This window comes from Paenibacillus harenae, assembly GCF_030812415.1.
Lineage (GTDB): Bacteria > Bacillota > Bacilli > Paenibacillales > Paenibacillaceae > Pristimantibacillus > Pristimantibacillus harenae_A.
Map to the genome: position 1 here is coordinate 461,371 of NZ_JAUSST010000003.1, position 230,686 is coordinate 692,056.

At 50.6% G+C, this 230,686-nt stretch carries 206 protein-coding genes and 3 pseudogenes (1 of these 209 cut by a window edge); 164 read left to right on the plus strand and 45 right to left on the minus strand.

All coding sequences use genetic code 11. The annotated features are described in order from the left end of the window. The 4 genes from J2T14_RS12160 to J2T14_RS12175 form a co-directional block, all read left to right on the plus strand. Positions 1-271: the 3' portion of a hypothetical protein gene (locus J2T14_RS12160; protein ID WP_307471092.1), read on the plus strand. Its footprint begins 308 nt before the window's first position; 271 of the gene's 579 nt are visible here — the last part of the coding sequence; its start codon lies beyond the left edge, outside the window; its stop codon occupies positions 269-271. A gap of 373 nt (positions 272-644) precedes the next feature. Beyond that, positions 645-1,424: a DeoR/GlpR family DNA-binding transcription regulator gene (locus J2T14_RS12165; protein ID WP_307202730.1), complete on the plus strand. Its 780-nt coding sequence runs from the start codon at positions 645-647 to the stop codon at positions 1,422-1,424. A 112-nt stretch (positions 1,425-1,536) separates the two neighbouring features. Then, positions 1,537-2,343 carry an HAD-IIA family hydrolase gene (locus tag J2T14_RS12170; RefSeq protein WP_307471094.1) on the plus strand — a complete coding sequence of 269 codons (807 nt, stop codon included), beginning with the start codon at positions 1,537-1,539 and terminating at the stop codon, positions 2,341-2,343. Continuing rightward, positions 2,340-3,497 carry a sn-glycerol-1-phosphate dehydrogenase gene (locus tag J2T14_RS12175; RefSeq protein ID WP_307471095.1) on the plus strand — a complete coding sequence of 386 codons (1,158 nt, stop codon included), beginning with the start codon at positions 2,340-2,342 and terminating at the stop codon, positions 3,495-3,497. The genes J2T14_RS12170 and J2T14_RS12175 overlap by 4 nt, the downstream gene beginning before the upstream one ends. Positions 3,498-3,821: 324 nt before the next feature. Here J2T14_RS12175 and J2T14_RS12180 read toward each other — a convergent pair whose 3' ends face one another. Further along, complete coding sequence (locus tag J2T14_RS12180) at positions 3,822-5,066, minus strand: hypothetical protein (RefSeq protein ID WP_307471097.1); 1,245 nt, start codon at positions 5,064-5,066, stop codon at positions 3,822-3,824. Between the two features lie 143 nt (positions 5,067-5,209). Between J2T14_RS12180 and J2T14_RS12185 the strand changes: the two genes are divergently transcribed. The 8 genes from J2T14_RS12185 (at position 5,210) to J2T14_RS12220 (ending at position 15,844) form a co-directional block, all read left to right on the plus strand. Continuing rightward, positions 5,210-6,175: a VanW family protein gene (locus J2T14_RS12185; RefSeq protein ID WP_307471099.1), complete on the plus strand. Its 966-nt coding sequence runs from the start codon at positions 5,210-5,212 to the stop codon at positions 6,173-6,175. 180 nt (positions 6,176-6,355) lie between these two features. After that, positions 6,356-7,360, plus strand: a complete 1,005-nt coding sequence (locus J2T14_RS12190; protein WP_307471101.1) for a LacI family DNA-binding transcriptional regulator — start codon at positions 6,356-6,358, stop codon at positions 7,358-7,360. A gap of 97 nt (positions 7,361-7,457) precedes the next feature. Beyond that, on the plus strand, positions 7,458-8,429 hold the full coding sequence (locus J2T14_RS12195) for an ABC transporter permease (protein WP_307471104.1): 972 nt from the start codon (positions 7,458-7,460) through the stop codon (positions 8,427-8,429). 15 nt (positions 8,430-8,444) lie between these two features. Then, positions 8,445-9,341 (plus strand): carbohydrate ABC transporter permease, encoded by an 897-nt coding sequence (locus J2T14_RS12200; protein ID WP_307471106.1) that lies wholly within the window; start codon positions 8,445-8,447, stop codon positions 9,339-9,341. A 103-nt stretch (positions 9,342-9,444) separates the two neighbouring features. After that, positions 9,445-11,049: an ABC transporter substrate-binding protein gene (locus tag J2T14_RS12205; protein ID WP_307471109.1), complete on the plus strand. Its 1,605-nt coding sequence runs from the start codon at positions 9,445-9,447 to the stop codon at positions 11,047-11,049. A 70-nt stretch (positions 11,050-11,119) separates the two neighbouring features. Next, complete coding sequence (locus J2T14_RS12210; RefSeq protein ID WP_307471111.1) at positions 11,120-12,643, plus strand: glycoside hydrolase family 32 protein; 1,524 nt, start codon at positions 11,120-11,122, stop codon at positions 12,641-12,643. A 17-nt stretch (positions 12,644-12,660) separates the two neighbouring features. Beyond that, positions 12,661-14,931, plus strand: coding sequence for a GH32 C-terminal domain-containing protein (locus tag J2T14_RS12215; RefSeq protein WP_307471113.1), 2,271 nt, complete (start codon positions 12,661-12,663; stop codon positions 14,929-14,931). Positions 14,932-14,962: 31 nt separating this feature from the next. After that, complete coding sequence (locus J2T14_RS12220; protein ID WP_307471115.1) at positions 14,963-15,844, plus strand: ROK family protein; 882 nt, start codon at positions 14,963-14,965, stop codon at positions 15,842-15,844. Between the two features lie 10 nt (positions 15,845-15,854). Here J2T14_RS12220 and J2T14_RS12225 read toward each other — a convergent pair whose 3' ends face one another. Next, the gene (locus tag J2T14_RS12225; protein ID WP_307471117.1) at positions 15,855-16,658 is read right to left on the minus strand and encodes a helix-turn-helix domain-containing protein; all 804 of its coding nucleotides are present in this window, start codon (positions 16,656-16,658) and stop codon (positions 15,855-15,857) included. A 174-nt stretch (positions 16,659-16,832) separates the two neighbouring features. Between J2T14_RS12225 and J2T14_RS12230 the strand changes: the two genes are divergently transcribed. The 3 genes from J2T14_RS12230 to J2T14_RS12240 all read left to right on the plus strand — a co-directional run bounded on the left by J2T14_RS12230 (position 16,833) and on the right by J2T14_RS12240 (position 19,087). Further along, positions 16,833-17,642 carry a phytanoyl-CoA dioxygenase family protein gene (locus tag J2T14_RS12230; RefSeq protein WP_307471119.1) on the plus strand — a complete coding sequence of 270 codons (810 nt, stop codon included), beginning with the start codon at positions 16,833-16,835 and terminating at the stop codon, positions 17,640-17,642. Next, a complete protein-coding gene (locus tag J2T14_RS12235) occupies positions 17,611-18,504 on the plus strand; it encodes a sugar phosphate isomerase/epimerase family protein (RefSeq protein ID WP_307471121.1) in 894 nt (297 codons plus the stop codon). Before J2T14_RS12230 ends, J2T14_RS12235 begins: the two co-directional genes overlap by 32 nt. 295 nt (positions 18,505-18,799) lie before the next feature. After that, a complete protein-coding gene (locus tag J2T14_RS12240) occupies positions 18,800-19,087 on the plus strand; it encodes a HesB/YadR/YfhF family protein (protein WP_307202702.1) in 288 nt (95 codons plus the stop codon). 84 nt (positions 19,088-19,171) lie between these two features. Here J2T14_RS12240 and J2T14_RS12245 read toward each other — a convergent pair whose 3' ends face one another. After that, entirely contained in the window at positions 19,172-19,582 is a 411-nt protein-coding gene (locus J2T14_RS12245) for a hypothetical protein (protein ID WP_307471123.1), read from the minus strand. 240 nt (positions 19,583-19,822) lie between these two features. Between J2T14_RS12245 and ssuE the strand changes: the two genes are divergently transcribed. Beyond that, complete coding sequence (ssuE, locus tag J2T14_RS12250) at positions 19,823-20,386, plus strand: NADPH-dependent FMN reductase (RefSeq protein WP_307471126.1); 564 nt, start codon at positions 19,823-19,825, stop codon at positions 20,384-20,386. Positions 20,387-20,414: 28 nt separating this feature from the next. Next, positions 20,415-20,708, plus strand: coding sequence for a 4a-hydroxytetrahydrobiopterin dehydratase (locus tag J2T14_RS12255; RefSeq protein WP_307471128.1), 294 nt, complete (start codon positions 20,415-20,417; stop codon positions 20,706-20,708). Positions 20,709-20,769: 61 nt separating this feature from the next. On the opposite strand, the gene J2T14_RS12260 is transcribed toward J2T14_RS12255, so the two are convergent. The 5 genes from J2T14_RS12260 to J2T14_RS12280 all read right to left on the minus strand — a co-directional run bounded on the left by J2T14_RS12260 (position 20,770) and on the right by J2T14_RS12280 (position 24,969). After that, positions 20,770-20,895 (minus strand): DUF6254 family protein, encoded by a 126-nt coding sequence (locus J2T14_RS12260; protein WP_307202695.1) that lies wholly within the window; start codon positions 20,893-20,895, stop codon positions 20,770-20,772. Between the two features lie 215 nt (positions 20,896-21,110). Continuing rightward, complete coding sequence (locus tag J2T14_RS12265; protein WP_307202692.1) at positions 21,111-21,971, minus strand: SDR family oxidoreductase; 861 nt, start codon at positions 21,969-21,971, stop codon at positions 21,111-21,113. Then, positions 21,971-23,065 carry a mannonate dehydratase gene (gene uxuA, locus J2T14_RS12270; RefSeq protein ID WP_307471131.1) on the minus strand — a complete coding sequence of 365 codons (1,095 nt, stop codon included), beginning with the start codon at positions 23,063-23,065 and terminating at the stop codon, positions 21,971-21,973. Before uxuA ends, J2T14_RS12265 begins: the two co-directional genes overlap by 1 nt. Before the next feature lie 22 nt (positions 23,066-23,087). Further along, entirely contained in the window at positions 23,088-23,765 is a 678-nt protein-coding gene (locus J2T14_RS12275) for a GntR family transcriptional regulator (protein ID WP_307471133.1), read from the minus strand. Positions 23,766-24,090: 325 nt separating this feature from the next. Beyond that, positions 24,091-24,969, minus strand: coding sequence for an alpha/beta fold hydrolase (locus J2T14_RS12280; protein WP_307202686.1), 879 nt, complete (start codon positions 24,967-24,969; stop codon positions 24,091-24,093). A gap of 162 nt (positions 24,970-25,131) precedes the next feature. On the opposite strand from J2T14_RS12280, the gene J2T14_RS12285 reads away from it, so the two are divergent. From J2T14_RS12285 to rsbW (J2T14_RS12310), 6 genes are all read left to right on the plus strand, one after another. Next, a complete protein-coding gene (locus J2T14_RS12285) occupies positions 25,132-25,296 on the plus strand; it encodes a DUF1328 domain-containing protein (RefSeq protein ID WP_307202685.1) in 165 nt (54 codons plus the stop codon). A 57-nt stretch (positions 25,297-25,353) separates the two neighbouring features. Further along, the gene (locus tag J2T14_RS12290; RefSeq protein WP_307202684.1) at positions 25,354-25,752 is read left to right on the plus strand and encodes a general stress protein; all 399 of its coding nucleotides are present in this window, start codon (positions 25,354-25,356) and stop codon (positions 25,750-25,752) included. A gap of 157 nt (positions 25,753-25,909) precedes the next feature. Next, the gene (locus tag J2T14_RS12295) at positions 25,910-27,052 is read left to right on the plus strand and encodes a PP2C family protein-serine/threonine phosphatase (protein WP_307471135.1); all 1,143 of its coding nucleotides are present in this window, start codon (positions 25,910-25,912) and stop codon (positions 27,050-27,052) included. 118 nt (positions 27,053-27,170) lie between these two features. After that, positions 27,171-27,752 carry a hypothetical protein gene (locus J2T14_RS12300; RefSeq protein ID WP_307471137.1) on the plus strand — a complete coding sequence of 194 codons (582 nt, stop codon included), beginning with the start codon at positions 27,171-27,173 and terminating at the stop codon, positions 27,750-27,752. An 85-nt stretch (positions 27,753-27,837) separates the two neighbouring features. Then, the gene (locus J2T14_RS12305) at positions 27,838-28,170 is read left to right on the plus strand and encodes an STAS domain-containing protein (protein WP_307471139.1); all 333 of its coding nucleotides are present in this window, start codon (positions 27,838-27,840) and stop codon (positions 28,168-28,170) included. Further along, positions 28,167-28,607 carry an anti-sigma B factor RsbW gene (gene rsbW / locus J2T14_RS12310; protein WP_307471141.1) on the plus strand — a complete coding sequence of 147 codons (441 nt, stop codon included), beginning with the start codon at positions 28,167-28,169 and terminating at the stop codon, positions 28,605-28,607. Before J2T14_RS12305 ends, rsbW (J2T14_RS12310) begins: the two co-directional genes overlap by 4 nt. Before the next feature lie 251 nt (positions 28,608-28,858). On the opposite strand, the gene J2T14_RS12315 is transcribed toward rsbW (J2T14_RS12310), so the two are convergent. Then, positions 28,859-29,764, minus strand: coding sequence for a phosphotransferase (locus J2T14_RS12315; RefSeq protein ID WP_307471143.1), 906 nt, complete (start codon positions 29,762-29,764; stop codon positions 28,859-28,861). 240 nt (positions 29,765-30,004) lie between these two features. On the opposite strand from J2T14_RS12315, the gene J2T14_RS12320 reads away from it, so the two are divergent. Then, a complete protein-coding gene (locus J2T14_RS12320) occupies positions 30,005-30,808 on the plus strand; it encodes a sugar phosphate isomerase/epimerase family protein (protein WP_307471145.1) in 804 nt (267 codons plus the stop codon). 115 nt (positions 30,809-30,923) lie between these two features. Then, the gene (locus tag J2T14_RS12325; RefSeq protein ID WP_307471146.1) at positions 30,924-31,307 is read left to right on the plus strand and encodes a winged helix-turn-helix transcriptional regulator; all 384 of its coding nucleotides are present in this window, start codon (positions 30,924-30,926) and stop codon (positions 31,305-31,307) included. Between the two features lie 83 nt (positions 31,308-31,390). Here J2T14_RS12325 and J2T14_RS12330 read toward each other — a convergent pair whose 3' ends face one another. From J2T14_RS12330 to J2T14_RS12340, 3 genes are all read right to left on the minus strand, one after another. After that, positions 31,391-32,464, minus strand: a complete 1,074-nt coding sequence (locus J2T14_RS12330) for an SDR family oxidoreductase (protein WP_307471148.1) — start codon at positions 32,462-32,464, stop codon at positions 31,391-31,393. 337 nt (positions 32,465-32,801) lie between these two features. Continuing rightward, on the minus strand, positions 32,802-33,671 hold the full coding sequence (locus J2T14_RS12335) for a CheR family methyltransferase (protein WP_307471150.1): 870 nt from the start codon (positions 33,669-33,671) through the stop codon (positions 32,802-32,804). Beyond that, positions 33,671-36,397, minus strand: coding sequence for a CHASE3 domain-containing protein (locus J2T14_RS12340; protein ID WP_307471152.1), 2,727 nt, complete (start codon positions 36,395-36,397; stop codon positions 33,671-33,673). Before J2T14_RS12340 ends, J2T14_RS12335 begins: the two co-directional genes overlap by 1 nt. 113 nt (positions 36,398-36,510) lie before the next feature. On the opposite strand from J2T14_RS12340, the gene J2T14_RS12345 reads away from it, so the two are divergent. Genes J2T14_RS12345 through J2T14_RS12355 form a run of 3 tightly spaced genes read left to right on the plus strand, consistent with a single transcriptional unit; the run spans position 36,511 to position 38,026 of the window. Further along, positions 36,511-36,759 carry a DUF948 domain-containing protein gene (locus J2T14_RS12345; protein ID WP_307202660.1) on the plus strand — a complete coding sequence of 83 codons (249 nt, stop codon included), beginning with the start codon at positions 36,511-36,513 and terminating at the stop codon, positions 36,757-36,759. A gap of 35 nt (positions 36,760-36,794) precedes the next feature. Continuing rightward, positions 36,795-37,244 carry an anti-sigma B factor RsbW gene (gene rsbW / locus J2T14_RS12350; protein ID WP_307471154.1) on the plus strand — a complete coding sequence of 150 codons (450 nt, stop codon included), beginning with the start codon at positions 36,795-36,797 and terminating at the stop codon, positions 37,242-37,244. Then, the gene (locus J2T14_RS12355; RefSeq protein ID WP_307471156.1) at positions 37,241-38,026 is read left to right on the plus strand and encodes a sigma-70 family RNA polymerase sigma factor; all 786 of its coding nucleotides are present in this window, start codon (positions 37,241-37,243) and stop codon (positions 38,024-38,026) included. Before rsbW (J2T14_RS12350) ends, J2T14_RS12355 begins: the two co-directional genes overlap by 4 nt. 91 nt (positions 38,027-38,117) lie before the next feature. Here J2T14_RS12355 and J2T14_RS12360 read toward each other — a convergent pair whose 3' ends face one another. Next, a complete protein-coding gene (locus tag J2T14_RS12360) occupies positions 38,118-38,318 on the minus strand; it encodes a hypothetical protein (RefSeq protein ID WP_307471158.1) in 201 nt (66 codons plus the stop codon). A gap of 4 nt (positions 38,319-38,322) precedes the next feature. Continuing rightward, on the minus strand, positions 38,323-38,646 hold the full coding sequence (locus J2T14_RS12365) for a YtxH domain-containing protein (RefSeq protein ID WP_307202653.1): 324 nt from the start codon (positions 38,644-38,646) through the stop codon (positions 38,323-38,325). A gap of 239 nt (positions 38,647-38,885) precedes the next feature. Here J2T14_RS12365 and J2T14_RS12370 point away from each other — a divergent pair, with 239 nt between their 5' ends. The 8 genes from J2T14_RS12370 to J2T14_RS12405 all read left to right on the plus strand — a co-directional run bounded on the left by J2T14_RS12370 (position 38,886) and on the right by J2T14_RS12405 (position 46,365). Further along, entirely contained in the window at positions 38,886-40,541 is a 1,656-nt protein-coding gene (locus J2T14_RS12370; protein ID WP_307471159.1) for an FAD-dependent oxidoreductase, read from the plus strand. Then, entirely contained in the window at positions 40,538-40,918 is a 381-nt protein-coding gene (locus tag J2T14_RS12375; protein ID WP_307471161.1) for a 4Fe-4S dicluster domain-containing protein, read from the plus strand. The genes J2T14_RS12370 and J2T14_RS12375 overlap by 4 nt, the downstream gene beginning before the upstream one ends. A 199-nt stretch (positions 40,919-41,117) precedes the next feature. Beyond that, positions 41,118-41,684, plus strand: a complete 567-nt coding sequence (locus J2T14_RS12380) for a hypothetical protein (protein WP_307471163.1) — start codon at positions 41,118-41,120, stop codon at positions 41,682-41,684. An 84-nt stretch (positions 41,685-41,768) separates the two neighbouring features. Further along, positions 41,769-43,259, plus strand: coding sequence for a methyl-accepting chemotaxis protein (locus J2T14_RS12385; protein ID WP_307471165.1), 1,491 nt, complete (start codon positions 41,769-41,771; stop codon positions 43,257-43,259). 194 nt (positions 43,260-43,453) lie between these two features. Beyond that, entirely contained in the window at positions 43,454-44,110 is a 657-nt protein-coding gene (locus tag J2T14_RS12390) for a nitroreductase family protein (RefSeq protein ID WP_307471167.1), read from the plus strand. Between the two features lie 44 nt (positions 44,111-44,154). Next, entirely contained in the window at positions 44,155-45,786 is a 1,632-nt protein-coding gene (locus tag J2T14_RS12395; RefSeq protein ID WP_307471168.1) for an FAD-dependent oxidoreductase, read from the plus strand. Then, positions 45,783-46,136: a 4Fe-4S dicluster domain-containing protein gene (locus J2T14_RS12400; protein ID WP_307471171.1), complete on the plus strand. Its 354-nt coding sequence runs from the start codon at positions 45,783-45,785 to the stop codon at positions 46,134-46,136. The genes J2T14_RS12395 and J2T14_RS12400 overlap by 4 nt, the downstream gene beginning before the upstream one ends. 43 nt (positions 46,137-46,179) lie before the next feature. Next, positions 46,180-46,365 carry a YezD family protein gene (locus tag J2T14_RS12405; protein WP_307471173.1) on the plus strand — a complete coding sequence of 62 codons (186 nt, stop codon included), beginning with the start codon at positions 46,180-46,182 and terminating at the stop codon, positions 46,363-46,365. A 122-nt stretch (positions 46,366-46,487) separates the two neighbouring features. On the opposite strand, the gene J2T14_RS12410 is transcribed toward J2T14_RS12405, so the two are convergent. After that, entirely contained in the window at positions 46,488-47,147 is a 660-nt protein-coding gene (locus J2T14_RS12410) for a hypothetical protein (protein ID WP_307471175.1), read from the minus strand. Positions 47,148-47,192: 45 nt separating this feature from the next. Then, positions 47,193-47,543, minus strand: a complete 351-nt coding sequence (locus J2T14_RS12415) for a 4Fe-4S dicluster domain-containing protein (RefSeq protein WP_307471177.1) — start codon at positions 47,541-47,543, stop codon at positions 47,193-47,195. Between the two features lie 337 nt (positions 47,544-47,880). Between J2T14_RS12415 and J2T14_RS12420 the strand changes: the two genes are divergently transcribed. The 20 genes from J2T14_RS12420 to J2T14_RS12515 all read left to right on the plus strand — a co-directional run bounded on the left by J2T14_RS12420 (position 47,881) and on the right by J2T14_RS12515 (position 76,723). Next, positions 47,881-49,224, plus strand: a complete 1,344-nt coding sequence (locus J2T14_RS12420; RefSeq protein WP_307471180.1) for an ABC transporter substrate-binding protein — start codon at positions 47,881-47,883, stop codon at positions 49,222-49,224. Positions 49,225-49,365: 141 nt separating this feature from the next. After that, positions 49,366-49,953 (plus strand): thioredoxin family protein, encoded by a 588-nt coding sequence (locus J2T14_RS12425; protein WP_307471182.1) that lies wholly within the window; start codon positions 49,366-49,368, stop codon positions 49,951-49,953. Between the two features lie 260 nt (positions 49,954-50,213). Beyond that, on the plus strand, positions 50,214-51,587 hold the full coding sequence (locus J2T14_RS12430) for an ABC transporter substrate-binding protein (RefSeq protein WP_307471184.1): 1,374 nt from the start codon (positions 50,214-50,216) through the stop codon (positions 51,585-51,587). Positions 51,588-51,665: 78 nt separating this feature from the next. Beyond that, positions 51,666-52,781 (plus strand): ABC transporter ATP-binding protein, encoded by a 1,116-nt coding sequence (locus J2T14_RS12435; RefSeq protein WP_307471186.1) that lies wholly within the window; start codon positions 51,666-51,668, stop codon positions 52,779-52,781. A gap of 27 nt (positions 52,782-52,808) precedes the next feature. Beyond that, complete coding sequence (locus J2T14_RS12440; RefSeq protein ID WP_307471189.1) at positions 52,809-55,796, plus strand: extracellular solute-binding protein; 2,988 nt, start codon at positions 52,809-52,811, stop codon at positions 55,794-55,796. Between the two features lie 88 nt (positions 55,797-55,884). Further along, positions 55,885-56,919, plus strand: a complete 1,035-nt coding sequence (locus tag J2T14_RS12445) for a carbohydrate ABC transporter permease (RefSeq protein WP_373458155.1) — start codon at positions 55,885-55,887, stop codon at positions 56,917-56,919. Then, entirely contained in the window at positions 56,919-57,806 is an 888-nt protein-coding gene (locus J2T14_RS12450; RefSeq protein WP_307471194.1) for a carbohydrate ABC transporter permease, read from the plus strand. The genes J2T14_RS12445 and J2T14_RS12450 overlap by 1 nt, the downstream gene beginning before the upstream one ends. Positions 57,807-57,840: 34 nt before the next feature. Then, positions 57,841-59,994 carry a YIP1 family protein gene (locus tag J2T14_RS12455; RefSeq protein WP_307471196.1) on the plus strand — a complete coding sequence of 718 codons (2,154 nt, stop codon included), beginning with the start codon at positions 57,841-57,843 and terminating at the stop codon, positions 59,992-59,994. Then, positions 59,991-62,288, plus strand: a complete 2,298-nt coding sequence (locus tag J2T14_RS12460; RefSeq protein ID WP_307471198.1) for a DUF5696 domain-containing protein — start codon at positions 59,991-59,993, stop codon at positions 62,286-62,288. The genes J2T14_RS12455 and J2T14_RS12460 overlap by 4 nt, the downstream gene beginning before the upstream one ends. Continuing rightward, positions 62,289-63,155 (plus strand): carbohydrate ABC transporter permease, encoded by an 867-nt coding sequence (locus J2T14_RS12465; protein ID WP_307471200.1) that lies wholly within the window; start codon positions 62,289-62,291, stop codon positions 63,153-63,155. A 95-nt stretch (positions 63,156-63,250) separates the two neighbouring features. Continuing rightward, positions 63,251-64,165, plus strand: a complete 915-nt coding sequence (locus tag J2T14_RS12470) for a carbohydrate ABC transporter permease (protein ID WP_307471201.1) — start codon at positions 63,251-63,253, stop codon at positions 64,163-64,165. 25 nt (positions 64,166-64,190) lie between these two features. Further along, on the plus strand, positions 64,191-65,945 hold the full coding sequence (locus J2T14_RS12475) for an ABC transporter ATP-binding protein (RefSeq protein ID WP_307471203.1): 1,755 nt from the start codon (positions 64,191-64,193) through the stop codon (positions 65,943-65,945). Further along, positions 65,929-67,755: an ABC transporter ATP-binding protein gene (locus tag J2T14_RS12480; protein WP_307471205.1), complete on the plus strand. Its 1,827-nt coding sequence runs from the start codon at positions 65,929-65,931 to the stop codon at positions 67,753-67,755. The genes J2T14_RS12475 and J2T14_RS12480 overlap by 17 nt, the downstream gene beginning before the upstream one ends. Positions 67,756-67,788: 33 nt before the next feature. Beyond that, positions 67,789-68,733: a cysteine synthase A gene (gene cysK, locus J2T14_RS12485; RefSeq protein ID WP_307471207.1), complete on the plus strand. Its 945-nt coding sequence runs from the start codon at positions 67,789-67,791 to the stop codon at positions 68,731-68,733. A gap of 62 nt (positions 68,734-68,795) precedes the next feature. Beyond that, positions 68,796-69,704 (plus strand): hypothetical protein, encoded by a 909-nt coding sequence (locus tag J2T14_RS12490; RefSeq protein WP_307471209.1) that lies wholly within the window; start codon positions 68,796-68,798, stop codon positions 69,702-69,704. A 220-nt stretch (positions 69,705-69,924) separates the two neighbouring features. Then, positions 69,925-70,875, plus strand: coding sequence for an AEC family transporter (locus J2T14_RS12495; RefSeq protein ID WP_307471211.1), 951 nt, complete (start codon positions 69,925-69,927; stop codon positions 70,873-70,875). Positions 70,876-71,167: 292 nt separating this feature from the next. Continuing rightward, entirely contained in the window at positions 71,168-71,860 is a 693-nt protein-coding gene (locus J2T14_RS12500; RefSeq protein WP_307202642.1) for an ABC transporter ATP-binding protein, read from the plus strand. Next, positions 71,844-72,869 (plus strand): efflux RND transporter periplasmic adaptor subunit, encoded by a 1,026-nt coding sequence (locus J2T14_RS12505; RefSeq protein WP_307471213.1) that lies wholly within the window; start codon positions 71,844-71,846, stop codon positions 72,867-72,869. The genes J2T14_RS12500 and J2T14_RS12505 overlap by 17 nt, the downstream gene beginning before the upstream one ends. A 74-nt stretch (positions 72,870-72,943) precedes the next feature. After that, entirely contained in the window at positions 72,944-75,829 is a 2,886-nt protein-coding gene (locus tag J2T14_RS12510) for an ABC transporter permease (protein WP_307471215.1), read from the plus strand. A 3-nt stretch (positions 75,830-75,832) separates the two neighbouring features. Then, entirely contained in the window at positions 75,833-76,723 is an 891-nt protein-coding gene (locus tag J2T14_RS12515) for an ABC transporter ATP-binding protein (RefSeq protein ID WP_307471217.1), read from the plus strand. 388 nt (positions 76,724-77,111) lie between these two features. On the opposite strand, the gene J2T14_RS12520 is transcribed toward J2T14_RS12515, so the two are convergent. Then, on the minus strand, positions 77,112-78,062 hold the full coding sequence (locus tag J2T14_RS12520) for an ArsR/SmtB family transcription factor (RefSeq protein ID WP_307202633.1): 951 nt from the start codon (positions 78,060-78,062) through the stop codon (positions 77,112-77,114). Positions 78,063-78,200: 138 nt separating this feature from the next. On the opposite strand from J2T14_RS12520, the gene J2T14_RS12525 reads away from it, so the two are divergent. The 6 genes from J2T14_RS12525 (at position 78,201) to sigJ (ending at position 85,517) form a co-directional block, all read left to right on the plus strand. Next, positions 78,201-78,962, plus strand: a complete 762-nt coding sequence (locus J2T14_RS12525; RefSeq protein ID WP_307471219.1) for an SDR family NAD(P)-dependent oxidoreductase — start codon at positions 78,201-78,203, stop codon at positions 78,960-78,962. Between the two features lie 24 nt (positions 78,963-78,986). Beyond that, on the plus strand, positions 78,987-80,858 hold the full coding sequence (locus J2T14_RS12530) for a cache domain-containing sensor histidine kinase (protein WP_307471221.1): 1,872 nt from the start codon (positions 78,987-78,989) through the stop codon (positions 80,856-80,858). After that, positions 80,855-82,141, plus strand: a complete 1,287-nt coding sequence (locus J2T14_RS12535; protein ID WP_307471223.1) for an ABC transporter substrate-binding protein — start codon at positions 80,855-80,857, stop codon at positions 82,139-82,141. The genes J2T14_RS12530 and J2T14_RS12535 overlap by 4 nt, the downstream gene beginning before the upstream one ends. A gap of 14 nt (positions 82,142-82,155) precedes the next feature. Continuing rightward, entirely contained in the window at positions 82,156-83,235 is a 1,080-nt protein-coding gene (locus tag J2T14_RS12540; RefSeq protein WP_307202624.1) for a LacI family DNA-binding transcriptional regulator, read from the plus strand. A gap of 139 nt (positions 83,236-83,374) precedes the next feature. Next, positions 83,375-84,676, plus strand: coding sequence for a phytoene desaturase family protein (locus J2T14_RS12545; protein ID WP_307471225.1), 1,302 nt, complete (start codon positions 83,375-83,377; stop codon positions 84,674-84,676). Further along, on the plus strand, positions 84,654-85,517 hold the full coding sequence (gene sigJ / locus J2T14_RS12550) for an RNA polymerase sigma factor SigJ (RefSeq protein WP_307471227.1): 864 nt from the start codon (positions 84,654-84,656) through the stop codon (positions 85,515-85,517). The genes J2T14_RS12545 and sigJ overlap by 23 nt, the downstream gene beginning before the upstream one ends. Positions 85,518-85,608: 91 nt before the next feature. Here the strand turns inward: sigJ and J2T14_RS12555 are convergent, their stop codons facing one another. After that, complete coding sequence (locus J2T14_RS12555) at positions 85,609-87,681, minus strand: transglycosylase domain-containing protein (protein ID WP_307471229.1); 2,073 nt, start codon at positions 87,679-87,681, stop codon at positions 85,609-85,611. A 236-nt stretch (positions 87,682-87,917) separates the two neighbouring features. On the opposite strand from J2T14_RS12555, the gene J2T14_RS12560 reads away from it, so the two are divergent. The 8 genes from J2T14_RS12560 to nikE all read left to right on the plus strand — a co-directional run bounded on the left by J2T14_RS12560 (position 87,918) and on the right by nikE (position 96,484). Then, entirely contained in the window at positions 87,918-88,208 is a 291-nt protein-coding gene (locus J2T14_RS12560; RefSeq protein ID WP_307471231.1) for a hypothetical protein, read from the plus strand. A gap of 153 nt (positions 88,209-88,361) precedes the next feature. Next, a complete protein-coding gene (locus tag J2T14_RS12565) occupies positions 88,362-89,996 on the plus strand; it encodes a GMC oxidoreductase (RefSeq protein WP_307471233.1) in 1,635 nt (544 codons plus the stop codon). A 228-nt stretch (positions 89,997-90,224) separates the two neighbouring features. Further along, positions 90,225-91,838 (plus strand): nickel ABC transporter substrate-binding protein, encoded by a 1,614-nt coding sequence (gene nikA / locus J2T14_RS12570; protein WP_307471235.1) that lies wholly within the window; start codon positions 90,225-90,227, stop codon positions 91,836-91,838. A 17-nt stretch (positions 91,839-91,855) separates the two neighbouring features. Beyond that, a complete protein-coding gene (gene nikB, locus J2T14_RS12575) occupies positions 91,856-92,800 on the plus strand; it encodes a nickel ABC transporter permease subunit NikB (protein ID WP_307471237.1) in 945 nt (314 codons plus the stop codon). Then, entirely contained in the window at positions 92,797-93,630 is an 834-nt protein-coding gene (gene nikC / locus J2T14_RS12580; protein WP_307471239.1) for a nickel ABC transporter permease subunit NikC, read from the plus strand. Before nikB ends, nikC begins: the two co-directional genes overlap by 4 nt. 15 nt (positions 93,631-93,645) lie before the next feature. Then, a complete protein-coding gene (gene nikD / locus J2T14_RS12585; RefSeq protein WP_307471241.1) occupies positions 93,646-94,479 on the plus strand; it encodes a nickel import ATP-binding protein NikD in 834 nt (277 codons plus the stop codon). Beyond that, positions 94,476-95,684 carry a staphylopine family metallophore export MFS transporter CntE gene (gene cntE / locus J2T14_RS12590; RefSeq protein ID WP_307471243.1) on the plus strand — a complete coding sequence of 403 codons (1,209 nt, stop codon included), beginning with the start codon at positions 94,476-94,478 and terminating at the stop codon, positions 95,682-95,684. Before nikD ends, cntE begins: the two co-directional genes overlap by 4 nt. Beyond that, a complete protein-coding gene (gene nikE / locus J2T14_RS12595; protein WP_307471245.1) occupies positions 95,681-96,484 on the plus strand; it encodes a nickel import ATP-binding protein NikE in 804 nt (267 codons plus the stop codon). Before cntE ends, nikE begins: the two co-directional genes overlap by 4 nt. Positions 96,485-96,490: 6 nt before the next feature. On the opposite strand, the gene J2T14_RS12600 is transcribed toward nikE, so the two are convergent. The 5 genes from J2T14_RS12600 to J2T14_RS12620 form a co-directional block, all read right to left on the minus strand. Then, positions 96,491-98,323, minus strand: coding sequence for an ABC transporter ATP-binding protein (locus J2T14_RS12600; protein WP_307471248.1), 1,833 nt, complete (start codon positions 98,321-98,323; stop codon positions 96,491-96,493). Then, complete coding sequence (locus J2T14_RS12605) at positions 98,323-100,110, minus strand: ABC transporter ATP-binding protein (RefSeq protein WP_307471250.1); 1,788 nt, start codon at positions 100,108-100,110, stop codon at positions 98,323-98,325. The genes J2T14_RS12600 and J2T14_RS12605 overlap by 1 nt, the downstream gene beginning before the upstream one ends. A gap of 229 nt (positions 100,111-100,339) precedes the next feature. Next, positions 100,340-101,518 (minus strand): glycoside hydrolase family 130 protein, encoded by a 1,179-nt coding sequence (locus J2T14_RS12610; protein WP_307471251.1) that lies wholly within the window; start codon positions 101,516-101,518, stop codon positions 100,340-100,342. Between the two features lie 308 nt (positions 101,519-101,826). Further along, the gene (locus J2T14_RS12615) at positions 101,827-103,032 is read right to left on the minus strand and encodes an AGE family epimerase/isomerase (RefSeq protein WP_307471253.1); all 1,206 of its coding nucleotides are present in this window, start codon (positions 103,030-103,032) and stop codon (positions 101,827-101,829) included. After that, positions 103,029-103,973 carry a glycoside hydrolase family 113 gene (locus tag J2T14_RS12620; RefSeq protein WP_307471944.1) on the minus strand — a complete coding sequence of 315 codons (945 nt, stop codon included), beginning with the start codon at positions 103,971-103,973 and terminating at the stop codon, positions 103,029-103,031. The genes J2T14_RS12615 and J2T14_RS12620 overlap by 4 nt, the downstream gene beginning before the upstream one ends. Before the next feature lie 356 nt (positions 103,974-104,329). Here J2T14_RS12620 and J2T14_RS12625 point away from each other — a divergent pair, with 356 nt between their 5' ends. The 5 genes from J2T14_RS12625 (at position 104,330) to J2T14_RS12645 (ending at position 110,238) form a co-directional block, all read left to right on the plus strand. Then, positions 104,330-105,646, plus strand: a complete 1,317-nt coding sequence (locus J2T14_RS12625) for an ABC transporter substrate-binding protein (RefSeq protein WP_307471255.1) — start codon at positions 104,330-104,332, stop codon at positions 105,644-105,646. 86 nt (positions 105,647-105,732) lie between these two features. Then, positions 105,733-106,623, plus strand: coding sequence for a carbohydrate ABC transporter permease (locus J2T14_RS12630; protein WP_307471257.1), 891 nt, complete (start codon positions 105,733-105,735; stop codon positions 106,621-106,623). Positions 106,624-106,626: 3 nt separating this feature from the next. Beyond that, entirely contained in the window at positions 106,627-107,457 is an 831-nt protein-coding gene (locus J2T14_RS12635; protein WP_307471259.1) for a carbohydrate ABC transporter permease, read from the plus strand. A gap of 89 nt (positions 107,458-107,546) precedes the next feature. After that, positions 107,547-108,305, plus strand: a complete 759-nt coding sequence (locus J2T14_RS12640) for a response regulator transcription factor (RefSeq protein ID WP_307471261.1) — start codon at positions 107,547-107,549, stop codon at positions 108,303-108,305. A gap of 91 nt (positions 108,306-108,396) precedes the next feature. Further along, positions 108,397-110,238, plus strand: a complete 1,842-nt coding sequence (locus tag J2T14_RS12645) for an ABC transporter ATP-binding protein (RefSeq protein WP_307471264.1) — start codon at positions 108,397-108,399, stop codon at positions 110,236-110,238. A gap of 213 nt (positions 110,239-110,451) precedes the next feature. On the opposite strand, the gene J2T14_RS12650 is transcribed toward J2T14_RS12645, so the two are convergent. Then, entirely contained in the window at positions 110,452-111,291 is an 840-nt protein-coding gene (locus J2T14_RS12650; RefSeq protein ID WP_307471266.1) for a LysM peptidoglycan-binding domain-containing protein, read from the minus strand. A gap of 231 nt (positions 111,292-111,522) precedes the next feature. Here J2T14_RS12650 and J2T14_RS12655 point away from each other — a divergent pair, with 231 nt between their 5' ends. After that, positions 111,523-114,630, plus strand: coding sequence for a glycoside hydrolase family 2 TIM barrel-domain containing protein (locus J2T14_RS12655; protein ID WP_307471268.1), 3,108 nt, complete (start codon positions 111,523-111,525; stop codon positions 114,628-114,630). Positions 114,631-114,674: 44 nt separating this feature from the next. Here J2T14_RS12655 and J2T14_RS12660 read toward each other — a convergent pair whose 3' ends face one another. Continuing rightward, positions 114,675-115,367, minus strand: coding sequence for an AIM24 family protein (locus J2T14_RS12660; protein ID WP_307471270.1), 693 nt, complete (start codon positions 115,365-115,367; stop codon positions 114,675-114,677). Continuing rightward, the gene (locus J2T14_RS12665) at positions 115,364-115,846 is read right to left on the minus strand and encodes a hypothetical protein (RefSeq protein WP_307471272.1); all 483 of its coding nucleotides are present in this window, start codon (positions 115,844-115,846) and stop codon (positions 115,364-115,366) included. Before J2T14_RS12665 ends, J2T14_RS12660 begins: the two co-directional genes overlap by 4 nt. A 182-nt stretch (positions 115,847-116,028) precedes the next feature. Between J2T14_RS12665 and J2T14_RS12670 the strand changes: the two genes are divergently transcribed. Together J2T14_RS12670 and J2T14_RS12675 are read left to right on the plus strand one after the other, a co-directional pair. Continuing rightward, positions 116,029-116,604 (plus strand): GNAT family N-acetyltransferase, encoded by a 576-nt coding sequence (locus tag J2T14_RS12670; protein ID WP_307471275.1) that lies wholly within the window; start codon positions 116,029-116,031, stop codon positions 116,602-116,604. 12 nt (positions 116,605-116,616) lie between these two features. Then, on the plus strand, positions 116,617-117,156 hold the full coding sequence (locus J2T14_RS12675) for a GNAT family N-acetyltransferase (protein WP_307471277.1): 540 nt from the start codon (positions 116,617-116,619) through the stop codon (positions 117,154-117,156). 60 nt (positions 117,157-117,216) lie between these two features. On the opposite strand, the gene J2T14_RS12680 is transcribed toward J2T14_RS12675, so the two are convergent. Beyond that, positions 117,217-118,215 carry an aldose 1-epimerase gene (locus J2T14_RS12680; RefSeq protein WP_307471279.1) on the minus strand — a complete coding sequence of 333 codons (999 nt, stop codon included), beginning with the start codon at positions 118,213-118,215 and terminating at the stop codon, positions 117,217-117,219. Positions 118,216-118,343: 128 nt separating this feature from the next. After that, entirely contained in the window at positions 118,344-118,706 is a 363-nt protein-coding gene (locus tag J2T14_RS12685; RefSeq protein WP_307202566.1) for a hypothetical protein, read from the minus strand. A 164-nt stretch (positions 118,707-118,870) separates the two neighbouring features. Between J2T14_RS12685 and J2T14_RS12690 the strand changes: the two genes are divergently transcribed. The 9 genes and pseudogenes from J2T14_RS12690 to J2T14_RS12725 all read left to right on the plus strand — a co-directional run bounded on the left by J2T14_RS12690 (position 118,871) and on the right by J2T14_RS12725 (position 132,089). Continuing rightward, the gene (locus tag J2T14_RS12690; RefSeq protein ID WP_307202564.1) at positions 118,871-119,971 is read left to right on the plus strand and encodes a lactonase family protein; all 1,101 of its coding nucleotides are present in this window, start codon (positions 118,871-118,873) and stop codon (positions 119,969-119,971) included. A gap of 38 nt (positions 119,972-120,009) precedes the next feature. Beyond that, positions 120,010-121,242 (plus strand): MFS transporter, encoded by a 1,233-nt coding sequence (locus tag J2T14_RS12695; protein ID WP_307202562.1) that lies wholly within the window; start codon positions 120,010-120,012, stop codon positions 121,240-121,242. A gap of 171 nt (positions 121,243-121,413) precedes the next feature. Beyond that, positions 121,414-122,184 (plus strand): DUF2087 domain-containing protein, encoded by a 771-nt coding sequence (locus tag J2T14_RS12700; RefSeq protein WP_307471281.1) that lies wholly within the window; start codon positions 121,414-121,416, stop codon positions 122,182-122,184. 27 nt (positions 122,185-122,211) lie between these two features. Continuing rightward, the gene (locus tag J2T14_RS12705; protein WP_307202559.1) at positions 122,212-122,640 is read left to right on the plus strand and encodes a GIY-YIG nuclease family protein; all 429 of its coding nucleotides are present in this window, start codon (positions 122,212-122,214) and stop codon (positions 122,638-122,640) included. Positions 122,641-122,682: 42 nt separating this feature from the next. Then, positions 122,683-123,933 (plus strand): MFS transporter, encoded by a 1,251-nt coding sequence (locus tag J2T14_RS12710; RefSeq protein WP_307202557.1) that lies wholly within the window; start codon positions 122,683-122,685, stop codon positions 123,931-123,933. A 151-nt stretch (positions 123,934-124,084) separates the two neighbouring features. Continuing rightward, positions 124,085-125,059, plus strand: a complete 975-nt coding sequence (locus J2T14_RS12715; RefSeq protein WP_307471283.1) for an S-layer homology domain-containing protein — start codon at positions 124,085-124,087, stop codon at positions 125,057-125,059. A 16-nt stretch (positions 125,060-125,075) separates the two neighbouring features. Then, complete coding sequence (locus tag J2T14_RS12720; protein WP_307471285.1) at positions 125,076-126,347, plus strand: S-layer homology domain-containing protein; 1,272 nt, start codon at positions 125,076-125,078, stop codon at positions 126,345-126,347. Between the two features lie 318 nt (positions 126,348-126,665). Next, positions 126,666-127,241 (plus strand): annotated as a pseudogene (locus tag J2T14_RS30890) (Athe_2463 domain-containing protein); the annotation flags it as partial. Between the two features lie 228 nt (positions 127,242-127,469). Next, on the plus strand, positions 127,470-132,089 hold the full coding sequence (locus J2T14_RS12725; RefSeq protein WP_307471287.1) for a hypothetical protein: 4,620 nt from the start codon (positions 127,470-127,472) through the stop codon (positions 132,087-132,089). A gap of 294 nt (positions 132,090-132,383) precedes the next feature. On the opposite strand, the gene J2T14_RS12730 is transcribed toward J2T14_RS12725, so the two are convergent. Then, positions 132,384-133,502, minus strand: coding sequence for an ROK family transcriptional regulator (locus tag J2T14_RS12730; RefSeq protein WP_307471946.1), 1,119 nt, complete (start codon positions 133,500-133,502; stop codon positions 132,384-132,386). 288 nt (positions 133,503-133,790) lie between these two features. On the opposite strand from J2T14_RS12730, the gene xylA reads away from it, so the two are divergent. From xylA to J2T14_RS12750, 4 genes are all read left to right on the plus strand, one after another. Then, positions 133,791-135,104, plus strand: coding sequence for a xylose isomerase (gene xylA, locus J2T14_RS12735; protein WP_307202549.1), 1,314 nt, complete (start codon positions 133,791-133,793; stop codon positions 135,102-135,104). Between the two features lie 21 nt (positions 135,105-135,125). Next, the gene (gene xylB / locus J2T14_RS12740; protein WP_307471291.1) at positions 135,126-136,625 is read left to right on the plus strand and encodes a xylulokinase; all 1,500 of its coding nucleotides are present in this window, start codon (positions 135,126-135,128) and stop codon (positions 136,623-136,625) included. Positions 136,626-136,835: 210 nt separating this feature from the next. Then, entirely contained in the window at positions 136,836-137,213 is a 378-nt protein-coding gene (locus J2T14_RS12745; protein ID WP_307471293.1) for a VOC family protein, read from the plus strand. A 39-nt stretch (positions 137,214-137,252) separates the two neighbouring features. Beyond that, on the plus strand, positions 137,253-137,609 hold the full coding sequence (locus J2T14_RS12750; protein ID WP_307471295.1) for a VOC family protein: 357 nt from the start codon (positions 137,253-137,255) through the stop codon (positions 137,607-137,609). 36 nt (positions 137,610-137,645) lie between these two features. Here J2T14_RS12750 and J2T14_RS12755 read toward each other — a convergent pair whose 3' ends face one another. Further along, positions 137,646-138,551 (minus strand): helix-turn-helix domain-containing protein, encoded by a 906-nt coding sequence (locus J2T14_RS12755; RefSeq protein ID WP_307202541.1) that lies wholly within the window; start codon positions 138,549-138,551, stop codon positions 137,646-137,648. 180 nt (positions 138,552-138,731) lie between these two features. Here J2T14_RS12755 and J2T14_RS12760 point away from each other — a divergent pair, with 180 nt between their 5' ends. Next, positions 138,732-139,154: a hypothetical protein gene (locus J2T14_RS12760; protein WP_307471297.1), complete on the plus strand. Its 423-nt coding sequence runs from the start codon at positions 138,732-138,734 to the stop codon at positions 139,152-139,154. 26 nt (positions 139,155-139,180) lie between these two features. Here the strand turns inward: J2T14_RS12760 and J2T14_RS12765 are convergent, their stop codons facing one another. Then, positions 139,181-140,476, minus strand: coding sequence for an NAD(P)/FAD-dependent oxidoreductase (locus tag J2T14_RS12765; protein WP_307471299.1), 1,296 nt, complete (start codon positions 140,474-140,476; stop codon positions 139,181-139,183). Between the two features lie 126 nt (positions 140,477-140,602). Between J2T14_RS12765 and J2T14_RS12770 the strand changes: the two genes are divergently transcribed. From J2T14_RS12770 to nadE, 6 genes are all read left to right on the plus strand, one after another. Then, positions 140,603-141,484 carry an alpha/beta hydrolase gene (locus J2T14_RS12770; protein ID WP_307471301.1) on the plus strand — a complete coding sequence of 294 codons (882 nt, stop codon included), beginning with the start codon at positions 140,603-140,605 and terminating at the stop codon, positions 141,482-141,484. Positions 141,485-141,612: 128 nt separating this feature from the next. Next, positions 141,613-143,289: a two-component system sensor histidine kinase NtrB gene (locus J2T14_RS12775; protein ID WP_307471948.1), complete on the plus strand. Its 1,677-nt coding sequence runs from the start codon at positions 141,613-141,615 to the stop codon at positions 143,287-143,289. A 79-nt stretch (positions 143,290-143,368) separates the two neighbouring features. Beyond that, a complete protein-coding gene (locus J2T14_RS12780; protein ID WP_307202533.1) occupies positions 143,369-143,512 on the plus strand; it encodes a hypothetical protein in 144 nt (47 codons plus the stop codon). A gap of 20 nt (positions 143,513-143,532) precedes the next feature. After that, positions 143,533-143,940, plus strand: coding sequence for a DUF3905 domain-containing protein (locus J2T14_RS12785; protein ID WP_307202531.1), 408 nt, complete (start codon positions 143,533-143,535; stop codon positions 143,938-143,940). 78 nt (positions 143,941-144,018) lie between these two features. Continuing rightward, positions 144,019-144,453 carry a BrxA/BrxB family bacilliredoxin gene (locus tag J2T14_RS12790; RefSeq protein WP_307202529.1) on the plus strand — a complete coding sequence of 145 codons (435 nt, stop codon included), beginning with the start codon at positions 144,019-144,021 and terminating at the stop codon, positions 144,451-144,453. An 18-nt stretch (positions 144,454-144,471) separates the two neighbouring features. Further along, complete coding sequence (gene nadE / locus J2T14_RS12795) at positions 144,472-145,281, plus strand: ammonia-dependent NAD(+) synthetase (protein WP_307471303.1); 810 nt, start codon at positions 144,472-144,474, stop codon at positions 145,279-145,281. Between the two features lie 468 nt (positions 145,282-145,749). On the opposite strand, the gene J2T14_RS12800 is transcribed toward nadE, so the two are convergent. Continuing rightward, a complete protein-coding gene (locus J2T14_RS12800) occupies positions 145,750-146,892 on the minus strand; it encodes an SGNH/GDSL hydrolase family protein (protein WP_307471306.1) in 1,143 nt (380 codons plus the stop codon). 285 nt (positions 146,893-147,177) lie between these two features. Between J2T14_RS12800 and J2T14_RS12805 the strand changes: the two genes are divergently transcribed. The 4 genes from J2T14_RS12805 (at position 147,178) to J2T14_RS12820 (ending at position 151,207) form a co-directional block, all read left to right on the plus strand. After that, entirely contained in the window at positions 147,178-148,263 is a 1,086-nt protein-coding gene (locus J2T14_RS12805) for a DUF4198 domain-containing protein (protein ID WP_307471308.1), read from the plus strand. Positions 148,264-148,277: 14 nt separating this feature from the next. Then, entirely contained in the window at positions 148,278-150,464 is a 2,187-nt protein-coding gene (locus tag J2T14_RS12810) for a copper resistance protein CopC (RefSeq protein WP_307471310.1), read from the plus strand. Between the two features lie 51 nt (positions 150,465-150,515). Beyond that, on the plus strand, positions 150,516-150,908 hold the full coding sequence (gene acpS / locus J2T14_RS12815) for a holo-ACP synthase (protein ID WP_307471312.1): 393 nt from the start codon (positions 150,516-150,518) through the stop codon (positions 150,906-150,908). 68 nt (positions 150,909-150,976) lie between these two features. Continuing rightward, positions 150,977-151,207 (plus strand): hypothetical protein, encoded by a 231-nt coding sequence (locus tag J2T14_RS12820; protein ID WP_307202518.1) that lies wholly within the window; start codon positions 150,977-150,979, stop codon positions 151,205-151,207. A gap of 137 nt (positions 151,208-151,344) precedes the next feature. Here J2T14_RS12820 and J2T14_RS12825 read toward each other — a convergent pair whose 3' ends face one another. Beyond that, positions 151,345-151,698, minus strand: coding sequence for a c-type cytochrome (locus J2T14_RS12825; protein WP_307202516.1), 354 nt, complete (start codon positions 151,696-151,698; stop codon positions 151,345-151,347). Positions 151,699-151,921: 223 nt separating this feature from the next. Here J2T14_RS12825 and J2T14_RS12830 point away from each other — a divergent pair, with 223 nt between their 5' ends. From J2T14_RS12830 to J2T14_RS12845, 4 genes are read left to right on the plus strand one after another with little or no spacing between them, the layout of a single operon-like run. Continuing rightward, on the plus strand, positions 151,922-152,818 hold the full coding sequence (locus J2T14_RS12830) for an AraC family transcriptional regulator (RefSeq protein WP_307471315.1): 897 nt from the start codon (positions 151,922-151,924) through the stop codon (positions 152,816-152,818). Beyond that, entirely contained in the window at positions 152,818-154,101 is a 1,284-nt protein-coding gene (gene mutY / locus J2T14_RS12835) for an A/G-specific adenine glycosylase (protein ID WP_307471318.1), read from the plus strand. Before J2T14_RS12830 ends, mutY begins: the two co-directional genes overlap by 1 nt. A 25-nt stretch (positions 154,102-154,126) precedes the next feature. Next, complete coding sequence (locus J2T14_RS12840) at positions 154,127-154,765, plus strand: bifunctional 4-hydroxy-2-oxoglutarate aldolase/2-dehydro-3-deoxy-phosphogluconate aldolase (protein WP_307471320.1); 639 nt, start codon at positions 154,127-154,129, stop codon at positions 154,763-154,765. Between the two features lie 16 nt (positions 154,766-154,781). Further along, entirely contained in the window at positions 154,782-155,696 is a 915-nt protein-coding gene (locus J2T14_RS12845) for an alpha/beta hydrolase (RefSeq protein WP_307471322.1), read from the plus strand. A 217-nt stretch (positions 155,697-155,913) separates the two neighbouring features. Here J2T14_RS12845 and J2T14_RS12850 read toward each other — a convergent pair whose 3' ends face one another. Continuing rightward, on the minus strand, positions 155,914-156,216 hold the full coding sequence (locus J2T14_RS12850) for a hypothetical protein (RefSeq protein WP_307471324.1): 303 nt from the start codon (positions 156,214-156,216) through the stop codon (positions 155,914-155,916). A 147-nt stretch (positions 156,217-156,363) separates the two neighbouring features. On the opposite strand from J2T14_RS12850, the gene J2T14_RS12855 reads away from it, so the two are divergent. Continuing rightward, the gene (locus J2T14_RS12855; RefSeq protein WP_307471326.1) at positions 156,364-157,038 is read left to right on the plus strand and encodes a hypothetical protein; all 675 of its coding nucleotides are present in this window, start codon (positions 156,364-156,366) and stop codon (positions 157,036-157,038) included. A gap of 327 nt (positions 157,039-157,365) precedes the next feature. Then, positions 157,366-159,450, plus strand: coding sequence for a hypothetical protein (locus J2T14_RS12860; RefSeq protein WP_307471328.1), 2,085 nt, complete (start codon positions 157,366-157,368; stop codon positions 159,448-159,450). A 73-nt stretch (positions 159,451-159,523) separates the two neighbouring features. Here J2T14_RS12860 and J2T14_RS12865 read toward each other — a convergent pair whose 3' ends face one another. From J2T14_RS12865 to J2T14_RS12875, 3 genes are all read right to left on the minus strand, one after another. Then, a complete protein-coding gene (locus J2T14_RS12865) occupies positions 159,524-160,456 on the minus strand; it encodes an NAD(P)-dependent oxidoreductase (RefSeq protein WP_307471330.1) in 933 nt (310 codons plus the stop codon). A gap of 182 nt (positions 160,457-160,638) precedes the next feature. Beyond that, on the minus strand, positions 160,639-162,033 hold the full coding sequence (locus J2T14_RS12870) for an MFS transporter (RefSeq protein ID WP_307471332.1): 1,395 nt from the start codon (positions 162,031-162,033) through the stop codon (positions 160,639-160,641). 70 nt (positions 162,034-162,103) lie between these two features. Continuing rightward, positions 162,104-162,658, minus strand: coding sequence for a TetR/AcrR family transcriptional regulator (locus J2T14_RS12875; protein ID WP_307471334.1), 555 nt, complete (start codon positions 162,656-162,658; stop codon positions 162,104-162,106). A gap of 245 nt (positions 162,659-162,903) precedes the next feature. On the opposite strand from J2T14_RS12875, the gene J2T14_RS12880 reads away from it, so the two are divergent. From J2T14_RS12880 to J2T14_RS12895, 4 genes are all read left to right on the plus strand, one after another. Further along, positions 162,904-163,842 carry a hypothetical protein gene (locus J2T14_RS12880; RefSeq protein ID WP_307471336.1) on the plus strand — a complete coding sequence of 313 codons (939 nt, stop codon included), beginning with the start codon at positions 162,904-162,906 and terminating at the stop codon, positions 163,840-163,842. A 129-nt stretch (positions 163,843-163,971) separates the two neighbouring features. Next, positions 163,972-164,559, plus strand: a complete 588-nt coding sequence (locus J2T14_RS12885; protein WP_307471338.1) for a TetR/AcrR family transcriptional regulator — start codon at positions 163,972-163,974, stop codon at positions 164,557-164,559. A gap of 66 nt (positions 164,560-164,625) precedes the next feature. After that, entirely contained in the window at positions 164,626-165,894 is a 1,269-nt protein-coding gene (locus tag J2T14_RS12890; protein ID WP_307471340.1) for a phytoene desaturase family protein, read from the plus strand. Positions 165,895-165,939: 45 nt separating this feature from the next. After that, positions 165,940-166,200, plus strand: coding sequence for a hypothetical protein (locus tag J2T14_RS12895; RefSeq protein WP_307471344.1), 261 nt, complete (start codon positions 165,940-165,942; stop codon positions 166,198-166,200). 129 nt (positions 166,201-166,329) lie between these two features. On the opposite strand, the gene J2T14_RS12900 is transcribed toward J2T14_RS12895, so the two are convergent. Both J2T14_RS12900 and J2T14_RS12905 read right to left on the minus strand, forming a co-directional pair. Continuing rightward, on the minus strand, positions 166,330-167,091 hold the full coding sequence (locus J2T14_RS12900) for an EcsC family protein (RefSeq protein ID WP_307202486.1): 762 nt from the start codon (positions 167,089-167,091) through the stop codon (positions 166,330-166,332). Positions 167,092-167,442: 351 nt separating this feature from the next. Then, complete coding sequence (locus tag J2T14_RS12905) at positions 167,443-167,817, minus strand: winged helix-turn-helix transcriptional regulator (protein ID WP_307471346.1); 375 nt, start codon at positions 167,815-167,817, stop codon at positions 167,443-167,445. A gap of 302 nt (positions 167,818-168,119) precedes the next feature. Here J2T14_RS12905 and J2T14_RS12910 point away from each other — a divergent pair, with 302 nt between their 5' ends. From J2T14_RS12910 to J2T14_RS12930, 5 genes are all read left to right on the plus strand, one after another. Next, positions 168,120-169,235 carry an NADH-dependent flavin oxidoreductase gene (locus J2T14_RS12910; protein ID WP_307471348.1) on the plus strand — a complete coding sequence of 372 codons (1,116 nt, stop codon included), beginning with the start codon at positions 168,120-168,122 and terminating at the stop codon, positions 169,233-169,235. 137 nt (positions 169,236-169,372) lie between these two features. Further along, the gene (locus J2T14_RS12915) at positions 169,373-170,332 is read left to right on the plus strand and encodes a TAXI family TRAP transporter solute-binding subunit (protein ID WP_307471351.1); all 960 of its coding nucleotides are present in this window, start codon (positions 169,373-169,375) and stop codon (positions 170,330-170,332) included. Positions 170,333-170,337: 5 nt separating this feature from the next. Beyond that, a complete protein-coding gene (locus tag J2T14_RS12920; protein WP_307471353.1) occupies positions 170,338-170,883 on the plus strand; it encodes a DUF1850 domain-containing protein in 546 nt (181 codons plus the stop codon). Then, entirely contained in the window at positions 170,843-172,828 is a 1,986-nt protein-coding gene (locus tag J2T14_RS12925) for a TRAP transporter permease (protein WP_373458145.1), read from the plus strand. Before J2T14_RS12920 ends, J2T14_RS12925 begins: the two co-directional genes overlap by 41 nt. A gap of 200 nt (positions 172,829-173,028) precedes the next feature. After that, positions 173,029-173,835: a stalk domain-containing protein gene (locus J2T14_RS12930; protein ID WP_307471357.1), complete on the plus strand. Its 807-nt coding sequence runs from the start codon at positions 173,029-173,031 to the stop codon at positions 173,833-173,835. Positions 173,836-173,900: 65 nt separating this feature from the next. Here J2T14_RS12930 and pdxR read toward each other — a convergent pair whose 3' ends face one another. Next, a complete protein-coding gene (gene pdxR, locus J2T14_RS12935; protein ID WP_307471359.1) occupies positions 173,901-175,322 on the minus strand; it encodes a MocR-like pyridoxine biosynthesis transcription factor PdxR in 1,422 nt (473 codons plus the stop codon). 112 nt (positions 175,323-175,434) lie between these two features. Here pdxR and J2T14_RS12940 point away from each other — a divergent pair, with 112 nt between their 5' ends. The 24 genes and pseudogenes from J2T14_RS12940 to J2T14_RS13045 all read left to right on the plus strand — a co-directional run bounded on the left by J2T14_RS12940 (position 175,435) and on the right by J2T14_RS13045 (position 203,414). Next, positions 175,435-176,448, plus strand: a complete 1,014-nt coding sequence (locus tag J2T14_RS12940; protein WP_307202472.1) for an aldo/keto reductase — start codon at positions 175,435-175,437, stop codon at positions 176,446-176,448. Between the two features lie 33 nt (positions 176,449-176,481). Further along, positions 176,482-176,682 (plus strand): VOC family protein, encoded by a 201-nt coding sequence (locus J2T14_RS12945; protein WP_307471362.1) that lies wholly within the window; start codon positions 176,482-176,484, stop codon positions 176,680-176,682. A gap of 136 nt (positions 176,683-176,818) precedes the next feature. Next, entirely contained in the window at positions 176,819-178,279 is a 1,461-nt protein-coding gene (locus J2T14_RS12950; protein ID WP_307471364.1) for an alpha/beta hydrolase family protein, read from the plus strand. Between the two features lie 222 nt (positions 178,280-178,501). Continuing rightward, a complete protein-coding gene (locus J2T14_RS12955) occupies positions 178,502-178,801 on the plus strand; it encodes a hypothetical protein (protein WP_307202466.1) in 300 nt (99 codons plus the stop codon). 13 nt (positions 178,802-178,814) lie between these two features. Beyond that, entirely contained in the window at positions 178,815-179,273 is a 459-nt protein-coding gene (locus tag J2T14_RS12960) for a type II toxin-antitoxin system VapC family toxin (RefSeq protein WP_307202463.1), read from the plus strand. Positions 179,274-179,574: 301 nt separating this feature from the next. Then, positions 179,575-180,144: an RNA polymerase sigma factor gene (locus J2T14_RS12965; RefSeq protein WP_307471949.1), complete on the plus strand. Its 570-nt coding sequence runs from the start codon at positions 179,575-179,577 to the stop codon at positions 180,142-180,144. Beyond that, the gene (locus J2T14_RS12970; RefSeq protein ID WP_307471366.1) at positions 180,108-181,079 is read left to right on the plus strand and encodes a DUF4367 domain-containing protein; all 972 of its coding nucleotides are present in this window, start codon (positions 180,108-180,110) and stop codon (positions 181,077-181,079) included. The genes J2T14_RS12965 and J2T14_RS12970 overlap by 37 nt, the downstream gene beginning before the upstream one ends. Positions 181,080-181,363: 284 nt before the next feature. Continuing rightward, on the plus strand, positions 181,364-183,076 hold the full coding sequence (locus J2T14_RS12975; protein ID WP_307471368.1) for a fibronectin type III domain-containing protein: 1,713 nt from the start codon (positions 181,364-181,366) through the stop codon (positions 183,074-183,076). Between the two features lie 341 nt (positions 183,077-183,417). Beyond that, positions 183,418-184,509, plus strand: a complete 1,092-nt coding sequence (locus J2T14_RS12980) for a phosphotransferase enzyme family protein (RefSeq protein WP_373458146.1) — start codon at positions 183,418-183,420, stop codon at positions 184,507-184,509. 4,884 nt (positions 184,510-189,393) lie between these two features. Beyond that, a pseudogene (locus J2T14_RS30895) lies at positions 189,394-191,493 on the plus strand (LamG-like jellyroll fold domain-containing protein); the annotation flags it as partial. Between the two features lie 972 nt (positions 191,494-192,465). Next, positions 192,466-193,065 (plus strand): annotated as a pseudogene (locus tag J2T14_RS30900) (chitinase N-terminal domain-containing protein); the annotation flags it as partial. A gap of 150 nt (positions 193,066-193,215) precedes the next feature. After that, positions 193,216-193,518: an ArsR/SmtB family transcription factor gene (locus J2T14_RS12990; RefSeq protein WP_307471953.1), complete on the plus strand. Its 303-nt coding sequence runs from the start codon at positions 193,216-193,218 to the stop codon at positions 193,516-193,518. 151 nt (positions 193,519-193,669) lie between these two features. Next, entirely contained in the window at positions 193,670-194,245 is a 576-nt protein-coding gene (locus J2T14_RS12995; RefSeq protein ID WP_307471371.1) for an NAD(P)H-dependent oxidoreductase, read from the plus strand. A 329-nt stretch (positions 194,246-194,574) separates the two neighbouring features. Beyond that, a complete protein-coding gene (locus tag J2T14_RS13000; RefSeq protein WP_307202411.1) occupies positions 194,575-195,207 on the plus strand; it encodes a nitroreductase family protein in 633 nt (210 codons plus the stop codon). A gap of 336 nt (positions 195,208-195,543) precedes the next feature. Then, positions 195,544-195,837, plus strand: a complete 294-nt coding sequence (tnpA, locus tag J2T14_RS31090; protein WP_444939711.1) for an IS66 family insertion sequence element accessory protein TnpA — start codon at positions 195,544-195,546, stop codon at positions 195,835-195,837. Positions 195,838-195,957: 120 nt separating this feature from the next. After that, a complete protein-coding gene (locus tag J2T14_RS13005; RefSeq protein ID WP_307471374.1) occupies positions 195,958-196,476 on the plus strand; it encodes a VanZ family protein in 519 nt (172 codons plus the stop codon). A gap of 241 nt (positions 196,477-196,717) precedes the next feature. Beyond that, positions 196,718-197,314 (plus strand): hypothetical protein, encoded by a 597-nt coding sequence (locus J2T14_RS13010; protein ID WP_307471376.1) that lies wholly within the window; start codon positions 196,718-196,720, stop codon positions 197,312-197,314. A 425-nt stretch (positions 197,315-197,739) separates the two neighbouring features. After that, positions 197,740-197,949: a serpin family protein gene (locus J2T14_RS13015; RefSeq protein ID WP_307471379.1), complete on the plus strand. Its 210-nt coding sequence runs from the start codon at positions 197,740-197,742 to the stop codon at positions 197,947-197,949. Between the two features lie 142 nt (positions 197,950-198,091). Then, on the plus strand, positions 198,092-200,911 hold the full coding sequence (locus J2T14_RS13020; protein ID WP_307471382.1) for an S-layer homology domain-containing protein: 2,820 nt from the start codon (positions 198,092-198,094) through the stop codon (positions 200,909-200,911). A 204-nt stretch (positions 200,912-201,115) separates the two neighbouring features. Continuing rightward, entirely contained in the window at positions 201,116-201,694 is a 579-nt protein-coding gene (locus tag J2T14_RS13025) for a S26 family signal peptidase (RefSeq protein ID WP_307471383.1), read from the plus strand. A gap of 258 nt (positions 201,695-201,952) precedes the next feature. Next, positions 201,953-202,420 carry a hypothetical protein gene (locus tag J2T14_RS13030; protein WP_307202397.1) on the plus strand — a complete coding sequence of 156 codons (468 nt, stop codon included), beginning with the start codon at positions 201,953-201,955 and terminating at the stop codon, positions 202,418-202,420. Between the two features lie 62 nt (positions 202,421-202,482). Then, positions 202,483-202,779 carry a hypothetical protein gene (locus tag J2T14_RS13035; RefSeq protein ID WP_307202395.1) on the plus strand — a complete coding sequence of 99 codons (297 nt, stop codon included), beginning with the start codon at positions 202,483-202,485 and terminating at the stop codon, positions 202,777-202,779. Positions 202,780-203,079: 300 nt separating this feature from the next. Next, the gene (locus J2T14_RS13040; protein WP_307471384.1) at positions 203,080-203,202 is read left to right on the plus strand and encodes a hypothetical protein; all 123 of its coding nucleotides are present in this window, start codon (positions 203,080-203,082) and stop codon (positions 203,200-203,202) included. Beyond that, positions 203,199-203,414 (plus strand): tyrosine-type recombinase/integrase, encoded by a 216-nt coding sequence (locus J2T14_RS13045; RefSeq protein ID WP_307471386.1) that lies wholly within the window; start codon positions 203,199-203,201, stop codon positions 203,412-203,414. The genes J2T14_RS13040 and J2T14_RS13045 overlap by 4 nt, the downstream gene beginning before the upstream one ends. Here the strand turns inward: J2T14_RS13045 and J2T14_RS13050 are convergent. Further along, positions 203,389-204,267: an aminoglycoside phosphotransferase family protein gene (locus J2T14_RS13050; RefSeq protein WP_307471388.1), complete on the minus strand. Its 879-nt coding sequence runs from the start codon at positions 204,265-204,267 to the stop codon at positions 203,389-203,391. The genes J2T14_RS13045 and J2T14_RS13050 overlap by 26 nt on opposite strands. Positions 204,268-204,573: 306 nt before the next feature. Between J2T14_RS13050 and J2T14_RS13055 the strand changes: the two genes are divergently transcribed. The 9 genes from J2T14_RS13055 to J2T14_RS13095 all read left to right on the plus strand — a co-directional run bounded on the left by J2T14_RS13055 (position 204,574) and on the right by J2T14_RS13095 (position 211,674). Next, positions 204,574-204,906 carry a winged helix-turn-helix transcriptional regulator gene (locus J2T14_RS13055; protein WP_028612863.1) on the plus strand — a complete coding sequence of 111 codons (333 nt, stop codon included), beginning with the start codon at positions 204,574-204,576 and terminating at the stop codon, positions 204,904-204,906. A gap of 270 nt (positions 204,907-205,176) precedes the next feature. Continuing rightward, positions 205,177-205,905 carry an NAD(P)-dependent oxidoreductase gene (locus tag J2T14_RS13060; protein WP_307471954.1) on the plus strand — a complete coding sequence of 243 codons (729 nt, stop codon included), beginning with the start codon at positions 205,177-205,179 and terminating at the stop codon, positions 205,903-205,905. 15 nt (positions 205,906-205,920) lie between these two features. Beyond that, positions 205,921-206,382, plus strand: coding sequence for a DUF2269 family protein (locus J2T14_RS13065; RefSeq protein ID WP_307471391.1), 462 nt, complete (start codon positions 205,921-205,923; stop codon positions 206,380-206,382). Between the two features lie 226 nt (positions 206,383-206,608). After that, positions 206,609-207,622 carry a hypothetical protein gene (locus J2T14_RS13070; RefSeq protein WP_307471394.1) on the plus strand — a complete coding sequence of 338 codons (1,014 nt, stop codon included), beginning with the start codon at positions 206,609-206,611 and terminating at the stop codon, positions 207,620-207,622. A 479-nt stretch (positions 207,623-208,101) separates the two neighbouring features. Beyond that, positions 208,102-208,374 (plus strand): PepSY domain-containing protein, encoded by a 273-nt coding sequence (locus tag J2T14_RS13075; RefSeq protein WP_307471396.1) that lies wholly within the window; start codon positions 208,102-208,104, stop codon positions 208,372-208,374. A gap of 132 nt (positions 208,375-208,506) precedes the next feature. Next, complete coding sequence (locus J2T14_RS13080; RefSeq protein ID WP_307471397.1) at positions 208,507-209,019, plus strand: hypothetical protein; 513 nt, start codon at positions 208,507-208,509, stop codon at positions 209,017-209,019. 153 nt (positions 209,020-209,172) lie between these two features. Further along, positions 209,173-209,529 (plus strand): MerR family transcriptional regulator, encoded by a 357-nt coding sequence (locus J2T14_RS13085; RefSeq protein ID WP_307206533.1) that lies wholly within the window; start codon positions 209,173-209,175, stop codon positions 209,527-209,529. A gap of 184 nt (positions 209,530-209,713) precedes the next feature. Next, positions 209,714-210,673 carry an NAD(P)-dependent oxidoreductase gene (locus J2T14_RS13090; protein WP_307471399.1) on the plus strand — a complete coding sequence of 320 codons (960 nt, stop codon included), beginning with the start codon at positions 209,714-209,716 and terminating at the stop codon, positions 210,671-210,673. A gap of 11 nt (positions 210,674-210,684) precedes the next feature. Continuing rightward, the gene (locus J2T14_RS13095) at positions 210,685-211,674 is read left to right on the plus strand and encodes an NAD(P)-dependent oxidoreductase (RefSeq protein WP_373458147.1); all 990 of its coding nucleotides are present in this window, start codon (positions 210,685-210,687) and stop codon (positions 211,672-211,674) included. A 1,151-nt stretch (positions 211,675-212,825) separates the two neighbouring features. Here the strand turns inward: J2T14_RS13095 and J2T14_RS13100 are convergent. Next, on the minus strand, positions 212,826-213,650 hold the full coding sequence (locus J2T14_RS13100) for a carbonic anhydrase (protein ID WP_307206537.1): 825 nt from the start codon (positions 213,648-213,650) through the stop codon (positions 212,826-212,828). A 190-nt stretch (positions 213,651-213,840) separates the two neighbouring features. Between J2T14_RS13100 and J2T14_RS13105 the strand changes: the two genes are divergently transcribed. Further along, positions 213,841-215,649: a helix-turn-helix transcriptional regulator gene (locus J2T14_RS13105; RefSeq protein ID WP_307471401.1), complete on the plus strand. Its 1,809-nt coding sequence runs from the start codon at positions 213,841-213,843 to the stop codon at positions 215,647-215,649. A 545-nt stretch (positions 215,650-216,194) separates the two neighbouring features. On the opposite strand, the gene J2T14_RS13110 is transcribed toward J2T14_RS13105, so the two are convergent. Next, entirely contained in the window at positions 216,195-216,599 is a 405-nt protein-coding gene (locus J2T14_RS13110; RefSeq protein WP_307471403.1) for a CBS domain-containing protein, read from the minus strand. Between the two features lie 585 nt (positions 216,600-217,184). Here J2T14_RS13110 and hisB point away from each other — a divergent pair. From hisB to J2T14_RS30905, 11 genes are all read left to right on the plus strand, one after another. After that, positions 217,185-217,769, plus strand: coding sequence for an imidazoleglycerol-phosphate dehydratase HisB (hisB, locus tag J2T14_RS13115; protein WP_307471405.1), 585 nt, complete (start codon positions 217,185-217,187; stop codon positions 217,767-217,769). Positions 217,770-218,100: 331 nt separating this feature from the next. Beyond that, on the plus strand, positions 218,101-218,856 hold the full coding sequence (locus tag J2T14_RS13120; RefSeq protein ID WP_307471407.1) for a class I SAM-dependent methyltransferase: 756 nt from the start codon (positions 218,101-218,103) through the stop codon (positions 218,854-218,856). A 426-nt stretch (positions 218,857-219,282) separates the two neighbouring features. Next, positions 219,283-219,645, plus strand: coding sequence for a hypothetical protein (locus tag J2T14_RS13125; RefSeq protein ID WP_307206543.1), 363 nt, complete (start codon positions 219,283-219,285; stop codon positions 219,643-219,645). A 217-nt stretch (positions 219,646-219,862) separates the two neighbouring features. Next, positions 219,863-220,015, plus strand: a complete 153-nt coding sequence (locus J2T14_RS13130; RefSeq protein ID WP_373458148.1) for an ATP-binding cassette domain-containing protein — start codon at positions 219,863-219,865, stop codon at positions 220,013-220,015. A 107-nt stretch (positions 220,016-220,122) separates the two neighbouring features. Next, the gene (locus J2T14_RS13135) at positions 220,123-220,677 is read left to right on the plus strand and encodes an RNA polymerase sigma factor (protein ID WP_307471409.1); all 555 of its coding nucleotides are present in this window, start codon (positions 220,123-220,125) and stop codon (positions 220,675-220,677) included. After that, on the plus strand, positions 220,664-221,797 hold the full coding sequence (locus J2T14_RS13140; protein WP_307471411.1) for a hypothetical protein: 1,134 nt from the start codon (positions 220,664-220,666) through the stop codon (positions 221,795-221,797). The genes J2T14_RS13135 and J2T14_RS13140 overlap by 14 nt, the downstream gene beginning before the upstream one ends. Positions 221,798-221,917: 120 nt before the next feature. Continuing rightward, complete coding sequence (locus J2T14_RS13145) at positions 221,918-222,199, plus strand: hypothetical protein (protein WP_307471413.1); 282 nt, start codon at positions 221,918-221,920, stop codon at positions 222,197-222,199. A 661-nt stretch (positions 222,200-222,860) separates the two neighbouring features. After that, on the plus strand, positions 222,861-223,487 hold the full coding sequence (locus tag J2T14_RS13150; protein ID WP_307471414.1) for an FMN-dependent NADH-azoreductase: 627 nt from the start codon (positions 222,861-222,863) through the stop codon (positions 223,485-223,487). Between the two features lie 283 nt (positions 223,488-223,770). Further along, the gene (locus J2T14_RS13155) at positions 223,771-224,697 is read left to right on the plus strand and encodes a DUF2268 domain-containing protein (RefSeq protein WP_307471958.1); all 927 of its coding nucleotides are present in this window, start codon (positions 223,771-223,773) and stop codon (positions 224,695-224,697) included. Then, positions 224,672-225,412, plus strand: coding sequence for a MerR family transcriptional regulator (locus J2T14_RS13160; RefSeq protein ID WP_307471415.1), 741 nt, complete (start codon positions 224,672-224,674; stop codon positions 225,410-225,412). The genes J2T14_RS13155 and J2T14_RS13160 overlap by 26 nt, the downstream gene beginning before the upstream one ends. Positions 225,413-225,509: 97 nt before the next feature. After that, positions 225,510-225,587: a hypothetical protein gene (locus J2T14_RS30905; RefSeq protein ID WP_373458156.1), complete on the plus strand. Its 78-nt coding sequence runs from the start codon at positions 225,510-225,512 to the stop codon at positions 225,585-225,587. 291 nt (positions 225,588-225,878) lie between these two features. On the opposite strand, the gene J2T14_RS13165 is transcribed toward J2T14_RS30905, so the two are convergent. Beyond that, positions 225,879-227,039 (minus strand): RCC1 domain-containing protein, encoded by a 1,161-nt coding sequence (locus J2T14_RS13165; protein WP_307471417.1) that lies wholly within the window; start codon positions 227,037-227,039, stop codon positions 225,879-225,881. A gap of 882 nt (positions 227,040-227,921) precedes the next feature. After that, a complete protein-coding gene (locus tag J2T14_RS13170; RefSeq protein WP_307471419.1) occupies positions 227,922-228,446 on the minus strand; it encodes a GNAT family N-acetyltransferase in 525 nt (174 codons plus the stop codon). Between the two features lie 505 nt (positions 228,447-228,951). On the opposite strand from J2T14_RS13170, the gene J2T14_RS13175 reads away from it, so the two are divergent. Further along, positions 228,952-229,938 carry a hypothetical protein gene (locus J2T14_RS13175; RefSeq protein WP_307471422.1) on the plus strand — a complete coding sequence of 329 codons (987 nt, stop codon included), beginning with the start codon at positions 228,952-228,954 and terminating at the stop codon, positions 229,936-229,938. Between the two features lie 126 nt (positions 229,939-230,064). Beyond that, a complete protein-coding gene (locus J2T14_RS13180) occupies positions 230,065-230,589 on the plus strand; it encodes a tubby C-terminal domain-like protein (protein WP_307471424.1) in 525 nt (174 codons plus the stop codon). Positions 230,590-230,686 lie beyond the last annotated feature (97 nt).

Consider the following 230,686-nt stretch of genomic DNA (forward strand, 5'->3'; position numbering starts at 1 on the left):
GCAGCAGCCGGAAGTGAATGTTGAGCAAAATGACGCTTATTTCATCGGCGTTCATGAATCGGGAACATGTCCATACGAGCTTGGCGAAGTTTCGGTTCGGTCGGAGGGAACGGCGCTCGTCGTTATGCTAGCTGGGCAAACCGGTTATTGCACGGCCGATGCCACGCCAAGGACATACGTGATCGAGCTTAATAAGCAGCAATCGAAGGCGATTAGAGAAGTCGTTATCATCGAGAGCGAGACCGAGACGGTTTTTCCGCTAGTTTCATAAGGCTGTAATGGCAAATTCCCCTTTCGGATGGAGAGGGGGATTTGCATTTTTTAATTTTCTGCATGAAGGAACTCTGTAATCCTAATTCGATTGGTTTTAACTCTGATTCGTTACACCTCCTATATTGATCGCGACGCAGTGTTCGTCGATTTGTTCAGGAAGCTGGCGAAGCATGCAGGACATATCGGCTAAACGAACAGCCTGAAGGGTTCGGCCTTTCGGTTGTTCGTTTCTCGAACTTTAATAGCCAAGGCAGCTTGCTAAGGAACGATTTACTATGTCAAAATGATGATAACTGTTGTTGTTTGACTTTGAACTCAGTCGTTTATCGTTATTTTGGATACGTTGTTGATCATTCCATAGGAGGCTTCGTATGTTCGCATCGGTAAGAAGAGATAAAATTATACAGTGGCTTCAACGCCATGAGCAGCTGATCGTTAAGGAGTTGGCGAAAGAGTTTAACGTATCGGAAGGGACGCTTCGCACCGATCTGCGCATGCTCGAGGAAGAGGGCGTCATTGAGAGGACGCATGGCGGCGCGGTGCTGGCGAAGCGAAAGTCCGTCTACCGGGAGAGCGCCACCCCGTCGAGAAGCGAAGTGAACTATGCAGAGAAGCAGGCGATCGGCCTTCAAGCGGCGAACCTCGTATCGAAGGGGCAATGCATATTGCTTGATGCGAGCTCGACGGTACTGGAAGTTGCCAAGGCGCTTGCCGATTACGATTATATTACGGTTGTCACTAATGGACTTGATGCCGCCATGGTATTGAATCAGAATCCTCGGATCAACGTCATACTGATCGGCGGAGTGCTTCGTTCCGGCTCGCGGACGGTCGAGGGCGTGCTTGGCAAAGGGATATTGGACGGCATCCATGGCGACTTGTTTTTCACCTCGGCGGAAGGTGTAAGCATGGAAGAGGGGATGACGGATTTCAGCCTATATGAAGCTGAATTGAAAAAGCAGATGGCGGCGAACGCGCGAATGACTATTGCGCTGGCTGATCATACGAAGCTCGGGAGACGCTCCATAGCGACATCGGTCTCTTTCGATCGGATCGATACGCTTATTACGGACGACAAGGCCGATTCCGATTATTTGAGGCGGATTAAGGGCATTCGCGTCGTTATTGCGTCAACAAACGTCAATAAATGAAGATCGTTTGGTTGCGAATGAAAACGGCGATAATCGAACACAATCGTTGACATATAGTGATAAACGGCGAGACAATAGAAGCAGGATAAAGCGAGGGAGGAAGCCTGGACTTATGCTGCTTGAACATATAGATGGGTTCATAATCGACCTGGACGGTACGGTGTACAGAGGCGTTGAGGCGATTGACGGAGCGAAGGAAACGATTGATGCCTTGCGGAAGCGGAATCTGCCGGTCGTTTTTCTAAGCAATCGCGGGAATATATCGCGGGCGATGTGCGTAGTGAGACTTGGCCGTATCGGGATTGACGTAAGGCCCGAGCAAATATTGCTTACCTCGACCGTAACGGGGCAATATTTGCGGAAGCATGCGCCGGAGGCGAAAGTGTGGACGCTCGGCGACCGGGGCTTGCGGGAGGAACTGGCCGAGCAAGGCGTGACGTTGGCCATGCATCCGGAGGAAGCGGATAAGCTCGTGATAACGCTGCATGAGAATTTAACGTATTCCGAGCTGAACGATGCATTCCGTGCGGCGCGAAGCGGTGCGGAGATTATTGCAACGAACGAGGATAAGTCGTTCCCGGGCGAGAATGGCGAATCGATTGATGTAGCCGGCATGATTGGAGCGATCGTTGCAACGACCGGTCAGCAGGTTCAAGTGGTCATCGGCAAACCATCCCAAATCATGGCGGATGCGGCTCTTCATGCACTAGGCTTATCGCCGGAGCGTTGCCTCGTTATCGGCGACAGCATCGCCTCGGACATTGCGCTCGGAAAGCGTGCAGGCATGCGGACGGCGCTTGTGCTGAGCGGCTCGTCAACAAGAGAGCATGGAGAGAATGCGGTTGACAGACCGGATTATATTTGGGATTCATTAGCCGATTTGCTGATCGAGCTGGAGAGGGAGGAGCTGAGCGCATGAGTTTGAACGAGATTAGGAAAGCGGCGGCACGGATCGTGGGCTTCGATCCGAAGACGCTGGACATGGGTCCAGTCGTATTGGAGGCAGGCGCCCTGCGGCAGGTTGCTCCATATTTGAAGGAACGCGGTTATAAACAAGTGTCGATCGTTGCGGACGAAACGACTTACGAAGTTGCCGGGAGACGACTGTATGATGCAATCGCCACCGAAGGCATCTCGGCGCATGTCACGAAGATCACGCCGAACAAGCAAGGCGACGTCATCGCCGACGAAGCATCCGTCGTGCAGCTGATGCTGGATGCGAAGGCGAAGAAGGCGGAGGTCATCGTTGCTGTCGGCTCTGGGACGCTTCATGATATTGCCAGGTTTACGGCCTATACAATCGGCATTCCGTTCCTATCAGTGCCGACTGCTCCGTCGGTCGACGGCTTCAATCCCAAAGGCGCCCCGCTCATTATTCGCGGAGACAAGCAGACGATACAGACGATCCGACCGGAAGCGATCTTCGCCGACTTGGACGTTCTCGTTGAAGCGCCGCCTGCGCTCGTCGCCGCGGGCTTTGGCGATATGCTCGGCAAGTATACGTCGCTGTTCGACTGGAAGTTCGGCAGCATAACGTCGGGAGAAGTGTACGAGCAAGTGGTTGCGGATATTACGATGAAGGCGCTGCTCGATTGCGTGGCGCATGTCGATGAGATTGCGGAGCGCAAGGAAGAAGGCATTCGTCTGCTTACGGCAGCGTTGCTGGACTCGGGCTTCGCGATGCTCGTGTTCGGGCAATCGCATTCGGCCTCCGGCGCGGAGCATCATCTCTCCCACTTCTGGGAAACGACGTTCCTGCGCGAGGACAGGAGGCAGATCCTGCACGGAGCGAAGGTTGGCGTTGCATGCGCGGAAATATCGGCGTATTATCGTACGATTATTGGCGATGTATCGGCTAAGCTTCCTGCAGAGCAGCAAGATGCGGTTAAGCTAGAGCTGGCGAAGGTGCCGGACGAGGCAGAAATCCGTCGCTTGTTAACCAAGGTAGGCGGCCCCTCGCAGCCATCCGATCTTGGCATCGACAGCGAGCTGCTTGCCGCCGGTCTGCGCGAAGCGCACCGCATTCGCCCGAACCGCTCCACGATGTTGAAGTTTTACAACGATAATCGATAAGCGCCACAAACAAGAAGCGAGCGGATGTCCGCTCGCTTCTTTGCATTTGACTAAACCAACCTGTTCATTCGCAGTCCCCTACGATGCGAACCTCAATAGAATCGTTTTGCGAAGCTAATTTTGTATTGCCTATTTAGTTCGACGAAAGGCAATCGAACCACACTTCCCTCCGAGCTTCGCCATATTAGTTCGAAAAAAATCGAACGATCGTGCGATCCCCCGATATCGGACGAACAGCTCTCCGCACCCGTTATTGAGTAATCCCCGCCCCTATGTTGGGTTACAGCGAAGATCCATTATAGGTGATTGGATGGTAAGGTACAGTTAATTAGTGTTAGTAATACCAACCAGCCTCCATGGGGAAACCTCGGTGGCGCGCTGAAACGAAAAGTTGTAAAAGACGTTTCGCTCGGGCACGTTCCGCATCACGATGGTAATCGGCAGAGTCACGGTTGCGGACAAGCTGCTATCATCTTCGGAGTCGATTTTGCCGTTTCCTATGCTTATGCCGCCGTTATCGCTTCCGTTTCCTTTCTCGGATGCCTTACGTTCGCTCCCTTCATTCTTCTTGCGATGCGGTTCTTTGACGGACACAAGCGCATCCATCGTTAGAATCCACTTCACGACTTCCTCTTCGGGCATCCCTTTAGTTAACTGCCTCAGCATATGCTCATCCTGATGGTTCATGACGACAACGAAAAGTTTGGCGAGCGAAGCGGGGGAAGCGGCATCGAACAACGGTTCAAGCTTTCCTCCTGCCTTGTGCACCATGAGCTGATGCGCCAAGTCCGGATATTCCGACTTATGCGTGCTGCTGCCGAGGAAGTGGATGCAGAAGTGGCCCGAGAAGCCGTTCTCCGGGATGCCGTCTCCGCCATGAGGCATGCCGTTCATCGACGCGGCAATCCAACCCTTCTCCGATTGGACGAGGATGGCCTTGCGCTTCCAGCTCCAGCTGCCGCCGTAGATTTGCTTCATCGTTGCCGTGTCCGCTTTCGTTAGCGGCTGCACGTCGGCATGGTCGCTGCCGGCGCGGCGCTGCACGCGGAAGGACAATCCCGATTCCAGGTCGGTTACGTTGAAAATGCTCTTATTGGGGAGGGTCTGTTTCACCGTTTCCCATGAGGACATACTACCGTAATGCTGCTTGCGCAGCCCTTCAACCAGACGCAGCAGCATGCCAGACGACTTGTCCGGCAACAATAGCCTTTCGTGCGAGTCCTCGTTCCATAGATCGCCCGTTGCCTCCAGCCGATAATGTACCAGCTTGTCGTCCTTCTGCAGCTCTACTTCGACATCGGGCAAAATTTCGGCGGTTTCCGTCCGTTCCTTCTTTGCAAGCTTTAATGCTTTGGCCAATTGGGGGCCGCTCATATCGAGCTTGCTCTCCAAAGCCGCATGTCTGCTGGCTCGTACCGCGATCGACAAGGTGGCTGCCGGTTGCGGCTTTTTACCGGCATTCCCTTGCGCGCGCACGATGCTTCCAACGTTAGTCCCTACAACAGTCGCAGCCATCACGGCCGCTGTCGTCATTATAATTGCCATATGCAATGCGATCCTTCGTTCCATCGTGCAACCTCCGCTCCATATTATGCATGTCCGTTTTAGATTTTGCTACGCGGACTACATTTATGTGACGGCGACCTTTGTATGATTCGATGTTTTTTGAATCATACTATGTCGGATAAATGGCAATAAGGGGGAACACGCTTTTGTTGTACAATATTGCATTATCTATTCTGCTTCTTATTCAACCTGCAGAAGCTTTAACGGCGGCGGTAGACGCCGATGCCGTCAAAGATCGGCAGCCTTCCCTGACTATCCAGTATAAAGGGCAATCATTAAAGGAGGCGAGAAGCTCGGAGTATACGTATCCTTTGCCCGGCGTTCCGATTGTAAACGAACCAAAGCTAGACGGTCTTATGGATGAAGTGGATAAACGTACGTATATGCCGCCGGTAGACGCGACGCTCGACGGGGGTGGCGGAATCATCCCGGAGAGAACAGGATACAGGCTTGACCGAAGCAAGTTTCAAGAGCAATTTTACGGCTACATATTCGAAGGTGGAAGCTCCGCCTTGGAAGTCCCTATGAAGCCGGTATACCCCCGAGTGGACAGCGAGCTGATGTCCTCGATTCGGGTGAAACGAATTGGACTATATACGACATACTACAACAGCCGAAATAAAAACCGTTCGCATAACATTCAACTCGCGGCCAAAGCGATCAACAACCGCGTCGTATTCCCGAACGAAACTTTTTCGTTCAACGAAACCGTCGGCAAGCGTACGGAAGCCAAAGGATATATGCGCGCGCCCGTCATTGTAAGGGGAGAAGTCTCCGAAGGGATAGGCGGCGGCATATGCCAAATCTCGTCCACCTTGTTCAACGCGGCAGACCGCGCAGGGCTGCAAATCGTGAACCGTTACTCGCATAGCCGCCATGTCCCCTACGTGCCGCCGGGCCGAGATGCAACCGTAAGCTGGCACGGCCCGGACTTCGTATTCAAAAACAAATACAACGAGCCGATCCTCATCAGGGCGTATGCGCAAAATGGAACGGCCAGCATTATGATCTACTCAGCGGATACGGTGAACGAAAAGCCTCGCGAAGTGCCGAGCGCGTCCAAGAAGCTGCCAGAGGAAATCAAAACCGAGATGAAAACGGTCGGACGGTAATAGCAGGACGATAAAAAAGTGAAATCATCAACTAGGTTGTTCCGAAAAAGCCGCGTATGAAACACGCGTGCTCAAGGGACAACCTTTTTCATTTTTAGTATTGACGCCTCGTTATGAAAACGCTTATAATTCAGTTAAACGATTACGTAAACGATTACCTAAAGGAACGAGGACTTACCGATGAGCATTAAGGAAGTGGCCAAACGAGCCAACGTATCTACCGCCACCGTATCTCATGTGATCAACGGAACCCGTTACGTCGCGAACGAGACGAAGATGAGAGTGCTGGAGGTCATGAAGGAGCTGAAGTACCAGCCGAACAGCGTCGCGCGAAGTCTGCGCAGCAAGCAGTCGAAGATTATCGGGCTGATGGTGCCGATTCTGCCTAACGATACGGCGAGCTTCTTCTTCATGTCTATCGCTCAAGGAATTGAAAGCGTTCTTACGGAAAAGGGCTATAGCCTGATCCTCAGCAATACGAAGGATGATAGCGCTATGGAGCAAGCGCAGGTGAAGATGTTCAACTCCCAATTGATCGACGGGTTGATCATGGCGCCGACGTACGAGGAGCATGCCTACTTGGATACGTTGAGGACCGGCGATTATCCGGTCGTCTTCATCGACCGCAAGCCCACGGAAGCGCAAGGCGACTGCGTATTGACCGAAGGAGCGAGAGGCGCTTACGAGGCGGTTGCCCATCTAATCGGCAAAGGGCACGAGCGGATCGGCTTTATAACCGGCTCGCTTGGCTTGACGACTAGCGATGAACGTTTGGCCGGGTATAAGCAGGCTTTGGCGGATAACGGAGTGCCGATAGAGGAACAACTTATACAGGTAGCGGATTCCACCAATTCGAGCTTTGACAGCGGATATAGGCTGACGCAGAAGCTTATTACGAATCATCATATTACGGCTCTGTTCGTGGCGAACAACGTGATGACGATGGGCGCGCTGCACTATTTGCAGGAAAATAACATTGCAGTGCCTGACGATATCGCGATCATCGGCTTCGATGATTACGAATGGGCCAGAGTAACGAGACCGGCGTTGTCCATGGTCAAACAGCCCTCGTTCGAGCTTGGAGAGGCCGCGGCGAATATTTTGCTGGAGCGGATCGAGAATCCCGACGCGGAATACAAGGAAGTCAGGCTGCCGACCGAGCTGATTATTAGAGGTTCTTCTTAAATCTAGAAGAGCCTCCCCTGGAAAAGGTAAAAGCTATAGATATTACGTAATCGTTTACGTAAACGATTACGCGAGAAAGGAAAGGGGCAAATAACCGATGAAGAAATCCAATAACGCCGCCGCCGCTCCATCGCAAGGCATCATTCGTCCAACTGCCATATCTCGTAACCGATTATGGCCGAAGATCCGGCAAAACTATGAGCTATACTTATTTATTTTGCCGGCGGTCTTATTGTATCTCGTATTCAAGTATTACCCGATGTACGGCGTTCAAATCGCTTTCAAAGATTTTCGCGCGAGCAAAGGCATCTGGGGCAGCGAATGGGTAGGTTTAGAGCATTTCCAGCGGTTTTTCGAGGCGTACAACTTCTGGCCGATTATGGAAAACACGCTTCTCCTGAGCGTATACTCGCTCGTATTCAGCTTTCCGGTGCCGATCCTCGTCGCGTTGATGCTGAATCAGATGATGGCTAAGCGGTACAAGAAGTTCGTGCAAACGGTCATCTATGCGCCGCATTTTATATCTACCGTCGTGCTGATCGGCATGCTGAACGTCTTCTTATCTCCGAACAGCGGGCTCGTCAACCACGTCATCGCTTTCTTTGGCGGTGATCCGATCCTGTTCATGGCCGACGAAGGATGGTTCCGGCCGCTGTACGTGCTGTCAGGCATTTGGCAGGAGACCGGCTTCGCAACGATTATTTATTTGGCGGCGCTGGCGGGCGTTAATCCCGAGCTTCATGAAGCGGCGATCATGGACGGGGCGAGCAAGTGGAAACGGGTGAAGCACGTCGACATCCCGAGCATTTTGCCGACGATCATCATTCTGATGGTGCTTGCAGTCGGCAACATCATGAGCATCGGCTTCGAGAAAGCGTATCTGATGCAAAGCGATCTGAACTATGGGACCTCGAACATTATTCCGACTTACGTGTACGAGCTCGGTATTCAGAAGGCGCAGTACAGCTTCTCCGCCGCGATCGGACTGTTCAATTCCATCATCAACGTCGTGCTGCTTGTAACGGTGAACCGCTTAGCCAAGAGGCTGACGGAAACGAGCTTATGGTAAGGAGGCTAACGAGTCATGAATGCTCTGTTTAGAAGAAAGTCAAAAGGCGACCTAACATTCGATATCGCCAATTATACGCTGCTAACGATCGGGATGCTGCTGATCCTCTATCCGCTCTATTTCGTGTTCATCGCATCGTTCAGCGACCCCAATATGATTTATTCCGGCGAAATCTGGCTGCTGCCCAAAGGGCTGACGCTGGACGGCTACGAGCGGATCTTCGCCGATGCGACGATATGGATCGGATACGGCAATTCATTGTTGTATGCCGTCGTCGGCACGGTTATTAGCGTGACGGTCACGCTGCTGGCGGCTTATCCGCTCGCCCGCAGGGATTTTATCGGCAGAGGGTTGTTTATGTGGTTCTTCATGTTCACGATGTTTTTCGGCGGGGGCCTTATTCCGACCTACTTGCTCATCAAGGATTTGAACATGATCAACACGATCTGGGCGCTCGTTATTCCGGGTGCGGGAAGCGTGTTCAACATCATTATCGTGCGCACATTTTTCCAGAGCACTATTCCCGACGAAATGCGGGAGGCGGCCTTCATCGACGGCTGTACGAATACGCGCTTTTTCTTCAGTATGGTCATCCAGCTGTCGAAGCCGATCATTGCGGTTATGGTGCTTTATCACGTCGTCGGCTTCTGGAACGGCTTCTTCGACGCCATGATTTATTTGAACGAGGAATCGAAGTATCCGCTTCAACTCGTCCTGCGCAATATTCTTGTGCAAAATCAGGTGAACTCCAGCATGATGATCGACGTGGAATCGTATGCCGCCAAGCTTCGAGTCACCGAGTTGATCAAATACGGCGTCATCATCATCGCAAGCCTTCCGCTGCTGATCTTGTACCCGTTCCTGCAGCGATATTTCGTCAAAGGGGTCATGATCGGCTCCATCAAGGGCTAATGTCCTTGTCCAACCGATTGTCGCCGTGCTCCGTATTTCCGCGGATCGGACCCGGTTGATAATAGATAAAAAAAAGCGTTAATCCAAAGGGAGGATCTCAACAATGAAAAAAGCAGGGTCGATTGCCCTTAGCGTCATGCTGAGCGCCGGGTTGCTGCTCTCCGCTTGCGGGGGCAACAATGAGAACAACGACAAAGAAGCGCCAAGTGCAGAGATCAACAAAGAAGGGCTGCCGATCGTGAATGAGAAAGTAACGTTGTCGATCGTGTCGCCGAAGGCTCAGCTCGCTCCGGAATATAGTGAGATGGAAATTTTCAAACGGCTTGAAACCGACACGAACGTCCATATTGAATGGAACAATATTCCGGATACCGACTATGGCGAGAAGAAAAACTTGCTGCTGGCAAGCGGCGATCTGCCGGATGCGTTCTACGCTTCGCAATTTTCCGATTATGAGCTTATTACTTACGGAGAAGACGGCACCATCATTCCGCTCGAGGAGCTGATCGACGAGTACGCTCCGAATTTGAAAAAACTGCTTGAAGAAAGACCGGACGTCAAAGCAGCCATCACGGCTCCGAACGGGCATATCTACGGCTTGCCGACTTGGGAGGAGAACGAGCTCGGTACGAACCCGTTCTTCCACGCCATTAATACGGAATGGCTGAACAAGCTGAATCTGAAATTCCCGGAAACGCTTGACGAGTATACGGAAGCGCTTGTTGCTTTCAAGACGCTCGATCCGAACGGCAACGGCAAGGCGGACGAAGTGCCGCTCAGCTTCATGCATATGCAATGGTGCATGGATATCGGCGGGCTGTTCGGAGCCTTCGGCATGCCGGACAATCTGGAGCATCGCATCGTGCGCGACGGCAAAGTGATCTTCACGGCTACGCAGCCGCAGTACAAGGATGCGCTGACTTATTTCAACGAGAAATGGTATAAACAAGGACTTATCGATCCGGAATCGTTCACGCAGGACGCTCCGCAATATTTGGCCAAAGGCAAGACGCCGGAGCCGACGCTCGGCTCCTATGTATGGTGGGAAATCGAGGAGGTCGTCGGTACGGAGCAATCGAAAAACTACGCGCTCGTTCCGCCTCTAACCGGTCCTAACGGCGACAAAACGATCGGCCGCGGCAACGGCGGCGGACCGGGACGCAACGCATTCGTCATTACGAAGGAAAACGAGAATCCGGAAGTGACGATGCGCTGGATCGATCAGCAGTATGAGCCGTACATGGCGGCGCAAATTCACTGGGGACCGATCGGCATTATTTACGAGAAGGATGCCAGCGGCAAGCTGGTCAACCTCCCTCTTGAGGTAGGCGTATCGATGGGCGAATTCCGCCAGAAGGTCGCTCCTAACGGCGCGGGCGTCATTACGAAGGACCACTTCAAGACGATCGTCGACATGGAACCGCGCGCGCAGCAGCGGAAGAAGGATCTGGAGCAATACTACGAGCCGTTCATGGAAAAGGAAAACTATCCGACGATTTTCTTCGAGCCGGAAGAGCTTGATACGATCAACCAAATCGAACCGGAGCTGATAAAATACGTCAACACGCAAAGAGCGAAGTTTATCGTCGACGGCGTAACGGATGCGGAATGGGACGGCTATGTGAAGAAGGTCGAGGACATGGGTCTTAGCAAGCTGATGACGATCTACCAAACGGCGCTGGACAGATATAAAGAAGCTCAAAAATAATAGGGACTGACTGAAGACGGAGCATTTGGATCCGAATGTTCCGTCGACGTCATTAGGGAGAGAGAACCGAATGAAGCAAACGCAAACGTATAACCACCCTTTACGGCCTCAATTTCATTTTACGCCCGAGACCCATTGGTTGAACGATCCGAACGGCATGGTGTATTTCGATGGCGAGTATCATTTGTTCTATCAGCATCACCCGGGGAGCACGGTGTGGGGACCGATGCACTGGGGTCATGCGATAAGCCGCGATCTTGTTCGCTGGGAGCATCTGCCGATCGCGCTTTATCCCGATCATAACGGCTTTATTTTCTCCGGGAGCGCAGTCGTGGATTGGCAGGACACGAGCGGGTTTTTTGACGGCGGCGCAGGACTTGTCGCGATCTATACGCAAACGGAGATGATAGAAGGCACGGACGAATCGAAGCAGCGCCAAAGCATCGCCTACAGCCGGGATAACGGCCGAACTTGGACGCCGTATGCAGGCAATCCCGTACTGACGGACGAGAGCTATCCCGACTTCCGCGATCCGAAAGTATTCTGGCACGAGGCATCGAAGCGATGGGTCATGGTGCTGGCGGCAGGAGATCGGTTATTCCTCTACACATCCGCCGATTTGTTGGACTGGACGTTCGCAAGCGAATTCGGCGCTGCCGAAGGGTCGCATGACGGCGTCTGGGAATGCCCCGATCTGTTCGCCTTGCCGGTCGATGGCGTGAATGGCAGCGAGAAGTGGGTGATGATCGTAAGCATCGGCGACAACGAGCAGATGCCCGAAGGTTCCCGCACGCAATATTTCATCGGGGAATTCGACGGCAAAACTTTCGTGAACGACAATGCGCCGGATACGATTCTATGGATGGATCACGGCCGCGACAACTATGCAGGCGTGACGTGGTCGGATGCGCCGGGCAATGGCGATGATCGTCTGCTGATCGGCTGGATGAACAATTGGAAATATGCGAACCTCATTCCGACCGTCGAATGGCGCGGCGCGATGACCTTGCCTCGCAAGCTGTCGCTGGAGCATCGGGCAGGAGGGATTCGCCTGATCCAGCACACGCCGGATGCGCTAAACGAACTTCGTCTTGGCGGAACCGAATGGAGTGATTTAACGGTACAACCGGGCGACAACCTGCCGCTTGCGGAGCAAGGCGAACTGCTTGAGCTGGCTGTGGAATTCGAGCTAGGAGCGGCAAGCGAATTTGGGTTCAAGCTCAAATCCGGCATGCACAATGACGAAGAATATGAAACGATCGTTGGCTACGATGCATCGGCCGGCGAGTTGTTTATCGATAGATCGAGAGCGGGCGAGTCGGCGTTTCATCCTCAGTTCGCATGCAAGCATGGCGCGCCGCTTGGGGCATCGAACGGGCGAATCATGCTGCGCATGTGGGTTGACCGGTCGTCGCTCGAGCTGTTCGCTGACGATGGCGCACTCGTAATGACCGACCAGCTGTTCCCTCATGCCGGCAACGATCGTATCGAGCTTTATGCGGTAGGCGGAAGTGTACGCGTTGTGACGCTGCAGCTCTATCCGCTGCAATCCGTCTATGCCGAGTCCATGATCAAAGAGACGGTAGGAAAATAGGCAGAGGGGGAGCAATAATGGTTCAAAAGGAAGATAAGGCCGCGCTGGATGGCGATATGATCGCCTATTGGCCGCTTGACGAGGCTGACGGGATAACGGCGCTGGATATCGTCAGCGGACGGCAAGACGATATCGCTTATGCGCTACTGGATGCGAGGTTCACGGAAGCTGCGAATCCGAAGCGCGTCCAAGGCATTCGCGGCAGCGCCTTGCTGTTCGACGGCTATTCGACCTGGATCAGCCGTCCGGCGGATGACGTCGATCAGCCGCTGGACGCGCTAACGATTATGGCTTGGGTAGCTCCGCGCTCTTACGAGTGGGGAGAGGATCGGCGACTCTCGGCGATCGTGAACCGGCATGACCGGGAAGCGAAAGAAGGCTTTATACTCGGCATGTACCGGCATGGCTCATGGTCTTTCCAGCTTGGCATCGAAGGGCGCTGGGTCGAGCTGTGGTGCGAGGATCAGCCTCTTGAGAAGGGCAAGTGGTCGCATGTGGCGGCTACCTTCGACAGGAAGGAATCAATGATGAGGCTATATCTGAACGGCGTTCAGGTAGCCGCTCATCCTACGCCGGCGAATGCGCCGATTACAGCTTGCGGGAGCGATCTGCTGATCGGCCGGAACAATCAGGCCAAGGTGCTGGCGGAAGCGTTCCGCCATCATCTATTCGGCGGGCTAATGGACGAGGTGAAGCTGTACCGCCGCGCCTTGACGGCTGAGGAGATCGCTTCGGATGTCGAGCAGGATCTTGCGCCTTACGGCGGGATCATACCGGCAATCGCGGAAGCGGATATTTTTCTCGACCGCGCACCGCTGCGGAAGGATCGGCATCGCCCTCAGTACCATGCGAGTCCGCCGGCGCATTGGATGAACGAGCCGCATGCCCCGATTTATTTTGAAGGCAAATATCATCTTTTCTATCAGCATAATCCGCAAGGACCATATTGGGCGCAAATTCATTGGGGCCATTGGGTGAGCGGCGATATGGTGCATTGGCGGGACTTGCCGGTCGCTCTTGCGCCTGAGAAGGGCGCGGTCGATCCCGATGGCGTCTGGTCGGGAAGCGCCGCTTATGACGAGAACGGCGTGCCGGCGCTATTCTTCACGGCGGGCGACGACAGCGCGTCCCCTAATCAGCGGGTCGGATTGGCCCGCAGCACGTTTCTGCAGGACGGCGACAGCGACCTAGCGAAGTGGGTGAAGCATCCTCTCCCCTTAATCGTGCAGGAGAAGGGACAGGGCATGTTCGGCGACTTCCGCGATCCGTTCGTATGGAAGGAAGGCGAGCTATGGTATCTGTTAATCGGCTCGGGCACGGACGGCCGAGGAGGAACGGCGTTGGCCTACACGTCGCGCAATATGACGGATTGGTCATATAAGGGCGAGTTCTGCACGGCGGATCCGTCCGTCTATCCGTATCTAGGCAATATGTGGGAGCTGCCCGTGCTGCTGCCGCTGGGCAACAATAGCGAAGGCATTGAGAAGCATGTATTTCTCATCAGTCCTCTTGGACCGGGGGCAGATGTAGAAGTGTTCTATTGGATCGGGACATTCGACCGCGAGGCGTTTCGTTTCAAACCCGATCACGAAGAGCCGCAGCTCATCGATGTCGGCGACTTCCATTTTACGGGGCCAAGCGGCATGGTCGATCCGAGGACGGGGCGCAATATCGTGTTCACGATCGCGCAGGGCGAACGAACGCCGCAGGCGGATTATGATTCGGGCTGGGCGCATAATGCAGGCTTGCCGGTCAGCTTGTCGCTACGGAAGGACGGACAGCTTGGCATTGAGCCGATCGAGGAGCTGCAGTCGCTGCGCTGCGATCATCTGGTATCGTTAACGAACGTGACGATTGCAGAGGTCAATGAGCGGCTAGCCAATGTAAAGGGCGATATGTTAGAAGTTGTCTTCGAGCTCGAAGAGGCGGTCGAGGAACGTATAGGGCTTCACGTTAGGCGATCGCCGAATGGGGAAGAAGAAACGCTTATTTACTATAATAGGAAGGATGCTGAGTTCGGCGTGGATCGTACGAAGACGACGCTCGATCCCGAAGCTCGCTCGAGGGGCGTGCAGAGCGGACGGTTGGAGCTGGCGGAAGAAGCGCTGCGTCTCCGGGTTTACTTGGACCGTTCAATGATCGAGGCTTACGCGAACGGACGGAAAAGCCTGACGACGAGGGCGTACCCGAGCCGAGTGGATGCGCTTGGCTTGCAGCTATCGGGCAAACCTTCCATAATAATAAAGTCGATTGATATTTGGAAGATGTCGTCCGTATACGAAACTTAACGACATCATGATATGAAGGAGAGATTAGGTTATGCGAATAGGTGCGATAGAAGCGGGCGGAACGAAGTTCGTCTGCGGAATAGGCGACGAGAATGGCGCCGTCTCGGATCGAATCAGCTTTCCGACCGGGCAGCCGGAGGAGACGCTTGCACAGGCGATTGCTTATTTTAACGACAAGGGCGTGGAGGCAATCGGCGTCGGAAGCTTCGGGCCGCTCAACCTTGATCCACGCAGCGCGCAGTACGGCTGCGTGACGACGACGCCGAAGCCGAGTTGGTCGGGGTTCGACTTTCTCGGCGCGCTGCGAGCGAAATTCGACGTGCCGCTTGGCTGGGACACGGACGTTAATGCGGCTGCCTACGGCGAGGCCAAGTGGGGAGCGGCAAGAGGACTCGACAGCTGCGTCTATTACACGATCGGGACAGGCATCGGCGTCGGCGTCTATGCCGAGGGTAAGCCGGTTCACGGTCTCGTTCATCCAGAGGGCGGCCATATATTGACCCGTCGCCATGGGGATGACCGCTTCGAGGGCTGCTGCCCTTATCACGGCGATTGCCTGGAAGGAATGGCGGCCGGTCCGGCCATCGAGAAGCGCTGGGGCGTGAAAGGAAGCGAGCTGCCGGAGGGCCATGAGGCGTGGGCGATGGAGGCCTATTACATCGGGCAGTCCCTGACCTCCACGATTCTACTTCTCTCACCCGAGAAAATTATACTCGGAGGCGGCGTCATGCATCAGCGGCAGCTGTTTCCGCTCATTCGCGCCGAGGTGCAGCGGAATTTGAACGGGTATGTGAGCGCGGAGCCGCTGCTTAGCGGTATCGAGGGCTATATCGTCCCGCCGGGCCTTGGAGACAATGCAGGATTATCCGGTGCGCTCGCGCTAGGATTGAAAGCGTTGAATCAGGCGAATTAAGGAATGCCGTTCATCGTCTTTCCTTGCGGTAGCCGCTTGGGCTAACCGCCTGCCACTTGCGGAACTGATTAATAAAATGATTGTAGTTCTGATAGCCGACGTCGTACGCGATGTCGGCTAAGCTTCTATCCGTATGCTCCAACAGCAGCGCGGCTTGGCGGGTTCGCATTTGGTTCAGCGTATCGATGATCGATAATCCGGTGCTCTCTTTGAAAAGATGGGACAGCCGCGATGGAGAGAGCTGAACCGCTGCCGCCAGCTCATCGATCTTAATCGGCTCGCGCATGCCTTGCGAGATGCGATTCAACGTCTCCTCCACGCGGCTGTCGAAATGCTGCTTCCGTCTGCGTGCGAGCAGGATGAGAACCTCGCTAAGAGATGCCAAGCAAAGCTCGTTCCAATAGCTGCTGCGTTCCCTGGAATCCGTTAAAACTCGCGAGAACGCCCGATAAATCCGCTTTCGTGCGGAATCCCCCGCAACCGTTTCGTTAAACAGCTTAACTTCCGGCAGCAGATTCGCCTGTATCGCATGATCGGGAAAATGCGCCCACATAAAGTGCCAGCGCATGCCCTTTGCCGTACCGTATCGATGAGGCGTTCCCGGTCTCAAGACAGTGACATCGCCTGGCTTGCAGCTGATTTCCTCTCCGGGAATATGGAAGTACCCTTCACCCCCAAGCGTATACGTAATTAGCCAATCGCCCATGCCGGCAGGACGGACGGCCGCATAGGTATCCGGCTCGTCGAAATGGCCGGACAACACGATGCCCGCAGCAGAGCCGTTGTACTCGGCTGGAACATTTAATTTACGCATGGCAGCCTTCATCTCCCTAAGCTTAGAAATCGATATGCATAGCATAACGCCGTTTGCACGGAAAAACTAGTCGGATAGCAGAATTGTGTGAGAAGTGAGCATCATTGTTACTTCAACGCCGAGCTCCTATTTCCTATACTGAAAGCATCACAGGAAACGATGGAGGGGTACACAATGAGCGCAGCTTTACGGGCATTAACTCAGGAGCAAAAACAGTTTTTCGAGGAGCAAGGCTATCTGATTGTAAAAGGCTTGTTTAAGCCGGAGGAGCTTGCCGAGATCGAGACGACCTTCGAGGATATTAGCCATCAGACGATCCCGGGATATTTCGAGCCTAAGCTGAATGCCGAAGTAACAGATCCGTTGACCCGTTATCCGCGCGTCATGCATCCGCATCGGTTCAACGAGACGGCCAAGCGTTATATGCTGCACGAGCCCGTGCTGGCGATATTGGCGGACTTGTACGGTGCGGAAGCTTACGCCGCGCAAAGCATGTTCTACTACAAGCCGCCGGGCTCGCGGGGGCAAGCGCTGCATCAGGATAATTTCTACCTGCAGGTTGAACCCGGAAACTGTATTGCGGCTTGGACAGCAGTCGATGCAGCGGACGAGGAGAATGGAGGCTTGCTCGTCGTTCCGAAGACGAATGAATACGAAATCGTATGTCCTGACATCGCCGACTCCAAGGAGTCGTTCACGACGCATTACGTGAAGCCGCCGAAGGAAGGGAAAGCAATGCCGGCCGTTATGGGCAAAGGAGATGTGCTGTTCTTCAATGGCAACCTCATCCATGGCTCATACCGCAACAAGTCGAAGGATCGTTTCCGCCGCGCGTTCATTTGCCATTATGCGAACCAATCGGCTACGAAGATTTCCCACTACTACAAGCCTTTGTACCGCGCCGACGGATCGGAGGTTATTTTGGAGGACAATACGGATGGGGGTCCTTGCGGTGTTGAATTCGAGAACGTCTACCCGCACTGATTGGGAGAAGCCAACGCTAGCCGTTCATATGTCTTGGTGGGGGATGAGCGGTCTGGGCGAAGGGGGACGAGAATGGACGCTTGAAGAGAGGTTCGGGAAGATCGCCGAGGCTGGCTTCGACGGCATTGACGGCTTCATCCCCGCGCCTGAAGAAGAGGCGGAGTGGCGCAGGCTGCTTGCCAAGTACGATCTAGCGCTCAGCGTCAACGCTTATCCGAAGACGGCGGCCGATTTGGAACGGTTTTTGCAGCAGGTTCGCGCTTACGATGGCGACGTATCGTTCATCAACGCGCAAGTGATGACGCCGTTCTTGATCGACGAGCCTGCCGTATCGCTGCTGGGGGAGCTGAAGCGTCTCGAAGAGAAGCACGCCCTTCCCGTCCATATCGAAACGCATCGCGGTACGATTACGCAAGACCTGATCCGCACGGTGGGTTATGTCCGGCGTTTAGGCGGGCTGCCGCTTACGATCGATTTTTCCCACTATGTCGTCGCCGGAGAGCTTCATACGATCTCCGGTGAGGCGGAGGAGCTGCTCGGGGAGCTGCTTGTCCATACCGCGGGCATTCATGCGCGCGTCTCGAACGGCGAGCAGGTGCAGGTGAGCATCGGCGACGAAGGCGAGCATCCGATGGTACCGCATTATAAGCGCTGGTGGAAGGATGGCATGAAGCACTGGCTGCAGACGCGGAACAAGCAGGCTGCCGCGCTGACGGCCGTGTGCGAGCTGGGCCCGGCCGGTTATGCGATAACAATCGACGAGTATGCGGGACGAACGCGGGAAATAAGCGACCGATGGCAGCAATCGCTGCTGCTCAAGGATATATTGCGTCAAGCCTGGTCGGAGGCGTTAAGCGAATAGCGGTAGTTGGTAGAACTGTCCCGTGGCGATGAAGCTGCGAGACGGTTCTTTTTTGTTTTTTTAAAAAATAGGAGGAGAAAAAAATTATGGCAAGCTTGAAGCCAAATCGCGGCCTCCAGCGTTTAATGTAGTACTAAGCGATTATGTCCATTCTTGCGCAAGCGGAAGCCGAGGATTGACAGGACGGCGTTAATTCGCAATGATGGATGATAATAGATCGATAACATCATCAATAAACGAATAGAAGAACGATATCCATGCAATCCGGATTGAACACGATAAGGAGCTGACAACGATGAATATTGTAGTGGAGCAGCCGGCGGCAAGCTGGTACAAAAGCGAGATGGGATTGTCGGACGGCGATCATGTACGCATATTCGTACGGTTAGGCGGGTGCGGAAGCGTGCATCCCGGGCTGTCGCTTGGCATCACGAAGGAGACTCCGCAGAAGCTCGGACTTTCGCATACGGTAGACGGCGTAACCTTCTATATGGAAGAGGATAACCTTTGGTATTTGGACAACAAGGAGCTTCGGATTTCGTTCAACGAGAAGTTCGAGGAAATCGTGATGAGAGTGCAGTAATCGTGAGGATGCTAAGACAAAAACCTCCGCATCAGCCCACTGCTTGGAGCAGTTGGCTGATGCGGAGGTTTTTCAGTTGCTTTTTTACATGCAATTTTCTTCTACGGTCACTTTGTCCGGCTTAATCGTAACCTTCGAGTAGCCTGACAACGACTCGGTATAGGAGCAGACGCCTTGCTCCTTCGTTTCGCCGCCGGCATTCTTGTATTTAATATAAATGCCGCCTTCGCCAGCTAAGCTGAGCTTGGGTTTAAATATGATTTTTTCTCCGTTTCTGATCGTTTGTTCGAATTGCTGCTTGGAGTCGCCGTTCACGATGCCTGCTTCGATCACGATAATGTCGTCGCTCGTTTGATTGCTTACCGTTACCGCGAACGGCAGGAATTGCCGGATCAGACCGCTATTGCTCTTTAATACGGAATAACCCGAGTAAATAGCAAGCCCAAGCACAATTGCCGAGCTGAGTAAAATGATCTTTTTCGTTCGCCGTGTCACTTTGTTCCATCCTCTCTCACTGCATGTCCGTATTCGCAACCGATAATGAAGACGAGCAGGAGCGGGAATTAGTTGCGCTTCGTACCCAATTCATACCAATTCAATCGTTGGGAGTCCTTATCCGATTAATTCATATAATTCATATCTATTTAATTGGGTTTATGTGCGCCGAATGCATTTACTTCCAATTGAAATATGTTAAAATGTTAACAAAATACGAACCATGCGGAGGAATTATTCATGAGTAAAATAGCGGTCATATCCGGCAGCCCGACGTCTAACTCGCGTCTATACGGGTTAGTTGAATACGTAGAAGCAAAGCTCACGGCGGAAGGTCATGAGGTTACTCGCATTAACGTAGCCGACTTGCCGGCAGAAGCGCTGGTGAAGGCGCAATTCGGCAACGAGGAGCTGCAGCGCGCCACGGCTCTGGTTAACGATGCGGACGGCGTTGTGATCGCAAGCCCCGTCTATAAGGCCTCGTTCACTGGCCTGCTCAAGACGTTTCTGGATTTGCTGCCGCAAACCGGGCTGAAAGACAAAATCTCCTACCCGCTATTCGTCGGCGGTACGATTGCCCATTTGCTAAGCATCGACTACGCGCTCAAGCCGGTTATTGCAGCGCTTGGCGGACGGGTCGTACTAGGCGGCGTATATGCCATCGACCCTTGGATCGAGCGTCTTGAAGGCGGCGGCTATGGGTTGTCCGAAGAACTAATTGAACGGCTTGACCGCTCGACGGACGAGTTCCTTGAAGAGCTTCATTGGCAGACTGTCCGTGCCGAGAGCCGCCCGAATCAATAAGGGACAAAGCGTCGGGAGGCGATAAGCGATGGCTGCTGCGAAATTATCGGAAGAGCAGGTTGCACTGCTGTTAGCGGAAAGACCGGCGTGGAAGCTGACGGACGGGAAGTGGATCGTTCGCAAGTACCGCTTCCAAACGTATCTGAAAGGCATTTCGTTCGTCAATCGGGTAGCCGAGGCGGCGGAGAAGCTCAATCATCATCCGTTCATCGTTATCGAATACAAGCTCGTTACACTGAAGCTGACGTCATGGCATGCAGGCGGTCTAACCGAGCTTGATTTCACCGCAGCTGCCGCGTTCGATGCCGCTTTAGAACGTTAAAAACAGGGGAAGGGCAATTGCTGACGTCTAAGCAGACGATAACAATTGCCCTTCTGCGTGGTTACTTGCCGCTTTCGTTTTCGCTTTCCTTGCTAAGCTCTTCTAGCGATTTGATCTTGCCGTGCGGCTGCTGCGTTTGCTTGCGCTGGTTCCAGGCGTTCTCGCGGCGATTTTTCGATGATGTCATGGCTGCGTCTCACCCTCCTTCCAAGGACTAGTGTGTCGCCGCATCGGCATAATTATTGCTTTGCCCTCCGATAGGCGTTAGCGTCGTTTGCAATTTACATGGAAAAACTGCCGATATTCTCAGGAATATAAAGCATTATATGGAGTCAGCTGGAGAAACTAAAAAGGGCGCCCCATTAATGGGATGCCCTTTTGTTCAAAGCGAGTAAAGTTAAGCTAGACGCCCGAGTAGGAGAGGAAGCCGCCGTCAACCGGGATCGTTGTGCCGGTCACGAAGCCGGCCGTCGTCTCGTCGGCGAGCCATAACAGCGCGCCAAGCAAGTCTTCCGGCTTGCCGAAACGGCGCATCGGCGTATGCGAGATGATTTTGCCCGAGCGTTCGGTAAGCGAACCGTCTTCGTTCGTGAGCAGCTTTCGGTTCTGCTCCGTTAAGAAGAAGCCAGGCGCAATGGCGTTCACCCGTATGCCGGATTCGGCGAGATGGACGGCGAGCCATTGCGTGAAATTATTGATGGCTGCCTTGGCCGCGGCGTAAGCGGGCACTTTCGTCATCGGAGACGGAGCGGCCATCGACGATATGTTGATGACGGTTGCGCCGGAACGGCCAAGCATTTGCTCCGCGAACACTTGCGTCGGGATAAGCGTGCCGACGAAGTTCAAGTCCATGACGTTGCGGAAACCTTCGACGCTAAGGTTGAACATCGTCGTAACGCCTTCCGCGCCGAGATGCTCCGGCTTGAACGTCTCATGCGTCGTATTCGCGCTCGGGTGGTTGCCGCCCGCGCCGTTAATGAGAATATCGCAAGGTCCGAACTGCTCAAGGACGCTGCGTCCAGCGGCCTGCGTACTGTCGATGCTCGTTACGTCGCAAGCGACGGCGATAGCCGTGCCGCCAGCCTCGCGAATTTCCGCGACAACCGCTTCGCCCTTGGCGACCGTACGGTTCAGAATCGCGACCTTCGCGCCTTGACGGGCAAGCTCCAGCGCCATGACGCGGCATAGAACGCCCGCGCCCCCAGTGACAACGGCTACTTTGCCAGCCAACGCTTCATGCTTCGGCAATTGTCCAGCTGTCATTACGCATTCGCTCCTTTCGCGATTGCTGCTTGCTGAGCTTCACGTACACATGAATCCCATACGCCCCACAAATACATAATGCCTAGCGCACGGTCATATAGGCCGTAGCCCGGTCTGCATTGCTCGTCCCAAATATGGCGTCCGTGGTCAGGTCTCGCATAACCGGTAAATCCAATCTCGTGATAAGCGGCTACGATGCCCGCAATATCGACCGAGCCGTCCTGCGAACGGTGCGACGACTCGATGAAGTCGCCGTTATCGAACACTTTCACGTTGCGGATATGGGCGAACGGAATGCGATCCGCGAACTCGCGAATCATCCCGATAATATCGTTGTTCGGATTCGCGCCGAGCGAGCCGCTGCATAACGTAATGCCGTTATACGGGCTATCGTACAGCTTAAGGAAACGACGGAAGTTTTCTTGCGTCGTCATAATGCGCGGCAAGCCGAAGATCGGCCACGGCGGGTCGTCCGGATGGATGGCCATTCGAATGCCGTTCTCCTCCGCGACGGGAACGATTTCGTTCAGGAAGTAGCGTAGGTTTTCCCATAAATGTTCTTCCGTTACGCCGCGGTAAGCTTCGAATAGCTTCGTGAGATGCTGCAGACGCTCCGGCTCCCAGCCCGGCATCGTCAGTGTCGAATTCGCATTGATCCGCTCGACAAGATCGAATGGATCCGCCCCTTCGATCTTGCTGTTCTCATAGAACAGCGCAGTCGAGCCATCGGCCATTTCCTTATGCAGATCCGTGCGCAGCCAGTCGAAAATCGGCATGAAGTTGTAGCAGATGACTTTCACGCCGACTTGGCCGAGCTTCACGATCGTTTTCTTGTAATTGTCGATGTACAATTCGCGGGAAGGCAGGCCAAGCTTAATATCCTCATGTACGTTAACGCTTTCAACAACGTCGATGTGGAGTCCGGCTTCCTCAGCCTGGCGCTTCACCTCGAGAATCTTCTCCATCGGCCATTCATCGCCGGCCGGAACGTCATGCAGCGACCAGACGATGCCTTCTACGCCGGGAATTTGCCTAACGTAACGCAGCGGGACGGTATCGTTGTTCTCGCCAAACCATCTGAACGTCATTCTCATCGTGGACATTCTCCTGTCATCGTTATTTGTAGTAATTCGGGTACTTCCGCTTGAGCAGCTCCTGATCGGTAATGTTAAGGCTGAGGTGCTCCTTCATAAGCTGCTCGGCCCGGTCGGCATCATGTTCCCGGATCGCTTGGGCCATACGCTCATGCTGATCGTACAGATGCTCCCAGCGATGGTCGTCCACTAGCCGAAGCATGCGGCTGCGGTTCAAGTGCACGTTCATCTGGCCAACGACGGCCCAAATATTGCTCTTTCGGCAACCTTCGAACAGAATGCGGTGGAAAGCTTCGTCAAGCTCGAGCATGTCCTTGTCCTGCTGCCTAGCCATACAATCCTTCTGCAGCCGAAGATTGAGCTCAAGCAGGGCGAGCGACTCCTCTGGAAAATGCTCGCATGCCAGCCGGATGACCGAACGTTCGAGCTGCTCGCGCATGAACCGGCCTTCCTCGACAAGCTCGGTATCGATTAGCGATACGAACGTACCGCGCTGCGGCAGCACCTGCACGAGCCCCTCCTGAGCTAAACGCAGGAAGCTCTCGCGAACCGGTGTCCGGCTTACTTGGAACAGGGTGGACGTTTCATTCTCCGACAGCGGCGTTCCGGGCGGCAGCTCCAGCTTCATGATCTGCTCCCGCAGTTTCAGATAGACGGCATCTCTTGTAGAAGCGGGCTGCGTACGTATCGTATAATTCAAGCGCTCGCCTCCTTCATTTCATTACTGCCATACTACCATACAAGTTGAAAAAAGAGAATACAAAATTGCTACAACATGCCCCCAAAAGTAACCGAAGCACTGTAAGAGCCTATACGTCCTTACAGCTGAACCGGCACCCGTTCGGTCCGTCGAAAAAGCTGCTGTAAGCTCATATATGATCTAACACGCCGCCTACCGAAGTTACCGAAGCACTGTAAGAGCCTATGCGTCCTTACGGTCGATACCGCTACCGGCTCAGACCTCTGAACATACTAGAAAACCGGAGCCCAGTATAGGACTCCGGCAAGTAAAACAACCGTAAGGTTTAAGCTTCACCAGCTGCCGCCTCCTTGCTGCCGTCGTCCCTTGTCCGCTCTCGTTCGTCAAGAGTACGCAAGTAGGTAGCCATGACGCGCGCGAGTTGGTCCGACACCTCTATGAGACTCATATGGGCGGCGCCTTCGAACGACGTCTCCAGGATATGGGGGAACGCATAGGTCGTGCGCGGCGCACCATTGCAGGTGACGGAGAAAGAGCGCTCGGGTGGTATAACGTTATCCTCGACTCCGGCAACGATCAGAACGGGGAACTTCGCCCCGGTCAGCACATCGCTACGATCGGGCCGCTCCAGCATGCCCTCTAGAGAAGCTATCGCGCCTTCCGGCGTCATCTGCAGCCCGACCTCAATGAGCTGCCCAATTTCTTCATCCATATAGCGAAGCTTCGCATTCGAGAACAAGCCTGGGATACGCTCCTTCATGAAAGCCGAAAGGCCCTGCTCGCGAATGACGGTTATATCGCTGAGCCGCTTTTGCTTCGTATACGCCGAATCAGGCAACGCGGTGGAATGGATGAGTCCGAAGCCGGAGAGCTTGTCCGGGTATTTCTCCGCGAAGGCGGCGGTAATATAACCTCCAAGCGAATGGCCGAACATCACGACGCGTCCGATGTTCAGGGCATCGAGCAGGGCAGCGATGTCATCCGCCATAATCTCCATGGAATATACGCCTTCGGGCGAATCGGATTCCCCGTGGCCGCGCAGATGGGGCATAATAACGCGATAGTTGTCGCCCAGCATGGGACATATTTTTTGCCAATATCGGGAGGAGCCGCAGAAACCGTGAAGCAAGACGATGGGGTTGCCGCTTCCGCACTCTTCATAGACTAAATCGATGCCATTGACGTGAATACGTTGTTTATCCATCGATCCTCACCAGCCTTTTCATTTATTAGTAGCGATGTGTGATTGTTCTTAAACGCATAGCCGAATTCTGAAACAAACCGAAATAAGCTGATTCAAATATCCGCGCTCCGGTTAATTACGTAACAAGCTCGCCAAAACATTTTGTGAGAGAAGGTGGTTTCGATGCTAGGATGGGCATTTATCTTCTTTATCTTCGCGTTAGTGGCAGGGATATTCGGTTTCATGGGCATTGCGTCCGCAGCGGCGGGCGTAGCCAAAATTTTATTCGTCGTCTTTCTTATTTTGTTCGTGGCATCCCTCATCTTTGGCCGAAGACGAATGGGTTAATGCCAGTACGTTGACGCCCGCAACTAAAACCTAAACGAATTAAGGGAGGAATTTACAATGACTACTGATCCGAAAACGAAGGTTCATACGGTGAATAACGCGGTGGAGGTTCAAGAGCAGGTGTACCGATTCCAATCTGAAGGTTACGTGAAAGAGAATATTTTCGTATTGACCCATGACAAAAGCAGAACGAACAGGCTCGCCGAACGAACGGACGCCGAGAAGATCGGTATCGCGGAGGAAGGACTCGGCACGGCGATTGCGAATATATTCCGTTCAAGCGGCGATGAGCTGCGAGCCAAGATGAGATCGCTTGGTCTCTCCAAGTCGGACGCGGAGCGCCTCGAACGGGAGCTCGACCAAGACAAAATATTAGTGATTGCCTGGGGCGGAAGGGAATATGCGGGTGAGGACTATGACCCATACGTTTACTACTACCCCAATTACGTCTATTAAGGACAGGCCATAACGGTATGGCCGCCATAGCCATAAGCCAGGGAGGCCTATCCATAAGGATAGGCCTATTGGGCTGCAACCGCCGCTTAGGAGAGACATCCGACCAACGAATGGTATAGAATGTATATCGATACCACTTGATAAGGGGCGCGGACGCATGAGTATCTTAATAGTAGATGATAATGCTACGAATCAGCTTATCGTGAAGGCAATCTTGAACAAAGCGGGATACGATGATTTGAGAATGGCATCTTCGGCGATGGAGCTGTACGGCCTGCTCGGAATCGGAAATGACGTTGACCCGGAGGCGCAAGCCGAACTGATACTGATGGACTTGATGATGCCGGAGATCGACGGCTTGGAGGCGTGCAGGCGCATATTGGCGGACGAGCGTTATCGCGACGTACCGATTATATTCGTTACCGCGGTCGGCGATTCGGCCAAAATGGCGGAGGCGCTTGATGCGGGCGCCAGCGACTACGTGATGAAGCCGATCAACAAGATGGAACTGCTTGCGCGCATACGCTCGGCGCTAAGGCTTAAGAAAGAGATTGATTGGCACAAAGAGCGGGATAAACGCATAAAGTACAAGCTGGAGCTGGCCAAGCAAGTGCAGCGCAATGTGCTCAGCCAGTCCATCGATGACGCGAATGTGGAGATTACCGCGATTTATCAGCCTTCCTCCGAGCTGGCTGGCGATTTTTACGCCTGGTATCGCATCGATCAAACCAGGTATGGCGTAATATTGCTCGATATAATGGGCCATGGCATCGCATCTTCGCTCGTGTGCATGTACATCTCTTCTGTCCTGCGGGATATGATTACGCGGATTTCAGACCCGGAGCAGGTCATGACGGAGCTGAACCGTTATATGAAGCGGCTGTACATGAAGGACGAGCTTCTGAATTACTATTTTACGGCGATCTATTTAGTATTGGATACGTCCGAGCGAACGATTGAATATGTGAACGCGGGCCATCCTCCCGGCATTATGCTTCAGCAGGATAAGGCGATCAGGCTTACGGAGGGCTGCTGCGCAATAGGCCTTTTCGATACGATCGATATTCAGAAAGGGAAAATTGCTTACGACGACAGCATGAAGCTCATCTTGTTCACGGACGGGTTGCTGGATGCGTTGGATAACGGGGAAAACGAAGATGATTCAAGTCGAATCGAGCGGCTGCTGGCAGAGCATAGCGGCGACGGCGTTCAACGACTATGCGAAGCGCTCTTGCCCGAACAGGTAGGCGACAGCCAGCGCGATGATATATGCCTCGTGATGATTACGGTTAAAAAATAAATCGATCGGTAATCTGAAAAAAATGAGATTATCCGTTTCAAAGCTGTCAATGGGGGGTAAGAGTAAAGCGAGGGACGTCAACGTAATCGTAACCGATTTTTTGCGGGAGGGAGCTCATATGAAGAACATTATTTTGATTGGCTGTATAGTAGGAAGCTTAATCGGATTTGCAAGCGTGCGAGGAGTGCCCATAGATACAATCGACTCGCCGGCGCAAGCGAAGGAATCAGACGAAGCATCCGTAGAAACGCTCTTTGCGGCAGCAAACAAGGTAACGACTGCTTCAATGAATCCAGCATCAATGCCCGCAGAGAAGCAGATGCAGCTAGGCAGCGTGGAAGGCATCACGCTTTACGATAGCCAGAAGGATGCGATAGCGAAGCTCGGTGAGCCCTTGCGGGTGACGGAAGATCCCCATATTGCGGGACTTGAAACGTATCACTACGACCGCATGAATATCGTCTTTACGGACGGCATCGTTGATTTCGTGGAAATTCCGCCGGGCATCGGCTCGGTGCTGATCGACGGGATACGGATTCCTGCGTCGGTCGAAGGAATGAAGCAGGCGTTCGGGGAGCCTGACTTCGAGGCTGAAGACGGCGTGGGCTTCACGCGGGGCGAGGCGGTGTTGAAGCTGTTTATCGACGAATCGAACGGACAGTTGGCCGCTATACATTATTTTCATATCGCAAGCGTCTAGTCTAATGTCGGTGGGAAGTCAGGCTTGTCGGAATAGCCGAATATGATTATGATCTGAATAAAAAAAAGCGGAGCGGAGTGAATGAATGAAATCAGATCCATTTCAAGTCATGCAGGAAGATAGTCCGAATGCTTACATCCTCCATCTGAGCGGAGAGCTTGATCTGTCGATCGTGCCGCAGCTGCGGTCCGCGCTTGAACAGGTGATGAACCGTTCAGACAAAGCGCTCGTACTGAATTTGCGAGGCTTAACTTATATAGACAGTACGGGTATCGGCATTATCGTATCGGTATTGAAGTATCGCGATGAGATGAAGGCGCCCTTCTTCGTAAGAGAAATACCGCCTGCCATTCAGCGTTTATTCGATCTAACAGGCATTTCCCGATACTTAAAAGAAGGGATAGAGGATGAAGCATGAAAGCCATTCGCTTACAAATACCGGCACATGCGGACTTCATAGATATGGTTCGAATATGCCTCTACGGCATTGCCTCGAAGATGAAGTTTTCCTACGAGGACATCGAAGATATGAAGGTAGCGGTCTCGGAAGCATGCAACAATGCGGTGCTCCATGGCGGCCTTGATACGGGGGACGAGGTTATTGACGTCTGCTACGAGACGGATGACGATAGTTTGAAAATCAGAATCAAAAACAACGGCTCCGGCTTTGTTTATCCGAATGCGCTCGATATGTCCGCACCTCTTGCCGTCGAGCAGGTCAGCGATCTGCGCGTGGGAGGACTAGGAATCTACTTGATCCAGGCATTGATGGACGAGGTCGCCATCTATACGACGGGCAACGTTACCGAGGTCGTCATGACCAAATATTTGACCGCGGTCACGGAAGAGGGCTAGCTGAGAGGCTAGCCTTTTTTTATTTGGAGGGATGGGGCTGCTCGATCGGCAGCTAGCGGACTTGAGAGCCCTTATTTGCCGATATTTGGGCCAATCGAGCCTCTTATAGACTAGGATGCGCCATCTGTATGGAATTGGGGTTACAGCGGGCTTTTAGAGTCAAATAACGCATCTGATGTCCGTAACTCTCGCAAAAAGATGGCAGTCGTCACTAATAGCGTCTCTGATGTCCGCTAAGTATCAATCTACTTCTACTTCTGCCCGAAATAGGCGCCCAGTTCATGAATGAACGGGCCGGCAAGCTCAAGCTGCCGGGTTGCAAACCCCAAATCGCCGTACCCTTCCAGCGCATAATCCAAATTGCCTAATGTAGACATGAGCACGCGTGCTTTGACGGCGAAGCCGAATGCGCCCGGATTAGCGGCTACATTGTTATGCCGAAGCATGTAAGCAAAGGTTGGCTCGTCCAATCCGCCGAACAATGCGAGATTAGCGACGTAGGAAGCCATATCCCAATACTCGGGCATGAGGCAGGCGTCTTCAAAATCCATCCATATCCAGCCCTCAGAACTCGGGAATAGATTGTTCGCATGGGCATCGCCATGGCAAGGCAACAGCGATAGAGCCTCTGAACGCATCCTTTGATCCGTCCTTTGAAAAGCCTCTAGCAACGCTGCGATACGCGGATCGGTTTGTATCCTTAATCGAGCTGCCGAATGGCAGGCTCTCTCCCATACGCCTAGCAGTGGTAACTCTCCTTCAAAGTCTCGCATAGCCAAGGATAGCTCGCATACACGTTCTACCGACTCGCTCGGCTCTATGGGCTTCAATGATGCGGCGGTCGCATAGCTCCATAATGTCATCCACGTACCGCCAAGCTTATGAGGGCCTGCGGGGACGGCCGATGAAGGTTGCAATACAGGTACGTCCCTGTCATGCAGATGACGGGCAACGTTAAGCTCTCGCTCAACCGTTCGATGGGCTGCCTTCTCGTCTTGAACGGAGAGAGCGACGGCATAACGGGCGACTAGGGGATGGGGAGACATATGAATGATCAGATTGGCTTGGTCGCTTAGAATGAGAGGCTTGCAAGGCGTTAGCCCGTATTGCGCCGCAAGCTTTAGGGTTTCGGCAATCAAGATGCTTTTATCCAGCAATCGCGCAGCTCCTTCATGAATGTTAAAGTGCAAAGCAATTGTACCCCGGGCCAATACGAATGATATAGGTAAAAAACGATTATACTCAATGACCGATGCGTCTTCCCGAAGTTCAACTTGAATAAACACGTGTTCATGCTATAATTAACGCGTGTTCACACAAAGCAGGTAACAACGATATGAAGCGAATAATGCTGGCGTAAAGGCGGGATAGGCATGCGGCTTGGAGGACAAGTATTTTTGGAGCAAAAAGATCCGGATAGCTGGGCGAAGGCGCTGCGGGAGGCAGGATTCCGCGGGGCGACTTGCCCGGTGGATGACGACATTTCAGCGCTTGACGATTATATGAAGGCAGCTGGCGACAATGATATTCTCATTTCCGAGGTCGGCGCCTGGAGCAATCCAATCAGCCGGAATGAGCGGACAAGGCGCGAAGCGATCGCTTATTGCATCAAGCGGCTGGAGCTGGCCGAACGGATCGGCGCACAGGCTTGCGTGAATATTGCCGGCTCGCGGGGCGAGCAATGGGACGGACCCGACCCCGACAACTTCAGCGACGATACGTTCGATCTCATCGTTGAGACGACACGAGAAATCATCGACGCGGTCAAGCCGGAGCGTACCGTATTCGCGCTGGAAATGATGCCGTGGGTGTTCCCGGATTCCGCGGACACTTACCTCGCCTTGCTCAAGGCAATCGACCGCCCGGGGTTCGGCGTTCATTTCGACCCCGTCAACATCATCAGCAGCCCGCGGGCTTATTATAACACCGGTGCCATAATCGGCGACTTCTTCGCGAAGCTCGGTCCGCATATCCGGAATTGCCATGCGAAGGACATTCGACTGGGCGGCAAGCTAACGGTACATATGGACGAAGTTATTCCCGGTCAAGGGATGCTCGATTACCGTACGTACTTAACCGAGCTTAACAAGCTCCATCCCGATACGACGCTCATTATCGAGCATCTATCGACGAACGATGAGTACCGGCAAGCAGCAGGCTATATCCGCAGCATCGCAAAGGATATCGGTATCGAAATATAACGCTCGCATAGCTTCCGTATTAACTTTATATCGATGAATACGATCAACCCGCATAAGCCCTTGCACTATTGCGCTTACGGGGATAAGACGATATGGTGATTGCAGGAGGCGATCGATGGTGGAAGCGGGAAAGACATACAATACGGCGGTAGAATTAACGCTGGACGTAATCGGCGGAAAGTGGAAGCAGGTTATTTTATTCCACTTGACGTTCGGCAAGAAACGTAATGGCGAGCTAATGAGCCTGCTGCCCGGCGTGACGCAGAAGGTGCTTACGCAGCAGCTGCGCGAACTGGAGGAAGACGGTATTATTAGCCGAATCATATACAACCAAGTGCCGCCGAAAGTAGAGTACGAGCTGACGGATTATGGCTGGAGCCTAAAAGAAATTCTTCATCTTCTATGCAGATGGGGAGACCGGCATGCGGAGCGGGCAGTAGGCGGCTCAATCAAAATATTGTCCGCAGCGCCGCAAACGCAGGGGGATGACGATTCGTAAGTATCGGTACAATGTAAGTGGCAAAGAGCCAACCGGTTCCTGGGCATGATGCCGCAGGGCCGGTTGGCGAGCCGTTTCCAATCTTAGGCGGGAATGATTTTACGTCTGCGCAAATCCTCGAAAATGCCGAGAAACATCGCTTCCGTATCGATGAATTCGTGGAAGCCGAAGCGGCGCGCTTTCGTGCCATCGGCAAAGAAGTCGTAATCCCAGCCAAATACGAAATCCCCGAATGGCCATGAGGATACGTCTTTGTAGCTGTTGTTCGCCAAGCCATGCTTCTCTATCATACCCTTCCACAACTCTTCCTTGTCTGCCATAACCGTTGCCAATGACATCTGCAGCGGAGGCGCCGTCTCCAGTCCGAAGCTGGCTGCGATCTTGGGCCATAGCTCGTTCCATCTGAATAAATCGCCGTTCGTAATATTAAAAGCCTGGTTCGCGCAGCGGTCATCCGTCGCTGCCCAGACGGTAGCTTTGGCGAGCAAGCCTGCATCGGTCATTTCGAGCAGGCTGTTGTAGGCACCCGGCTTGCCGGGGAACCGAAGCGGCAGGCCCAGTTCCTTGGATATCGAGGCGTAAATGGCGATAACCATCGCGAGGTTCATCGGATTGCCGAGCGCGAATCCGCATACGACGGAAGGGCGAAGCGCGGACCAGGTCCAGCGGCTTCCTTGCTGCCGTCGTTCAAGAAACTGCTGCTGATCGACGTTGAACTCGGGCGGCATATGGTAGGCGTCCGATTCCTTGGCCGGGGTCTTGAACGGGCCCAGGTGGGCGCCATACACTTTATATCCTTGCATAAGGCTAATATGCTGGAGATTCTGAGCTACGGGCTCGATCGCATTGACGACATTGACGAGCATGGCAACGTTTGGAGCGACTAGCTCGGCCCAGGTTGGGCGATCCTGATAAGCGGCATAGAAAACATGGGTAACATCGGTTAACGGGCTTAGCTTCTCTCTCGTATCCGACTCATCCAGCAGATCGACGGAAACGTAACGGGTGCGGCCGCCCGAATCGCCTCCGCGCCGCGACAGGCCGATAATGTCCCACTCGGGAAGTTGCTCCAAATAGTCGATCAGATTTCTGCCGATAACGCCGTTCGCTCCGACGACAAGCGCTTTTTTGCTTACCAAAGTTCCATTATTATTCATTAAAGACCACTCCTGTGCAAGGGGATAAAAGAATTAAACTCATTGTGCACCGAGCGGCGGCAAATAAAAAGTACGCACTTTAGAGTGATATAGTAACCTCAAAGTAACTAAGAGGCTATCTTTTTACCCGAGGGCGGAGGGTTCGTTCATGGCGTGGAATGTGCGAAGTGGCCATATTGGATCATTGCAGTAACTTTAGACTGTTTCGCGCCCCCACCACCATTCATCCCGCCCGAAGTTACAGCGAAAATCCAACATAGCTTCCAGAGGTTGGCTGCATACGCACAAAGGGGCTGTCATCAAACTTTTACAGCCTCTTCCATTTAGGATATCCCCGCTAGCCCTCAAGCTTGCGGAATATACGGTCCTCCGGGGCAAGCTCCTCGTATTTCGACTTATACGGCGACAGGAAGGTCTCCTTGCTGCCGAGCGCCAAGATGCCGGATGGACTTAGGCTGTCGTGAAGCAGCCGATAAACGCGCTGCTGCAGAACGGAATCGAAGTAGATAAGTACGTTGCGGCAAAGGATGACGTGAAACTCGTTAATCGAACAGTCCGTCGCAAGATTATGCTGCGCAAACACGAAATGCTCCTTCATGAAAGGGTGAAAATGCGCAAATTCGCGGTCGGCGGTATAATAGGCGGAAAACTCCTTCTCGCTGCCGGCTTGCAAATAATTTTTCGTAAACAACTGCATCCGCTTAAGCGGGAATTTGCCCTGCTTTGCCGTCTCGATAGCCTGCTCGCTCATATCCGTCGCATACAGCTTCGATTTACCCAGCAATCCTGCCTCCTGAAGCAAGATACCAAGCGAGTACACCTCTTCGCCCGTAGCGCAGCCAGCGCTCCAGATTCGGATTTCGGGCAAATGCCTCAGCAGCGGCACGACTTTTTTGCGAAACGCATAGAAAAAGGCGGGATCGCGGAACATCTCGGTCACCTTGATGGAGAAATCGTTAATGACCGTCTTCATATAGTCCGGTTCATGCAGCGCTCTGTCCAGCAGAGACGTGATCGTCGGAATCTCGTCCAAGCTCATCCGATTGCTTATGCGCCTCATCAACGACGAACGCAAATAATTGCGAAAGTCATAGCCGGACGCACGGTAAATGCCTTCCAGCAGCAGATCGACTTCAATGGCTGCAAGCTCCTCTTGCTCTTGCGCCGTATCCGCTAGCTCTTCCTCCGCATGCTCGCTTTGCGTCATTAAAGTCCCACCTGCCTCGTCAGCCAAACCCGCATAAGCGAGTACAGCTGATCCATCTGAATCGGCTTGCTAATATAGTCCGATGCGCCGGCTGCCAGACATTTGTCTCGGTCGCTCCGCATCGCTTTGGCCGTTAGAGCAATGATCGGCGTATCCTTCATTACAGGATGCTCCCGAATGGCTTTCATCGTCTCGAAGCCGTCCATAACCGGCATCATGATATCCATGAGAATGAGGTCGAAGCCGGTCTCGTTCTCGAGCAGCTCCAAGCACTGCTTGCCGTTGCCCGCAACGGTTACCGACAGCCGCTTCCGCTCGAGCGCCTTGCCGAGGGCGTACACATTGCGAGCATCGTCCTCTACGAGCAGCACTCTTTTGCCTGCAAGACAGTCCCCTTCCTCTGTAACGGCTACGGGAAGTGTCGACTCTTCTGTTAATGAGACTGCGACCTCCTCGTAAGCGGTCAAAACCTCTTTCCCTGTTTCAGCCTGCTGAAGGTTCGGCAAATATAAGGTAAACACGCTGCCTTGATCCGGCACGCTATGCAATACAATGCGCCCGCCGAGCAGCCTTGCGAATTCGCTCGAAATGGAAAGGCCGAGCCCCGTGCCGCCGTATTGGCGATTCGTCTTTCCGTCGACCTGCTGGAACGCCTCGAAGATAAGCTGCTGTTTGTCCGAAGGAATGCCGATGCCCGTATCCGTAACGGATATAGCGAGCGCCTCGGCATGCCGGTACTCCGGCAGAAGCTCGCCGATCTCCTTGTTGTCGGCGTTTCGAATGCGGAGCGCGACGGAGCCGCGATCGGTGAACTTGAAGGCGTTGGACAACAGGTTCTTTAATATTTGCTGCAGCCTTTGACCGTCCGTATGCAGTACGGGACTAACGTCCGCCTCGATGCTGGCAGAGAAGGGAAGCCCCTTCTTCTCGGCAACGGGGCCGAAGCTAAGCCGCATCAGTTCCGGAATTTCCGTTACGTTCACTTTGTCGATCGTCAGCGTTATTTTGCCGGCTTCGATTTTGGATAGATCCAAAATATCGTCGATCAGCGCCAGCAGGTCGTTGCCGGACGTATGAATAACCCGGGCGTAGCCCTCTTCCTCGGCGGTTAACGTTTTGTTGTCGTTCTCGGAGAGCATCTGCGAGAGAATCAGGATGCTGTTCAGCGGCGTTCGCAGCTCGTGAGACATATTGGCCAAAAAATTCGATTTGTACTGCGAACTGATACGCAGCTTGTCCGCGTACGCCTCGAGCTCTTTTTTCGCCAGCTCCAATTCCTTCGTCTTCTGCTCCGCGAACAAGTTCTGCTCCTCCAGATGCTCGGTCGTCATGCGCATTTCCTCTTGCTGCATTTGCAATTCCTCCGACTGCGCCTGCAGCTCCTCGGTTTGCGTCTGCAGCTCCTCGGTCAGCGATTGGGATTCGAGCAGCAGCTTCTCGACTTCCATTCGGCCCGCCACGTTGTTGACCGACACGCCGAAGTGATTCTCGATCTGCTCAAGCAGCTTGAGGTGCAGCGAGGTGAACGGCTCAAGCGAGGCGAATTCGATGACGGCCTCGACTTTCCCTTCATACTCGACGGGCACGAGCAGGACGCTTTGCGGAGCGGTCCGGGTCAGGCCCGAAACGATTTTCGCTCCGTAATCAGCCGGGTGATTAAGCAAAAACGTACGGTTTTCTTGCGCACATTGGCCGACTAACCCTTCTCCGATACGGAAGCTCCCTATCGACCGGTCTTCGCCGTAAGCCGCATAGGAGCTAATCTTTACGAGCCTTTGCCGATCGCCGGTTCCTTGGCGTACGTAGAAAGCGCCGTAAGCTGCGTTCACCATCGGAGCGACCTTCGTCATGAACGATCCTGCCAGCGACTGCATATCGTTAATGCCTTGCGTCATGGTCGCCACTTCGGCAACCATCTTCTGAATCCAATTTTGCATATCCAGGCTTGTCAGAAGCGAATTGGTCGCATCCGCCAGCTCGCTTATTTCATCGCGGGTTTTCACTTTTATTCGCGTCGTAAGATCGCCGCCTACGGAAGCGATTTCCGTAATCGTCTGGGATACCTGTTTAATTGTTTTGACAATCGAGCCTGAAATCATATAGACGATAAGGAAAGCGATGGCGGCAACGACAACGAGCATGGCGTACAAGCCGATGGCAAGCAGTTCGTTGCGGTTGTCCATTTCCATGATATAGGTCTTCGTTGTTTCGATCTCTGCATCCCGCAGCGAGTCGAAATGAATTCGGAGCTGATCGATATCCTGCTTGCCGATGTCGTTGCGGAAGAAGGCAAGGATGCCATCTTCGTCCCCCGCTCTCTTGAGCGCAATGAGAGGTTCGCCGGACGTGTCGATCCAATGCTGAATGGATATGCCTATGCCTTCCAAGTCCTTCTGTACGCTCGGGTTATCCGCGATGAGTTGGGTGAGGCTGTTGTAATTGGCCTCCCATGTCGTCCTGCTGTCATTATAAGGCTCCAAATAAGACTCGTTGCCGGTAATGATAAAGCCGCGCTGCGCCGTCTCCATGCTGATGATATCGTTCTCGATCTGGTTAATAAGGTTATGAACCTCGATGTCATGGCTCGTTATCGTTTCAATATCGCGCTGCAAGGAAGAGATTCTGTCGGTGACGATTACAATAGAGACGCCTAGGCATAAAACGATGAGAAAATAGCCGATGACGATTTTCAAACGAATAGGAAATCGAATAGCTTGTAGCATCATAAACACCCTCTCGTTCGTAGATTCGAGCCCGTAAGTTGTATCTATTATAACATGACCTTGTTTCAGAACATCCTTCTAGGGGTATCTATGAATAGAAGGGATGTGATAATAGGATGGATCTGCTGCTATCGATAAGTGTTGCCGTTATAGCCGTTTCCTTCGTTATCCTGTTGTACTCGCTGTATCGAACGCTGAAGCTGCTAAGGGCCGCGCTCGAGGATATGAGACAATCGATAAGCCGGTTGGGAACGCAAGTCGCCCTTATGAGCACCGAAGCTCGGGCGGAGGAAGGAATCGTTGGCGCCGTATGCGACGGAATTGCCTCGACGGTAAGAATATGGACAAAAATAAAAAAAATATAGGCTATAATAGAATCCATAAAGGAAAGGGAGCAGAAATGAACACTACCCCGTCAAGCGTTGCGGTTACGATACCTGCGGAAGCACAATATATCGACATCGTCCGGCTAGCCCTGTACGGAATTGCGGAGAAAGCCGGATTTTCGTTCGAGCAATTGGAAGATTTGAAGGTTGCCGTTACGGAAGCGTGCACGAATGCGGTTCTCCATGCCTATGGCAGCGGACAGCCGGGTGTCATCGATGTTCGTATCGATCTGGACAATCAAGGCATTCGCATCTGCATCAAAGACGACGGCAACAGCTTTAATTACGATCATACCGTTCAGCAATTCGTATCCCATCATCTCAAAAGTTTAAATGACGTCAAGGCGGGTGGCCTCGGCCTTTTTCTTATGCATGCATTGATGGATAATGTGGAAGTACGCACCGATAGAGGCACGGAGGTTATTCTCACCAAGCGGATTGGTAGGAAAGAGGAGATGGCATGAATTCAAATTCATCCAGCCTGGATCCCAAGGAAGCTATTCAGAAAATGCTGGTTTACCAGGCTACGGCTTGCAATGATGCGGCGACGCTGCTGCTGGCCCATTACGAGCCGATCGTAAGGATGGCGGCAGCCAAGCTGTCGCGCAGCCGTCCCGACTTATATGAGGACTTATTCCAAGTTGGTCAATTATCGATGCTGCGATTGTTCCAGCAATATGATACAAGCAGAGAAATACCGTTCGAAGCGTATGCGATGAAAAGCGTCGTCGGACATCTGAAAAATTACTTGCGCGATAAATCTTGGTATATTCAGGTGCCGAGACGGATCAAAGAAAAAGGCCTGCTTATTCAGCAGGCTATCGATCAGCTTACGGTAGAGCGCGGCCATTCACCACCCATCGAGGAAATAGCGGCTCATCTGGATCTGACGGTCGAAGAGACGATCGAGGTGCTTTCGAGCCGGGAAGCATACAACTACGTTTCGCTTGATACGCCGGTCGCGAACGAAGGCGGCAGCAACGCGACGATCGGCGATCTTATCGTCACCGAAAGGAATGAATACGAAACCGTTGACACCCGACTCGATCTGGAAGAAGCGCTGGGGCAGTTGAAGGACGAGGAGAAGGAAGTGCTGCTTCTCGCCTACAACAACGGTCTTCCGCAGCGCGATATTGCCGCCAGGCTCGGGGTTTCGCAGATGAGCGTGTCCCGGATTCAGAAGCGTGCGATCGGGAAGCTGAAGGACTTGCTGGAGGAGCGCGAAGAGGAGCGGGACGACGAGTAGTTCTGCTCCTGCTTAAGAAAGCTCCCACCTGAGCATGCAAGCTGCATTCTCAGGTAGGAGCTTTCTCTTATGACTATTATTAGTTCGAACCTTATTGGATCGGATCGGGGACCAATCCTTCCTCCATAATCTCGCTATTCGTCTTCATATGCTTCATATCCATGCCAAGCCGAATGATCTCGCGCTCATTGGGCGCCATCGAGTTCATCGTCGCGGACTTCTTCTTCGCAGCTTGCTTCTCTTTGTCGAATTCGTGCTTGATTCGAGCACGAAGCAAATATAAGCTGTTCATCCGATTACCTCCCGTTAGCGTTCATTGCATGACCTACTTCCTCCTTGGCCGAGTGAATCGACCCTACGATATTCGCTCCTGATTGCTTCGCATGACCGGCCAAATCCGATGCTTCATCGGCAACGCTTTTTCCAATCGATTTCGTATGGCTGCCGGCGACAGCGGCGAGGTTCTTAGACTTTTCTTTGACGGCCTGCAGCTTCCCCGCGAGCGCCTCCCGCGTCTGCGCGCCAGACTTGGGCGCGTATAATAATGCGGACACGACACCGATTGCGCCACCTACGAGCGATCCTATCAATACGCCGCTGCTTGCATTCATCTTAGCCATTTGCCATCCTCTCCTTTTCGTTTTTGAAAATAGTGATGCTGCTTATATATAACCGCTATTCGCTGTTTTGAATCATTGACAAACCATGAGGCAAGGTGATAATATACGAATTAATTTCATACTATACCACTAGGAATTATTAGTAATTTCTAGTCATTGACCATACAAATGGAGATGTGCGATTCGTTAAGGCGAAAGTACGTCTCTTTTTTTATGTCAAACGATACGGAGGCATAGCAATGAGCAAACACAAAAATGTGAGTCTAACGGCCGATGTACTTGTGATCGGCGGCGGTCCGGCCGGCGCATGGGCTGCGTGGAGCGCAGCTAATGAAGGAGCGAAGGTCGTCCTCGTCGACAAAGGCTACTTGGGCTCCAGCGGTGCAACGGCACCTGGAGGAACGAATTTGTTGTACTTGCCGCCAGACAAGGAGCTGCGGGAAGCTGCGGTGCAGGCAAGGCTGAAGTCGGGCGGTTACTTGGCCGAAGCCGAATGGATTCACCGAGTGCTCGATCAAGTGTACATCAATCTGGAGCTGGTCGAGCAATGGGGTTACCCGTTCGTGCGCGACGAAAGCGGTACGCCGATGCGCGATCATCTTCAGGGGCCGGAATATATGGCCCTAATGAGGAAGGTCGTGAAGCGGGCCGGTGTCAAAATAGTCGACCAGGCGCCAGCGCTTGAACTGCTCGTCGATGAGCATGGCGTCGGCGGCGCGCGAGGTGTTCTGAGGCAGGAGGATGGCGAATGGGAGGTGCGGGCGAACGCGGTCGTTATCGCGACCGGCGGCTGCGCGTTCCTGAGCAAAGGGCTCGGGTGCAACGTGCTGACAGGCGACGGCTATCTGATGGCGTCCGAGCTTGGAGCGGAGCTGTCGGGTATGGAATTCACGAGGCGATATGCGCCTAGCCCGGCGTACAGCTCCAATACGCGATCCCGCTTGCTTGGCTGGGCCACTTATTACGATAAGGACGGCAACCCGTTGAACGGCCAGCGAAACGGCGACTTTCTGGCAACAAAGCTGCTTGAAGGACCGGTATATGCCATTATGAACAAGGCCGATACGCCTGAGAAGCAGGCAATCTTGCGCAAATCTCATGCGATCTTCTTCCTGCCGTATGATCGCGCCGGCATCGACGTATTCACCGAGCCGTTCCCGCTTACGCTGAGGTACGAGGGAACGGTGCGCGGCACGGGCGGCATCCGCATCGTGAACGAGCAATGCGCGACGACGGTGAACGGCCTGTATGTGGCCGGGGATGCCGCGACACGCGAGCGTATTACGGGCGCGGCTTCCGGCGGCGGCGCGTTCAATGCCTCTTGGGCGATCTGCTCCGGCACATGGTCGGGCAAGGGAGCTGCGGAATATGCGCGGACGCAGAGCCTCGGCGCGGGCGAGCGGAATCTCCGTCCGGGAGGCAAATACGGCTTGCGGAAGGAGGAGCAGCGCGCAGAGCAATCGGCCTCGGTCGATACGCGCGAGCTTGTGAAAGCGATCCAGGACGAGGTGCTGCCGCTTGATATCAATTACTTCCGTACCGAAGCGGGATTGACGGAGTCGCTGGGGCGGTTGAATGAGCTCTGGCCGAAGGTAAACGAGCAAACGCCACAGACATCAACCGAGCGCGTTCAAGCGCGCGAGGCGGCGGCGATGGCAGCGACGGCCAGATGGATGTATACCGCCGCGCTCGCTAGGAAGGAGTCGCGCGGTGCAGGCTTGCATGTGCTGGCCGAATATCCGGAGACGGATCCGAATCAGCAATACCGGCTGCTCGTATCGGGGCTGGAGTCTATTGTGACGCGTCCCGAATCGGCTGCACACCCAGCGGTGGCTGCCGTGGCCAATGATACGGCTGCTGTGCAGAGCGCAGTTAAGGAGGTGCAGGCAGGATGATCGAGCTTGTAAGCGCGGAACGGTGCATTCAGTGCAATCTTTGTGTGAAAGTATGTCCGACCAACGTATTCGACAAGACGGAAGGCGGAGTCCCGGTCATTAAGCGGCAGGAGGATTGCCAGACCTGCTTCATATGCGAAGCTTATTGCCCGGTGGATGCGCTTTACGTATCCCCGTTCACCGATGAAGCGGTGCAGGTAGACGAGGAAGAGCTGGCTGCCAAGGGCATTCTTGGCAGCTGGCGGGAGACGATCGGCTGGGGGCCGGGCAGGCAGAAGCTTGCCGCTCTCGATCAGACGCCGTTCATCGACCGCATTTTACCTCCGCGACCGGTTCGTGCGGCGGGTATATCGGATGTGAAAGTCCAAACGAGCTAGTTAACGCTGCGCTTTACGCGCGCTGATTTTCCCCGTTTTGGTTTGGATAGGTACATTTATCCAATCCAGAACGGGGATTTCTTTTGAAAATGGTAATATTTTCAGATTGATTTTCCGATAAATCTAGTGATGGGTTCATATTACGGAAGATACAGAGAAGAAGAGAGAAATAGAGAATAGACATAGAGGAGTGAGGACCATGTTTAAACGCGTGGAAAATGAGCTGGAACTGGCAATGTTCAACGGTATATGGACTACGGTCTGGAGGGAGAAGGGTTTCGAACTGGAATTTTCGGACAAGTCGCTTGCCAAATACATTGTCGTAACCGACGAAGGACATTGCGTGGGCACAACCGAATTTAAGCCTTACAGCATTAAAGATAGCGAGTTGAACGAAACGGCCCCGTTTCACGAGCATCCAGACGTCATCGCTGCGGCCGACGAGATCGTCGAGATTGATAAGATGGCTATCCTGCGATCCTATCGCGGAAGATATATTTCGGACTTGCTCTCCGCTTGCGTTTATTTTGCGGAAGGAGAGCGGATTAAATATTTTGTCTCCTTGCTCGAGCCCGTATTTTTGCGCGCGCTAAAGGTTTCGTTCCGAGTGCCGCTGAAGAAGCTGGGCGACAAAATATTTTATAAAGGCGATTATGTGAACCCGGTATTGATCGACGTGGAGCAAATCTATCAAAACAAACATCGGTTCGATTGGGTGGTTTACTCGCAAGCTGCTCTGCAGAGAAGACGGGTAGCCGCGGAATAGCAGTTTTATAAAGCGGAAGACGGAAAGCAAGGAAACAAATCAGTTCAAAACTAACCTAGCATATAGCGAAAAGGCGGAAATGACATGAAACGATCAGTTATTGAGCTAACAGATGTAGACAAGCGCAATCGATTATTAATTAAAATTTTGTGGGGGCTGCTCGCTCTAGGCATATTAACCGATCTGGCTATCGGCTTGTCGGCGCAGTTAGTGCTGCTGCTCGCGGGCGTCGGCTTGATTACTTGCGGCGGTACGACATTATTGACCTACAAGCGAATTATGCCGGACAAAATCAAATACATCATTCCGTTTGTCCTTACGCTCCTTGTTACGATGCTGATTGTCTCCGACCCTAATCCGATCGTAAGCACCTACTTCATGGTGTATGTCAATATAGCCGTCATTACGTTGTATGCGGATTACAAAGCGATCATCTTGACGGGCGTGCTTGGCGCGGCGCTTAGCACATATATCTTCTTGGATACGGAATTGCAGACGCGCTTATTTCCGGGGGAATCGCTCGCCTATCTATACCTGTATCTGATCTTCGCTACTGCGGCGCTTGCGGTATCCGCCAACTTTAGCGGACGCTTGCAGCGGCAGGTCATGGAGAAGCAACAGGAAGCAGTCGCATCCAAGGACATGGCGGAAGCGCTATTGGACAAGATGAAGTCTTCGATCATGCTGCTTACTGAATTCAGCAGCAGCCAGCAGACGACCGTTCGTTCAACGGGCGACATATCGCGGGAAGTGACGGCGACATTCAGCGAGATGTCGGCAGCGATCGAGAAGCAGACGGGAACGATTCTGAACCTAAATGAATCGGCCCAAATGATGGACAATGACGTGAAACTGCTGCTTGACGGTACGTCGCTGCTGGAGCGGTATTCGACTGAAAACGCGGAGCTCACCGAGCGGAACAGCGAGCAGATGGCATCGCTGAGCACGGAGGTAGAGCGCGTTCGCGTCATTATCGGCCATACGGTCGAGATGATGAAGCTGCTGAGCGAGCAGAACGACCGCGTCAGCTCGATTGTTGGCACGATCAGCGACATCTCGGAGCAGACGAACCTGCTTGCGCTTAATGCCGCAATCGAGGCGGCGAGAGCGGGCGAGCACGGCAAAGGTTTTGCCGTCGTATCGGGCGAGGTGCGAAAGCTGGCTGACAATTCCCGTAAGGCGACGAACGAGATCGCGGATATTTTGACAGGCATAAGGACGCAGATCAGCGCCGTGCATGAGCAAGTAGAGCGCGGTCAGTACGCGGTGCAGACGAGCAAGGAAGCTTCGCAGCAGGTACAGTCGCTAATCGGTCAGATCAATGAAAATACCGGTCTTGTCAAGGAGCACTCGATTACGGTCGGCAGCTCCGCCATCCGTCTGAACGATCAGTATGCCGCTATGGCGGACGAGATGGTCAATATCGCCGCAACGACGGAGCAAAATATGGCTTCGGTCGAAGAAGTTCACGCGAGCATGGAGACGCAGGATCTCAAGATTCATACGATGGTCGAGCAATACGCCCAGTTGGATCAACTTCTAACGGAGCTTAAGCAAATGGTGGGAAAAATCTAATTGTTCAGGCGTATCGAACTATTGACGAATTTGCCGCTGCATGTTAAATTATATTTAATCCTATTGCATTAGTCGGATATAAGAATGAATAGGCAAGCGGCGCTCGCTGGTAAACTGGAGGCGCATGATGACCGAGATTGGTTTTGGTTGTTATGCGTCTTTTTGCATTTTAACTGAACAGGAGATGAAGGAAAATGATTACAACACCTACACCAACGGACGTTCACGCTGAGGAGGTCTACAGCCCCGAGGTAACGAAGACGAGACAGCCGGAATATTCGGTTCATCCGCTATTCCTCAATCGCTGGTCGCCGAGATCGTATGCGAATCGACCGGTAAGCGACGAAGTTCTTCATACGGTATTGGAAGCGGCTAGGTGGGCGCCGTCCTCCAGCAATCAGCAGCCTTGGAGGTTCTATGTGGCGAAAGAGAAAGCAGAGCATGAGCTGTTCCAATCCTTCCTTAAGCCGCGAAACAAGCTATGGGCAGTCAACGCACCCGTTCTTATTTTAGTAGCCTCGCAAAATGTGAAGGAAAACGGTGATCCGAACGGCGCGCATGCGTTCGATACGGGCGCGGCTTGGGCGGCTATCGCGCTTCAAGCAAGATTGCTTGGATTATCGACGCGCGCGATCGGCGGTTTCGAGCAGGAGGCTGCTCGGGAACTGCTGCAAGTGCCAGCGAACATTTCGCTTCACGCAGTCATAGCTCTGGGCTATCGCGGAGAACTTGAATCGCTTGATCCATCGTTCCACGAGCAGGAGAAGCCGAACACGCGCCGCCCGCTTAGGGAGAGTATTCTACCGATACCGGTGAATGGCGAAGGCGAATCCGAACTGGAGCAGGAGTAAGGCAGCGGCAAACGATCGGACCGGTGGGAGGGGTTGCGTTAGTTATGGGAATCGAAAAGGCTGCGGTTAAGCTGGATACGGATGTTCTTATCATCGGCGGTGGACCGGCGGGAGCATGGGCCGCTTGGAGCGCGGCTTCGCATGGCGCTCGGACGGTGCTTGTCGACAAAGGATATTTGGGGACGAGCGGCGCTACCGCTCCCGGCGGAACGAATTTCTTGTACGTTCCTCCTAATCAGGAAAAGCGTGAGCAGGCGGTGGAGGATCGCCTGGAAGGCGGAGGCTACTTGTCGGAGGCGCCGTGGATTCATCGTCTGATGGAACAAGCCTACCAAAATATTGAGCTGCTGGAGCAATGGGGGTATCGCTTCCCGCTTGACGGCAACGGCAATCTGTTCAAAGCTCATCTGCAAGGGCCGGAATATATGCAAATTATGCGTAAGGTCGTTTTGAAGGCGGGCGTCCGCATATTGGATCAATGTCCCGCGCAGGAGCTGCTGACCGATGAGCATGGCGTCGGAGGAGCAAGAGGTATTAACCGGTTGGATGGCAACGTGTGGGAGGTTCGCGCTAATGCTGTCGTCATCGCGACGGGGGGATGTGCCTTCCTAAGCAAAGGGCTTGGCTGCAATGTGCAGACAGGTGACGGCTTGCTGATGGCGGCCGAGCTTGGCGCCGATCTATCCGGGATGGAGTTCAGCAGACAGTATGCGACAACGGCGGCGTTCGGCACGATTACCCGTAACCGAATGCTCGGTTGGGCAACCTTTTACGATGAAGAAGGGCATGTGCTGCATGAAGGCGGGCCTCGCGAATCTGACTTTATGGCGAAGCAGCTGTTGAAGGGACCGGTGTATGCCGTGCTTAATCATGCGGATACGGAGGAGAAACGCCGTATTTTAAGGCTTTCTACTCCCGTATGGTTTCTGCCCTTCGATCGCGCCGGTATTGATCCATTCACGCAGCGTTTCCCGCTAACGATGCGTTACGAGGGGACGATTCGCGGGACAGGCGGATTAAGGCTTGTCGGTCATGACTGTTCGACTACCGTTGCTGGGCTGTTCGCGGCTGGCGATGCAGCGTCGCGGGAGAAGACGGCCGGAGCTCGCTCGGGTGGCGGCGCGTATAACGCATCGTGGGCTATCGCATCTGGAACTTGGTCAGGGAAGGGAGCAGCCGATTATGCGCTCGCTCAAGGCAAGGAAGCAAGAGTGCGGCAATTGCGTCTAGCCGGAGCGTACGGCTTGGAGCGTAACGCACAATCCGCCGAGACAATCGATACGAAGGCAATCGTTGAGCAAGTACAGCGGGAAGTATTCCCGCTTGATATTAACTATTTTAGAAGCGAGCCGGTACTGGAAGCTTCGCTGAAGAGACTTCATTCGTTATGGCCCGCCGTTAAAGGGTCTGTTCCCAAGACGATTCAAGGTAGAGTACGAGCTCGGGAGACGGCGGCCATGGTCGCAACAGCCCGTTGGATGTACACGGCTGCGCTCGCCCGCAAGGAGACGAGAGGAATGCACGGGCTTCGCGAGTATCCCGAACTAAACCCTGCGCTGTCGCATCGGCTGCTATTATCGGGGATTGAGCATATTGCAATACGGCCGGAGCAAGTACCTTCGCGGACCTATGACGTCATTCCCCCAGTCATTGTGAAGGAGGCTGCTAGGTTATGATTGAGCTTGTAAGCGCGGAGCGATGCATTTCGTGCAATCTATGTGTCAAAGTATGCCCGACGAACGTGTTCGACAGCGGTGAGGACGGCATCCCGATTATCGCGAGGCAGGAAGATTGCCAAACTTGCTTCATGTGCGAAGCTTATTGTCCGGCGGATGCGTTATTCGTTGCCCATCATGCCGATCTGACTGTTGAAGTGGACGAGGAGGAGCTTATCGCCAAGGGACTGCTCGGCAGTTGGCGAGCGGCGATCGGTTTCGGCTCGAACGGTAAAGTATCGATGGCCTCTTATGATACGACGCCAATTTTGAGAACGATTAGGCCGGCAAGATCGGCTGCGGAACAATAGGCGGCAGATAGATGATATCCATTATTGTCAGGAGGGATAGCTTATGGGGAAACCGTTTGTAGTGACGGACGAGTGGTTGAAGCGTGTCAAAGCACAGGTGGACGGAACGGAGTACGGTTCGATCGTCATCACGGTGCATGACGGCCGAATTGTACAAATCGAGCGCTCGGAGCGCAAGCGTTACGACACGCCTCAAGCATCTAACGCCTTGCAATCCAGACGCAAATAATATTGACACCGACCTCAGCAGCATATCGATCCTCTTACTAAACAAGGATGTTCCGAAGCCCAAGCAATCATTAGGCTTGTCGGACCATCCTTGCTTCTCGTTGCCCCAAACTGGACTCGATGCTACGGATGCTTCTGGCGACTGCCCCTGTATGTCGAAGTGTTTAACAAGAGGAAGTAGCTCGAAATCCCTTTATCGGCGAGGTTTGTGCTAAAGGTTAGGAGGGCGAACGAATGAACAAACGAGGAGAGGTAGGAAGGGAGATTCGAAGAGAACGGCAGAGTAAAGATTTCGCCTTGCTTGGAGAAGTTGATAATCGTATCCAGCAGCACCGACTTGAGGCGTTTCGTATCGAACGTATATTTCTCGATGAACGGCGTTAAGTCTTCCATAACGCCAAGATCCTGGAAAGCGTGATAGGATCCGCTCGTCAAGTAGACGATGTCCGGAACGTCGCTTGAAGTGAGCACCTCCGCAGGGGTAACGCCTTCGGCAGGCTTAACAAGGCTCAGCGTAATATGAGGGAATTTCTTCTTCACCGGATCCTCGAAGAACAGTTTGAATTCCGTATCGGTCAGTGTGCCGCCGCCGACATAGAAGGATAGTGTAACAGGCTCTGCGGCGGCAGGAGTTTCTTCCTTCGGCTTATCGGTCTGGGCAACAGCCGAAGCATCTTGGGGATTATTCGCAGCTTGCCCGCCGGATGAACTGCTCTTAGCCGAGCATCCGGTAACAAGCAAAATAGAAGTTATGGAAATAACAGTAAGCATACGAAGTTTCATAATGGCTTGAGGCCCCTCTCTGATTGGTCGTCTTATTCGATTCCATTAATTCGGTCCTGCCGGACGAGGCGGCAAGATCCGATTGATAAATTCTGTCGTATCGACGGATGCGAGCTTCGTTCGCCCCGGTCCCCAGCCGATCGTTGCGCGCCAACTGCCGAGAAGGCCGGAAGCGATAAGCTGCTCTTCGTCTACCGCATCTTGCACATCGGCTTGCGGCGATACGTATAACGCATCCACCGGGCAATGTGCTTCACATACGAAGCAGGTCTGGCAATCCTCTTGCCGGGCAATATAGGGCAAGCCATTGTCATCCGCATCGAATACGTTCGTGGGACATGCTTTCACGCAAAGTCCACATTGGATACAGCGTTCAGCGATCACCAGCTCAATCATGTTGTCATCACCTCCCTTAATTACACAAAAAAACGGAGAAGCACGAGTATCGTGCATCTCCGTTAGAACGGTCGATTATGAAACTAAATAATATTATTCATAGTTGTTTGGTAGGAATTTATGACAACTATCGTAGCATCGTAAGTTTTGTAAGGTCAAGCATAATTTTTATAGTTGACAATTCCGTTTGTTAGAAATTATATTAAATACCACAGGAAAACTTGGGTATAAGTAAAAAGCATACGGGTTCGACCGTTCGGACGGAGATGTACTTCCTAGCAGGAAGTATGCCTCCGTTTTGTTATTTATTTTGAAGCCAAAAGGAGTGCATGGATGAATGGGTAAAATAAAGGCTGGAAGATGGTTGTCATCGATTGTAATCGTAATCGTTGCCGTATGGGTAACGGCATGCGCGCAAGGGACGCAGAAGACGCCTGCGCCGGCTGCTGCGGAGAAAGAGGCGCTAGCGTACGTAGAGCTGCTCGTATTCAAGTGGGGCGGTGTGACGCTTACCGCTACAGAGGTCGAGAAATATTTTAATGAGCCGATCGCGAAGAAGTTTCCCCATATTAAAGTAAAACTGATCGATGTGCCGGAGGGCGATCCTATTGAGCCGCTGCTTACGCAGGGCATCATCCCGGACATTATTTTCGGAGGTTCTTATACCGCGATCGAGGAGGCGGGCTTGGCCGAAGAGCTTGCTCCGTATAAGGAGAAGTTCGGCTATGACGACCAGCGGATCAAGCCGAGCGTGAATGAATCGATCGAGCTGAAGAGCGGCGGCAATCAGGTGCCGTTCTCGGTCAATCTGCCTGTCATTTACTATAACAAAGATATTTTCGATAAATTCAGCGTACCTTATCCGACCGAGGTACAAAGCTGGGATCAAATTCTTGATACGGCGAAGCAACTGACAAGAGCGGATGCCGGCGTCCATTATATAGGCATCGATTTGCAGCCGACGAGACTCGCCAGCGGACTATCGCTCGATATTATCGATCCTGCTACGAATAGGGCGGCAGTAACCTCGCCCGAATGGGTGAAGGTGTTCGAGACGCTGAAGAAGCTGTACAGCATTCCGGGTTTCATCGGTACGGACGATACGTACAAATACGCGGACAAGGACGATATTTTCTACAACGATCAGAACTTGGCGCTCTATTCGCATAATCTCGCTCAGCTCATAGGACCGCTTGAGGAGCTGCGCAAGCAGGGCATTACGATGAACTGGGATTTCGCTCCGCACCCGAACTTCGAGGAGGCGCTTGGCACAAGCATCGAGATCAACGTTCATACGCTTACGCTATCGAAAGCGAGCAAGCATAAGGATGAAGCCTACCAGGTGATCGCATACATGTTGTCGGAGGAAGTACAACGGATCATAACGCGCAACGGGCGGGTGTCGGTGCTCGATCTGCCGGAGCTGGAGAAGGAGTACGGAGCGGACATCGAGGTACTGAAGGACAAGACGATCGCGAACATTTTCAAGACCGAGCCGCGCAAAATTCATAAGCCGAACATTTATGAGAGCAAGATTACCAAGTATATTAACGATGCTGCTAAAGATATCGCGGTTGGAGGCGTCGATATTAATACGGCGCTTCGGACGGCGAAGGAGAAAATCGACAAAGACTTGGAGACGCTGAGGCGACAAAATCCTAATACAAGTCTGCATAAATGAATACTAAAACATACTTGACAGGTAGGGATAATGTGTTATTATCGGATTAGCACAGGCTACCGGTCAACCGGAGACACCTTCCTACCAAAGGAGTGTCTCCTTTTTTTATTTCATTTCATAACAGAAGGGATGAACGTATTTATGGCTTTTACGTTACAAATTGGCGAGCAAGCGCCGGATTTTAACTTGCTGGCTACTGATGGCAAGCATTACAGCTTAGCGGATTTCGCCGATTCGAAAGCGCTGGTCGTCTTCTTCACGGCTAATCATTGTCCGTTCGTGAAGGGCTCGGATGAAGTGACGCGTACAACGGTTGAGAAGTTCGCGCCGCAGGGCGTATCGTTCGTCGGCATCAGCTCCAACAGCGTTACGGCGTATCCGGACGACTCGTATGAGAAAATGGTCGAACGGATTGCGGAGCATGGTTTTCCTTGGACATACGTTTACGATGAGAAGCAAGAGGCGGCGCTCGCATACGGCGCGCTAAGAACGCCGCACTTCTACGTATTCGATCAAGAGCGCAAGCTGATCTACACGGGCCGCGCGGTCGATTCACCGAAGGATGCAGAGAAAATTACGTCTTATGATTTGGAAAATGCGCTTAACGATTATTTGGCAGGTCGCGAGGTAGCGGTTCCGCTGACCAATCCAATCGGCTGCAATGTGAAGTGGGAAGGCAAAGACAAGCGTTGGATGCCGGAAGAAGCATGCGATCTCGTATTGAACTAAGGCTAGTGAACAGCAGCATGTGAGGATATCCGCTACTGACGCGAACAAAGCCTCGGTAGCGGATTTTTTGTTTGAAAAAAAGGCTTTGACAAGAAGCATGCAGGATGCTATCATTAGCCTAATTTAAAACCAACTAATACAATATGAATTATTGGAAATGTGTAGTCGACCGTATAAACGGAGACGCGCTTCGAATCGAAGTGCGTCTTCTTTTTATTTGTCCACAAATTGCGAAAATGAAAAAATGGGGGTTTTTAAGAATGAAAAAGTTTGTTGTTCTTCTCATTAGTTTAATGGTCGTTGCGACATCGCTCGCTGCTTGCGCTTCGGGCGGGAGCAATAAGCCGTCAGCGACTAATGGCAATGATCAAAGCTCTGCTGTCAATAAGGACGCGGACAAAACCGAGGAAGTCAGCACGGAGCCGATTACGCTGAAGGTGCTGCGAGCCGGCATTACGGTAACCGAAACCGAGTTTCAGAAGTTTCTCGTAGAGCCGACGAAGAAGAAGTTCCCGAACATTACGCTTGAATGGGTAGACGCGCCGGAGGATGTGGAGCTGGAGCCGCTCATTACAGCGGGCACCGTGCCGGACATTATTTTCGCATCGACGTCGGCAGTCTCTACGACTTACAAGGATCTGGACCTGGTCGAGAACCTGAAGCCGTACGTAGACAAGAACGGAGTCGATCTAAGCCGCCTGAAGCCGGCTGTTCTGGATGCGATTACCAAATATTCGCCGGAAAACGAGCTGTCGGTCATTCCGTTCTCCATAAACTTGCCGGTATTGTTCTACAATAAAGATATTTTCGATAAATTCGGGGTGTCGTATCCGAAGGATGATCAATCGACATGGGATGAACTTATCGAGCTTGGCAAGCAAGTGACGAGAAACGATAACGGCGTCAACTACATCGGCATTGACTTATTCGGACCTACCAACATAAACACAGGACTTGATCTGAACATCGTCGATCCCGTTACCGGCAAGGCAGACGTGACAACGGACGGCTGGAAAAAGGTGTTCGAGACATTGAAAAAAAGCTACGAGGTGCCAAATTATATCGGCGAAGACGGCCGATTCGAATATGCGAACGACGACGACATTTTCTTCAACGAACAAAATCTTGCGATGCTTCCTTATAACATCGCGCATTTACTCGGCCCGCTTGAGGAGCTTCGCCAGCAAGGCACGGAGCTGAATTGGGACTTTGCGCCGTTCCCGAACTTCACCGAAAATCTCGGAACGGGCAAAGCGATCAACGTTCACTCGTTGTTCGTGACAAAGTCCAGCAAGCATAAGGAAGAGGCGTTCAATGTGATTGCGAACGTATTGTCCGACGAATCGCAAGAGACGCTGTCGCGAGGCGGACGCGTGCCGACGGTCGAGAACGAAGCTTGGGAGAAAGTATATGGCGCTGATATCCCGGTGCTTGCCGGCAAGAAGATCGAGAATATTTTCAAGGCTGAGCCGCGCAGCGTCGTGCGTCCCCATAAATTCGAAAGCAAAGTGCGCAAGTTCATTAATGAAGCTGCCAAAAACGTTGCCTTAGGCGGCCAAGACGTCAATACGGCGCTCCGAACGGCGCAAGAAGCGATCGAGAAAGAGCTCGAAACGCTCGGCAAGACGCAATAAGCAACTCATGGTAAGGAAGGGGCGTCTCCTTAATTGCGGATGCCCCCTTCGTTTTATTGAAATATAGGGGGTGGGCTTGTGGCAGGTATTCGCATCGAGCATCTGTACAAAAGATACGGCAAGGATAAGCAAACGGTCGTGAACGATTTTCACCTCGATATTAAGGATAAGGAGTTTCTAGTCTTCGTCGGTCCTTCCGGCTGTGGTAAGTCGACGACGCTTCGCATGATTGCAGGACTTGAAGATATTTCAGAAGGCGAGATTTACATAGGCGATCAACTCGTCAATGACTTGCCGCCGAAGGATCGCGATATTGCGATGGTATTCCAAAATTACGCGCTATACCCGAACATGACGGTATTCGAAAATATCGCCTTCGGTCTGCGGCTTCGCAAGCTGCCGCGTCATGAGATCGAGCAGTCGGTGAAGCGCGCGGCACGAGTGCTCGAGATTGAACCGTATTTGAACCGCAAGCCGAAGGAGTTGTCCGGCGGACAACGCCAGCGCGTCGCGCTTGGGCGCGCAATCGTGCGCGATCCGCAAGTGTTCCTTATGGATGAGCCGCTATCGAACTTGGACGCGAAGCTTCGCGTGCAGATGCGGATGGAAATCATTAAGCTGCATAAGACGCTGGAGACGACGTTTATTTACGTCACGCATGATCAAATAGAAGCGATGACGATGGCTGATCGAATCGTCGTCATGAAGGACGGCGTCATTCAGCAGATCGATACGCCGGAGACAGTCTATACGACACCGAATAACACATTTGTGGCAAGCTTCATTGGCTCTCCGCAAATTAATCTTATAGAAGGCAAGATCGTCGAGGACATTCCGGGCAGCGGAAAGCTTCAGTTCCAGACATCGCGCTTCTTGCTGCCGATTCCGCAAGAGGCTGCGCGCGTACTCGTTCACCATAACAAGGTGAACAAGCGCGTGACGCTTGGCATTCGCCCGGAGAACATCGGGCTCGAGGGACTGTTCTCGGATGCGATTATTACAGGCGCGTACAAAGTCAGCGAGCTTATGGGAGCGGATCGTTTCCTCCATCTCGATATCGGGCAGGATAAGCTGCTCGTCGTACGAGTGAACGCTTATTACCATTGCGAGGAGAATGAAAACATTCGCATCGTTCCCGATATGTCGAAGGCGCTGTTCTTCGATGCCGACAGCGGAGTGCGATTTAAGATCTAATTATGGCGGAAAGGAGTGTGCTGCCTGATGCTGCGCGCCATCATTCATTCTAAGACGTTCAAGCTGCTGTTTCCGATAGGGGCGGCAGTCGTGCTGCTATTGTTTTTTGTCGCATGGACGTCCAGTGCGACTGCCACGGTAGATGCCGGTCCGTTCAAGCTGAGCAGCTTCGATTCCGGCTTCGTCGAATGGGAGGATACTTCGCTTGCAGCGGCCGATCTTGAGCCATATTACGAGAAAGTGCTCAAAGGTCTGGAGGAGCAAGGCGTGAAGCCGGCTGATCGTAGCATTGTGATCGAGGCGGCCACTCCTTCCGGCCGATCGGATCGTTCGGTTATCTACAAAGGCGATTACGAGGGCAAGAACGATGTGCTCATCTGGGAATCAACCGATACGCATTGGGTAGAGTATACGTTCGACGTGGAGCAGGACGGCTTGTATACGGTCTTCGCCGATTACCATCCGCTGCTCGGCAAAGGGTATACAAGACCGATCGTATGGGATGTGACGATCGACGGAACGAGGCCGTTCCGCGAAGCATCTTCAATTACGTTATACCGTCAGTTCAAGGATAAAGGATTGCCGCAGGTCAACGATGACGGTGACCAGATCAGGCCGACCTCGGTGGACATATCCGAGTGGTCGACGATGCCGTTCATCGATTCCGGCGCTAACTACGCCGGCCCGCTGCAATGGCATTTCACGAAAGGCAAGCACACGCTGCGCTTCGAAGGTTATGAGCCGGTTGCGCTAAATACGATTGCGCTGCTGCCGCCTGAGACGTTGCCTAGCTACGAGGAAGTAGCCGATGCTTATCCGTCAAGCGAGCCTGCTGCCGTCAATGGAATTACGCTGCAGGCAGAGCAGATGACGAGCAAGAACGATGCTTCCGTCCAGATGATGTACGATCGAGACAGGAGGACGAAGCCGCTGGCGAAGGGGCGCATTACGTACAATACGGTCGGCGGCGTTAGCTGGGATTGGCCCAATCAGGAGATTGCATGGACGTTCGAAGTTCCCGAGACGGGGCTGTACAAAATCGCGCTGCGGACGCTTCAAAACCGTTTCTCGCAGAAGGCGTCGTTCCGTACGATATTGATCGACGGCAAAGTGCCGTTCGATGCGTTTCTAACTTATCGCTTCCCGTACGCGGCTTCGTGGAAGGGAACGGTGCTATCGGGTGACGAGGGCGAGCCGTATGAGCTGTACTTGGAGAAAGGGACGCATACGCTATCGCTTGCTCTAACCCATTCGACGGTAAGTCCGATTGTAAGAGGAATCGAGAACTTAAGCGCATTGCTGCGCACGGTTGATCAAGATTTGAAGTCGCTAACCGGCGGCCAATTGGACCGTAATCGGACGTGGAAGATCGATCGCGACTTGCCGGATTTGAAGGAACGGCTGGAGGTCGCAGCCGGGAATCTCGACGTGCTCGCAGATGAGATGGCCGAAGTGAACGGGCGCAAGGACAGCGCGAGCGAAGGCTTCAGATCCTCCGCCTCCGATATTCGTTCTCTGCTGGCTACGCCTGATGATATTCCCTACCATATCGATGAGATTACTTCGATTGATGAGAAAATCAATAACTTCGTTGTTAACCTGTATAAGCAGCCGCTGCTGCTCGATGAGATCTACATCGTTCCAGTGGAGCAGGCTTTTCCCGATATGACGGCATCGCTTGCGAACAAAGGCGTTGGTCTGCTTGCCAACTTCGCCTATTCGTTCAACTCTCGCGAGAGCTTGAGCGATATGGACGACAAAGAGCTTAACGTATGGGTGCAGCGGGGCAGAGACTACGTGACGCAGCTTCAGGAATTGACCGACGAGCTGTTCACGCCGGCTACGGGCATTAAAGTGAAGGTCAATCTGCTGCCGAACGCGGAGTTGCTCGTCATGTCCAATGCGGCAGGCCTGCAGCCCGATGTGGCGCTTGGTTTGTCGCAGGATTTGCCGGTCGATTACGCGATTCGGGGCAGCGTGTACGATCTTAGCGAGTTCCCGGACTTCAATGAAGTATATGAACGATTCAGTCCCGGCTCCTGGCAAGCTCTATATTATGACAAAGGCTACTACGCCGTGCCGGAGACGCAGTCGTTCCAAGTGCTCTACTATCGCAAAGATATTATGCGAGAGTTAGGCCTCGACATTCCGCAGACCTGGCAGGATGTGTATGATATGCTGCCGACGCTCCAGCAGAACTTCATGAACTTCTATGTTAACCCGCAAATGTTCCTGCCGTTCATCTATCAGAACGGGGTCGAGTTCTTCGAGCCGGACGGCTTCGCGACGGCGCTTGATTCGCCAGAAGGGTTCAAGGCGTTCAAGCAATGGACGGATCTGTTCAATACGTATGCGCTCGAGAAGCAAGTACCGAGCTTCTATCAGCACTTCCGGACGGGAACGATGCCGATCGGCATCGCCGATTACAACATGTACGTGCAGCTTGCAGCGGCAGCTCCCGAGCTGAATGGCCGCTGGGGCATCGCGCTTATTCCGGGCATGCCTGAGCAGGACGGGACGATCAGCCGCTGGGCGGCCGGCGATCAGACGACGGGCGTCATCTTCGAAGCTTCGAACAAAAAGGATGAGGCGTGGCAATTCATGAAATGGTGGATCAGCACGGAGACGCAGGAGCGTTACGGCTCCGACCTCGAATCGATCAACGGCGTTTCGTTTCGTTGGAATACGTCAAATGTAGAGGCGTTCGTAAGGCTGCCATGGAAGACCGAGGACGCCAACGTCATTCTGGAGCAGTGGAAATGGTATAAGGAGAAGCCGAATCCGCCAGGCGGCTACTTCATGGGCAGGGAGCTTAACAATGCATGGATTCGCGCCGTCATTGACGGAATGAACTACCGCGCGTCGCTCGAGACGGCGATTCTGGACATTAATCGCGAGCTGCGCCGCAAACAGCAGGAATTCGGATTTATCGACGAGACGGGCAAGCCGCTGAAGACGCTGGACTTCCCGCACATCGAAAAGCCGTGGGAAGGAGTGGACGAATATGTCAGGTAAAGGAACCGGCGCAAGCGTTGCGGTTGTTCCGCAGTCGACCGCAGCTTCGCCCGAGCTGGAGACCGCTCCAAATCTGACAAGTGCAGGGATAACGCGCGAGGCCGGAGTAATTGCCTCGCCATCGCCATCTGAGCAAGCGCCTCACGCTGACGCTGCGCAAACGAAGGAGATCGCGGCTCTTGAAGCGGCTCAGCGCCGCAGGAGCAGAGGCAAGTTGGCCCGGCTGCTATCGGAAATATGGTCGTTCCGCCTTAGTTACTTATTCGTTGCTCCTTTCATGCTCTGCTTCGCCGCATTCATTGTCGTACCTGTTGGAGCGGCTATCGTTCTAAGCTTCACGTATTTCAACGCGATCGGACGCCCGCGCTTCATCGGGTGGCAGAACTTTCAATATTTGATATCGCAAGACTTACTCTTCCTCAAGTATGCGTTACCGAACACGTTCAAATTCGCCATTATTGTCGGGCCAGGCGGCTACATCGCCGCTTTCCTGCTAGCTTGGCTTATCTCGCAACTTCCTGGCAAGCTGCGCAAATGGTTTGCGCTTGCGATGTACACCCCATCGCTCACGATCGGCATTGCGATGTCGATCGTCTGGCTTCCGATGCTCACTGGCGACCGCATCGGCTATCTTAACAGCGTCCTGCTGCGGCTCGGCCTGATCGACGTGCCGAAGCTATGGGTAACCGATCCGTCTTATCTCATGAACTCGATGATCGTTGTTACGTTATGGTCCAGCATGGGTGTCGGCTTCCTCGCCATGCTTGCCGGCATTCTAAACGTTAACCGCGATTATTACGAGGCGGCCAAGATCGACGGCATGAAGAGCAGGCTGCAAGAGATCTGGTATATTACGATCCCTTCAATGAAGCCGCAAATGCTGTTCGGCGCCGTTATGGCGATCGTCACGACCTTCAAGACAGGCGCCATCGGCGTCGAGCTGTCCGGCGTCAATCCGACGCCGGGCTACGCCGGGCATCTCATCATTAACCATATCGACGACTTCGGCTTCATCCGCTTCGAGATGGGGTATGCGGCGGCTATATCGGTATTTCTGCTGCTGCTTATGTATGCTTCCAATAAACTAAGCTGGAGTCTGTTCGGCTCGAAGGGGGATGAATAATGGTGCAACGACTTCTTGGGCTGCGATGGAAAGGCTCGCGGCTGCAGGCGATGGACGGCTTTCAGAAGCTGCTGACGCTGCTTATGATCGTGATGTCCGTATTCATGCTGCTGCCGATCGTCTATATTTTCAACCATGCATTCAAGCCGTACCATGAGCTGTTCGTCTACCCTCCGGCCTTCTTCGTGAGAGAGCCGTCCTTTCAAAATATGAACGAACTGCTGTCGGTAACCTCCAGATCAACCGTGCCGATGATCCGCTACTTGTTCAATAGCGTCTTCATATCGGGTCTGGCAGTCGTTTTCGTGACGGGCGTAAGCGCCTTATGCGCCTTTCCGATATCAAAGCATAAGTTTCCCGGGGCGAAGCTCGCGTTCTCGACGATTCTGCTCACCCTTATGTTCGCACCGGAAGTGATCCAGATTCCACGGTATTTGGTCGTCAGCAATCTCGGCATTATGAACTCGTATTTCGGACATTTGCTGCCGATGCTGGCGATGCCGATCGGAGTATTTCTGCTCAAGCAGTTCATCGACCAGATTCCTGATGCGCTTCTGGAGGCGGCGCGAATCGACGGAGCGAACGAGTTCTTTGTATTCATTCGTATCGTCATTCCGGTCTGTATGCCTGCCATTGCGACGGTTGCCATTCTTGCGTTCCAGAACTCATGGGGCAATGTCGAGACGTCTTCGCTGTTCATGCTGGACGATGAGATGAAGAGCTTCGCCTTCTTCCTATCGACGCTGACGAACAACCTGGCGGGGAACGTGGCGATGCAGGGCGCAGCGGCCGTTGCCTCACTCATCATGTTCGTTCCGAATCTGATCGTTTTCATTATTTTGCAGGGCAAAGTGATTGCTACGATGGCGCATTCCGGCATCAAGTGATGCCGACACCAAAGAGAGAGAAAGGAGGGGGCGAATGAATAAGCGGCTGAGGTTGCGCCTAATGCTGCTGCTGGTTGCGGCTCTTGCCGCGCTTGCATCCATCCACCCGGAATCGGTATCCGCGGATGTGCCGTATCAAACCTACTACAAGGATAATTACAATCAACTGTTCAAAATGCAAGCGGCGTATACGCCTGCCGGCGCGCTCGGAAAGGATCTGTTCGTTCCCGATACGTCGAATCCGGGCCAAACGGTATATTCACCGCTTAATCAGCCGCAGGATCTGTACATCGATAGCCGGGATCATATTTATATCGCGGATACGGGCAATAACCGCATCGTTCATCTCGATGCGGAAGGGCGGCTTGCCGGGCTGATTACTTTGCCTGACAGCCCGTTCAATCGGCCGCAGGGCGTGTTCGTCGACACGAACGGCGATATTTACGTGGCGGACACGGGCAACCAGCGTGTCGTCCGCTTGAACGGCGAAGGGGAGCTGCTTGCCGAGTTCGGGAGGCCGGAATCGAAGCTGATTCCCGAAGCGTTCAAGTACGACCCGATCAAGCTGGTCGTCGATAAGAGGGGCTTCATGTATATCGCTACGCTTGGCGGCTACCAAGGCTTGCTGCAGCTTGATCCGCAAGGCGAGTTCCAAAGCTTCTTCGGGGCGAACAAGACCGGCTTCTCCTTGTCGGATTCGATCAAGCGCCTGCTCTATACCCGCGAGATGTATGAGCGGGAGATTAGCAAGCTTCCGGGCTCGATCGCAAGCGTCGACAAGGACGGGAACGGCTTCGTATATACGGTGACGAAGGAAGTTCGCACGAAGCAATTGAAGAAGCTTAACATCGCGGGTCTCGATCAGCTCGCGGGCAAGGGCGAGTTCGCCGATACGATGACGGACGGCAGCTTCGGCGAATATATTCACCGTGCCGGACGAACGGGTTACCCGCAGCTTAACGATCTGACCGTCGACGGAAACGGCAACATGACGGTCGTCGATTCGAAACTGAATATCGTCAGCCAATATGACGGCAACGGCAACCTGCTGTTCTTCTGGGGCGGAGCGGCAGGCGATACGACGACGAAGCTCGGCATCGTGAAGATACCGGCAGCCATCGAGACGAACTCGGCGAACGATCTATTTATTCTGGACAGCGAGAACAATATCGTTCAGAAGTATCGTTTGTCCGAATTCGGCGAGCTCGTACATAAGGCCAACGGGCTGACGCAGGACGGCCGATACGAGGAAAGCGAGCCGCTCTGGCTGGAGGTTCATCGGCTTAACGCGTATTATGCGCCCGCCGTGCTCGGTCTTGCCAAAGCCGCTTACAAGAAAGGCGACTACGAACGGGCGCAGACGCTATTCAAGCAGGCGGGCTGGGCGCAGGGATATTCGGACTCGTTCTGGCAAAATCGGCTGCTATGGTTTCAATCCAACTTCGGGCTGCTCATGAACGTTGTGATTGGCGCTTTGCTCATCTATTTCGCAGCGAAGTTCACCGCTGGAAGGCTCGGCTACGGCGCGAAGCGTAGGTCGGAACACTACAATCGGAAGCGAGCAGCAAGGCCGCTACCTCTCCAGCTCAGACATGCCTTCTATGTGCTGAAGCATCCCATTGACGGCTTTCATTCCATACGCTACGACCAGAAGGGCGGCTTGCTAAGCAGTGCGATTTTATTCGTTCTTGCACTCGTATCCTATGCCATCATGAGGGCGGCAATCAGCTTTATATTCAACCCTTCCATTATTGTGGAAGTTCAACTGGTCACGATTCTTATCCGGTTCATTGTCGTTTGGTTGGGCTTCGTGATCGCTAATTATTTGATCAGCTCGTTGTACCACGGGGAAGGCCGCTTTCGCGATGTGCTGTACGGCAGCTCGTATGCGATATTCCCGTTCATTTTACTCGGCATACCGATTACGCTCATCTCGAACGTAATGACGTTAAGCGAGCAGTCGATCTTCACGTTTCTTGAATACGGTTTGTATGTATGGGTCGGCTTGCTATTCTTCTGGATGGTGCAAGGCATCCAGAACTACGGTGTCGGGGAAACGATTATCAATCTGCTGCTGTCCTTGATAACGATGGCGATCTGCGCCGTGCTCCTGTTTATCGTATTCAGCTTAACGTCGGAGCTCTTCAATTTCATTTACTCGGTGTATCAGGAGGTGACCATCCGATGAAACGTAAAACGATCGTGAAGCTGTCGGCGGCCGTGTTAACGGTATTGCTGCTGCTCGGATGGGGCCTGCTGCTGCAGCGTGACGCGGATCGGCAGTCGACGGGCAAGGCTGGGCAAGAAAATACAGTTGCCGATGGTACAACCGGTGCGGCTGGCAATGGCGGAAGCGCGGGAGGGGGTTCGCCTGTTGACGCGGCTCTCCCCGTGGAAGCGGCATTCGTGAAGGCGGCTGAATCGGAGCGATTCGTGCTGTGGACGGACGCCGTTACCGCACATTTCAAGATCATAAGCAAGGAAACGGGCAAAGTATGGCGCTCCTATCCGAACCCGGAATATTGGGAGCTGGAGAAGACGACGGGGACGTGGCGGAGCAGCTTTCTGTCGCCGGTTATGCTGGAATATATCGATGCTTCCAATTCCAAGTCGCAATCGAAGCTGACGAATTGGATGGAGGAAAAAGGCGTGCTCGATCAGTATGAACTGACCGGAGACGGCTTCCGGGCGACGTTTTATTTTCCGGGCACGAAGTTCGAAATTCCGGTAGAGGTACGCTTGAACGGCGATTATGTGGAAACGAAGGTGATTGACGAAGGCATTGCCGAGGGAGACTTAAGCTTGCTAAATCTGAAGCTGTACCCGCTCTTCGGGGCAGAACCGTCGCACGGACAGGAAGGTTATATGCTCGTACCGGACGGTTCGGGCGCGCTGATCAAATTCGACGAAAATCGAAGCAATGACAAGTCGATCTATCGTGAAAATGTATACGGCGCGGACCTGTCGTTCTATAACGAACAGACGGGCAGGCAGGAGGTGAAGATGCCGGTCTTCGGCTTGAAGTCGGGCGATCGATCGTTTCTTGCCGTGATGACGGACGGCGAGGAATACGCGAAGCTGTTCGCCGCTCCTGCCGGGGCGCTCGGCATCTCCAACTGGATTACGCCGGAGTGGCAGTATCGGATCAAGTTTTTTCAAAGCACGAATAAACAAGGGGATCAAGGCTTCTATACATACAGCAAGGATCGCTTCGTGGCAGGAGAGCGCACGACCCGTTATTATCCGATTGACGGTCCGAAGACAGACTATGCCGCAATGGCCGAGCGTTATCGGAACTATTTAATTGAAGAGAACGGGCTTGCGCGCTTGGAGCAACGGAAAGAGAATATTCCGCTTTACGTCGATATCATCGGGGCTGATCTGAAGCAAGGGCTTCTATGGGACGATTACATCGAAGGTACGACGACGAAGCAGGCCGAGACGATGGTAAAGGAGCTGCGCGAAGCGGGCGTCGATAATTTGTCGGTGCTTTATGCCGGCTGGCAGCGCTGGGGGTACAGCTCATACGGCGGATTGTTCCCGGTCGATAATCGGCTTGGCGGCAACGGCGGCATGAAGACGTTCATCGACTCCGCGCATAAGCTGGGAGTGTCGGTTTACTTGTCCGCGAACTATTCGCTCAACAGCAGCGGCCGAGGCGGGTTTTGGAAGCTAAATGACGGATTGCGCAACTTGGCGGGCACGCTTCAGGAGCAATATGGAGGCCGCAACAATGACGATAAAGTGACGCTGACGAGCCCGCTGTACGGCATTCGCGAGGCGGAGGGCGATCTGGCGGAGTACAAATCGCTTGGCGCTGACGGCTTGCTGCTGGAAGGCGGGATCGGCAGCGCATTGAATACCGACTTCAACAATCGGCATAAGGCGAGCCGTACAGAAGTTCTGGGGGCGCAGCAGCGTCTGCTGGAGAAAGCCGATGGCGAACTTGAATCGATCGGCGTGACGGACGGAAGCTTCTACTCGTTGGCGAATGTGGATCATATTCACCGAATTGCTGACGACTACTCTTACGATATTTTCGTCGATGAGGCCATTCCGTTCGAGCAGATCGTCCTGCATGGTCTCGTAACGTACTCCTCGGACTGGGCAAATCTTAGCGACGAGTACAACGCCGATTTTCTGCGCAGTGTCGAGTATGGCGCTTACCCGTCTTACGTGTTCACGGCGGCGGAATCGGGAAAGTTCAAGCAAGCGTACTCGATCTGGTATTACAGCATGAACTATCGTGACTGGAAGCAGTCGGCGGCCGAGCAGTATAAGCGGCTGAACGAAGCTCTCGGGGACGTGCAGGACCTATATATTATTGGGCATCGGACGCTCGCAGAAGGCGTGAAGGAAACGATTTACGAGAATGGCAAGACGATTATCGTTAATTTCAACGAGAAGCCTTATGTATTGGCGAATGGCAGAGTGACCGTGCCCGCGCAGGACTTTATCGTAACGACGGGAGGTGAGGCATAGATGAGCAAGAGACGCAAACCCAATTCAGCTATGCTTCGTAAAGTCGAAGGCTCCATCTTCATCGCGCCGTGGGTATTCGGATTCCTTGCGTTCGTCGCATTCCCGCTTGGCTATTCGTTCTATATGAGCTTCCATCAGGTGCGCATCACCGTTACGGGCGTGCAGACGACACCGGTAGGCTTCCAATACTACCGCGAAATTCTGTTCGCGGACGGCGGCTTGCTATATGACGATCTGTTCCCGTTCTTACGCGAGGCGCTCGTCATGATTCCGATTATTATCGTCTTCTCGCTGCTGATCGCGATTATGCTTAACTTGAAGTTCTACGGGAGGACGGCGTTCAGAGTTATCTTCTTCCTGCCGGTCATCTTCTCTTCCGGCCAGATCATTACCGAGTTCATCTCGCAGGGGGAGGGCGAGCTATCGATCATTCAAAACTTGCGTATCGACTCGTTCCTCGCCGAGTACATTCCGGCGTCATGGGCCGGACCGATTCAGAATGTCATTGGCTCGTTCGTGCTCGTGCTCTGGTACTCCGGCGTGCAAATTCTGATCTTTTTGGCGGGACGCCAGACGATCTCCGCGTCGGTATACGAGGCTGCGCGCATTGACGGTGCCGACCCGTGGAGTACCTTCTGGAAAATTACGCTGCCGGGGCTTGCTCCGTTTATTTTCCTAAACGTGATCTATACGATCGTCGATCTGTTCACCTTTCCCTCGAACCCGATCATCGGCAAAGTGACGACGGAGAACTACGGCGTATCGAGCGCGCTTGCGTGGGTGTACTTCATGATCGTGCTGCTGTTCATCGGCATCGCGTTGTTCTTATATGGAAGAGTCAATAAATCGATGACGGCAAGGCGGTAGTTGGGCTTTAGCTGGAATAATAACGGGAGTAAATACCGATATTACGTCGGAAGTCATGCGGGAAATAGAGGGATCAAGAAAGGAGTGGACCGAAGATGGGAAAGCTGGCTCGGCTTAGGATGAGGCTGCTTGGACGGGAGGCCGACAGAGGGCTGCTGTTTCGGCTGTTCATGTACGTGCTGCTCATCGACGTAGCATTTATTTATTTAAAGCCCGTATTTTATATGGTAACGACAATGGTGAAAAACGCGGGCGATCTGCTTGACCCGGCCGTCATCTGGGTGCCAAGCGCAATCTATGGCGGACATCTTGCCGAGGCGTTCCGGATGCTGCATTACGCGGGCAGCTTCGCGCTCAGCTCGGGGCTATCGCTGCTTGTGGCCGTGCTGCAGGTGCTGTCATGCGCGGTGGCCGGCTACGCATTCGCCAGGCTGGATTTTCCGCTGAAGAAGCTATGGTTCGCCGCTCTGCTCTTCACGTTCATCATGCCGCCCCAAGTGACGATCTTGCCTTCCATTCTCATGTTCAAGGACCTCGGCTGGATCAACACGGTGCTGCCGATGGTCGTGCCTGCGTTGTTCGGACATGGACTAAAGGGCGCTTTGTTCGTCATTATATTCAGACAGTTTTTTGGAACGCTCCCGAAGGAAATGGAGGAAGCGGCGCGAATAGATGGAGCAGGGGCCTTTCGCATTTTCTTCCGAGTCATGCTGCCGATTTCGCGATCGGCGATCATTGTCGTGTTCTTGTTCTCCTTCGTGTGGACGTGGAACGATGCTTATTTTCCGTCGATGTACATGTTCGGCGCGTCTGATGTCCCGTTGTCGGTCGGGATGGCGAAGCTTAACGCTTCGCTTAGCATGGAGTCGGATCAAGGCGGCTTGCGCGTATTCGTAGAGCCGCTTAAGATGGCCGCTTCTTTTCTTATTATTTTGCCGCTGCTCGTGCTGTACGCGTTCACGCAGCGATGGTTCGTCGAGGGCGTGGAGCGCACCGGGCTAGTCGAGTAAACCGAAAGTAGGAAGTGATTCGGAATTGAAATCACCGCGATTGTTAGCCGATTTTTTCAGACAGACCTGGCATATTTATTTGTTCTCGATTCTGTTCCATCTCATTGCGAACATCATTCATGTTAACTTTCCGAAGGTGCTTGGCGACTTTACGAACGAACTGGAGAGCGGAAGCTTAACGACCGATGCGGTCATTCGCTACAGCTGGCTGCTGCTTGGCATCGGGGTAGGCTTCGCTCTTATCGGCGGCCTGGCGCAATACTTGGTTATGTACGTTGGCAGGCTGTTCGAGTTTTTAACGCGGCGTCGGCTATTTACACATTTTACTGGCTTAAGCGAAAGGTTTTATTCGAAAAACGGCGTAGGCAAGCTGCTTAGCTACTTCATGAACGACGTCACGAGCGTGCGCGAATCGATCTCGATGGGCGTTAATCAGACGGCGGGTGCAACGATATTGCTTATATCTACCGTCACGATGCTGTTCTTGAGCGATATTCCCTATTATTTAATTATCGCTTGCATCGTTCCGCTGCTTAGCATTCCGATCATCGTGACGAAGTTCGGTCCGGTTATCCGCAAGCGGTCGATGTCCGTACAGGAGTCGCTCGGGACGATGACGGAGTCGGCGGAGGAGCAATTCGGCGGCATTCGCGTGACGAAGAAATTCGCTGTCGAAGGGATCATGAATCGCCGCTTCGGAGAGACGGTGGACCGGATTCGCGATAACCAATTAAGGCTTGTGCGGGTTTCGTCGATCTTCCAAGCGCTTATTCCGTTTCTAGGCTCGTTGTCGCTCGTTATCGCGCTTGCGCTCGGCGGTTACTTGACGATAACGAAGCAAATATCGCTTGGCAGCTTCGTCGCTCTGACGCTCTACATTCGGATGCTGATGAACCCGCTGCAGCAGATCGGCAACGTCATCAATACGATGCAGCGCTCGCGCGCGTCGCTGGCGCGGCTGAACGACCTGCTTGGCAACGAGCCGGACATCAAGCAGTTCGAGGACGCATTGGCGCTCGACTTCCGCGAATCGGGCATTTATGTTCGCGACCTCACGTTCGCATACGAAGAGTCCTCGAGACCTGCTCTGCGCAATATCGATCTGGAGATTAAGCCGGGTACGACGCTCGGCATCGTCGGCAGAACGGGCAGCGGTAAGACGACGCTTATGAAGCTGCTGCTTCGAACATACGATGCGCCGCCGGGTACGATTTGGTTCGACGGTACGGACATTCGCGAGCTGACGCTGGAGAGTCTGCGCGGCCAAATCGCCTACGTGCCGCAGGACGGCTTCTTATTCAGCACGACCATACGGGAGAATATCGCCTTCTACCGTCGCGACGCCTCGCTCGCTGAGGTTGAATCGGCAGCGAAGCAAGCGCAAATCTACAACAATATTATCGACTTCCCCGACCGCTTCGAGACGAAGCTCGGCGAGCGCGGCGTCACGTTGTCCGGCGGCCAGCGCCAGCGTACGAGTCTGGCGAGGGGCATCATTAAGGACTCGCCGGTCATGATTCTGGACGACAGCGTCAGCGCCGTCGACGCGGTAACGGAGACGGATATAATCGAGACGATCCGGGCAGGACGCAAAGGGAAGACGACGATTATTATCGCCCATCGCATAAGCGCGCTTAAGCACGCGGATGAGATTATCGTAATGGATGACGGGGAGATCGTTCAGCGCGGAACGCATGACGAGCTGCTTGCGCAGGAAGGGCTGTATAAGACGCTTCATGCGATACAAGAGGAGGGAAGCCAGCATGCCGCAGGCCATTAACAACTGGCAGATGGATCAGAAGGCCGACCTTAGCCAGCCGGCAGCGAAACCCAAATATATATCGACGTTTCGGGCGCTATCGAGTTATGCGAAGCCGCATTGGCTCGCTTTTCTCGGTGTATTCCTATTTACGATTATTGCAATCGCGGCGGAGCTGCTTCAGCCGTTCCTCGTGAAGATCGCCATCGACGATAAACTGATCGGGGGCAATGGCGACTATAGCGGCTTGCTTGTCATCGGTGCTGTCTATCTAGGGCTGTCGCTGCTGAGCTTGCTGTTTACTTATATGCAGAACAATTTGCTGCAGTATGCGGGACAAAGCATCGTCGCGCGCATTCGCAAGCAGTTGTTCGAGCATATCTCGAAGCTGTCGATGTCGTACTTCGACCGGGTACCAAGCGGAAGCCTCATTACGCATGTGTCGAGCGATACGGAGGCGATCAACCAGTTCTTCAACCAGGTGCTGCTTAGCCTGCTGAGAGACGGCATGACGCTCGTGTTCATCATCGTGCTCATGTTCCAGCTTGACGTACAGCTTACGCTGTACTGTTTGATTTTGCTCCCTGTTATCGCGCTTATCGCGATCGGCTTCCGCTCGTATATGCGCAAAACGTATCAGATGGCGCGGACGCGGCTGTCACGTCTCGTGGCGTTCACAGCGGAGAACTTGTCGGGCATGAACCTTATCCAAGTGTTCCATCAAGAGAAGGAGCAGGGCAAGCAGTTCAAGGAACGGAATGACTCGTACTTCCAAGCGAACGTGCGCGAGATTCGCACGAACGTGCTGTTCAACCGTTCCTTCGAAATATTGAGCAATATTTCGATTGCGCTCGTCACTTGGCTCGGCGGCAAAGCGGTGCTCGATACGAATCTCGAATTCGGCGTCCTGTATGCGTTCATCACGTATATACGCCAGTTTTTCCAGCCCATCAATACGATTACGCAGCAGTGGAATACGTTGCAGTCAGCGACAGTTGCGGTGAACCGGATATGGGGCATCTTCGCGATCGAGCCGGAAGTGGACGACAGGAAGGACGCAAAGCCGCTTGATCCTGCTAAAGTAGAGGGCAATATTAGCTTTGACGGCGTTACTTTCGGTTACGGCGGTGGCAGCCCCGTTATACGCGATCTTGATCTTCATATTAAAGCTGGCAGCATGATCGGCATCGTCGGCACGACCGGCGCGGGCAAAAGCTCGCTTATCAGTCTATTATGCCGGTTCTACGATGTGTCGGAGGGCAGCGTGACAATCGACGGCACCGATATTCGGAATATTCCGCAGGCCTCGCTGCATCGCGTCATAGGTCTGGTGCAGCAGGAGCCGTACTTATACTCAGGCACGATTCTCGATAACGTCCGGCTGTTCGATGAAACGATCACTCGCGAGGCGGTAATCCGAGCTTGCGAGTTCGTTGGGGCCGATCCATTGATCCGGCAAATGAAGGATGGTTACGATACGCGCCTGTCGGAGCGCGGCAGCGGTCTGTCGGCAGGGGAGCGGCAGCTTATCTCCTTCGCCCGCATTATCGTGTTCGAGCCGAAAATATTGATATTGGACGAAGCGACCGCCAACCTCGATTCGCATACGGAGCAGCTGATCCAATCGGCGCTGCAGCTCGTGTCGGCCGGCCGGACGACGATCGTCATCGCGCATCGGCTCTCAACGATTATGCAGGCCGACCGTATTATCGTCATGAAGAAGGGCGAGATCGTAGAGGAAGGCACGCATACCGAGTTGGTCGATATTGGCGGATATTATCAGGAGCTGTATCGCCATTCGCAAGGAAAGTCGATGACAGAAGCCGGTTGATTAAGTGGCTTGAGAATAGGGGAGTGAACGCAGATGGTGAAAGCCGTTCAGAACATTACAGAGCTAATCGGCGGAACGCCGATCGTCAAGTTGAATGGGATCGTGCCGGAGGATAGCGCGGAAATTTATTTGAAGCTGGAGTTCTTCAACCCCGGCAGCAGCGTGAAGGACAGGATCGCGCTGAGCATTATTGTCGAGGCGGAGAAGGAAGGGAAGCTGAAGCGCGGCGATACGATCATCGAAGCGACGAGCGGCAATACGGGCATCGGCATCGCGATGGTGGCGGCAGCCCGCGGCTATCGTTCGATCATCGTCATGCCGGAGACGATGAGCCTGGAGCGGCGCAGCCTCCTCAAGGCTTTCGGAGCGGAGCTGGTCCTTACGCCCGGCGCGGAAGGGATGAAGGGAGCGATTCGGGTCGCGCAGGAAATATTGGAGCGCAACCCGCAGTACTATCCGGCACAGCAGTTCGATAATGAAGCGAATGTGAAAATCCACCGCGAGACGACGGGACCGGAAATTATCGAAGCGATCGAATCGCTGGATGGGCAATTGGACGCCTTCGTGGCGGGCATCGGCACGGGCGGTACGATTACGGGAGCGGGCGAGGTGCTTCGCGAGCGCTTCCCGTCCATTCGTATAGTAGCGGTGGAGCCTGCCGCTTCGCCTGTCTTGTCGGGCGGCGCGAGCGGTCCGCATAAGATTCAAGGCATTGGTGCCGGCTTCGTTCCCTCGATATTGAATACCGATGTATATGATGAAATTATCCAAGTGACGAACGAGCAAGCCTTTGAAGCATCGCGCCGCGTCGCGCGCGAGGAAGGCATACTCGGCGGCATATCGTCGGGCGCGGCCGTTCATGCGGCGCTTGAGGTTGCCCGCAGGCTGGGCAAAGGCAAACGGGTCGTCGCCGTCATTCCAAGCAACGGCGAGCGCTATTTATCGACCGTATTATACCAAGAGGAACAACAATTGTAATTTCCGTCCGTTCCCAAACGTAGTAGTATAAGGAGTAACCGCTGCATGGGAGGGATGGACTTATGTTGGGGACGGTATGGCTTTTATCGTTAGCACTATGCATCTTCGTTATCTATTTTATTTACCGCAAGCGCCAGGAGGAAGAGAACGGCTTGTTTCTGAAGCTGCTCGTATATTCCTTCATCGGCGCTTTTTCCTTAGGCTTGAACGGCGTTAAGCTTCCGCTCGGCTTCTTCATCGGATTATTCATCGTTGCAAGGCCGAATAAGCGGAATCGGAAATCGAAGCAATACGCCCTCCTCTTCGGCTTGCTGCTTTATATTTGGTCGCTCGCGGCGCCGACTGCGGGGCAGGCTTGGTACGAGCGGGAGCAGACAATAGAGGTGCAGGCGGACAATTTGTATGAGCTTAGCTTCAAGGATATGTGGGCGGCTGTTGATGCAGAGTTCCATTTGGCTGGAAGCGCAAAGCTGGAACGGTTCGAAACGGATTATCGAAGCGAGGGGCTCATTGACGGCATGCGCTTGGAGTTTGTCGATCAGGACAACGAAGGGTTTGTTCATTATCGGGCCGAGCTGCGCGGGAAGGGGAGCAAGCTTCATGTGACCCGCACCAGGATCGAGGGGCCATGGTATCAATATGACCGGGCTCTTGAAATGTTCTGGTTCGCCGAGAGGCTCGATTCATTCAATCTGTCGGCGCTTAAGCCGAGCGGCTCGGATTATCCGACTTACCGGTTGGAGACCCGAGAGGGAGGCTATGTGTCGTACGGGATTAAAGATTCGGAGAAATATGTCGTTGACGAGAGGGGAATCACCGTACTCGAAGATGAACAGCTGCCCGTAACCGGCTATTGGCTAAACGTATGCGGCCGGAGTGCCCTATCCGGACAGCAGGACCATTACAGCTGCACGGCAAGCGCCGATTTTTTATTCGACGTCGTATACAGCAAGCAAGAACAAGCGCAATAGAACTGAATCTAGCACTATTTTGCTGAAAGAAGTCTCAATGGACCGAATAGAAAAAAGTCCCGATTGGCGGAATAGAGCTAAAAACGGCAGTATGACGTCTCGAAGTGTTGCCTAATCGGAACGCTGCCCCTACAATTATAAAAGCAAATGATAGAGCAGCCAGGAGCTTCCCGGCTTAGGCGGCCATGCGAGTAACTAATAGAAAGAAGCAGATGCAGCCATGGATATTTTCATACACATATTATTGACGAACGTATTGCCGATGGGCATTATGATCGGGTTGGGCATTATCATACAGCGGGCGTTCTCGCTCGATATCAAGACGTTGTCCAAGCTGAACTTCTATTTGTTCTCGCCGGCGATCATGTTCGATTTGCTCTACAAGACGGAGATTTCGGCCAAAGTGATTTATCAGGTGCTTGCGTTCTTCGCCGTCTTCATGGTGGCGCAATACGTCATCGTCGAGGCGGTCGTTCGTGTCAGAGGTTATAAGCCAAGCATGAAGAGCGCGATGCGCAACAGCGTCTTGTTCTACAATAGCGCGAACTACGGCATACCGCTGAACCAGCTCGCCTTCTCCGGCAATGAGAAGACGCTCGCCATTCAAGTGCTTATTATGATGATGCAATCGCTCGTGCCGAATACGTACGGCATTTATAACGTTAATGCGCACAAAGCGGATATGCGGGCCATTATGAAGACGATTCTGTCCATGCCTATTATCTATATCATTCCGCTGGCTTTCCTGCTGCGCGGCTTCGACGTTCCGATTCCGGGACCGATCGCTACGCCGATCGATTACCTGTCCAGGGCGTTCATCGGCACGGCGCTAATCACGCTTGGCGTACAGCTTGGCAACATGGAGTGGAAGATTAGCCGTTCGCTGGCCATCGACGTCAGCCTATCCGGCATTCTTCGTCTCGTCGCTGGACCGCTGCTCGCTTGGTTGATCGTATGGTCGATGGGGTTGATCAAGCCGATGGAGCTGGGCAGGCTGATGGCGGCGGCGCTTATCGTTTCTTCGGCTGTTCCGACTTCGCTTAGCAGCGTGCTGCTGGCGGTGGAGTTCGATAACGAGGCCGAATTCGCCTCGCAATCGGTATTCGTGTCCACGTTGATCAGTATGATTACAGTGACCGCCGTTATATTCTTTTTGAACCTAAATGCATGAAGTTAAAAAAACACATAAAAAGCCGAAAAATTCTTATTTATTTCCAATACAAGCGATGATAGGATGTAACCAAGTCAAGGAGGAGAGCGAGGAGGATCATCAAAGCCTCCATTATGAATAAACATACAGCATTGTGACATGTTATTCGTATCAACATTCGTTTATACTACTAAGGTAGCTAGTTTTGCTTGTTGGATTAGTAGAATAGGTTTAAAATGGAAACGACAATACTGAAAGCGTTTTATAGTAAAATAATGTCTATTCATCTCGCAATGTGGAGGTAAGTTGAACGATGCAGGCTGCAGCAGAGGCTATGATTCATGCAAGCGCTTTAAAACGGAGCTTCGGAAAGGGTACGGGGGCAGTTACGGTATTGAAGGGCGTTGACCTTCACATTCCTTCCGGCAAGCTGATTGCCTTCAAGGGTAGATCCGGCTCGGGCAAAACGACGCTAATCAATCTCTTAAGTGCGCTCGATCGTCCGTCGGAAGGACAGATCCATTTTGCAGGGCGGGATTTGACGGCCATGTCGAATCGTGAACGCGATCAAGTGCGGCGAACGGAGATGGGGCTGATCTTTCAATCTTTTGCTCTTATTCCGTTAATGTCCGCCTATGAGAACGTCGAGTTTATATTGAGAGTATCCGGATTTCCGGCGAGCGGCCGCAAGGACGCAGCCGTGCAAGCGCTTGATCAGGTAGGCTTGAAATCGCGCATGCATCATCGTCCGTTCGAAATGTCGGGCGGCGAGCAGCAGCGGACGGCTATTGCCAGAGCGATCGCGCATAAGCCGAAGCTGCTGCTTGCGGATGAGCCTACTGCCGAGCTCGATAGCCGCACGGGCTTGCAGATTATGAAAGTGTTTCGCGATTTGGTAGAGGACGCCGGAATGACGATTATTATGACGACGCATGACCCTGCCATTATGGAAATCGTTGATCATGTCTACGAATTGGAGGATGGACAAATTGTTGCAAAAGCTTAAACCTTTGCTCGGTATATCCTGTGCGCTGCTGCTTGGCGCCTCGTTAACGGGCTGCTCGCTGCTGCCCGCGGAGGAGGAGGCGCTGAAGCCGCCGCTCGTCAAGCCAGCCGAAGAAAACTATCGAACCGTCACGGTTGAGAGAGGCGATATTTCTCAGGAAATAAACGGGAGCGGAAGTTTGGAATCGACGAATACAGAACTTGTTCAGTTCAAGGGGCAGGGCGGAAGAATCGAAAAGGTTAACGTCAGTGCAGGCGATCAGGTCAAGAAGGGCGATGTGCTCGTTCAATTGAATCTTGATGGCCTCGATGTGCAGCTGAAGGAGCTGGAGCTGGCGCTTGCCAAAACGAAATTGTGGGTGAAGCAGGCTACGCTTGCCGACAATACCGACGACCTGAAGCTGGCTAACTTACAGCTTGAGATCGATACGATCAAGTACGAGCGCCTACTTAGCACGTTCAACAGCAAGCAGCTCGTTGCCGGCATGAACGGGCAAGTGACGTTCGTTGAGGAACTGAAGGAAGGCGATTTCGTCGAGCCTTACCAGACGCTCGTCATTATTTCCGATCCATCGCAGCTGCGCGTAGCGCTGCGCGTCGAGGATGCGACCTCGATGAGCAGCGTAGAAGTAGGCTACCCTGCACAGGTGATTTTCGGTTCGCAGACGATCGATGGCAAAGTCGTGCAGACGCCTTCTTCCGCGCCTGAGACGCTTAATCCGCAATTGTTGGAGCGTTATTCCAAGACGGTCTATATCAAAATGCCAACGTTGCCGGCAGACGCAAAAATCGGCATGCTGACCGATGTGAAGATCATCCTGCAGCATCGCGAGGATATATTGAAGATTCCGCGCAGCGGTCTGCGCAACTTCCTCGGTAGAACGTTCGTACGGACGCTCGACGAGGAGAACAAGGTGCGCGAGATCGACGTGGAGACGGGCATTAAGGGATCGACCGAAATCGAAATTACGAAAGGTCTGGAAGAAGGGACCATCGTTGTACTGCAATAGTGTGATGTGAGAGGCGGCCTTGCCGTTTTAACTCGGCGTTAGCCGTTTACGCTTGTTTTGTGGGAGGTTTTCGAGTGGCTTTGTTTGTCATGATAATACGCAAGATGGTGCAAAACAAGTGGCTCGTCTCAAGCTTATTCATCGGCTTGCTCATGTCGGTCGCTCTGGTCAGCAGCATGCCGATCTATTCGGAGGCGATCCTATCCCGCATGCTGGTCAAGGACCTGGAGACGATGCAGACGCAGACGGGCACTTATCCCGGAACGCATTATTCCAAGCTGTTCTTTACGAAAGAAACACCGGATCAGATGAATCGCATCTATAACCGGGTCAGTACGTTTATCAAAGAGGAGGGAGCTCCGGGTTTCCAGCTTCCGGTTCAGGAGATCGTAACCGATCTGCAGTCCAAGTCGCTCAAGATAAGGCCTCAGGACGATCCGGAGCCAGATACGAAGCGCAATGTGAAAAGCGTAGCGCTTCGCTCGTTCACCGACCTGGAGAAACATATTAAGCTGACGGACGGAAGCATGCCCGCCGCTCAGCCGGTAGACGGCGTATATGAGGTGCTTCTGACGGAGAGAGCGCTAATTCAATACAAGACGATCGTTGGCGCGGTCTTCACGGTCGAAGACGACAAAGTAGCCGTACCGATCAAGCTGAAGGTCGCAGGCACCTTCGAGAAGCTCCAGGACGATGATTCTTACTTCAGGGATACCGACTTAAGCGACCTCACCAATAGCTTCGTGATGAACGATCAGTTCGCTTACCAGCAGATGCTGAAGGACAGCATCATCCCTATAGCGGGAGCGGGCTGGTTCATCGTGGTCGATTATTCGAAAATGGAGCTGCAGTATGTGGACGACTTCATCGCGACCAGCAACAGCATTCGCGATACGATGCTGAAGAACGTCACGATGTATCAGATGGTATCCGAATCGCGGGCTCTCGAAGCGATCGCGGCCTATATGGACAGAGCCGCGCAGCTGCGCACGCTTATGTGGTCGCTTAACGTTCCGGTACTCATCATGCTTGGCTTCTATATGTTCATGGTATCCAACCTGATCGCCGACCGCCAGAAGAACGAGATCGCCGTTCTGCGCAGCCGCGGCGCTGCAAGATGGCAAGTCGTTACCTCCTATGCGGTTGAAGGCTTGCTGCTAAGCGGCATTGCCTTCGGTCTTGGTCCGCTGCTCGGCATGATGCTTACGGAGGTGCTGGGCGCTTCGAGCGGCTTCCTAGAATTCGTGCAGCGCGTAAGGCTCCCTGTCCGGGTAACGGAGGAGGCCTACCAATACGGAGCTATTGCGGCAGGGGCATGCTTCATCATTATGCTCATTCCGATTATTCTTGCGACGAGAGTAACGATCGTCGGTCATAAGCAGCAGATGGCAAGGCTGACGAAGTCGCCGCTATGGCACAAAGTTTTTCTCGATGTCATCGCGATCGCATTGGCGCTCTATGGACTCAATACGTTCAAGAAAAGGCTTGCCGATCTCCAAAGCCTCGGGTTGAACGCGAACGATCTGACGATCGATCCGCTGCAATTCGTTATTCCTGCCTTATTCATCATGGGCGGCGGCTTGCTGCTGCTGCGCTTGTATCCTTGGGTGCTTCGTCTCGTTTATTGGATCGGCAAGAAATGGTGGCCGCCTTCCGTTTATGCGACGCTCATACAGGTCGGCCGCTCAAGCAGCCAATACCAGTTCCTTATGATTTTCCTTATTATGACGATTGCGACAGGCGTGTTCAGCGCCTCGGCGGCAAGAACGATCAACAACAATACGGAGGATCGCATTCAATACGGCAACGGTGCGGAGATCGTGCTAACCCAGCAGTGGGTTAACGATGCGCCGCCGCCACCGCCTCCCGGCGCTCCGTCGAGCGGGGCTGACGCTGCGGTAACGGATCCGGTCGTTCATTATTTGGAACCGTCGTTCGATCCGTTCACGAAGCTTCCCGGCGTGGAGCATGCGGCTAAAGTGTTCACGAAAAACGATGTGTCGTTCTCCGTCAACGATCAGTCGGGCGCAGCCAGATTGATGGGCATCGATACGTTCGATTTCGGCAATACGACTTGGTTCAGAGACAGCTTGCTCGACTATCCGATCAACGATTATTTGAATCTCATTGCCGTTGATCCAACGGCTGTCCTGATCTCAAGCACGCTGGCGAAGCAGAAAAACGTGAAGGCCGGCGACACGATTTGGGTAGGCTGGGAGGACGTGCCGCAGCAGCCGTTCAAGGTGTACGGCATTATCGATTACTTCCCGACGTTCAACCCGAACCCGCCGATCGGAAGCGTGGATGCCAGTGACGAGGAGACCATCTCCAATGCGCCTATGCTGATCGTCGGCCATTTGCCGAGAATTCAGGTACAGCTGGCGCTTGAGCCGTATGACGTTTGGATTAAGCTGGATTCGGATACGCCTACTGCCGATTTCTACGAGGGAATCAGCGAGCAGAAAATGTCGATTACGAAGATTGTCAACACGCGCGAGGAGCTTGCCAGGGCGAAAAACGATCCGTTCTTAATGGCGCTTAACGGCGTATTGACGCTTGGCTTCGTACTCTCCATTCTAGTCAGCTTTATCGGCTTCCTTCTGTATTGGGTATTGTCCTTGCGCGGCCGTACGCTTCAGAACGGTATATTACGGGCCATTGGATTATCGCTTCGGCAGTTGATTACGATGCTTGCCGTGGAGCAGCTGTTCACTTCGGGCGTAGCCGTGCTTATCGGTATCGGCATCGGCAACTTAACGAGCCGGCTGTATGTGCCGAATTTCCAAATCGCGTTCAATCCGAGCAGTCTAGTCCCGCCGTTCAAAGTGATGTTCGAAGCTGCGGACTTAGCGCGTATTTATACGCTGGTCGCCATTATGCTCCTGGTCGGTCTCGGCATCCTTGCCTTCATGCTGTCCCGTCTGCGCATTCATCAAGCGATCAAGCTAGGGGAGGACTAACGAGTGATTCATTGCGAGGGGCTTGTTAAAATATACAAAGCGGCCGATCTGGAAGTATTCGCGCTGCAAGGGCTTGATCTTCACGTCGAGAGCGGCGAGCTGATGGCAATTATCGGCAACAGCGGAAGCGGCAAATCGACGCTGCTTAATATGCTGGGCGGTCTTGACCGCCCGACCGCCGGCAAGCTGATGGTCGACGGCAAAGATATGCTGAAGTTCAAGGAGCGGGATTTCGTCAAGTACAAACGGGAGAGCGTTGGATTCGTCTGGCAGAACAACGCCCGGAACTTGATTCCGTACTTGACCGCGCAGGAAAACGTGGAGCTGCCGATCTTGCTGACGGGGGCTCGCAAGCGCTGGCGGGCGAAGGAGCTGCTCGACGCGGTCGGCCTAAGCCATCGCGCCTCGAACAAGCTGTATCAGCTCTCCGGGGGGGAGCAGCAGCGCGTCGCCATTGCGATCGCGCTTGCCAACCATCCGAAGCTGCTGCTGGCCGACGAGCCGACCGGATCGGTCGATTCCAAGATGTCGAATCAGATCCTCGATCTGTTCCGTGAGCTGAATCGGACGATCGGCATTACGATCGTCATTGTCACGCATGACCCGGAGCTGGCGAAGAAGGTGGACCGCGTAGCGGCGATTCGAGATGGCAAAATCTCATCCGAGATGCTGCGGAGACGTTCCTATGCGGAGGAGCTGGCGGAGCTTGAGGAAGCCGAGGCGGAGGAGACGCATGTCGAGTATGCGATTCTCGACAAAGCCGGACGTTTGCAAGTACCGGCGGGTTATCTGGAATCGATCGGCGTGAAAAACTCAAATAAGCTGCGCCTGGAACTGGGCGACGGGCGAATCGTCCTGCTGCCGCCGGAAGCAAGGGACAAGGAACAAGCATAAACGCAAAAAAATGGCGGTCAGGAGCTCGTTAACGAGCTCCTGACCGCCATTGTTGTTTATGACTTATGCCCCGCCGTTTCGTTTCATCTGTTAGACAATAGGGGGTTGGTTTCGGCACGAGGGCGTCTATGTTGGATGATTGCATTAACTGTTGCCGATTTAGGGGGCTTTCAGAGCCTATGTTGGATTTCTGCACTAACTTTGCCTCGGAAAGCATCATTCCAGCCGATTAAGAGAAAAGTTGATGCCAAAATCCATTATAGCAGTTTCTGGGGCCTCCTGGAGGCGCTCTATCCTGCAGAAATCCAATATAGAATAGCGATAAGCTAACAAGCGACCATCAAACCAGCATAATCAGCATACCCGTGTATCGACTTTTGATTTCCGCTTATTCGGTATCCGCCGCCGGCTGCAGCGCTTGATCTTCTTGCGCGATCTTCGTATAGAAGAGCTTGAATACGATGTCTTGGCTGTAATTGCCGAAGCCGTCGCCGAACAGCGTAACGCCGCCGATATGGTCGGCATCCTCGAGGACGGCAATCTGGAACGTCCAGTTTCTGTTGCGGATGTCGATATCGTTGATGGTCACGTTGGATATTTTGACCCCGTCCATGTAAGTGCCCTCTTGCCGGATGAAGAGTCGCTTAAGCAATCCGTACTGGTTAACTTCCTCGAACCACCAGGACGGATTGAGCTTGCCTTTGCCGCCGAAGTCCGATGGGCTTGTCCACATGCCTACATTGACGCCGTTGAAGAAAAAAGTAATATCGGACGGCCAATTCCGGTTCGTAAATGGCGCCTCGGACGAAATTTCCATCGAGATCTCAAGCTCTTCCGGTTGCTCGCTGTGAAGTAGAAAGTTCGGCAGTTTGTATTCGATATAGCCTTGCGTGAACCATAGTATTTTTGCGTTGACCCGCTCCGGATCGAGGAAGTAACGCGGGTCGTCGAATAAGCCGATTACTTTCTCCGGCGTACAGATTCCGCATGTAGGAACGATGATGATGTCGGTATAGTGGCCGATCGATACTTCGCTTCTTCTTGATTCGCGAGGAATGACGTTCTTGCGCGGGAAGTCGATCTCCAGGCCGTTCATTGCGAGCGAGCATACTTTCTGTGCGGCGCCGCCCTTGCCAGGCGTCATTTCCGACTTAATAATGTTCGCTTTCTCGAGCTTCTTGACATGCATCGTCATAATGGCGCTGCTAAGGCCGAGCGCTTCGGCCAGCTCGCGAATGTTCATTGATTTCTTGGAAAGCAAATGAACGATTTGAATCCGAACATTACTGGAGATTGCCTCGAATATAGGCAGATGCTCCTCGGATAGTTCGATTTTCAATGGAAACCCTCCAACATTTTTTTTGTAAGCAAGGAGCCGATAACTTTTATCCACATAAAAACATTGACTTTTTGGTAGCATAACTAATAATAAAACATATAACAAAAATATTAATATAAGGGACGGTGTCCATCCGATATGAAGCTGGACCTAGCGAACAAAACCGCTTTAGTAACAGGAGCGACCGGCGATCTGGGTCGTGTAATGGCCAGAACGCTTGCCAAATGCGGAGCTAACATTGTCATTCATTATAACAGTAACGAGATAAAGGCAAAAGAGCTTCGGAGGGAAATGTCGGAAATCGGGGTAGAAGCGCTCATTGTGAAGGCCGATGTGACGAGCGAGAAACAATTGAACGAGATGAAGGATACGATTGCCGCGCAAGGCTGGCATATCGACATTGTCGTCGCGAACGCCGTCATTCAATATGAGTGGACAACCATTCTTAATCAGGCTGCGGCCGATTACGTAAGCCAATTCGAATCCTGCGTCATGCAAAGCGTGTACTTGGCGAAGGCGTTCGTGCCGGCGATGATCGAGCGCAAGTATGGCCGCATGATCGGCATCAACACCGAATGCGCCATGCAGAACTTCGCCGGACAATCGGCATACACGGCTGGCAAGCGCGGCATGGACGGCATCTATCGCGTGCTGGCGAAGGAAGTCGGCGAGCATGGGATTACGGTGAATCAGATTGCGCCGGGCTGGACGATCAGCGACCGCGACCGTGCGAACAATACGGAGCATAGCGAGAGCTACGAGAAGACCGTGCCGCTTAAGCGCAGAGGAACGGATCAGGAAATCGCGAACGCGGTTGCCTTCTTGGCATCGGATATGGCAAGCTTCATAACAGGCGCCTACATCCCCGTGAACGGCGGTAATGTAATGCCTGCCATCTAAGTAAAGCAACGGGGGAATCAGGCGATGAGGCTGAGAAAGCGCTTCTGGCGCATCGGGTCGATTTTTGGCGATATGAGAATGGAGCGCAAGCTGATTGCCGTCTTCCTGCTTGTTGTTACGCTGCCTCTGGCCTTCATTGGCTATATCTCTTATACGAATTATTCGTTATCGATCGAACAGAAAACGATTGTGTATTCGACGAAAATGCTCGAAAACATGATGGTGCGTGTCGATGACTATATCGAGGATATGATACGCATTACTTCGATACCGGCTTATCAGGACGATATCAAGCAAAATCTGATCAAGTCCAACAACTATTACGAACAGCGCAGACAGGCGGCCGGAGAAAGCGGCAAATCGATTCCTGAAGATTTCAATATGCTGCTGTCGATTCAGCGGGGTATCGAAGGAAATATTTCATTTATTAATACGATCAAGCGGGGCGCTAATTCGGTCTATATTTTCGACCAGTTCGGCAACGGGTATTTCCAAGCGGCTGCGGGCGGCATTCGGCTTAACGTTAAGGAGAGCTACGACGATTGGCGCGAGGCGATCGAGTCATCGGGCGGAGAAGCGATGCTGTTCAGCACGCAGAAGTATACGAGCAATTTGCAAAGCGAGAAATTTGCTTTTTCCGTTGTACGCAAGGTGATCGACAAGTCGCTTAAGACGCTTGGCGTTATCGCGGTAGACGCCAATATTAGCGTAATCGAGGATCAGATTGCCGAGTTGGACAAGGTGACAAGCGGCAAATCGCTTATTATCGACGAGAAGGGCAACGTCATCTACGATAGCGACCGGCAGCGAATATCGACGAATATTCAGGATGATCCTGTGGTCAAACAAGCGGCTGGAACGAAAGGAAGCTTCTATGATGAGCAGGATGGCGAGAAGCGGCTCTATATTTATACGACATCGCCAAACACGAATTGGAAAGTGATGACCTCGATACCGGTCAGCGAGCTTACGAAGGATGCCGTCGTCATCCGCAACGTGACGTGGATCGCGACGTTCGTCACCATATTGGTGGCGCTGCTCCTATCGACCTTCTTTTCCTTCGCGCTTACGAACCCTCTGCGCAAGATGATGCGGCTGATGAAGACGGTCCAGGAAGGGGACTTCAACGTCCAGTTCCCGGTCAAGTCGCGGGATGAAGTCGGCCAGCTCGGCAATCAATTCAATCGAATGATCGTGCGCATCGGCCAGCTCATTAGCGACATCTACGAGATGGAGACAAAGAAGAAGGAGGCGGAACTGCAAGCGCTGCAAAGTCAGATAAATCCTCACTTCATGTACAACTCGCTGGAATCGATACGGATGGCGGCGGAATTAAACGACGATCCGGTTGCGGCCGATATGATCTCTATACTTGGAAAGCTGCTTCGCTACAGCATTAGCGATCTGCATGAAGAGGTCACGCTGTCGCGGGAATTCGGCCATGTACGCAATTATGTGGAGCTTCTCAATTACCGCTATCCGAACCGATTCGTTCTGGAAATTAAGATGGCGGAGCAATTGGAGCAATACCCGATCATCAAGCTCGTGCTTCAGCCCATCGTGGAAAATGCGATCTACCACGGCATGGACGACTCCAAGCCGTTCATGACGATTGGCCTCCATGTCGAAGCTGCAATGCAGGGCATGCTGGTGCGCATCAAGGATGACGGCGTCGGCATGGATGCCGATACGCTTGAGCGGCTGAACCGGTCGCTCTCCGGCGGAGAAGAAGCCGTTCCTTCGCGTAAATCCGGAGGAATCGGCCTCAAGAACGTGAATGAACGAATCAAGCTCCATTACGGCATCAGCTATGGTCTGAAAGTATACAGCCGGCCTAAGCATGGCACGGAAGTCGTATTGCAGCTTCCATTTGAACCTGGGAGAGAAACGGAATGAATAAACACGCTCTTCTGTTCGTTATCGTCTTTCTGTTGGGCGGACTCCTCGCGGGTTGCGGGCGGAGCTTGCCGGACAACCCGGACAATACCGTCCCGACCGACAATTCGAAGACGGAGACCGAGCCTGTTACTCTTCAGGTGCTCACCAACCGTATCGATCTGATCGAGAACGGCGTTTATCGGCAATATGCCGATGAGTTTGCCCAATTGCACCCGGGAGTCACCGTGAAATTCGAAGGCATAACGAATTATGCCGGCGACATTATGGTTCGCCTGTCGACGCGTACGATAGGCGACGTGCTGCTTGTGCCGAACAGCATTAAGAACGAGGCGCTGCCGGATTACTTCGAACCGTTAAGCGCCGAGCTGTTCGAGAATGTGCGGTTCGCCGACTTCAAGGCGTATAGCGGACAGCGGTACGGCATTGCAACAGGCGCATCGACGACAGGCATTGTCTATAACAAGGAAGCGTTCAAGCGTGCGGGCATTGTGAATGTGCCTACGACTCTGGAACAGTTCTATGATGCATGCGAGAAGCTGAAGCTTGCCGGCGTTGTGCCCGTCTATCTCAACTATGGCGCGCAGTGGCCGCTGATGACTTGGGGCGAAGATCTGGTCAGTTATATGACGGGCAACCCGGAATATTTGAACGAGATGGTGCTGACCGACGAGCCTTGGACGATCGATAATGCCTGGGGACAAGCGATTACGATTGTGAAGACGCTCATTGATAAAGGTTATGTGGAAGAGCAGCTGCTGTCGAATCAATGGGAGGCTTCCAAGCGTGAGCTTGCGGAAGGCCATGCCGGCATGTACTTGATGGGCAATTGGGTGATTAATCAAGTGGTCGCGGCGGGCGCGGTTGCGGATGACATCGGATTTTTCCCATTCCCTTACGATAATAGCGATAAGCGATATGCGCCTCTAAGTCCGGATTGGTTCGTCGGGGTCAGCAAGTTCAGCGAGCATAAGGAGCTGGCTGAGGCATGGATCGATTACTTCGTCCATGATTCGGGTTATATGGACGACTCCGGCTTCTTGCCCGTCGACAATTCGAAGGAACCGACGCTGCCGCAGTTCAAGGAGTTCGTATCGTTCGGCACCGAATTTCTGGAGAAGAGCGTCCCGAACGATACGCTGCTCGAAATCGCCGGCGCCGCTCAAATGACTTTCTGGTCCGGCGATTATATCCAGGAGTGGATAGCTGCGCCAAACCTCAAGGACGCATTCGATCAATACAACAAGCGCTGGAAGGAAGCGCGCAACATATCAAAAAGTTAGGTGGAGCGTAACCGATGTCAAAGAAGGTAACTATGCAGCAAATCGCCGACTACTTGGGCGTATCAAAGTTTGTCGTATCCAAAGCGCTTTCGGGCAAGGGCGGCGTGAGCGACGCTACGAAGGAACGGGTGATCGGGGCCGCTTCCCAGCTCGGTTATTTTGCTCAGAAGAACGCATACGTGAAGTCGATGAACTTGGAGCAGCTGCCTAAGGTTCCGGCTTCGGGCAAGCAATCGGTGCTCGTGCTCATGCCGAATATCCGTTTCCAGACGAAGGAGTCGCTCTATTGGGGACGGATTCTGGACGGCATCTCGACTTGTCTGGAAGAGGATGGGTTCGGGATGGTGATCGTCTCCGAGCAGAGCGTCGAGCACTTTGTTCATTTCCTGAACCCGAATGGCATTCTCGGACTCATCGGCGTAGGCGAAATATCGACGCCGCTCTTGCTTGAGGTGCATAGGATCGGGTTGCCGATGGTGCTGGTTGATCACGAGGATATGCTTATTCCAAGCGACACCGTATTCGCCAACAATTTCGAGAGCATGTACCGTCTGACCAAAAACTTGATCGGCATCGGTCATAAGCAGCTTTGCTTCGTAGGCGATATTCGGTATTCCCGCAGTTTCCAGGATCGGTTCCTTGGTTTCCGCAATGCGATCGAGGAGATGGAGGGCGCGGAGCAGCAGCGCGAGGATTATTTGCTGCGAGTCGAAGGTTATGAGCATGAGGCATTCGAGGAGCAGATCAAGCAATGGGCAATGAAGCGCAAAAAGCTGAGGAGGCTGCCGACTGCGCTCCTGTGCGCCAACGATATGATCGCGATCGGTGCGGTTAGAGCGCTGCAGGAGCTCGGCATAGCTGTCCCTGACGACATCTCGGTTACGGGCTTCGACAATATCGAGGACTCCTATCGGATGGAACCTGCGCTGACGACAATTCATGTGCCGAAGGAGGCGCTGGGCAGGCGAGCGGTAGAGCGGCTTATGGAGCGGATCGTGAAGAAGCAGGCGCCGATCGAGAAAATATTGCTCTCGAGCGAGCTGTTGTACCGCGATTCGACTGCGCATGTGAAGAACGGGGCCAAGCAACAGTAGCATCGGGACAAAAACATCGGCTCTCCCGATGTTTTTTTCTTATCCATCGTTTTTTAGTTCTCCATTATTTTTTTTGTTTCTGTCACATTACGCAGCCCTTTCCCGTCATACGGGTACAAAATGGAAAGGGATGATTCCGATGATGAAATATGAAGTAGCAGTTGTGGGTGGAGGAGTAGCGGGGCTAACGGCGGCCATCTATGCGGCAAAAGCGGGAAAACGAACGATTGTGATTGAAAAACAGGATCGCTTGGGAGGCCGGGCCGTTTCCAATAAGAAAAAGGGGGCTTACTTTAACTTAGGCGGGCATGCCCTGTATCATGGGGATGCTCTTGCGACTTTCCGCGAATTGGGTCTGCGTCTTCAAGGTAATCAACCCTCGATTGACGGGTACGGGATATGGAAGGGGAAGCTGCTTACGATGCCTATGGGCATTAAATCTCTGCTCGCAACCCCCCTCTTGACCTGGAAAGGCAAGATGGAGCTTGCCTCTTGGCTCGTGAAATTAGGCAAACTGGATACTCATCGCTACGATCAGATTAGTCTGCGCGATTGGATTGAAGGCCATTTGCATGATCCGATGGTACGGAATTTATTCTACGCTCTGCTCCGTACGGCAAGCTATGTGGCAGCTCCAGACATGCAGGCCGCGGGTCCGGTTTTGCAGCAACTCCAGCATTCTCTTCAAGGCGTGTTGTACTTGGATCGAGGGTGGGGGGCCGTAATCGATGAACTTAGAGAAATGGCAGCCGAACATGGGGTAAAGATGTTGACGAGCAGCAAAGTCGTTGCGATCGAGCACCGAGATGGGGCCGTACAGCATGTCAGATGCGAAGATGATACGCGAGTGGAAGCGAAACATATCGTCATCACTGCTCCTCCTGCCGTCGCCCATCGTCTGGTGCCGAACGCGGAATCAACCGCGCTTCATGCTTGGAGAGAGCAGGCCATCGAGATTACTGCCGCTTGTTTGGATGTCGCATTGCGACGCCTCCCGAGACCGAAACAACAATTCGTTTACGGAATCGATCAAACGGTCTTTCTCAGCAACCAATCCCGCGCGGCCTACCTGAGCGATGATGGAGCCCAAGTCATATCCGTTATCAAGTATCAAGGAGAGGATACAAATCCGGATACGGATTTACGTGATTTAGAGCAAACCTTAGACTTGGTACAACCGGGTTGGCGGGATGAATTGGTTGCAAAGCAGTATCTTCCGCGTATCACGGTTTGCCATGATTTCTTGCATATGGGCCGTCAGCATCAGCCGGGACCGGCTGTCCCGGAAATAGCCGGGTTGTACGTGGCAGGGGAATGGGCATCGCACGGCGAACTTCTGGTCGATGCCGCGACGGCCAGCGCCAAGAGAGCGGTACAATATTTACTTTCGCGTGAGGAGACGGAGGGAAAGCCCCAGTATGCGCACAGAGATATTGTATAGAACGTATCGCAAGCAGCTTTTTTCGTTAGCTTACCGAATGCTTGGGAGTGTGATGGATGCGGAAGACACCGTACAGGAAGCTTTCCTTGCTTATGATCAATTGCCGGACTCGTCAACTATTCATAATGAGAGGGCTTTTCTGTATAAGATCGTGACGAATCGTTGTCTCGACCTTCTGCGCTCATCCGCGCATAAACGGGAGCTGTACGTTGGACCATGGCTCCCGGAGCCTTTGATTGACAGTGGGACACGGGACGGAGATCCCTCCGGGTCCTATTTGCAGCGCGAGTCCATCTCAACGGCCTATCTGTTGCTTCTGCAACAACTGAACGCGGTAGAGAGGGCCGTATTTCTTCTCAGGGAGATTTTCCATTATTCGTATGACGAAATCGCCGAAATGATTGGAAAGAGCAGTGCGAATTGTCGTCAAATCTTCCATCGCGCCCGGAAGAGCATCCATTTTGATCCCGATTCAATCCCTTCCATTTCGGTGGCCGAAGAGAAGGTCAAGGATTTCGTCTACTCACTTTTGCAAGGGAATACAACGAAGCTGCTGGAATTGGTAAGCGAAAACGTGGTGTTTTATTCGGATGGCGGAGGCAAAGTCAAGGCGGCGCAGGTGCCGGTTGTCGGCATCGATCTAGTGATCAAGCTGCATCAGAACCTGTTGAAAATGTACGAGGGAAAATACACTAGCGATTTCCTTACCGTGAACGGACTGCCGGGAATTCGGATTTTCATAAGCGCGGAAATTCAATATATCTATTCGTTTGCTTTTCATAATAATCAAATCCGGACCATTTATTCCGTAGCAAATCCTGAGAAACTAAGACATCTATAGAATGGAGCGCTTCGAGCTCATAGCGCCAGCAAGGCAGCCGGCATGAAGCGGCTGCCTTGCTGGTTCCTATGCAGGTAAATCGGGGAAATGATTAGTTATCGTCATCTTCGTCGTCTTCTCGATCCCGGTCACGCTTTCGGTCTCGCTCTCGCTCTTCTTTCTTATCCCGCTTGTTCTGCTTATCTGATTTTTTATTATCGTCATTCTTTTCTTTATTCTTGGATGGTTTACCTGAATCGGAATCGGGCTTCTCTTCCTTCTGCTTCTTCCCCCACATATCGGAAGGAGCGGGAGGAAATTCTATCACGGGCTCATCCTTTAGCGCTGTCTCCATTAACGCCCGGAATACGGCTGCCGCAGCCTTTGAAGTCGTCGTTAAGTAATGCGTGCTGTCGCTATGGTCGTAGCCGAGCCACACGGCCCCTACCAGCTGCGGCGTGTAACCGACGAACCAGTTATCCTTGGCGCCCGTCTCGGTTGCTCCCGACATTTGGGTCGTTCCGGTTTTGCCGGCAACGGGCCGTCCCTGCAAAGCAGCGGCGGTTCCCGACCCTTCTTGAACGACGCCCTCGAGCATGGCGGTTATCGTCCGGGCAATGCCGGGTTCCGTTACCTGTTCGCCTTCCGGCTTAGCGGCCTCGGCGAGCAGAATGCCGTCTGCGGACTCGATGCGCTTGATCGAATGAGCCTGCATTTTCAAGCCTTCGTTAGCGAACACGCCGAACGCTTCCGCCATTTGCAGAGGCGATACGCCTTCGTGAAGACCGCCAAGCGCAAGACCGAGCGACCGGTCCGCAGGTGTTAATGGAATGCCGAAGCGCTCTGCCGCATCCATGCCTTTGTCGATGCCGATCTCGTTCAACAGCTTAACGGCAGGTATGTTATAGGAGTTAATGAGCGCTTCGTACAGCGTGACTTCCCCGTGATAACCTCCGCCGGCATTTTGCGGTTCATAACCTCCAATGTTAATCGGCTCGTCAACGAGCGTATCCATTGGACGGTATCCCATCTCCATTGCGGGCGCATAAACGGCGACCGGCTTGATCGTAGAGCCGGGCTGTCGCTTGAGCTGCGAAGCTCGGTTAAAGCCGCGGAACGGCTGCTCGCCTCTGCCGCCTACGAGAGCTCTAATTCCGCCGCTCTTCGGGTCAACCAGCGCAGCGCCGCTCTGGATCAATTGATCTTCCGTGCTTTGCGGGAACAACGACTCCTCCGCATATACTTGCTCGGCTGCTTGCTGCATGCCGGCATCCAGCTCCGTGTAGATACGAAGCCCGCCAAGGAGCACTTCGTTTTCCGATAAGCCGTACTGCGACATTGCTTCGCGAATCATCTGATCCACGTAATACGGAAACCGGATATCGTCAACGCGGTTAGGCTTAGCTTTTAATAACGAAACAGGCTCCTTGACCGCTGCATTGTAAACTTCGGCATCGATGAAAGCCTGCTCCTTCATTTGCTGCAGAACAAGGTTACGGCGCTCCGTTGCCTTCTCTAAATGTTTATACGGCGTAAGAGCCGAAGGCGCTTTAATAAGACCGGCCAGCAGCGCAGCCTCCGCGACGGTCAACCGATCGGCCTCTTTGCCGAAGTAGGTGTATGCCGCGCGTTTAACTCCCCAAGCTCCCTCTCCGTAATAAATTTGGTTAAGATACATTTCCATGATGCGTTCCTTGCTGTAGTTTTCCTCGATTTTTTTCGCCAAAAGCACCTCGTTCCATTTCCGCGACCACGTTCGCTCATGCGTCAAAAATACGTTTTTCGCAAGCTGCTGCGTAATCGTGCTCCCGCCCTGCATCGTGCCGCCTGCGGACAAATTGGTCCAAAAAGCGCGCCCGATTGCCCGGACGTCCATGCCGTCATGCTCCAGAAACCGTTTGTCCTCTATCGCAATGACAGCGTGAATGAGATGGATCGGGATGCTCGTATACTTGATTTCCTCTATTTTGTTAAGCGATATCCTGCTTGCTTCCTTGCCTTCCTTATCATAAACGATGGTCGCGGCCGGAAGAGGAGTCTCCAGCTGTCCGATATTCTGGGCGCCGACGAGCAGCCGAAAGGCTACCCATGCGGCTGCAGCCAGCATAACGATGACCGACAACAAGACGATCGCGATGTTAAAGGCTTTTTTATTTTTGTATGTTCTCTTCTTTACTGATTCCATCCCTGTTCCCCCAAGATCGTATTATGTTGTTTTTTTGCTCTTAAACCTTTCGGCGGGGGCAGCGATTTTTAGTACGTTCGGCATGGGGATGTAAGCATATTTACAAATATGCTTTGTATGCGGCGGTCTCGTTTGTAGCGAGGCTGACGACATGGTTCGGCAGCCTCGCTACGTTAAATGGCAGGATAGTTTAAGAAAATCAAAGGAATTCAAATTCTGAAAGGAGCTTGATTTAGATGGAATTAGTTAATTTACGATATGGAATAAATCCACACCAAAAAAAAGCAAAGTTATATTCAACAAAAAACCTCTCCTTAAAGATTTTGACCTGTTTTTACCGGACAACAATGGCGTTGGTCCAAACGGAATTGCAGCGATTTGCATTGCGGTGGTACTGTGTCGCGGAATTCAAGTACATCCTTGAAAACGTTGGATTCTCCAATGTCAAAATTTGCGCTGAATTCGAGGATGGAAAAAAACCAACAAGCGGCAATCAGAAATTCGTTTATCAAGCCGCTAATTTATAAATCACATAATCTCCGCGGTGCTTTACGGTACGCGGGGGATTGTTACGATGGCAGGGAACCGTCTCGCCGTTTATCATGATAAGTATTGTCGGACTAATTCTCAGTCTCCCTTACATAAACTAAAATAGGATTTAGATGCAGAGGGGCGAAGTCATGGCAATGAAAATATGGGTTGCTCGCAACAATGATACACTCCGAATCATCGCGGATCAAAAGTGTATATCAATTGACGATCTCATAAAACTTAATCCATCCATCGAATACCCTGATCAGAACATCGCTGGTAGGCTGGTAAATCTTCCTTTCCTCACCGAATCGAACGTGAGGCAAGTCGCTATTCCTCCCACTTGTCACATACCAACAGACTATATCGAAAATTGGATTCCTTTGACTTCATTGGAAACCATGGCGGAAAACGAATACGATGTACTGATTGTAGGTACAGGTGCCGGAGGAGGAACAATGCTCTGGAGACTGTGCGAACAGTGGCGGAACAACGGTAAGCGGATTGGCATTATTGAAAGAGGAAACATTGTAATGCCAACGCATGGCCGCAACATTCCAATGATGAATCGCACACGTCTTGAACAATATTACCGATACATATCAAACCCATTGCAAGGCTCCTATCCGGAGTTTATAGGGGCAAGAGAGGTTATTTGCCTTGGGGGAAGAACGGTATTCTGGGATGTAGTTGCTTCTCGCTTGAATTTGCCTCTGCTTCCGGATTGGCCGATTTCGGTCTATGAAATGGATACCTATTATAATATTGCCGAGCGGGTCATGAATGTCAGCGACGAATATGTCAGAGGGTCTACATTAACGGAGATACTGCTGAATCGTCTGCAGCAAAGGGGGTTTCCCGAATCGATATATATGCCGATAGCCGCCGATATTCATCCGACCAAGTTCGGGGAAGTTCATGCGGATGTTTTTTTCAGTTCTTTTTCTCTCCTTGCTAAAGCTTTATTTCTTAGACCTTTCGATTTAGCTATAAATGCGCGTGCCGTTCAAGTGCTGGTCGAGCAGGGGAAAGCAGTCGGCGTTAAGGTTATGTCTCCGGATATGATTTCTTATATTCTTAAAGCAAAAACGATCGTATTGTCGGCGAGTACGTATGAAACCCCGCGTTTGCTGCTTCATTCGGGCATCCGGGGAGAAGCGGTCGGCCATTATCTAACAAATCAAGTTTTTATGCTGGCTCCCGGAAAAGTAAACCGCAGCGATTTCCCGGATATTCCAGGAAATCTCGGAATTTTAATTTTCGGAACGCCGGATAGGCCCTATCAGATCCGTCTGATAGGGCCGAGTGGTTATGATTGGTATCCATCTTCTGAAGAAAAACCGTTCTTGGAGGAGCTGGACATTCTTCTCCAATGTTTTGGTAAGATTGATCCTCGGTATGAAAACAGGGTCAGTCTCAACCCTAACAGAAAAGATGCTTACGGAATACCTGAGATAGAAGTATACTTTTCATTTAGTGAAGAAGAACGAGCCGAAATTCAAAAGATGGTAGAGTCTGTAAAGCGGATTTCTTCTGTTGCCGATATCACCATGGGTGAAATTTGCCTTGTACCTACCGGAGATTTGCATCACGCTTCGGGTACGTGCCGTATGGGTGATGATCCTTCGACCTCAGTCACTGATCTGTTCGGTCAAGTTCACGGTGTTTCAGGACTGTATGTGGCCGACAACAGTGTTTTACCATTCATCGGGTCCGGAAATCCAACATTGACTACAGTTGCGCTTGCCATTCGAACGGCTGATCATATCGTTGCGCTATCGTGATTATAAAAAAACCCAAACTATGGTTTAAAAGATAAATTGGAAAAACTTAACGTTTTTACGTTTATATGCAGAAGCCATGAAGCTCGATATAATCGAGGGTACCTTAAACGGTGCTCTTTTTTTGTTACTCTTTTTTCTGTTGACAGGTGAGGACTGATCATGTAGTATGCTAAAAGAAAGTGATAATCATTATCAATCGGATGGAGTCGAGAGGGGAAAAATTTTTAAATGATTAAGTCAAAAATGAAGATACTGCTTCTTATGCTGCTTATTCTTACCACTGCACTTGTAGGTTGTTCCACGAAAAATACGGAAGAGTCAGGAGCGGATGCAGGCCAGACCGAGAAAACGATTACTGTATCATGGCCAAGGGATATCGGGACGATGAACCCGCATGTCTACAATCCATCCCAATTGATCGCGCAATCGATGATCTATGAGCCGCTTGTCAGCTATAAAGACGGGGGCAAGGTAGAGCCTCAATTGGCCGAATCATGGACGATATCGGAGGATGGTAAAGAATATACCTTTAGCCTCCGCCAAAATATAAAGTTTTCGGACGGAACGGCTTTTAACGCGACGGTTGCCAAAAAGAACTTTGACGCCATTATGTTAAACGTCGAAAATCATAGCTGGCTTGGTTTTATCGGAGTTCTCGACAAGACTGAAGCCGTAGACGAGTATACTTTTAAGCTAACATTGAAACAGCCGTATTACCCGACTTTGCAGGAGTTGACGGTCATCCGCCCAGTGCGCTTTCTCGGCGAAGCCGGATTCCCGGAAGACGGCGACACGTCCAAAGGCGTAAAGGAGCCGGTAGGGACAGGACCATGGATGCTGACGGACTATAAAACGGACGAATATGCGGAGTTTACCCGTAACCCAAATTACTGGGGTGAGCAACCGAAAGTCGATAAAATCGTGATCAAGATTATTCCGGACGGAGAAACGCGCGTACTCGCCTTTGAGAAAGGGGAGCTGGATTTAATCTACGGCGAAGGCATCATCAGCATGGATGCCTATAAGCAGCTGGAAGCATCCGGAGAATACGAAACAAGTCTCTCCGAGCCTATCGCAACCAGACAGTTGGTATTGAATACGACAAACGAAGCGCTTGCGGACTTGAAGGTACGTCAGGCTCTGCAGCATGGTTTTAACAAACAGGCGATGGTAGAAGGCGTTACCTCGGGCTTGGAAGAGAAAGCGGATAGCCTATTGTCCCAAAACTTCCCGTATGCCCAAACCGACGTAATTCCTGCCGAATACGACGTGGAAAAAGCAAAAGCCTATTTGGATGAGGCAGGATGGAAGCTTCCGGACGGCAAAACGGTACGGGAGAAGGACGGCAAGCCGCTGGAGCTTGAGCTGATCTATGAAAAGGCGGAACAAGTTCAAAAACCGATGGCGGAAACGCTGCAAGCCGAGTGGGCGGCGATCGGCGTCAAGCTGAATATTACCGGCCTTGAGCTCACTGAACAAGTGAAACGATTCCGTGCCAACGACTTTGATTTATACTTCTTTAGCAACTACGGCGCGCCATATGATCCGCATTCGTTCATCCACATCGTTGCCGAGAAAGGCTTTGGCATATCGGATGCGCTGTCGAAACTGCCGATGAAGCAAGAGCTCGATCAGCAAGTTCAGGAAGCCCTTCTTTCCGTTGACGAGAAAAAGCGCGAAGAACTATACGGCGCTATCCAGACGACGTTACATGAGCAGGCAGCGCTGCTGCCGATCTCTTATATTAAGAAGACGGTTGTATATAACAAAAAAATAAGCGGTTTTGAATTTCCGGCGAATCGGGACGAAAATCCCTTCTCCAGCATCGACATCGAACAGTAAACCGAGGGAGGCTTAACATGGGCAGCTATATCGGGAAACGGCTTCTAGCCGTCATACCTATTTTTCTTTTTGCCACGCTGCTTACGTTTTTACTGATCCATGTTTCGCCGGTCGACCCCGCAGAAGCTTATTTGACTGCGGCGCATATCCAACCGACCGACGAGCTGCTCGCTCAGAAGAGACATGAATTCGGCTTGGACCGGCCGCTGATTGTTCAATATACCCAAACCCTAATGAAGATGTGCCGGCTTGATTTCGGCACATCTTATGTTTCTAATGAACCGGTTTGGCAGGAAGTCGCTCTCCGGATGCCGGCAACGATCCAACTTGCCTTCAGCAGCATTTGTCTTGCCGTATTTATCAGCGTGCCAATCGGGTTCTTGGCGGCGTTGTACAAAAACAGCGTGTTCGATCATCTGAGCCGGCTGCTCGCTTATTTTGGCGCTTCCATACCGCAGTTTTGGCTTGGATATTTATTGATTTATTTCTTTTCCGTCAAGCTCGATCTGTTTCCTGTGCAAGGAAGGGGGTCTTTGGCGCATCTCGTCCTTCCGTCGATTACGCTCGCTTTGGGGCTGATCGCCATTTACTCCCGGCTGCTGCGTGCAAGCGTTCTGGAACAATTACAGGAGCCGTATGTGTTATACGCCAGAACGAGAGGCATTAAAGAGAAGCTCATTATGAGCAAGCATGTACTGAAGATCGCGATTTCGCCGATGCTCACCGGTCTCGGGATGAATATGGGCAAATTGCTTGCGGGTACGATCATTGTCGAGGAGGTTTTTTCATGGCCGGGCTTCGGTCGTTACTTTATCGAAGCGATCTTTAACCGGGATATACCGGTCATCCAAAGCTATGTGTTCCTCGCCGCTTGTCTGTTTATCGTGTGCAACCTGATCGTGGATCTGTTGCAAATGTTTATGGATCCCCGAATTTCCTGGAAAGGAAGTACCGACCATTGATCGCGAGCATACGGACCGGCCTTAGAAGTCAGAAAACCGCAGCGGTATGCTCGGTCATTTTATTCGTTCTTTTTTCAATTGCCATCTTAGCTCCGTGGATTTCTCCACACGACCCGGTTGAGGTGAATTTGGCGCTAAAGCTGCAGTCCCCAACATGGGATTATCCGCTCGGAAACGACCATTTGGGACGCTGCAATCTGTCTCGTCTCTTACACGGCGCGCAAGTTTCTTTAGGCTTTGCGTCCTTGATATTCATCTCCTCGTTATTGATCGGCTTGCTGATCGGTACTTTTTCCGGTTATAAAGGCGGCGCAATCGATCTTGTACTGATGCGGTTCTGCGAAGGGGTGATGGCATTTCCGACTCTCGTACTTGTTCTGGGACTTGTCGGACTACTCGGGCCTGGACTCCCGCAAGTCGTTTTGGCTATGGTGATGGTGCAGTGGGTGTATTATGCCCGTATGTTCCGCGGCATGGTTCTCAGTTTGAAAGAGCGGAACTTTATCACGGCCGCCAGAATAAGCGGATCATCGCATTGGACGATCATCAGACGGCATATCATCCCTAACGTGCTTCCTCCGATCATCGTAATGGGAACGCTGGAAATAGGCTGGGCGATCATGGATATCGCCGCCATGTCTTTTCTCGGACTCGGCATTCAGCCGCCGTCGCCGGAGTGGGGCTCCATGATCCACGAAGGAAAATCCTATATTCGGAGCAATCCCGAATTAATGCTGTATCCGGGAATCATGATTCTTATCGTTGTCATTACATTCAATGTATTGGGCGAGGCATTATCGGAACGGTTTGGCGTAAAACGACGCTATTGAAAAGGAATGAGGCCATTGATAATAGATCCGCGCCATGTATTGCAGGTGAGCGGCCTGCATGTGAAGGTTAGAACGGCTCAAGGAACGGTTCCGTTGATACAGGATATTAGTTTTGAGCTGAAACCCGGCCGCGTGCTTGGCATTGTCGGAGAAAGCGGCAGCGGCAAAACGATAACCAGTCTGTCCCTGCTGCAGCTTCTGGACCGCAAAACGATTGACATGGCAGGCAGCATACGCTTAAATGGCCGCGAGTTGAACGGGCTGAAAGCGGATAAGATGCGGAGCATTCGCGGGAAAGAGATCGCCCTCATTATGCAAAATCCGATGAATGCTTTCACTCCGGTCATTAAGATCGGCGATCAATTCATTGAAACGATCCGCATTCATACCGCGCTGACCAAAAAACAAGCGTTCGAGCTGGCGGTAACCACTATGCACGATGTGAATTTACCAGAACCCGCAGGGCTCATGAAGCTGTATCCGTTTCAACTGAGCGGGGGAATGCTGCAGCGGGTTATGATTGCCGTTGCCATATGCCTTCGGCCATCCGTCATTATTGCCGATGAGCCGACGACCGCGCTGGATGCGACGAACCAATTGCAGGTTCTTCGGCAGCTGGAGCGCATACGTTCGGAATACGGTACGTCCATTCTGTTGATATCCCATGATTTAGGGGTAATAGCGGAAATGGCTGACGAGGTTGCCGTTATGAGGCACGGCCGGATCGTTGAACAAGCGGATGTCTACCGGCTGTTCGATCATCCGCAGCATGAATATACGAAAAAACTGCTAAGTGCCAGACCCGCCTTGCAGGACAACAAGCCGTCTAAGGAGTTCGTCATGTCATGAATGTCACGAAACCGCCGGAGACGGTTTTGCAGGACCGTCCCTTTGGGCCGAAAGCGATACGGATTTACCTCGTAGCGGCATTATTTTATACGACCAGCCATGTTCTGCTGATTTTGCTGCCGCTAAGCTCGAACAAGCTGGGAGCAAGCCCGTCGCAAATCGGTCTCATTATGGGCGCCTACATGTTTACCTCGATGTTTTTACGGCCTGTCGCCGGTAAAATCGTCGACAAGCTTGGAACAAAACGGATCTTTACCGCGGCGCTCCTATTAAATGCGGTTGTCATAGCCATGTACCTGTTTCAATCACTGTGGGTTTTCGCTCTGCTCCGAATTGTTCAAGGTGTGATCCTCTCCTTCTTTTCCATGGTAGCGCATCTTATGATCATTGAAGTGTTATCCGATAAAGCCCGGGGGCAAGGCCTGTCCCTGTTCTCGCTTTCGTCCATGCTGCCTTACACCTATGGCCCTTTTCTCGCTTTGTATTTTGTGGATAGAGTGCCTATGCCGTACCTTTTTATGGCCCTGATTCCGATCGGCTTGACGACGCTCCTCATCGGTATGAATCTCGGATTGCCTGAGCTTCGCAAAAAGGAAAGTTTGCAAACGGACAACCTCCGCAGCAGCCTTGATGCCTATAAAGGGTGGAAGGACGGGAAGCTGCTGCTTCCTTCCGCAATCATGCTTCTGGCTTCCGCAATCATTGGGACGGTGGCTGCCTTTCTTCCGCTTTATTTGCAGAAGCGAGGGCTGCCGTTTGCCGGCTTGTATTTTCTGACCGAAACCGTCGTACTTATCTTATTGCGCTTCTTCGGAAGAAAAATGATCCCGACGGGCGGGCGATTCCCTTTTAGGTTGGTCGTTATGCTTATATTCCTCATGACGGCCGCGGTCGGATTGGTCCGGATGGCTGAATCGCTGCCTGTTGTCCTACTAGCCGCCGTTTGCAACGGGATTGCGTTATCGATGCTATATCCGACGCTGCTCACTTATGTATCGTTTATCGTGCCGGAACGGTTTAGAGGCAGAGGAATCGGACTGTTTATTGCCGCCGCCGACTTCGGAACAGCCGTAGGCATTTGGGCGCTGAGCCTCGTAGCCAGCACGTATTCGTACGAAACGATGTTTTCCGGCTGCATCGCCATCGGAGCTGCAGCTCTGCTGCTTATCCTACTAATGTCCAAAATCAGGGGGCGAGCCGTATGAGCTTACTTCAAGTAAATAATGTCACTCATTCCTATGGGGCAACCAATCGCTTTTGGCGAGCGGGCCGGCAGAAGACTGTGCTCTCCGATGTTTCCCTTTCGATCGAACAAGGGGAGTGCCTGGGGCTTCTTGGAACGAGCGGAGCAGGCAAGAGCACGCTGGGCAAGGTCATCCTGGGTCTGGAAAAACCGCGGAAGGGTCAGATTCTATTTCAAGGAGTGGATCTCTACGAGACGAATCCATCTACACGCAGGCGGCTTCGCCGCGATCTTCAAGCGGTGTTTCAAGATTGCTATTCTTCCGTAAACCCGAGAATGAACGCGGAGCAAATTATCGGGGAGCCGCTCCAAAACTATGAGAGACTATCCCCGAATGAGCACAGGCGCTCGATAAGCATGCTGCTGGAATCCGTCGGGCTAAGCCCGGAGGATAGGGGTAAGTATCCGCATCAATTTAGCGGAGGACAGCTGCAAAGAATCAATATTGCGAGAGCAATCGCCTTGAAACCGAAGCTGATCGTGTTAGACGAGGCGGTAAGCAGTTTGGACATGGTGAATCAAACGCATGTTTTGCATCTATTGGATGAATTAAAAACATCGTTCGGACTTTCTTATTTATTTATTACTCATGATGTGAAAGCGGCTTGCTCCTTATCCAATTCTCTGGTTGTAATGGAGAAAGGGGAAGTGATTGAGAGCTGCGAGGATCAATCGCAGCTAATTGCATCCTCCCATCCCACCGTAAAAAAATTACTCGAGTCTATTCTATCGGAGCACCCGCGTTCTCGCTCAATAAATTAACACTCGTTAATTTTTATTCCAAAGCTTGCGATACAGACCCTCCGGACGCTGGAGCAATAGCTCGTGAGTGCCTTGCTCGGCGATGAGGCCGTTCTCCATGACGATAATGGCGTCCGCGTCCTGCACGGTCGTCAGACGATGCGCGATGACGAGCAGCGTGCTTCCATGCATAAGAGTACGCTCACGAACGCTCTCCATGACGAAACGCTCCGTGTCCGTGTCGAGCGCCGAGGTCGCCTCGTCGAATATCCAGATCGGCCGCCCGGAGAGCATGGCGCGTGCGATAGCCAGCCGCTGCTTCTGGCCGCCGCTCAGCGAGCTGCCATGCTCCTTCAACGGGGTGTCGTAGCCGTGTGGCAGCGCCTCGATGAAAGCATGGGCAGCAGCCGCCTTAGCTGCGTCAACGAGCTCCGCTTCGGATGCATCAGGCTTGCCGAAGAGCAGGTTGTCGCGGATCGTACCCGCGAACAGATAAGGCGATTGCGGCACATAGGCGACGAATTGTCTCGCGTATTCGGCATTGTAATTCGGATTCGATCCGCAGATGCTTACTTCGCCTTCATCCGGAAGCAGCAGTCCTGCACCAAGCTTGGCTGCGGTCGACTTGCCAGATCCGCTAGGTCCTACGATTGCCGTGAATGAGCCAGGGCGAAGCTCCAGGCTGAATTGCTGAAGCAAAAGCCGGTTCGCTTCGGACTTGCTGGCATTTACATCGTTTGCCTGATCGTTCTGTATGCCGGCATGCTCGTCGTAGCCGAATGAAACGTTGCTCCACCGTATGCTATGCTGCTGTTCTATACCGCTTAAGCTATCGGCGGCATGATTGAGCGTCGGGCTAAAATTGTTAGGCTCCTTCTTCGCTCTCCATAAAGCGGATATACGCGCGGTCTGGCCTAAGTTCTGCTGCACCTCGCCCCACATTCTGCCGATATTGACAAGCGGATTATAGATCCGCCAGACGAGAACGAAAAAGGCCATTAAAGCGCCGATCTGCAGTTTACCTTGAACAGCCAGCCAGGCAACAGCTAGCACAGAGCCCCACGTAATAAGCAAGGAGAGCGAGACGGTAAGTCCGTTCACGAGCTCATTCCACCACATGCGCTGCATATACAGCCCGTTCAGTTTGTGTCGTTCCACGACGAAGCGATCCATCATCCAGCCTTCGGCTCCGAACGCGCGCAGCGTTTCCATCCCTTGAAGCGCGTCCTGCTGGCATTGCCGGACTGCGGCTTCCTGATCGGCAACCGCAAGACCGATGACGCCAAGTTTTCTCCGCAGCAGGTGACTTCCGAGAATGCCGAGAGGCATAAGAACGAATAACCCCAAGGCAATCTCCCATTGCAGCCATAACATATAAATCGCGGCCAGAACGAGCATGATTGCTTGACTTCCAATGCCGTGGAATAAAGTCGACAGAATCCAACTCGATTTGTCGCCGTCGGCCCATATCCGCTGGGCAAGGTCAGCGGAGTGCGATGCCGTAGCTTTTTGCAGCGGCAGCCGCTGAGCTTCGTCGGCAAGCTCCAAACTAACGTCGCGTTGAAGGGCGCTCATACTTTTTTGCTTATAATAGAATCCGAGAATGGTAAGCCCAAGTAGAACGATAACGATAACCGTAGAGATGAGCATCAGATTATAGATATAGGGCAGCTGTCCAAGCTCCAGCCGGTTAAAGTACATTTCCATCAGTAGAGGAACGAGCAGCATAACGACCGTTTCGCCAAGACTGAGGATGACGGAGGCTCCGAATAGGACGCGCCCCTTGCCCAGCTTCTTCCAAAGCATGGCGGTAAGCTGCCTCAACGTTGGCGACGGACTGGGTGGGATTGGTGAATGCATCAGGCCATACTCTCCTCTCGCAGGTCGGACCAGTCTCCGGCTTTGACAAGCGCGGCATATTTGCCTTCTTGCTGCAGCAATTGCTCATGCGTTCCGCTTTCGATGACGCAGCCGTTTTCCATATAGACGATGCAATCCGCGTCTTCGACGGTGGATAGCCGATGTGCCGCTACGAGTACGGTCCGTCCTTGCATTACGCTTTGAAGCGCGTCCTGCATCAGACGTTCGTTAATGCCGTCCAACGCGGAGGTAGGCTCATCCAGAAGCAAAAAGCGAGGATTGCGTAAGTAGGCTCTAGCCAATGCCAGCCTTTGCCGCTCGCCGCCAGAAAGACGCAGCCCTCTTTCCCCTAGACGCGTCGCATAACCTTCGGGAAGCGCCTCGATAAAGGAATGAGCGTTGGCATGAATGGCAGCTTCGGCAACCTCCTCGTCCGTAGCGTCCAGTCGGCCGATGCGAATATTATCGATGACCGTCGCATCGAACAGCGCTGCATCTTGAGGGACATAAGCGGTTAGCCGTCTCCAAGCCTCTACGTTATGTTCGCTCAGGTCATGATTTCCATAGCGAATCGTACCCGAGGAAGGGGGATGGAGGCCGAGAATAAGCTTGATTAATGTGCTCTTGCCGCTGCCGCTTGGTCCGACGATAGCTGTAACTCGGCCTTGCCGTATCGTGAGCGAGAGCCGATTCAGTATGGGGTCTTGATCGTTGTAGGTGCAAGAGATTTGGTCGAGTATAATATCGCCATGCTTCGGCAATGCATCTGAATTCGTACCGGACACCTTGGCGGGCGAAGACTCAGAGGGATCGATCATTTCGTAGACTCGCTTCGCATGCGCGATGGAATCGGAGACGGAGGACCAGATCTGGATCAGGTGCGCGAGCGGGAAGACGAGCCTTTCGTACGATAGCATGAAGGCGGCAATGGCGCCGACGGCAAGACTACCGTTAACGGCCATCGAGGCTCCCATGCAGAATATATAGACTTGACCGAGCCAGAAGCCGATAAAGACGGCCCAACCGTTCACCGCGCGCAGCAGCTCGGTTCGCAGCCAACGATGTCTCGTCATCTCGACCGTGTCTCTCCATGCCTTGTTGAAGGAGGAGCGCAGCCCGTAGCTGCGGACGACCTCCGCGCCTTGCAACTGATCCAGCAGCATGGCGTCGCGCTTACCATGCCCCTCATTCGTCTTGTCCTGCCACTTGCGTATCGGCTTCGCCAGCATATTGCTAAGCAGCGGAAGAAGCAAGGCAACGACGATGGCTCCGGCCATTAGCTCCCAAGACAATATAGTCAAGTAGACGAACAGAAACAGAATAGAGAGACCATTGTGAACGAGCTCGGGTATGCGCTTGTTGATTCCTTCTTGGGCAGTGGGCGCAGAGCTATTGATCCGCTGAAGCTTATCGCCGGTATGCCATTTCATGTAACGGGAAAGCTTCATCGCGAATAGACCGCCAAGCAGCCCGCGCTGCATATCGAGCGTGGTGCGGTTGCTTAGTCTTTGGTTAAGCAGCGCTTGCAGGAATGAAACGGCAACCTCGACGACGAACAGCGAGCCAAACCAGATGGATGCTTGAAACAATCCGTCCATATTAAGCTGCGAGGTCGCATCGAACAATTGCCGCATCGCTTCAGCCCAGCCGACGGGAAGCAGCGATGCAATAATCACGAAGAAAATGATGCCTAAATAGGCTAACCAATAGGTTCTTGCCCAGCGCAGCATTCGGAGTAAGACTAATAAAGGCTTATCTTCTTCAGACGCTTGCTCTTGCGTTGTCAATTGGACTCCTCCTCCGGACCTGAAATGAACACGCATGATACGTCGCGGGTAATATCAAATCATTCTTTTGTCTATGATCCATTATTTATGTTGTGGAATGAATTGGCAATCGGGCTGTGGAACAAAAAAATCTACGTCTGGGGGAGGAGGCGGAGAGCAATAATGCTGAGGCGAAAAAACAGCCTACCCCGCTGGCTTCAGCGGAATAGGCCGTTGGAATGAACGATGATTACTTCGATGCAAGCTGCAAATTACGGTCGATCAGTTGGGCGCGCTGCTCTACGCAAGCGTACGAGCGGAGCGGATCTTCCGGCGTGTTGATGACATAATCGAGCAGTCTTTCTACCGTTGTCTGCGCGACATGGCAGCGCGTATCGGAGGATGCGTAGTAGATATATACATCGCCGTTGTCCTGCGCGATAACGCCGTTGCAGAAGGTTACGTTGGATACGTCGCCAACGCGCTCGATGCCTTCCGGCGCGATCAGATGCCCGCCTGGACGGTGCGTCACTTTGCTAGGATCGTTAAGCTCGGACAGGAACGCATAGATGACGTAGCGAAGGCCTGCAGCCGTGTTGCGAACGCCGTGTGCAATATGAAGCCAGCCTTTGTCCGTCTTGATCGGAGCGGGACCTTGGCCGTTCTTCACTTCTTTGATCGTATGGTAGTGGCGCTCGTCGATAATGATCTCGCGCTCGATAACGGCATTCTCGATCGTATCGGACAAGCCCCAACCGATGCCGCCGCCGGATCCCGTGTCGATAAAGCCGTCCTGCGGACGCGTGTAGAACGCGTATTTGCCGTCCACGAATTCAGGGTGAAGGACGACGTTGCGCTGTTGGTTGGAAGCGGTCTTCAGATCGGCAAGGCGCTCCCATGTTTTCAAATCCTTCGTTCTGGCAATGCCGCATTGGGCAACGGCGCTCGACAGATCGCCTCTTGGCGCGCTAGGGTCTTTGCGCTCGGTGCAGAACAGGCCGTAAATCCAGCCATCCTCATGCTGGACGAGGCGCATATCGTAGACGTTCACGTCCGGGTCGGATGTCTCGGGCAGCAGGATCGGATGATCCCAGAAGCGGAAACCGTCTACGCCGCTGTCGCTCTCCGCAATCGCAAAGAATGATTTGCGGTCATTGCCCTCTACGCGTGCTACAAGATAGAACTTGCCGTTCAACGAGATCGCTCCCGGATTGAACACGCAGTTCACGCCGATACGTTCCATGAAGTAAGGGTTCGTCTCCGGATTGAAGTCGTATTTCCAATGAAGCGGCGCGTGCTCCGCGGTCAGGACAGGGTGTTCGTAGCGCTCGAAAATGCCGTTGCCGAGCTCGATCGGACTGTTCTTGCGTCCAACGAGAGCCTCGAAGCGTTCCGTAAGAAGTTGTTTGCGTTGTTCAAAATTCAACATTAGAATGGCCTCCATATCTATTTGAATGTCAGTTTGTAAAGTTCGAAACAGTTTATTTTAACTGGAAAAAACGGAGCTATTTTCGAGCTAAATCACTTATGATAAGAAATAACTGGAAAAAATCCAGCTAATTCGAGACTATTCGTCCGTTTTAGGATAATCGCAACAAATTAACGGGAGGAACTACTGCAATTCTCATTAGATAGATGATTGCGCTAAAATTAACGGTAGAAAATCCAGTTATTACAATGAGACTCGGCACTGGTTCACAGAAGGTCCGTGCTAACCGTTATCGCCTTGCAAGCCGTTTATTGCGCAGCGTGCTGCAGCCGCTCAAGCATTTCGAAGCAAGCTCTGCCGTTATGGTAAGGGCATTTCCAAGCGCTTATCTTCTGCACATTGTCGCTAGGCTTGCCGTCCTCGGTTACGCTCCAATGCCACTCGCCGAACTGCTTGTCGACGATATAGTTCTCGATGAATTGCCAAGAACGCTGCGAAGCATCGCGGTACTTCGCGTCGCCGCTCATTTGGTATGCGTTATAGAAGCCGACGACGGCCTCGGCTTGCGGCCACCAGTCTTTATCCGTATCGATAAGACCGTGCTCGTCCGCTTCATTCCATAGCCCGCCGTCCTTGTCGACCCCTTCGTTCAAAGTAGCTTCCGCCATGCGAAGCGCAATAGCCTTCGACTCGGCAAGCAGCGCCTCTTCGCCAAGCACCTCGGCTGCTTCAACGAGCAGCCAACTGCCCTCGATGTCATGCCCGTACGAGATATGCTCGGACTTGCTGTTCCATTCCTCATCGAAGAAGAGCAGGAAATGCGCGCTGTCGGCATCGATAATATGCTTGATCGTCACCTCGATCAGTTCCTTCAGCTTCGCTCCGAGCTCATCCGATCTCCATACGCGGTACAGATTCGTATAACCTTCCAGCACATGCAGATGGGTGTTCATCGATTTCTTCTCGTTCAAGTCTTTGTTGCTAAGGCTCAGATCGTCGGTTTGTTCCCATTCGCGGGATAGCGCCTCGACATAGCCTTTATGGATCGGATCGTAGCCGTGCTGCTCAAGCGCCCGGAATAGCTCGATCGCATGGGCGAGCGCAGGCTCATGCCCGGTCGCCCGGTAATATTCGGACAGCGCATAGATCGCGAACGCTTGGCCGTATATTTGCTTCTTAGGCTGCGATGGCGCGCCGGACGCATCAACCATCCAGTATAAGCCGCCGTATTCTCGGTCGATGAAATGCTCGGTTACATAGGCATATGCCCGCTCGGCTATCCGCAAATAGGACTCGTCTTTGTAGATGCGGTAGGCGGAAGCGAATGTCCACAAAATGCGCGTATTGAGCACGGAGCTCTTATCTGCCGAGGAATCGACTTCAAGGTCGCGGCTAATGTAGCCGTAAAAGCCGCCTTTCTCCTCATCGATGGCATGCTTCATCCAGAAGCCGAGAATATTTTCCTTCAGCTCCGCTTCAATGGCAGGAAGCCATTGTTGTTTCCAGTCGCTCATTTGCCTGCTGCCCCTTTCACCGGTTGATTCGTTTTGAAAGTGTAATACGCGCGGACGGTGCTCTCCGCTTGCTTGCCGAACATGCAGTAGTCGTCGTTGGCGCTTGCGTCGCTTTCTTCGTATAGCCTTGCTGGCCAATCCCATAACATAAAGCCGCCTACCCAGTCTCGCTTGTCGCAGGCGGAGAACATTGCTTCGTAGAAGCTGCGCTGCGCTTCCTCGCTCGGCGCTCCCGCTAGACCCCAATCGTTCGGGAGATTAGGCGAGCCCTCGCGGCTCGGACAGCCGGCTTCCATGAAGAAAAAGGGCTTGTTATGCGCGGCAACGACGCGCTCGATACGATCAAGCTGCTCCTCCCAATTGTCAATCGGATAATAGCCGCTGGAGGAAATGATATCGACGGCATCCCACCATTTCACATTGCCTTCCTGATACTTATCGCAGTTATACGTAATAATGCCGGAATATACCTTGCGAACCTCGGAGATCAGGTTGCGCCACTCTTGTTCGCGGCGATCGGTCTGAACCATTTCGCAGCCGATGCAAAGCATCTCGCAGCCGGTTTCCTCCGCAATACGCGCATAATGAACGATGAATGCGGTGTAGGAGGCGAACCATTCCGACCACTTTGGCTCGCATGGAACATCAACGTCGAAGAAGTTGATATGAGCGCGCCAAGTGCCGTTCGCGCAGTTGACGACGGGCTTCAATACGACTTGAAGACCAAGCTCCTTCGCCTTGCGAATCGCGGAGCGCACTTCCTCATCGGTTACGGTAGGCTCTTCCGTGTACCTGATTTCCGTTGCTTGCGGATGATCTTGCATGGCGCCAAGCGTAATGGCCGTCCAGTTCACGTTCAAACGGCTTGCCATAAGCTCCATCGATTTATCGGCTTTCTCGCCGGTCCAAGTGCCGCGAACGCCGGTCCATCCCCAGGTCATTCCGCCGATATAAGAGGTCAAAGTTGTCAATGTAATCGCCTCGCTTCGTAGTTTGATAGATTTGTTATCATAATTATTTTGTTTGTTATATAACAAGTAAACATGATAGATAGGTGTTTTGGCAAGGCCTTCATCGAAAAAACGCAAAATCCTCATTTTACCTTCATTAATAGGTCAAAATAGGGTCCCGAAATGAAAATGAAGCGGTTGCATTTCAATATTGTTAGACAAGATCGACAAAATTGAAGATGTCATTTAAAGACTATAAATCGCATTTCAAACCATTTGCTAACGCTTTCGAGTAAGGTAAACTCAATTTGCAAGCGTTACCAAACGATGAACAGGGGGAAATGAGAATGAAGAAAGTTTTATCGTTAGCAATGGTTTCTGCTATTATGCTAACAACTTTAGCTGCTTGTGGCGGCAACAATGCGGGCAATGAGACAAACAAAGCGACTAACACGCCAAGCGAAAATGCGGCATCGAACAAGCCGGGCAACGGCGGGGGCGAGGAAGCATCGAAAATTATCGGCGAGGTTGTTTTCCTGACGAACCGTACGGATATGATCGATAAGGAGTATGTCGATTACGAGAAACGTTTCGAAGAGAAATATCCTGGCGTGGACCTGAAGTTCGAAGCGATCCTCGACTATGACAAAACGCTTAAAATCCGTATCGCTTCCGGCGAATTCCCGGACGTTGTTTTCACGCCGACGCTTCCGAACAACGAGCTTGCGAACTATTTCGCTCCGCTTGACGACATTCCGTTCTCCGGCGAAATTTACTTCAAAGACTTGAAAGCGCACGAAGGCAAAATGTACGGAGTATCCTCCGGCGGTTCGACGGTAGGCATCGTGTACAACAAGAAGGCATTCGAGAAAGCCGGCATCACGGCGGTTCCGAAAACGTATGACGAGTTCCTTGCGGCAGCTCAGAAGCTGAAAGATGCAGGCATCGTGCCGCTCGCTTCCAACTTCAAGGACAAATGGCCGCTTGATACTTGGGTGTACGACATTCCAACGCTGATCGGCGAGGAGCCGGCACATCAGAACAAGCGCGCCGAAACAGAGACGCCTTATACGCTTGACAACGCATACGGCAAATCGTGGGGCATCCTGCGCGAGCTGTACGAGAAAGGCTTCCTGGAGAAAGACGTCAACTCGACGAACTGGGAGCAATCGAAGAAAGACGTCGCTTCGGGCGACTTCGGCATGTACCTGCTCGGCAACTGGGTCATCAACCAAGTTATCGAGAACGGCGCGGCTTCCGAGGACATAGGCTTCTTCCCGTTCCCGTCCGACAATACCGGCGTAGCGAAAGCCCCGCTTAACCCGGACTTCTTCTATGCGGTTAACAAAAACGGAAACGTTCAAGCAGCTAAAGCGTTCGTGCAATGGATGATCGAAGAATCCGGCTACGACGACTTCTCCGGCTTCATCCCGACGCTCAAAGACAAAGAACCTAAATTGCCGCAGCTTGCGGAATTCAACACCTACTCGCCGAAATATTTCGAGCCGGCGCAGCCTGTGGACGCGGCAACGCAAATTCAGAACAAAGCGCAGCTTGATCAAGCGGCAACCGTTCAAGAGTTCGTATTGACGAAGGATCCTCAGAAGGTACTCGACAAAGTAAATGCGGCTTGGGCGAAAGCGAAGAAGGATTTGGGCCTGTAATTGTCATTCATTAGATAAAGGAGCGGGGCGGATGATCGGATTGAGGGATTATCCGTCCTACGCTTTCGGGAAGGAAGGGATACCGCATGTTGAGCAGGCTTTCTTTCAATACGCAGAAGAAGCTTATCATCTTTCTGTTCGTGTCGGTGCCGCTGCTGCTGCTTCTGACATTTGCTTATTACCCGGCGCTGGAGCTGTTCCGAATCAGCTTCACGAGCTGGGACGGCCTAAGTCCGGATCGGACATGGATCGGCTGGGACAACTATAAGGAGGTTTTCTCCAATTCGAGCATCTTCGGCGTGTTCAAGCATAACCTTGCTTACTTCGTCGTCGGTATCGTACAGAACATCTTAGCCATTTATTTCGCGGTCGTTCTCAATAGCAAGCTGAAGGGGCGCAACTTCTTCAGGCTGCTGCTATTCTTGCCGTACATCCTTAATGGCGTTGCCGTCGCTTACTTGTTCGGATACGTTTTCGATACGACGAACGGCTCGCTTAACTACTTATTGGGACAGCTGGGCTTCGGCGCTTTGTCGGAAACGAGCTGGCTAGGCAATGGTTCTTTCGTCAACTATACATTGGCTTCTATCGGCCTGTGGCGGTTCATGGGCTTCAATATGGTTATTTATTTAGCGGCGCTTCAATCCATACCTAGCGATTTATACGAGGCCGCATCGATTGACGGCGCGAACGGCTGGAAGCAATTCGTACACATTACGCTGCCGAATATTTATAAAATTATCGAGCTGAACTTGTTCCTAACCGTTACGGGAGCTTTGGAAGTGTTCGATCTACCTTTCGTACTCACGAAGGGCGGGCCGGCCGGAGCAAGCGAAACATTCGTCATGAAAATTATCGAGACCGCATTCCAGTTCAACAACTACGGCTTGGCATCGGCAATGAGTGTAGTCTTGTTGTTATTTGTAGTCATCGTATTATCGATTCAGCGCTTCTTGCTGAATAGGAAGGGGGAATAACGGATGCAGCGATCCAGCCGAGTCTGGGATAGCGTCAAATATTTATCGCTCGTCATTGCCGCTTTTGCAATATTGTTCCCGCCCTATATTATTATCGTCAATGCATTCAAGACGAAGGAAGAGTTCCAGACGAAGTCGTCCATCTCCTTGCCGGACAGCTTCCTTAACTTCAGCAACTTCGGCGCGGCGTTCAAGTCTGCGGATATGACGACGGCCTTCGGCAATACAATCCTTATTATCGGCGTTACGCTGGTGCTTAATATATTGATCGGCTCGGCGTTCTGCTATGCGGTCGGACGATTCAACTTCAAGTTCAAAGGCGCGATTTTGGGGCTGTTTCTATTCGCAACCATCATTCCGTCGATTACGACGCAGGTTGTCAACTACAAGACGATTCAAGCGCTCGATCTGACGAACAACTTGATGGGACCCGTGCTGATTTACGTCGGCGCCGATATTTTGCAAATTTATATTTTCCTGCAATTCATCCGCAACATACCTTATGAGCTCGATGAGAGCGCCATGCTGGAGGGAGCGTCGCTGTTCCGCATCTTCCGCTCGATCATCTTCCCGCTGCTCGCTCCGGCGACGGCAACAATCGTGATCTTGAAGACGATCAGCATCTACAACGATATGTTCATTCCGTACTTGTACTTGCCGCGGCCCGAGCATGTCGTCGTATCGACGTCGCTTATGCGCTTCTTCGGCGTCAACAGCGGCGACTGGCAGATGATCTCATCGGCGATCCTGATTATTATGATTCCTACGGCTGTTCTCTATATGTTCCTTCAAAAATATATTTTCGCAGGTGTAACAAGCGGCGCGGTGAAGTAACCGCCCGCTTGTTTTCTTAGCGGCTAACGGAGGAAAGTTTGAAGTTTCTCGGATTTTGGCTCAAACTACGAGTGAGGAGCTGAATGGGCATGAACATCATCATCGTGGACGACGAAGAATTTATTAGGCTTGGCCTGCAGAAGATTTTGCTGAAAATGGACCTCGACATTCAAGTGATCGGTTCGTTCAGCAACGGAATGGACGCTTGGACGCATATCGCCAAGCTTTCTCCAGGAGAACTAGACGTGCTCATTACCGATATTAAAATGCCGATGATGGACGGTTTGCGACTCATCGAACATATACGCGACAAGTCGATCGCGATGATCGTGCTAAGCGGCTTCAGCGAATTCGAATACGCCCGCAAGGCGCTCAGGCAAGGGGTAAGGGACTACTTGCTCAAGCCGATCGACAAGGCGCAGTTGTACGAGCTGCTTGTGAGGCTGAAGAACGAACGTCAAAGCGCGAAGGAGCAAGACCAGCTTGGCGATGTATCGTCTTCGCAAGATCTATCGAAAGATAAGGAGCATTATGTCATTGAGCAGATGAAGACGATACTTGAGCAGCAGTACGACAAAAACTTCGAGATGGAGAGCATTGCCGAGACGGTGGGCATGAGCGGCAGCTACTTAAGCAGGCTGTTCAAGCAGGAGACGGGAGAGACGCTGACCGACTATCTAATACGCATTCGGATCGAGAAGGCGAAGCAATTCATGAGCGATCACCCCGGCTTGAAAAATTACGAAATATCGCAACTTGTCGGCTACAGCGATCCGGTCTATTTCAACAAGCTGTTCAAGAAGATGGTCGGCTTAACGCCGAAAGATTACAAGGATAAGCATCGTTGATCGCATGAGCAAAAAACCATAACTATTTTGCATATCCGCACATTTACATAACATCCGTAAGGAGTTAAGATGGGGGCGTCAGCAGGATAAGATGTTATATAGAAATTATGGGCTGCAGAAGGTGGATACGATCATGGCGGAGAGTGCCGCAGAGCTCAAGGCACGCAAAGGGTTAGCCAGCACGTTCGAGAACGCGGCGCTGGAACAAGAAACAAGCCCGTTTCAGTTTTTGTTATCGCTTTACAAGGGCAACTTCGGCAATTTGCTCATTTCGTTTGTTTTTCTGCTGGTGAAGAGCGCGCCGATCTATGTACTGCCGATCGTCACGGCGAATATCATCAATATCGCGACGAATCCTTCGGCGCATTCGATGCGCGATATGTGGATCAATTTCATCGTGGTGGTCATCGTTATTTTGCAAAACATACCGACACACGCGGCGTACATATCGTTTCTAAGCCGCGCCGTCCGGCATGTAGAGGCGGGTCTTCGAAGCGCAATGGTTCGCAAGCTCCAGCAGTTGTCGATCAACTCGCATCGCGAGCTACCGGCCGGCAAGCTGCAGTCGAAGGTACTTCGCGACGTGGAAGCGGTCGAAGCGATGTCGAAGCAGTTCATGATCGCGCTCGCTCCGGCGGTCGTCAATATCGTCGTCTCGTTCGTCATTACGCTGCAGAGCAGTTGGGTCGTATCGCTCTTCTTCGTGCTTACGATTCCGATGTCGATCACTATCGTGACGGCGTTCCGCAGGAAGATACGCCGCTCGAACAGCGAATTCCGCAAGGAGATCGAGCAGATGTCGTCTCGCGTATCGGAAATGGTGGAGATGATACCGGTCACGCGGGCGCACGGGCTTGAGAAGGTGGAGATTGCACGCATCGATTCGACGCTTCGCAATATTCAAGGCAAGGGCTACCGACTGGACTTGGTAGAAGCGTATTTCGGCGCATCCAACTGGGTTACGTTCCAAATCTTCCAGGTGCTTTGCTTAATGTTCACGGCTTATCTTGCGTATACGGGCGATATACGGGTCGGCGATGTCGTCATGTATCAAGGTTTTTTCTCGATGATTTTGGCTTCGGTCACCGGTCTTATTAATATTTATCCTCAGATTGCCAAAGGTCTCGAGTCGATCCGTTCGATCAAAGAAATATTAGTGTCTACGGACATTGAGAACAATCGCGGCAAAATGAAAATGATGGACGTGCGCGGCGCGTTCACCTTCGAGAACGTCGAGCTTTCTTACCCGGGCAGCGAGCATCATGTGCTCGAGGATGTAACGCTGGAGGTGAAGGCGGGCGAGTGCATCGCTTTCGTCGGCGCGTCCGGCGCGGGCAAGTCGACGGTGCTCAATCTCGTGATTGGCTTCCTGCAGGCGACCGGCGGCAAAGTGCGCGTCGACGGCATCGATATGAACGATATCGACCTGCGCAGCTACCGCAAGCATCTGGCAGTCGTGCCGCAGACGAATATTTTATTCTCCGGTACGATTCGCGACAACATTACGTACGGTTTGAAAGAGATTAACGAGGCGGATATTGATCGCGTCGTAGAGATGGCGAACTTGTCCGAGTTCATCCAGAAGCTGCCGGACGGCCTCGATACGATGGTCGGCGAGCACGGCGGCAAGCTGTCCGGCGGCCAGCGTCAGCGGATAGCGATCGCGCGCGCGTTAATCCGCGACCCGAAAGTGATCGTGCTCGACGAAGCGACATCGGCGCTCGACAACGAGTCGGAGTTCCATGTGCAGAAGGCGATGCAAGAGCTGATCAAGGATCGGACGACGTTCATCGTCGCGCACCGGCTGTCCACGATCCGCGATGCGGACCGAATCGTCGTCATGAAGGACGGCCGCGTAGCCGAGATCGGCACGTTCGACGAACTGATGTCGGGCAAAGGCGAGTTCTATAATTTGAGGCAGCTGTCATTGTAGCTTTTATCAGGCATGTGAGGGAGCTCATTGTTTAACGAGACAAACTTCACTAAACTTCAAGCATAATCGATGGCTTGAACAAAAATAATGAGGCAAACCACGCTGCTCGTGAACCTAGGTTCATGGCGAGTGGGGTTTGCCTCATTATTAGTTATGGGGACATTCTTTTAAGCTATCCTTACTGAGATTCACCTCACTAATGAGCGAGATGCCTCACAGCGACCACCACTTCAGGTAGAGGTAAGGATCGATAGGGGCATAAGTCGGTTTCAGCTTATAGATGCCGAAGTGCAGATGAGGCAGAAACTTTCCTTCCGTTCCTTCCGTGCCGTACCCCGTGCTGCCGACATAGCCGATCAGCTGCCCTGCCTTGACGGTGACGCCTTCCTTAATGCCGGCCGCATACTTGGATAGGTGCGCATAATAAAATTCAGTGTTGTCGTCGACGCGTACCGTCACGCGCCAGCCGCCGTATTCGTTCCAGGCCGCTTTGACGATCTTGCCGCCCAGCGCGCTGTATACGGGTGTGCCTTTGTCGGCGAAGATGTCGACGCCTTCGTGCGAACGCACTGCGGCGCCGCCCGGAGACCAAGTCCGCGAGTCCGCATAAGTATTGGTAAAGGGCGTATAGCTGCCTCCCTTGAGAGGGAAGACGCCCGTTAAGTAGCTGCCTGGCTTCTTTGGAATGCGGATGTCCAAGCCCATCCATATGTTATAAGGGTTGGCGATCTGAGGATTGGCGCGAATGAGCTTGATAAGCGGGACGTTATGGCGCTGGGCAATCTTCCACATCGTATCGTTCTGCTGCACCTTTACCAAAGTAATTTCAGGCGGGTTCGGTACTTGAAGCGTCTGACCGATCGTGAGCTCGTCGGTGTTAAGGCTGTTCAGCTTCTTCAATTGCTCCACGTTTACGCCGTTTTTCGTGGCGATCAGCCATAGCGAATCGTTCGGCTGAACGGTGTAGGAGGCGGCGGAGCCGATACCCGGCGCTGCGATTAAAATAGACAGAAGCGCGGCGCTGCAGGTTAACTGTTTCATTCTAGCGTTCATGCTGTCTCAACCTTTCTTAAGCGGATTGTTCTTCTATTCCATAGTAGTAGAGAAAGCGCTTTAAATTTAGCGGTAAATATTGGGCAGCCCCGGAGACGAAAGAATAGTTCACCGATTCAATTATGTTCAAATTTTTATAAGCAATATGAAAATTGTGCAAGGAATACTGGAATCCAATTGTTTTATAATGTGAATATAGTTCTACTAATTCAGAGTGAGGAGTCGAAATAAATGCGAAAAAAATTGGTTTATTCCCCTCCGGCAAACGGTTATCCCGAGTGGAATAACAATCCGGATATTTTTCAATTGAATCGAATGGACGCTCATGCGTCTTTAATGCCATTTGATACGATCGAGGAGGCGCTTGCGGGTGACCATGCGGTATCCGCTAACCGCTTCTTGCTGAACGGCAAGTGGAAGTTTTCTTTCGCCAAAAATGCAGATGCGCGTATCGCTAACTTCTACGAGGCCGATTACGACCATAGCGGCTGGGACGAGATTGCCGTTCCGGCACACTGGCAGCTGCAAGGCTACGATTACCCGCAATATACGAATGTGGTCTACCCGTGGCATGGCAATGAGGATGTAAAAGCGCCGTTCGCACCGACCGAATATAACCCTGTTGGCTCATATATGCGCTATTTCTCCGTGCCTAAGGACTGGCAAGGGAAGCCGGTCTTCATTAGCTTCCAAGGCGTGGAATCGGCGTTCTACGTATGGCTGAACGGCGAGCTCGTCGGCTTCAGCCAAGATACGTTCACGCCGTCGGAATTCGACCTGACTCCATATTTAATCGAGGGCGACAATAAGCTCGCGGTAGAAGTATACCGCTGGAGCGACGCGAGCTGGCTGGAAGATCAAGACTTCTGGCGTATGAGCGGCATCTTCCGCGATGTGTATTTGTACACGACGCCAGATGTCCATATTTATGACTTCTTCGTACGGACGCAGCTCGATGAGCACTATCGCGATGCGGAGCTTGTGGTGGATGCGAAGCTGCTTGATTATTATGCAGCGGATTCGGTTAACGTGACCGTTGAAGCCATGCTGTATGACGCAGCAAGGCAGCCTGCGCTGGCCGAGCCGCTAACGGTTAGCGTTGCTCGAATCGGCGAGCAGCTCAAAGAGATTCAGCTTGGAGCAAGCCTAAGCAATCCGCTGAAGTGGAGCGCCGAGCAGCCGAATCTATATACGCTCGTGCTTAGCTTGAAGAACGAGAGCGGCGAGCTGCTAGAAACCATTAGCTGCAAGGTGGGCTTCCGCAGCTTCGAGATCAAGGATGGCCTCATGCGCATTAACGGCAAACGGATCATGTTCAAGGGCGTCAATCGCCATGAGTTCAACTGCGATACCGGCCGTTCGATAACGGAAGCGGACATGCGCAAGGACATTGAACTTATGAAGCTGTATAACATTAATGCCGTCCGGACGTCCCATTATCCGAACGATACGCTCTGGTATAGGCTGTGCGACGAATACGGGCTGTACGTTATTGACGAGACGAATCTGGAGACGCACGGCTCGTGGCATTACGGGCAGCAGGAGCTGCTGGATACGGTGCCGGGAAGCCGCCCCGAATGGACGGAGGCCGTGCTGGACCGCTGCAATACGATGTTCCAGCGCGACAAGAACCATCCTTCTATCGTCATCTGGTCGCTCGGCAACGAATCGTTCGGCGGCGACAACTTTATCAAAATGCATGCTTTCTTGCGCCAGGCCGATCCTACGCGTATCGTCCATTACGAAGGTGTCTTCCATTATCGGCCGTCGGAGGCAGCTTCGGATATTGAGAGCCAGATGTATACTTCGCCTCAGGATGTGGAGCGTTATGCGCTGAGCAATCCGAAGAAGCCGTATATTTTATGCGAATACAGCCATGCGATGGGCAACTCTTGCGGCGGCTTGCACGTGTATTGGGATATGTTCGAGAAATATCCGGTGCTTCAGGGCGGCTTCATTTGGGATTGGATCGATCAATCGATCAGGATCGTGGAGGCAGACGGCACGGTGAAGATGCAATACGGCGGCGACTTCGGCGAATCGCCGCATGACGGCAACTTCTGCGGCAACGGCCTTATTTTCGCGGATCGGACGGTTTCGCCTAAACTCCAAGAAGTGAAGAAAGTGTATCAGAACGTGAAGTTTGAGGCCGTTGACCTGCATGCAGGCACGATCAAGGTGACGAACCGTCATCTGTTCAGCTCGCTCGACCAGTATGCGTTCGCATGGAGCGTAGCGGTCGATGGACGCACGGTGCAAGAGGGAACGGCGTCTGCGGCAGTTGCTCCCGAAACGGAGGAGACGCTCACGATTGGCTACCGATTGCCAGAGCTGGCTAACGCTTCCGAGCAGGCAGTGCTTACCGTTCAATTGTTGCTGAAGGAAAATACGATTTGGGCAACGGCAGGACATGAGATTGCGTTCGAGCAGTTCGTACTGCCGGCGAAGGCAGCTCCGAGCGTTGGTCAGGCAGCCGTGAAGCAGAACGTGACGGTATTGGAATCTGCTGATCGATTGACGATAGAGGGTGAGCGATTCAGCGCGAGCTTCGACAAGACGACGGGCAGCCTAAACGCTTATGCATGGGATGGCAAGGAACGCTTGCAGACGGCGTTAGCGCCGAACTTCTGGCGCGCCTACACCGATAACGACCGCGGCAATAAACATCATGAGCGCTGCGCCACTTGGCGTGAAGCGGGAGCAGAACGAACGCTTGCGGCGCTGGAGTGGGAATTATCGAGAAGCTCAGCAACAGTGCGCGCCAGCTATAGCTTACCGACGACAAGCGAGTCGTTATTAAGCATCGTCTACACGGTAGGCGGCGACGGTACGGTAGACGTGTACGAGGAGTTGAAGCCGGGCAAAGGATTGCCGGAAATTCCGGAGGTCGGCATGATGTTCACGATGCCTGGCGAGTTCGATCAAGTAAGCTGGTACGGCAACGGGCCGGACGAGACGTATTGGGACCGCCAGACGGGCGGCAAGCTCGGCCGTTACGCCGGCAAGGTGAAGGATCAGCTAGTTCCGTACATCCGTCCGCAGGAATGCGGAAACAAAACGGATGTACGCAGCGCTTCCGTAACGAATGCACGGGGCGAAGGCATTGAGCTGACCGGTCATCCGCATTTTGAACTGAACGTCCTGCCATATACGCCTTCCGAGCTTGAGTCACATGATCATTTCTATAAGCTGCCTGCAAGCCATAAAACCGTCGTGCGCGTCAATTATAAGCAAATGGGCGTCGGCGGGCATGACAGCTGGGGGCAGAAGCCGGAGAAGGAATATACGCTGTACGCCAATCGCATCTATTCGCATCGCTTCTCGTTCAGAGGCATTTAAACAATAAAGGCTTGCCGTTATCCCAAAGGGTGACGGCAAGCCTTTCATTTAATATATACGCCGCCGAACGGCAGCAGTTCGCGGAGAACGCGCTTCACGATACCGCCGCCGCTTTGCAACTGCTGTACAAGGTCGGCATCGTGAGAGCCCGTCTGCATGAGGACCGGACCGCTGCCGGTTATTTCCCATTGCACCTGCATATGCTGGCTGGCGAGCTGGTTGCCGTATACGGACAGCTTAATGGATGCCTGCTCGGGATAAGCGACGAGCGCCCCGGCTTCCACATAAAGCGGTCGATCTTTATGGAGCTGAATCGCCTTCACGTCTCCGGAGGTGATGACGCCAAGCGTGCCTGGTCCCGAGAACCGCATGCGGACGAATTCGCGCGTGATCCATGCGTTTTTCATCTTCTGAATTTTGGTCTTCATCTGCATGCCTTCCGAGAAAAAAATAATATGCCGCAGATCGAATAGCAGATCGCTGCCTTCATCGATCTCGACCGTCTCCAGCGAGCAGCCGGGAGGCAAGCCAAGCACGAATTCGGAAGGCCCGTTCAGCAGGGAACGAATCCACTTCTTCTTGCGGTACAGGCCGGCTAGATCCATGAACCGATCCTCGCGCAGATGAGGCAGTCCTTGATAAGCGATGATCGCTTTCGGATGCAGCACATGCAGCTTGTCCGCCGTATCGAGCGTTACGTGTACATGGCCGTATTGGGCGGGGACGGTAATGTTCATCCGCTAATTCCGCGTGCCGCCGCGTTTCTCTGCTTGCGCCATACGGCGAAGCGCCAGATGCGAACCGAGGCCAAGTAAAGCACAATAAGCGACACGATGACGACAGCCGTCGTAATGAGCTTGCCGATGAGCGATTGTCGCTGCTGCTTCATCTGCTCCATCTCGGCTTGAAGGCTGCTGTTCTGCGCGAGCAGCTCCTCGTTTTGCAGGCGATACTGTTCGTTCTGTTCGGTCAGCTCGGCTTGCTTCTGCGTTAACTGCTCGGTAACGATCAGAGACTGCTCCAGCTTCTGGGCTTGGTTCTCGAGCAAAGCCTGCGCATCGGAGTATTGCTGCTGCAGCTCATCGAGCTTCTCCGGCGTATTGTAAATGTCCTTAATACGGTCGAACATGCCGGCATGGGCGACAGGCTGCGGCAACGATAGGGTTAGTAGAGTTAGGACGATTAAAAGTGCGGACGTATAATAAAATCTTTTCATGAACAGGATCTCCTTTCGCTGAATTTCGACATGAGAGAACCACTGCTTCCATTTTACAGTCTTTTTCGACGGTAGTCACCTTTCATGCAAAGGCAATTCGAACATAGTTTGGGTAAAGGATAACACGCAGCGGCAGCGAAATGAATATGGTGAGATTTGGAAGGACGAGGGAGTGGGATGGTATGCAATTTACCCGCGTTGACGGAAACAGAGTTTCGTTAATACCGCTCGAGGCCGAACATGCGGAGGCGTTATTCGAATGTTCGCGATTTCCTGAAATATGGGAACATCTTCCTGTGAGAATACGGACGTTGGACGAGATGAGGAGCTTCGTGCAGGCAGCAATCGAAGAGAAGGAGCGGGGCGATCAGTTTCCTTATGCGATCTACGATAAGCAGCTCAGCCGACTGGTCGGCATGACCCGCTATTTGCGAATTTCGTGCGCGAACCGCAACTTGAATATCGGTTGGACATGGTATACGCCGGAGGTATGGAGAACGGCCGTGAACACGGAATGCAAATATTTGCTCCTGTCGCAAGCGTTCGAAGTTTGGGGAGCGGTTCGCGTAGAGCTGATAACGACAACGAGTCATAGCCGTTCGCAGCGGGCGATCGAGCGGCTGGGCGCTGCGCGGGAAGGCGTATTGCGCAAAAAATACTATGGGCTCGATTATGTGGTCTATAGCATCATCGACGAGGATTGGTATGGCGACGGCGGCGTAAAGGCGCGGCTAGAGGGGATGCTTGCCGGTGAATAGGGGGACATAGAATTGACGAGTATTGAGATTAGGAAGCCTAGCGCGGAGGAATATCCCCGGGTGCATGCTTTTCAGTGCGAGTACTTGGACAGGGAGAGCTTCGAAAGGTTTGGCGAAAGAATTGCAGCAGCGCCCGAATATTACATTGCGGCATTCGACGGGGAAGAGGTTATCGGCGTTTGTTACGGGCAGAGGACGGACAGGGCGGACGATACGATCATGCTGCAGGGCATTGCGGTTAATCTGGATACGTCGAAGCGATACGCTAGAACGGGGATCGGTTCAAGTCTGATCGCAAGCTTCGAACGTATCGTTCATGAGCAAGGATATCGGCGTATCGATCTCGGAGCTGCGGACGACCTCAAGGTGGAGCGGTTTTATTTGAAGAACGGCTATACGCCTTATGAATTGGTTGCCAAGGATGCAAGCTATGGGGAGATCGTACGCATTGCTGCCCAGGATTATACGAGCGGCAAGATTATGCAGGAGCAGTTACGTGATAAATACCAAGCGCACGAGGTTATTATTATTTTCCGCAAAAGTTTGGCATAAAAGAGCAGGCTGCTTGAGGCGTCACGGTGGACGCTGAAGCAGCCTGTTTGTTTACATGAACTACGATCTTACGTACAAGCGGCTCGTTTCTTCCCAGATGCCGCCCGGCTCAAGCGTTACAAGACCGATCTGATCGGCTGGCAGATTGACGTTCGGCGCATTGACCAAGTTAAGCTGCGGCTCAGGGCAGAAGAAGCCAGGCGTCGCTCCGTTGTTCCAGATCATCCATTGCTTGTAGGCGGTTCCCACGTCGTAGACGAGCGTAACGCCTTCGCGCGAATCCGTAAGCTCCATCGCGTTGCGGCCGTTCTGCGGCTCGCTCGTGTAATGGTTGTCCATGGACTCCCAGATTGGAGACAGGCCAGTCGTCTTCATCGCTTCCTCCTCGGCGGAGAGCGCTTGATAGCTGCCGGTCGGCAGCATGCGCTCGTTAAGCTCCCAGCGTTTGCCGGTCGTCAGCGTGAAGCGGCAGTCATCCACCGTGCTGTTCGGCGCGAATGGTGCATTGACTGCCGTATGGAAAGCAATCATGCAAGGCATAGCGTCCTCGCCTTCGTTATGGACAAGCACATGCTGATGCAAGCCAAGATCGCTAAGCGAGTAACGGAGCTTGATGGAGAATTTGTGCGGCAAATATGTATGAATCGGGTGGTTCTCGTCGATTGAAATGTTGAGCGCTACGAAGCTCTCCGTCTTCGTTACGCCGAAATCTTCCACTGACCATGCCGCCGTATGGAAGAAGCCGTGCAGATGGTTGCCCGTCTTCGCTTCGTTCACCGGGAATCGATACGTTCTGCCGTTCCAAGTGAAAGTGCCATCCTCATAGCGATTCGGAGGGAATAATACCGGAATGCCGTGAATGCCGGGATTCGCTTTGAAGCTTTCCATTTCGTCCGCTGCAGGCTCGCGCAGGAAGGTGTAGTTGTTCTTCGTATCGCGGAACGCGATGAGATTAGCGCCAACCTCCGGCAGAACGGCCGCTTCATAAGCGCCCCACTTCAGCCAGACGGCTGGCTCTTGATGAAATAATTGCTCGAATGCTTGTCCTTGAGTAGACATAAGTTCCTCCTAAAAATGTATAGAGTCGTGAAGCGAAACGGTCATATTCAACCTAAGAATAGCAGGACGCGGCACAACAAACAACCGCCTTATTCCGCATTTACGGAAATAAGGCGGTTTGTTATGGATCATGGCGTCTGGCGTAATTGGCTATCATCCGAACGCTGTCTGAACAGCTGCTGAATGACGTATTGTTTGCGGCGATTGACGGTAAGCTGCTTCGATTCGGAGCAGTCCGTTCCGAAGTAGATGGTGCCGCCTGAGATCGATTTGATTTTGCCGAGGTTAATGTAGCAGTTGGAGCTGATCGGATAGAAGCTGCTCTTGCCGATGAGTTGCGTGATGAGCTCGGCAGTCATTCTCTTCTTTATATTGTAGTTCCTGCCGTGGAAGCTGACGAGTCCTTGAATCCCGACCTTGAAGTACAGCACATCCGACTCCAAGTCAAAATCCTCATAAACATTCCTCTCGCTGAGTGCTAAATTCATCATTCCATCGTCCCCCTTCAGAAATGTGAACACCTGAATTGTTAGCGCTTACATTATAACACGGTTTGGATCGGTTTGGGAAGTATATTCTGAAAAGTCATTGTTCGAACGGTAACCATGTGCTATGTTCACTTTATTGGCAAGTTGACGAAAGGGATGTGAAATGGATGAGTAAGCTGCAAAATGAGCTGTATTCAGGAATTGCGTATATCGGATCGTACGGCGGCGCTGCCGAAACGACAGTGAGGGTCTGCCGGTTCAACGGGGCGGAAGGGAGCTTGCAAGTAACGGAAGCAATTGCGAATGCCGAGAATGCGTCGTACTTGGCGCTGCATCCGCAAGGAGGCAAGCTGTACGCCGTTAGCGAGACGGAATCGACTGACGGTGCGGTTGGCGGCGCTGTCATCGCCTATGGGATTGATCCGGTTACGGGCGGACTGCTTGGACAAACGAGCAAAGCGTTATCCCATGGAGCGCATCCTTGTTACATAAGCCTCGATGCAACGGGCAAATCGGTATTCGTTGCTAACTATACGGGAGGCAACGTCGCGTTGCTTCCGCTTAATGCAGAAGGAGAGCTGGCCGGAACCGCTTCAGTCGCGGATGACGAAGGAGAGCTTGGACCAAATGCGGCTAGGCAGGATGCGCCTCATGCGCATTCGATCGTGCCGATTCCCGGCACCGCATACGTCTGCGTTGCGGATCTGGGTATCGATGAGATCCTGGTATACCGTTATGACGGCAAGAACGGAACACTAACGAAGCATAGCAGCTGTGCCGTACATCGCGGCGCAGGACCGCGCCATCTGGTGTTCCATGCGGAGCTGCCGCTTGCTTATGTCATGAATGAGCTGGATTCCACGATTGCAACGCTGCAGGTGAATGCGGAGAAAGGGACGCTAAAGGAAATCAGGTCCGTCTCTGCGCTTCCGGAAGGTTTCGGCGCCTATAACGATGCGGCGGACATTCATCTTGCCCCATCGGGTCGTTTCTTATACAGTTCAAACCGCGGACATGACAGTATTGCGGTGTTTGCTGTCGATCAGAGCAGCGGCGAATTGACGCTCGTTCAGCATATCGGAAGCGGCGGGCAATCGCCGCGCAACTTTGCGTTATCGCCGGATGGCTCGTATTTGCTTGCGGCCAATCAGAAGAGCGGCAATATTGCGGCGTTCCGCGTTAACGAGGAGAGCGGGGAGCTGACTGCCCTCGGGACGGTGCTCGATGTGCCGAGTCCCGTATGCATTCGCTTCGGAATGTCGCTGTAATTCATAAGCACCTTTAGTGAAAGGCAGGTCCTATCATCATGTCAGGGCAGCAAACGCAAGCGGACACGAAGTCCGCTGCCGTTAGATCGGCAACCGTATATTCTATCTTATTCGCAATAAGCTCGGTTCACTTGCTGAACGATTCGATGCAGGCTGTTGTCTCGGCATTGTTTCCGATATTCGAAGATTCTTTGAACTTGAACTACAGTCAGATCGGTTGGATCGCCTTCACTCTTAATATGACGTCGTCCGTCATGCAGCCCGTTGTCGGCCTCGTCTCCGATAGAAAGCCGATGCCGTGGATGCTGCCGCTCGGCATGTTGTGCAGCATGGCGGGGATGGCGGGTCTAGCCTTCGCGCCTAACTTCTGGCTGCTGCTGCTGTCCGTCGTATTCGTCGGGCTGGGTTCTGCGGTATTCCATCCGGAAGGATCGCGTGTCGTGCATATGGGGGCGGGTAATCGCCGAGCCTTCGCGCAGTCGATCTATCAGGTAGGCGGCAACTTCGGCAGCACGCTAGCGCCGCTGATGACAATCTTCATCTTCGTCCCTCTGGGGCAACGGGGCGCAGCTTGGGGCATGCTGCTCGCTGCGGCGGCGATCGCCGTTTTATTCAAGGTTGTGCCGTGGTATTCCGCACAGCTTGCGGCGCATGCGGACCAATTGCCGAAGAAGAGAGGCGGCTCGGCGGCGGGCGGAACCGGATTTGCTCCGATCAGTCAGCGAACCGTAGCTTTCGCTCTGACGATACTGTTCGTTGTCGTATTCGCTCGCTCATGGTACGCGGCGGGCATCGGTACTTTTTATCAGTTTTATGCGGAAGAGCAGTACGGTCTATCGACGAAAGGCGCTCAAGTGCCGTTATTTCTGTTCATGGCTGCCGGGGTTATAGGTACTTTCTTTGGCGGAATGGTTGCGGATCGGATCGGCCGGAAGAAGATGATGCTGATCTCCTTGCTCGGCGCAGCTCCGATCGCGCTCATCCTGCCGCATTTGCCGCTGGGCTGGGTGTATCCGGTAATTGCGGTGCTTGGTCTTGTGCTGCAATCCGGCTTCTCGGTCAGCGTTGTGTACGCCCAGGATTTAATGCCGAATAAAGTAGGCACAGCCTCTGGACTAATAACGGGTCTCGCCTTCGGCATGGGAGCGCTTGGCTCGGTCGTGCTTGGACATTTTGCAGTTGTATACTCTCTCGAGGAAGTTATTGTGGCTAGCAGTGCGCTTCTCGTACTCGGCCTGCTTGCGCTTCTGCTTCCGAAGGATCGCAAATAAAAGAGGAATAGTAGAGGACTGTCTTTGGCCGGCATGCTGGCCGAGGATGGTCCTTTCTCATGCGCGGATTTCAGCCAAAACTAGACAAAATGAATTTTTGTCTTGATTTAAACCAAACGAATTAATATAATGTCTATAAATAAACTAAACGTATAAATGAGGTGTTTGGTAATGGAGCTTAATGAACGATTCTGGTCGGCATCGTTAAACGATATGAAACAAGGTTACGTATTCGATGAGACCGGGGCAACCTATATATGCCTTGTTTGCGGCGAAAGCTTCGAGGATGGCGAAGTGTTCGCCGTGCCTCATTCGGGGCGATGGTACGAGGCGCGCAAGTTCGCCGCTCAACACGTTCAGGCGATGCACGGTTCGATGCTGACTTATTTGCTGGGGTTAGACAAGAAGGCGACCGGTCTGACGGATTTGCAGAAGGAGCTGGTGCGTGATTTTGCCGAAGGCTTGTCTGATAATGAAATCGTGAAGAAGACGGGGGCAGGCAGCGCATCGACGATCCGCAATCATCGCTTCGTGCTGAAGGAGAAGGCGAAGCAAGCGAAGCTGCTGCTCGCGATCATGGAACTGATGGATAGCGGCGCGGTGGATGCGCCCAGGTTCGTTCCGATTCATCGGACGGCGACTCAAGTCGATGAGCGATACGCGGTAACCGAAACGGAGAATGCAAGTCTGATGAAGCAATATTTTCCGAATGGACCAGCCGGTCCGCTCGCATCCTTCCCGCGCAAGGAAAAGCGAAAAATCGTTATTTTGCGGCATATTGCCTCGTTCTTCAAGAGCGGTGTAAAGTACAAGGAGAAGGAAGTCAATGAGCAGCTTCGCGTGTTTTGGGAGGATGATTATGTGACGCTGCGTCGTTATCTGATTGAATACGGTTTTCTGGACCGCGAAGACGATTGCAGTGAATATTGGGTGAAGGAATAGGAAGAACGTGGAAGGAGAATGAAGAGCATGGATCGAAATAAAGAGAAGCGCAAGCAGCTGGTGTCAGAGTACCAGGAGCGGGAGCGCACGATGGGCATATACCAAATCAAAAACGAGGCCAATGGTCGACTGTTTATCGGCGGCTCGACGAATTTGGAAGGACTGTGGAACAAAGAAAAATTTATTCTCGAACTCGGATCGCATATGAATAAGGAATTGCAGCGCGAATGGAAGCAGTTTGGCGCCGACCGATTCACATATCTCGTTCTCGAGACCGTTAAATTCGATCATGAGGTCCGTTATGATTATAAAGACGTTTTCTTGGCCGAAGGAATGGAGGCTGGCGATGTCGTTCGCAAGTACAAACGCGAGGTTGACCGGTTAAAGGAGCGGTGGATGGAAGAGCTTCAGCCCTACGGAGAAAGAGGATATCATAAGAATTCTGAGGGTAGGTAGTCAGCCGAGCAATAAAAGGAATAAGGGAGAGTGTTAATCAAGATGTCTGCAAATGCTGCCGCGGCGCCCGCAGGAGGGCTGCTGCGCAATAAGTTTTACCAAACGATTATATTATCCAACGTGCTGCTTCAAATTGGTATTTGGGTACGGAATTTCGCGATTTTGTTTTACGTGACGGACCAAACGAATAACGATCCGTCTGCGGTCGGATTAATAGGCTTCGTCGAGTTTTTGCCGATATTCGTCTTTTCGTTTATCGGGGGGACGTTCGCGGATAAATGGAAGCCGCGGCTAACGATGATATGGTGCGACTTTCTGTCCGCGTTATCGGTATTCGTCGTGCTCATTACGCTGTTGTACGGCACTTGGCATATGGTTTATTTTGCTACGTTCGTATCGGCTATTTTATCTCAATTCTCGCAACCTTCGGCGATGAAGCTGTTCAAGCAGCATATCGCACCCGAGCAGTTGCAGCAGGCGATGGCGATGTTCCAGACGCTGGTTGCTATATTCATGGTGCTGGGTCCATCGCTCGGCGTCATTACGTACCAAAACTTCGGCATCGAGGTTTCGATTGGCGTTATGGGCGTTGCCTTTCTATTGTCGGCTCTTGTTCTATACCGCATTCCGCGGGATCAAGAGATCGTCAAATCGGAGTCTGAGGCAAGCAGTAAGATATGGAGCGATATGAAGGCAGGTATGAAGTACGTGTGGAGAAGTCCGGTACTGAAGTCGCTCGGAGGCACGTTCGCACTGGCTGGTATTGCAGTCGGCATCGCCCAGACGTTAGGATTGTACGTCGTCATCGAACGGTTAGGCCAGACGAAGGATTTCCTTCAGTTTATGCTTATGATCAACGGAATCGCAATGCTCATCGGCGGTGGCGCCGTTATGGTTTTAGCGAAAAAGATATCACCGCAGAAGCTGTTGGCGATCGGCATATTACTTAGCTCCCTGTGCATGATCGGGATGGGAATATCGACAAGCGTGCCGCTCACGCTCGGGCTCCAATTCATGAACGGGCTTGGATTCCCTTGCATACAGATCGGCATCAGCACGATGATTTTGCAATGGTCCGAGGAGTCTTACGTTGGCCGGGTTAACGGGGTTCTTAGCCCGATGTTCATGGGAACGATGGTCCTGATGACACTCGTAGCCGGCGAGTTGAAGGAGGTTTTCCCGCTCGTTGGCATCTATTCCGTCGCCGGTACTCTAATGTTCCTTGGCATGCTGCTGCTCGTTCCTTTGTTTAAACATAAGCCGCTGCAAGTATTGACAGACAATTCCAAGTGAAGTAATATCGGATTAGATAAAGTTTGAACGAAGAATAGCGAAGCACGCTTATTCCCTCGGCCCGAGGGAAAGGCGTGCTTTTTTGTATTTTGTGTCGATTAAGCGATTATTTTCAGGTTTGGTGCGCGAGCAAAGGAAGGAGTTAGTTGGCATGAGGCAGAAATGGTATAAAGTTCCTCTGATGAAGATCGCGATAGTTCTCATTGCTGCAGGGATGCTGATCAATGTGGGCGGAGGCCTTGCATCTGCAGCAGAGAAAGTCGTCATTACAAAAACATATGAGTTGCTTGAAGAGGCTGCTTATATTTCTTATGAGCTCGAGGGTTATGACGGGAGCTTCGGATCGTCTATGAGAATGCCTGATGGCAGAGTCGTGAGCAGTGCCATAAGCACGAAGAAGACGGATTCCGCAGGCGTTGCGTATTGGACAAACGCCTATTCCGTTAAATCTGCACCGAAGGGGAAGTATGTTTTCACTATTCATGCGCCAAAGCAATCTTATTATAATTTGAAAATCGATCTGCCGCTTTTCTCGGATGTTTCGGTCCATTGGGCCCGGGCGGCGATTGAAGCTTTCGTTGAGAGAGGGATTTTATCGGGGTATGGAAACGGGAGGTTTGGACCGAACGATGCCGTGACGGGCGAGGCGTTTGTTAAAATGGCCGTTTTGTCCTTGACAGAAGAACTGCCGAACGGCAACCGGCAATGGCAGATATCCTTTCGTTGGCGAGTTACCGATGAAGAAGTTAGCAAGGAGCTGAGCTTTCTGGAGTACAGCTTTGGCGCTGGAGATGGAGCGGTCCATTGGTCACAGCCTTACATAAAGGCAGCGAATGATCTTGGCGTGATCTCGAACTGGACGGAAAAGGACTTTGCATTGCCGTTCAAGCGGAAAGATGTAGCGCTGCTCGCGGCGAACATTATGCGAATGGTCAAGGCGGAGGACAAGCCTTCAAGCTTCACTGATGTGAAGCGGCTCTCGGTTGAATATCAGAATGCGATTGGACTTGTCAGCAACTACAGTATTTTTAATGGCTATCCCGATGGAACATTTAAGCCTGACAATCCGGTAACAAGGGCAGAGGCGGTCGCTATCTTAACGAGACTGACCGAATTTTTGAAGTAAACGAGGGGGAATTGGTGTGTTTAGAAAAATGGTCAATCTGGCAATCGCATTGGCCCTAATCGTTGGAGTTAGTTTTGTTGGTGCTGACTCTACACCTAAGGTAAAAGCTGCCGAAGCCAAACTTCCGTTTTCGGATATTGAGAAGCATTGGGCGAAGGATGAGATTATTAAAGCGTATAATAGCGGGCTAATCAATGGGTTTCCGGACGGGACGTTCCGGCCTAATGATGTGGTTAATGCCGACCAATTTGTCGTCATGATGCTTAAGGCGTTTTCGACGACTACCAACGGCAAAACGGAATTTGATATGGATTGGATATTAGAGTTAGGAGACATCCGACCTGATATTGCAATGCAGCTTGGTTCACTTGTGAGAAAAGGTTTTGATTTTAAGCCAGCTAAAACTGGCTATTGGGCAAAACCTTTTATTGATCTGCTTTACGAAATAAGTTTTTTATCAACTTCTGATGAAGTTTTTCCTGAAAATTACGCTGTCTATAAGAAGCAAATTAAGCGAGAACAAGCTTCGTATCTTCTTGGTTTGTGGTATAAGAAATACGAAAACGTTCCTGATCCATACTACGCAGAGCTTATAACTACAAACAGCGGACTAAAAGACTTCAATAATTTCACGAATACTTCGGTCAAAAACTATCGCGCTCATGTGTTGCTAGCTGGAATCATGGCTGGTTATCCTGAGGGTAACTTTTATCCTCAACGATACGTAACCCGCGCAGAAGCGCTTACTATGGTACAACGATTACGCGACAAAACGCTTCGTACGCCATATAAACCTAATCTAACTGGACAATATTACGTCGAAGTAAATGGAAACATCTATCTGATGAGCGACGAGTTCAAATACGACATGTATAACAGCATGGCTGCTCTTGCTGAAAAGCACGTTACGAAAGGTTATGTAGGTCAAGATGGTCCAGGTTTCGGGGTATACGAGAGTAAAGAAACTGCGGACAAAAATGATTTTCTTGTTCGTATGGGTGAATTCGACAAAGTAACTCCAATGGATTTATCTGTTGGTGTCGCTATGGGTACATCGAGAAGAATGGGGATAGCTTATCCAGCTAACAAAAAAATGCCATACGCAGCTACCTATTTTGATGCACTGTTGGATTTGTTTGCTGGCAATGGCAAAGGGGTAGAATTGAAAACCAAAGTAGTGGCATTAGAAAAGACACTAGGTTCTAAACCTGTTGATTTTACGTTCAATAATAGAAAGTTCGAACTGTTTTCAGAAAAAGATATTTTCACACTGACATTGAAATACTAATTTTTGTGAGAAGGTGTACTTTTGAAGAAACGAAAGGGGTTAGTCCCATACATATTAATTCTGTGCTTAATAGCATCATACAGCACACTAATTATCGATCCGGATCGCGTTGCAGCTGCTGTTTCTACTCCAACACCTGACTATATAAATGGTCAAAAAAATACGTGCAAATACAATCCGGATGTTGATGGACCAATTCCACCCGAAATTAAACCATGCAATGATAAAAATTATAAGTTTAATTCAAAATTTTATCATCAGCAGTGGGGCGTATATAGTGCATCGAGTGGAACTACTCCTGTAAGTAGTAGTGGACAAATGAGATTTATTGTATATGGGACTCCAGAGACTGTCCACAAAAATGTACAGAACTTTACAAAAGGCTGGCAGCCTGGGGATTACAGTACGGTAAGAAAAAATGAAGGACATTTCTATGGTGAAGATGGAGTTACGGGGAATATGACTTGGGGGGAATATCGTTTCTTAGGATACACTCAAGACGGCTCACTCTACTCCAACAACTGGCTCGTACGAGACGATTCAACTAGCACGAAACTAGTAGATAAACATTGGATCTATCAGCCGTGGGATAGCTTGCCGTCAAGCTATATCTATAAACCTGTTAGCCCTGGATATGTCTATAGGAATCAGCTTGGTTTTTATGAGAATGTTATGCTTGAAAAATTTGAAAAAGTATTAGAAAACATTGACCGTTCACTCGATTTTAATATCTATAAAGGAGTGTCGTACTCAAATCGATACGAAGTGTTGTCGAGAAGTGATAATTACAATGACCTTCGTAACTATTTTGCTATCGAACAAAGCCCTACGACAAGAGAAGCAGGAGTCGGCAGGATGTTCCATTTTAGTTGGGATACAGACTCCATCTGGTATCAGTCATTTCCAATGGAGAAACTTGATCCAGGAGAAAAATTACCATCAAGAGCAGCATGTAAAGTTGAATCTGTAAACGGCGAGCCTATTCCACTTGGGAAAGAACGGACCGTAAATGTGCAGGTGAAAATCACCGGTTCTCTCGATGACACAACGAAAATCGGAGACTTGCAATACGAAACGATGTTTTATACACGAAAAGACATAGCGTTTTGGCATTTATCCGTTATGGATCAGAATAATCAAGAGCTTAAGCTTGCTTCTTCCAGCAAGAATAGTGGAGTCGTTACGAAGGATAACACGGCCAGCGGCATCATTACGTTGACCATCGATACGGATAAACTAGACAAGTCTAATCCGGATGAGTGGGTTTATGGTACAAATAACTCTAACGATATCAACGCCACAACAACGGTATATTACAACAATCACACGCAAACGAATCCATCCAAAATGGATGGAGGCTGTCACTTTAATTTGAAGTTCAAACCGACAAACGGGCCGATGTCTTCAGATTTTAGTGTTGCGGAACAAATATCCTTCATAAAGAAATCGACCTTTTTAGAAAAGGCTATTATGTATCAAGATTCATCCTATGGCAAAGACGTGGATTACTACACATTCGAGATTACGAATACAGAGGACGGCACGAAGGCGACAAAAACATTCAATCCTGCGATTCCAGAAGTAAAAGCACCGAGTGCAGGTTACTTGGATCAAGCAGCAGTAACTAAGTTTTTGTACGACTTCATTGCATCAAAATTTCCAAATGAATCTGTAAATGAAGTGATCGGAAAGTCATTTACAGTCAAGCAAACGATCATAGACAAAGATCAAACAAGCAATAACAGCTCCGTTGCAACAAAGAATATAGGAGTTGTTCAAACATCGATTCCACCATCGATCATAGCGGGTTGTGACTCTATAAAACCAGGGACGGATACGGACCCAGCACCGCCACAGTATATTATGCCGGATGTCGAGTTTGCCTTTGATTGGTACGATGTTGTACCGATGCCGGTCCAGGAGAGATCGCCTGCATACATCCCGCATAAACCATGCGACGAGCCTGTGGATTTCGAAAGCTTTACTAAGCGGGTGTCGGTAGACGGTACGGAGATCGATGCAGATTCGTTCTTCAAGGGAGAGTATATATTCGGAGAGGAACAGATTGGGCTTGTAAATGTACTCGTTACGTATACCGCGCCGGACGGCACGGAATCGATCTTTAGCCGGCATGTAGTGGTGCACGAGACGAAGCCTCGAGTGGCCATCGCATTAGATGGATTGTATAAAGAGAACAGAACGATTCACGCCTATGACCGCTCGAAGGAAAGCAATGATCAATGGACAGAGAAGCAAGCGCCGCTCACGATCACGTCTTTCAGCTTTGTGAATGCCGCAGATCCAAATCTTAAGTGTCGGACCGGTTATTGCGAAAAGAATTTAAGCGAGAAAATGTATATGTACAAATCGACCGGCAATTACCAGCTCAGCATCGCGGCCAAACGAGTAATTGTCCATAACGGCAAATCGTATACTCGGTATAGCGATCCGTATCTTGTCGACTACGAAATTCTCGAAGATCACAAGCCTGTTATAATCGCACATGCCTATGGCGATCAAATTAGCCGTTTAGAGCAGCTGCAGCTCAACTACCAAGTCGAGAGTACAGATGGCGATTATATTGCAGAGAAGAAGCTGCAGGTGTTCTTCGACTCCAAAAACCAAGGCGTATTTGATACGAAGGTATTTGAGAGTACAGGAGACGTTACAGAGCTTCCGAAGCTGAACAAGCTGGGACAATATCAAATTGTCGTTGAAGCAAAAGAGGGTACGAACGAAGAGCGGTTGATGGAATTCATTACAGCAACCGATGATAAGTCCAATACGTCGAAAACGCACTTCTTCATCGATAACTACGCGCCGGCTTCCGACTTATATATCGATGTGCCGACCGAGAAGCCCGATATGGACGTTTTCTTCCTGCTCGATAAGAATCTGACGCAAGCATCGACGGATTACGTTAAAAACCAAAAGGTAACGCTCACCAACACTTTTACACAAAGCAATATGATGAGCAATATCGGAATCTGGGACATGAAGACATATACGTATGATCAATCGGCGAGCACGACAAGAGGGACAGGTGGCAGCTATCCGCCATCAACAATCCAGCATACAACCACTGGAGGCTATAGCGGTACACTGTCTCGAACTAGCGTATCCAATGCGCCGTATAGCGTGGATGAGGGGAAGTATGTATCCGTAACAGACTCAAAAACGGCTACCGATTCTTGTACAAATGATGTTATTACCTATTATGACGAAAACGGAAATTATTCAAGCCAAACATCCAGGTCAACATGTCCTGGGAGTAAGTCATACAGTGATGGAAAGTATTCAGGAACATTGAGCAGGACGGGACAGTCTGCTGGCGGTTCTTGTCCATCCAGCGGCGGTACGCCAAACGGATCGTGCACTAATACTTGGACAGCGAATTATTCGGGTACGGTTTATTGGACGCGAGACGTGTGGGAGCCCAAAATGGTCCAAAAGGATAGCTATACAGGCTTTTACTCAGGTACGGTTTACAAGGATATTCGGCAGCCGTATGACGCTTCGTTTATGAGGGCTGTGCCGTCAAAATATGTGATCTATATTTCAGATGGTAAAGTCTCCGAGCTATCGGATCTGCAACACCTCATGAGTAAGCAAAATGCCAAGCTAATCCTGGTTGGCAGCAATGACATGGCAGCTCAAATCCCGCATGAAAAGCACATTCTGAATGATAAAACGATTGACCAAATCATTGCGGATGTTATTGCGTATATTGCGGAGAGCAATCCGCAAATACCGAAAGTGTTGAAGCTTCTTGGAGAACAGATCGAAACCGTAACGGCTTCCTTCGACTACGAAGGGGATCCATTGCCGGCATCTACGGACTTCTTGCAGATCACGCAGGATGCGAACCATTACGATAATTCGATGGGCTTTGATACCTTTGCCGGGCAATCGCTAATATCGACGAAGCTGGGAAGCAACTGGAAGCAATATCAATCGGTCGTAACCTTTAATAAACCAGGGAAATACACGTTCTATCGTAAAATAAAGGATCAGCCAACAACTGACCCGAACTTCCCAGGATATGATTACTTCTCTAATGAAAGTGCCATTGAGGTTTTTGTACATCGTAAGCCGATAGCGGAAGTTACGCTGGATTTCGATTACCTCGCAACTTCAAATACGTACCGAACAACGTGGGTGGATATGAGCTATGACCTCGACCACAATATTACCCGAGCTGCTACGGATCGCGGTATACAAGACCGTACGATAAAGTTTACGAGCCGGACGACAGGAGAAGTGTTCACTAGAATTCCTGACGAGCTGCCGCCAGGTACGTACGTCCTGGATTATGTTGCTCAAGATATAGAGGGCGTGTGGAGCGATCCTATTCAAAGAACATTCGTATTGCCAAGCACCGTTCCCGTTCAGTTCAAAAGCAAACTGACTACCTCCTATAGCGGCTTCTCGTTAACGAGCATTCCTGCAAGCGAAGGACTTGTTGCTCATGAGCTCTGGACGAGGTATCCATACTCGATATCGCTTGCCTTCTCGATGGGAACGCAAATCGCGCGTAACGTTGCCTATTACACAGGTACAAAGTCTGGCAACGATATTAGCTGGGCAAATGAAAGCTTTACGATACCCGCGACGACGCCGGACGGAAACTATTCATTCGTTATTCGCGCCAACGGCTCGGTTGCAGGCTCAACGGCAGCTCATACGTACGACGTCCGCGTTGTGACGCCAATAAATTTAGCTGCTCGAATAGATGCTGTAACGGGTGAACCTCCTGCGAACGATGTAACTACGCTTGTCGTCAAGGATACGTACCAACTGGTAGCTGCAACAACGAAGTATCCGACAACGACTACCGTCACAGCTTTCAAAGGCACTTCTTATCAGAAAAGCGTAACACTTACGCCTACAACTGCCAGCACGGTAGGATATGGGCAAAAGAACTGGGCGGGAAGTCTGAAAGTCGGCACGATGCCAAGCGGTACGTATACGTTCGAATGGCGCTCCACAACGCCGAACGGTAATGTGGAGACGGTCGTCAAGACGGTTCAGGTCGTCAATAACCGACCGCCGACTGCTGATTTCGATTGGTCGCCGAAGCCTCTATACGAAGGGGATACGGTGCAATTCAGGTCAATCGTCAGCGATGCTGACAACGATTCATTAGCCGTCTCGTATGAGTTGGTGAGCCCCAGAGGAACGAAGACCAACTACAGTTACACGTTAACTTCGCCATATTCTAGCACGGCACCAACACTCCGAATGGTTGATATGGGCGTTTGGACGATGAAAATGACGGTAAGCGACGGCAAAGCACCGACGGTTACGGTTGCGAAGTCTATAAACGTGCTTCCTCTTTCAGTAAATGGACTAGTGAAGCATACGGATCTATGGGACGAGCATCGCCGCGTATTTAATGAGAAGAAAAGCGGCAATCCGGAATCGCCTCGTGGGTACGGCGTATTCTGGGCGGGCGAGAAGTTCATGCTGGAGTCCTCAACAACCCTAACAGGAACGGCTACAAAGGCTGATCGTGTAGAAGTGAAAATGGGCAAATATACGGTAGCATTGTCCAAAATGGACGGAAGCGGGACAAGTTGGGGCGGCGAGCTATGGGATGACGCATTGGCAGAGCTTGCCGATGGACCGCTGACTTTCACATTTACCGCTTATTACAATAACGGCACAACCAAAAGAGTAACGGTTACCATCTTCATCGAAGGAGAGACGCTTGAAATTGTAGGCGTGCATCGCGTCCAGTAAGACTATCGGTAATAAAGAGGACCTCAAACCCAACGGAACAGTGGGGGTTGAGGTCCTTTCGTAATTGGAGACTCTATGTGCGTAACGAGCTATGTTGGATATTAGCACAAACTTTTTCTAATGGGACTAATGATGAAGGTCTATATTGGATATCTGCAATAACTCTACATAGAAATGGATATTTATCTATTGGAAAGCTAGTGCCAATATTCAATATAGCATGTGTCACCGAGGGAATATGCAAAAAGTTGTTGCAAAAATCCAATATAGCCCAAACTCAACGCATTTCAGCTTCTAGCTCTTGATTTTGGTGAAAAACTTGCTGATCGCATAATAAGCTGCCCCGCGCACAGCCGATTGGTCCTGCAGCTCGGCGAACAAAATAAGCAGCCGCTCGCGGTGGTAAGATAGCGTTCTGCGATCTACGGCAGCCTGTACGGACTGCTCCAGCCACGCCTTCGCCCGGCTCATCCGATTGCCGATAATGACAACGTCCGGGTTGAAGACATTGACGATATTCGCAATGCCTGCCCCTAAGTAATCCCCAATCGAGCTAATGAGCTCACGTACTTGCTCGTTCCCGTCCTCAGCGGAAGCAAGCAAATCCTCCAGGCTGTCGAAGCCAAGTGAAGCTGCTCTCTCCAGCAACGCATTCTCCGAGGCATACAGCTCCCAGCAACCTTGATTGCCGCAGCTGCAAGGCTTGCCGTTGTATTCGATCGACAGATGGCCAAGCTCTCCCGAGAAACCCGAAGCCCCTTTGTAAAGCTCCTTGTTCAGGATGATGCCCGTACCGATACCGATGCCCACGCTCACATAGATTTGATTGCGGATGCCGCGGCCCGCGCCGTATTTCTGTTCGCCCTGCGCGCCGGCATTCGCTTCATTGTCTATCGTGACGGGCAGTCCGAAGCGCTCCTCGAGAAGCCGTTGCAGCTCGACTTGACGCCACTTCAAGTTCGGCGCGAATAGAATGCTGCCGTGATCGTCGACAATGCCCGGCACGCCTACGCCGATTCCAACGATTCCGTAGGCGCTCTCCGGTGCTTCCTGCATAAGCTCCTCGATGCAGCCGGCAAGCTGTTCCATTGTAAAGTCCGGATCATGGCGCTTCAAGCGCCGCTGCGTCTCGGAGACGACATTGCCTTCCAAGTCCGAGAGAAGTCCTCTTATATAATTGACGCCGAGGTCAATACCGACCGCATAACCAGCCGTTCCGTTGAATAGCAGCATGACGGGCTTGCGGCCGCCGCTAGATTCACCCGGCCCGTTCTCCAGCACTAGATTGCTGTCGATCAAGTCTTGGACGAGACTGGACACGGTTGCTTTGTTCAGTCCGGTCAACTCGGATATTTGAGCCCGGGATAGCGGAGCGTGCTTAATGACCGCTTCGAGCACGATCGATGTATTCATTTTTTTGATTAGCGCTAAGTCTCCGGTTGGTTTCTGTTTCAATAAAGTAAGCCTCCGTCCGCCTGACAATAACTATTATTGTACCATGTACCATTAAATCTCGAATATACGGCTTGGCCAAACCGCATACTGAATAAGGTGAAAAATGACCATGCAAAGTTTTATTCAGTTTAACATAAAAACTTAGTTTGTTTAATAGACAAACTAAGTTAAGGCATGTTATTCTGTGAATAGAACGTTTTCAACAAATAAAATTTTCGAATTTCGCGAAGGAGGATTTTGTTCTCAATGACTTATTTCAAAGGCATCGATACGATTCAGTTTGAAGGTAAAGGCTCTGACAATCCGCTAGCATTTAAACACTACGATCCGAAGCAAGTGATTCTTGGCAAAACTATGGAAGAGCACCTGCGCTTCGCAGTCGCTTACTGGCATACATTCAACGCTAACGGCAGCGACCCGTTCGGCAACGCAACGATGGTTCGCGGCTGGGATCAATACAACGGTCTTGACCGTTCCAAAGCCCGCGTAGAAGCCAACTTCGAATTCATGAATAAATTGAACATTCCTTTCTATGCGTTCCATGACGTAGATATCGCTCCAGAGGGTGAAACGCTGCAAGAAACGAACAAAAACCTCGACGTTATCGTAGCTATGCTGAAAGACAACATGAAGACATCCGGCAAAAAGCTGCTGTGGAACACGGTTAACATGTTCTCCAACCCACGCTTCGTACACGGCGCCGGCACGACTTGCAACGCCGACGTATACGCATACGCTGGCGCACAATTGAAAAAAGGTCTTGAAGTCGGCAAAGAGTTAGGCGCGGAAAACTACGTATTCTGGGGCGGCCGCGAAGGTTACGAGACGCTTCTGAACACGGACATGGGCTTCGAGCTCGACAACCTTGCACGCCTGTACCACATGGCTATCGCTTACGCGAAAGAAATCGGCTTCGACGCGCAATTCCTGATCGAGCCTAAGCCAAAGGAGCCGACGAAGCACCAATACGACTTCGATGCGGCTACAACGATTGCATTTTTGCAAAAATACGGCTTGAAAGACCACTTCAAGCTTAACCTTGAAGCTAACCATGCAACGCTTGCAGGCCACACGTTCGAGCACGAGATTCGTACGGCTGCAATCAACGGCATGCTTGGATCGCTTGACGCGAACCAAGGCGACTTGCTGCTTGGCTGGGATACGGATGAGTTCCCGACCGACCTGTACTCCACGACGCTTACGATGTACGAAGTGCTTAAAGCCGGCGGCATCGGCCGCGGCGGCGTTAACTTCGACGCGAAAGTACGCCGCGCCTCGTTCGAAGCGGAAGATCTGTTCCTTGCGCACATCGCAGGCATGGACAGCTTCGCTTGGGGCCTCAAAGCTGCTGCTAAGCTGATCGACGAGAAAATTCTCGACAACATCGTAGACAACCGCTACCGCAGCTTCAAAGAAGGCATCGGCGCGGAGATCGTATCCGGCAAAGCGACGCTTGCATCGCTTGAGCAGTACGCGCTTCAAAACAACCCGATCAAAAACGAGTCCGGACGCCAAGAGCGCATCCGCCTCATGCTTAGCGAAGTTATTTTCAGCGTATAAGCTGGGGAGGTTCTCTTACGAATGAGCTATGTTATCGGTATAGATCTCGGGACGAGCGCGGTTAAAGCGCTGCTCGTCGACAAGAACGGCACGGTAGCGGCGGAAGCATCCCGCAGCTACCCGCTGTTCCATGAACATTCCGGCTGGAGCGAACAGAAGCCGGATGATTGGGTTAATGCTACGATCGAGGCGCTGCGCGAGCTCGCCTCTTCCTCCGGCATCGATGCCGGACAAATCGAAGGCATCAGCTTCTCCGGTCAAATGCACGGTCTCGTGCTGCTGGACGGAGAAGGCAATCCGGTCCGCAACGCGATATTGTGGAACGATACGCGCACGACGGAGCAATGCCGCGAGATTGAGCGCACGCTTGGCGACAAGCTGCTCAACATTACGCGCAACCCGGCGCTTGAAGGCTTCACGCTGCCGAAGATTCTCTGGGTTCGTCAATACGAGCCGCAAGCCTTCGAGCAAGCGAAGCTCTTCCTGCTGCCGAAGGACTATGTGCGCTATCGGTTGACGGGCAAGCTTCATATGGACTATTCCGATGCGGCGGGAACGCTTATGCTTGATGTCGCTGGCAAGGAATGGAGTCTTGATGTGCTGAGTGCATTCGACTTGCCTGCAAGCTTCTGCCCAGCGCTTGTCGAGTCGCATGGTCTAGTAGGAACGCTGCTGCCGAAGGTTGCGGAAAGCACGGGACTTAGCGAGGCAACGAAAGTTTTCGCGGGCGGCGCAGACAACGCTTGCGGGGCAATCGGTTCAGGTATCCTGTCCGAAGGGCTTACGCTATGCAGCATTGGTACGTCCGGCGTTATTCTTTCCTATGAAAACGATAAGTCGAAAGACTTCGCAGGCAAGGTGCATTTCTTCAACCACGGCAAGCAAGACGCATTCTACGTGATGGGCGTTACACTCGCGGCGGGCTACAGCCTAAGCTGGTTCAAGAAAACATTCGCGCCAAGCGAATCGTTCGATCAGTTCCTTGAGGGCGTGGGCGAGGTTCAGCCTGGCGCCGGCGGTTTGCTCTTCACGCCGTATCTCGTCGGCGAACGGACTCCTCATGCCGATTCCGTCATTCGCGCCAGCTTCGTTGGCGTTGACGGCGCGCATGAACGGAAGCATTTTGCCCGCGCGGTTATGGAAGGCATCACGTTATCGCTTAACGAGTCGGTCGATATGTTCCGTAAAGCAGGCAAGACGGTCGATACGATCGTATCGATCGGCGGCGGTGCGCAAAATCCGGTTTGGCTGCAAATGCAAGCCGATATTTTCGGAGCGACGGTCGTTGCGCTTGAGAACGAGCAAGGCCCGGGACTTGGAGCGGCTATGCTCGCTGCATACGGCTCCGGCTGGTTCGAAAGCTTGGAGGCATGCGCCGACAAGTTCGTGAAGCACGCGGATCGTTACGAGCCGCAGCCTGAAGCGGTCAAAGCCTATGAAGGCATCTTCAAGGTGTATCAGCAGGTTTACGCTCAGACGCGCAGCTTGAACGAGGCGCTGGCACCTTACCGCAACAAATAAAACAATGAATCGGCAGTCGAGATTTTCTCGATTGCCGATTTTTTTTGTCGACTTCGACTATCGATGCGCAATTATTCCAACTGGAAGGATTACGTGGTCATTATATCTGAAATACTTCTTTACAAGGGAACGTACATTCGCTAATCTGAGTATGGGTAAATATCCCATGATTGGGGGACGTGAACCGATGGGAATCAAGGAGGTTTTTTTATGGGGAAGTTTATAAGCCATGTTCAAATTCCAGTGAAGAACTTGAAGGAAGCCGCTGAGTGGTATAATACTTGTCTCGATTGTACGTTGCATGCTAATTTTGAAGAATTTGCTATCATCGGCTTTCAAGATGATCGAACGCATATCTTTTTATGGCAGACTTCCGATAGAGGAACGGCGACGACGTTTACTGTTAACGGTGAACCGTTTCCCGCCATCGGGTTTCAGGTTGACGACATGGATGCGCTTTGCCGGAAAATATCCGAAGCAGGCGTAAAGGTCCACGGCGACCCGCAAGCACCGCGGGCGGATGAAGGAAGAAGGTTCTTAAAGTTTTTCGATCTTGATGGTAATATGCTGGTCGCGCATACTGCCTAAACGTTAGCCAACAACAAAAAAAACAAAGGAGCGAACAATTTGAGTACAGTTTTGAGTAAAGCGGGAGCTATTTTTATCCCAGTACGTGACGTTGGAGAAGCGCGGGAATGGTATAGCTCCATCCTAGGTCTAGAACCTAAGTTTGAAATCATCTCCGGCCATCTATGTTGTATACCGTTGGATAACAACGGCTTAAATCTTGTCTTGGATAGCCAAATTTACAATGAGGATTCTTACTTCAGAAGTCCTGCCTTCCATTTTAACACCGATGATATAGATGAGGCTTACCATTTCATAAAAGCTCGTGGCGTCGAAATGGTTACGGATATAGAGAACGGCCATTGGTTTAATTTTAAAGATCCCGACGGGAACATGTTGATGATTTGTAAATGTTGATTTCCTATAGCCTGTAAATATAACGAAGTTCACAAGTTACCGTTTGTAGTTGCTCCATATCGTTTCAGGTCTAACCCCAAGCTCGCCGGCGATCAGCTCGGCGGTGAGCCGCTGGGGCTTTTTTATTTTGCCATTGCGAATCTTGGAAATCGTCGTTAACGATATAAGCGTCGATTGCGCCAGCGAGGTGACGGATACGTTCTTGCTGAGCATCAGCATGCGGAGCTTGTAGGATGAATCCTCCTCTTGCGTGTTAAGCTGCATGTTCATCAGAATAACGACGAAGTTCTTGAAGCTTCGATTGCCGTTATAGAAGGGCTGAATCAATGCGTTGCAGGAATAGCTGCGATCGCCAAGCTTCAGCTGAAAATCGATTTGCTCCGCGGTTCGGTTGTTCTTAGCGTATTCGAAAACGCGCTTTGCTTTGCTGCGGTCATGCTCCAATATCAGCTCGTAAATGGTAGTTTCGATATAGGACGAGGCAGGCTGCTGCACCGGGGCGTAATAGTGCTTAAGCGTCTTGATGTTATATTTTTCGTCTACGATGGCGGACACCATGATTTTATTCTGAACGATATAATCGTCGATCCACTTCGTTTCTCTGAGATCTTTGCAAATAAGGACATAGAAGGTAAGGCCGTCGCTTTGGAGCTTGCGGCTGGACAAACGAATCGGCGCAGGCTCGGAAGCTTTCGTAACTAAGTTGCATTCTATAGAAGGCGTTGACCATTCATCTTCGGAGAGGCTATGAATGACATCGTAGAAGGAATTACCCGTGTCGGCAGTCGATATAGCCATAGAAGGGTCAAGATTGAGCAGATCGGATTTTTTGAAACCTGAGAATACGGTGAATGCTTGATTGACATCGCGAATGTACAGGCGGGATTTCTTTATTTCAATGATAAGCATAGGATCGGATAGTAAATAAAATAAATGATTCATCGAAGACGTCCTCCCATCAGTTTACATGTTTCGAACATAATCATAACTAATTATGTCATAAAACCTAACACAATGACATAGTTAAATTTGAAAATATGGATGCCCTCGATAAAAAAACAAGAACCGAAACATGTTTGGCCGCAAAAATAGGCATACTAATGGAAACCGTAGGAAAGGAAGATGAAATTGTCCGATCAAAACGCCATTTTGTTTGAATTCAGCGATGCACGCAGCGCGACGCTCGCCTCGGATACGCTTGAGGAGCTTGGTTATGCGCCTGTATTGCACGAAAACAACCGTATACATATTCATATTGAAGGCAGCGATTTGACTTCGGCTTTGGAGATCGCGCAGGCGAACGGAGGGAGGCTGGTCGAGCAGTCCCATATAGCGGACTGGGCGGTAACGGATACTGCTTATGCACTCGATGCGGTAACCATTCCAGCGCATGTCGTTAACGAGGATTGGGTGGATTCTTACGCCGCCGGACAGCAGGAGGAGTCTTATCTCCTCCGCAACCGGGACGATGACGCCGATTATGACGATGAGTTTATCCCCGATCCGGGAACGTACGATCATTTCTCTGGCGACGTTCATACTTAACGTTGATTAGGTGGTTACGGCTGTGATTAAGAACCGCCGTAGTCTGCGCTTAGAGCGGCGTTCGTGCCTGCATTGTATCCGGTCGTGAAGGCAGCCGTAATGTTATAGCCGCCCGTGTAGCCGTGTATATCAAGCACTTCACCGCAAAAATATAATCCAGGCATTAGCTTGGACTCCATCGTGCGCGGATCGATTTCCTTCAGATTGACGCCTCCGCCCGTAACGAAAGCTTCCTCTAGCGATAACGTACCGTTAATCGCGACCGGGAAGCTTTTGATTTGCGCGGCAAGCGCGAGCCAAGGCTCCTTCGGTAGGTTGTCGTACGTAATATCGCCGGAGATGCCGCAGCGCTGCAGTAGAAACTCGAGCAGCCTTTCCTGCATGTAGCCGCGAAGGACGTTTCGAATCGCTTTGCGCGGTTCCAGCTTTGCCATGCGAAGCGTCTCCTCGTATATCTCCGATTCGGAGCGGCCCGGCAGCAGATCGATCGTTAACGAAACGGTTGCTCTGGAAGCCGAGCTCGGATCGGCGGCTTTCGTCTGCTTCATTTCCTTCACGACGAATTGGCTGCATCTAAGCGCAGCCGGCCCGGATAGACCGAAATGCGTAAAGATCATATCCCCTTCATGCGACACGAGGCGCTTGCCTTTATGGCTCCAAACCGTAAGGACGACGCCTCGAAGGGACAACCCTTGCAGGTCCTTGGAGCGAATCCAAGGCTCGGAGGAGGTTAGCGGTACTTCGGTTGGATAAAGCTCGGTAATCGTATGTCCGGCAGCCTTCGCCCAAGGGTAGCCGTCGCCTGTCGAGCCGGTGTGAGGCACGGACTTGCCGCCTGTGGCAATAATGACCGCCTTCGCATGGATGGTTTCCCCGTCCACAAGCTTAACCCCGTTTACGGCACCATGCTCATAGAGCACCTCGGCTACGGGCGACAGCGTTCTTACCGTAACGCGCTGCTCCTTCACCTTGCGGATGAGCGCGTCAACGACGGTCTTCGCCTTGTCCGATACGGGAAACATTCTCCCGTTGTCTTCTTCCTTGAGTGCGATCCCCATACCTTCGAAGAAAGCGACAATGTCGCGGTTGCTGAACGTATTCAAGGCGCTATAGAGAAAACGTCCGTTACCGGGTATATGTCTAACGAGCTCATCAAGCTCCTTCGCATTCGTGACATTGCACCTGCCCCCGCCGGATATGCCGAGCTTCCTGCCCAGCTTGTCCCCTTTGTCGATGAGCAGCACGTTCGCTCCTCCGCTGCCTGCCGCCGCCGCTGCCATTAAGCCGGAAGGTCCGCCGCCGATAATAATAATGTCGTACATGTTGCACGCTGCCTTTCTGTCGGATCAATTAAGATCGAATCATTTCTTCATTGTATCATTCTTTACCGCAATGGTATGCGTTATAATGAAGCCAAATAAAAAGTGATGAGAAAGGCGGCGAGACGGATGCTTCGATTGGAGAGGCGTTTGATAGGTGCAGGCGAGGCGCAATTGTATGTCAGGGAATGGTTGCCGGATAACTCTGAACCGAGTACATCGGCCGAGGAACATGAACGGGCAAAGCTTAAGGCGGTCGTCTGCCTCCTGCATGGTATGGGGGAGCACGGCGAACGCTTCTCGCATGTTGCGGAGAGTTTGACATCAAATGGTCACGCTGTCATTGCGATCGATCAGTTCGGGCACGGCTATTCCTCGGGCAAGCGAGGCCATATGCTGTCGATTGGCGCGACGATAAGCAACGCAGCGCTTATGATCGACGATGCAAGCAAGCGTCATCCGGGATTGCCGCTGTTCCTATACGGCCATAGCAAGGGCGGCAATATCGCGCTCAATTGCGCTCTGCGGCTACATCCGAAGCTTAGCGGCGTCATTCTGTCCAGCCCCTGGCTGCGGCTTGCGTTTCAGCCGACGGAGGCGAAGCTGTGGCTCGCCCGCAGGCTTGCATCGATTCTTCCCGCCCTGCAGCAGTCAACGGGCTTGAAGGCCGAAGATTTGTATCGCAGCGGCAATCCGCGCGCCGCCACTATCGAGAATGACCGTCTTTATCATAATAAAATTACGCTGCGTACTTTCCTGGAAATACAGCGGGCAGGAGAATGGGCAATCGAGCATGCCGACGAGATCGATGTTCCAATCCTGCTATTTCATGGAACGGCAGACAAGGTAACCTCATATGACGCAAGCAAGGAGCTTGCCGAGCGGCTAGGGGAACGTTGCACATGGTATTCGGTCGAAGGGGGTTATCATGAGCTGCATAATGATGTCGACGGGGAACGGACGATTGGACAAATGATGGATTGGATAGAGTACCGTTGTCAAAACAGGTAGTTTATGTTTTTTTGGATTAATAGTATGATAGATTATGTTACGTCCGTTACCCATTAAGCAAATTGAAAGCAGTCGGACGCGAGTCGTTAGCGGCATTCGAATAGCAATTTAGGGGGATCCGATTGTCTGTGCTGAAGGAGCTGCTGTTACAATTCATAATATCCTTATTGCCGGTGTTTGCTTATCAGATATGGTATGACAAGGATCGAGGCAACAAAGACATATCCGTTATTATGACGCTGCTTGGCGGAAGCGCAATGGCGCTCTGCATGATAACTTCGCGAAGCCTGCACGGCTACGACCTTGATTTACGTCTCATTCCCTATACGATTGCTTCTCTATACGGGGGACTGCCTGCTTTAATCGCGTTGACCGTTGCGTATGTGACAATTCGCATTCCGATGCTCGACAACTGGCAGGAAGCGGTTATATTCGGCGTTTTCATCATTTGCTTTATACTGCTTATGGTAGTAGCTATCCGACCGTTCCAACGTTCGTCCGCCTTGCGTAAGAAACGACTCGGATTAATACTTATGGGGATCATATGCGCCTACTACTCCATTTCGCTTATCGTCTACTTTTCACTCCAACAGGTACATTTGAACGCTATGTTCTTACTCTTGCTGGCAATAAGCATCATAGTAACCCTGTCGGCCATGTGGCTGTCACTCTATATGATCGAAAGCGTGAGGGAGAAGAAGCTGTTATACGAGGAAGTTACTCGCGTGTCGGCCAATTACCGCAACGAAGTCGAGAAGCTGCAGCAATTCATTGGCGAGACTTCTTTTGCGGTGCTCTTGCTTGATCGGGAAGGCAGTATTACCCATATTAATGAACTGGCGATCAAGCTTTTCAGGCTGAAGCCTGAATACGGCGGCGTGAAATCGATGCTTGGACAGTCTTATCGGGATATTTTCCCCCAGGAGTCGGAAACGGTTTGCAGGGAACTTCTGCATAGCGCCTTGAACGGCAAGCGGGAAATGCTGCAACCTTATATGGAGGGCGACAAAATGTTGCTCAAGACCGTATTTGCGATCCGCTCGTCTGTCGACGATCAAATTGTCGGGGCAGCACTAATTGCCCATGATGTCACCGAGCTTAATCAATTGCGAGACGAGGTTGGCCGAATGGAGCGGCTAAGCCTTGTTGGCCAGATGGCTGCAAGCATTACGCACGAGATTCGTAATCCAATGGCGGTCATCCGGGGGTTCGTTCAGCTTATCCAGGAGCGCAGCGAATCTGCGCAACATGACTATTTCCGCATTGTGATGGAGGAGCTCGATCGCGTCAACATGATCATAAGCGACTTCCTGTCGCTTGCCCAGAACAGGGCGCTAACCATGGAAATGGGTTCGCTTAACGACATCATAGCCGATATGCGACCGCTTCTGGAAGCCGATGCGAACTTGCGCGGACAGACGCTGCTTCTGGAATTATGCGAAGAAATGCCGCCTATCATGGTCAACGATCGGGAGATTAAGCAATTGCTGCTTAATCTGGCGAGGAACGGAATGGAGGCCATGGACGAGAAGGGCATCCTTACGATTGCGACGGTATTCGAAGGGGGTGCCATCGAGCTTCGAATAGCGGATGTCGGCGTAGGTATCCCGCAGGAGAAGATGAACAAGCTGTTCGAGCCGTTTTTTACAACAAAGACGCGAGGGACGGGGCTTGGATTGCCGTTATGCCTGAGCATAGCGGAGAGGCACAATGGCCGAATCGATGCTTATTCAACGGAGGGCGAGGGTACGACTTTCGTTGTGACTTTCAATGTACATATGCAAGAGGTAAGGTTGGCGACATAAGGATTGCAGCGGATGCGCATACTAGCTTCGAAACCAACAGGACTGGCTTGAAACCTTCAAGCCGGAAGGAGGAGCAAGCATGGCACAAAGCAATGGCGGCAACAAAGGAAGCTCTCGCGAGCAGCGTCAGCAAGCGGCAGAGAACGAAGCGAAATCCGGCAAAGCGGCGGAAGAAGCAGGCTACGATAAGAAGCTGAACGGCCCGAATCGGCCTTCGATCTAGCAGGAAGCGGGGCAAGGCGTATGGACGACGACAAGGAAGATCGCCGCGCCAGGCAACGTGCGCTGAACGACGATCCGGAGCTTGATCCCTATGAGATCGAGTTTCTGCCTGAATTCCGCGAAGGAAGAGGAGAGCGCGCGCCCTTCGTCAATGAACACGGCGTTATCATCGGCGATCACGATTATGAATCCTCTAATTCTCCGTTAACGCAATGGAGCGTAGAGACCGACCCGGCCATTATGGCGGGAGAGCAGTGGGTGCATCCATTCAAAGACGTAGGCTTCTTGACAGCGGAGAACCGCGATTATTTCGAGCAAAGAATCGCTCCGCAGGCTGGCATTTTTATGCATCTTGACAAAAATGCGGCTTACGGTGCGGGGGAACCGGATAAATCGGCGGATAAGGCGAAAATAAAGCAACCGGAGTGATACGCTCCGGTTGCTTTATTTTCATAACGAACGGTATAATAGTAGCTAAAATAATGTTATTTAAAGGAGTGTTCTGCAATGTCTATGTCCTTCGAAAGATATATGTTAGATATGGTTCAACCGATGCGCGACGATCTTACTCGTATCGGCATTCAAGAGCTTCGTACACCGGAGGAAGTGGAAGCGGCTATTCCTACCGCTAAGGGAACTGCGCTTATCGTCGTAAACTCCGTATGCGGCTGTGCTGCAGGCCAATGCCGTCCAGGCGTAGCGGAAGCCCTTCAGAACGAAGTAACGCCTGATCACCTGTACACGGTGTTCGCCGGGCAAGACAAAGAAGCAACGGCTAAAGCCCGCGAATATTTCGCGCCGTACCCGCCGTCTTCGCCTTCGATCGCTCTTATGAAGGACGGAGAGCTCGTCCATTTCATCGAACGCCATCAAATCGAGAACCGCTCGGCGGCGGATATCGCAGCCGATCTGTCAGACGCATTCGACCGGTTCTGCAAATAACGAACGGAGACGATACTTATGAGCTTGCAGCGCGAAATCATTGAACGCCTTGGCGTAAAGCCGGAGATCGATCCGGGAACGGAAATTCGCAAACGGGTCGATTTCCTGAAGCAATACGTCAAGCAATCGGGAACGACAGGATTGCTGATCGCGATCAGCGGCGGCATTGACAGCGCAGTCGCAACGGGACTGTGCAAACGCGCTACCGACGAGCTCAGCGAGGAGTCGGGTAAGGAATATATTACGCTCGGCGTATTCCAGCCGTACGGCGACCAAACGGATATTCAGGACAGCTACGCCGTCGCCGAAGCTTTCGGGCTGACGCATAAGGTGGAGACGAATATCGGCGAAGCGGTCGACGAGATCGCGATAGAGGTCGAGCATGGCTTTAAGTCGCTTGGCATTCCCCGCCATCTGAGCCGCGGCGGCAAAGGCAACGTGAAAGCAAGAACGCGAATGGTCATGCAATATGCGCTCGCCTTCGATATGAATTTGCTTGTTGTCGGCACTGACCACGCTTCGGAGGCGATTACCGGCTTCTACACGAAGTGGGGCGATGGAGCTGTGGACATTACGCCGCTTAGTTCGCTGAACAAGCGTCAAGTTCGTTTGCTGGCATCGCATCTTGGCGTGCCTCAAAGCGTGCTCGACAAAGCGCCTTCCGCAGGACTATGGGAAGGCCAGACCGACGAAGACGAGCTTGGCATCAAGTATGCCGAGAACAGCGCATACCTCGAGGGCAAGGAAATTAGCGAAGAGGCGCGCGAGAAGCTGGAGAAGCAATATTTGAAAACCGAGCATAAACGCTCGCCGATTCCAGGCATCTAACATAATCGAACTTTGAAGTGTCTCAAAAGGGTTAATCTTACCGCAGTAAGTGTTAGCTTTCATCAATAAAAAATGGCGGTGCAGGGCGTTGTTTCTGTACGGCCATTTTTCTTTTTTGGTCGATTGATGCTTCAGGGGATCGTTCTTTGTTTTTGCTCGAAGAGCGCGAAGGGTTAGACCATGACGTGGATGCACAATGGCTATACTGGATAATCGCAGTAACTTTAGGCTGTTTCGAGCCATATCGAGAGCTATATTGGATATTCGCAACATAGACCTCTGTTGTGTGCCCGAAATGCCGTCAAACGCTCAAAGTTACTGCAAAAAATCCAACATAGCTTCCCACCACCACTAATTCCGCCTCAAGTTACTGCGAAAATCCAACATAGCCTATCTGCATACGCACAAAGGGGCTGTCCCTAAGCCATTGGCTTTTGGGACAACCCCTTTTTCATTGCGGATTATTGACTATTGCTGTTTGTACCACAAGAGGAAAGCTTCGGCGACGTCCGCACCTGCAACACCGTTCGGATGCGGGTCGTTGCCCGGACTCATATATTCGTCCTTCAGCTTGTTCTCATAAGGGCGAGCTTGCCCGAGTATCTTCGCAATATCGAAAACGCGTGCGACGCGTTCCGGGGCTTGCTTCCTGATCCATTCGTTCACAGTCCGCCATACCTCTTCATGCGCGCCTTCGAAATTGAAGGCTGGCAAGGTGAAGAGAATAAGACTGACATCCTCATTAGCCGCTTTCAATTGTTCGATAATGGAGGTCAAGTCGCCGATCAACTGCCCGGCGCTGCGATTGCCTGTGCCGATGTCGTTGACACCGAGACAAATCGCAACCTCGTCTCCTTGCTTCGCCTTCGCCATCCACGGGCCGTCCGGGGCGAGATCGTAAGCCCGTGCCCAGCCGCTGCCGATATTCCATACGCCGATGGAAGGAGCAAGCCCTTCCGCAATACGGGCCGACCAGAACGAGTAGCCGTCGATTTCCGTCCGCACGCCTTGCGTAATCGAATCGCCTAGGAATACAAGCCGCTTATCCGTTTCTCGTTCGTATGCGATCATCGAAGGCAGCACCTGTCGGTTGCCTGCCGGCAAGAAGCCTTCAGCCGTTTCTTGCGCCGCGATATTGCCGGCAGCTTCATAGGCGGCAGCAAGCAGCGTCTCCGTATTATAAGGAATTCCGCTCTCAGGTCCGCTCACCGCTATTGCCCATGTAAATACGAGGAAGTGCCCTTCCGGTATGTAAGCGTCAACCGGATCGCTCCAGAAGCGCTCGCCAGCCAGCACCTGCTTAAACGCTGCGCCTTCGAAGGTTACTATGCGCAGGCTGCCCTCCTGCGCGCTGCCGTCAGGCTGCCGGCCGCCATCGCCAATCGTACAGCTCTCAATGCGCCAAGCGCCGCCTTCATCTCCGGCCTTGGACTCCGTGCCATCCGACCAAGTCGAATCGACGGCGTTGCTATGCCATACTTTCAAACGAAGCGCGCCATATTCGCGCGGTTTCACATAGGTCCGGAAAGTAATGATTGTCTCGCCAGTCGGTCTGAACATAAAGTTTGCTGCAGACGACAAAGCGGTAACGGAAGCGTAAGTATCGGTCAAGCTGTTCAACTCCTAGGGTTATATTAATTGCTGCTCTCCCAAACTATCATTTTTCAAGGGGGATGTCACTACAGCCGAAATAGAAATGATATGATCGGTTACATACATATTTCGACATTGAGGGAGCTGTTACTGATGCAACGTAAACCAAAATATCTGTCAACATCTCCGGCTGCCAGCTTAACACGTTTTCGCGCGCATAGCCCGATCGAGTCATGCGCATGACAACCTCCGTTGTTACAATTTGGACATCAAATCCATATTAGTAGCGGAGGTTGTTTCAGTATGAAGAAAACAATGCCATTCAGAAGAAAGCTTGCAAGCGCGGCTCTAATTGCCGTATTAACGCTCGGTGCGGCGATCCCCGTCTTCGCTCATGACGGTTGGTCGCAGACGAATACGCCGATCGTTGCGCCGGGACAAGTCTCCTATGTCGAGCTCATGCTAGGCAATCATTCGAACGAGCATAAGAGCTACCGCATTGCCGGACAGTGGAGCCCGGATACGACGAAGGTATTCGTCACGACGCCTGCCGGCGTGAAGTCGGACATAACGGGTACGCGCTTCTATACAGGTGAATCGGCTACGGAAACCGAGCCGGCCGCGAACAATTATTATGTAGCGTCCTTCAAATCGAACGTGCCGGGCGCCTATGTCGTATCGGTCGAAGGCGACAGCATCTTCAAGCATGGCGACGCTTCGAGCCGTACATTGCGCAGTGCCAAGTCATTCGTTGCGGTCGGCGACATTCCGGTCGCCGAGCGGGTGAAAGCGTTAAGGGGCTTCACGAAGCAGGTTAGTACGGATCGCGCCGAGCTCGTTCCCCAGTTCAATCCAGCTTCTGTAACGCCATCGGAGCTAGTATCGGTTCAGTTGCTGCTGAAGGGCAGGCCGCTGGCAGACGCTTCGGTCGATCTCATTCGTCGAAGCAATTCCGAAGCACAGCAATTGAAGACGGACGCAAGCGGTATCGTGACGTTCACGACTGGTGCGGCCGATTATTACTTGATGCGCGCAAAGCCTGCTACGACGGAAAGCAAAGAAGGCGAATACGCGAGCACCAACTATGAGGCGACCATGACCTTCACGGTACAAAATCGTTCGCCGAAGCTGCCGGGCACGGCGGCTTCCGCCGTTCCTCATCTATACGTGAATGGCACTTCGGTTGAGGCTGCCGCGGTTAATGACGTAACCGTGAAGAAAGGAACGGCAATGGTCGACGCCTCGTTCATCCGCCAATATGTAAATACTTCGTTCACAGGGAAAGGGTCGGTTGCACTGCGACGCTCGGCTGAGGAAGCAGGCGCGATCGTTGAATATTTCCCGGCAGTCGGCGATAATCGGGCGGCTATCGCGATCTATACGAAGTAACGGTCCGATACGCGATGATCAAACGTATTAGCCTCATTAGCATAACGATTTGGTTCATGTGGGCATGCTTGCCGAGCTTCGTCTCGGCGCATGCCTATCTTGCCCATTCGACGCCGCTGCAGGACGCGGAGCTGCAAGCTTCGCCAGGGGCCGTTAAGCTTACGTTCACGGAGAAAATCGATACGAAGCTTAGCAGCGTCACGCTTGTGAAAGCTGGCGACGGCAGCAGCATTACGGGCAAGCTGAGCGCCGATGGCGATAGGACGCTTATCTATACGATACCGAAGCTGGATAACGGCGAATACAAGGTCGTATGGCAGGTGCTGTCGCTCGATACGCATATTACGGACGGCTCATTCCGCTTCGCGGTAGGCGGTAAGCTGACGCTGACGCAGCCGGATGAGACGGCTTCGCTCGATGGCGGCGGATCAGATGATTCGGCAACCGGGGGCAGCGTAGATAGCGGCGTGAAACCTGCAGACACCTCGAGGCCGACCGCAAGCGCAAAGCCGAAGCCGCCTGCCTATGGCGAGCCGCAACCTTCAGCGAAGCCGAAGCCGAGCGGCATGAGCGGCAAGGGCGATGCGGACGACTCGGATGTCTCGTCCACGCCTCCGCCAGCTCAAGGTGGCACCTCCGTCGAAGGCTCGGAGGGAGTGGAAGCTCAGGAAGCGGGTTCTACGGCAGAGATTGAGACGACACTAATACCATACGAAGCGACAACCGATACGCCTACCGTTAATATAGAGGTGGAGGAACAAGGTAAAGGAAACGGGGATAATAGCTCAACACATGGGAATTCCCCAGAAACGGATGCCGCTTCGGAAGTTGAACAAGAGATGTTAGGATCGAATGCGGATGGCGAGCATAACCATGCAGGCGACGAGCATGACCATGAGGGCGGTCAGAAGTTGATAACGGCGCTTCGGACTGCGGATGTGCTCGTATCCGCCTGGCTTGCTGCGATGCTCTTCTTTCGCTATTGCATATGGAGAGATTACGCTACCGATGCTCCTTCTTGCTTCACGCAGCGGGCAGAGCGGGTAGCTACGGCGGTAGCCGTGGCCGTGTGGCTGGCAACGGGGTTGTGGCGGCTGACGATGCTCTCGAACGACCTTGGAGGCATACCGCTTCAGCAGATTGCAACCGGTACGATGGTCGGCAAGATCGCCGTCCTCCGTCCCTTAGCCGCGGCGCTCTTGCTGCTGCTTGCATTTGCACCGGCTCGCGAGCAGCGCTTCGCGAATATCGTAAAAGCAGCGGCGGCAGCGTGCGTCATCATGACGTTCCCGCTGACCGGGCATGCCTACGCTGAGCTTACGGACGCTGGAGCGGCCATCCTTGCTCATGCGGTCCATATGGGGGCAGCCGCCATATGGCTTGGCGGCCTTGCCGGACTCGTCTCGCTAACCTGCAGCCGTCATGCGGCAACCGCCTTGAAGCTTACGGCCGAGCGTTTCTCGTTATGGGCTTTGCCAAGCATGATGCTCATCGTTGCGAGCGGCATATGGCTGTCGGCGAGAAGGCTCAGCTCATGGAAGCAACTTGTTACCGAAGATTACGGCAACCTGATTGTCATCAAATCCGGTCTGCTGCTGCTCGTTCTCGTTATAGCAGCCGTGCATCGCGTCGTCTTTATGCCAAGGCTGGCGAAAGCGCAGGAAGCGGGTGATGCCGCTAAGGCTGACGAAAGCAAACGGACAGCTGCATTAAGGAGGCTGCTAATCGGCGTTAGAGTGGAAATCTTGCTTGCTGCAGCTTTGTTCGTGATGGCAGGCATGCTCTCAACGACTTCTCCGCCTTCCGAATCTGCATCGCAGGCCGAGGGCATGCCGTTCTATTGGCATGTTATGGGCGAGCAAGCCCATATGACGCTCCGAATCCATGAGGATAACGATTCCGGAAGTCAGAAGGCAAACCTGCATGTATGGCTCCCGGAAGGAAGCGGCCCTCCGGAGAAGATTGACGTGTCGATTGTTCCGAATTCGGAAAGGGAGGCAGATTTGAAGCAGTTGCCGCAAGCCATTCCGTTTAAGCTGCAGCCTCCGGAAGCGGATGCCGGGTCATACCCCGGTTTCATCAAATATACGTTCTACGCGGCAGGAGCTTTTATAGAACGTTCAGTCGACTACGTCATTACGGTTGATATAATAGACGCTCTGGACAATGATTTTCACTATGAGCGTCAGACAAATTCTTGACTTCCCTACCTGCATCTGCTAATCTCACCTTCATATAAGGCAGGTGTGAGAATGATCGTCGGGATCGGACATGATCTAACGGATATAGAGCGGGTAACGCAAATTATGAACGGCCGTACTGGAGCAAGATTCGTGGAGCGCGTGCTCACGGTCGCAGAGCGAGAGCTGTCGGCGGGCTATTCGGCGGAACGGCTGCGGCAGTTCACGGCTGGGAGATTCGCGGCCAAGGAAGCGGTCGTGAAGGCGCTTGGCTGCGGAATCGGCGCCACGGTCGGTTTTGCCGATATTTCGATCGGAAGAGATGAATGCGGCAAGCCTATTTGCACGTTATCCGAACAGGCTTGGAGACGCCTCGGTCAGTCGGCAGCGGAGGTTCGGATTCATGTGACCATTACGCACGAGCGAACGCTGGCCTCCGCTTTTGTCGTAGCGGAACGAATATAGCGGGAACCTTTTGCCCATACTTGGAATGTAATATACCATGCATATGCGGCGAGAGGGAGTTGACGGCGATGAGAGAAGATCGGCAGCAGAAGGCGAAGCGCAGATTCAAGACCGGGCAATGGGTTCAGTACGATGGGCTGTATTCCGATGATTGGGGCGGCGATCTTGTGCTGATGCAGGGCGAGCTGTTTCCTTCGCATCCGCAGATGGGCGAGACGAGCTGGACCTACACGGGACCGTCCGTGCTCGATTACGGCGGCAAAGCTCCGAAGATGAACGGTCATCATATCGGATACTAGAGTGCTTGAAGTTTTTGACGGCTAATCACCAATCAGCACTTTTCTATCGTATACTAACGGAAGTTTCTCGAGTAAAACACAATGTTCTCTAATAAAAGAGCGGCTTGGCGCAGATGCCAAGCCGCTTTTCATATGATCTACTTCTTCCCGGCCAGCCACTCCGCCAGACCGTCGATCTCCTCCGCGCTTAGACGCTCCTTGAAAGACGGCATCGAACCTTCGCCTTCCTCGATCTGCTTCACGATATCGGCTGCTTCGAGACGTGCGCCTACCTGCTGCAGGTTTGTGACAGGCCCCATTCTTCCTTGCAGCTCTGTACCATGGCAACTGACGCAGTTGGCTTTGTAGACGGATGCGACCCCGGCGGGGGCATCCCCAAGACCGGCGCCCTTCCGCTGCACGCCCCCGCCGCCGCAAGCTGCCAGCATAACCAGCAGCGTGGATACCGTAACTATTTTACCGACTATAGCGATCCTTTGTTGTTGTTTCATTACTGCTATCCCCTCTCTACACTTTCCAATTGCCGAATTCGTTAACATCCATATGATTTTATTGTAATAGTCCGTATAATAGAAAGGTAGACTCTATGGGGCTACTATCTAAAAATATAACAAAGTATAAGCCGCTTATACATACTTTGCTGCCCCAAAAAAACATGTGCCCGTTCTATTCCCGCCGGGCTATTTGCGTTAGAAACGCGGTACAACAGGAGATATGATGAACCCGACAATAGAAAGTATTATGCAAAATCAATTGAACCGTATCCATGCCGACGTCATCATGACGGCTTATTCGCAGAGCAGCGCCGGCTGGTGCGAAAATAACGCCGAGCCTGACTTTTACCGCTTCTGCTATGTGGACAAGGGCGAGGGTTGGCTGGAGATGGATCATATCAGCTATAGCGTGAAACGCGGTCAGCTGTTTCTGATGCCGGCTGGCAAGCTGCAATCGTACGGGACTAAGGGCGACGAGACGTTCGGACGTTATTGGTGTCACTATCGTCTGGATCCAGCCGATATGCAATTCGTCGAGTCGCAGCAAATGCCGGCTTACATTGAGGTTAAGGACGATCGCCAAGTGAAGCAATTGTTCACGAAGCTCATACAGCTGCAGACCTCGCAAGAGCTGACGCGCGAGCTTAGGATGAAGGCGGTGCTGCTGGAGCTGTTCGCCTTATACTTCGATGCGAGCTATAGCCGGAAGGAGCAGCATGTCGATGCAAGCTTCGACGATACCAAGTGGAACGAGGTACTCGCATATATCGAGCAGCAGCTCCATCGCAACATTCAGATTGAAGAGCTGGCTAAGGTAGCTTTTCTCCATCCCAACTATTTCATTACCTCCTTCAAAAATATGATGGGATGCTCGCCGATCCAATACGTAACGAACCGCAGACTGGCGCTAGCGAAACGGTTGCTTGTCGAGACGGCCGAGCCGATTGCGGAGGTAGCGCGACGGGCAGGGATGCAAAATCATTATTTGTCACGGCTGTTCAAGCGCCATACCGGCATTTCGCCAAATCAATATCGCCGTATAGCGCGGTCAAGCGCGTTCTGCCAGCCAGTTACCGAGCGAACATCGGTTCATCATAATGAGGAGGACTATAGCTAATGACAAAGATGGAAGAAGCCAGTCAATATTTCAGCCAAGAGCTTCTTACGTGGTATCGTCGGCAGAAGCGGGATTTGCCATGGCGACTGAGCCGCGATCCATACCGGATATGGGTGTCCGAAATCATGCTGCAGCAGACGAGGGTAGATACCGTCATTCCGTATTACAACCGGTTCATGAACAAGTTCCCGACCGCTGCGGCGCTGGCTGAAGCGCCGGAGGAAGAGGTGCTCAAGTGCTGGGAGGGCCTTGGCTACTATTCGCGTGCGCGTAACTTGCAGGCTGGAGCCAGAGAGGTCGTACTGAAGTATGGCGGGAGGGTGCCCGATGACAAATCAGCCGTAGCTGGACTGAAGGGCGTAGGCCCGTACACGAGCGGGGCGATAATGAGCATTGCGTTCAACCGGCCAGAGCCGGCAGTAGACGGGAACGTGATGAGGGTATTGTCGCGCTACTTTTGCCTGGAGGACGACATTGCGAAGCCTGCCACGCGCGTTTCCATCGAGAAGCTGGCCGTATCGCTTATTCCCGATGGAGCCGCCGGCGACTTTAATCAGGCGCTCATGGAGCTCGGCGCTCTGGTGTGCACGCCGAAGTCGCCGGGCTGCCTGACTTGCCCGGTTATGGAGCATTGCAAGGGACGGCTTGAAGGCCGGGAGGGCGAATTGCCGATCAAGACGAAGGCGAAGCCGCCGCGGCCGGAGCAGCGCGTGGCTGCAATCGTGCTCGGAAGCGGGGCAAATGCGGGCAAGGTGCTCGTAAGAAGACGTCCGGATACAGGATTGCTGGCGCAAATGTGGGAGCTTCCTCATCTGCTGCTTGCGAAGGACAAGGCGGGGCTGCTTGATGAGAGCATGCCTAAGGAGCAGCAGGAGCTAGCTGAGCTGCTAGGCAAGCTGCTGCATGATGAGACAAGCTTGCTCATTCGCCCTCGCCGCTGGTTCTTAGACACGGATCACGTATTCAGTCATATTCATTGGAAAATGCGCGTCTATTTGGCCGACTTAGGCGGCGAGGGTCTGACAGCCGAGAAGGCGGAGGCTTACGGTATAGCTGCCGAAGCGGCAAGCGGATATATGGATGCCGGGCGAGCCGAAGGCGACTTTGCATTCGGCAGCGTAAGCTGCGAGCGAGCGGGTGCCTCGGATTTATACGCTTCTGCCGCAATTGCTGTCGCGGAGAGAGAGCTTCCGAAAGAATATGCATGGATTGGACCGGAGGATATGGATGTGCTTCCTTTCCCGAATATATTTTTGCGGATTTTGCGTGACTTCTGGGAGTAAATGAAAATAGAGCGGAGGAACGAAGATGAGCGAAATGCTTGATTTGCTGCTAAAGCACAAAATTGTGGCCATATTAAGAGGGATTGAGGACAAGCATGCGGATAACGCGGCGCAAGCTTTGATCGACGGCGGCATTCATATGATGGAAATTACGATGAATACGGACGGAGCGGCAGCGATGATCGAGCGGTGGCGCAACAAGTTCGATGGCAAGGCGGCTGTCGGCGCCGGAACGGTTCTTGACGTAACGCTTGCAGAGCAGGCCGCCGCCGCCGGGGCGCAATTCATCATCTCGCCGAATCTGGACGAGGAAGTGATTGCGTTCGGGCGCGAGCGCGGCATCTCGGTCTGGCCCGGCGTTATGACGCCGACGGAAATCGTTAGGGCGCTGAAGGCAGGCGCTGAGGCGGTCAAGCTGTTCCCGATGGGGACGCTGGGCGTGGGCTACCTGAAGGAACTCCGCGGCCCGCTGGATTCGGTTCCGATTATGGCGACAGGCGGTGTCGACCTGCACAATATTGCCGACTACTTCAAAGCAGGAGCCAATGCGGTTGGAATGGGCGGCAAGCTCGTCAACCTGGAATGGGTTCGCGAAGGGAAGTTCGATCAGGTAACGGAACGGGCTAAGCTGTTCGCGGACGCGGTTCGTCATCTGGCTCTGTAGACGGAGGCAGCTGCATATGGGAATCGTTTTTATACTGATCGTTGCGGTTATTTCAGTCTTAGCGGCAATATTGATATGGAACATTGGCGCGAAGAGCCAGCAGCCCCGCAAACTACCGAACGCCGAGAAGCCCGATGTTACGACGGATTGGCAATCGCTTTCGTTCACAAGCGGCGGATCAAGCATAGAAGGCTGGCTGTTACAGCCTGTCTCGACTATAGGAGAGAAGCGCGAAGGGGAGAAGCCGGTCGTTATTGTAGCGCACGGCTGGGGCTCGAACCGGACGCGCGTGCTGCGCTATGCGAGACCGCTATACGAGGCGGGCTACGCCGTATTTATGTATGATGCGCGAAGCCACGGAGACAGCGAACCGATCAAAGCGCCGTCGGCGCTTATGTTCCGCGACGATATGCTGGCAGCTATCGCTGCTGCCAAGAACATGCCTGGGCTAGACGCAAAGCGCATTGCCGTACTAGGCCATTCTCTGGGCGGCTTCGGGGCGCTGCTTGCCGTTGATCATGGCGCTGAGGTAAGCGTTATTGTGACCGATTCGATGCCCGTGCGATTCGATACGATGCTGAAGGCCGAGCTGAGACGGAAGAAGATGCCGATATTTCCGCTCGCTTATTTGATCCCTTCGATATGGCTCATTCGCGCAGGCATATCGAGGAGGCAATACAGAGAAGCAGACATCAAGGCTATTCTGCAAAAGCATGCGGGGAGTCGTGCCGCCGGGAAAGTTCCGGTGCTTATGGTTCACTCGGATGGCGATCATTTCATCGGCTCGGAAGATTTGAAGCAATTGCGAAGCGATCTGCCTGAGGAGACGATGAAGACGTTGTTCGTACAATCAAGCGGCCACAGCGCATCCGAGCAGGATCCGGCTTTTTGGAGCGCAGTGCTTCCATTCTTAAACGCCAATATGAAGTGAATAAAAAAAGATGCCTGCGGCACGAAGCCGCAGGCTACAAGAGATAATATATAATAAGGGGGGTCATGGGATAAGTATATAGGCCGAAGATGAATCCTAGATGAGAGAAATATTACAGTTTGATTACAAGATGGTCATACGCTGAATTCAAGGGTCATCTACTCGCAGCTTAATTCCGCGATGGTTTGTTTAAACCGTCCACAATCCGGGTCAATGTTCACTCAACTAATAGTACTGAAAGTGTATCAATACCAAGCGGCGACGTTTCCCGTACCGTACCGTCATAGCCGACTTTTATCTTATCTCCAACTTCGAATGTCGCTTCACTATTTACCGAAAGGTCAACATATACGCTCTTTCCCGAACTAAGAATGTCCCCTTCATCTACATAAACAGGAGCTGAATCACCATTCATCTCCTCAATGGTTCCTATAAAAGTTGCTTTTACTCCCTCTGAACTACAAGCAAATAATAAACTGCTTAATAAAATTGTAAGCAAAATACTTAATATGTTTTTCAAATCTACACCTCCTTAACAAATATTTATCTGGTCGAAAGCGAATAAAGTAAAAGCAGAGCTTTTTATTAAAAATGGAAAAATGAAGCTCTAGAAAAGCCTTCAACAGAAATCTGATTGGAGAATTTGAAGTCAAGGGGAAATATATTAATGATGCTCATAGACAAAGCGGTTTTAAATAATATCCTTTGGTGCGGGATTGTTTGCGATTTGCACGGACTTACTCAAAATTCAAGTGAACATGCGTGGGGACTGCTTTCGAAAGCACCTGATTATTACCCCGATATCATTACTTCAAGTAGGCATGCAACAAGTGAGGAAGTAATGGATTTTGTAGGAAAAAGAGAAATATTCAGTATAAAAGATAGTTTTGCTAATCTTGATATGGTACCTTATGGTTTTGAAATATTATTTGAGGCAAAATGGATTTATCATGCACCAGTTACTGACGTTGATTTTGTCCAAGCGGAATGGAGTGCCGTTACGAACGAAAAAGATTTAACGCAGTGGGTATTAGCAAATGGATTGCAAAAAGTGATTAGGCCAGATCTGTTAAAGCATCAAGATGTGAAAATCTTTGTGCACGAGATAAACGGCGAACGATCAGGGTTCATTGCTAACTTGAGCGCTAATGCTGTGGGGATATCCAATGTTTTTTCAAACTGCAAAAAAAGTGTGTGGTCAGATATAGCTAAAATTGTTTCGGCCTATTTCCCAGGAATACCGATGGTGGGATATGAAAGCGGCGATTCTCTAACATCAGCTCTTTTATCTGGATGGACAACGCTTGGCCCCCTTCGTATATGGATTAAATCAAATAACTAAATCCGTGCGGGTTCATTCAATTAAGATGAATAGTTCAAAATACAGCGGTAGTCTAGGACTTTATTTCGTCCTTGGCTGACGCTGTTTTTTATTGGGATCAATGTTCCGTATTCCGCTTGTGCTTCGGATAATGATGGTGGTTTCGGCCACGCGCCTATGCAAACCGGACATTTCATTAAGATAAACGTTACTAATTACTCTACCACATCATGGAAACAAGAAAAACTGTGCCAAGCGAGCCGGGAAAATGGGAAAACATAACTATAATATTATCCGTTCGAGATTACGATATCTTGAGTATCACACCAACCGGAGGCTCAACATAATATGAAAAGAAGATCTAAGTATAATCGCAGCGGTATATTAACGTTCTTGCTGGCATTTGTCGTCACAGCCATTTTTGTCCCAATCGGTGAAATTGGAGGGGAAGGCATTATGCTTAAGACAGGGAACTATCTTCATAGCCCTGCTCCGAACGGAGGGAACTCTCCCGACTGGAAAGAGTCCGGCGTTATATCCGCGGCGGACGGCGTCTTGTTCGACGGAACCCCGGCTTACGCTGGCTGGATGGGTAGCGCAACCTCGCACCCAACCGTAAATGTAGTTATTGATTTGTTGAAGGACTACCCTTTGAGTCAGATCCGCATCGTGTTGAATTCACCCAACAAATATTGGGGATTTAAGGATATTACCGTAAAGTACCGTCCCGAGTCGGCGACGGGGTATTACATTGCAACCAGACACGTAAGAACGGGAACCGATTTAAACTATTCGGTCACCGTCCCGATGTCGGACATGTCGGCCAGGTTCATCGTGCTGAACATTAGGCGTACCCAAGCTTATCAACATATTCCTCTGACGGAAGTCGAGATTTATAGAGGTTCGGGCGTTGAGGGGCAAAATCCGAGCCCGTCTCTTACCCAGGAAGACCTGCAAGCCGAACTGAAGAAAGAGGCCCTGCTGGCGGACAGGTTCGGTCAATGGATGAATGAAACCTGGCCGGGAAAGGTCGCAACCGAAACACAGATGCGGACGGAATATGCCAATGAGGCCGCTGCCTTGGCGAATATTGCTCTGGATGCCACGAAATATGATCAATATGGAGGCATTAAAAGCTTAGGGAAGCAAGCAAGCACCGGGTACTTCAGGCTTCAGGCCATCAACGGAAAATGGTGGTTTATTACGCCGGACGGATATCCCTTTATTGTAAAAGGAGTGGATGCAACAAGTTTGTGGGAGTCCGGATATAAGACGCCGATCCTGAAACCGGACGGCACCCTCAAGCAGATTTTCGAGGCATTGCCCGATCGTACCGCTTACGCACCCGCCTACACCAGAGATGCGGGCGGCGAATACGTCAGTTTCGTCGTCGCCAATGTCATGAAAAAATACGGAAGCGACTTTGAGTCGAAATGGGAGGATATCACGAAGAAGCGTTTGATCCAGTGGGGGTTTAATACGTTCAGCAAGTGGACCAAACCGAAAAGCGTGACGTTCCCGTACATTCAATCGCTGCAGGACCCCTCGACTTTGAGAAGGATCCTATGGACGTACGACGTATTCGATCCGCAGAGCGGACCCATCATCGAGAACGCGCTGAAGGCGCAGCTTCTAAATACGAGATACAGCAAATGGTTGATCGGCTATACCTACGATAATGAAGCGGGCTGGACTACCGATATCGTAAAAGAGGTGCTGACCTATTCTGCGTCCTCTCCGGCGAAAAGCGCATTCATTGATTTTCTTGCGCAAAAATACAATGGCAGCCTAGCCTCGGTTAATCAGGTTCTGGGCACGAACGCCGCCTCGTTCGAAGCTTTGAAGGATATCCCGGTCGATATCGCCAAAGTTCCCGCGGCTGACGTATCGGGATATATCAGGCTGGCGTCCGGAACTTACCATTCCATGATCAGAGACATTATTAAAAAATACGATCCGAACCATCTGTTCCTAGGCACGTCCATCGTTCCTACTTGGCGAACCAGCCTGGATTGGGACCATGCGGCCATGAATTATGTAGACGTCTTCTCCGTTGACAGTTATTCAAGGGACGGAAGCTGGATTTCCAGATACGAAGGTTACGGAAAGCCCCTCTTGAATCTGGAGCATTCTTTCGGTTCGTCCGAACGCGGACTTTCCTATATCAGCTTGGCTACGGTGACAACAAGCATAAGGGAAAGAGGATTGGCATACCAAGCTTTTGCGGAAAGCCAGGCTGCGCATCCATTGTTTGTCGGCTCGGGCTGGTATTCCTACTATGATCAGCCGGTAACCGGGCGTCCGGACGGAGAAAGCTACAACGTGGGCCTAGTCAATCAACAGGATCAGCCGTATACGGAAATGGTCAACATCATGAGGACGACTCATGCCGGATTGGAAAATGTTCACCTTAACGGGCTAACCTATCCATAATCGATTCTATTTCAAAGCACACTTCAATATAAAATCAGTTCAAAAGGCCATCCCGTTAGGAATGGCCGATTTTTTATGGACGAATTTCGGAATTCTTGAAGATTTCAATGAGGCTGGTGAAGCTATTGCCTGCGTGACCGTACTCCATGCCGCGTCTGAAAACTTCCAGAACAGCGGTTGGCAAGGTGATGTCGATGCCGGCATCTTGGGTCGTATGAATTACGTGCTCGACGCTCGCCAATCCCATGGCAAGTCTGTCCACGTCGCCGGGATATTCGCCCGCGTTAATCCGTGGCGTGTAGAACTCGATGAACTTCGGCAGCGTCGACATTGTCTCTGAGGCGTATGGCAGAAACTGCTCAGCCGTAATGCCGTTCGCTTGGGCCACCGCAGAGGCATGAAGGTAGCTGAGCATGGATGTCCAGAACATGTCCATCCCAATCTGGTAGTACAGCGCTGCAAGTCCCGGGTCTTCGCCCCGATAATCGGTTCCTGTCAGCACTTCGAGCGTTTCCTTATGGGCCTCGAACAGCTCTTTCGGACCGCTGTAGTAAGTGGAGGACTCCGGTTTGCCGATGCCCGAAGGAGGGACCTGAACGCCGCCTGTGAGGTGCCCGGCTCCATGGTCGGCCAGCCACTTCGCCGCCTCGCGCGATTTCTTCGGAGTATCAGAACTCAGGTTGACGAGAACTTTGCCGGACAGGTGCTCCGATGCCGGTTCGAGAATAGCGTACATCGCATCGTAGTCCGTTAGGCTGAGGATGATTAGCTCGTTGACCGCCAACGCTTCGTGGATCGTGGACGCCTTGACGGCTCCTTTTGTTACGAGTTCGTCCGCTTTGCTTGAAGTCCTGTTCCACACGGTCACCTTATAGCCATGCTCTAGGAGAGCTGCCGCCATCGCCTGACCCATTGGACCAAGCCCGATGACCGTCACCGATTTGCTCTTCCGAGTTGTATTCTCGGTTCCAACAAAAATATTCTCGCTTCGGTTGCTATTTTGCATGGATAAAACTCCTCTCGGATGGGATTAGACAAATCATAAAGGATTACACTAGTGTCAATGTCAATACAAAATAAAAAAGGCCCTGGAGCGATTCATCATGCTCCCGGCCTTGAATGCGTTAGATCATTTTCTTTTTTCTGCTTAATATCGGATGAGTGTATTGAACTTATCGGCGGCTTGCGTTACTTCGCGCTTGCTTGGCTCGGTTCTTGAATCCCGAGTTTGCGCTTCGCCCCGAACTTTGCGAGGTAGAACGCAAGCACGCAGAGCTGCAAAACCGCAAGAACGAGATAAAGGTTGCTCAGAACGGCACTGCCGCTATGCTGGTGGAATGGATTCCACATGACGGCCGATTGCACATCCGAGACGATGCCGTAGATGCCCGAAGCCATGCCATGTGTAATGAAACCGCACATCGAGAATAAGCCCATGCCTACGCCGATTTGTTCCTTCGGAAGCGTCTGCGATACCGTGTTCGACATCGTGATCATCATCAACGACTGCCCTACGTTGCCGAGCACGAGGAATGACGCGATAAACCAAGCCGGCGCGGCGGTAAAAGTAGAGAGCAGCACCATGCACGAAGAAATAAGGACGGATGCGATGCCGTACACGAAGGCATTCCCCTTCTTATCCGCCAGCTTCCCCCCTTTTCTTCCGAGCAGCGCGGAGGCTGCGGCTGCGGGAACCATGGCAAAGCCGATGAGATACGGAGGAAGCTCCTGCACGCGGGATAACAGGATTGGCGTAAGGAAATATAACGATACGCCGATTCCGTTCACGAAGACGGCAACGATCAACATCATCACGTACTTCCGGTTGCGGAACAGCTCGGGTCGGACGAACGGTTCATCGGTATTACGGATGCGCAAGATGAATAGAACCCCGAATAGTAAACCGGCTATCAAGAATATCCAAGAGGCGTTCGTAAATCCGACTAGCGTTAGCCCGGCCGCGGCCCCGAGCAGAATGCCGCCGAGCCAATCGAACTTGACGCTGGCATTGGTCTCGCCGTCTCGCAAATAGTTACGGTAGAACGGGATCGTGAAGAGAAGCGCGAGCGGGAAACAGAACAGCCATCTCCAATCGGCGAAGCTGGTGAGCAGGGAAGCCAGAACCGGGCCAAGCGCGCTGCCGAGCGCGAGACCGACAGCCGCCATGCCAAGCGCTGCGCCACGCCGATCAGCCTCGAAATACCGGATCGGAATAAGCAAGCAAATGGCTGGAATGGACGCCGCTCCGGCCGATTGAAGAATCCGGGCCGCGAGCGCCATGCTGAATGTCTGCGAGAACAGACCGAGCAAAGAACCGGCCGCGAATAACAGAAGGCCGAATGTAATGATGTTCTTCAGCTTGAAGCGATCGGACAGCTTCCCGTAAGTGACGGTTCCGACCGCGTAAATCAGTGAATAAGCCGAAGACATCCAGCTGACCTCGGCAAGCGATAAATCGAACTCTACGCTTATCCCCGGCAATACAATATTGAACATAAGCGCGCTCATGGAAGACAGCATTAACGTAACCAGCATGACCCGCAGCAGCTTCTCCCCCGCATTCGATGAAAGGGTAGTGTTCATGAATCATTCTCCTTTTTAAATTCAAGTGTAAGTGTATGCATGTACTTACTTGCATATGTTTCAAAAAAAACTAGGGTGTTAACGCCCTAGCAAAGGTTCTAACGCTTTCTTCGATAAATTCATCCATGGCGACGAAAGAAGAGGACATCCGATCCTCGTTCAACTCACTGACAAACGCGCCAAGGTTCATCCACATGAAGGCTAACGCCTGCGCCTCCATATTGCAATCGGCCAATTTCCCTTTCTTACGCATCTCCGAGAAATATTGAATCAGAAGATCCCGCAGCTTCTGCGGGTGCATGCGTGCCGATACTTGAAACTCCTTGATGACCTGCTTCTCCTTCATCGCGATCTGAATGAGCCTCCGATTCCGGTTCATAAGCTCATGGTATTTCCGGCTGATGGTCAACAAATCTTCGTGAAGGCTCCCGACAAGCTTCTCGTCAAACAGCTTTTGCATTTCTTCCCCGTAATGATAACGGTGGAACGCCTTTTCCAGCAAATTAAGCTTGCTGCCGAAATGCCGGAACAACGTCACCTCATTTACACCGGCGCTTAAAGCAATCTCTTTCGTGGATACGCCATTATACCCGTATTCCGCGACCAAGTCGATCGCAGCCAACATCAACTTTTCCGCGGTGCTTGTTTTGCCGATTGAGATAGGAACCCTCCTTCCAGGGCCTGCATGCTCAAATGTATGCAAGTGGTTACTTTCATTTTGATCCTATTGTAATGTAATCTTTTGGAAAGCGCAAGCCTATTTTTCCGTTCTACCCCTTACTCCTGTATTGACCATAGCCTATACTCCTAATATAATAATCCAACATGATGAGCCTTTACTTTCTCAAGGCAAGAGAAGGAGTGAGCAATTTGAAACCTGAACTTTCAGCAGACCTTGAGAGGATACTAAAAAGCCTTGGGAAATCTGATTTAATAACTCTCCTAACAGAACAGATTTCGGGTAGCGATCTAAATACGCTTCTTTTGAAAGTGTTTAATGAAAAGGTTAAGAAGTCTTCTCCGAATGACCTGCTTAAGAGATACGCAGAAAATCGGTTCGTTCATCCAGCCAAGGTAGAAACAATTCAGCTAAAACAACTGGAAATAGATATTCTAAAAGCAGCTGCGAATCAGGGAGTTTCCCCACTCCAGTTGTCGCCTGTAGCCCCTTTGGGATGTACCTCAGTAGTAGGTACAGTAGATCAAAACAAGGTCATTTCCGCACTCCGGGGGACGGAAGTTGTTTCAGATGCGACGAATCTTATCGCGTTACATATCGCTGATCTGATTAAATACAATAAATACTCCAGAGAGGATTACATCCGATTCTGTACTACCCATAGGCATGTACGAGCACAGTATTTTGGCGATACTCCAGGAATGCTCGCTCACTTTCACTTATTTTGCATGGTAACATCCGGAGTTGACCAAGGATCATACGACTTTGAGAAAAAATCATTGTGGGAACATATAGAAGTTTACCGAACGATCTTCAAAACACTCTTCAATTCTAATATCGAGGTTATTTTTAGTGAGCGAAGCGGATATAAAGACAGCGCTGGCTTGGTATCAAGAATCATTGGATATGGGAATTGTTTGGAACTAGATGATGTAGTTATTAGCGCAGGAGCTCCCCATAAGGAAAATCAGTACTATAAAGGTCTGCAATTCACTATAAAGACAGTTATCGAAGATAGGGAGTATTTCATTGGAGATGGAGGCTTTGTGGACTGGACACAAAAAATGCTTGGAACTAAGAAAGAGAGATTATTAATCAGTGCAATTGGATTGGATCGACTTTTAGTTTGATAGGGGGCGAATTCTTTTTCCTTGCTGACATCGCTATCCGTAAATATCCCTTGACAGGTGGTAGAGATTGGAATAAGATTATGTCAGTAACCACTGACAGACACTCTTGATGAGAAAGGAAACTCGTTAATGGACGATAACATTTTGGGGAGCAGCGACAAACTGTTACTGGCTGCCATCGACCTCATCTCGGAAAGAGGTTACAATGGCGTCACTACGCAAGAGATCGCAGCGGCGGCCGGTCTAAGCGAGAAAACTCTGTTTCGCCACTTCGGAACCAAACAGCAGCTCTTAGAATCCGCTCTCGACCGGTATCACTATGCGGAAGAAATGCGCAAGCTTTTTAGGGAGAGTCTGGTGTGGGAGCTGGAGGAAGACCTGTTCACTGTCTGCAAGACGTACCATGGGATTATGAACCGCAATCGAAAGTTGATCCAGATTAGCATGAAGGACGAAATCCAATTGCCCGGGTTCAAAGAAAGGTTACAACAGCATCCGCTGCAATTACTTGATATTCTGACGAGTTACTTCGTCGAGATGGGCGATAAAGGCAAGATGATTCGGACGAATCCGGAGATGCAAGCATTTGCGTTTATGATGACTCATTTCGGCGCCTTCATTAATGACCTGGGAACCGGCAAGAACTATCCGAACATTGAGCTTGAACCCTTTATGCGAGAGAGCGTAAAGATCTTTGCTAGGGCTTTAACACCCTAGTTTTTTTGTAATCACCATGTCAGTCAGTACAGACAGTCATAATGATCCAAATGGAGGATGATTGAGATGACATTGAAAAATAACGTTTATGATGCCGCAGTGATCGGTGGAGGACTTACGGGACTAACTGCCGCTGTTTATCTGGCAAAAGCGGGAAAATCGGTTATTGTTCTCGAAAAAGAAAAACAACTGGGAGGACTTGCCCAAACGACAAAGGTAAACGAAGCGCTGTTCAACTTGGGTCCCCGCGCCATGTATGAAGGGGGAGCGGCACTTCGCATTCTGAGCGAACTCGATTGCCTGCCAAAGGGAGGTTACGCATCAAAGAGCGGCATGGTTGGGATTTTGCAGGGTGAAATCGTTGCGGTTCCGGCTGATTTATCCCCCGAAGAAAATATGGAGTGGAGTGAACTTATAGGTGGACTCAGGCGGGTCGAAACGGAATCGATTCGATCGCTGAGCCTTCATGATTGGTCGGAGAACAACATTCGTCACCAACGTGTCCGTCTCTTGTTTCACGCCATGTGCAGACAATGGTCCTATTGCGATGACATGAACGTATTAAGTGCCGGCTTTGTGATCGAACAGGGTCAGCTTGCAGCGAAGGGCGTCCGATACGTGGAGGGAGGCTGGCAAACCGTTGTAGACGACCTGCGTCTTGCAGCTGTCAAAGCTGGCGCCACCATCGCCATCGGATGTAAGGCGGAGCGCATTAAATTAAGAGATGGACGTGTTCATGCCTTATTGCTTGCCGATGGTGCGGAAATCGAAGTTTCTACTATCATCGCAGCAGCAGGTGGTCCGGATGAGGTAGATCGGCTTTTGCAAGGAACAGTACAGATATCGATCGGAAAATGGAAGAAGGAAGCGCGTCCTCTATATGCCTCATGTTTGGACGTAGCGCTTAGGCATATGCCCTATCCCGAGCGTGTTTTTGCACTCGGGCTTGACGAGCCTTTCTATTTCTCCAAGCATTCAGGTTCCGTTAAATTGAGTGACAACGGTGCGCACGTGCTTCATGTGATGAAGTATAACGATAACGTTAGCGCCCAGGATGCAAAGACGGATGAGAAGAAGTTAATCCTTCTTCTTGATCTTCTAGAGCCCGGTTGGGAAAAGGAAGTTGTCGCCATACGGTTTTCGCCTAACGTCCTAGTCGCACATGATTCACGTACCATTCACAACAATGGAGCTGGCCCTGCGCCAGACCCTGCCGTCCAGGAGGTTCCCGGTTTGTTCGTCGCGGGTGACTGGGTCGGTTCGGAAGGTCGGCTTGCCGACGCGGGGATGGCTAGCGCCAAGTTAGCTGCCGAGAAGGTGCTGGACATTGTATAATCCTGCTTTTATGATCAAATCGAAAGGCGAGAGCTTGCTTATTTCTTGGCCGTAATCAACGCCGTCGTAATCGAAATATCCTTTTTGTTTGTGAAAATGACGTTGGATTACGCGAGCCCGTTCGATACCATGACGTACCGTTTTGCCGCTGCGTTTGCCATCCTTTTCATTCCGATCATGCTTGGCTTAGTCAAGCTGAAGTACCGTGGCAAGCCGCTTTATAAATTGCTATTGCTTTCAACCATGTATCCGCTTGGGTTCTTTGCATTGCAAGCGTTCGGACCTTGGTCCTCGGAGAAGAAATAACCTGGTACCATCTTTGCGGTTCGGTCATGATAATCGCCGGGGTGGTTGTAACGAATCTATTCGTACGTAAGAAAGCCTCACAAAAAATAGGTTCAAGGGCGTGCGCTGACTAAGGTGAATCCACTTTGCCTAGCGATTCTTCTCCCATGTCCCAACGGGTCTTCGCTCTATCAATCTTCGCAACCGATAAGCGTTCGTTGCGGATTCTCCAAGCTCCTCGAGAATGGTATAATTCGCCCAAGCGCCCGCTACCGCTCCAATCCCCGGCACCATTTGCAGCATTTTACGAAAGTCGATCGCGTCGCGGTATTCCTTCTGGAAAGTCTCCCAGTCCATGTTTTTGGAGTACTCGGTATCCGATAACCACTGCTCCTTTTCAGTATCCCAACGCTTAATCGAGTCCAGCAGCTTGGCGCGCTGTTCAGGCCCGGAGAACGCCATTTGGAACACCTTAAGTATGAAAACCCGCTCGGGAAAATGCTTCGTGTCATACCCGTAGATATGAGCCAGTTCAAACAAAAATTTCATCTTGATCGCGATTAACGCGGGGAAGTCCACGATGTTAAGCATAATGCCGCCCGCTCCGGTGCCTGCGCCTTCGGCAGCCGCGATTTTTTGGTATAAGGACAACAAACGTTTCGCCTCTTGATCGGCGAGTTCTAGATGGAGAGTCCGCTGCACCGGTCTCTGAGGAGTATATTCCGCGCCGAACAGCGCTGTACGCACGATCGACTTTATGGTGGCCGTAATGACGTCATGCACCTTGGGCGGAATCAAGTCGTTAATTCGTTTACCGATCGTTTTCGATGTTCTCTCCAGCCATCCGGGCGGCTTGAAAAGCCGGTGCTCCCAAGCGGTGATTTCGTTGAGCGCTTTCTGTTCGTAATTCATTGCCGATCTCTCCTCCAACAGATTTGGCTATATTGTATCGGAAAACGCCGATATTCGGAACAGACTGCGGCAGGTGGCGGAACTAGACGAAAGTCTTGGACGCGCCGAACCCTTAGCCTCCACTGCTGTCATTTTCATGGACCCTGCGGGCAACTTCTCCTTGTTTTTATTTAGCTACCTTGCAATAGCAGGAAAAGTCATTTTGGTTCCCTCAAAAAGTATAATTAGGACTCCAATAAAAAAACGACAAGAACCTCAATGAGAGCCAAAGTCGACGAATTCCTGAAAAAAAGCAAATAACCGCTAGGGTTTGAAGCATCTGGCGGTTATTTTGGTTGCTGCGCCGTACGATTATAGTGATTGGACGTCGGATTCGACGGCTGGCGCTGAATTGCCCCATTTCTGAACCCATTTTTCCATTTCCTTTAAAGCCGATTGAAAATCTTTACCTTTCTCCGTTAGCGAGTATTCAACGGAAATGGGTACGGTTGGGAAGACCTCGCGGAGGACAAGTCCGTTATTCTCCAGGTGACGGAGCGTATCCGTAAGGGATTGGGTTTTGACGATTGATATCTTCCGTTGAAGCTGTTTGAATCTTTGCGGCCCGTTAAGCAGTTCCTCAAGCACGAGGAAAGCCCATTTGGCACCTAGGATCTGCAGGACTTCGCAGATGCTTGAGCCGCCGCTCTTCACGCAGTTTTTGTTCGTGCTGGCTTGTTCGTTCATAGGTATGAATCTCCTTATAAAATGACTTCGGCCATATTGGTGCAAGGAACAGTTATTACTCGTGTTTTCAGTATCGTTCAGTTCTTTTATTTATGTCAATCCAGCAATAAAAATCATTATAAAAAAGTTAGTAGGTCAAATGAATTGGATTAGATACAAAGCTATTGCCTTCTTACAGGGTGGTAACTTATTGACTATAATGCTTATTAAATGATCTGTCAGACGTGACGGTACTTAACCCGAGCAACAATGCGCTAGCCATTGTTCCGGGTAAATTGACTTCATCCAAGGAGATGTTCCCAATGAACGAACGATATCAGTTTTTGTTCGAACCGCTTAACTTGCCCAATCAGATCCGGTTAAAAAATCGTGTCGTTATGGCTCCCATGACGCACATGTCTTCTCAACCCGATGGTACCATCTCCGACCAGGAAGTGGAGTATTATACTCGTCGTGCACAAGGTGTTGGCATGGTCATCACGGCCGCTACGTGGGTTGCTCCTAACGGCGGTATTCCTGGCGCACCGGCTGCTGACCGCGATGAGGTGATCCCTGGACTTCGCAAGCTTGCGTCAGCGATTCAGGAACAGGGAGCTAAAGCGATTTTACAGATCTTCCATTCCGGCCGCCAAGCATCGTTAAATGGAGATCTTGTGAGTGCCAGTGCCGTACCCGAGCGGAGAGAGGGAGCCCTTGTACCGCGTGAATTGACGGAAACCGAGGTTGAAGAGCTTATCCATGCATATGGCCAAGCGGCAAGGCGCGCCGTCGAGTCTGGGTTTGACGGTGTTGAGATTCATGGTGCAAACGGCAATCTTCTTCATCAGTTTTTTTCACCGTTTACGAATAGACGCAGCGACCGTTTCGGAGGGGCATTAGAGAAGCGGATGACGTTTGCCTTGGAGATCGTGGATGAGGTGAAACGGATTGCAGCCGTGCATGCAAAGAAGCCATTTATTATCGGATATCGGTTATCGCCGGAGGAGTCGGAAACACCGGGAATTACGATGGCTGAAACACTCCCATTCATAGATGCCCTTGCCATGAAGGGGCTGGACTACTTGCATATCTCTTTAAAAAATTATGAAGCAGTACCGCGTCGGGGAATCGTGGATTCTCGCACGCGCCTTGCCATTATTCAAGAACGTGCTGGCCGTCACTTGCCCGTAATTGGAGTCGGGAACGTGCAGACGCCTGAAGACGCCATTAATGCACTGCAAACTGGGGCTCAGCTCGTTGCGCTAGGACGGGAACTTGTCATGGAACCAGACTGGATGAAGCTGATTGCGGAAGGAAACGAAGCTGGAATCCAAACAACACTCTCTCTACAGGATCAACATAAATTGGTCATACCGAACGGAATGTGGCAGCTCATATTAAGCGTTCCAGGCTGGTTTCCGGTTGCACTGGAACCATAAAGCATATTGCCGAGCTCTTCCCCTTAAAGGGAAGGGCTTTCATTACTTATGCAAGGCGATTTGAATAAAAAGGGTTCTTTTTGGGCCAAGGAAGGGGTAAATATAACACAAGAAAAGTTTAAAGGGGGAAACCACCGATGAGTAAAAATCGGAAACGGATACTCACAGGGATAGCCATTCTTGCCCTATCGCTCCTTGCGGCTTGCGGCGGCGCGAATAATGACGCTAATCCCCGTCAATTGAGCCTGGTAACAGGCGGTACCGGAGGTACATATTATCCTCTAGGCGGGCAGATCGCGGAAATCATTAAAGATGCTACCGACATAGAAACGACTGCGCAAGTATCCAATGCATCCGCGGAGAACATGCAAACGATGAACGATGGAGAGGCGGATATCGGATTCACGCAGACGGACATCGCCAGCTATGCCAAAGAAGGAAAGCTGATGTTTGAAGGAAGCGTCATCGACACGGTACAGGCGATCGGAACCTTATATCCCGAGACGATTCAAATCGTTACGCTGGCGGACAGCGGCATTGAAACCGTGGAGGATTTGAAAGGAAAAAAAGTGTCGGTGGGCGCTCCCGGAAGCGGGACCTTCGCCAATGCGGAGCAGATTCTTGAAATCCATGGGATAACGTTGAAGGATATTAACGCTCTGCATCTGGCCTTCGATGAATCGGTTGAAGGGATACAGGACGGAAATATTGCTGCCGCCTTTATTACGGCCGGCACGCCGACCGGCTCCGTTGAGAGCTTATCGGCCATCAAGGGCGTGAATATTATCGGCATAACGGACGAGAAAGCGGATGCCTTAATTAAGAAGTATCCGTATTATGCCAAAGATGTAATAAAAGCCGGAACCTATAAGCTTGAAGCGGATGTGACGACGGTTGCCGTTCAAGCGATGCTGGTAGCGCGTTCTAATCTCAGCGAAAGCCTCGTATACGATATTACAAAAGCGCTGTTCGAGAATACGGACAAAATCACGCATGCAAAGGGAGCTTATATTTCAGCCGAATCGGCTCTGGATGGCATAGGGATCGAGCTGCATCCGGGCGCGGCTAAATATTTCAAGGAAAAAGGACTGGAGTAAGCGATGTGTGTTCGAAGGCCGTGACGGCAGCGCGAATGGCCGTTTTTTGTATCCTTATACTTGCATGGGTGCTGTGCATTCCGTTCTATCCGGTCGTCGCATTCGAATACGAGAACACCGGGAGAGTACTGGCTTACTTACCGGCAGAGGATCATACCCGTTTTGATATCAAGTACACGCATTCGATTCATCTGACGCCGGTGCATGAGTCTTATTCCGTTAAGGGCGGCGCCATCGTTCAGGTACAACTAGCATTTGAAGAATTCGGAATAGGGATGCCCTCGAATGCGGCGGGGGATGAGATGTTTTCCATAGAAGACGACAAGTATGTCATTAGCGGCATGCAGCGGGAATTTCAACAGGTGGACATGAGAGTGGCCAGGGTAACCGAAAGCCAGCAAATCGTAGCCGGGGGTCGGGAGATTCCCTTTACCTCCTTTGCGAAGCCGGGAGCCTGGATCCGTATGAAGGTGAAGAAAATAAGCGCTTGGAGATGGTTGGAAGGGGGAAATGTACTTGACCCAAGAAAACATTTCTCAGGAGAAAATTGACAAGATGATCGAAAAATACGATCCGGAGGCCGGTTCAAGAGTATTGACCGGCCCAATGTTATGGATCGTTTATTCGGGCCTCATAGGCTTTTCCGTATTTCAGCTGTACACCGCCATCTTTGGCGTATTTGCGGCGCAGATTCAGCGGTCGATCCATCTGGGCTTCGGGCTGTGCTTAATCTTTCTGCTGTTCCCCGCAAGAAAGAAAATGAGAGGTTTAAAATCATCCCATCGTTTCTTATCGCTGCCATGGTATGACGTCCTCTTATCGATCGGCGGTGTAATCGTCGGGCTTTATTGGCCTCTTAACATCAATGAGCTGGTTATGCGCGTCGGCCGAATTAACGATTTGGATTTCATTATCGGTTTATTGGCCGTGCTCCTTGTGCTGGAAGCGGCGCGGCGTGTCGTCGGAATGCCGATCACGGTTATAGCGGCCATTTCACTGGGATACGCTCATTTTGGCCCTTATATGCCAGGGTTCCTCGAGCATAGGGGAATCAGCATCGAACGTATTATTCGAACCATGTTCTATAGCACGGACGGGATACTCGGCACGCCGATTGCGGTGTCGGCGACCTATATCTTTTTGTTTCTGCTCTTTGGATCTTTCCTGGTTAAAACGGGAGTAGGTCAATATTTCAACGACCTGTCCATGGTCATTGCCGGCCGGGCCGCAGGCGGCCCGGCCAAAGTAGCCGTTTTCTCAAGCGCCCTGCAGGGTACGGTGAGCGGCAGCTCCGTCGCCAACGTGGTCACCTCGGGAGCCTTTACGATCCCGATGATGAAGAAGCTTGGCTATAAGAAGGAATTCGCCGGCGCGGTGGAAGCGGCATCCTCCACCGGGGGGCAGCTCATGCCGCCGATCATGGGGGCGGCCGCCTTCCTGATGGTGGAATTTATCGGCGGAATCAGCTACTGGGATATCGCCAAGGCGGCAGCCGTTCCGGCGGTGCTCTATTTCGCGGGGATATGGATTATGACGCATTTTGAAGCGAAACGGCTGGGGCTCAGGGGATTAACCAAGGAAGAAATGCCGAACCGCAAGGAAGTGTTAAAGAAAGCTTATCTGCTTCTTCCGATTGCCTTTCTCGTTTATTTGCTTATGACGGGAATGACGGTAACGCGCTCGGCGCTCTGGTCGATCGTGCTCGCCATAGCGGTCGGAGCCTTTAATAAAGAAACGCGCATGGGCGTAAAGGACTTTCTCGATGCATTAGCGGACGGAGCGCGTACAGCGCTCGGGGTTGTCTCCGCTACCGCTGCGGCGGGCATCATCGTTGGAGTCGTAACGTTAACGGGATTGGGGCTTAAGCTGGCGAACGGGATGATCGATATGGCCGGCGGCATGCTGCTGCCGACGTTATTCTTCACGATGATCGCCGCGCTTGTTCTCGGCATGGGCTCGCCAACGACGGCCAACTACATTATAACGTCTACGATTGCGGCGCCGGCCTTGATCTTATTGCAAGTGCCCGATCTGTCGGCGCATATGTTCGTCTTTTACTTTGGCATTATAGCCGATATTACCCCGCCGGTAGCGCTGGCCGCATTTGCCGCCTCCGGGATATCGGGGGGCGAGCCGATACGAACGGGAATCGAGTCGACTAAGCTGGCTATCGCCGCTTTTATTATTCCCTATATGTTCGTCCTCTCGCCGGAACTGCTCGGCATTGATGCGACCTGGAGAGAGACGGCGTGGATTCTGCTAACCGCGTTAACCGGCATGATTGCCATCGGGGCAAGCATGATCGGCTTCTGGCTTAGAAGGATGCACTGGGCGGAGAGGATTGCCGCGGCGGGTACGGGACTATTATTGATGTATCCGGAGGGTTACTCGGATGCGGCCGGAATGGTGGTATTCATCCTCTTATTGGCGATTCAGTATATGTCGGTGAAGAAGGATAAAGCCCGTCCCGATGCGTCAAAAACGATGCGATCTTAAACGATCAGCCGGGAGACAGGGACAGCGGGGATAGCGCATAATTAGCCCGTTAAACGGAGGGAGTCCCCTTTAATGAGGAGTTGTGCAAGGGCTGCCGGCAAAATCGGCAGCCTTCGTTGCGTTGCGTGCCTAAGGAGAAATCAGTGTGCAAAGGTTTTTGGATTATCATATTTATGGAAACCAATTCATGAAGGAGTGGCATGATGAAACACAAAAAAGCAGTAACAATGACATGCATGTTCATAATTTTCCTTACCGCGTTTGCATGCGGTGCTTTTGCGGACGATTACATCAAAGAGATCAAAGCTTATCAGAACAGTAAAATCACGATACATGTAAACGGCAGCAAAATCGACCTTCAGGAAGGGGCGGAGCAATTGGTCCCGATTATTTACAAAGGTCGTTCTTATGTGCCGGTCAAGCCGCTTGCGGAAGCGTTGGGCGCGACGGTTATATGGGAGCAGGATAAGCAAGCCATCAAGGTTTCCACTGCAAATCCCAGTACAGGCAGCGTAACTTCACCGCATGAATCGGAAGGTGGGCGGAATACTTTTCCTTCTGAATACGGAGCGGCTTCGATGTTCGAAGACTTTAAACCTGTTGCAAGGGAAGGTATTGCCGCGTATTTGAATGCGATTCGCAGCGGGGAGAAGAAAGATTTGAAAGCATTCATTTATAAGTATTATTATTCTTTGACCGAGCTCGATAGCCCTGAAGTTGCCTATGCGCAAGCCAGCGAAAAAGTAGATACGTACCGCAGCAAATACGATAAGGAGACGCTGGACGGTCTGACCGCAGAAGGTTTGGAACTGTTGAAGGGCGGATCATTCCCTGACGAAGCTTCAGGATATAGTAAGGAACTTGGGATTCTTCTTAACTATCGGGTCGTTTCCGACAAAGGATACTATGGTCATTTTTCGATTGATTTCTATTTTTACCAAGATGGGAATACCTACAAACTTACAAATATCCTCTTTGCCGGTGCTTATCGCGGAGAAGGGATCTAACGCTTTTAGGAGCTATTTTAAGCGTGATTCAGCACTTAAAGGATTGAACTGGAGGGAATGAAAAGTCAATAACAGTGCTTCCAAGCCTCAGTAAATTGCCAGATTCTCCGCAGCCCCTCGGAGATCTCTTCCTCAGTCAGATTCCCATAGCCTAGTACCACCTTGCCGGGGTAGCGCCCTTTCAACATCGCATAGTCGTCGAAGGAGTATAGGCGAACGCCGAACTCTTCGAGCCTGTGCCAATCGATCGGACCGTACAGGTCTTGCCGAAAGGCGAGCTGGACGTGCATGCCGGCTTCGTCTCCGACAACTTCGACATGTTCGCCAAATATACGGCGACATTGATCTGCCAGGAAGAGGCGCTTTCGCTTGTAGACAGCCCTCATCTTGTGGATATGCCTGTTGAAGTGGCCTTCCATAATGAACCGTGCGAGAGCTGATTGCGTGATACCTGAAGTCGTCAGGTTCAATTCCGTCTTCGTCCGAACTACAAGCTCGATTAGGCTCTGAGGAACGATGAGGAAGCCGATCCGCAGTGCAGGCGACAACGTTTTGCTAAACGTGCCTGCATAAATCACCCGCGACGGAGCAAGGAGCTGCAGAGGCGGAACCGGTCCTCCTTTATGGCGGAACTCGCTATTATAGTCGTCTTCGATGATATAATGCCCGGTTGTTTCGGCCAACGTGACGGCCTGCTGCCTCCGCTGAATGGAGAGAATGCTGCCCGTCGGGTATTGGTGAGAGGGCGTCAGGACAATCAATCCGCTAGGTGCCGACCGCTCGATTCGGCTTATATTCATCCCTTGATGATCGACCTCGATCGGGTGAATGTCATACTTGATTTTCCGGAAAATATCGGCGACAAACCCGATCGTTGGTTCCTCGACGTATACGGTACGGTATCGATCCGAGAAGGCAGAGGCCAGCAACAAGAAGCTTTCGGAGGTGCCCGACGTAATCACGATTTGATCGGAGCTGCAGCGAATGCCCTTCACCCGGTGCAAATAATCGGCGATTGCTTCTCGAAGCGCCGGCGTTCCTTGTACATCGCCGTAAGTAAACACGTTCGCAGGTTCCGAATCGGTGATCTCTCTCACGTACTTGCTCCAGAGCCTGCGCGGAAAGCGAGACAGATCAGGTATTCCCGCGTCAAAATCTATCAGCTTCGTTTTGTGCGCAGCGGGGGTAACGGGAGACGCCAACACAGGCAAGGACGGGGAATATCTCGACGCTTGAGACCCGACTTCGATGCCACTGGCGATATAAGTTCCGGAACCGGCTCTGGACGTCATATATCCTTCGGCAGTTAACTGCTCATAGACCTCGATCACGATGTTCCGCGCTATGCCAAGCTCTTGGGCGGCTTTGCGCGTCGGCGGCAGCTGAAGACCGGGGGAGAGCGTACCGCTCTCGATTTTTTCGCGCAAATAGCCGCATAACTGCTTCATTACGGAACCGGCGCCTGCTACTGGACTAAATCCGAACAATCGATGTCTCTCCTTCGAATTGGTTCTTAATATTTGTTCGTTTTTGGCTCTTATGATATCCAATTTCCTTCATTATACTGAACATGAAATCAAATTCAAAGGAGATGAAGGAATGTTCAAACGAACATTGGGAAGATCGGGGATCGAAGTCAGTGCGCTCGGAATCGGATGCTGGGCGATCGGCGGGCCGTGGTTCGACGAGGAAACGGGCAAGCCGTTCGGATGGGGCGAGACCGACGACCGAGAATCCGTTGCCGCTATCCACTGCGCACTCGATAACGGCATTAATCTGATCGATACCGCCGATAATTACGGTGCCGGACACAGCGAGAGGGTGATAGGACAAGCGCTGCAGGGGCGGCGTGATAAAGTCGTTCTGGCGACGAAGTTCGGGTACGTCACCAACGAAGAAACCAAGATGGCGGCAGGATATAATGCAAGCCGCACCTACATCAAGTCTGCTTGCGAAGCTTCGCTGCGCAGGCTCGGTACCGATTATATCGATCTCTATCAATTTCATTTGGGCGATTATCCGGAGCGCCTGGCTCCGGAGGTTATGGGCGCGCTCGAGGAACTAGTAACCGAGGGTAAAATTCGCTTCTTCGGCTGGTCCACCGATATGACTGACCGAGCCGAACTTTTCGCTCTGAGCAAGCATTGCATGGCGATCCAGCATAACCTGAACGTCTTTCTCGATAATGCCGCAATGCTGGATGTTTGCGAACGCAACCGATTAGCAAGCATCAACCGTGGGCCGCTCGCGATGGGGCTGTTGACAGGGAAATATTCGGAAGCGGTATACGTGCACGATCCGAAGGACATCCGGCGTCGCAGCGACTTGGAGTGGCTAACGTATTTTAAAGACGGGATTCCTTCGCCGGAGATGACGGCCCAATTGCGGGCAATCCGGGAAGTGTTGACCTCAGGAGGACGGTCCCTGGCCCAAGGGGCCCTAGCCTGGCTATGGGCTAGAAGCGATGTAACGATTCCCATCCCGGGCTTTCGAACCGTAAAACATGTCACCGAGAACGCGAAGGCGATGTCGTTCGGTCCTTTAACGGTTGCCGAGATGCGGCAGATCGATCAACTGCTGGCTGTTCATGAGGTATTTCGGAACCGGATATAACACTCCCCTTCGATCTTTGTCATCAGCCTATTAATGTCTGTACGACGCAGCGGAGAACTGAAGGAACCGCGCCTTGTCATTCGGGTTGACGATGTGGACGGAACGATAGAACGAATTTTACAGTCTGGCGGTAAAATCGTGAAGCAACGAACCGAAATAGCAGAGATCGGTATGGTGTATGCTTCATTTGAGGACCCGGAAGGGAATATCGTCAATATTGTCGGAGACACGTAAATTGAAGTAGGAGCAAAAATACGGCATTTAAACGAAACTTAACCTGTACCCTCACCGGAAATTAATTTCCGCCCGCTAAAATGGTAAAAGTCGGCCGCGTTGGCGAAACCGACATCGAAGCGGAGGGGAATGAAGGATGAGAAGTATAGAAATAGTATTGGTGCTATGCGGGGTGCTGCAGCTGCTGACGCTGATGTTCCGTACACGGAAGGCCTCCAGAGCAGCCGGGCTGATCGGCGCCGCGGGTGCGGGGGCATTGGCGGCTCACCTGATTTTTGAGGGTTACAGATGGCAGATGGCTATCCCTTATGCGTTGACCTTGACCGGCATCCTGATCGTTATCCTTGGACGCTCGCAAGGGGAGAACGGCAGGAAGGTCTGGAAGGCGCTCCGCTTCCTTGGTTACGGGACGGGCTGCCTTCTATTGGTCGGATCCGCACTGCTGGCATCTGCGATGCCTGTTCTTCGGATGCCCGAGCCGGAGGGGGCGTATGCAGTCGGTACGGAGACCTTTCACCTCGTTGACGGGGAACGCGAGGAGACATTCACGGAGGAGCCAGACGATAAACGCGAGCTGATGGTTCAGATCTGGTATCCGGCGCAGCTGGCCCATCCCGAGGGCAACCGAGTTTCGTTATTCCCGGAGGATCGGCAGCTGTTCAAGGCATATGCCAAGGCGTACGCAGCGGAAATGAACCTGCCTGCCTTCTTGCTGGATTACTGGAAGTACTTCCAGACGAACTCGTATAGTCGGACGCCGATTGATTCCTCGGGCAAGCCTTTCCCACTCGTGCTGATCAGTCATGGGGAGGGGACCGGCCGGCTGCTGCATGTCTCGCAAGCGGAAAATTTGGCCAGCCATGGCTACATCGTCGTCGCAGTCGACCATACGTACAGCACTCTGGCCACCGCTTTTCCAGATGGCCGGGTGAGCGGATATACGGTCCGCAACGGCGGGACGGTCGAAGATGTTTTTGACCGGGCCGAACGGGTCGGCGCCGTATGGACGCAAGACATTGCATATGTCATCCGAAGCTTGGAGAAAATGGACGACGGCGATTTCGGAGGCGGATTCCAGGGGAGGATCGACATGGAACGGATCGGCATGTTAGGTCATTCGTTTGGAGGGGCGACGGCATTCCGGGCGGTAAACGACATTCCGAATATCCGCGCAGGCATCAATATGGACGGTACGCTATATGGAATTCAGGATCGGGATGGTATGAATAAACCGTTCCTTTTCCTGGAATCGGAGGATTTTCTGACTTGGAAAACAAAGCTCGAGCAGGGAGAGGTCACCGATCCCGCGATTCTGAAGCGTCTCTCGGCCGAACTGGCAACGATCGACCGCGCGGTTAACCATGGTGGGACGATGATCGCCGTGGAGGGAGCAAGCCATTACAACTTTACGGATCTGCAGCTCTTTACGGAGATGCTCGACCTGACCGGCATGACCGGCCCGATCAAGGGAAATCGCGGGGCCCGCTTGGTCAATGACTATGTGCTGGATTTCTTCGATAAGCATCTAAAGGGAACGGGCAACGGGGAACTGCTGAAAGGACCGAGCCCGCAGTACCCGGAGGCGAAATTCCCGTGAACTTGTTGGAATAGAGCGTGATTGCAGACGGATGTCATTTTCAGGAAGGTGTACTTCATCAAGCGAAATCGTCCTATTTCGAAAGGAATAATGATTGTTGAAACCCACTTCCAACGGATGTGGGTTATCTTTTTATACCGATTATTGAACGAATTACCCCCTGAAGTCGACAAAATTTGACGAATCATTATAAAAGCTATACATAAGGAGTGTATCCCGATCGTGAATAATTACAAACGTTTCGTTCAAAATCAATTCGAAAAAGCGAAGGCTACCGCTTCCGAATTCATCTCTTCAAAAAGCAAAGTACAAGAAGAAGGCACTATAGAACTTAATCCGCAATATTATGTTGAGCTGAAAGCAATCGCCGATATACAGCATACGACCGTGCAAGCGATCGTTAATGGAATCATTGTCCAACACCTGTCAAGCGCCCCATACGAATCAACCCCTATCTCAGTGGATCAAAAGGAAGATAACCCGCTTCTATATTTAGATGGTATTTGCAAACTAGTGGATTAAGGAGTGCTGACATATGGATAACCACTTGAACATCCAAGATAAAATTTTTCTGGATGGAACAGCTTTAGCCGCTTTAATGAACCCGGAAGACCCCCGCTATGGGAAAGCCCGTTCCCTGTTTCTGGATTTGCATGATCTTGAACGTAATTTCGTTACGACCAACTCCATTATATTTGATCTGCACGAATGGCTTCGTAATGAATACAGCTATCGGCAGGCGGAATATTTTCTGAATGCAATTGATAAGGCAGTGAGTAACGGCAAGCTCGCGGTCATCTCGAGCGGCCCCGAATTTGATCGGGAATCGCGCAGACTGCTTATAGACAGGCCCGAGCTCCATTTCTCTCTCAGCGAAGCATTCACTGCTGTGACCATGTCCTATTACCAGGTAAAACGCATTTTTTCTTTCAATCGCAATTACATGATGCTTGCCAATTTGGATAAGGATATTCGAATCATTCCATCCAATTAAAAGCCTTTAAACAAATACAGCCGGCCTCTTGAGAGGCCGGCTGTATTTGTTTCGTTTACACCCTCATCTCCTGTTATCCGTAGCAGCACCTGAATCATCCTTCACAACTATAAGTAACAAAGGTTAAGCTCAACAATTCGAAATCAAACTAGTTTAGCTTTGTAATGGCTGTTCACCAATGGGAGTAGATCCTTTATTATCGCAAACTAAGGTATTATTTTGAGAAAGGTGTCCGTTCGAGCCGTATTGCTTTGTTATATAAGTATAGAGGAAAGGAGGGGTTTGTATCGACAGTTCAATAATTGAAGAAAAAGTTCGATTAGTACAAACAGGACACACAGAGGCATTTTCAGTCATTGTGAGTAACTACCAACAACAATTGTTTGTTTACTGCTGTAGAATGCTCGGTAATGAGCAGGATGCTGAAGACGCCGTACAAGACATTTTCCTCAAGGCATTCAAATCGATTGCGAGCTATAAGCCGTCGGCCGGGTTCAATGCATGGATGTACAAAATATCGTATCATCATTGTTTGAATCTGGCTCATCGGCGCCGGTTATTCGGGAAACTAGTCAAATTCATAAGTAGACAGTCTTCCGTCGAGAGTGCGGAGCAATCCTATGAAAGGAACAGCTTCAGCGAACCGCTGTCTCGGGCGTTAGCCAGTCTTGAGTATGTAGAGCGAAATTTATTAATTCTGTACGTGTTTCACGAGAAAACGTATTCCGAAATCGGAGTGATTATAAATAAAAGCCCGGAATCCGTACGTAAGAAGCTGACACGAGTAAGGAAAAAGATAAAAGTGATGTTGAATAAGCGACAGGAGGAAGAGAAATGGGCACATTTACCACTGATCCAAACGAAGAGCTGATTAAATGTCATGCTTCGGAATATCCTTATCGAACCATCGATGTTACCTCTAGAGTGATGATAGAGATCGAATCGCTTCAGAAGAAAAGAAGAGTACGCAACCGTGCTCTTACGAGAATGGCTTCGATATCCGTCGCTGCGTTGTGCGTCATCCTTGCCTCGCTCACAGCTTACGCTGCAACTGGACAAATCAAGATTTTTTATGGCAAGGGGGATGTGATAGTCAAGACTACGGAGTCGTCGTCAGGTTTGCCGGTAAAATTGAATGAGTTACTGAATGAGTACGACAATCGTGTGGCAGCCGATCTAGAGCCTGGGGAACTGGCAGCATATTATATAGATAATGACTACATCAATTTTAAGAACGGCTATGACACTGTAAATCCGATTAAGAGTAAATATACGCCGATTGATTATCGGTCCTATGACGATTTCTTGAAAGAGCAGTTACGTACTTCGGCTCCTGTCCTGAAGCGTCCGTCTTATCTCCCTCAGGGCGTAAGCTTCTTGCACGGACAAGTATTCCCGTATTTCGGCGTCGATCGTACTGAATTTGAAGGGATCAAGGCAAGACTGATGGATCGTGCGTTCGCGTCACCCAATGAAGAGAAACTGTATATCGAAAAAGTGGAGTGGTCAAAGGCTTCTACTACGGTGGCTTACTACTCATATGAAACACAAGATGTGGATTTCAGCATTCAGGCGGCTTATGGACTAGGATTAAGTCTTTCCGAACCAAAGAATGGATCATCGGAGAAAATAATGCTCGAAGATACAGAAGCCATTTACACGCAGGATGAAGATATGGAATTCGGCGGTATAACCCTCGGATGGTATGACGAGAAACAGCAGACTTTTTACATTATTCATGCAAATGCAGATAGTGTGATAGAGAAACAAACCATCATAAAAATAGCCGAAAGCATGATTCCCTAGCGGCGGAGTGGTAACCTTTCAGATAATTCATTCAACGGGTACGTTAGTTCAACGAGTTCAAGCTACCTGATTACGAAAACCGGATTCCTTTGTAGAATAAAGGGTCCGGTTTTTTACGTAATGAATTGCTTAACGTACGGTGATTCCTAAATTCATCCAGAATTAACCAACTCCCTCAGGCCTCTTCTTTTGGTAGATTTGTTTTGTAATAGTGCTATGAGCACATTCATAGATTTTGGTAATATGGTAGATTTAGGGTAAAAAATAGTGGGAGTGAAGATTGAGTGAGACGACGCTTTATGGTTTTAGTTTGTGGATTTTTTCTGCTGACGCTACTTCTTCCCTTTCAGGCATCCGCCGCTGAGGCCGGTTCCGCGGTAATTCCGGTAGATAACGTGGAAGGAAGGATCTTGGATTTCGACGATACCCGAATCCTTTACAGGGGCACGGACACCAAGGTTCGGATCAAGAATCGCACGGATGGGACGCAAACCGTCATTTATAATGCTCCCAATAGGTATGTGAGCAAGTCGCTGCTGACACCTTCAGGTGCAGTGATTAATGTCTATACAGGCGAGGACTATGGCGAACTGTTCCTATGGTACTCCGGTCAACTTAAGGCTACGGGCATCGAAACCTTCTCGGGCTACGGCTCGCAGGATGCTACTGTCCGAACCAACGGAAAATATGCTTTCTCTGATTGGACAGCAGATCTGATCGACACCGAAACCGGGGAGATCCGCAATTTCGGAAGAGTGGGCAATGTCGCGCTGGCTGCGGACGGCAGCTTTGTCGCCGCTAATAACGAGGGAATCACCCTGTTTCAGCCCGATGGCACAAGCAGGCAGTTAATTAAAACCAGCCTCGAATATCCATCGCTCGCGTTTGACGGAAAGACCGTGCTGCTTAACACCAATAACCGCGATATATTGAAATATGCAGACGGTTCTCTCACGCAACTAAGTAAATCTACATCCTATGATGACAAAACGTGGCCGCATTATGATTTCGAGATCAATCAGGGCTGGATCGCCTACACGAAGCCCACACCGAGCGGACGTAGACAAATATTCTTGGAATCTCCTCAGGGAACTTTGACCCAAGTGACATATTTCAACGGAAACCCTAAAATCCGCGCTTTGAACGAACATGGGACTTTGGCGATAAGTTACAATAACGAACTGTATATGTACCATCCTGGAGATAAGGAACCGAAAAAACTTACGTCCATCAGTTATTACGATCTAGCTCCTTCTTATCACAACGGCACATGGTACCAAGCGGTCGAGGGTACTCTGTTCCGTCTAAACGATGCACCCGGGGACACTACCGCACCTCAGTGGCCTGCTGACGATGTGCTGACGGTTACCGATGTGACTTATAACAGCGTACGGCTGAATTGGCAGCCGGTCATGGATGAAACGGGTGTAGACAAGTACTTGCTATACCAAGATAATGCGCTGCTGGATACCCTGAACGGCGATGTGAGCAGCTATGAAGTGAAGGGGTTGTCTCCAAAGTCGTCGTACCTCTTCTCACTAGTCGCCGTCGATGCCGCCGGCAACCAAAGTGTGGAACAAGAAGTGACGGTCACTACTGCTGCATATGCGACTCCCGGATCTTTTCAGCTTTCCGATTCCAAAACTTATTCATACGGCGGATCCAATTATGAGTTTTTGTTATATTACGGGTACATTTCGTCCTCAGGACAAGAGTTGAGCGGATTTTGGAGCCCACCTGAAGGTTTCCATGGAGTTGTTAAGGTTTCCATGGGTTCCCCGGAAGGGGAAGATTATGACCTTAGTCTCGAGACCGTGGGCGAGGGTAACCGATTGCCGGAAGATACGACGTTACTTGCAAATGGTAGCGAGTACAGTGTTACCGAGGTACCCGGTGGTTACAGAGCGGAGTGGAGGGTTAAGGGACATACGGACAAAGATTATAGTCCGGATAAAAAGGTTTTCGTCTATGTGAGCATCAAATATGACAAACACTGAAGATATTGCTGTGTTTACGGAAACTTCAATTCAAATTGCGATCAAGAATTACTTGCGGCAGATGAAGAAGATCTTCTTACCTTTGTAAAAATAATAGCAACGAAAAAATAACAATGGACCGTCAGTTTATATAAACTGACGGTTTTTGATTTGTTTCTAATAGGTAACGAGCTGCATCCGCAGTTCCCTTTGATGGTGGACCGTAAGCTCGAGAAGGTTAAAAGTAGAATTTTATTATACAGAAAGTTTCCCCTAGAATTTGAATGGCATTTTTAGGTAAAATATAAGGCGGAAATAGCTGAAAGGTGGTAATTTCAGTATAGAAAGTCGTTGCAAGAATTTTGACTGGAGGAGATATTATAAATTATAACGAGGTTGTTAAAATCTGTGATGCATATTTACTTCCATTAGTATCAGAGTTGTACGGATTAGAAGGCTATGAAATCAAGCCGGTTAAGGCACATGACGGAGGGCGTAATGTCGTTTATACCTGTGAGAAAGAGGGCACCTATGCAAAAATACTTAGAATCGTCTTCTTAAATGACAGAAGCCGGGAAGATATTCTGGGTGAACTTGAGTATGTCAGGTATTTATTCGAGCATGGCGGAAGTGTTTCGGATGTAGTCAGCTCCCTAAAGGGAAATCTGCTGGAAGAGATAACTCATAATAATCATATCTTTTTTATCTGCTTGTTTAAAAAGGCCAAGGGAAAAATGCTTGTGGAAAATCATTATCGGTACCGAGAAGGTGCTCCAATTACCGAATATTATTATAACTGCGGTAAAGTCCTGGGGAAGCTGCACCAAATATCGAAAGGATATACTCCTGTCCATCGCCGGTATAGTTTTTATGATAAATACAATGCTGAATATATCGAAAAACTTATACCCGGCTCGTTATCTCTACTTAAGGAGAAGCTGGTACAACTTTGTAAAACCTTAGAAGAATTGGACAGGAACCGTGAGTCTTTCGGTATGATCCATTTTGATTACAATGATGGGAATTATTCGATAGATTTTGATAACGGGCAAATATCCGTTTATGATTTCGATAATTCTTGTTACTGTTGGTATATGTTTGACTTGGCCAGTCTCTGGACAAACGGAGTGGGCTGGATACAATTTGAACCAGATGCCGGTAAACGCAAAAAGTTTATGGATGATTATTTTAAAACAGCCCTCGAGGGATACAGATCTGAGACCAGGATCGAAGATTCAATGCTGGAAAAATTGCCCTTGTTTATCCAAGTAAACCTCATGGAGGGTATTGTAGATGCATTCGAGGCAATGCGGAACAACGGCGAAGAGCCGGAGTGTGATGAGTGGCTGTCGTATCGCATAAAATGCCTGGAAGACGATATCCCGTACATGGGATTTTTCCGTGATATATACTCGTGTGAACAACCCTTTGAGTATGAGGAACGAAATATTTAGTCTTTTTGCGGCAGCCTTTGATAATTTGAACAAATAACGCTTCGCAGATGCGCTTGAAGGCAAGCACTACGAACCTGAGGAGTCCGACATCAATATATTCAACGAGCAGGCTGTTGCAGTTCGACGCGATCAATCTCTTGAACAAACCATTCAGGCATGGGATCCCTCCTTTAGGCAGGTTGTAATGGTTGTAGAGGGGTTGCCGGAGTCCGCATTTGATCCATTTGGGGAATTCACCAGGTTGCTGGGGGACAGTGTTGACGGAGCGCTTGGAAACAATACTTATCAGCATTACGCAGAGCATCTTTTAACAATAATGACTTGGATTTCTAAGCTTCCAAGAGGATAATCCGGGTTTGGTTTTGTTAGGTATCAAAAAAAACGATTTGGGTATCCATGTGTATTTTTGATGTTAACCGCTTGTGGGGATAGTCCTGACAAACATGAAGATGTGCAAATTGCTGATCTGAAACAGAAATTTGGTGCCGATATTTTGAGAATCACGAATAAAGATCCTCAAATCGGAACGTTAGGTTAATGCCGCCAGGTGGCGGCTTCCGGCACTTCGACGGTTTTGAAGAAAGTTATATAAATCAATGATTTTTACAATAGATAGAACCTGAATGGCATGCTATTCTAATCCATGAATTACCAAGCAGATGATTTTGGAGGTGAAGATAGATCGAGGATTAAGGATGGAGAAACTTGAGGGAGAAAGGAAGGGTTATTGCAAAACAAGATGAAAGCGCTTTAAAAATCTGCTATTCGTTATTGAGGGAGGACAAATAATCAATGTATAGCCGCATCACAGATACTTTAAAAGAAATATGGAAAACATCCGGTCGAGTCCTGGTTGCTCTTCTCATTGCCGCGCTGCTGCTGCAGACAGTGGGGCCGGTTCCGGGCACGCCAGTGCTTGCGGCGGAGGAACCGAACGCGAACGGTTACCTGGATAAAATCATTTTCGGCAACTACGAATCTGAAAACGCACATAATTTTAAAGGCGATTTTACGAGCGTTATAACCGGTTTCTTAGGCGAGCCTGCCCGGGTCTCAAATCCGAAGGTTCCGGCTGCAGGGCAAGGCGGAGACTTGACGTTTACGATGAAGGTCGATCCGTCTCTCCGCAACTATCTGACCGTGAAGTTCTCGGGAGAAGAAAGCAGCTCGGGCTATACCAGCATGGTCAACATTAACGGCGAGCTGTTCGGTTTTTTCGCGTCCGGCGATTATGAACCCATTAACAAAGGCTGGACGCTGCCGAACCGCTTTTACTACAACACGATCATGCTTCCGCTAGAGTCGACGGCAGGGAAAGAAACCGTCGAGATTACGATTCAATCGTGGGGGAATAGCAGTTCCTCCTCAAGAGGCTATTACAATGCCTATACCCACACGCAAGCCTATATCAACGTGGATGGGGAAAAGCAGGGTTATAAATTTAAGGCCGATCAGAATCCGGATACGATGCTTCCTCCGGATTTGACGGATGAGGAGAAGCAGGCGAAAATCGACGGCTACACGCAAAGCAATATTAACCTCTTTAACAGTTTAACCGCTAAAGTGGATGCAGGTGCGGGCGGTAAAATGTCGATCATCCGTTATCAGGACGAATTGAAATTTTACGCGAGTGCTTTGAAATACAGCTGGTCCCCGGTGAAGACGCCGGAGGAGAAAAAGGCGGCGCTTCAGCGCATTTTCAAAACGATCGACAACCATGTCAAGGATTATTACGGCAATACGAGACTGCTGCTTCGGGGAGGACACCAGGGTGACTGGGGCGGCTACTACGGCGCGCTCGGCGAAGCGATGTACATCGTAGAGAACCTGATTAAAGACAATTCGATCTATGGGGAAGCGGCGTTCAATGCCTATTTGGATGAGCAGTTCGTCACCGGAACGTTGGAAGGGGAGTTTTCCCTGGCAGGCGTCGACTGGAACGGCGGTGAGCTGACGCGCCGTGAAGCATGGGAGCGGGTTCTGAAGGCCAATTTCGACTTTGCCCGTACAAGGCTTTCTTATATCTACAATCAGGTGCTGTATACGTATGAAGGCGCGTGGGAAGCTCACGAAGGTCTGCGACTTATCGGATCGGAATTTTTTGAAGGCAAGGAGCGCAGCCATCAAATCCTGTTGGAATCGCTCGGGATAAGACCGTTCCTCGGCGAAGAAGTGCTGGTCGGTCCGAGCGGCGAACAATTGGATTTGTATCATTCCCTGTTCTATCATGACGCGCAGGCGCAGTTTACGGACGATTTTGTCCATATTGTCGGCAAAGGGCTTGCCAAGAGCAAGCTGGACGCGGAAGGCAATGTGGTCAGACGGCTGCCGTACGGCAAGCACTACACCGGTTTAACGGAGGCAGGGCTTACAAGGGAAAACGGCTATGTCGCCAATTATGGCGAGGCGGCAAACTATGTGCTGAATTATTACTATAAAACCTTGAACCACGCCGGAGACGAGGTAATCAATGACGAAATCCTGAAAGCGGCATTGAAGTCGATTCACGCTCGCGGATTTACTCGTCATTCGTCTTTGGATGGCGACGGAAAACGAGTGATGAGAGCGGAACAAGTCACGGATGAGCGAAACTCGGGTCTCACCGGTTTCCCTGCTTATGGCGCGAGAATGGGTACGGGAATGGGGATGCAGTATGCGTCCCTGGAAATGACAATGGCCCAAAACGAGCAAAGATACAGCGGTCCGGAGTGGGACAAGTACTGGCAGTATGCGAAGGAAGCGGTCGGTTTTGTGCAGCAGCAGCTTGCGGATCGCCAGTTCCTTCATGTTGACGATTTCGGGGGCAGGGGAACAAACAGTTCACCGAATTACCTGCTGTCGGAAACCTACAAATATGTCACGGCCGATCGGGCCAATTACAGCCGGTTTGGCGATAAGGTCATGACAGGAGCCGTGCTTCCGCAAACGGATTTAGATTCTTACAAACCCGAAGAAATCGCTGCCCTGGGCGTCAATCCGGACGACTACGAGAGGTTTGCGTGGGCGGACATCGACAATTTGTACGTATCGGTAAAAGACGGCGATTTCAGGATGTTCGGTGCGCTGTATTACCGCAATCGAGGTACGACTAGCAGCGGGCGTCTCCATGTGCTGAGCGACAATTATGATCGTATGGTTCAGATCGCCACCAATAACAGATTCCGTTACGAGGATTACTATATCCGTCCGGACAACATCGACTGGGATTTTCAGTCAGACAGGTCCGGCAACTGGGCCGGGGTACCGCAGGGGCTGACCGGCGAAGTTGCACCTGCTTCTTATCAGCCTGGTGTCGGAACCGTTAATCGCGACAACATGGAAGTGGACAATCCGTATTCCGGTTATCCGGAATTGCAGACTTCAAGGTACGGCAAATATTTCATGGTTTTCAACACGACTCGCGATGAATATGGGAATAAACAGACATTCGAGGTGGAATTACCTACCGACTTCTCGGGCAGTTTGGTACTCGACCTTGTATCGGGGACGAATATTCCGGTTGTGAACGGCAAAGTGACCGTAGCGCCGAAAACAGCGATGGTTCTTAAGTTGAATTCGGATTTCGAATTGGCTCAGAAGCCGCTGCACGTGGATTTTGTTCAAGCGCTTTCGGGCAACGGCTACGCTGGCGTCTCCTGGAAGACGACTTCCGGCGGACAAACCTATACGGTCAAACGTTCCGAAACGGAAGATGGAGCTTACGAAACGATCGCCAGCGGAGTTACAGGCAATTATTACAAAGATACAGCGGTACAGAACGGCAATGTCTACTATTACAAAGTCGCCGCCGTCAATGAGAACGGCTCAGGCTGGGATTCCTGGCGCGCGGAGGCCGACCTGACTGCATCGGCATCCGATGACGCTCAGTGGCGCAGCGACGCTCTAACCGGGACGACGGGCAGCGCGTCAATTGACGGTTCATCCGTCGTTATCAGCGGCGTCAACGGAACAGGCCTGGGTCAAGGCGATGATTATAATATCTATAACCGGGATATTAACGATTCGCTGCATTTCGTGAACCGGGTGGCTACCGGCAGCAGCACGATCAGTGCAAAGATTGAAGGCGCATCCGGGGAAGTAAGCGGCATCATGATGCGCGACCGGCTCACTGCAGACAAAGCCCGTTATATTTATTTCGGCGCGGATGAAAATGGCAATCTCGTCCTGCAGTCCCGTACGCGAGTTTCCTTCATTCAATGGTCGGGCGAGACGGCAAGTCCGAAAATAGTAAAGATTCAAGGCTACACCGCTGCGGAGTATCCTTACGTCAAACTGATGCGCGGGCATGACTCGCAGACCGTGTACGCTTTCGTATCCAAGGACGGAACGGCTTGGACGTATGTGGCGAAGATGCTTACCTTACTGCCTTTTGCCTATTATACCGGCGTCGTCGCATCCGATTCGGCGCAGTTCGGCAACGTTACGGTAACGGAAACGCCGCAAGGCGCGCTGAGTCCGTTCGTGGCGAAAGTACATGACCAAGCGACGCTTTATTGGAATAAACCGAAGCAAGCTTCGTGGTTTAATCTGTACCGCACCACGGATGCCGCAGCGGGCGAGACCGATCCGGAATTGAAGCCGGGTACGGCGGAGCCGGTGGATGGTTCGCCTTGGTCGCTTGTTCTGTCGGGAACGAGAGCGACTTCATATCAGGAAACGAATTTCAGGTCAGGCGGCGTCTACTATAAGATTTTGCCGATTCACGCAGACGGATCGGCGCAGCCGTTCTATTCCGCATCTGTTTCTGCGGATCCGATTGAAGTCGTGATGCAGAACGCAGAGAGCTTGCCGGCTTCGGTTTACACGAAGGCCAGCTTCTACCGGTTTCATCGAGAGCTTGACCGCATCAAGGCGGAAATGCTGAAGCCGGATGCCGACAAGGTGATGCTGATTAACGAAATCTATGATGCCCGGAATCTACTCGTTCCGTATACAACATCGCTTTATTCGTTCGAAGGGAATGCGAGGAATGCATTCGGCTCGCCCGGCGGCACCGTCACCGGATCGCCTGCTTATTCGGCCGGAAAGATCGGTCAGGCAATCGACCTAAGCGGCACGGAAAGCTATGTCACGCTTCCCCGGACACATAACCTGTCCACTGCCGATCAAATCACAGTTGCAACCTGGGTGAACTGGAATGGAAACAGCCAGTGGCAGCGTCTTTTCGACTTTGGCAACAACAGTAATCAATATATGTTCCTGACGCCGAAAACGGGCACGAATACGATGCGTTTCGCGATCAAGAACGGCACCGAACAATTTGTAGAAACCTCGCAGCTTCCTGCAGGTCAATGGGTGCATGTGGCGGTTACGCTGGGCAACGGTACGGCGAAGCTGTACGTGAACGGCGAACTGAAGGCTCAGAATAATAAGCTCACGATCAAACCGGGCGACTTCAAGCCAGGCAGCAACTATATCGGCAAGAGCCAATTTGCCGATCCGCTGTTTAGCGGCAAGATTGACGAATTCCGCATTTACACTTCCGTCTTGAGCGCTGATGAGATCAAAGCGATTTATACGAAAACGTCGGCGTGGTTTGACAATAGCTTACTCACGTTATTGCTGGATGAAGCTGCCGCGGCAGTCTCCGATCATTACACAGCCGAAAGTTATGAAGCCATGCAGGCGGCGGCTGAGAATGCGAAAACGGTTGCCGCAAGCGCCGTTGCGACTCAGGAGGATGTGGATACGGCTTCAGCCGACCTGCTCGAGGCGCTGAAAGGACTTCAATATGTTGCCGGATTGCCGGTGCTTGATCCTATTGGCAGCAAATCCGTCTTGGCCGGCGAGCGGCTTACGATTACGGTTAACGCCACGAATGCCTCTGAAATTGTATACGGGGCAACAGGGTTGCCTATGGGGGCAACGTTTAATGCGGATACCCGCACATTCGACTGGACGCCAAGCAAAGAACAAGGCGGCGTCTATACCGTAACCTTTACCGTAAAATCCGGAGAGCTATCATTTTCCCGTACGGTTAAGATCACCGTCATCGGACTGCCGGTTCTCGACCCGGATACGTCGGTAGAGCTGACGGCGAAACAGGCCCTCACCTATAAGGTGCCTGCATCCGATCCAACGGGTGAACCGCTTGTTTACAGCGCCGAGAATGTGCCTGCAGGCGCGGCACTCAATGCGGCGACCGGCGTATTCAGCTGGACGCCGAGCCAGGCGGATTATGGCAGCCACCCGATAACCTTTACGGTCAGCAACGGCAGGTTTGCCGTAAGCCAGACGGTGATCTTTACGGTGAAGCTGAATGTGCTTCCTTCAGCAGACTACACGAAAGGGAGCCACTACCTTTATCTGAAGGAAGTCGGTCGAATCGAAACGGACATGGCGAAACCGGACGCCGATAAGGCGCAGCTTGCCGCTCAGCTTGACCAGGCGGAAAAGTCGCTTGTTCCCGTGCCACTCTCGCTCTATGCGTTTGAAGGCAATGCGGACAATTCCTTCGGCTCGTCGGCATCCGGCGGTGCCGTATTGGGAACTCCGGTTTACACAGAAGGCAAGACCGGCCAAGCCATCAGCCTGGACGGCACTGACGACTATGTGCAGCTGCCGTCGACGCATACCCTGGCCGGCAATAATGAGATCACTCTGGCAGCGTGGGTTTATTGGAAGGGCGGCAACCAGTGGCAGCGAATCTTCGACTTCGGCAATAATACGAATCAATACCTGTTCCTGACGCCGAGATCGGGTAACAATACGCTGCGTTTCGCGATCAAGAACGGCAGCGGCGAACAGATGGTGCAAACGTCGCAGTTGGCGGTTAATCAATGGGTTCATGTGGCGGTAACCCTGGGCGAAAATACGGCGAAGCTGTATGTGAACGGGGAATTGAAGGCGACGAATAGCAGCGTCACGATCAAGCCGAGCGATTTCAAGCCGAGCGTCAATTACATCGGCAAGAGCCAATGGCCGGATCCGCTGCTGAACGGCTTAATCGACGAATTCCGCGTTTACAATTACGTCCTAAGCGCGGACGAGATTAAAGCCGCCATCAACAACACGGCGAAGGTCTGGATTGATAAGACGTTAATTCTGATGCTGCTGGAAGAAACGGCAGCCATTAATGCCGAGCATTTTACGGCGGAAAGCATTGCGGCGCTTCAGGCGGAGGTTTCGGCGGCACAAGCGGCGTACGACAATGCCGATGCAGCCCAGGTCGAGATCGATGCGGCGGCCGCAAATCTGTTGAAAGCATTGGAAGGACTGGAGCTCAAGATTACGGCTTCGCTCGATCCGTCCGCACCGAACGGCCTGAACGGATGGTATACGACGCCCGTAACCGTGACGTTGTCGGCCTATGGGAATGTGCAGATCAGCGTTGACGGCGGAAGCAGCTGGAGCGCTTATGACGCGCCTGTTACCGTAGGCCGTGAAGGGCAGAACCAAATGCTTTATCGTCCTGTAACGGTAACCGAATCGGTTTATCCGAAATCGGTAGATGTCAAAATCGATTTGACTGCTCCTCAGGTGGCTGTCATCGGGGAAACGTCCTATACGATTGATCAAACGGTCAACATCACGTGCAGTGCGGTTGACATCGTATCCGGCGTGACCTACTCGCCATGCGACGCCACGCTAGTGGACGTCAAGGCGTATACGCTTGAGCCGGGTCTTCATAAGGTGACGGCGGAAGCGGATGACGCCGCGGGACACCGCGGATCGGCCGAACATTCGTACAGCGTAGTGGCGACGTTCGATAGCCTGTCCGCACTGACCGGCACTTTCGCGGCCGAGACAGGCGCGGCGGGTGCGCAGCAAGTCGTAGCATCGCTTCAGCAGAAGCTGGCGGCTGCTGAAGCGAAAGCCGCCGAAAAGAAAGGCGCCGAAGCCCGCAAGTTGTTGCAAGCATATATCACGGAAGTGAACAAGCAGAGCGCCAAAGTGTTCACGGCCGAGCAGGCGGCGGTGCTCGTCCGATGGGCGCAGTGGCTGCACGATGTGACGCCGCTTGCCGGTGGGGCACCGGGTAAACCGGTGCTGTCCGACAACAACGGGCATGACACGAGCCTGAAGGACGGCAGTTATACCGTCACGATGAACCTGTGGTGGGGAAACAACGGCACCGAATTCAAGCTGTACGAAAACGGCAAGCTGATCTCCACGCAGAAGCTCACGGACAACTCGCCGCAGGCGCAAACCGTGAAGACCGATATTACAGGCAAAGCGAACGGAGCGTACACGTACACCTGTGAGCTGACGAATGTCTTCGGCTCCACGAAATGCGACCCTCTTGTCGTCACCGTCACCGACGCCGCGCCGGGTAAACCGGTCTTGTCCCATAACGACTGGGACGGCGACGGCAGCTACGACGTCACGATGAACATGTGGTGGGGAACGAACGGTTCCGAATACCGCCTGTACGAGAACGGCGTATTGATAGACACGAAGCCGATGACAGAAGCGACGCCGAACGCCCAGGAGGCATTAACGAATATTTCCGGCAGGGCGCCGGGCGTATACGAGTACCGCGCTGTATTGATCAATGCTGCGGGCGAGACGAGCAGCGAGACGATCACCATTACCGTAAAACAGCAAGAAGGTTGATCAACACAGACAACCGGTAAAGAAACATAGTCGGAAGTCCCCAATCGAATCCCGCTTTGGAGATTGGGGGCTTCTCTTTTTTAACGATCAGGTAGGAGTATATACGTTGACATATCGCGAAACAACGATATAATAATAATCATGAAACATATTGAGCCGATTGAAGTATTTAAGGCATTGTCTAATGAAGCACGTCTTCAAATCCTGGAGTGGTTAAAAGATCCTAATTCCCATTTTGGATCCCAGGGAGGGGTTGATCTGATCGAGGTTGGGGTATGCGTTAGTCAGATTACAACAAAACTGAATATGACCCAATCAACAACATCTCAATATTTGTCTGTCTTACAGCGGGCGGGGCTTGTACATGCAACTCGACTGGGAAAATGGACATATTACAAAAGAGATGAAGAAGCAATAAAACAAATTGCTTCCTACATTCAGCAAGACATATAGATAATAAAGACTGGATTCAGCTATTGAATTCAGTTTTTATATAAAAAAACATATCGATATTTCGGGATTTGTAACTGGATTAATTTATTTCACCCCAAAAAATCGATATTTCTAGAAATGTCTAATTTATGAAATGAAGGAGCTGTTCAATATGTCCAACCATACTAACCCGTCCGGCAATGCCGCAACGCTCGTTATTGTTGCTCATCCGGATTTGAAGACGTCCCGAATTAACAAAAGATTGACGTCCGAGCTTGAACGAAGAGGAAATGTTACAGTTCACCGGCTGTACGAGACTTATCCAGATGAAAAGATCGATGTTGCTCGCGAACAAGCGCTATTACTGGCTCACGACCGTATCGTGCTTCAATTTCCTTTTTACTGGTACAGCTCGCCTTCCTTGCTGAAAAAATGGATGGATGAAGTATTCGAGCTTGGCTTTGCTCACGGCAATAGCGGCGATAAACTGAAGGGAAAGGAGCTGCTTATCGCCATCTCTTCAGGAGGCGCTCGAAGCATGTACGAAGCCGGAGGTTTTCACAATTACTCTTACAGCGAATTGCTTCGTCCGTTTCAGCAGTCTGCTAATCTGACGGGGATGATCTACCGCCGGCACTTTGTAGTGAGCGGAATTCGAGAAGTAAGTGATGACCAATTGGAGAAGTATGCTATGGATTACGCCGACTATGTGGAGAGGACCCGCACTCTCCCGCTCAAAAGGCGATAGCTGAGCCTTTTATAATTTAATGACGATCAGTTAATCAGCATTTATAACTATCTGGAGGATAGTTTAGTTTAAATCGTACCCCACTTCTTTTTTCGCGGTAAAATACAGAGCAGTTTGCTACAGGGTGATTTTGTTTTCAAGCATGTTAAAATACCTAACTCTTGACATCTGAATCGATAGCCTTTAATATCAAATTAAACTGTTATTTCGTTTATTACAGTTGAGGCGCGCTTACATAAAAGCTGGCTTGGCTTTTCTTGCGAAATGCTGAATGGCATTATCGCTATAGTAAGATACTAAACAAAAAACCATATTTGGAGGAAAACAAAATGAGTCAACAAAATGTGCAATCGGAAGTTTTGAAAGTTCTCGCAGAACGTCACTCGGTCAAAGAATATCAAGCCGGGCATAAAATGCCTAAGGAGCATCTGGAACAATTGCTCCTATCTGCTTCACAAGCACCTTCCGCTTGGAATTTGCAGCATTGGAAATTCGTCGTTATCGAGGAGCAAGCATACAAAGAAAAGCTGCACCCGATTGCATACGGCCAAAAACAAATTGTTGATAGTTCTGTCGTTATTGCAGTTCTTGGCGACCTGGAAGCGAACAAAAATGTCGAGCCCGTGTTTGGTCCTCTTGTTGCTGCAGGCCATATGACTAAAGAACTTAAAGATACGCTTGCCGGTCAAATCGAAGGGGCTTACCAACACCCCCAAGTTGCCCGCGATGAAGCGATTCGGAACGCTTCGCTTGCTGCCATGCAGTTGATGATCGCTGCGAAGGCAATTGGATATGATACATGCCCGATGGGGGGATACGACGCCGCTCGTTTTGTTAAAGAATTCAATATACCTGAGCGTTACGTGCCTGTTATGTTGATCAGCGTAGGCTTAGCCGCCACACCAGCCAGACCGTCCTCAAGACTCGCTTTGGATCAGGTTACCGTTTCCAACACGTTCTAACCGTTCTGGCCGCGATGCCACGTTTGAAAAGGAAAGTGGATTCCAGATGGCCATCCCTCGAAAATTCACCGTACGTGCGAGCTTTTTCCATTTTCAAAGACGAAATTAATCCATCTACGGGAATGCTAACTGGTGACTATAGTTGAACAAACAGGAGTAGTTGCTGCGGCGGCTGCTCCCTTTTTTCGTTAAGTGAACTGGCAGGCTAGTTTAGAAAAGTGTTGAACATTTTTAGTTAAGCTCAACATGATAAACGTAAGCGTCAAACTCTTCCCACCTTCAACTACTACGCTCGCTATGAGATCATGAGTTTAACCTGAGTATGGAGGATATCTCATAAATGCTAAAGAACAACGCAAACAAGATTGGCAAGCACGCATCGCAGCCTATCGGGCAAGTGGCCTCACAATGAAAGCTTGGTGCAACGCAAATGAATGCTCTGTCGAACAATTGAAATATTGGCTTTACAAAATAAAACGTGGTTCACCCCAGACTACTCCAGACCCAAAGACTTCTCCAGTACAGTTTATACCTCTTGCCGCTGTTGATCCACCGGGCAGCGTTTTTTCTGCTCCTTCTTTGGACTTGTTGTTTCTTGGGATAGGCATGGGCAAATTCGGGGTTATGTGACGCTTACGGCTTAACTATGCTTCCTTATTTGTGTTTGCCAAAAAACAAACCCTATTTTGTTCATCCTTATATTATCAAGTATGATAGAGAGGATAGGTTTCAATGGAGGTGCGTTTATTGATGAAAAACACGGTTCGGTGGCTACCTGCCCTGTGTTGGGGAATATTGCTTGCAGCGTGGCTCACGCTTGTCTTCGTATTCTCATCCCAATCGTATGAACAGCAAAGTATACAACCCTTGTTACTCCGATTTTTCAGCTTTCAGGATTTGGTCAGGTGGCTGCCCGATATAACGATTAAATATCGGTATACTACGGTAAATTCGCATTCAAATCCATACAAATTTATCGAATTTCTCTTTCGCAAAGGCGCGCATCTGTTTGTTTACGCCACATTTGCCTCTATATTCTTTATGTTCGTGCGTTCGTTCAATACTCGCCGCGTATTCCGCGCGATTCTGGTGACGCTATTGGTTGTCATTGTGGTGCCGGCTGTGGATGAATGGAATCAGCTCAGGTCCGAGCACCGGACGGGGAATACGACGGATATCTTATTGGATTTTACGGGGGGATGCATCGGCTTGTCCATCTGCTTATTGTTTCTTGCTTTAGCCAGGCTTTGGAAATTCCTGCGGAAGTAGAATGGAAGTTATTGCTCAACCTTTCCATGACCCCTGCGACAGCCCTTGACAGATGACTTGGCTGAAAAAGCAGCCGTTCCTTATCGAGAGATAAGATGTTGTTTTTAGGCTGCGCAGCAGCTGGTCAACTATACGCCGGATGAAGGAGATCCGGAAGCGAGCTGAAGGAAGCCAGGAGAGCTGGCCGTGCTGATCGCGCAACATTCCATTAGAGCGAGAAAACTTTTAGGAGTGAACAAATGTGAAGATGTATTCTAAAGGCATTAGAATATTGATTGGTATGGTTTCTATCGTATGTGTAGTGGGAGGTGTAATGGTATTTGCTAAAAGTATGACTAATGAAAGCCACACAAATTCTCCTTACTATCCTAAAAATGAACATGGACAGACATTCAGTTCTGATGAAGAAGCCACCTCCGTTGATATGCTACCTGATTTAATCCATGCAGGAAGTGTGAATGGCATTAAAGGGTATTTACTGAAAAAAGATTTTCTCGGTAAGCCTGGCGATGTACCACTGTATGATGTTGATGGGAAAACCGTAATTGGTTCTTTTCATATTAGCGCTAAGAATATGAACTATCCTAAAAATAAAAACGGACAGACATACGGTTCTAGCGCAGATGCTACTGAAACGGAACCTGAATTAATCAGTGCTATAGGTGTGGATGGCACTGCAGGATATGTGCTGAAAAAAGATTTAGACGGTGAGCAGCCTAAGACACCCGAAAAAGCACTAGCCATACAAAACAGTAGACCCCCAGGTGGATATGATATCCCTCTATACGACGTTGATGGTAAAACCGTCATTGGTGTCTTTCATATTGGAGGAAATTAACAAGTTAGTTATTCTCATATTACTTTCCTCAATCGTATTAAGTTCGTGCAGTTCTAATTCATCCACGAAGACTAGTCCCACTCCGTCATACATATCACCATCTCCTAAAGAAAGCACAGCCTTATATGAAACAAGTACACCGGCGCCATCTGAAACATACGCCCGAATTGGACCAAAGAGCAGATGGTAGAGCTCGGACTTAATAAAGAGGTAAATGAACCTGGCGGTGAAAGATGGAACTAAAGAAATATCCATATTAAGCGAAGATGTCTATCCATTTGTTAGATTCTTTTTTAAGGACGATATCCTGATGAATTTCCCTTTCTTTGTTAAGTCATCTGGCAGTTTAGTGGAACGATCGGCTCTATTTTGGTTCTCACGTCTATTGCAACATATCGGTATTATCACCCGTCTAGGATGATAAATTGCTTCTGGCGTTTATCGAAGTTAATGAGAAAGGGACTGAATCGTTTGCGGTTACATCGGTGGAAGTGAAAGCGGAGTCGGCTACTCACTCCTTCACTATGGACGTAAACAGGCCGTTCTTCTTCACGATCGAAGACGGTTCGACCGGTACAATGTCGAAATCATTATCAATAGAGGAGGCGCCGCAGCGACTTGCTCTTAGCCATTGAAGCAGTTATCAAATTTTAACGCTGATTCCACGTCTCTTGAGGAAAATTTCGAGCAAATTATTATTTTTCTCCCCCCCCAAATCTTGCGACAGGCCCGATATTTATAATGAAAGAGGAAAAATTTAGTAAGAGAGGATCCTGGATGAGAAAATTTTCGATTGCAGCCGCCGCGATGATCGCGATTGCTTTATTGCCGTGCACGGGAATCGGCGCAGCGACGGCGGATTTTAAAGACGTGCCGGATACAAGTCCCTATTTTGCTTATATTCACGACTTGAAGACGCTTGGCATAGTGGACGGAATCGCCGAAGGAATTTACGGTCCGAAACAGACGCTGACCCGCGCCCAGTTTGCCAAATTCGTCTCTGTCGCTTTTCAGCTGAAGGACCAAGGAGGAACGGCGCCCTTCCCGGATATCCGGGATCACTGGGCAGCCGCCTATATACGCGCTGCCTATCAGGCGGGCATCGTGAGCGGCACTTCCGATACGACTTTTTCGCCGAATGAGCCGGTTAAACGCGAAGAAGCCTCTGCTATGGTATGGCGGTATGCCAAAAAACAGGGTCTCGCTCCGGGCAGCGCGCTGAAATTCAACGATAAGCCGGATACCTGGGCCTTGGAAGGAATCAGCGGCATTATTGCTCACGGCTGGTACGGTTCGGACGTTACCCAAGATTCAGGCGTGTGGTCGTACCGGCCGCAGGACTCGATGACCCGTGAGGAAGCAGCCGCCTTAATCGACCTGTCGATAAAAGAGGTTCCCGGCAGTCTGTCGGCGGCCGATGTGCCGGGGCCGTCCTTAGGGCTTTACGATCCGCTCGAAAGCTTCAAACTGATGACGAGCCGCGTGAATATGTACATCGCTACGGACCATCCCGCTTACTTCGGCAGCGATACGAAACGGATGGCGCGAACATCGACGGCGCCGGGTAACATCGTTTACCATACGAAATACGATATAACGTCTGTGCTCTTTTACAGCTATTTTTTTACCAAAATTGAACTGGAAAAAAGCAAGATATTCGCCTCGGCAGACGGGAAATCGTATCAGGAAATACAAGTCAAAACCTATCCGGTCGGCAATCCTTCGGCCGATTGGCAGCAGTACGCCACTGAAGCTTCTTCGCTGCCGGCAGGGATGCGCTATTTGAAAATCGTGCTGAACGGAGCCGCCAAATCCTGGTCGCCGCAGCTTTCCAGGGTATCGATCAATCGAAGCACCGCTTCCGTCGACGTTAAGTCGTCCCGAAACGCCGAATCTCTTCAGGTCGAGCTGTCTTCGGCGACCCCAGGCGCCCGAATCTATTACCGCAAGGACAACTCCCCTGCGCTTCAGCTCTACACTAAGCCGTTCCAGCTTACGGGGTTCAGCGTGCTCGAAACCTATGCCCTCAAGGATGGCATGGATCCAAGTCCAATCCGTAAGTATACGTTCAACGCAAGCAATAAAATTCAAGTGGACAGGTTCGGCCAAATGATATCGGCTAATTTTCCAGGGAAGGTGACAACCGAGCAGCAGCTGGAAGCGGATGCCAAGGCAGACGCCTCCTATTACGGCGCTTTAACGCCACCTTCGAACCGGGACCGTTACGGTGGCCTGGCAGGCAGTGCGGCAAAATACGGATTGCAAAAAAAGGGCTTTTTTGCCATTCAGCAGATGGGAAGCCGCAAGGTGATGACTACGCCCGAAGGCAATCTCTTCTTCAGTTTAGGTGTGAACGGACTTACGGCCAATGAAACCTATACGATGGTTAAGGGGCGGGAGGAGTTGTTCGAATCGATTCCATCTATTCAGGAGGAATATAAAACGGCTTATAAAGGGACCGATAATTTTTCGTTCTATTTGGCGAACAAATACCGGAAAACAGGGGTCGTTCCAACCGAGCATGCAATCTATTCCGAAGCGGTCGGGCGAATCAAAAAATGGGGATTTAACAGTGCGGGAGGCTTTTCACCTGACAAATACGGCAATGAGAGCAATTTGCCTTACATGCGGATGCTTCCGCTGAGCAGCATGAGCTGGGCTAAGATAGACGGGATTTCGCTATTCGATATTTTTGCGCCGGATGCGGCAGCCAAGCTCGATGCGGCGTTTGCTAAAGCAGTTAAGCCGAGCAAGGACGATCCGATGCTGATCGGGTATTTCATCGACAACGAATACGATTACCACAAGTTTTATTCCCATGTGCCGAAGCTGAAGGCAAGCAAAGCGGCGATCAAAGGACATTGGGTTAAAAGGCTGAAGGATAAATATCAAGACATAGACAAATTCAACAGCAATTGGGCGACGAGCTTCGAATCCTTTGAAGACTTGAAAGAAGCGGAGCTGCCGATCGAGACATCGCAGGCTTGGCGCGATATGGACGCCTTTTTCAGGTATTATCTGGATACGTTCTACGGAACGGTTTCGCGGCTCTACCGCAAATATGATTCGAATCATCTTCTTCTCGGAGACCGCTGGTTAACGACGCCGTTCTACAATGAGAAGTTTCGGAGCGTTATGGCAGAGGTGGAAGGGAAATACGTGGATGTCATCAGTATCAACTACTACAGCTACATGATAGAACCCGATCTTCTGGAAGATGTGTACACGAAATCGGGCGGCAAACCGATTCTGATCAGCGAATTCGGTTACAGTACGACGGAACAAGGATTGGAGTCTCTCCTTCCAAATGGGGCCGTGAACCAGTCCGAGAGGGGACTGCGCTACCGGAATTATGTGGAGGGGGTAGCCAGTATGGACTACATTGTCGGCGCTCATGTGTTCAATTATGTGGACCAAGCAGGTCTTGGTAGATATTGGCAGGGAGTTTGGGGAGAACACTATAACTCAGGCCTTGTGAATGTCGCTGACCGTCCTTATAAGGAATACCTGAAAGGGATTATGGCAACCAACTACGACATCTACAAAGTTATTCTAGGGGAACGGCCGAAGTTTTATTACAATTTCAGCCAAAAATAAGGCGTGAGAGTTAATGGATTATTGTAAGCTTCGAGAGGTTGGGCAGATGTTATATCTACCCGATAACCATCAGCTAGTAACAACACAGCGGCAGCCGGCAAATACGATCGGCTGCCTTTTTGTTGAACGGGAGGATAGTTCCAATAAATGGTGATTGGCATTATACTCTTAATTAAAACCAAAGACTATGCAGGAGGTGCTAGTTTGAGCCGTTGGAATGAGGCCCTCCGTGACATTGCAGGACTCGGCATGCTGGCTGGCTTGCTCACCGCATGTACGGAGGAACGAGTAGAAGATCGCCGAACGGTCAAAGAACCGCCCGTCATCGAAATGAAGACGGGTATGTGGACGATTGACTACGACTTAAAGGGGATGGACATGGCCTTTATGAGCGAGTTTTCCGGCAAGCTTGTACTTAATGAACTGGAGCAGCCGCTACAGAGAGGGGACGTCGTTTACTATAAAACTCCGCCTTTAGACGTAGCGAAGGTATTCCCAGGCACAAACCCAGGCTGGCAACCGCCGGAGTATGATATCGCTCGTGTCGTGGCTCTGCCCGGCGAAGCAATCGAGATACGGGATGGGCAGATTTTTAACGACAATAAGAAGCTCGATACGTTTTACGGCAAAGCGCTAATGTGGGGAGAAGATGAGGAAGCATTTTTTAAAAACATTAGTCGACCGGGCACTGGCGTTTGCGACGAGGCATGCCAAGCCAGTATGAAGGATGTTGAACCTTTCCTCAAAAAAGGAACTAAGATATTAGCTTACCGGAGGTTATAAATGAAAAGACAAATAAAAAGTAAAGTTATTGTTATATTAATATTAATTACTTGTTGTATCCCCTTTCTATTATTTTGGTGGTTTTATTTTATAATTAATTCTCCTATGATTCCGTATCAATGACGAACAGTCCATTAAGCAAACGGGGAACGATAGCTTTATCACAGATGTCCAAGTCTTTTTTGGTTTTAATGAAAACTCTGAATTAATTGATATCCGAGTTAGGGCAGTCATTCAACCACATTAGGAGGAATTTTTGTGAACAAAAAAACCTTGCTTGATTGGGAAGCTAGCCATGATGCAATTAAACAAACAGTTGATGGTTTTTGGAGAATCTTTAGTAAATGGCGTGAAGAAGAAAGAGAGGATTATCTCAAGACATTTCATGGTAAGTTGTATGATGAATTCATAAGTGTAGAAGAACGAGCAATTTATCTGAAATTTAATTTTAATGCTGGTGAGGCAGTTATAATTTGTTCTATTAATATATTTTATTTGGAAATGCACATCGGTACTTTCGACATTGAATTTAGTTTAGATGGGGAGGTTGCCGACGAATATTTAGATTTTGATGATGTCTTATCTAAAGATAGAATTTTAGAGATAAAACATTTTTTAAGAGTTGCTCGAAATTCCATTAAAGTGGGGCTAGAAATAACAACTATCTCTAATATTACTGGAATTGATGCTAAATACTTGAGGATTTTGAAGGAAAAATATTGTTGAACTTATGAGGAACGATAGCTAAACCCTAGCCAATCATGTTGTTCTGAACAAGGGGGTCGATTATGGAAGCAATACGTTCAGTGAAAGCGCTCATTACATGGGAGAAGGATCCAAGCAAGTATCTCTGTAATATTTGGCTGCAAGATCTAATCGTAAACTACGGGAGCATTGAGGGTAAACAGTTCACCGGTGAAACTTGGACCGTATCCGTCAGAATTACAGGTCGGATTGAAGGCACTTGGGATACATATGCGGATGTACGATTTATAGTCGATGATGCGCCTTGGCAAGATCTAGTCAATGGATACGCCTTTAGATTATGGGCTGGCAGAGAGGTTGCTACAGTTAAGGTCTTATAGTTTGCAACAATAGATTAAACGGCGGGTAAAGATAGTTGAATAACACATGGATGAGCAGGTGCTGGCATTCTTACGAACGGACATTCAATCTAAAATAAACATCATAACCGGACAATCATAGGAAATGCGACAATGATGAGTTTAATCAAGAGTTTAAGAACTTAGAGGAAGTACGAATGTTGCTTCTCCATTAATCTTCTTATTCTGCTATCGTGGAACGCTAGATCGAAACAGCAAGCAGATTAAAACCTCTCGTTAGAAGCAAACTAGATTTAATAGTTTCTAAAGGGAGGTTTTGTTATGAACTTAAGTGAGTTGTGGAGGTTGTATGAGGCTGACGAGTACTTGGCAAAACAAGGCAGAGCAGTTGAGGCCAAGCAACATAGCATCGAATTCGTTTTGCTCGTTCTCTTTTTCGCTTGAAGATCTCTTGTCAGTCACTCAGAGAAAGAGCGCTGCTTGAGTTTCTTTACTGTACCGGCTGCCGGGTTAGGGAGGCGGAGAAGATAAACATCGAGGACCTCAGCTGGGAGAATTGTTTTGCAATTGTGAACGGCAAGGGCTCGAAGCAGAGAGAAGTTTCGGTACGGGCCCCGGCGGTTCATGCGTTTATAGTGATTTGTAGTCTCGAATAATGACATCGATCACATGTTTTCCCCAGTTCGAGGCTTCCGAGGTTGGTTCATTCCAAGCATAGGTGATGAGTGCTTTCCACAATGCCCAACCGCGTGCGCGATTAACAGTATCCTTGTCAAAATTCATGCGGCCCAGGAATCTTTCACGACTTACGTCATCAAAAAAGTTCCATGCCATTACAAGATCGCTTGAAGGATCGCCAACACCCATAGTTCCGAAATCAATGACACCGCACAGTCGTCCATTTCGCACAAGCAGATTGTTTACTGCCACGTCACCGTGCAGCCATAGCGGTGCTGATTGATATCTCGTCGCCAGGGCGAGCTCCCATATTTCCGTTAAGAGTTTTTGATCGTATTCGCGGGATAGCTTGTCAATGACGGACCTTGTATCTTGATCGTAAACCGCTAAGTTTCCCCCGCGATGAAAGTTTTGTATGCCTGCTGGTATGCCGTGGCTTGCATCGATCGCTTCTAATTCTTTCAGGAAGCTCGCGAGGTCTTCGGCAAATCCGTTTAAATCGAGTATGTTGGCATGCGTGACGGTATCACCTTCAATCCATCGGTTGACGGACCATGGAAGGGGATATTCGTTCGTCGGTTCGCCTTGTACAACAGGAACCGGAATGGACAAGGACAGATGAGGCTTGAAAACAGGAAGCCACGTCAGTTCTTTCTCAACAGCCGAAGCGTACCTTTCATGGCTCGGTAGACGAACCGTCATTTCGCTTCCCAGCCGATAGGTTCGGTTATCGTGTCCGCTTTTTTCTACGGGAATTATTTCTAAGTCCTTCCATTCAGGAAATTGGTTGTTGATTAATTGACGTACCAGTTCAGTAGTAATATTAAACATGTCGTTCGCCTCTTTCCGCAAAAGTTGATGGATCGTAATCGTATATAAATCATAACAATTCGCCTAGACCGTATCAAAGGATAAAACAATTTTAAAAAACTTGCCGTTACAGACAGCGCAGTGAACCACGATTCATTCCGGGTGTAATATGAATACCGCTTTATGTCCCCTTTTCCTCTGGAACGTCTGATATCCGAAATGAAATTAGTTTTTCTTGTTGACCGGATTGCAAATAACCTGTAAAATTTTGTTAAGTGTATACTTTAAGGTAATGAACTTACTTAAAGGTAAGGGGATGATTTATTAATGATTCATCAGCTTGAATGTCCAATGGAGACAATCATTCATGTTCTAGGCGGCAAATGGAAACCAATGATTTTATGGCATTTGATACAATCCAATAAACGATTCAACGATCTGGAAAAGCTTATACCTGATGTATCTCAAAAAATGCTTTCGCAACATCTACGGGACCTGGAACGAGAGGGCATAATCGATAGAACGGTCTACCCCACCGTCCCTCCAAAAGTAGAATATTCCCTTAGTGAATATGGTAAAACATTGATTCCTGTAGCAGAAGTCATGTGTGCTTGGGGAGAAAACCATAATAAGCGGAAATATGAAGAATCTGCTTCTTAAAGCTTGATTCAATTCATTTGCACACGAATTCAAGGACTCATAACAAAAGCTGCCACGGGATTTGCCCTGGCAGCTTTTGCTATTTACAGTCAATATTCCTTTACGATTTTCGCCGTGGACCAACATGGATAACCCTTTCTGCTCAATGCTTACTTTTAAGTAAGGACCCTACATTAAAGTGGGTTCTTATCAAGATTTTTAAACGATGCTAAGCTTGAGTCAATCCAGAGATGAACTATCGGGAGTCATTTATAAAAGGAGGAAAAAATGATGAAAATTATTGTTTTCGGAGCAACGGGAAATACGGGAAGAAGAGCGCTGGAGCAAGGGGGTAAAATGGGACATGAAATGACAGCATTCGTTCGAAACTCCGAGAAGTTTTATGAACAGCAAGGAGAGGGTTCAGCCAAACATGTGAAGGTAGTCGTGGACGATATCATAAACCCAGTAAGCGTCGGCGAGGCGCTCTCGCATCAAGACGTCGCTATTATTGCTGCCGGCCATGCAGGTCAAGGAGATGAGTTTATTCGACTCGTTGATAACATTATAAGCCAATGTGAAATCAACCCTAGTTTTTCCGGGAGGGTATGGGTAATGGGAGGTGCCGGCCTGCTGGATATTCCATATACTGACCTCATTGGCAACAATCTGCCCGGCTTCCCGCCCGCGTATAAAAATCACAACCGGAATTTTGAACGACTCCTACAGTCTGAGCTCGATTGGTCAATTATGTGTCCGGGAACTATGATTGATTCGATAGAGCCTTCGGCGTCGGTTCATCTGCATGTGACAACGGAAACCTTGCCCATATCAATTCCGAAGACGATCAAGGAATTCTCCGAGGCCGATATAGCCGGTTACTTGTTCACCCGGCTTCAAGAGCTGGATGTTGCTTATGATGATGTCGTGAAATGCATGCTGGACCATATCGAGCTCGGAGGGCCTTTTAAGAGAAAAAGGGTCGGTCTCGCCTATCAAAACGATATTCCGGTGAGCTAAGGAGCAAGAAGGGAGATGATCAGTTTGTTTGGATGGCTCCTCGTTTTTCATATACTGGCTTCTATCGCGGTAATCGGTCCCGCTTTCGTGGTACCCTTCATTCGAAGGTCCGCTAGAACCGCCGGCCAGTTGCGCTTTGCTTTTGATGTAACGAACAAGCTTGCCATCCTGCCTAAAATTGGCGGAGCCGTACTTATTATTACCGGGGTTTGGCTTATGATCATAAACAAGTTGGGGTTGTCCCAATTGTGGCTAAATATATCGATCCTTTTATCGCTGCTCATGGTCGCGACGATCGAAGGATTGATCGGGCCGCGGATGAAAAAGATCATGGAGATTGTATCTATAAGTCAAAGCAAAGGGGATGAATTACCCGCCGAGCTCGGTCGATTGATGAGAAAGATCATACCGATCGAGACGGCGTCACAGCTGCTGATGATTGCCATAACCGTGCTTATGGTCCTTAAGCCATTCTAAAGAAGCCGTAAAGCTTATTAACAATCGGCCCGCGGGTAGCAGTCTAGGAATGGAAAAATCAATAACGAAAGGGCTGCCGCGTGGCAGCCTTTTGTTCCGTATATAGGCAGAGTTCTTTGCATAAAGGATCCCATGGGCAGTTTTACCTTTTTCGTTTATCGGATGGAATTGAATACTGCAACTAAGACTAGTATATTCCGTCTGTAGATTAAAGGAGGTTTGGAAATTGCAGTATTTAATGCGAGTTATTGGTGTGGTTGTTCTTGCAATGACGTTTCTGTCTGCTTGTACAAAGGAAGAAACCAATATAACAGTTGAAGAAGACCAATTGAATTTGGAACAAGTCGTGGAACAACACCAAGAAACGCCTTCTCTCCCGACTCGTGAACCGGATACGTCTGAACAAATCAACAGTTCAGTCTTTGACGTAAGCAAAGCAATATATCTCGGTGAAACCGGCAGCGGGGTCGTTTATGAAGCCTTTGGCAAGCTTTATTGCGTAGACCCGCTTGGGGAAGCCATTGAGCTCGGAGATCCCGCTATCGAAAAAAGAGGAGCTATCCTCTCTCCAACTGGAAACTCCTTAATTTACCGGTTTTCCGATACGTCCATTATTACAAGTCCTGAAAAACTGGCTTTGCTCCATTTACGAGATAACAAGGAAAATGCTGTGATCGAGCTTGAAACCAGCAATAGAATGGAAGAGATCGGCCCTTACTTCTGGTCAGGCCAAAATGTTTTTGTGCAGGAAGCTCTTGCAATCGAATCGCCGAATTTCCTCATGTTTAATGGTAAAACGGGAGCAATAGCCGATTTCGGCAAGCTCTTTCAAACTCTATATGAAAACAATAAAATAACGAAAGTGTTGAGGCTCGATTCCAGACACGAAGTGAACTCCATCAACGGTTTAGGGGCTCCGATTATCGTTGCGGCATTAACGGAGGATGGCGTTTTGCACGAACTGCTTGAGGAAACGTTTTACGAAACGATGTTTCTGGATATTAAAATATCCGATGACCTAACCGCAATCGTCGTATGGATCCATCTGGTACCGGATAACTCTTCCACGCTTTGGGTATCGGCCCTGGATCACGCAAATTGGCAGACGGGCGAATGGCAAAAATACGATACCGCTCCCGAAAAAGAAGGCTCTATCCGGTTCGATACCGACCGAAAAAAAGTGTTGCTGAGCAACGGGGAGATGATCGGGATGCCTAAAGTAGAAGGAGTTGAGGACTAAATACGAGGTACCTTACCTAATGTACGACTAGTAATCATGAATTCAAAAAAATGAATGTTCAACCAACTAAACACGTTAGTCACATAAAGACATGAAGGAGATGTTCTGAGAAAGAAATGGTGGTTTAGATTAATCATTCTTATTTTGCTGGTTGTCTTAATTATTGCTGTTTTTGGAATATGGTTTTTCGGACAATATATCTTACCAACTCCTCCTGATTGGAATTGAGCTAACTGGTAATAGTTGAACACAGAAATGGCTTCTGCATGGTAGCCCTTCGTTACGCTCCCATGGAAGAACGCATTTGCTTCCATTATCTGTGGTGTCGCGTGAGCGGCATGGATGTTAACGGGTACGATAGCTGAATAACAACACCACGGCAGCCGGCCGAACGGCTGCCTTTTCCACGCTAACGGGCAGGAATCGCAACAATACTACTTTCTTTTCGTCTAATTAATGATGATAAAAGGGGGCGAATTATGAAGCGAGCAATATTAATATCGGTTTTATTAGCCGCATTTTTACCTGGTTGCACAACACCTAACTTTATAACTAAAACGGAAGCAGAACAAATTGCTTTGAAATATGTAGCTGAAGAAAATGAATCTTCTCATTGGAAACTTGTAAACACGGCAGAAGAAGATAATTATTGGATTGTGCGTTTTGGACCAACCAATTCCATGCCAGAACTACTTTGGCTCCATATTGACAAAAGGACGGGGGAGATAATCAAAGCTATAACTGGAGAATAGAAACATGGTTTGTGTACTCAACTACTATGCGTCAACATCAAAATGAAAAAAGCCTCCCAGTTATTTTAAAACTTCTACCGTCTAAAGCTAGTAATACGATCTCACTAAACTAACAAATGGAGGCGCATAATAATGAAAATCAAAAAACTTGGCATTATCGGAATGACCTTAGCCGCTACTCTAGTTTCAGGTGCGATAGCATATGCAAGTAATGACTTTTCTTCTGATGATTTAGTAAAAGATATAATTGGTGGAAAACCCCATAAGCAGACCAAAGAAGAAATTAAAGCGGATAATGAAACAACAAAAAAGCTGGATGATATAAGGTTGAAAGGTAACAAACACAAAAATGTTGGTGAATTCAAAAAGGTTGAAGAACTCCCCGGATTTGTTCCAGATAAGAAATTAGAAAATGCTGAATACAAAACGAAGACACTAATGACTTACGAAGATAGCTACAACCAAGGTTATACGGATCAAATTATTTACGAAATCGATCCTCATCGAATGATTTATGTTATCCAATTAAAATCGTACGAAGAACTTGATTACGAAGGAAAGAAGATCAAAAACCCATTAATCACAAATATTTATGATGCAGAAACAGGGGAAAAAATTTCTTTCATTTGGCAAGCAGATAAATAACTAAAAGCACCTAGAAGTAAGACCTAAACTGATCCAATTCGTGAAAAATATTTGAAATATTTACCCTTTGGGGTGAAGATTCACAAAAACCGCTAGAAGAGAAATAGGCAAGCGGCATAGCAATCGGCGCACAAGCAAGGAGGTACATGAAAGGTGAAAATAGGCGAGTTATCCCGGTTGACCAACGTCAGCATTCGCTCCATCAGGCATTATGAAAAAAAAGGACTGTTGCAAGCCGTTAGGTTAGATAACGATTATCGGAGTTTTGCCGAGTCTGCCATCGATCGAGTCGTGGCGATCCAATTATTCTTGAAGCTCGGGTTGACAGCAGATGAAATCGGAGAACTGTTCAATGAAGAGATCGCAAATCCTGACGATTACGAGTACTGCGAAGTGATGCTGGCCATGTACGAAGAGAAGTTGGCTCAAGTTGATCGACAGATCGCGGCACTTCAACAATTGAAGGGTTTATTGAAACGTCAAATCTCTCTGACGTTGTCAAAAAAATAGAAATAGCACTTATTCGCACAAAGGCCATGGAGCATCGTTATTTGCTCTGTGGTCGTTTTTTTTAATTTCTGCGGTAGCTCTTGACCCTAACACTAGTGTAATACTTTAGAATCAGGCTTGAACACGCAGAGAAGAGCGTTTTGCGGTTCGAAAATTAACTAATTTATTGTGGGAGGTCTTTCAATTGGAGAGGAAAAATCAAAGTAGTATAGGGGAAAATTCGAGTGACAACTCTATCGTTAACGGGGAAATGATGGTGGGCGAGGATCGCTTATCAGTATCAGTCATCGGTTTGGGCAATATGGGCTCGGTACTGGCCGAAACATTCATCAAAGCAGGATTTCCGACTACGGTTTGGAACCGCAGTGCCGTGAAAGCTGCTCCCCTCATTGCCATGGGTGCGGTACACGCGGATACGATCGGGGACGCAATCTCGGCAAGCACATTAGTTATTACTTGCCTTACCACTTATGATGCCACGATCCAGGCAATGGAACCAGCTGGAGTTGGAATGGCTGGCCGAACCTTAGTCTCTCTGAACTCTGGTACACCTGCAGGTGCTCGCAAGATGGCCGCTTGGGCAACTGGACACGGTGCGAGGTTCCTTGACGGAGCAGTCAAAAATGTACCTGCAGCCGTAGGGAAACCGGACACCCTCCTGTACTACAGTGGCGACAAGGCTACGTTCGACGAGTACGAGACGACGCTGAAGGTGCTAGGCGGCGACACCGTCTACCTTGGTAAGGAACCGGACCTCGCAAAACTTTACGAGTTCGCCGTGGGAGGAACGCTGCTCCCGGCTCTTCTTGGTTTCTTCCAGGGTGCCGCCCTCATCAAGGCACGCGGCATGCAGGCAAGCTCGCTGGTACCGTATTCTATTAAATGGCTAGAGATGATCGGATCGGTCCTGCCGAGTTTTGCGGAGGAGATCGATGCGGGTGACTACACCAAGCCAGCCTCCTCTGTCGGAATCTTCCATGAGTCTATCGCATACGACCTTGAGATCGGCGAGGAGACAAACATTGACGTCACATGGCATGCTCCCATGCATGATCTCCTTAGACGGGCGGTAGCGTCAGGTCACCGAGACCACAGCATCGCATCACTGGTTGAGCTACTCAGGAAGTCGGAACGGGTGGGATAAAGAATTATAATATGGTATTTATCACCGATTTGAATTTTAAGCCGAAAGGAGTTTCTCCATTGGATAGTAGTAACCAAAGTAAGAAAACAAACAACGAGTCAATTGGTGATGCTAAAGCAGGTGGAAATCGCTCATCGGTCACGGTTATCGGGTTAGGTCCCATGGGCAAGGCGATGGTTAGCGCTTTCTTGAATCGCGGTTATAAGGTGACCGTTTGGAACCGAACTCCAGGCAAAGCAGACGAGGTTGTGACACAGGGGGCCATTAGGGCATCCTCGGTCAACGAGGCTCTTGCCTCCAACGAATTGGTCATTCTCAGCCTAACGGACTATGATGCTATGTACGCTTTATTCGGATCTGTCTCGGAGAAACTTTACGGCAAAGTTATTGTCAACCTGAGTTCGGATACTCCGGAGAAAGTCCGCGAAGCAGCGAAGTGGTTAACTGAACGCAGAGCCTGGCATCTCAACGGTGGCGTGTTAGCCTCACCTTCAGAAATCGGCAATATGGAGTCTATTACACTTTATAGCGGTCCAAGTGACATCTTCGAAGCTCACAGGAAGACTCTTGAGGTGCTGACTAGAACTGATTATAAGGGCGAAGATCCAGGACTTGCCATGTTGTATTACCAAATTCAGATAGATGTCTTCTGGACTGCAATGCTCAGCTACCTTCACGCCCTTGCAGTGGCGAGAGCGAACGGCATTACGGCTGAACAAATGCTGCCATACATCTCGGAAATCCTGTACACTCTGCCTAAGTTACTTGAGTTCTACACCCCTCGCATCGACACAAGTAAGCACCATGGCGACGTTGAAAAACTTGCTATGGGTTTGGCAAGCATCGAGCACGTCGTTCATACCTCCAAAGAAGCTGGCATCGATGCTTCTCTACCCGCCGCCGTTCTAGATGTCTTCAAACGTGGTATTGCGAGTGGTCATGCCGATGATAGCTTCACCAGCCTCATTGAAATCTTCAAGAAGTCTAGTGCTCGTCCATAAAAAATAGGCTATTCCTTGTGGGATGGCCTTAAAATTTGCCGTTACAGACTGCGGGTAGAACCGTATAGAATGTGGAGAGGTAAATGCAATGAGGGTTAAAAACCCCGGCATAATACGGCAGCCTCGGTGAGCGAACGGGAAGGATAACGCAACTTTCCAAGCTAAGGGAGCGTTAAAAGAATATACGACAGCGGAGGTGTAAATGTTCTGAAACAAAAGCGATTGATTTTTTTATGCCTCTTATTATTTTGCGCAATATATATTTTGTTTTCTATTTGGATTGCTCGGGACGTCCGAAATATTCTTCGGGTTGGAATGCAAAACGAAGTGGAGTATCACAATATCATGCATTCAGACGTCTATAAACGTATTAATCCATTACAACGGCATTTAACTTCCTCTAACTATACTTACAAACCCAAATCTCATGGAATTGGGACTCCATTTTCTTTACACTTGTTTGGTTATGCAAAAGTCTGGGTAAAACAGCGGTACACTCCAGGAGACTTTGGCTTTGAAGAACCTGTTACTTTGACGATAAAATTGAAGAAAGGCAAATGGTATGCAACAAATGTTCACATTGAACCTTGAAAGAGGACGGATAATAAGAGTTGAGGAGCTTGACTCGAGGTAACTCCTTTTAAAGGTTACGATAGCAATCGCGATTAGGCAACTCTTTTCAACTAAAGAATCATGAAAGCATTCCATAATGTTAGAAGCACAAAAAACGTACAACACGAACAGTAAAGAAGCGCTGTTACTGGCTATTTTTCACAACCTTAATTAAGAACATCAACGAAGCCATTATGGTGAGCGGTATAATATTGGGATATTTAATAGTTGAAATATGGAAAAGGCAAGTTTAACTTCTTGCTAACAGGTAACGAATAATAAAGAAATTGCAATAAGGTTATTAACACGCTACCTTGGTCCCAATGTAGAGGAATGGGATATTCTCTTCCAGGTGGTGATTTCGATTGGCAGCTGTTGTAACGGATACAATAGCTGAATAACAACACCGCGGCAGCCGGCCAAATACGATCGGCTGCCTTTTTTGTTGAGCTGACGGGCAGGATAGTTCGATGACCATTTGGACAAAATAACCAACGGCTGAGGTTATTTATTGATCCATACCGCAGCGGTCGCAGGCATTATTTCGTGACAACCGTTCTGCCATTAAGCGGCTGGACAGGACGATGATTGTCGGAGAAAATAGCGCCGAACGCCTGGATCTGCTTATCGGATAGTTCTATCGGTTCTTCCAACACGGTCCAGTCCACCCCTTCCGAGCAAGGAGGCGTCGTCAACGAGCCTTTATACCGGAATGCTTTCTTATCTTGCGGCAGCAGCTCGTTCAAATCAATGACTTGATCCAGCTTGAGATCTTCCTTGGTTTCTTCCTTCGGGAGCTTTGAGAATATTTCCGCCAATTGTTTGTTTTCGCCGCCTGACTTGATTAGAACGCCAAGCACGGCGAGATTGCCTTCACTATTCTTGTGTACAAGATGCATCTCCATATCGAAAGTTTTACCGTTGATTTGGTTTTCGCTAGGTTTATGGAAATGCAGCTGGACGAGCGTATAAACTTTGCCTTCAATAGTAATGGTATTGCTGCCGGATGCGTCATTCGCTTGAATGGTATGTCCGTTGTTCATCAGAGTGAAGGAGGTCGGTTTATAATTGGTCTCGAATTTGCCTAACTCTTTGTCTACTTTTAATTGAGAAAGCTCAATATCGATAGGGGACTGCTCGGTTCCATCCGCGCATCCGGCATATTGCGTATCCAGAGTCGACCATTCGGTAGGGCCCGTATCGCCAGAGTAGGACCAATGGGCGGGCTTCGTTGCCGTTATACCTGTGCTGGGACTGGCATTGGGGCTGGAGCTGGGCATAGCGCTATTCTGAGCAGCGCACGCTGCCATCGGTAGAATAAGGACAACAGCTATTATACCGCGAATTATTGTGTTTCTTTTCATTGACATTCTCCTCGTTTCTTCGTTTAAGTTCGTCGTGGAAGATTCCACACTATTATTTAACATAAACGAGGATCATATCGTCCAGTTATAAAACGTCACTGTTTGCCTATGATAGATTGTCATATTATTTTACAGCCGATGTGACTACAGGATATAATCGAATGTAATGAAGCAACTTGGAGGGAACGTCATGAGAGGTTTTATGGCACGGTGGGAATGGTACGAATGGTTCATGATTGCGCTCAGGATTTGTTGGTGCATTTCTATCATTGCGCTATTATGGGAAGTGGAAGGACAGTGGAGCTTTCCGTTCTGGATCAAGATGGTTATTGCTCTCATTGTCATATCCGTTCCGTACCTGGTTATGCGGATCAATCAAAATCTGTATGCTGCGTGCGAGCTTTTACTTCCCGGAGTCATTCTGTTCCTGCTGAATAAATCGAACCCGGACACCCATTTATATCTCCTCCCGATTTCTTTCATGATCGGTTACAACAGCCCCGGTTATGCGTTAATGTGGCTGGCTCCATTGACGGCCTTCGCTTTTCCGGCATGGCTTGGTTGGCATATGAACTACTCTTGGGACACCATCGTATTCGGGATTATTTTCAATTATTGCGTGACTTACGGATTGGGCTATGCCTTTCGGTTGCTTATTACTTCATCTAAGCAAAGCAAAATCATCGAAGAGCAGAACAGAATGTTGGAGGAAAATATAAAGCAGATTGAGAAAATAACGCTTCTGGAGGAGCGCAATCGGCTTTCCCGCGAAATGCACGATACGATCGGACACATGCTCACATCCTTGATCATGGGCATGGAGTCGCTTCGCGGGTCGATGGTTCCCGGCACGGAGAAGAGCAAGCTGGATACGCTCCTGTCTCTGACGAGGGCAGGCTTCGAAGACATTCGAAGGCATATTCACGATATTCAAACGGATCAAACGGACTTGCCGCTTCCGGCGCTGCTGGATGATATCGCAAGGGCCTTTGAGCAGCAGACCGGTGTGAAGATTGAGCTGGAGCAGTCGGGGGATTCTATCCCTGTATCCCGGCAAGGCCGGTTCACGTTCATGCGATGCTTGCAAGAGACGCTGACCAACTCGGTTCGGCACGGCCAGGCGGATCACATTGCCGTTACGCTTCGCTTCGAGAAGGATCGTATTGCATTGCAGATCCGGGATAACGGAAAGGGATGTGAAGTTTTGCAGCCCGGATTCGGCCTAACGGGAATGCGGGATAGGCTCGAAGCCTTGAAAGGAAGCCTGCAGCTCCAGTCCGATCCTCGGAACGGAACGATCGTAACTTGCTTCCTGCCGTATCAATCGGAGGAATCCAAGCAAGTCATTCATGTCGTCATCGTGGACGATCAGCCGATCGTATTGGAAGGATTAAAGACCTTGCTGGATAACGAGGAAGGTATCCATGTGGCGGCAACCGCCGGGAACGGGCTTGAGGCTATTAGGGTCTGCGAGCAAACGAATCCGGATTTGGTTCTCATGGACATGCAAATGCCTGTCATGGACGGAATTTCCGCTCTACAGACAATCAAGCAAGCTTATCCGGGAATCAAGGTGTTGATGATGTCCACTTTCGAGGAGTTGGATCAAGCATTAACCGCTTTGAAGAACGGCGCTGACGGGTATTGCCTGAAGTCGGCGCAACTGCAGGAGCTAATAGAGACAGTACGTCTCGTTTATTCCGGGGGAACCGCGATTAATCGGGAAATCACGACCAAAATGCTCGAGCGGTTCGACAGAGTTACCGAAGCCGCAGGACCGGCCGCTTTGGAACCATTACTTTACGGATTAACGAAACGCGAGATGGAGATATTGCAGTATCTGGATTCGGGAATGCGTTATAAGACGTTGGCAGTAAAGCTATTTTTGTCCGAAGGAACGGTGCGCAATTACGTTTCTACGATTTACGGCAAGCTGGGAGTCAGCAATCGCGAGGAGGCGGTGGAGAAGGCTCGTGCGGAAGGTTTGTTGTCCGGTTAGGAGCGGTCTTTGAGGATAACCGGCTCTTCAGATGTTGCTAAGCCGCGCAAGACGAATCCACTCCTCGTGGTATGCATGGCGCTGGTTCCGACCGTGGTTGGCTTGGAGCTTGGCAACCCGTAAGCGATCAAACGGATTTGTGATGGTGTTCCTAGGGTGTTTTTCGTTTTTCACAATGTAAATAAAACAAAAACTATCGGGGCGTCTCGATACACTTTGTTACGCTCCCTCTCATAATTATTGCCGGCACCCCTTAGCACTGCTCATAGTTCCAGAACATCGCTTGTTATGCGAGTTCTGTTCGTCTCAACCAGCTTAAACATGGTTTCTACAAGTAGGGGCGATCAGTTTTAGCAACGGGTCACGGACCCAGGGGTACGACCGATCTGCCCCGGCTACTGACAAATGCGCCACCAAAATAAAAAGTGGTCAACCAGTAATAACTGGCTGACCTTATAATACGTCGGGTACGTTAGCTCAATAAACATTAAGAAGGCTCCTGGTGAACGGCAGCCTTCATGATCCGCAAGATCAGATCTTTCCAACTAATCAGTAATATTCCGGGTATAGTATTTGATTATATCTTTGCGGCGAATGATACCAAGGAAGACGCGATCGGCGTCTATGACCGGAACGAAGTTCTGATCGGCTGCCAGCGCCAGCATATCGTCCAAATCAGCGCTGATCGCGACGCATTCGACTTTCATCCGTTTTTTGATGGAGATGACAGGAATTTCGTGCATCGTATCGAAGCCGAGGCCTGGTGTGGCTTTCAGCTTCCATAACAAATCTCCCTCGGATAACGTTCCGAAATATAAGCCATTGTCGTCCAAGATCGGAATGGCCGTATAGTGGCTCGCCTCCAATTTATCCATGGCTTCTTTCATATTAGAGGATGTCATGAGGTAAGAGACCTCGTTCTTGGGATATAGAAACGATTTGATGTCCAATGAATCACGCTCCTTTGGTATATTAAAGCATATTTCGTCGCGGGGCGCATCTGGAAGTGACCGGGGCATGCCTAACATTATTGAAAAAAGATGCTAAAAGTTATGTCGAAAGACAAGAACATAGTCCAAATTAAGTCCGTGCAAATAGCGGGCTTTTTTTAATTATCAAAGAAAGTTAACCAATGTCTGAATACCGATAAGCATTAAGCTAAATGGTACGATAGGGCTGCAACCCAGTACATTCTCATCCTAGCGGGGCGTTCGTTTTTCTGCTAATTGAATCTACTAACACCTGCAGAAATAATAACCGTTCTGAATGAGTTGTTGCTTTATAACGAGAAACTGCAGCCAGACTTCGCTCCAATTCAAGAATCGATCCTTCGGACACGACTACCCCCCGGATCTGGAGATAAGCTATACGAAAGGCAGTTTAACGTGGCTGACCGACTTATATAACTTTACATTATCGCTTTAATGCGATAATATATTAGAGAAGTAAAGTGATAAAGGATGTGGTCTTAATCAATTTCATTCGGCTAGCAATTCCAAAAGGCAATACCTCAATTATGAAGGGAGTTTGTTAGGGTGCGAGAAGCATTAATTAACAGAAAAACAAAAGAAACTGAAATTAAACTGGAGCTTAATCTCGATGAATACAGTGAAGGCAACATCAACACGGGAATTGGATTCTTTAACCATATGCTCACGCTTTTTGCTTTTAGGGCAGGAATAAAACTAAATGTGGATTGCAAAGGTGATTTAGAGATAGATGGGCATCACACGGTTGAGGACATTGGAATATGCTTAGGGCAAGCAATCAAAAAGGCTATAGGGGATAAAAAAGGCATAAACCGTTATGGTAGTTCGCGTATACCTATGGATGAAAGCTTAGCATTAGTGGATTTGAGTATATCTAATCGCTCTTTTTTAGTGTTTAACGTGGAAATGCCGTCAACACGAGCAGGCGAGTTTGAAACCGAATTAACCGAAGAGTTTTTTCTCGCTGTAGCGCAAAATAGCGGGATAACCATGCACATCAATTTGGAATACGGCAGAAATACACACCATATAAATGAGGCAATTTTCGTGGCATTCGGCGATGCGTTGAAGAAAGCAATTAGGATAACAGGCGATGTTATTCCGTCTACGAAGGGTACGTTATCATTATGAAAAAATATATATAGACGCTTACGTGTAATAAATTATGGGGGAGGAATTGGTTTCATTGGACATCTGACGATTACGCTCCCTCGAAACGTTAGTTCAGAGCCCATCCAGGAGCAGTTTGCCGCCGCGGCAGCCTGCTTTTTTTGTCATTAAGCTATTGGGCAGGATAATGGAAATTTTATGTAGAAATATATGGAATATTTGCTTTGGCCAAGGTTTGTAAGCGATTGTCTTATTTAAGAATACTGGGATAATTGGCGTAAACCTAGTGAGCCGGCTGATACAGCCGCTAATTGCAAATCCCAAAAAAAGAAAGTTAGGAGAGTGGTTCAAGATGAACAATAAAGAAAGGTTTTCAAACCGTGTCGATGCGTATGTGAAGTACCGCCCTAACTATCCGAAGGAGGCGCTTGATTATTTGTACGACATCGTCGGTCTGCGCGCGAATTGTGATGTTGCGGACATTGGTGCTGGGACAGGGATTTTTTCAAAGCTACTCCTAGATCGAGGGAGCAAGGTGTTCGCCGTCGAGCCGAATCAGGCGATGCGGGCAGCCGCCGAGCAGATGTTGGGAGGGGCACCGAACTTTCATGCAGTGTCAGGATCTGCAGAGGCGACGGGGCTGCTCGACCAGTCGGTTGATTATATCGTCTGCGCTCAGGCATTTCACTGGTTTGACCGGTCCGCAGCGCAAGCCGAGTTCCATCGGATTCTAAAACCGGGCGGGAAGGCGGTTTTGATTTGGAACTCGCGTCTGACACACGGCACCCCATTTCGAGAAGAGTACGACCGACTGCTTTATACATTCGGAACCGACTATGAAAAAGTTAATCATAAAAATATTTCACAATCGACACTGAACTCTTTCTTCAAAGAAGGCAGGATGCAAGATATGCGATTTACAATGAGCCAATCGTTCGATTTCGAAGGGCTTAAAGGCAGAATGTTATCGTCTTCCTACAGTCCTGTGCCCGGGCATCCGAATTACGAACCGATGATAACGGAGTTGTGGAATATGTTCGTTCGGAATAACGTGGACGGGATTGTACTATTCGACTATGAAACCGAGTTGTTTTGGGGAGAAGTTTAGGAAGTGTATTCGATAATAGGGGTCATTCCGCTAACGGCGAACGATAGTTCAATCAAAATAGGAGCAGTTTGCTGCGACAGTTGCTCCATTTCTTTATTAAGTTAACTGGTAGATTACGTTAATGAATATTCTTCCAACCGTTGAGTAGATTAACTCGATAAAACCTAGAGCTATGAGGTGTATTATGGAATGGAGTAGGTTTTTTGGGCTTGTATCCAGTTTCCTTTTGCTCATTGGTCCTTACCAGTTATTTCGTTTAAGAAGAGAATTTCAAAAGTTAAATGCGTTACAAAGCTTCTGTATTATAAGGTGCTAAATATGGAAAGTCCTTTATATATCAGTTATGGTCTTGATTAGCTATAATAGTAATAGGATGGCGAAGGGTCATCATATTCAAAAGTATAAAGAAAAGAATGAGGAGTATGTATGGTTGACGTTTTATGGACGATTTATTTAGGGTTGCTCGCAACAGCTTCCCTCACTTTTTTAATAAAAGGAAAATACAAGTCGAAACTTAGCAAAATAGATTTCGTTGTATCCATCATTACATGGATTGGATTGTTCGGGTACGTTACGGAAACAGCTATTCTAAATCCTACTGTCTGGAAATTTATCTCCGTGTCTGCTTTTCTCTGGGACCTATCATTCACGATGCTTCTAAAAGGTTATGAAGGGGAAGAAATCCTGGAGGAGTTGCCGATTGTGGCAAGGAGAGTATGGATGTTGATAACATTTGTTGTCATGGTCGGACCTTTGTATTATGGGTTGTTCAGATATGCCTTTGCATGATACCGAAGGTGGAGGTCTGTTCCCCATTACGATTGAAAACAGTGTCTCGATATATAGATGGGATTGAGCTAATATGTTAGTTCAATGGCTAAAGGCTACCGAATTTTCGGTAGCCTTTTCAATTAACAGTGAACTTACTCTATACTTTACACAGATAGAAATGTACGGCACTGCTCTTCTATGATTAAAGAAATAACTTATTAGTGAGAAGGTCTGCTTGAACGGCCGCAACGGCAGCGGAAAATCAACTCTGCTCCGGTTAATTTCGGGCCATGGGCAGGTAGACGAGGGTATGCTAGCCATCAAGAAAGATTTGTTAATCGGCTTAACGCATTCTGTACATCCTGCGCCGAACCAACTTTCTCCTTGATGATCTGCCTGAGTAGCTGCTTCGTCCATAAATCCATGTATTCTCCCAACCGCATTTTTTTGGAAAAATGGAACCAGAGAGGGAAGCGCATTGTCTAATCATCGGAGGTGAAGAGGTTGGAGGAATCCTATTGGAAACATTTGAAGGTCATGGATGCCGGATTGCTGCGCGAGCTCATGAACAAGTACGGGCAGGAAGTTTGGAACTTGGCCTTTATCCTGACGAAGCGAAATGACCTGGCTGATGACATCACGCAAGAAGTGTTCTTGAGTGCCTACCGGAATATCGATCTGTTCCGCGGTGAGTCTTCCATCAAAACATGGCTGTTGTCTATTGCGCGCAACACGTCCGTGAATTACTTGCGATCCGCGTTTATGCGCAAAGTGACGCTCATGGCATGGGTCAGCAGCAAGGAGACGAGTCCGTCTGCCGAACACGAGGCGCTGGAGCAATCCTTATCCGATGATATATGGAGAATCGTCATGAAGCTGCCTCTTAAGTTTAGAGAGGTACTCATTTTAGCTGGAAAATACGATATGTCGATGAAAGAGATCGCGGGTGTGCTCGGCGTATCGGAAGGTACGGTGAAGTCAAGATTAGCCCGTGCACGGCAGAAGGTTAAGGCTAATTGGAAGGAGGGTACTGCATATGAACGAGTTTGATCCTGAATGGATGCAAAAATTGAAAACAACTGATCCGTTGCGGGCGAAAACCTTCACCCCTGAAAAAATGTCTGTAATCGAGAAGGCAGTCGAAAATATGAACAAACCATCGAGAGGACGCAAGCGGAAGATATGGATTCCGGGCTTCGCGGCAGTTGTCGCGGCCGTCATCTTCGTAAGCGGCATCCTGCCAAGCGGCCCTTATACGGGATGGCTCTCGGATCTATTCGAGAATGAACAGAATGACGGCACTACGGCCAAACCGAATCCAATCCCTCCGGATCAGGCGGATCCGCAGCCAGAGATCGAGCCCCAGCCGCCGGCGGAAACCGTCCCGTTGACCGGAAAACTGAAGGACCAGCTCCAATTCAGCACGGAGAGTGAGATGACTATTTCGATCCATGACGCACAGAGCGGGAAAGACATCGATATTCCCGCTGAACGCGAGTATGTTATTCTGCAAAGCCTGAACGGAACAGACTTAACTGCGGCTAAAGCTCAGGAGGCCGCTTCATCCGGTCCTGAAGCGAGCGTGTTCCTCCGTTTTTTGGTAGACGGGAAAATTTATCAAATTCCTTATCGCCTGAAGGCGAACACGATCGAGTGGAAGGGACAATCGTTCTATGTGGACGACGGGATCATGCTGCTGATGCACGGACTGCTGTTGCCGGAGACGAAGCTCACACAGATCGACAGAGTTTTTGAGCAGGCGCGTAAGGAGCAGGAAAATGGCCAGGTGATCGAGCAGGAAAATCGATATGATTGGGAAAGGCTGCAGATTAACGGGAAAGACTATGCAGCTTGGGAAAAAGAACTGAAGAACCTGCCGCTTGTCAGCGAGAAAAAATACTATAATTTTTTTACCGAGAAGATGAATAGTATCAGGCAGTACGAAGGCATCACCGCGTTGAATCAGGCCATCCTTTTTGAAGATCCGAAGTATGGAACGAAAGACGGCATCCGTGTCGGACTGACCGAAGCGGAGGTTATTGCGAAGCTTGGAGAGCCGAACAAAAAGTCGACTACGGAGTGGAGCTATAAGGACGGCGATTATTCCCAATTTCATCTCTATTTCGAAAATGGAAAGGTCCTTTATATCGTAATCGCGATGCCGTTGTAAGCGGGAGCCCTGTAAGCATAGGAGTAAGCAAAACATCCATTACTCAACGGAAACGCTGAGGTTGTCGGATCGTTCGACAACCTTGCTGCGTTTCGCTGTTAGTCGAGGTGAATATGTACAGTGGCTGTGGAGATAACAACGATTCAAAGAGAAGAGCTGCTACGAAAGGCAGATGTATTAAGGCAATATGAAATCTACGGTTACCAAGTCGCTTATTACTTACTTGAAAATGAAACTCTAGCCACCAAAGCGACCACCCAAGCGTTGATTGAATTATTAAAAGATGAAGATTTCTTTCATCAAACCCAATCTCTTCAAAAGCAAAAAACGAAACAAGTCTTCATAATGCAATCATTGTTGATCAAAAGTTTAGTTTTACAACAGACATCTTATACTGAATAGACATCTATTATTCTGATCGCGGATGAGCATGGTATCTTTGACTGAACTAAACGGGTACGAAAGCATTCGTAGCTCCAGTTATCCTAGTATAGCAACATTCCCTATAAATTGTAGCCAACCTCGGAAGGGCAGCCATGGCAGCCCTTCGCTACGCTAACTGGCAGTTTAATGTAATGCTATATCATTACAAAGAAACCCAAAATATCATCACGGATCTTGAACAACATCCCTTAGCTCCAATAATTCAATACTTCCCAGAAACTTTTAGCTTTTACTTAATAACTGACTCTCTTTGGTTGGATCTTTTTATTTTTGTGGGCTTCTCGTTTTTGATATTTTTATTTGCAAACATCCTATTTATTAAAATGAACAATAATAAATTGTTACCTTAGTCGAAGATCAAATACGGTGAACCGTATTGCAAATAGTGGTAAAGCGGAGCTGGAAACAAAGAACGTCCCTAAACGGCCGCTAAAGCAGCTTATGAAACAGAGGAAGAACCGGCCCGATTTGGAGGTCGGTTTCTTTGCATGAGGAGTTCTAAGCCATAAATGTCACAAAATATAGCCGTTATTTGTCTAATAAGTGTTTCAAGGGGAAAGTGAGTGGTAATTGAATCATCAAACTGCAGGTCGAAATTGAAGACAAGGGAGAGAAGAAGATGGAAAAGCTACTCGTTATTAATGCACACCCGAAAGTGGATGCCGATTCGTCCGTAAGCCTAATGGTGCTTCGTCATTTTCTGGAAACGTATAAAAAACTTAATCCGGATGGGCCGATTGAACAAATCGATTTATATCGGGAACATGTTCCTTGCATTGATCGTGACTTTCTGAGCGCACGGGAAAAAATTAAGGGGGGCGGCCACTTGACTGAAGAAGAGCAGAGGCTTACCTCCCGTATGTCGGAAATTCTTAAACAATTTAAAAGTGCGAAAAAGTACGTCATCGCCATGCCGCTCCATAACTTTAACGTCCCGTCGAAGCTAAAAGACTACATGGATAACATTCTGATTTCCAAAGAGACTTTCGCCTATACAGACAAGGGATCGGTTGGACTGCTAAACGACGGTAGGAACGTTCTCGTCATTCAAGCGAGCGACGGAATCTATACGAACCAAGATTGGTATGCGGAAGTTGAGTTCTCACACAAATTCTTAAAATCAATGTTCAACTTTATGGGGGTCGACTATCAAATCATCCGTGCACAGGGGAATTATTTTTTGAAGAGAGATGAGGTTTTGGCAAAGGCATTTCAAGAAGTTGATACTGCGGCCGCTTCCTTTTAGCGATCTTTTTTCAATTCACTGTAACTTCCCTAGAAATTTATTGAAAAAGTAAAGGGGCTGCCCAGTCCGCCTTACCATAACAAGGAGCAGATCACTGATGCGCTGCTCCTTGTTTCATTGAAGTAACGGGCAGGAAGAGCATAATATTAAAAGATGGTACTGATGGAGCACCATGTACCTAAATTTCAGTATTTGATTCGAAGTTCTTGACTATGACGTTAGGTCATAGTGCATAATCCTCTCTATGAATACATAACTAGGAGTGAGGGAGTGAGTGAGAGATATGAACATAATAACATTGCGCTCAGATCATATTTATCAAAAAGTTGCCCAAGCTGCGCCCGAGGAAAAACTTGAGTTATTCAGAAACGAAATGATGGCTCCCTTTATGAAACAATGGCAAATTCAACAGATTCCTTTTAAAGCTGAAGAGGCGAATGGTTTTGACGTTATTACGTTTAATAGTATGATGCATCGATCCCCTGATCAGATTACCCAGCAGATTTCACCTGAGGTAGAGTTGATTTCGTCAGATTCTTTTTGGTTAGAGTGTGAGCAAGCTGTAAGGAAAAGCCTCCGTCTATTTATAGAACATGAAATAAGTCTCCCCGTATCCGAATATTTGTTTACCATTCAACTAGGGAATCCGGAAAGCCGTGCCTTAGCAATAAACGAAGGATATAGCGGCTTTGGGGGCATTCCCGGGTTTATCTGGGGTACAATCTTGCCAAATGAGTACACGATTCCTCGAATGAAGGCTGCGCTGGCGCACGAATGCAACCATAATGTGCGATATCAATTTATTCAGTGGGATCACACCGTTAATTTGGGCGAGCTAATTGTAAGTGAAGGATTAGCTGAAAACTACGCTACGTTCATGTTTGGAGAAGAATTGCTCGGCCCTTGGGTAACGAAAACAAACGCAGAAACACTTAACGGACGCATAAAGCCTGTGCTTAGAGGGCAATTGCAACTAACCGGGTTTGATAAATTTGCTCCGTATCTTTACGGTGACGAGATTGCTAAGCTTCAAAACATTGAACCGGTCAATATGCCTTATTGCGCCGGATACGCTTGCGGATATCATTTAATCCAATATTATTTAAGAAAAACAGGAAGAACGATTTTCGAGGCCACAATAACCCCTGCTGCTCAAATACTAGACGAAGTAAAAGGATTTTGGGATGAAGAAACCATTATTAGCGGTTAAAGATATAATCCAGATTACAGGCATTACAGCTCGGACCCTGCATTATTACGATAGAATCCATTTATTTAAACCGACATATCTGACGGAAAACGGTTATCGCCTGTATGATCGAAGCAGTTTGGAAAAACTTCAAACGATTTTGTTCTTAAAGGAATTGGATTTTTCCTTGAAAGAAATTGCGGACATTTTAAAGCTGACCAGGCAAGAACAGCAAAAATTATTAAAGAAGCAGAAACAAACCTTATTATCGAGAAAACAAAGACTAGAAACAATCATGGTTGCCCTCGAAGAATACGTTTCGGGGAACGATATTAGTAATTTGCAAATCTTCAATAGTTCTTTGCCATTGAAAGAACAATATGCAAATGAGGCAAGATTCATTTATGGTGAAACAGAAATGTATAAAGAGTTTAATGAAACGTTGGAAAAATTATCGCCAGATGATAAAGAGGAACGTTTTCAATCCATGGAGGAAATATTCAAACAAATTGCGTCTTGTGTCGATCAGAATCCTTCCTCCGATGAAGTTCAGCGATTAATCGAGGAGTGGAAAAAAAATCTAATGCAATTCATGACCTGCGATGCAGAGTTACTGGCTTGCATTGCCAATACCTACAAATTCGATGCACGATTCAAAAACTATTTTAATCAATATAGCAACGAGGATTTTGCAGATTTTCTTTACAGTGCAATCATGTATAATATCAATCGGTAATATTTTCCACGCTTATTTACCCAGTACGCTTGTCCTTTTGTTTAGACTCGTTGCACATATGGACTTCGTAATAATTGGGTTGATTTAGACGGCGCATATCGGAATCGATTGTTTCATGGGGTATGGGTTGAAGTATGATATCGGCTTTAAAGATACGCACATCAATCGGCTTTAGGCTGTTCAATTAACGGAGAACGATAATTGAAAAACATCATATGGAAAAAGTCTGTTGGGGGAAAAATATGAAGAAAGTATTTGTTATTTTTTATTGTTATGCGTATTCTTATCGACTCAAACAGTGCCCGTTTCAACGAATGATAGGTTTCGTAAGGCTTAAAGATCTTGTGAAGACATCCCGAAAGACTAATCCTAGATTATCCTCGATAAACACCCTAATCGATTAATAATATGCTATTAAAAAACCATCCTTTCCCCGAAGGAAAGGATGGTTTTTTAAAAACTTCCGTCACTTTTTACATTTTTTATTTGAACATACATTGAACGGGGTGGTGCGGTCATAACCATTGCCAAAAAAACCGTCTCCAAGTTGGCCGTAGTCATTGTCTCCCCAAGACCAAACGGTTCTGTCGCTTTGAACGGCCAAACTATGTGAAGAGCCTGCAGAAACGGCAGCCCCCGTACCGAGGTCGGTTACCTGAACGGGAGAGGAGCTGCTTGTCGTGGTACCTTCGCCGAGCTGACCGGAAGCATTATATCCCCATGCCCAAATCGTTCCATCGTACTTGAGTGCCAAACTATGCGAAGAGCCTGCAGAAACAGCAGCCACCGAACCAAGGTTGGTTACCTGAACGGGAGTATTACTATGTGTTGTGGTTCCATTGCCAAGTTGGCCGATGTTATTAGCCCCCCAAGCCCAAACGGTCCCATCGCTTTTGTGCGCCAAACTATGCGAATTGCCTGCTGAGACGGCGATGGCCGAACCGAGATTGGATACTTGGACGGGAGTGATGCGGTGTTCCGTGGTTCCATCACCCAGTTGGCCAGAACCGTTATATCCCCAAGCCCAAACGGTTCCGTCGCTTTTGACTGCAAGGCTAAATCCGTCGCCAGTAGCAATAGCAACTACAGAATCGAGACTCTGCACTTGAACGGGAGTGATGCGATTTATCGTGGTTCCGTCGCCGAGTTCGCCGTAATTATTCGTTCCCCAAGCCCAAACGGTTCCGTCGCTTTTGACTGCCAGACTATGAGAACTTCCCGCAGATACTGCAGCAACTGAATCAAGACCTTTCACTTGAACGGGAATCAAGCGATCATATGCGGTTCCATCGCCAAGTTGGCCGAACATATTCCCGCCCCAACCCCATAAAGTGCCGTCGCTTTTTACTGCAAAGCTGTGTACCCCACCGGCAGCTATGGAGATCACCGAATCGAGGCCATGAACCTGAACCGGTAAATAACGGTCCGTTTTGCTCCCGTCACCCAGTTGGGCCCTGATGTTCCCTCCCCAAGCCCAAACGGTCCCATCCTTCTGAAGCAAGAGAGAATGAACCCTGCCTCCGGCAACCATCATCGTTTCTTCCGAGGAACTCTCTGCTACCACCGTGTTCGAAAAAAGAACAAGAAGGAGAAAGATGATTCCCAATATTCGATATCGTTTTCTCATCAATATTTACCTCCCATTAAATAAGGATCAAGCGTATGCTTGTCCTCAGATCTGCTATGCTTGTACACAAAGATGATCGTCCATACCAGGTATAGTCGGCTTCTCAAAGAGGTGAGATGGAGCGGTCGAAACAGTTTGTCCCAATACTGGTAAGCGCTTACCGTTTTCAGTTTACCAAATACACCCAATGATAGTCTATACTACTTTTGTTTCATAATGCTTAAAGATATTATCCTTCTTAGTCATAATCTCCCGGTCAATCATTGTTCTTTGTTCGTTCAGCCCATTAAAGGATTTTGGACTGTGTAGATAATGTGGCGATCCAGATTATTGCAAATTATAAAAATAGCGGTAATAAACAGGACGGTTAGCATTCGCTGAAAATCCACCATCGGAAGCTTTGCAGACACAGATTCACACGCAGCATCCGAATGGGGCAATCGAGTTAGTCGAAGCGATCCTTGCGTCGAAGATGGAGAGCTTGAAGCATGTGCGGCGCGATATCGACTTTATTTGGGAACTCAGCCGCAAAAAGAGGGGGAGGTATGTGTGTTTGATCTCGGTGGCGGGCGCATTACGATCATTCCTAAGTCCCGTTTAACCGATTTGCTTCCGGGAGAAGCCCTCCCGTCTTTACCGGGATTTGCCGGATATACAGTAAAGGTGCATAACCTTTCTGTTACCCGACAGCATCTTGAATCAAATGGATTTCCGGTTATTGAGACGGCGAGGGGAGATGTTTTTGTACCGGGTGCCTCCCTTATCGGGACGGCTCTCGCTTTCAGGCAAGGCTGAACATCTGACTCTATATTATAACCAACCGACTTTAAAAGATTTTTAAATTTGAAGTTAATTATCTTGCTACAGAAATGCTGCTTCGGACTAATATTCCGAAGACAAAATACTATATAGAAACGAATCGTGCCATTTCTCTTTGAAAAATAGATGTTCACGGAAGTGGCCTTCTTTGCGCATACCGAGTTTCTCCATTACACGAAAGGAGCCCTTGTTTTGAGGTCTGCAAGTAGCACATATGCGATGAAGTTTCAGTTCTTTAAAACCGAAGCTCAGCATAGCCTTAGCAGCTTCGGATGCAAAACCATGACCCCAATAGTCTCGATTCAGGACGTAACCCATTTCACCTTGTAATGCTTCTTTCTTGATTATACTGCACGCTCCAATTAACGAATTTGATTCTTTGACCGCAATTGCAACCGTAAATTGATTTCTTGGCTGCTCACTTTGAGAGGCAATAACGTCCTCGATGAATGCTCGTGTGTCGTCAAGCGTGTTCGGCCCCCAGTCCGTGTATCGGCAAACTTCAATGTCGGAAGCGTAGTTGTGAACTGCCTGAACATCCTCCGAGGTAAACTCACGCAAAATCAAACGATCGGTTTGTAAAATCATAAAACACCACCTTTGACTTTTGTATTAATTATAGATCTAGTTAGGCAAAAGGTAAATTATAGAGGAAGGACAAACCACTGTTCAACTACCAGGTAACGATAGGATTTTTTATGGAAAAGTTATAATGGATGTCACAAGTACATATAAGCCAAGGAGTTAGAAGAAGCTTTCATCGGTGATCTCACTCGATAGCAATCGAAAATTGGAGCTATTCATTAAGCTATCGGGGAACTATAGTTCAGTTGGAATCCAACATTGGTTTAACCAATGCATGTAGGTGATGTTCTGATTGGGATTGAACTAACGGAGAATAGTAGTTGAATAGCCAAAATGAATGAAGCTGCCGGCGTAAATTCGGCAGCTTTGTTACGTTAACTCGGAGTTTAGTTCCAATATGTGTTAATATTGCAATATGCAGACGAATATAAGAACATTTACAATAGACAATGGTATTTCAGCTAATTAAATAATAGCCGATTACTATGGAATGGGAGAGATGAATATCGTGAGTACTACATTCGAAGTCTATCCAACTACAGCGTACATTCCACGAATAGCGGAACTATTGACACTAGCTAACGATAAACTTCTTTCCTTCTTAAGACCCTTTGATTTGAAGATCAGCCCCGTGATCGGAGCCCGAATAGGGGAGACTTTTATAGATAGGTCGTCTTCCAATTCATTTAGTACTCAATGGAAGACAGAGTACGCCTGGTTTTTCATTACGCCGGATGAACACGGAGGGGGAACTGACGCTTATTATAGGATGGTTGAGGAGCATACGTTAGAAATCTGGAATGAGTACGAGGATGCCGGAGACAGGTATGGCGAGGTGCTAAAATCGTTGTCCGTAGGGCATTACTGGACCTTTCGAAGGTCCGCTGGCCAACCAGCAATCATCAACCTATGTTATGGCTTACTGGCTGCGGCGTTAGCTGAATTGACTGGGGGTTTTATCTTTTCCGATGATGGGGCTTGGTCAGGACCACCAATCCAGGCGACTGAATTCGAAGCTCGATATTTCAAACCAGAGATTAGCAATAATTACGGTGATGCTTCATGGTATACGCAATGCCTAGAGAGTTTAATTGAAGACTATCAGGGCATACCGTATATCCCTAAAGTGAATCTCCTAATTGAACATGACTGGCCGATGGATAAACGAGTCCGTTATGCTCCTTCGGGTCGGACAATACAGGAAGGACCAGATGAGAATGATCGTCTAACTATCATACATAGTGAATACGTAAATTTCCCATATATAATCATTAACCGCACACTAATTAAGGCCCACGGAAAGCAGTTGCTTCGAGTGATGAAACTATTGATACTTAAGGATGGATTACGAATCGGCAGCCAACCAGTCAGTATGGTCCACGAAACCGATATAAAGCCGATGCTTATCGATCGAGACTTTTATTTCTGGTCTAATCCGTTACTAGTTAAGGATGGAGAAGGCATTCTCAGACAACTTATCGAGGCGGAAAATTAAGTACTTGCAGAGAGCTTTTCTAAACTTACGAGGAACGAGTTCAAAAACACACTTTGAGCTGCCGTAGGCCATTCCGCAACCTCTTTCGCATTATCGGACTTTATACAAAAGGAGGGAAGTGCGCCAATGAAGAGGTATACCTATGTTCCGCCAAAGCTGAAGCCCTCGACTAAACGTATTGAGGTAACGGACGAGGAAGGAAATGTGGTTTGCACGTTCCAGAGAGTTTATCCGAACGCCGTAGCAAGAGTATGCAATTATGTGTTCGATATCGATTGGTCCGCTCAGGTAAACGTATACTCTACGGATGGTCTACCGGTTATTCAATGCAAAAAAACAACGCCATGGTTCGGGAGACCAGAGTATATCGTTCAGCACCGTAATACACAAGACATCTACCGAGTTACTTATACGACATGGCAAAAGCTCGCCCCAGAATTTAAGGTTACACATCTAAATCACGAATACGTGTTGAAGAAAGAAGTGTTAGATTGGGCTAAGTTTTTACAGGCAGGCGAGGAGCTGGCCAGATGGAAGATGAAACCGACGGAATGGTTCAAGACACAGTTGGAGATCGAAGCAGCTTGCCCAATCCAAGAACCGGAATTTTTTGTCGCTTTGTTCCACTGTATCTTCTGTATTGGCGATTAAGTAAATGTAAATATTTACTTGCGAACTAACGTTCGGTATAATGGACTCGGAAGCTTGTTTGATTCCCTGTAACTTTTATTCCATAACCAAAAAGGAG

Bases quoted from the DNA above. Each gene is read 5' to 3' on its own strand.
- J2T14_RS12610 (WP_307471251.1), bottom strand. From the start codon at position 101,518: ATGTTGAATTTTGAACAACGCAAACAACTTCTTACGGAACGCTTCGAG.
- J2T14_RS12830 (WP_307471315.1), top strand. From the start codon at position 151,922: ATGATGAACCCGACAATAGAAAGTATTATGCAAAATCAATTGAACCGT.
- J2T14_RS12430 (WP_307471184.1), top strand. From the start codon at position 50,214: ATGAAAAAGTTTGTTGTTCTTCTCATTAGTTTAATGGTCGTTGCGACA.
- J2T14_RS12415 (WP_307471177.1), bottom strand. From the start codon at position 47,543: ATGATTGAGCTGGTGATCGCTGAACGCTGTATCCAATGTGGACTTTGC.
- J2T14_RS13040 (WP_307471384.1), top strand. From the start codon at position 203,080: ATGAACTTAAGTGAGTTGTGGAGGTTGTATGAGGCTGACGAGTACTTG.
- J2T14_RS12930 (WP_307471357.1), top strand. From the start codon at position 173,029: ATGATGAAACACAAAAAAGCAGTAACAATGACATGCATGTTCATAATT.
- J2T14_RS13080 (WP_307471397.1), top strand. From the start codon at position 208,507: ATGAAAATCAAAAAACTTGGCATTATCGGAATGACCTTAGCCGCTACT.
- J2T14_RS13180 (WP_307471424.1), top strand. From the start codon at position 230,065: ATGAAGAGGTATACCTATGTTCCGCCAAAGCTGAAGCCCTCGACTAAA.
- J2T14_RS12655 (WP_307471268.1), top strand. From the start codon at position 111,523: ATGCGAAAAAAATTGGTTTATTCCCCTCCGGCAAACGGTTATCCCGAG.
- J2T14_RS12455 (WP_307471196.1), top strand. From the start codon at position 57,841: ATGAATAAGCGGCTGAGGTTGCGCCTAATGCTGCTGCTGGTTGCGGCT.
- J2T14_RS12925 (WP_373458145.1), top strand. From the start codon at position 170,843: ATGTACTTGACCCAAGAAAACATTTCTCAGGAGAAAATTGACAAGATG.
- J2T14_RS12330 (WP_307471148.1), bottom strand. From the start codon at position 32,464: ATGAATAATAATGGAACTTTGGTAAGCAAAAAAGCGCTTGTCGTCGGA.
- J2T14_RS12305 (WP_307471139.1), top strand. From the start codon at position 27,838: ATGAAATCAGATCCATTTCAAGTCATGCAGGAAGATAGTCCGAATGCT.
- J2T14_RS12560 (WP_307471231.1), top strand. From the start codon at position 87,918: ATGGAATTAGTTAATTTACGATATGGAATAAATCCACACCAAAAAAAA.
- J2T14_RS12465 (WP_307471200.1), top strand. From the start codon at position 62,289: ATGAGCAAGAGACGCAAACCCAATTCAGCTATGCTTCGTAAAGTCGAA.
- J2T14_RS12745 (WP_307471293.1), top strand. From the start codon at position 136,836: ATGGGGAAGTTTATAAGCCATGTTCAAATTCCAGTGAAGAACTTGAAG.
- J2T14_RS12970 (WP_307471366.1), top strand. From the start codon at position 180,108: ATGGGCACATTTACCACTGATCCAAACGAAGAGCTGATTAAATGTCAT.
- J2T14_RS12875 (WP_307471334.1), bottom strand. From the start codon at position 162,658: ATGTTGGCTGCGATCGACTTGGTCGCGGAATACGGGTATAATGGCGTA.
- J2T14_RS13150 (WP_307471414.1), top strand. From the start codon at position 222,861: ATGGAAAAGCTACTCGTTATTAATGCACACCCGAAAGTGGATGCCGAT.
- J2T14_RS12685 (WP_307202566.1), bottom strand. From the start codon at position 118,706: ATGATGAATTTAGCACTCAGCGAGAGGAATGTTTATGAGGATTTTGAC.
- J2T14_RS13155 (WP_307471958.1), top strand. From the start codon at position 223,771: ATGAACATAATAACATTGCGCTCAGATCATATTTATCAAAAAGTTGCC.
- J2T14_RS13120 (WP_307471407.1), top strand. From the start codon at position 218,101: ATGAACAATAAAGAAAGGTTTTCAAACCGTGTCGATGCGTATGTGAAG.
- J2T14_RS12360 (WP_307471158.1), bottom strand. From the start codon at position 38,318: ATGAACAGCTTATATTTGCTTCGTGCTCGAATCAAGCACGAATTCGAC.
- J2T14_RS12190 (WP_307471101.1), top strand. From the start codon at position 6,356: ATGAGCATTAAGGAAGTGGCCAAACGAGCCAACGTATCTACCGCCACC.
- J2T14_RS12285 (WP_307202685.1), top strand. From the start codon at position 25,132: ATGCTAGGATGGGCATTTATCTTCTTTATCTTCGCGTTAGTGGCAGGG.
- J2T14_RS13060 (WP_307471954.1), top strand. From the start codon at position 205,177: ATGAAAATTATTGTTTTCGGAGCAACGGGAAATACGGGAAGAAGAGCG.
- J2T14_RS12650 (WP_307471266.1), bottom strand. From the start codon at position 111,291: ATGAACGCTAGAATGAAACAGTTAACCTGCAGCGCCGCGCTTCTGTCT.
- J2T14_RS12885 (WP_307471338.1), top strand. From the start codon at position 163,972: ATGGACGATAACATTTTGGGGAGCAGCGACAAACTGTTACTGGCTGCC.
- J2T14_RS12695 (WP_307202562.1), top strand. From the start codon at position 120,010: ATGTCAGGGCAGCAAACGCAAGCGGACACGAAGTCCGCTGCCGTTAGA.
- nikB (WP_307471237.1), top strand. From the start codon at position 91,856: ATGGGCAGCTATATCGGGAAACGGCTTCTAGCCGTCATACCTATTTTT.
- J2T14_RS12950 (WP_307471364.1), top strand. From the start codon at position 176,819: ATGAGAAGTATAGAAATAGTATTGGTGCTATGCGGGGTGCTGCAGCTG.
- cysK (WP_307471207.1), top strand. From the start codon at position 67,789: ATGGTGAAAGCCGTTCAGAACATTACAGAGCTAATCGGCGGAACGCCG.
- xylB (WP_307471291.1), top strand. From the start codon at position 135,126: ATGAGCTATGTTATCGGTATAGATCTCGGGACGAGCGCGGTTAAAGCG.
- J2T14_RS12540 (WP_307202624.1), top strand. From the start codon at position 82,156: ATGTCAAAGAAGGTAACTATGCAGCAAATCGCCGACTACTTGGGCGTA.
- J2T14_RS12820 (WP_307202518.1), top strand. From the start codon at position 150,977: ATGAGAGAAGATCGGCAGCAGAAGGCGAAGCGCAGATTCAAGACCGGG.
- J2T14_RS12265 (WP_307202692.1), bottom strand. From the start codon at position 21,971: ATGACAGCTGGACAATTGCCGAAGCATGAAGCGTTGGCTGGCAAAGTA.
- J2T14_RS12705 (WP_307202559.1), top strand. From the start codon at position 122,212: ATGGATCGAAATAAAGAGAAGCGCAAGCAGCTGGTGTCAGAGTACCAG.
- J2T14_RS12755 (WP_307202541.1), bottom strand. From the start codon at position 138,551: ATGAATCATTTATTTTATTTACTATCCGATCCTATGCTTATCATTGAA.
- nadE (WP_307471303.1), top strand. From the start codon at position 144,472: ATGAGCTTGCAGCGCGAAATCATTGAACGCCTTGGCGTAAAGCCGGAG.
- J2T14_RS12680 (WP_307471279.1), bottom strand. From the start codon at position 118,215: ATGTCTACTCAAGGACAAGCATTCGAGCAATTATTTCATCAAGAGCCA.
- J2T14_RS12770 (WP_307471301.1), top strand. From the start codon at position 140,603: ATGCTTCGATTGGAGAGGCGTTTGATAGGTGCAGGCGAGGCGCAATTG.
- J2T14_RS13100 (WP_307206537.1), bottom strand. From the start codon at position 213,650: ATGAAAAGAAACACAATAATTCGCGGTATAATAGCTGTTGTCCTTATT.
- J2T14_RS12725 (WP_307471287.1), top strand. From the start codon at position 127,470: ATGGATCAGAATAATCAAGAGCTTAAGCTTGCTTCTTCCAGCAAGAAT.
- J2T14_RS12375 (WP_307471161.1), top strand. From the start codon at position 40,538: ATGATCGAGCTTGTAAGCGCGGAACGGTGCATTCAGTGCAATCTTTGT.
- J2T14_RS12915 (WP_307471351.1), top strand. From the start codon at position 169,373: ATGAGTAAAAATCGGAAACGGATACTCACAGGGATAGCCATTCTTGCC.
- mutY (WP_307471318.1), top strand. From the start codon at position 152,818: ATGACAAAGATGGAAGAAGCCAGTCAATATTTCAGCCAAGAGCTTCTT.
- J2T14_RS12215 (WP_307471113.1), top strand. From the start codon at position 12,661: ATGGTTCAAAAGGAAGATAAGGCCGCGCTGGATGGCGATATGATCGCC.
- J2T14_RS12395 (WP_307471168.1), top strand. From the start codon at position 44,155: ATGGGAATCGAAAAGGCTGCGGTTAAGCTGGATACGGATGTTCTTATC.
- J2T14_RS13065 (WP_307471391.1), top strand. From the start codon at position 205,921: ATGATCAGTTTGTTTGGATGGCTCCTCGTTTTTCATATACTGGCTTCT.
- nikE (WP_307471245.1), top strand. From the start codon at position 95,681: ATGAGCTTACTTCAAGTAAATAATGTCACTCATTCCTATGGGGCAACC.
- J2T14_RS13005 (WP_307471374.1), top strand. From the start codon at position 195,958: ATGAAAAACACGGTTCGGTGGCTACCTGCCCTGTGTTGGGGAATATTG.
- J2T14_RS12255 (WP_307471128.1), top strand. From the start codon at position 20,415: ATGGCTGCTGCGAAATTATCGGAAGAGCAGGTTGCACTGCTGTTAGCG.
- J2T14_RS13055 (WP_028612863.1), top strand. From the start codon at position 204,574: ATGATTCATCAGCTTGAATGTCCAATGGAGACAATCATTCATGTTCTA.
- J2T14_RS12525 (WP_307471219.1), top strand. From the start codon at position 78,201: ATGAAGCTGGACCTAGCGAACAAAACCGCTTTAGTAACAGGAGCGACC.
- J2T14_RS12865 (WP_307471330.1), bottom strand. From the start codon at position 160,456: ATGCAAAATAGCAACCGAAGCGAGAATATTTTTGTTGGAACCGAGAAT.
- J2T14_RS12195 (WP_307471104.1), top strand. From the start codon at position 7,458: ATGAAGAAATCCAATAACGCCGCCGCCGCTCCATCGCAAGGCATCATT.
- uxuA (WP_307471131.1), bottom strand. From the start codon at position 23,065: ATGAGAATGACGTTCAGATGGTTTGGCGAGAACAACGATACCGTCCCG.
- J2T14_RS12890 (WP_307471340.1), top strand. From the start codon at position 164,626: ATGACATTGAAAAATAACGTTTATGATGCCGCAGTGATCGGTGGAGGA.
- J2T14_RS12400 (WP_307471171.1), top strand. From the start codon at position 45,783: ATGATTGAGCTTGTAAGCGCGGAGCGATGCATTTCGTGCAATCTATGT.
- J2T14_RS12960 (WP_307202463.1), top strand. From the start codon at position 178,815: ATGGATAACCACTTGAACATCCAAGATAAAATTTTTCTGGATGGAACA.
- J2T14_RS12340 (WP_307471152.1), bottom strand. From the start codon at position 36,397: ATGATGCTACAAGCTATTCGATTTCCTATTCGTTTGAAAATCGTCATC.
- J2T14_RS12230 (WP_307471119.1), top strand. From the start codon at position 16,833: ATGAGCGCAGCTTTACGGGCATTAACTCAGGAGCAAAAACAGTTTTTC.
- J2T14_RS12825 (WP_307202516.1), bottom strand. From the start codon at position 151,698: ATGAAACAACAACAAAGGATCGCTATAGTCGGTAAAATAGTTACGGTA.
- J2T14_RS12615 (WP_307471253.1), bottom strand. From the start codon at position 103,032: ATGAGCGACTGGAAACAACAATGGCTTCCTGCCATTGAAGCGGAGCTG.
- J2T14_RS12715 (WP_307471283.1), top strand. From the start codon at position 124,085: ATGAGGCAGAAATGGTATAAAGTTCCTCTGATGAAGATCGCGATAGTT.
- J2T14_RS12730 (WP_307471946.1), bottom strand. From the start codon at position 133,502: ATGAATACATCGATCGTGCTCGAAGCGGTCATTAAGCACGCTCCGCTA.
- J2T14_RS12370 (WP_307471159.1), top strand. From the start codon at position 38,886: ATGAGCAAACACAAAAATGTGAGTCTAACGGCCGATGTACTTGTGATC.
- J2T14_RS12630 (WP_307471257.1), top strand. From the start codon at position 105,733: ATGTTGAGCAGGCTTTCTTTCAATACGCAGAAGAAGCTTATCATCTTT.
- J2T14_RS12910 (WP_307471348.1), top strand. From the start codon at position 168,120: ATGAACGAACGATATCAGTTTTTGTTCGAACCGCTTAACTTGCCCAAT.
- J2T14_RS12335 (WP_307471150.1), bottom strand. From the start codon at position 33,671: ATGACGCAAAGCGAGCATGCGGAGGAAGAGCTAGCGGATACGGCGCAA.
- acpS (WP_307471312.1), top strand. From the start codon at position 150,516: ATGATCGTCGGGATCGGACATGATCTAACGGATATAGAGCGGGTAACG.
- J2T14_RS12495 (WP_307471211.1), top strand. From the start codon at position 69,925: ATGGATATTTTCATACACATATTATTGACGAACGTATTGCCGATGGGC.
- J2T14_RS12860 (WP_307471328.1), top strand. From the start codon at position 157,366: ATGAAAAGAAGATCTAAGTATAATCGCAGCGGTATATTAACGTTCTTG.
- J2T14_RS13000 (WP_307202411.1), top strand. From the start codon at position 194,575: ATGAGTCAACAAAATGTGCAATCGGAAGTTTTGAAAGTTCTCGCAGAA.
- J2T14_RS12300 (WP_307471137.1), top strand. From the start codon at position 27,171: ATGAAGAACATTATTTTGATTGGCTGTATAGTAGGAAGCTTAATCGGA.
- J2T14_RS13035 (WP_307202395.1), top strand. From the start codon at position 202,483: ATGGAAGCAATACGTTCAGTGAAAGCGCTCATTACATGGGAGAAGGAT.
- J2T14_RS12855 (WP_307471326.1), top strand. From the start codon at position 156,364: ATGATGCTCATAGACAAAGCGGTTTTAAATAATATCCTTTGGTGCGGG.
- J2T14_RS13020 (WP_307471382.1), top strand. From the start codon at position 198,092: ATGAGAAAATTTTCGATTGCAGCCGCCGCGATGATCGCGATTGCTTTA.
- J2T14_RS12900 (WP_307202486.1), bottom strand. From the start codon at position 167,091: ATGAATTACGAACAGAAAGCGCTCAACGAAATCACCGCTTGGGAGCAC.
- J2T14_RS12175 (WP_307471095.1), top strand. From the start codon at position 2,340: ATGAGTTTGAACGAGATTAGGAAAGCGGCGGCACGGATCGTGGGCTTC.
- J2T14_RS12460 (WP_307471198.1), top strand. From the start codon at position 59,991: ATGAAACGTAAAACGATCGTGAAGCTGTCGGCGGCCGTGTTAACGGTA.
- J2T14_RS12170 (WP_307471094.1), top strand. From the start codon at position 1,537: ATGCTGCTTGAACATATAGATGGGTTCATAATCGACCTGGACGGTACG.
- J2T14_RS12325 (WP_307471146.1), top strand. From the start codon at position 30,924: ATGGTGGAAGCGGGAAAGACATACAATACGGCGGTAGAATTAACGCTG.
- J2T14_RS13075 (WP_307471396.1), top strand. From the start codon at position 208,102: ATGAAGCGAGCAATATTAATATCGGTTTTATTAGCCGCATTTTTACCT.
- J2T14_RS12760 (WP_307471297.1), top strand. From the start codon at position 138,732: ATGAAATTGTCCGATCAAAACGCCATTTTGTTTGAATTCAGCGATGCA.
- J2T14_RS13105 (WP_307471401.1), top strand. From the start codon at position 213,841: ATGAGAGGTTTTATGGCACGGTGGGAATGGTACGAATGGTTCATGATT.
- J2T14_RS12210 (WP_307471111.1), top strand. From the start codon at position 11,120: ATGAAGCAAACGCAAACGTATAACCACCCTTTACGGCCTCAATTTCAT.
- J2T14_RS13050 (WP_307471388.1), bottom strand. From the start codon at position 204,267: ATGTTTAATATTACTACTGAACTGGTACGTCAATTAATCAACAACCAA.
- J2T14_RS12620 (WP_307471944.1), bottom strand. From the start codon at position 103,973: ATGACCTGGGGATGGACCGGCGTTCGCGGCACTTGGACCGGCGAGAAA.
- J2T14_RS12165 (WP_307202730.1), top strand. From the start codon at position 645: ATGTTCGCATCGGTAAGAAGAGATAAAATTATACAGTGGCTTCAACGC.
- J2T14_RS12385 (WP_307471165.1), top strand. From the start codon at position 41,769: ATGAAACGATCAGTTATTGAGCTAACAGATGTAGACAAGCGCAATCGA.
- xylA (WP_307202549.1), top strand. From the start codon at position 133,791: ATGACTTATTTCAAAGGCATCGATACGATTCAGTTTGAAGGTAAAGGC.
- J2T14_RS12425 (WP_307471182.1), top strand. From the start codon at position 49,366: ATGGCTTTTACGTTACAAATTGGCGAGCAAGCGCCGGATTTTAACTTG.
- J2T14_RS12870 (WP_307471332.1), bottom strand. From the start codon at position 162,033: ATGAACACTACCCTTTCATCGAATGCGGGGGAGAAGCTGCTGCGGGTC.
- J2T14_RS13165 (WP_307471417.1), bottom strand. From the start codon at position 227,039: ATGAGAAAACGATATCGAATATTGGGAATCATCTTTCTCCTTCTTGTT.
- J2T14_RS12565 (WP_307471233.1), top strand. From the start codon at position 88,362: ATGGCAATGAAAATATGGGTTGCTCGCAACAATGATACACTCCGAATC.
- J2T14_RS12390 (WP_307471167.1), top strand. From the start codon at position 43,454: ATGATTACAACACCTACACCAACGGACGTTCACGCTGAGGAGGTCTAC.
- J2T14_RS12380 (WP_307471163.1), top strand. From the start codon at position 41,118: ATGTTTAAACGCGTGGAAAATGAGCTGGAACTGGCAATGTTCAACGGT.
- J2T14_RS12470 (WP_307471201.1), top strand. From the start codon at position 63,251: ATGGGAAAGCTGGCTCGGCTTAGGATGAGGCTGCTTGGACGGGAGGCC.
- J2T14_RS12635 (WP_307471259.1), top strand. From the start codon at position 106,627: ATGCAGCGATCCAGCCGAGTCTGGGATAGCGTCAAATATTTATCGCTC.
- J2T14_RS12790 (WP_307202529.1), top strand. From the start codon at position 144,019: ATGTCTATGTCCTTCGAAAGATATATGTTAGATATGGTTCAACCGATG.
- J2T14_RS12440 (WP_307471189.1), top strand. From the start codon at position 52,809: ATGCTGCGCGCCATCATTCATTCTAAGACGTTCAAGCTGCTGTTTCCG.
- J2T14_RS12660 (WP_307471270.1), bottom strand. From the start codon at position 115,367: ATGAACATTACCGTCCCCGCCCAATACGGCCATGTACACGTAACGCTC.
- J2T14_RS12295 (WP_307471135.1), top strand. From the start codon at position 25,910: ATGAGTATCTTAATAGTAGATGATAATGCTACGAATCAGCTTATCGTG.
- rsbW (WP_307471141.1), top strand. From the start codon at position 28,167: ATGAAAGCCATTCGCTTACAAATACCGGCACATGCGGACTTCATAGAT.
- J2T14_RS12670 (WP_307471275.1), top strand. From the start codon at position 116,029: ATGCAATTTACCCGCGTTGACGGAAACAGAGTTTCGTTAATACCGCTC.
- J2T14_RS12490 (WP_307471209.1), top strand. From the start codon at position 68,796: ATGTTGGGGACGGTATGGCTTTTATCGTTAGCACTATGCATCTTCGTT.
- J2T14_RS13170 (WP_307471419.1), bottom strand. From the start codon at position 228,446: ATGATTTTACAAACCGATCGTTTGATTTTGCGTGAGTTTACCTCGGAG.
- J2T14_RS12240 (WP_307202702.1), top strand. From the start codon at position 18,800: ATGAATATTGTAGTGGAGCAGCCGGCGGCAAGCTGGTACAAAAGCGAG.
- J2T14_RS12260 (WP_307202695.1), bottom strand. From the start codon at position 20,895: ATGACATCATCGAAAAATCGCCGCGAGAACGCCTGGAACCAGCGCAAG.
- J2T14_RS12840 (WP_307471320.1), top strand. From the start codon at position 154,127: ATGAGCGAAATGCTTGATTTGCTGCTAAAGCACAAAATTGTGGCCATA.
- J2T14_RS12410 (WP_307471175.1), bottom strand. From the start codon at position 47,147: ATGAAACTTCGTATGCTTACTGTTATTTCCATAACTTCTATTTTGCTT.
- cntE (WP_307471243.1), top strand. From the start codon at position 94,476: ATGAATGTCACGAAACCGCCGGAGACGGTTTTGCAGGACCGTCCCTTT.
- J2T14_RS12200 (WP_307471106.1), top strand. From the start codon at position 8,445: ATGAATGCTCTGTTTAGAAGAAAGTCAAAAGGCGACCTAACATTCGAT.
- J2T14_RS12180 (WP_307471097.1), bottom strand. From the start codon at position 5,066: ATGGAACGAAGGATCGCATTGCATATGGCAATTATAATGACGACAGCG.
- J2T14_RS12555 (WP_307471229.1), bottom strand. From the start codon at position 87,681: ATGGAATCAGTAAAGAAGAGAACATACAAAAATAAAAAAGCCTTTAAC.
- J2T14_RS12280 (WP_307202686.1), bottom strand. From the start codon at position 24,969: ATGGATAAACAACGTATTCACGTCAATGGCATCGATTTAGTCTATGAA.
- J2T14_RS12665 (WP_307471272.1), bottom strand. From the start codon at position 115,846: ATGAAAAGATTTTATTATACGTCCGCACTTTTAATCGTCCTAACTCTA.
- J2T14_RS12365 (WP_307202653.1), bottom strand. From the start codon at position 38,646: ATGGCTAAGATGAATGCAAGCAGCGGCGTATTGATAGGATCGCTCGTA.
- J2T14_RS13095 (WP_373458147.1), top strand. From the start codon at position 210,685: ATGGTATTTATCACCGATTTGAATTTTAAGCCGAAAGGAGTTTCTCCA.
- J2T14_RS12290 (WP_307202684.1), top strand. From the start codon at position 25,354: ATGACTACTGATCCGAAAACGAAGGTTCATACGGTGAATAACGCGGTG.
- J2T14_RS12345 (WP_307202660.1), top strand. From the start codon at position 36,511: ATGGATCTGCTGCTATCGATAAGTGTTGCCGTTATAGCCGTTTCCTTC.
- J2T14_RS13125 (WP_307206543.1), top strand. From the start codon at position 219,283: ATGGTTGACGTTTTATGGACGATTTATTTAGGGTTGCTCGCAACAGCT.
- J2T14_RS12600 (WP_307471248.1), bottom strand. From the start codon at position 98,323: ATGCATTCACCAATCCCACCCAGTCCGTCGCCAACGTTGAGGCAGCTT.
- J2T14_RS12905 (WP_307471346.1), bottom strand. From the start codon at position 167,817: ATGAACGAACAAGCCAGCACGAACAAAAACTGCGTGAAGAGCGGCGGC.
- J2T14_RS12690 (WP_307202564.1), top strand. From the start codon at position 118,871: ATGAGTAAGCTGCAAAATGAGCTGTATTCAGGAATTGCGTATATCGGA.
- J2T14_RS12355 (WP_307471156.1), top strand. From the start codon at position 37,241: ATGAATTCAAATTCATCCAGCCTGGATCCCAAGGAAGCTATTCAGAAA.
- J2T14_RS12645 (WP_307471264.1), top strand. From the start codon at position 108,397: ATGTTATATAGAAATTATGGGCTGCAGAAGGTGGATACGATCATGGCG.
- J2T14_RS12805 (WP_307471308.1), top strand. From the start codon at position 147,178: ATGAAGAAAACAATGCCATTCAGAAGAAAGCTTGCAAGCGCGGCTCTA.
- J2T14_RS12405 (WP_307471173.1), top strand. From the start codon at position 46,180: ATGGGGAAACCGTTTGTAGTGACGGACGAGTGGTTGAAGCGTGTCAAA.
- J2T14_RS12500 (WP_307202642.1), top strand. From the start codon at position 71,168: ATGCAGGCTGCAGCAGAGGCTATGATTCATGCAAGCGCTTTAAAACGG.
- nikA (WP_307471235.1), top strand. From the start codon at position 90,225: ATGATTAAGTCAAAAATGAAGATACTGCTTCTTATGCTGCTTATTCTT.
- J2T14_RS12530 (WP_307471221.1), top strand. From the start codon at position 78,987: ATGAGGCTGAGAAAGCGCTTCTGGCGCATCGGGTCGATTTTTGGCGAT.
- rsbW (WP_307471154.1), top strand. From the start codon at position 36,795: ATGAACACTACCCCGTCAAGCGTTGCGGTTACGATACCTGCGGAAGCA.
- J2T14_RS12535 (WP_307471223.1), top strand. From the start codon at position 80,855: ATGAATAAACACGCTCTTCTGTTCGTTATCGTCTTTCTGTTGGGCGGA.
- J2T14_RS12205 (WP_307471109.1), top strand. From the start codon at position 9,445: ATGAAAAAAGCAGGGTCGATTGCCCTTAGCGTCATGCTGAGCGCCGGG.
- sigJ (WP_307471227.1), top strand. From the start codon at position 84,654: ATGCGCACAGAGATATTGTATAGAACGTATCGCAAGCAGCTTTTTTCG.
- J2T14_RS12480 (WP_307471205.1), top strand. From the start codon at position 65,929: ATGCCGCAGGCCATTAACAACTGGCAGATGGATCAGAAGGCCGACCTT.
- J2T14_RS12710 (WP_307202557.1), top strand. From the start codon at position 122,683: ATGTCTGCAAATGCTGCCGCGGCGCCCGCAGGAGGGCTGCTGCGCAAT.
- J2T14_RS12545 (WP_307471225.1), top strand. From the start codon at position 83,375: ATGATGAAATATGAAGTAGCAGTTGTGGGTGGAGGAGTAGCGGGGCTA.
- J2T14_RS12945 (WP_307471362.1), top strand. From the start codon at position 176,482: ATGTCTGTACGACGCAGCGGAGAACTGAAGGAACCGCGCCTTGTCATT.
- J2T14_RS12780 (WP_307202533.1), top strand. From the start codon at position 143,369: ATGGCACAAAGCAATGGCGGCAACAAAGGAAGCTCTCGCGAGCAGCGT.
- J2T14_RS12625 (WP_307471255.1), top strand. From the start codon at position 104,330: ATGAAGAAAGTTTTATCGTTAGCAATGGTTTCTGCTATTATGCTAACA.
- J2T14_RS12640 (WP_307471261.1), top strand. From the start codon at position 107,547: ATGAACATCATCATCGTGGACGACGAAGAATTTATTAGGCTTGGCCTG.
- J2T14_RS12450 (WP_307471194.1), top strand. From the start codon at position 56,919: ATGGTGCAACGACTTCTTGGGCTGCGATGGAAAGGCTCGCGGCTGCAG.
- J2T14_RS12785 (WP_307202531.1), top strand. From the start codon at position 143,533: ATGGACGACGACAAGGAAGATCGCCGCGCCAGGCAACGTGCGCTGAAC.
- J2T14_RS12420 (WP_307471180.1), top strand. From the start codon at position 47,881: ATGGGTAAAATAAAGGCTGGAAGATGGTTGTCATCGATTGTAATCGTA.
- J2T14_RS12220 (WP_307471115.1), top strand. From the start codon at position 14,963: ATGCGAATAGGTGCGATAGAAGCGGGCGGAACGAAGTTCGTCTGCGGA.
- J2T14_RS13160 (WP_307471415.1), top strand. From the start codon at position 224,672: ATGAAGAAACCATTATTAGCGGTTAAAGATATAATCCAGATTACAGGC.
- J2T14_RS12765 (WP_307471299.1), bottom strand. From the start codon at position 140,476: ATGTACGACATTATTATTATCGGCGGCGGACCTTCCGGCTTAATGGCA.
- ssuE (WP_307471126.1), top strand. From the start codon at position 19,823: ATGAGTAAAATAGCGGTCATATCCGGCAGCCCGACGTCTAACTCGCGT.
- J2T14_RS12810 (WP_307471310.1), top strand. From the start codon at position 148,278: ATGATCAAACGTATTAGCCTCATTAGCATAACGATTTGGTTCATGTGG.
- J2T14_RS12225 (WP_307471117.1), bottom strand. From the start codon at position 16,658: ATGCGTAAATTAAATGTTCCAGCCGAGTACAACGGCTCTGCTGCGGGC.
- J2T14_RS12940 (WP_307202472.1), top strand. From the start codon at position 175,435: ATGTTCAAACGAACATTGGGAAGATCGGGGATCGAAGTCAGTGCGCTC.
- J2T14_RS12845 (WP_307471322.1), top strand. From the start codon at position 154,782: ATGGGAATCGTTTTTATACTGATCGTTGCGGTTATTTCAGTCTTAGCG.
- J2T14_RS13140 (WP_307471411.1), top strand. From the start codon at position 220,664: ATGAACGAGTTTGATCCTGAATGGATGCAAAAATTGAAAACAACTGAT.
- J2T14_RS12700 (WP_307471281.1), top strand. From the start codon at position 121,414: ATGGAGCTTAATGAACGATTCTGGTCGGCATCGTTAAACGATATGAAA.
- J2T14_RS12995 (WP_307471371.1), top strand. From the start codon at position 193,670: ATGTCCAACCATACTAACCCGTCCGGCAATGCCGCAACGCTCGTTATT.